Origin of the sequence: Prevotella intermedia ATCC 25611 = DSM 20706 (assembly GCF_001953955.1) — a bacterium.
Taxonomy (GTDB): Bacteria; Bacteroidota; Bacteroidia; order Bacteroidales; family Bacteroidaceae; genus Prevotella; species Prevotella intermedia.
The window spans coordinates 807,399-1,038,084 of record NZ_CP019300.1; the positions used below are offsets into that span (position 1 = coordinate 807,399).

Consider the following 230,686-nt stretch of genomic DNA (forward strand, 5'->3'; position numbering starts at 1 on the left):
GACGGTTTCAGTAGATGATCTTTCGCTGCCTACGGCACAGGAGTTGAAAGCCTATCAGGAAATCAATCCAAATATTGTAACGTTTCTTCTTGAAACTTCTAAAAAAGAGCAGGAGCATCGTCACAAGACGGAAAATAAGAAAATAGATATTATCCGTTATTCTGAGCATAAGAATGGCAGAATGAATTGGTGGGGTATGTTTTTTGCCTTCCTTTCACTTGTAGCCTTGGTAGGTCTTTCTGCCTTAGCTTTATATCTTGACCATGAATGGTTTGCTGGTATTTTTGGTTTTAGCGCAGTTGTTAGCATTATTACTGTCTTCGTGAATGCAGGAAAAGATAATGAGTTAAAGAAATAATCCTCTTCAAATGTTGAGTAACAAAGGTTTGATAGCATCTTCCTGTCAAATCCTTGCTACTGAAATTATTATTTGTGCCTTTGCTATTGATAAAACAACAATAATAGTTCTGTCCAACGAATATCGTGTTCTGCGATTATTTTAAATTCGCAAAATAAAACAAATTTATTTTGTCCTTCAACGCATTTGCAGTATCTTTGTACCTTAATAAAACAAAGTATTTTTAATGAACGCAGAAAAGAAATTAGTAGAAACAATTGTAGAAGGAATACAAGAGAAGAAAGGACATGGCATAGTTATTGCAGATTTATCAAAGATTGATGGTACTATCTGTAAATATTTCGTGATATGCCATGGCAATTCTCCGCAACAAGTGGAAGCCATTGCAGGGTCGGTAAGCGACTATGTTCGCGAATGTCACGGAGAAAAACCTATCAACTGTGTCGGACTCGGCACCAATCAATGGGTGGCAATAGACTACGCCGATGTGCTTGTGCACGTCTTTATTCCGGAAACAAGAGAGTATTACGACCTCGAACATCTGTGGGAAGATGCTGCATTAACGCAAATCGCTGACTTAGACTAAGACTGTTGCCACGTAGTAAACAGTTTTATTTATCTTTATCAAATGAATTAAATGGACAATCAGAATCCAAACAACAAGCCAAAAATGCCAAAGTTCAATATGAACTGGTTGTATATTATGGCACTTATTTTTGCTGTACTCTTCTTCTCGTCGAGGGGTATGGAAAGTATGTTTTCAGCAGGCGAAAGCACTAAAAAGGAATATACCACTTTTGTAAACTACATTAATAAGGGGTATGCCACACGTGTTGTAATCAACAAGAAGGAAAGCACGCTCCGTATGTATGTCAGTCCCGACCACGTGCGCGATATATTCAAGAAAGGCGTAGACCAAGTTGGAAAGTCGCCTTATATCACGGTGGAAATTGGTTCGATAGACAATCTCGAAACCTTCTTGAATGCTGCTATCAAGCAAAAGAAGATTTCGGGTTACAGCTATGAGAATAAGGACGAACACGGTTTTACCAATGTGATTATCGGATTGTTGCCTTGGATTCTTCTCATTGGCTTCTACTTCTATTTAATGAGACGTATGAACGGCGGCGCAGGCAGTGGCGGCGGTGTGTTCAGCGTAGGCAAATCGAAAGCCAAGATATACGAAAAGGGCGGCGAAATAGGCGTTACCTTTAAAGATGTAGCGGGTCAGGAAGGCGCAAAGCAAGAAGTACAAGAGATTGTAGAGTTCTTGAAAAACCCTAAGAAATATACCGAGCTGGGTGGTAAGATACCAAAGGGCGCATTGCTTGTGGGTCCTCCGGGAACGGGTAAGACGTTGCTGGCAAAGGCTGTAGCGGGCGAAGCGGGTGCTCCGTTCTTCTCTATGAGTGGTTCCGACTTTGTTGAGATGTTCGTGGGTGTAGGTGCAAGCCGTGTTCGCGATGCGTTCCGACAAGCCAAAGAGAAAGCACCGTCTATTATATTCATCGACGAAATTGATGCAGTGGGCCGTGCTCGCTCGAAGAATCCATCTATGGGAGGCAACGACGAACGCGAGAATACGCTGAATGCGCTGCTCACAGAGATGGACGGATTCGGTACAAACAGCGGCGTTATCGTATTGGCAGCCACCAACCGTGTAGATATGCTCGACAAGGCACTGCTCCGTGCAGGACGTTTCGACCGACAAATCCACGTTGATTTGCCCGACTTGCCAGAACGTAAAGCCATCTTCCAAGTGCATTTGCGCCCATTGAAGTTGGAGAAAAATCTCGATATAGACCTTCTTGCACGCCAGACTCCAGGCTTCTCTGGTGCTGATATTGCCAACGTGTGTAACGAGGCTGCGCTGATAGCGGCTCGCCACAACAAAGAAGCAGTAGGCAGACAGGATTTCTTAGATGCGGTAGACCGTATCATTGGTGGTTTGGAGAAGAAGACAAAGATACTTACGGCAGGCGAAAAGCGCACCATAGCCCTTCACGAAGCTGGGCACGCCACCATCAGTTGGTTCTGCGAACACGCCAATCCGTTGGTGAAAGTGAGCATTGTACCACGTGGTCAGGCACTCGGTGCTGCGTGGTATCTGCCCGAGGAACGCCCTATTACGACCAAAGAGCAGATGCTCGACGAGATGTGCTCGCTGCTTGGTGGACGTGCGGCAGAAGAACTCTTCACCGGACACATATCAACAGGAGCGATGAACGACCTTGAGCGTGCCACAAAGAGTGCATTCGGAATGATAGCCTACGCAGGTATGGGCGATAAGCTGCCAAACATCTGCTACTACAATAACGACCCCGGATTCCAGAAACCCTATTCGGAAACGACTGGAAAAATCATTGACGAGGAGGTTCTGAAGATGGTGAACGAGCAGTACGACCGTGCGAAAGCGATATTGACAGAGCACAGCGAGGGGCACGCCAAACTGGCACAGCTGCTTATTGAGCGTGAAGTGATAATGGCAGAGGACGTGGAAGAGATTTTCGGCAAACGTCCGTGGGTAAGCCGTACATTGGAATTGATGGAGGCTGAAGAGAATGCAAAGTTGTCGCTCGATGCCATGCCCGATAGCGTGAAGCAAGCACAGGCAGAACACGAAGCAGCTGTCAGACAGGCAGAAGTGAACGATGAAGCAAATGTTGAGATCACCGAAGAAGATGTTGAAACTAAAAACAATAGAGCACAATGACAGACAAGCAGAAGAACCTCGTTACACGTGCCATTACAGGCGTACTCTTTGTGGGTTTTATGGTGGCAGGGTTTATGGCACCGCACTACATGATAGTGCTTTTTGCCCTCATCACAGGTATGACTTTGTGGGAGTACACAGGGCTGGTATCGCAAATCGAAGGCGTCAGCGTAAATCGTTTCATATCTGTTGTCGCAGGTGTCTACTTCTTTGTAGCACTGGCAGGATTGCGGTTGGGATACGTGAAAGACTTCAGCGTGTTTGTTCCTTACATTCTTACAATTGTCTATCTCATCATTGCCGAGCTGTATTTGAAGAACGAAAACCCAATAAACAATTGGGCGTACACCATGTTAGGGCAGATGTATATCGCGTTGCCCTTCTCCATGATTAACGTTCTGGCTTTCCAGCACGATGCGAACGGCAATATAATGGCTGATATGCTTTTGCCTTTAAGCATCTTCATCTTCCTGTGGACAAACGATACGGGAGCCTATTGTTCGGGTTCGCTCTTTGGCAAGCACAAGCTCTTTCCACGCATCAGTCCTGCAAAGAGCTGGGAAGGTAGCATTGGCGGTGGCATTTTTGTCATTGCCGTGGCTGTATTGATAGGCTATCTCACCGAGAATCCATCAGCACCAAATGCGCTCACTATTCCTCAATGGATCGGACTTGGCATAGTTGTGGCAGTCTTCGGCACTTGGGGCGACCTCGTTGAAAGTCTGTTTAAACGCACGCTTGGCATAAAGGACAGCGGGAACATACTTCCCGGACACGGCGGAATGCTCGACCGTTTCGACTCTGCGCTTATGGCCATTCCTGCCGCAGTGGTTTATCTTTATGCGCTCACGCTGATTTAAATAAGATATAGTTAGCATACACTTGTAAAGCTGAAAAGGAGCAAAGCAACGAATAATGGTTGCTTTGCTCCTTTTTTATTTGCAGTTTTTGCTTTGAAAGTCAGTATTATAATTCATTGTATATGGTATGATAATGAATTATCATACCGATGTTAATCAATTATCATACCGATAACAATGTATTATCATACTGATGACAATCAATTATCATATTGATGATAATGTATTATTATACAGATAAATCGAAAGAAGCTTTCAGCTTCTTTTGCTATTCTTGAGGTACAACGTTCTGTTAAAATCCTAAATTTTAGGTATTGTGTGAGTAAGTGAATGGTGGTACCTTTGCATTCTAAAAAACATATTATCAATAAAAGGCTGAACACTAATAGAAGGTTCACAATACTTTAGTATAAGAAATTAACAATTAAAAGAACAAAAATGAAACAGAAGTACATAAAAGCCCTCAATGGGTTTAAACTAATAATGGTTATCGTATTGGCACTGTTACCAATGGCAGCAAGTGCAAACGAGGAGTTGAAAACAAATGCAAACGTAGTGGGACACATAACTGACAAAGCCACTGGCGAACCAATACCACACGTGGCAGTGCAGGTGTTGGGTACGATGATAGTCAGCGTTACCAATGCGGAGGGGTATTACCATCTGGAAGACTTGCCACTTGGCAAGCAAACAATAGAGGCTCGTGCCACGGGATACCACGCTGAAAGGCAGACGATTGAAGTGGAGAAGAGCGCAAGGCTGACAACAGATTTTGTATTGAAGACTGATGAAATATCGTTGGACGAAGTTGTGGTATCGTCAAATCGCAGCATATCGTTGCGACGCAACGCACCAACGTTGGTGAACGTGATAGATACGCGCACGTTCAACATCACCAATTCCATGTGTCTGGCACAAGGTCTGAACTTTCAGCCCGGTGTGCGCACCGAAGACAATTGCGCCAACTGTGGTTTCTCGCAAGTGCGTATAAACGGGTTGGACGGGCATTATTCGCAGATACTTATCGATTCTCGTCCCGTGTTTTCAGCCTTGCAGGGCGTTTACGGCTTAGAGCAGATACCTGCCAATATGATAGAGCGGGTAGAAGTAGTGCGAGGTGGAGGCTCGGCATTGTATGGCTCATCGGCAATAGGTGGAACCATCAACATCATTACGAAAGAACCATTGAGCAATTACGCTGAGTTGGCGCATACGTTCACGGCTTACGAAGGAGGAAAGACATTCGATAACAACACCACTGTAAACACTTCCATTGTGTCGAGCAACAATAAAGCCGGTTTTTCGGTTTATGGGCAGAGCCATAATCGTGGCGGTTACGACAGAGACCAAGACGGCTTTACCGACCTTCCAAAGCTAATCAATAAAACCATTGGTATGGGTGCTTTCCTGCGATTGAACAACTATTCCAAGCTGAAACTGCAATACCACGCTTTGAACGAATATCGTCGTGGTGGCAACAACCTGCACCTGCCTGTACACGAATCGAATATTGCAGAAAAACTCGACCATAATATCAATGGCGGTTCGCTGAGTTACGACCTCTTCACTCCTAACGGTTTGAACCATCTTACGGCTTATGCTTCGTTTCAAACCGTATCGCGCGATAGCTATTATGGTGGTGCAGGCGACGGTTCGGAAGAAAGCAAGGCAGAGGCTTTGAAGGCTTACAGCAAAACCCACGACACGAACTTAATGGGAGGAATGCAGTTTGTTCACAACTTCGGGCGTTTGCTTTTTATGCCTGCCGACCTTACTTTGGGTGCTGAATATACCTACGATGCACTGAAAGACCACGCACTCGGCTACGATGTCATTACCCGACAAACCGTGCGGACTGGTAGCTTGTTCCTGCAAAACGAATGGAAGAACGAACATTGGGGCATACTCTTGGGTGGTCGTTTCGACAAGCACAATCTCATCAACCACCTTATTTTCAGTCCGCGAGTGAATCTGCGCTTCAACGCAACTCGCAACGTTCATTTGCGTTTAACCTATGCAGGCGGATTCCGTGCACCACAAACATTCGACGAAGACTTGCATACGAGTATGGCAGGCGGCGAGCGAATAAAGACCTATTTGGCGAAAGACTTGAAGGAAGAACGCTCTAACAGCTTGAGTTTATCAGCCGATATGTATTACAACTTTGGCAATGTGCAGACCAACTTCTTGGTAGAAGCCTTCTATACACACCTGAACAATGTGTTTGCACAGCGTGTATTGAAGGAACGCGACGAGAACGGCATTCGCATTCTCGAACGTTTCAATGCCCATCAGGCAACAGTCTGGGGTATGAATGCAGAGGGAAAGGCTGTATTCTCTAAGTGGTTCTCTTTGCAAAGCGGACTCACAGTGCAGCGCAGCGAATACAAAGACGCTGTGGAATGGGACGAAGACGCGCCTGCCGAAAAGAAGTTTTTGCGTACACCGAACGTATATGGATACTTCACGATGCAGTCATCACCCGTTAAGCGTTTGTCCATTGCCCTTTCAGGCAACTATAATGGACGTATGCTCGTAGGGCATGCAGCAGGTTCAGGCGTAGAAAAGCCTGTGGCAGTGCGCACGCCATCGTTCTTCACATTGAGTTTAAAAGCAAGTTACGACTTCGATATTTACAAGCAAGTAAAGGCGCAGCTCAATGCGGGCATACAGAATATAGGTAATGTTTACCAGCGCGATTTAGACAAAGGCTGGAACCGCGACGCTTCCTATATCTATGGTCCGTCGCTCCCACGCTGTTTCTATGTAGGGTTGAAACTGACATATTAAGAAACTCGATTCCGCTAACGGGTGAATTAATATAATTCAACATTTTTTCTCTATTTCTTGCATTTGTCAAAAAAAAGATTTACATTTGCAAGTGATAGTCTAATAAATGTCAATTATTTAAGCCCGAATACGATGAAACCATTAGCGGAAAGCATTTTGGCAAGCCATTATACAACGCACCGAGACAATGGTGTAGGTCTGCTTTATGCGTCCGCTATTCGCTGTTCTCGTCTGTTCAAAGACGTCCGTTTGAGAATCTTGAACACTTCTGTACCATTGGTACATCTTGCATTCTCAATCGAAAAAACTTACGAATGCCCTGCCTGTATCTCCGACAAAAGGAGGTTCAGGCGGGGCATTCTGCATTTTTCAACTCCGCTGACTTAAGGATAGAGTAGCACTTCATCACGACAAATCACCTTATTATTCATCAATAAAAATAAAAGATTATGAAAAGAAAAGCATTACTTTCATTTATTCTCGCCGCAATGGCAACAATGTGGGCAGGCACAACACAAGCTCAAGAGTATTACGACCTTACCATTGCGCTTACACAAGTCAATTCTATAAACTGCAAGAACCTATCCTTTATTAAAGGTGTGAGTGGCACTGTAAAGTACGACGATGAAACAAAGACCCTTACATTGGAGAATGCAACCATCGTAGGAGATAAGTATAAAACTGCCATTTCTTCTAAAATTGATGGCTTGATAATTAAGGTTATCGGCAAAAATAAGCTGCAAACAGAAACTGGTTCTGGTATTCTGTATGAAAACTCGATTACCATTACTGGTGGCGGAACACTTGATATAGAGTGCCAGAAGAATTGTGCTATCTATGCAAACAAAGGCAATCTCACCATCGAAGATTGTACCATAAACGCTAAAAGTAACGAATATGGCATTGCTGGATATAATGGTACAACCGAGAATCTTACAATAAAGAATGCTGCAATAACAGCAGAAGGTACAGAAAAAGGCTCTATTTGTGATTTTGCCACTCTCACTATGATTGGTTCTAAAATATCTGAACCTTCAGGTGCAGCGTTCGACCCATCAATGCACTGTGTGGCTTTGAACGGAGAGAAAGTTACAAGCAAGGTAGTGATTGTCAAAGATGCAACAAGCATTGAGGCTCCAACAGTCAATGCCACAGCTGCACAAGGCATCTATACCCTTAGCGGCGTGCGTGTATCTAACGAGTTGAAAAACTTGCCTAAGGGTATCTACATCGTGAATGGTAAGAAAGTAGTGAAGCAGTAAAAAGCGATTAACCTCCGTACCCAGTAAGGATACGGAACACCGCCTACCATTATGAACCTACTGTTTTCAGAATAAACAACATACTGTCTATATCAGGAGAGAAATTCAGCAGGATAATTTATTTTATTATTCATCATTAAAGAACAAAAGAATTATGAAGAAAAAAGCATTATTTACGCTCATTCTCGCTATAGTGGCGATAATGTGGGCAGGAACAGCACAGGCGCAGGCGGAAGATTACGAACTTTTGATAGCTGGCGTGCAAGTTACTTCTGACAACTGCAACGACCTTTCCGTGATTGAAGGCGTGAAGGGTACTGCGAAGTATGACAATGCTACCAAGACCCTCACACTCGACAACGTAACTATCCACAACACAGCAGAAACTATTAATGGCACTGGCATCTACAATATTATCGATGGCTTAACCATTCGTCTTATCGGTAATAACACTGTTACTGCAGAGAAAAGTGTAGGACTGTGGAATGGACGAGACGATGCTATCACTATCACGGGCGGTGGCAGTCTTACGATAAATGCCTCGACCACAGCGAGCAACAAAAACTATCAAAAAGGCATTTTCAATCGAGGTTCTATCACCGTGAGCGATTGCACCGTGGAAGTGAGTGCAGGGGAATACGGACTTTGTGACGGCTATTGGAAATTTGAACGTTGCAATATGCGCGTTAAGGGTGGCGGTATGAGTGGCGACCAGTATGCAGGCAGTATCAGTTGGGTGTGGGATAATAAGCCCGAGTTCACTGGTTGCGGTGTTACATCACCCACAGGAGCGTACTGGAAAGAGTTCCAAGATGGCGAATACACCTACTATACTCTCTTTGGCGCAGACGACAAGGTCGTAACCGATTGGGTAACTATTACGTCCGACCCTAACATTATTGAGGTTCCTACAGTCAATGCCACAGCTGCGCAAGGCGTCTATACCCTTAGCGGCGTGCGTGTATCTAACGAGTTGAAAGACTTGCCTAAGGGCATTTACATCGTGAACGGTAAGAAAGTGGTGAAGCAGTAAAAAGCAATTAACTTCCGTATTCTTATTGGGTACGGAACATCGCTTATTGTTATGAATCTAACATTTTTTAATAATAGCAAACCGCCCTTGCTTTGAAGCAGGAGCGACAAAGCACATAACGGAAGCCACTGCAACGAAACATTGTTGCAGTGGCTTCTTTTTTCTGTTACTTTCCTGCCTTTATAGCATAGAGTCGGCTTTTCTTTACCAATAACAAGTTTAAGCGAAGGGCTGTATTTGCAAGGATAAAAGAATTGAATGCCTTAGCAAGAACAGTACTGTTCAATTCAGTATGACTGCAAAAGTTGCTTCTACCGAATTGGATAATGAAGATAAAAAGTATCTGGTAAATTCAGGAAAAGTCAGCAAAACTCTTGTCTTTGAAATTCTTTACGTGTAAAAAATATTTTTTCTACACGTAAAGAAATATTTACTTACACGTAGAAAAATATTTATTTACGTGTAAATAATTTGTAAAATTGCATTTAAAGTAAGCTAAAATATTGTTTATCAGAGAATTGAAAGTTGTTTTTGTGAGTTGGTAGAAAGCTGGTGAAATAGCAATAAAATAAAAAAGTGGTTTTCTTTATACAATTGGAGTATTATTTGAGAATTTTATGTAAGTTTGCAAATGAAATAGAACATAACCAATAAGACATAACTTTATGGCAATAAGTATCAGGCTACAACAAAGTAAGTTTAAAGAAGCCAACCGTGGCGGTAAGTGGCACGCACGAGTGGTGAGCAGTGGTGAAACTTCGACAGCCGACCTTGCGGCAGCTATTCAAGCGAGTACTTCGTTTACACGAGGCGAGGTTACGGGCATTATTATGGCATTGGTAGACGAAATTAGTTATAATCTCAGCCTTGGCAACACTGTTGTGCTTGACGGATTAGGGCGATTTCATCTGACGGTGGAGAGCGAGCCAGTAGAGAACAAAGAAGATTTTGACATTAAGAAGAATGTGAAAGGGGTGAAGTGCAAGTTCTTGCCAGCGAGCCGACGCGACCCTAAGACTCGGAAAAGCACACAGGATTTTGCTTCGGGCGTGCAAGTGGTGTGGGCTGACCCTGAAGACGAGGAAGATTAATTCGGACTTCAACGATATACAAAAAGGAGCGAATGCCGTTGCGGCATTCGCTCCTTTCGTATGTTTCAGTAATTCTATAAGTTGTACATCAAGCCGAAATTGATGCAGTTTAATGCTGTTAGCCTTCCCATAAGGTTTGTGCCTGGCAGCAGACTTTCTTGTCCCAAGAAGCCCATTAGGTAGATGTTGTGGTTGTAGAAAGCCGAGATATGCTTCGATATTTGGTGGTTTGCAGTCATACCTAAGTTAATGGCAGCGTCCTTGTTGTGCGGTTTGTTTGTCTGAATACCGATGGCAGGACCTGCGTACAGGGCTACGTTCCATAAGCGGTTAGGGTTATATCCGCGGAAGTAGGAGAGGAGGTCGAGTTGGAAGTTGGCTGCAACGAAAGCAATGTTATGCTTTTCTTCATAGAATTCAGCGTTGTTGTTTTCGATGTAGGCATACTTAATGTTGTCCATAACGTATTCCAAACCAAGACGAACGGCTGTTATCTCGTTCAGTCTATACCCCGCAAATGCAGCAAGATTGACTTTTGCTCCGTCGTTCTTAAAGCGGTGTCTGGTGAGCAAGATGTTCCAACCGCCACCGATAGCACCAAACCATCGCATAGGTTTCTTTGAGGCATAAGACGTTATATCGGCATCTTCGTAGCGGGCAATGCGGTTGAGCGGTACGGTTAAGCCTACGCGAACAGAGAACGAATTGCCCAATTTCAGCGGTTTGCTGCCTGCTTCCTTCGTTCTGTATAGCGTGTTTCCTGCCTCGTTAATATACACACGGTCGTGTATGTCGAGTGCAGAATACATCGGTTCGATGTTCAAACGGAGGTCGCGACTGAGGCGTGTCCATAGTTGTAGACCAAGACGGAAACCGCTGACCGTAATTCTTGAACCCTTGATGGTGTGTTCTGCATCGTTCATAACGAGCCAACCGTTTTGGAAACCTGCGAGAAGGTTGGCACCGACAAGCGAATGCCAGTTGTAGTTCTTGCTCAGTCCCAACGGATTGATGAGTACATCGCCAGCTATTGTGCCCAAGCCAATGGCGTGGTGAATGTCTTCTGTTTGTCCTTTTTTTGTGTGTGTGGTTGTCATATCCACACCTTTTGCCATATTCAGACCAATGCGTGCACCGAGGAAAGAGTTTGCCCACCAGCCCAACGAGAGCTGCATGGAGGTGCCCCACGAGTCTTTTCCCTTGCTTGGAAGCATAGGATAGTTGGCGTAGCCATATCCATAGTCGAGGAAGAAGCGGTGTCGTCCCGATGAAGGAGCATTTTGCCAAGGCAGGTTCTTTATGGTGTTGATGAAACTATTGAGATGGTATTGCGCACCAAATGCGAGTACGTTTGACACTGCTCCTGGGGTAGTGTAAATCTGGTTGGAGTCGTAATGGCTGCTCGGCATCCAATAAATGGTGTGGCTGTAGAACAGAGAGAGGTGGGGGAGGACACGGTATGAAATCATTCCGCCAACGTTTGCTCCGACATCTGCTTTCTTTCCGTATTCGCTTAACACCAACGAAGGACCGCCATAGAGGTTTACACTCCACCTTCTGTTTGGACGATAGCCTGCCATTGCATTGAGTACGTTAAGCTGATAGTCGGCAGATATGAAGGTGTTCTTGTACGTGAACTTGCTTAAATTGCCACTACGGTTCTGTTGCCAAATAGGATTGGCAATGTAGTCTACCATGAGTTTTGCTCCGTGGTACATATTGAAGTTGTAGCCAGCAAAGCCATTGAAATTCAATAATAGTCCGCGCGACTTGTCGGTGTAACGCCATTTGTTGATAGTGGTGTTCCAACCAAGACCTCCACCTATGAAGAAACCTTTTTCGGGTAGGGCGTCTTTTGCAGGATTAAGGTCGTTATTCCGTTGCAATTTATTTCGGAAGAGCACGGCTAAGCCCAATTTAAAGTCGGCTTGGTCGTATCTTACGCGCCCATCGGAACGGTCGAAGTGCTCCATTAAGATATAGCTTGGTTCGAAAGTAAGGCGCAAATCGTTTGTAAGCTTTGCCCAAAGCTGTGCTCCCAATCGGTAGCCAGCATATCTACCGCCTGTTTTATCGCTGGCGTCGGCGTGCACTAATTGTAGCTGTCCCATTTCGTAGCCGCCGAAAAGGTTCACACCTACGGCACTGTCCCAGTTGTAATGACGTGTAAAACCAAAGGGATTGAGCATGGCATCAAAGAAAACACCAAACTTTCCAAGTAACGATGTAGTCTGTCTACCCTTTGTCCACGGTGTATTTGTGATGTTTACACCACCTCGCACACCAATGGCAGACGACAGCCATTGCCCAATATTGGCACTGATGCTGTAGCCAACCGTTTCGCTCATCTTTAAATCTGCCAAGCGATAGTAGGCTGGACCTATGCTGTATTCAAAGAACCAAGGACGTCGCCAACGTAGCATTGCAGGGTCTTTGAGGAACAAACGTTCGCCTGTAGCAAAGCGTTTCTTGAAGTCGCCTGCATTGTTTTGCGACGACATATTGTTGTAGAAGTACCAAATGTAGGATAGGTTTACACCGTAACCGATACTAAAGTGGTTGAATTTGGTGGCTTTGTCCAAGTCCATACCTTCTGTACCAGCCATAATATAAGGTTCGATGGCAAGTGCTGCGTGGGTTCCTGCAAGGAATTTGAACTGTAAACCCGTGTGAATGTTGTAAGCAACAGCCTTTTCCTTCATTGTTCTTGCAATGGCAGAACCATCGTATTTTGTTAGATGCGAATGCTGAACACCCATTCCAAGAATACCCGAAACACTTAAAGGACGGTCGGGACGATAGCCTAAAAGATAGTTTGAGAAATTGAAAAGATAGTCGGCATTGGCACGCATTGTCCAATTTACGTTTGCTTCACCGCTGATGTAGCCAAGCTCTCCACCTATTCCGACTCTGAAAGTGCTCATCGGACTGAGGTCTTTACCCAATCGAAGATGAAGTCCAGCTTGTGTTGTCAGCCGATAATCATTGTGATTTGGGTAGAACACAGCACCAGCACCGAAGTCTAAGAATGTATGCTTGGCAAAGTTTCCCTTCGCCCATTTGTCACCTTGGTAGCGGTGTCGGTCGTCAAGACTATAATTCAGAGCATTGAAATCGTTCTGTTTTCGAAAGCCATAATAGGTGGTATCAGCTTTCACGGTGATGCCTTCAGCTGCCATTTTCTCCTCCAAGTCGCTCAAATCTCTTACCAAAGTATCGGTAGGCTGGCTTGTTGGAGTTTGTGCCTGAAGGGCTATTATGGTAAAAAATGCTATTATAAGGGACGCTGTCTTCTTCATTCCTTAACCTCCTCTGTTGGTAAATTGGTTGTTTGTGCGTTGCTATCGCTGCCCTCTTCGTTTGTTTCTGTATAGCTGTCGGGCACTTCCATCTTTCCTGCAGCAATCATTAGGTCTGTGAATTTCTGTCTGTATTGCTCTGCTTTCTTTTCGTCATAAGGGCTTCTTTTCCTTATATCGTCGGGTATGTTAGCGTCCGAATTGTAGAAACCCTTGTATTGTGGCTTCATATCGAAGCAGTGTTGGAAGTATGCTAAGAAAGCAGGAGTGGTGTTATCGGTCATTCGTAGCGCAACATCGGCACCATATTTTGTTGTCAATGCCATAAAGTCGTCATCGCTCATTTCTGGCTTTCCAGCTTCAATAACGCCTTTCATATACCACTTTTTTGCGCTGTTGTCAGGCAGCGAATCTATTAGTGGCTCAAGTTCCTCGTAGGTTTTACCCAATTCAGATGCCAATTCAAAGTTCAGTATGGCATAGTTCTCTGCGTTCGATGTCATTACATAACTTAATGCTTCCTTTGCACGGCGGTCTTCATCGGCAGTCTTACCTTGTTTGAAGAATAGCGTTTCTAAGTCGGTAAACATCTTTATATCCTTGTACTCATCAGTATTTGGCAACTTGTTTGCAAGGTGGTAAGCCTCGCCAAGCTTCATCGTTTTGAAGTACATAATGGCTTGATTGGCAATTATTTCTCGCCTGTTTACAGTGTAACGGTATTCGTTATCGAAAGAAATAGGGCGTGAAATTTCCAATCCAGCCTTCATGTCTAAAAATGGTGCAAGGATAGATAAGTCGATAGAATCGCTTTCGATAGCATAACAAGCTACGCGGTTTGCCACATAAGCAGCAAACGGACTGTATTGCATAGTTCGGCGTGTTTTAATCTCATTCCACGCACGATAGGTGAGCTTGCGCAGTTCTACGGAATCCTTTATTTGCGTGAAGAGGTTGTAATAGTCGCCATTCGAGAACACACTCTTGCCGCCTTTTTGATAGTCTTTATCGTTATAGTAGGTCCATAATGCTTCTTGAGGGTCGAGCACCTTATTCTGTCTCAATGTATAAGTACAACGCATTAAACGTTGATTTTGCAGAATCTCTTGAACAACAGGCAGAGCTTGCATCTCGCGCAAGCCGTTTGCATTGTTATTGAAAGCATAGTTGCGCAGCGTGTTTGACTCTGTTTCCAAGCTACGTGCCTTCAATGAGTCTGCCACATCGAACCAAGTGTAAACCAATGGCTCTTTTACTTCAAGACCTGCACTTGATACTTGTCCACCAATTATCGACAATGCCTTCCTTGCACGTGTATTTGCCAATTTCGTATTAGATGCGACATTACCTTCTGGCGATGCTGTTCCCTGAACCGTGAAGTTCATCAGGGCGCGACCATAGGAACGAAGTTCTTTCACGAGTTGTTCGAGATGTTGCTGATTCGATTCGTCGGAAGTAAGTTCATCTTTGCCTACAACAAATGTAAGTTGTAGGTCGCGGGGTACTTCTCTCAGCTGTGCTCTGGCTTGTTCGTAGTATTGAGGCGTTAGCTTAATCTGCTTCATTGCCATTGAAACATCGAGCAATTTCCAGGGCTTGCGTGTGTTGCAAGTCCCGTTTTTCGACTTATCCTCAAAGTAAACGTGTGTGTAATCCTCCAATCTTAATACCGAGCCCCACTTGTAACTTTTGTTTGGATTGGGTTTCGGATAAGTTGCTTCCCAATGAAAGGCAAACGCATCGTTGGTTGTAGGTTGGTCTTCAATGAAGTAATTGTGCAGTGAGTCGTTGCGATTATAGTCGAAACTCTTTCTTCTGATTTGATTTTTATGAAACTTCTTGCCTTCAAACACCAATGGCTCGAGATACTGTATGGTGTCTTCTTCTTCGCAATTGATAACGATTGGTTGGAAAATAAGGCGCGAATGGTCCTTTGTGTACCATTCAGGCAGCTTTACCGTAACGTCCCAATGCAAGTTTGGACCATCGTCGATAGGCTTCATTTCTACAATATTAGCCCCTACGTGCTTGGCAGTTACAATGGTATTGGCAAGTAGAACGGTTTTCGTTCCACCCGTAAACACAATGTCGTACTGCAAGCTTGAGCCGATATCCACGACCTTTACCTCGCCTTCGTTTATTACCATAAGCGCACCTTTGGCAGAAACATCTGCCTCGAAGTGTCCATCGTAGTCGGGTGTTACGGTTGCATTGCTTCTTATTGTAACCTCTTGACTGAAGTCTTTGCTTTTGCTTCTATATATTGCAGCCTGCTTGTTGGCTTCGTTTCGGTTGTCGAAAATGTAGACTGGAACAGAGAGGGGAACCTTGTTGGTCTTGCCTCCGTCGAACGACTTCATCTGTTTGTAAACGCTACCTGTTACGTGCATCACCTGTGCGCGTGTCGTACTCACACAAGCGAAGAGTAAGAATAAAACAACAAGGTAACGGTTTATGCTTAATTTCATCTTGTTTCCTTTATCTTAATATGTATGAAAGCGTAATACCGATTTTGGTTGGCAGTATTCCATAACCCGTATATCCGCCTCCCATATTTATTCCTGAGGGTGTTTCCAAATCGGGCAACCCGTCGGTTATCTTCTTTTGATGGAAAACCACCAAGCCAAAGCCAGCGTGCGCATCAATCGTCCAACGCTCGGAAAGCGATACAACATAGCCGAATGTCAAGCCAGCACCTACTGCAAGACCGTCGTAGCGCGTATCTTTCCATTTCGTATTATAGTCTACGGCCAATGCGCTGACACCCACGAAGTGGTGGTACATAGGGCGTCCTCCGAAATAGTAGCGATATTCTGGCTGTACACCTATTACCTTCATATCCTTGTGCCAATAGGGTTTGTTGTTGGCAAATACGCTCAATCCCAATGTAGAACGGTTTCCTATTGTCATTTCTGCACCAATATTATAGGTTTGCAGTGCCATCATTGCCACGTCGGTATTTACAGAAATGGCCTGACCGTGTGCCATTGTTGCAGCCATTATGCTTAGGAAAGCTATGAATATTCTTTTCATTTCTTGGCTCCTTTCTTCTTTTTCTCGGCCTCTCTTGCCACCTTTTCCTCTGCCTTAGTTGCTTGTTTCTTGGCTTTTTCGTATTCTTTGAGTCGCTTGTTGCGCGCCCTTTCTATGTGTTTAGCCCTCTTTTTTTCTTCTTTTGCAATGCGCAGCGTGTCCTTAGTATATGCCTTGTTAGCCAACTCTATACGATATGATTCGTCTACAGCTTGACGTTTCTTGTATCGGTTTGCTACCTTCGTACCAAAATGATAGGTCAGTCCCACCTTTACAACATCGGTTGAAACCGCATAAAGCAATGGCGAGAACGTTAGTTTGTAGCCATTTTGTGGTGTTACGGTAGTGTAAACGTGCTGTTTGCTGATGACATCACGGCGATATTCGTCGTATTTTGCGAACACTACACCAGCATTTATGCCAAGGTCGAGGTCGAGGCTTGCACCGTTCTGGTAGCCATATAGTTGTGTAACAGTGCCTACCATAAGTCCTCCGGTGAAAGCATTTCCCTTCTTTCCTATTTCGGAAAACTTGATGTTAAACTTGTTGGCACCGCCATATACGCCCCAATAGAACACACGGCGCGGGTTCTTTCCGTGCCAATATTTGCGTAGTTCTACTTTCCCATCGTAGATGTCGTACACATTATAAGTAAGGTCTTTGGTTTGTGTATTCCAATTTATTCTTCCTGAAACACCAAGTGTCCATTTGTTCCAACTTTTGTTACCCAGAGTGTATTCCAAGCCGAAGTTAGGAGTTAGCGTAATCCAATCCATAGCATTGGTACGCAAACTGATTCGTTCGCCAAATTTCAAGTTGTCTACTTTGCTGTAATAAAGTGCAGAACTCTGCCCATAGGTTGCTACAAGCATTGGGTTGGCAAATAGTGCCACTACCAATGTTAGTAAGCATTTCTTTAAGTAAGTCATAACTCTTAAGAAGTAAGTACTGTTAATGGAGTTATCTTCTTTTAAGTGAAAAATACCTTCAGTAAAAAGGAGAAGTGCGCTTGACAGGAATCGAACCTGCACGATGGAAATCACTAGATCCTAAGTCTAGCGCGTCTACCAATTCCGCCACAAGCGCATTAAGTGGGTGCAAAGATACGCTAACTTTCGTTAAAGACCAAATTATTTATCTTATTTTTCTTGTAAAATACCCATCTTTTTTATTTTCGGCTTATAAGAAAGGTTTTGTAATATCTTATTTAGTTTGTATTCCCAATTGCCTTTCTTCTCCTAATAATCTGGGTTAATTGATAATTACTGGGTGAGTTGAATTCTTTTTCTTGTTTAAATTAGATGCAGGAAACAGTATCTGTTTTGTAAAGATAATATCCTTAAAAAGTGCTAACTGCGCTTTGACGTTGCGAAAGCGTAGGTTTTACCGTCCAAAAGCGGCTCTTTTACCTTGCAAAAGAGCCGCTTTTGGAATGCAAAACAATAGGTTTTGTAATGCACTGATAGATAACTTGTTAGATGATAGATGTCCTTTGGAAGAATCTTTACATTATTTGTGCTCTTTTCCGATAGGCATATACAGGTGTGTTTTAGGTTTTAACGAACCACCAATAATCTGTGTTCAATGTTTGCAATGCCTCCGCAACCTTGGTGTAGATACATCTTTTTTGCTTCTGTTTGCTCGCCTTTTTAGGGCAAAACCTTGGCTTTTATGGTATTGTATAGTAGAAAATATACATTCCTTGCAGCGAATAGTGCGTAAAGAAAGAATGTTTTTGTATCTTTGCAAAAGTTTTCATTGTTGAAATGTGAACAGATTACCTTTAAACGCATATATGATAAATCTATTACGGAAATCAACACGCACGTATAAAGAGAATGTTGTCTATTTTCTTTTATGGCTGCTTGTCTTTGCTATCCCCATAGCAACGATGTGTTTTCGTGCAAATAGCATTTTCGAACATTACAATTGGGCGCATATTGTTAATGTGTGGATAATCACGTTGATGTTTCTTGGTGCGTTCGTTGTACACAATTTCCTGTTGCTGCCGCAGATTGTTTACCGCAGACGGCATAGTCGTTATGTTTGGGGAACAGTTGTTCTGATGGCTGCTTTTGCGTTTTTGCAGTATCTTTTCCATACCACTTTGGCAGCGAAAGCTTCGACAGTGATGGGTCAGATAGAAAACCTCGAAAGTAATATCATACGCAATCAAACAGATGTAGTGCCACAAATGCTTGTCTTGAATATGCTTATCTTGGTGTTGATGTTTGGAATGAACTTCGGCGTGAAGTTGTTCTTCAAGTCTGACGAAGACCAACAGAAGCTGTGCGACTTGCAGGAAAAGAACTTGGAACACCAGCTGGCTTATCTGAAATATCAAATAAACCCGCACTTCTTTATGAACACTCTCAACAACATACACGCCTTGGTAGACATCGACCCTGAGAAGGCAAAGTGGGCAATCATCGTTATGTCGAAGATGATGCGGTATGTACTCTACGAGGGCAACCACACCTTTATACCGTTGCAGAAAGAAAGCGACTTCATACATAGCTATATTTCGCTGATGCGTATGCGCTATACCGAGAAGGTAAACATCAATCTCGACGTGCCCGAACACTTCTCGGTGGGCGAAATCCCGCCGTTGTTGCTTATCTGTTTTGTTGGAAATGCCTTTAAGCACGGCATTAGCTATCAGCACGAAAGCACGATAGACATATCGCTTGCCGTAGAAGACGACAAGATAAAGTTTCGTTGCATCAACAGCAAACTCTCAGAGTCGGAAGCTGAAAAAGGCGGAATGGGCTTGGAGAGCGTCCACCAACGTCTGAACCTGATTTATCCAAACCAACATACACTTGTAGTAGAAGACAGGGAAGATACTTTCAGTGTATGGTTGGAACTACCTTTGACAAATAGAAGAGACAATTAAAGAAGAACCAAAATATGGAAAACCGAATAAGAACCTTAGCTATCGACGACGAGCCTTTGGCACTCAAGCAACTGTCTGCCTACATAAAGAAGAACGCTTTCTTGGAGCTTGTCGGCGAATGTCAGAATGCTATCGAGGCGAAAGAGGAAATGCAGAAACAAGCCGTCGATGCCATTTTTATCGACATAAATATGCCCGATATGAGTGGGCTCGACTTTGTGCGCTCGTTGGAAGTGAAACCCTTGGTGGTGTTTACCACTGCGTATAGCGACTATGCCGTGGAAGGCTATAAGGTGGAAGCGATAGACTACCTGCTGAAACCCTTCGGACAGGCAGAACTGAATGCAGCTGCCGAAAGCGTGAAACGGCAATACACCCTCTTGCACAAGGCTGCCGAAAAGAGTTCTTCGCCCGACGACGACACGCTCTTTCTGAAGAACGAGTACAAGGCTGTCCGCATAAACGTGAGCGACATACGCTACATTGAGGGAATGGGCGAATACCTAAAGATACACTTCATAAGCGGGCGAAAGCCCTTGGTGGTATTGTCGAGTATGAAGAAGATGGAAGAACACCTACCCAATGGCTTCATGCGCATTCATCGTTCGTGGATTATCAACTTGATGGACATAAGCGAAGTGAACAAAAACCGCATTCTGATGAACGACGGCGTGTTCGTTCCCATTGGCGACATGTATCGCAACAGCTTCGCAAAGTACGTCGGTTCAAAGTTCTTGGACAAGTAGATACGTACCTTTTGTGCGCTTTAATAGCTGATGCTACCTGTGCTTTCCTTGCCCTGCCTCTTGTTGCTTTCAGAAAAAAAAGGTATATTTGCACCCGAATAAAGAAGTATCGACGTTTGTCAATAATCAGTAACAATAGTAAGAAAGATGAAGAAACAAGTTTTAGCTTTTGCCGTTGTGGCTTTAACGACAGCGGGTTTCGCCTTTGCAGCAGCAGGCGACGACAACGTAATGCGCAAGCAGGCAGACGGCACGTATGTAGTAAACACGACGACACTGGCAGCCAACGTGCGTGGCTATAAGGGTGCAACACCCTTGGAAGTGCATATAAAGAAAAACAAGGTGGTGAAGGTTGTGGCACTTAAAAACAACGAAACGCCACAGTATTTTGCACAGGTAACTTCCAAGATGTTGCCCAATTTTAGTGGCAAGAGCATCTCGAAGGTTGGTTCGGTAGACGCTGTGAGCGGTGCCACCATCTCGTCGAAAGCCGTAAAAGCCAATGTGGAAGCAGCCGTGAAGTATTACAAGGCGCACAAGTAAGACGCTACTGCCAACCATTCGGCTTCAAAACAGCAAATAAAACAAGCAGCATTACTGTTCTTTAGGTTCGGTAATGCTGCTTTTTATTTTATAATATTGACGGTAACGAGTCTTTTAAACCTTACTCAACTTTATCTATACAAATCTTATATATAAAGGAAAACTGCGCAATAAAACTGTAAATATTTTTCAGAATAATATCTATTGCGTAACAGTCTTATTTTCAACGTGTTGTAAAACCTATTGTTTTGCATTGTAAAAGCGGCTCTTTTGCAAGGTAAAAGAGCCGCTTTTGGTCGGTAAAACCTACGCTTTTGCAACGTCAAAGCGCAGTTACCACTTTTTAACAGAATTATCTTTACAAAACCAACACTATAATGTTGTTGTGCAATTCATTTTTTTCTTCTATCCAATCTGCTTTTTCTTCGGAGTCGAATTGCTTTATTTTACGTTGCCCACCTTAATCAGATATTCGGCAATCTGCACGGCATTGAGTGCTGCGCCCTTGCGTATTTGGTCGCCCGTGAGCCAGAGTGTAGTGCCGTTTTCGTCGGCAAGGTCTTTGCGGACACGTCCAACGTAGATGTCGTCTTTGCCTGCACTCTCCAATGGCATAGGGTAAACGTAGTTTTGTGGGTCGTCTACAAGCGTAACGCTGGGTGCTGCTTCGAGTGCCTTGCGTATTTCGGCAATCTCCAAAGGCTTTTCCGTTTCTATCCAAACCGACTCTGAATGGCTTCGGAGCGATGATACACGCACGCAGGTGGCACTGGTGCGAACATCGGAGTGCATAATTTTCTGCGTTTCGTAGAACATCTTCATTTCCTCTTTCGTATAGTCGGTTTCCGTCATCTTGTCGATTTGTGGAATCACGTTGTAAGCCAATTGGTGCGGGAACTTGCTGATGGTCTTTGCCTCGCCTGTTTCAAGAATTTCCCTGTACTGCTGTTCCAGTTCCTGCATCGCTGCCGCACCCGCACCCGAAGCACTCTGATAGCTGCTGATGCGTACACGCTTGATGTGGCTTAGCTTCTCGATAGGATTCAAAACCACTACCATCATAATGGTGGTGCAGTTCGGATTAGCTATGATACCACGTGGACGGGTCAGTGCATCTTCGGCATTGATTTCTGGAACTACCAATGGTACGTCTTTGTCCATACGGAATTGGCTCGAGTTGTCAATCATTACAGTGCCGTACTTCGTAATTGTGTCGGCAAATTCAGCCGATGTGCTGCCGCCTGCACTGGTGAAAGCAATGTCAATATCCTTGAAATCGTCGTTATGCTGAAGAAGTTTTACTTCGTATTCCTTACCCTTGAATGTGTACTTGTTGCCCACAGAGCGGCTTGAACCGAAAAGAACGAGGTCGTCTAATGGGAAATTTCTTTCTGCCAATATGCGGAGGAACTCTTGTCCTACTGCGCCGCTGGCACCTACAATTGCTACTTTCATTATCCTTGTATTTATTATTTTGATGAGGCTACGCTTGCCCGTAATTGTCTTGATGACCAACGTGGAGCGTAAAACCCATATAGTTTTCAATTGCAAAAATACAAAAAACTCTCTACTATCCCTACTCAACCCATAACTTTTTGCTATCTTTGCAGATATTTTAATCATATCGGATATGTTCAATATAGCCCAGTATTTTCCAATCACCGACCCAACATTGATATTCTTTGTTGTATTGATGATGATTTTATTGTCGCCCATCATTATGGGACGACTGCGCATTCCGTACATCATCGGAATGGTTTTGGCGGGTGTGTTGGTAGGCGAGTACGGCTTGAACATACTGAAACGAGATGCGTCGTTTGAATTGTTTGGCAGCGTCGGGCTATATTACATTATGTTTCTTGCTGGTCTTGAAATGGATATGGAGGGGCTGAAGAAGAATAAGTGGCGTGTGCTGTCGTTCGGCTTGCTCACCTTCGTTACTCCCTATGTGCTGACTTTCCTAATGGCGACCTATCTGTTGAACTACTCGCCAATGTCGTCTTTGCTGCTTGGTTGCATTATGTCATCGAGCACACTCGTTGCTTATCCGATAGTGGGTCGCTACGGTCTTTCGCAGCATCCTGCATCTACGCTCAGCGTTGGTGCGACAATGGTGTCGCTGTTCTTGGCACTTGTTATTATGGCGATGATAGTAAACTCGTATCAAGGTGGCAGCGGTGGTGTGTTCTGGCTGTGGTTTATGCTGAAGTTTGCGCTCTATTTGGCAGGTCTTGTCTACTTTATTCCACGCCTTACTCGGTGGTTTCTGCGCCGTTATGCCGATGCAGTAATGCAGTTTCTCTTCGTTTTGGTCGTGCTGTTCTTTTCTGCAGCCCTGTCCGATGCCATTGGATTGGAGGGAATCTTCGGTGCTTTCTTCTCTGGACTTATACTAAACCGTTTCATTCCGCGCCTTTCACCGCTGATGAGCCATATAGAATTTACGGGTAATGCACTGTTCATTCCTTATTTCCTGATAGGTGTGGGAATGCTGATAAACGTGCGCTCACTTTTCGAGGGTACGCACATTATTTGGGTAGTGCTGTGCATTGTGTTCTTCGGAACGGTGGGAAAGGCAGTCGCAGCCTATTTGGCAGGCTTCCTGTTCCGCTTAAAGCGAGAAATGTCCGATATGCTTTTCGGTCTGACAAGTGCACACGCGGCAGGCGCAATCGCAATGGTAATGGTGGGTTTGCAGCTCGAAGTCGCCCCGGGGGAGTTCCTTTTCAACGATGAAGTGCTGAACGGAATTGTTGTCATGATACTCTTTACTTGTGTAATATCTTCGCTTGTAACCGAGCGGGCGGCGCAAAAGATTCGCTTAACGAAGAAAGAAGAACCCGAAATGGTGAAAGCCGATGGCGACGAACGCATTCTTGTGCCTGTGAAATATCCCGATTATGCCGACAATTTGCTTTCGTTGGCAATGATGATGCGCAATTCCAAGCTGAAAAGCGAGATAGTTGGACTGAACGTTGTCTACGACGATGTGAACGCAGCAGCCAATCAGGAAGAAGGACGACAGCTCTTGGAACATCTGCATAAGCAGGCAACGTCTGCCAATGTGCCGATGGTAACGCAGGTGCGCATCGCTGCCAACATAGCCAATGGTATAAAACACGCCTTCAAAGAGTTTCAGGCATCGGAAATAGTAATGGGTCTGCACGCCCGACAAGCTATATCGAAGGGCTTTTGGGGACAGTTTACGCAGAGCTTGTACAACGGTTTGAGCCGACAAATAACGATTGCCCGCATTGTGCAACCACTGAATACGATTCGCCGAATACAAGTAGCCGTGCCTTCGCGTGCAGAGTTTGAGCCTGGTTTCTACCGTTGGCTGGAACGGCTTGCACGTTTGGCGTCGAATACCGATTGTCGTATTGTATTCCACGCTCGCCAAGAATCGCTCGAACTTATCATGGGATATATTCGTAACCGCCACCCAAATGTGCGTGCCGAATATGCCGAAATGCAACATTGGAACGAACTGCCGCATTTAGCGAACGAGGTAAACGATGACCATTTATTCGTGATTATCACGGCACGAAAGGGCACAATATCTTATAAGAATGCGATGGAGCGCATTCCAGAGGAAGTAAACCGCTTCTTCAAGAGCAAGACGCTTATGATAATATTCCCCGACCAGTATGGCAATCCTATGGACGGAATGACGTTTGCACAGTCGCAACACACCGAAGAGCGCAGTGCTTACGATGTAGTCCGTGATTTTATGCAAAAGAAAATAAGATAGAAATATGATAGAAATAAAAGGTGTTACTAAGAGTTTTGGTTCGCTGCAAGTGCTGAAAGGCATTGACTTGCGCATTGAGAAAGGCGAGATAGTGAGCATTGTCGGTCCTTCGGGAGCAGGCAAAACCACGTTGCTGCAAATTCTTGGTACGTTAGATAAGCCCGATAGTGGCTCTGTCGTAGTGGACGGCATAGAAACCAGCACGCTATCGACCAATAAACTAAGCGAGTTTCGCAACACGCATCTTGGCTTTGTGTTCCAGTTTCACCAGCTTTTACCAGAGTTTACGGCAATCGAGAATATTATGATTCCCGCCTATATTGCAGGAATGAAACCCAAAGAAGCACGCAGCCGTGCCGAGGAACTGTTGGAATTTATGGGGTTGAGCGACCGTGCGACCCACAAACCCAACGAACTTTCGGGAGGAGAGAAGCAGCGTGTGGCAGTGGCAAGGGCACTGATGAACAATCCTGCTGTAATTCTTGCAGACGAACCGTCAGGTAGCTTGGACTCGAAAAACAAGGAAGAACTGCATAAACTCTTTTTCGAATTGCGCGATAAGTTCGGACAAACTTTCGTCATCGTTACACACGACGAAACGTTGGCTACATTAACCGACCGCACCATACACTTGAAAGACGGACGCATAGTGGGAGAGGGCAGCGAAGCCAGCGCAGTATAATAAAGTAAGAAAGGAAATAACAAATGACAAAACTAAAGATAGGCGATTACAATACGCTGACTGTATTGAAGGTGGCATTGCGCGAAGGCAATGGCGACCCATTCGGATTGTATCTTGACGGTGGTCGTGCAGGCGAAATATTGATGCCTCAGAAGTATGTTCCCGAGGGCGTTTCAGTAGGCGACGACCTACGTGTCTTTGTGTATCTCGACCAGGAAGAACGCCCCATTGCCACAACCGAACAACCACTTGCCGTAGTAGGCGAGTTTGCATACTTGGAGTGTTCGTGGGTAAACGAGTATGGTGCATTCCTTCACTGGGGCGTAACGAAAGACCTGTTCTGTCCCTTCCGCGAGCAGAAAAAGCGTATGCAGATAGGCGAATCGTATATTGTGCACGTACATCTTGACGAAGAGACTTACCGTTTGGTGGCATCGGCGAAGGTGGAACATTATTTCGAGGAAGAGAAACCAACGTACAAGCAAGGCGAGGAGGTTGATTTGATGATTTGGCAAAAGACCGAACTCGGTTTCAAAGTCATTATTGACAACAAGTATCCTGCCCTTGTTTATGGCGACCAAGTGTTCCAATACGTTCACACGGGCGACCGTATGAAAGGTTATATTGCCACAGTCCGACCAGACGGAAAGATTGACTGCACGCTGCAACCAACAGGACAGCGATATGCAAAAGACTTTGCCGAAGTGCTTCTGCAATACTTGAAGGACAACGGTGGCGTGTGCAACCTTGGCGACAAAAGCGATGCGGAAGACATAAAACGCCTCTTCCAAGTGTCAAAGAAAGTCTACAAGAAAGCCGTCGGAGACCTTTACAAGCGTCATCTCATTACGGTTGAACCACTTGCAATCCGCCTTGTGTAATCTATTTATGCCCTTGATAGGAGTTGCACAAGAGGAATTTCTGCATAAGAGTGGCAACCAATTATGTGGGAAAACCAATAAGCGAAACTATACGATGGTATAATAATCAGCACCTAAAACCGCTACGATTTGTAAAGAAAAGTATAAGTAAAAAACGATACCTGCGCTTTTGTGTTGCAATAGTGGCTCTTTTGCGTTGCAAAACCTACGCTTTTACCGTGCAAAACAGCCGCTTTTGCAACGCAAAAGAGCCACTATTACAATTCTCTGATAACCAAATAGTTAAACAAAAGCAATCTTTATGTAAAATCTTTACACTTTTACCACCTTCTTCTTGCCTATAAAACAGATAGTTTCCATTAAGTTTCTGTTCTGCGAAAGTGTTGTAAACTGAACATTATTCGTAGCTGAATGGCAGCCAATAGTTGTACATACAATATAAAAGGAGAGTTGTGGAACCATTCCACAACTCTCCTTTTATATTTATATGACAAGTGCTTAAAGCACAACTTTCGTCGTCGTTGTATTGCCGGTAGCATCGTCGGTGCATCGCACAATGCAAGCTCCGTCAAACGGAACAGTTATGGTTGTGTCTTGATGGGTAAGATGTTGTTGTACCAAAAGCTTTCCGTCGAGGGTGTAAACACGTATGGTGGATTGGGCAAACGGGCTGTGTATGCGCAACAAACCTTCGCTTGCGATAATAGAGAGTGTGTTGTCGGCATCGGCATTGTCTATTCTGTCGGTGCAACCACTGCCGTCTCCTTCCACATAAACCTTCCAGTTCTTCTCTGTTGCGATAGAGGTTTTGCTTGTCAATGCGGCTTCGTCCTTCTTTGTACCGTTGTATAGATTATACTTTTTAGGCATTGTTGGCAAAGTTGGCAGCTGGTTGTAGAGGGTATTGAGCTCGCAGGCAGTCATACCGTTGGCAGTAACGCCGAGTTGTTTAAGGCTCGGACATTCTTTCAAATTCACACTGTGGAGTTGGTTGTAAGAAAGTTCTAATTCTTCCAAACTGCTCAAGCCCTTCAGTTCAACCTTTGTTAGCTTGTTCGTTCGTAGGTTGATGACTTTCAGCGCAGAAAGGTTTTCGAATGCGATGGCTTCAAAACCATTCTTGGAGAGCAGTGCTTTTTCTAAGGTTGAATTGTTTTCGGGGAATGCAATCGTGGTGAGCTTACACTCGGTTGCGTCTAATAGTGCTATTTCCTTGTTCTGCGAAAGGTCGAGTGTAGTGAATAGGTTCTTGCTACACCACAGTTTCTTCAACCCCTTCAAAGGCTTCAAGTCGATTTGGTTTACTTTGCAAGAACTGAATCCAAGTTCTTCCAAGTCCTTGTTGTTCTCCAAATTGAGCGATGTGATACCTGCGTTTCCTTTGAGCATAAGGAACTTTAGCTTGGCAAGTTTCGATAGGTCGATGCTTGTAAGTTTGGTTTCCATAGAGTACAAAGAGAGCAATTCGGGTGAGCTTACCTTGAGCGATGCAATGGGGTTGCCTGAACAATTAACGTCCTTGAGTTGGTTGAATGCTGTCAGGTCGAGGCTCGTAAGTTTGTTGTTTGTGCAAGAAAGCTCTTCCAATGGTGCATCTTGCGGAATGGTGAGCTTGTCGATAGCACATTCGTTAGCTATGATATGCTTTATTTTATGGCAGCTGCTTAAGTCTAATTCTGTGATGCGCTTCATACGAGAGCAGTCCACGTATGTAAGGTTAGGGCACTTGCTGACATCTAAATCAGACAGGAAGTTTTGTGAAGCCACCAGTCTGATGAGGCTCTTGCAGTGCGAAAGGTCGAGCTCCGAAATGGTATTGCTGCCGAATATCTCAAGATTTTGCAGTTCGGTGCTGTGGGTTAAATCGAGTTCTGACAAGTAATTGTAAGCAGCTTGCAGTACTTCCAACTTTGGACAGTTAGCTACATTCAGCGTTTTTAGCTTGTTAGCCATACAGTTCAGCTTCGTAATGTTGCCCTTTATCTTTAGGTCAGCACCTTTTATGTCTGACTTTATCTCACTGAAATCAGTGCCAAGGGTGTAGTTTACCTCTACGCCGTCGCCCCAGTCGATGGTAATAGGCGTGTTAGCCTCTTTCGCAGCGAGGGCAAAACTAATTTCGCCAGATGCTTGTGTGGTAGTCATAGTAACCTCGGCGGGCTGCTCGTTGCTAACGTTTACGCCACAAGACTGAAGCACGGAGGCCAAGTAAGGCTGCTCGGTGCAAGGGTCTATGATGGAAGCAACGAGGCGATACTTGTCAGCCTCGAAATTTTCGATGGCAAATGGGTCGGTAGCAAACGTGTATGTTCGGTCGTTGTTCACTTTGAGTTCGTAGCCTTCTACTGGACTAATCATCTTTACGAACTTATTATACACGGTGCCGTCGGGAATTTCCACGTAGCCGTCCTCATCTGTTTCAGGGATAAAGTTGTTCTCTACGAGATATACATTCATACGCAAACCCTTTGTTTCCTGTTGCTCGGATATGCGTCCGTTGATATTGCAAACAAACTTTCCATCGCTGTTCTTTGTTACAGAAGGAGTCATTTGTGCAAAGGCTGGACCGTAGAAACCACGTTGTAGCAAGTATTCGTAAACGTCAGTAACCTTTGAACTAATCTTCATTGCAGGCGAATAGGTGCTGAGGTCTTCCAACTGTGTGTGGTTGTTCAGCGTTCCGTATGGTGTCATCAAGTTTCTGTTCACCATCATTCTTGGCATTTCGCCAATCTTATACATCTTTGCCAATTCGTTTTCTTGTTGGCTTGCCTTGAATGTTGCTTCACCAGCTTGGCTCACGAAAGTTACCAACTCGTAGCGATTCTTCTTCTTTGTTTTGTGTTGCAAGGTTACAATGCTTGTTGCGAGCCCACGATAAAGGTCGTATGCCTTTTTGTCGGTAGGGTCTGCAAACACCTCTACATAATGTGTCGGCATACGGTAAGTACCTTCAACAAAGTATTGACGGAAAGGTTTAACACGCACACCCATGTCTACTTCCATACCATTTACCTTGTAAGGCTTTATGGTAATGATATGTGGGCGTGTGTCGTTTGGTGCTTCGAACGAGATAAAGCCCACACCGTCCTGCATCGACTGCCCTGGTGAAAGCTGAATATCGTCGCGTGTCTTGTACTTCACATTTGTTCGGTCGTTGTCGAACCAATATTCAAATTCCACCGTATTGATGGTAGTGTTCGACTGATTGTCCATATAGAACACATAAAAGATAGGCGTGTAGGGCTCTCCTACCTTTTGTGGGAAATAGTTTGCACCATAGAAATCGTCAAATTCCAATCCTTTCAGTTCTGGAGGTAAATTTCCCATGGGTGCTTTTTGTTGGTTCAATGGCAGCCTCTTGTGAGTATCTTCCTGTGTTTGAGCCTTGGTAGGCATAGATAGGAATAATGCTGCAAGCAAGAAACCAATTACGTGTAAGTGCTTTCTTTTCATATTTCCAATAGATTATAGTTGTTAAATGGGGGAGCTACTTTTTTTGTTTAGGTACGACAGCTGACTCCCTTTTGCTGCCTTTGGTATATGCTTTTAAGTATTAATCAATTTTGATGTAGTGGTGTTGCAAATATAATTATTATTTTTTATAAACGAAAATGTACGCTGAAAATATTATTGACAAGGTTCAATAAATTAAAAGGAAGTTTGTCTAAACAAATGTTCGGTTTCAGTATAAAGCTACTATACCCGCAGTACAATATTGTTGTACTGCGGGTGTAACGTAGTTGTACTGACAGTACAAAAGTGCTTTTAAAAACTGTACTGCACCAGTAGATTATCAAAAGTAATGAATACCTTACGCTACTTGCGTTACTTGACGTATATTTTCTTGCCGTTGATGATGTAGATACCCTGTGTGGGTTGTGCATTAGCTGGCAGACATTGGCCATTAATCGTAAAGATAGTTGTCTTTACGTTCTTGTCTTGTTCGGTAGGCAGGTTGATGCCTGTGAGTTCGTGCTCGGTAATATTGGTGAAATCACTCCACTGTTGGGCAGCGGCATATTCTTCCTTATGACCTTTGGGAACCTTCAGTTCGCACTCTTCCTTATTTACGTTTTCAAAGACACCTTCTCCCATAGCTGCACCTTGTAATGGTGTTTCGCGTAAACAAGTTATGCTCTTTAGCTGCTTGCAACCATCGAAAACGTACATTCCTATTTTCTCCAAACCTGCAGGGAGTGTGATTTCAGACAGCCTTTCACAACCATTAAAAGCTTCAGCTTCGATGTCTTTCAAGCTTTCTGGCAATGTAATATTCTTCATTGAAACACAGCTACCAAAGGCCCAAGTACCAATATGTTCTATAGTAGAAGGGAGGGTAACCTCTTTTAATGCCGTGCATCTGCTAAACATATATCGTTTTAATTCGGTAATATCAGCCTTAATAATGGCTTTCTCCAAACCAGTACAGTTATAGAAAGCAAAGTAGCCGAGGTCTGTAATATTATTTGGAACAGTTACTTCGTGCAATTTTACACAATGACCGAAAGAGAGCATGCCTATCTGCTTCAACGTTGAAGGGAATTTTATTGACTTTAATTCGTTGCAAAGGAAGAATGCAGCAGGGCTGAGTTCTACGGTTCCTTCAGGAATTTCATAATTGGCTGCCCTCATATTGGGATAAGCAATTAGTTTATTTCCGCTCTTATCGAAAAGTACACCGTCAATGTCTTTCAGCATTGGATTTTCTTTATCGACTGTAATGCGCTTCAAGCTTGTGCAAGAAAGGAAAACCTGTTCGCCTAAAGTGGTTACGCTGGCAGGAATAGCGACAGATGTAAGCTTAATGCAACCTCCGAAAGAGTTGTCGGCGATGCCAGCTACTGTGTACTGTTTGCCTTGGTATTTTACATCAGCTGGGATTACAATATCGCCTTCAAGTGGCTTATTGTATAGTGTCCCGGTAGATTCTAAGAGCTCTTCAAGCTCTGTCGTAACTTCTACAAGCAACTTTGTTGCGTCTGTAACTTTGTAATAGAGCTTTCCTTCTTGGAAGTCATAGTTTTTCTTTTGTGCACATACCTGCAAGACAGAGAGTAGCAGGAGCGTGATGATAGGTAAGGTTCTTTTCATAATTGTTCTTATTATGCCACTTGTAGCGGCGGTTATTTGATGGTAAATGAATGCGTAATAGCAGGCAGATTTGGGCGAAACAGTTCCTTTGACGAGTTCTAATGCACTGGGTATGCGCTTCGATTAATCCTTCTGTACGCTTACTCTGCTTGGAACGAAGATGATTTTCATTAGGGAGTACTTTCTGATTAACTAAGTCAGCCTGCTCCCTGTTGCTGCTTTTCGTATATGCTTTTAAGTATTAATCTATCTTGATATAATAGTATTGCAAATATAGTTATTATTTTTTACAATCAAAAAGGAAATTAAATATTTGTTATAGAATGATATATTTTTTATGGTTTGCATTAATAGTTTCTGTATATTTCTTAGATGTTTATAATTTTTAAACATCTTCATTATTGCTGTCTGACGGACGTATATATAACGTTAGTTCGGTATAAGGAAGTTGGCAGGGTAGGCTATCTCGCAGATATTTCTTAACAAATCTACTGGTGAAGCAGTGAGAGTCTTTCTATTTAACTTTGTAAAGATAATTCTGTTAAAAAGTTATAATTACGCTTTGACGTTGCGAAAGCGACTCTTTTGCGATGCAAAACCTACGCTTTTACCGTGCAAAACAGCCGCTTTTAGAACACAAAACAATAGGTTTTGTAATGCGTTGATGTATAGTGAGTTATACGATAGTCGCACTTGTGAAAAATATTTACATCTTGTGCGGCAATAAATCATAGGTAAATTTTTACCAAATCATCAATTATGCGTATCAAATCGTCTTTTCTTGTTAGTCCGTCAATGTATTTTTGAGGTATAGAAGCGTAGCCGAATTTAGCTCCTAACACGGCACAGGCAACAGCTGCATTTGTATCGGCATCACCCGCTTCATTGACAACAGAAAACAATCCTTCTTCAAAGTTGGTAGAGTGGAACAAGCACCACAATGCAGCACCCAATGCCTTTAACGTGTAGCCTATGCTTGACGGTTCGTCAAGTTCCAAGCTTTCAATGCCATTGTTGTATGCTTTGTCGATATATTCTGAGATTCTTTTATCGTATCGGTTGCCGATAGAAATGATTTGCGAATAGGAAAGTTGTTCATTATGCCAAATTAAGTGGCTGATAATTTCAGATATAATGACGCATGACCCTATACAGCGTGGGTCGAAATGTGTGAGTTTACAAACATCTTCAGCTGCTTGTGCCACATTCTCACGCAACAATCCTATTACTGCAGTCCGCATTACAGCACCATTAGCAGCATTTTTTGTGGGCGACATCTTCCATATCAGCTCTGCCACTTGTTGTGGCTTCTCTACATAGTCGGCTATTGCCAACACCTTAAAAGTGGTTTGTCCAACACCCCTTGTGTCGGGCGCATAGAGCCAGTTCTTAAAGTTTTTCGCAATGGTGTGTAGGTTTATGCCCTTGTCTTCAATCATTGCGTTGGCAATGCAAAGCATCATATCTGTATCATCGCTCCACCTACCTAACTGGAATTTTGCCCGATGATAATCTCTGATGATTTGTCCGTACTCTTTCAATCCATTTGGATACTTCTCCTGCGCTTCGACTTTTGTCATAAATTCCGTGCCCAAGCCGAGTGCATCGCCAATAGCCTGTCCAAAGAGCGTACCGTATATTTTGTCTTTTACTTCCATTTTTCTGCTGCTTTTCAATTTTGCTCACAACTTTTAAGTAGGTACTCCTTTGCCATATAACGGTAATTTACCACCATATATTATAAGCAGTGGAAACACATTTAAAGTTAGAAAATAAAATAAGGCGGCAGCTTGCACTGTCGCCTTATCGTTAAAATATGGTTTACAATTAAAGACCTAAAGCCTTCTTTGCATTTTCGTTATTTGGGTTTACAGTCAATACCTTGTTAAAGTATTGCTTAGCTACTTCGGCATTGCCTGTTTTTGAGTAGTAGTAACCAAGGCCATAGTAAACCTGTTCCAAGTATGCCTTAGCGTCATCGTCAAGTTGTGGCTTAGCTTCTTCGAATGCTACAATCTTCTTATAGATGTCAGCAACCTTGTCAGCATCGTTTTTCATCTGTGCTGCATTAGCCTGATTAGACCAAATCCAGTCTGAAATAGATGGGAACTTAACTACCATTTGGTCGTAAATGGCAATAGCTTTATCCAAATAGGTGTCTTTTACAGCCTTATCGGTTTCTGTTTCAGCCTTCTCTATCCATGTTTGAGCGAGCTTAGCCCAATCGTTAGAGTTGGCATTCTGATTCTTTGAAAGATACTCCATCTGAAGTTTCAAAGCCTTATCTACTTCACCCTGTGCCGCATAAACTTCAGCAATGGTCTTCATTGGCTCAAAGTTCTGCTTGTCCATATCGAGTGCCTTGTTAAGGTTCTCCAACGCTTTATTGTATTCTTTGTTGCCAGCTAAAGCCTTACCATAAACTGCATAGTCGTTGGCAACCTTTTTACCAGAACCTGCAAACATTTTGTTCGCAAATTCCAAAGCATCAGCAAAGTCAGCCTTTTCAACTGCAACCATCATACCAACACGTGCAATATATTCGCTGTTTGGAAATCTTTGCAAACCAGCTTTCACAACTTCTAATACCTTGTCATACTTTCGGAGAATGAAAGCTGTGTAGCTATATTTATAGAAGTTATCTTCTGTTAAGTTTGCACGATTGGCTTTTTCATACCAAGAAAGTGCTTCAGTATACTTTCCATCACTAAGCATAATTTCTGCTGCAGTTGCTTCCACTGGATAATTAGGCTCTACCTTGCGTAGTTCTTCAAGTTTCTGAACTGCAACTTCAGGATTTACGTGGCGATAAACTTTAGCATAACGCTCGTAAGCAGCTATGTTGTGAGGGTCAAGACTGATAGCAGTGGCATAGTGTTGTGCTGCTGCACCTGCATTACCTACGCTATCTTGTAATGCTACAATATCGCCAAGAAGGAGGTAACCCAATGTTCCGTTCATCTTTTTGTTGGTAACGATAGAGTTTGCAACCTTCATAGCTTCAGTAAAATTGCGCTGTGCCAAATATACATTGCCAAGAGCTGTGATTGCTTCCTCGTCTTTCTTATAAACCTTTAAGTATTCTTTTATAAGATCCTTACCTGCTTTTGCATCGTTAGGAGCAGCTTCGATAGCACTGATAATTGGGTTAAGCGCAGCCTTATAGCCGTCGTTTTGAGCTATTGCAGGAGTTGATAAACTTAGTATCAAAGCTCCAGCTAATAAATATTTCTTTGTCTTCATAATCATTTATTATTTAGTTAAACTTACTGTTGATTAATGTTTATGATTTAATACACAGTAGAAAGTTTAATGATTTTATCATTTCTTAATTCTTACTTCACGAATAGTGATTTCTCCACGATAAGGAAGTAAACCTGTTTTCAACATTATTTTTTGCCCTATTGGACCAGCAATAAAGTTTGCAAATGCCCATGGCAATGCTTTATGTGGGTCGGCAACAATGGCATAGATAGTTCTAACAAATGGATAGCGCCCATCAAGGAAGTAAGCTTGATAAGGTTGCCAACTGTTATAATCTTCTGCCTTGCTTGTTTTAGATATTGCCATTACACGAATATCGTTTCTAAATGTGGTGTTGGTAGAGTCGCTTCGGTCGTTCAACCAATTAGAACCAATCACACCTATTGCGTTTGGAGTCTTCTTTACATATTCTATTACAGACTTACTGTTCTTAGCTGCAACAATGTTCTGACCCTTTATGTTCTTTCCTTCTAATATTGAATCAACAACAAAATGGAGTGTTGCTGATGCTTTATTGTCGAATACAACTTCTATATTTCCCTTGTCTGAATGAGGGTAAAGCTGCTTCCAAGTCGTAACTTCGCCCTTAAGAAGGCGTTTTACGTCGGTAACTGTGATACATGAGTCTAAGTTACTCTTATTAATGATAAATGCTATGCCATCGTATCCAACAGGGAATACAGATGGAATAGGTCCTTTACCTCTTAATATTGCATCTTCGCCTTTTTGTAGAACGTGAGATGTAAACAAAAGATTAACCTTTAGGTCGAGCAGCATCTTCATTCCAGTGTTATCGTCAGTATAAACTGGGAGGAGATGCGTTTGAGGGTAGCGATACTGATATACCTGCAATTCCTCTTCGATAAATTGACTAAAACTTTCGTCAGAGGCGAATTTAATCGTCCCTGACGTCGGTGTATCTGTTCTACCGTCCTTAGCCTTTCTCTCCCCGCAAGAGGAGAGAGAGACTACGGATAGTATCAATCCTACGATTATGTAGAATCTGTTTCGTTTCATAAATTCGAATTAGTTCAGTTTAAATGTAACAGGAAGTTGGAACCAAACGTTTGCAGGCTGTCCGTTGTTCATACCTGGAATCCACTTTGGCATACTGTTCACTACGCGAAGTGCTTCACGGTCGAGTGCTGGGTCTACACCACGTGCAATTTGCGCTTGGCTAACAGAACCGTCGCGACCGACAACGAACTTCACGATTACTTTTCCCTGAATGTTATTCTCAATAGCTACTGCAGGATACTGCAAGTGAGAAGAGAGCCATGCATTTACATTACCTTTGAAAGCTGGCATTTGCTCTGCGAAAGTAAAGATCTTCTTTTCAATATCTTCCTTTGGAGCTTCTACCTTTGGAGCCTCAGCTACAGGCTTCTCAATCTTAGGGATGATTTGCTCTGGCGTTGCCACTGTACTTCTATCAGCTACGATATTACGGTCTTCAACACCTTCTTTTGTTTCGGTACCGACAGCCTTGGTCTCCTTATTCATCTTGACCATTGGTGGCATTTCTTCCTTAACATCTTTGTCATCTTTAATGACAGGTGCTGTAAACTTTACAGTAGCACGAGTTTCAGGAACAACCTTTTCAGGCTCAATTTTCTTGGGCTCTTCTTTCTTCTGTTGTTTCTTACGCTCTTCTTGGTCTTTCTTAGCTTGCTCAAGAGCTGCTAATTCCATCTTTGCTGCGTATGCTTCTTGCGCTGCAATATCATCATTGTGTTTCTTAATCTGGTAAGCCAGATAGCCTCCACCGAGGAATGCAGCAACAAGCAGAATAGCTAATGATTTGATATTTCGCTGTGAAACTGACTTACGAAGTTGGTATGCTCCGTATGCCTTGTTCTTTTCAGCGAATACCATATCGACCCATTTAGGATCGTATAGATCTATTTTTGCCATGTCTTTTTTTCTTTAATTGTTATACATCAATAACATTAAGCCTTAATACCCTTTGTCAAAAGCAAAGCCTTTTCTTCTGGGGTAAGCTTATCAATGACATAAGTTGCAATATATGAAATCTGCATTTCATCGAGAATATCTACAAGATGACTGTAAGAAGCCTTATCAGTTGGTTTGATAATGACGGTCAAGGTTGGAACCTTCTTGCCATTTACATTACCTAACTTGATGTTTGTAAGTTCAGCTTGATAAATGCTGTCAGGGTAAGCTTTTTCGTTAGCAGCTTTCTTCTTTTGCAATTCTTGTACGGCAATGCGCATATCGTTGTAGGGAACGCTTGCGCCATTGTCTACTTCCTTGTGCTGAAGAACGTAACGAATACCAGTCTTGCCAGTACTCCAATCGGCTTTCTTCAACCAATTAGGATTGTCAAGCTGTGGTTTGCCCTCACCATAGAACATCTTGTCATCTTCACCAATAAAGATGGTTATAGAGTGAGACTCCTTTGCTTCATTCTTCTTTGTTTCATCTTGTGTCTTGTCATTACTTGGCATGGTCAACTCCATAGTTGAAGGCTTGCTAAGTGAAGTACAAAGCATGAAGAATGTAATAAGCAACATAAGCATGTCTACCATTGGCGTAAAGTCTACGCGAACAGTCATTTTTTTCTGCTTGCTTTCTTTTTTATTTGCCATTATTAGTTCTCCTTAGAAGCTGCTTGTGCAGCCTTTTTAGCGTCCAACTGTGTAATCATGTAGTAATGACTTTCGTCCATATCCTGGAGTTCGCTCATCACCTTCTTAACTGTACCATAAGGAGTGTTTGCGTCAGATTTCAAAGCAATTCTAACTTTAGGATTTACTTGGCGTGCCGCATTAATCCACTGTTGAAATTCTGTCATCTCCTGTCCTTCGATACTATCGAGAGGGATACCCATCTTTGGGAGTTCTTCACTACGAAGCTTTGCAGACTTACTCAAGTAAGTTGGGAGCTTGTCCAATGGTGCGCCAAATGTAGACTCAGCCAAGAAAGTTTTCTTCTGCTCTGGTGTAAGTTGTGTAACCATATCTACAATTTGACCTAACTCATTAGTGTTGTCGTAGTTCATAAATACCTGGCCTTCGCCAGTTGGTTGACCTGCAGCATTCTTTTCAGGGCTGATAAGCACTGTGAGAACACCATTCTCTGGCACTTTCATATCAGACACAGAACCTGGAGTGTTAACTTTCACTGGCTCATTCTTTACGAAGGTAGAGGTGAGCATGAAGAAAGTAAGCAACAAGGTCATAACGTCTGACATCGGCGTCATGTCAATCCAAACGTCTTCTTTCTTAATTTTTACTTTACCCATAGCGATAATGTATTTAAAGGGTTAGCAAAAATTAAGCTTCTTCTGTGTGGTTTACTTCGTATGTCTGAGCAATTGAGTAACCAACCTCGTCGAGTGCGTAAGTCAACTTGTCTACCTTGTTTGAGAAGTAGCCGTAAGAAACTACTGCACACCAAGAAGTAGCAATACCGAATGCAGTATTAATCAACGCCTCAGAAATACCAGCAGAAAGTGCAGCAGAGTCAGCACCACCACCTGCAGACAAAGCAGAGAACGACTTGATCATACCAGTTACGGTACCGAGAAGACCTGTAAGTGTACCAAGTGTAACAAGTGTTGCAATGATAGGAAGGTTCATTGTAAGAGTTGGCATCTCAAGCTGAGTTGCTTCCTCGTGAGCCTGCTGGATCTTAGCAACCTTCTGTGCTTTCTTTAAGTTAGCGTTAGCACCGCTTTCCATAGACTTGTAAGCGTTCAAAGAAGCCTTTACAACGTTTGCAACAGAACCTTTCTGCTGGTCGCAAAGTTGATTAGCCTTGTTCATATCGTTTGCATTCAATGCAGACTTAATGTTTACAACGAACTTAGGAAGAGCACCCTTACCAAAAGCGGTCTTCAAAGCCAACCAACGCTCGATTGACATAGCGAGCACAGTGAGCAACAAAGTGTGGATAACAGGAACCACGATACCACCTTTAAAGATAGTACCCCATACGTCAGCTGGGTGTTCTTTTGTACCTGGATCTTGGAAGTGCATATCATGAGCAAACCATGTAAAGAACAATACGAATGCTACGACACCGCAAACTGCGATGATCCAAAATGCGCCTCTAACTCCTGTGAAGCCCTCTGATTTCTTTTGTGGGGCTGCTTTTTGTTGTGTAGTTGCCATAAATGATAAAATTTTAATTTTTTAGTTATAAATGAATTGAATTATTAATATCTAATTGATTTTAAACAGATTGGATATTTAGCTGCCAAATAAATGCCAACTTTTTTCCGCACATTTTCGGCAAAGATAACAATTAATAGAGAATTACACTTGAAATTGACATCTTTTAACTGTTGCTTTTTGCTTGTTTTACTACGTTTTCTGCATTATTGCGACACTTTTATAAATTCTTTCTGTTCTATATGTTCTATTCATACCTTATGTGTTTTTAAGTTAAACATTTGGTATTGAATACAGATATACTCTGTGTTTGTAGTTATTATGACTTCGTTGTTTCATAATAGACTGCTTCTCTTGCCTACAAATTTACTTATTTAGTATGATTTAAACGAAAAAATAAAGACATTATTTCATTTTCAACCTATGAAATAATGTCTTTAATATATATTAAGGTGTAATTTCTCTATAAGTTTAACACTTTATAGGTGTAAATCGTGTCCCATTCTATCTTTCTTTGTTTTCAAATAACGATAGTCGTATTCGTTTGGTCGTACTTCTATGGGAATATTCTCTTGTATTTCCAAACCGTATGCTTCCAAGCCGACACGCTTTGTCGGATTGTTGGTCATCAAGCGCATCTTGTGCACGCCGAGATGGCGCAACATCTGAGCACCACAGCCATAATCGCGTTCGTCGGGCTTAAATCCAAGATGCAAGTTGGCATCTACAGTATCAAGACCCTGCTCCTGCAGTTTGTAAGCAGCCATTTTGTTCATTAATCCTATGCCTCTGCCTTCTTGCTGCATATAAATCAGAACGCCCTTTCCCTCTTTCTCAATCATTTCCATAGCTTTGTGCAACTGCTCGCCACAATCGCATCTCTCGCTGCCAAGGATATCGCCAGTGGCACAAGAAGAATGCACGCGCACCAATACAGGTTCGTCTTCGCGCCATTCGCCTTTAATAAGAGCCATGTGTTCTACACCTGTAGAAGTCTGTCGGAAAGGAATTAAGCGAAAGTGTCCGTATCTCGTAGGCATATCAACTTCAACACCAACTTCGATGCTTGTTTCTCGCTTTAGACGGTATGCAATGATGTCTTTAATACTGATAATCTTCATATCCCACTCTTTGGCTTTTTCAATGAGTTGGGGCATACGTGCCATTGTTCCGTCGTCGTTCATGATTTCCATTAACACACCTGCGGGGAAGCAGCCTGCCATCTTGCATAAATCGATGGCTGCTTCGGTGTGTCCTGAACGTCTTAACACGCCATTATCCTGTGCATACAATGGATTTATATGTCCAGGGCGTCCAAACGTCTGTGGTGTTGAGTTTGGGTCGGCCAATGCCTTTATGGTTTCGGCGCGGTCGTGAGTAGACACACCCGTTGAACAGCCTTCCAATTTGTCTACGGTTACGGTAAATGGTGTGCCAAGTACCGATGTATTATCAGTTACCTGATGTGGCAAATCTAATTCTTTGGCTCGCGAAAGCGTTATTGGAACGCAAAGTACGCCACGAGCATTTTTCAGCATGAAGTTCACCTTTTCAGGGGTAATCATTTCAGCAGCCATAATGAGGTCGCCCTCATTTTCTCGGTCTTCGTCATCGACTACAATAACGAATTTACCTTCTTTAAAGTCTTTTACTGCATCTTCAATGCTACTGAGTTCGAAGTTCTCCATAATTGTATTTTAAGTTTAAAGTCTATGTTAGTTTCATATAACACGACCTTAGGTTTGATTTATAATTATTTTAATTGTTACTGTTTCTCTTTAGCTATTATCTTATCGCTTTCAGCAATAATGTTTTCATTCGTTTGCTTTATTGTTTTTAAATCACGATACAAACGCAATCGAAAGCCCCACATTCTGAAATAGAAGAATAAACCAACGGGAAGAATGATAGCAGAAGCAATGTTCAGCCACTTGTACTCAAAAGGACGGGTATGTGCCTTTGTTACCAATATAGGATATTGGTTGAGTTCAGAGAGTATCACCTTATTGCGCGTATTGGCTAAATCTTCGACAACCGTTTCAAGGTCGTTGCTTAAACGTTCTATTTCGTGGTCGGGTTGATATTTAAAGAACGTCCTAATAAAATTAGGTGGCGACTTCAAGTTGCTCTTCTTCACATACGCCACAATGTCCGTATTCATTTCTCTCAGCACATTGGCATCGTCAGCATACTTCGGCATATTGATAATGACTTCTTTGCTGCTGATGTTGCGTTTTATACGCAGACCCAATATGCGCATGGCAAGGTTACGATACAGGTCGATATTGAACACTGCTGAATCGTTATTTGCCTTATAAGTAATGAATATGGCTGTTGGAATAAGAATAGCAGGCGAGAGCCCTCGTCCGAACCATATTGCCCAGTCGCCTTGCCTTGACATTCGATAGCCCGTATTATTTAATATGTAATAAATAATAAAGACCAACACGCTTATTATAATAGGAACGCCCAAGCCTCCCTTTCGGATAATTGCACCCAAAGGTGCTCCGATGAAAAAGAAGATAAGACAAGTTAGCGACAATAGATACTTATTTATTTCTGCAATATCGTGCATTCGTATAAGTTTATCGCCATCGCTGGTTATCATGCTCTTAAAGTCAAGGTCGGCAACCGTCTGTTGCGTATTTATCAAAGCACGGTCGATGGCTTGTCTGCGCTCTTCGGGGCGCATTTTGCTATAAAGCGAATCTAAATCGAAATCTTTGGTCGAAGCCAATGCCATGGCTTCTTCCATTTCTTTCTTCTTTAGCTTCAAAATAGGGTAAAGTGCCTGCCGTGCATCTTTGTAATACGCATTGCCCACGCTGTCGTAAACCTGAACTATCGAATCCTTATCGTGGCGTATCTTGGCAATACTTTTCGTGCGGGCATCGTCCGAAATTCCCGCCATATCAGTTAAGTTGAAGTCGGCATCGAAGTCTATAACCAACTTTTTGTGCACAAAAGATTCGCGGCGATAGGGCACGCTGGCACTACTGCCCAATTCCTGCGAACGCATATTCTCGAACCATTCGCCATTCCACAGGTTCAGTACGAGGTGTTTCTTCTCGGCTGTTGATTGCAATAATCCCGAATCGGCAAGTATGATGGCTTGGTCTTCATACGAATCGGTCATGCGGTAAATCATTATATTATATAGGCGTCCTGTTTCCAAATCGCGTTTTTCAACATAAAGATTGGTCTGCGGAATACCATTATAAAAGACTCCTTCTGGTATTTCCAATTCAGGACTCTTCTGCTTCATCGATATTAACAACTGGTTGAAATGCTTTTTGGCATTAGGACCTACGCTGTCTTGAAAGTAAAACGACATAAGCGCGATGAGTAAAGTAAATATCATTACTCCTCTGAAAGACTGAATAAGCGATATGCCTGCAGCCTTAATGGCAGTCAGTTCGGAACTTTCACCAAGATTTCCAAACGTAATGAGCGACGATAGCAGCACGGCAAGTGGCAAAGCTTCTGGTACCATCATCAAACTCATATACCAAAAGAACTCGCCAAGTACATCGAGTGTAAGACCTTTACCAATCAGTTCATCAACATATTGCCACAAAAACTGCATCATCAGCACAAACAAGCTGATGACGAACGTTCCTGCGAAAAGCATTCCAAACTGCTTTATTATAAATATGTCTAACTTTTTGATGCGAAACATTTTCCGTTGCGCAATGTACACTTACGCACATATTGCTTTGCAAAATTACACAAAATTATCAGAGTAGCCACCTATTTTTCATTTTTTATATCCTAACAAAGGTCTTAACACGGCTATACTACCGCTTGAGAACTATATTTTTAAAATATCATCAATAAATTTTCAAATAAATTTTGTCGGTTCACTTTTTTTATATACCTTTGCAACCGCTTTTCAAAAGCAACCTGTAAAAGGGTTGATGGCGGGATAGCTCAGTTGGTTAGAGCGTCGGATTCATAATCCGGAGGTCCGGGGATCGTAGCCCCGTCCCGCTACATAAAAAGGAGTTACGAAAACGTAACTCCTTTTTTTATTTTCATTGTTAAGGCTTTGGTGGACTTTTCAAGATGCAGCAATCATTTCAATAAATAACGTTGTCTCGATTCAATAATGTCATTCATATTTTCACTTGCCCATACCAGCAAGTTGTCTATAAGGGGTAATAGACTTTGTCCTTTATCAGTAAGCGAATACTCCACACGTGGTGGAATCTCAGGGAAAGCCTCACGATGAACGAGATTATCACCTTCAAGCATTTTAAGAGTAGTTGTCAGCATCTTTTGGGAAATATCTGGAATATTGCGTTGCAACTCCTTAAAACGCTGATTTTTGTTAGTTTCCAATGTAAAAAGCACCAACATCGACCATTTATCGCCTATTCTCGATAATACATTTCGGACAGGACAATTAGGGAAAAGAGCATCTCTTACTTCATTTCTATTCATAGTTAATAGAGTTTTAAAACGATATTACTGCACAAAAGTAACTATTATAGCTTGAGCAGGTGTTGTTTTATTGTTAAACAGTGCTAAAAGCAAAACACTTAACCCACTCACTTTCAATATTACTTACTTCTAAGTAACTGGCTTACATTTGCGTGCCTACTTGCATAAACTTTTGAAACACAATATCTTTGCATTGTCAAAACAAAAATAATAACAACTCTTATAACGAATAAACAAATAGCATTATGAAAACAGTAGAAACAATTAAAACAGGTAAGAACTTCACAGCAGTGAGTGTTGGTAAACTTAACGAGATTAAAGATTACGTCCTTCCAATGGGCGACATTGAGATTCCTGGCAAGGTATTCGTCGGTCAGGCATTGCAGGCAACAGGCAGTGAGCTATCATTCCAAGTGCTTGTTCCTAATCAGGATAGCGGTTTTCTTCACACACACAAGACACACGAGGAACTTTACTTCATTCTTAAAGGTGAAGGGGAATATCAAGTTGATGGAGAAATATTCTCAGTATCGGAAGGCAGTATTATTCGTGTAGCTCCTGATGGCAAACGTGCATTGAAAAATACTGGTAAAGATGAAATGTTGATGCTTTGCATTCAATACAAAGCCAATAGCTTTGCAGAAAACGATTCGCCAGCTGGTGATGGCGTTATACTGAATGATAAGCTGATTTGGTAATTTACTTACAGACTCCCTGTGTATTCGATTTGCAATGTCCTCACACGACTTTGCGAGTCGAATATTAGTCAGAAAGTAGGCTATAAAGATGTAAACATTTTTCATAACGATATCTTTTATTCAACCGATTGTTTATCAGCGTGTTATAAAACATGTTGTTTTGCATTCTAAAAGCGGCTCTTTTGCAAGGTAAAAGAGCCGCTTTTGGCGTGCAAAACCTACGCTTTCGCAACGTCAAAGCGCAGTTATCACTTTTTAACGGAATTATTTTTACAAAATCAGAAGTGTTTTTCAGTATTTTAGTTGTGCGATAAAAAGAAAACAACTCAAGTAAAGAAGTATTGAAAAAGAATTATAAGTGGTGTTTATTATATCTTGCAATATTCCATTTTTTATATATGTTTTTTGTATATTTGTATCGAAATTAGAATCTTGGAAATCGAGTAGTTGCAAAGCAATGAAGTGCTTTGAAGAGAATAAATTGAACTATTAGATGGATTGGGAATGAACAATATAGATTTTATAGCTATTGATTTTGAGACTGCTACTGCTAAGCGGGCTTCCATTTGCGAAGCTGGTATTTGTGTGGTGAAGGGCGGTAAAGTGGTAGAAACCAAATCGTGGTTGGTTCGTCCCGAAGACAATCGTTACGACTATTGGAACATTTGTGTACACGGGATTCGGCCGTCAGATACTGCCGATGCACCAATGTTTCCTGAAGTATGGGCTGAAATAACCGATTACTTGCAGGAATGTCCTGTGTTGGTAGCCCACAATGCTTCGTTCGATATAAGTTGTATCCGTCATTCTTTAGATTTTTACAGTCTGCCCACGCCCGAAGTAGACTATTATTGTTCGCTTCGTGCAGCCCGCCATATTTACGATTTTGATTGCAACAAGCTTGATTATCTTTGCAATCAGTTTGAAATACCTTATGGTACGCACCATCGTGCAGGCGACGATGCGGAGATGTGTGCCCGCCTTTTCCTGCGCGAAATAAGAGATGCAGGCTGGGTAGAGCTGGAAGAAATGGATTATTGTAATGGCAAGCTGTAAAAAAAGGCTTTCTATTTAGGTAGAAAACAATAGCTTAGGTAATCTTCTATCTCAAACAAAACAGCCTCTGCACTAAATGTGCAGAGGCTGTTTTGCTTTTTTGTTTCTCTTATTTTTTATTGGCAAAGAACACGCCAATCAGAATTAGTACACTACCGATGGCTGCTTCCATAGTCATTTTCTCGCCCAAGAAGATGGCACTGATGATGACAGTACAAATAGGACTGAGGTAGTTGTAGTTGGCTATCTTCACTGCGCCCACCTTTTCTGTAACGTAGCTCCATGCGCCAAAGCAGAAGAAAGATGCAACCAAACCGAGGAAGAGAAGGTTAAAAGTAACGGGCAAATCGGTAAGGAAGTTCTCTACAGGATAATGCCAAGGTGTAATAATGAATAATGGAATGCTTGTTAATGCGCCGTAGAAAAACATTTTACGGGTAAGGAATGCCGCACCGTATTTCTGTCCTAATGGGCGGAGCAGCAAGCAGTAAGCACCAAAACAGGCTGTTGAAAGCAGTGCCAAGGCATCGCCCAACACACGGTTGGTTACAGTTGAACTTTCGTTGTTGCCGCCAAATATAATGAACGATACACCAATCAAGGCGATAATCGAACCAATAGCAAGAGATTTTGTTAGTTTTTCTTTGCAGAAAAGTATCGCCAAAAACATTGTAAATAGTGGCGATGTGCAGAGAATGAAGCTGATATCGTTCACGCTACCCACTTGGACTGCAAAGTTTTCGGGGATAAAATAGAGCGAACCTCCTAAAATACCACATGCCACCATAAGCAATTCGTCCTTGATATTAGCGGACCATAGTCGTTTGTAAGACAGAGTCCACATAGCAAGATAGGCTATGATGTAGCGTGACAGAAAGACTTCGTCGGGACGCATACCACCTTGGATTACTACTTTCGTGTTTACAAGCGTAGCACCCCAGATACTTACAACCAAAATTGCGATGAGATGATAGAGGACAACTCTATTTTTACTCTCTTTGACTGTGTTAGGCATAAAACTATTTTATGTTGATTTAAAGTAGCGCAAAGTTAAGACTTTTTAGAGTATAAACAAAATTCTTGGCTTTTAAATCTTGCTAAAACTTGAAATTTATGCGTTTTTTATGTGATATTTAACACTTGGAACGCTGTTACAGCTATTTGTTTTCCTTCTTTCGTTCTAACGAAATGTCTATTTCTTGATGTCTGTTTCGCGCATTGTTTTTGCAGCTTTGCACAAGTCTTTTATCACCTCTCCGCCTATTATTAATCCTGCTGTGGCAGGCACCCATGCGTTTGAAGCTGGTGTGGAACGCTTCTTGTGTGCGATGGTTTCTGTATTTGCAGCATCGTTTTCGGTATTTTCATTGTCGCCTGAATATAAAGATGTTAGCGGCTCTTCGGGACTGTAAACAACCTTTACGTTACGTATGTTGGTCTTACGGAGCTTCTTTCTTAACACCTTTGCTAAAGGGTCGTTAATTGTTTTAAACAAGTCGGTTACTTCAAACTGCGTTGCGTCCAATTTGAAAGCAGCCCCCATACTGCTAATCATAGGTATTCTTAGGTTGTGGCAACGTGTTATGATGTCTATCTTTGCCACTACAGTATCAATGCAATCCACCACATAGTCGTATGCTGTAAAGTCGAATTGGTCGGCAATCTCAGGAAGATAGAATGTCTGAAACTTCTTTACCACGCAACTTGGGTTAATATCTTTAATGCGTTCTTCTGCTATATCTACCTTTGCTCGTCCGAGTGTAGCGTGTGTAGCAATAATCTGTCGGTTTATGTTCGATAGTCCAATATGGTCGTCGTCTACGATTCCAATTGTCCCTACGCCGCTGCGTGCCAATACTTCTACAACGTAACCGCCCACGCCACCGACACCGAAAACCAGCACGCTGCTGTTTTTTAAGGTGTCCATAGCTTTGCTGCCCAACAGTAATTCTGTTCTTGAAAATTGCTCTTCCATACCTTACTAAATTCCTTTGTGGGTGCAAAGTTAAGATAACATTCCCATAAAATGGCAGTAGTTTCTGTTTTTATGTTAGCTTTTTTCTTTACCTTTGCAAGCGATGTGCGGAGTTTGCACATTATTATAAATGTGGATTTAAAATGCAAGAACAGAATATTAAAAAGAAAGTATCGCCTTGGGCGTGGGTTTCTACACTCTATTTTGCCGAAGGATTGCCCTATGCAGCAGTAACATTGGTGTCGTTGGTGTTTTACCAACAAATGGGATTGAGCGATGCTGAAGTTACTTTTTACACATCGTGGTTCTATCTTCCTTGGGTAATAAAGCCTTTATGGAGTCCGTTTCTCGACCTTATAAGAACCAAACGCTGGTGGGTGCTGTCGATGCAGATGTTGCTTGGCGCGGCTTTCGCAGGCGTTGCGTTCACCATTAACACGTCGTTTTGGCTGCAAGGCACTATTTGTTTCTTCTGGTTGTTAGCCTTTTCGAGTGCTACACACGATGTTGGGGCAGACGGTTTCTATATGTTGGGACTTGATTCGCACGACCAAGCTTTCTTCGTGGGTATTCGCTCAACGTTCTACCGCATTTCAATGGTTGTTGGAAAAGGTGGTTTGGTAGCCCTTGCAGGATTGCTGCAGGAATATATGAAGGTGCAACTTTCGTGGGCATTGGTGTTCTATGGCTTGGCAGCAATGTTTATCGGACTGAGCCTTTACCATAAGTATGTACTGCCAAAACCTGATGCCGATGCCGAACGCACGCAACTTTCGACTTCCAAACTGTTGAACGAATTTGTGGGAACATTCGCAAGTTTCTTCCGCAAAAAGCAAATTCTGATGGCTATTGCCTTTATGCTACTGTTCCGTTTGCCTGAAGCACTGTTGAATCCAGTAGGTCCTTTGTTCCTTAGAGCATCAGCCGATAAGGGCGGATTAGGTCTTTCTTTAGAGGCTTTCGGCGTTGTCAATGGCATCGTTGGCGTGGTCGGACTGCTTCTTGGTGGTATTTTAGGTGGCTTGGTAGCCAGCAAGGACGGACTGAAAAAGTGGCTTTGGCCTATGACGCTTGCCATAACCTTGCCCAATATCGCCTATGTTTATCTTGGCTTTGCAATGCCTTCTACGCTTTTTGCCATCGGTGCAGCCATCTTTGTAGAAAACTTTGGCTATGGTTTTGGCTTCAGTGCCTATATGCTTTTTATGCTATACTTCAGTCAAGGAGAGCATAAAACCAGCCATTACGCCCTTTGCACGGGCTTTATGGCACTGTCAATGATGTTGCCAGGTTTATTTGCTGGTGCTTTGGCAGATGCCGTAGGTTACGACATCTTCTTTGTTTTGGTTATGGTGTCGTGCATCTTCCCCTTCATTGTAGCATCTTTGCTGAAGGTAGACCCTAAGTTTGGCAAGAAAGATGCGTAGAGAAAATTAATTATCTCACAGACTTTTAACGAGCAAATCTATAAGGCGAGGTAGGGCGTAACGTTCTATCTCGCTTTCTTTTATCCATATATAATCGGCAGGTAGGGTAGGAGGAGTGTCGGTTTCTAACAGATAGAAATCGGCAAAAATGATTTGATGGGTAAGTATGTGCTTTATGTTCTTCTTTATTAGCTTGGCATTTTCAATGGCATTGCCCAGCAATTCTTTCGTTGGAAGTTCCCACAAGCCTTGCCAAATGTCGCCTGCACCACGGCGGCGAATAGCAGTTTCGCCATTACACCTTATATATATAAAGGAGAAATGGCGTTCACGCTGTTTTGTTTTCTTTGCTTTAACAGGCAAGTCGGCCACTTTATTGTTGTTTGCCGCAAAGCAAGTATCTATCAATGGGCATACTTCGCAGTTGGGCGAAGTTGGCGTGCACTGTATGGCGCCGAAGTCCATCAGCCCTTGATTGTAAGCTGCAGGAGCCTCTTTTGGTAGGTATTCCTGCGCCATAGCCTTGAAAACCTTTTTTCCTTCGGTAGAATCTATTGGTGTGTCAATGCCGAAATAGCGAGCAAACACACGATAGACATTGCCGTCTACTACTGCCACGGGTTCTGCGAATGATATTGAAGAAATTGAAGCTGCAGTATATTCGCCAATCCCTTTTAGTTGTTTTAACTCCTTGTAAGTCTGCGGGAAACGCCCTAAATCTACTATCTGTTGTGCTGCTTTGTGCAAATTTCGTGCTCGAGAGTAGTATCCCAGTCCTTGCCACTCTCTTAAAACCTCGTCTTCGGTAGCTTTTGCCAACTCGTGAACGTTAGGCCAACGTTTCATAAAACGTTCCCAGTAGGCTGTTCCCTGTGCAATTCTTGTTTGCTGCATGATAACCTCGCTCAGCCAAATAGCGTATGGATTGGTGGTTTGTCGCCACGGAAGTTCTCGCCCGTTTATGGTATACCAGTTCAATATAGTCTTGCTAAAGTTCATGGTGCAAAGGTACTTAAAATATCGAAAGAAACTTCTTTTGAAATTATATACTTGCTTAGGAACGCCCACATTTACTGTTATAAGTTAGTCAGAATAAGACGTTTGTGGCTCAGAAACTATGGGAAAAGTACTGGAAACCTCTAATTTCTGCCCATTATTGTTTTGGATTGTCGACGTTTATTGGTGGAATAATTCTTTGTTCTTGCTGAAAGGTGTAAATGAAAAATAATCTTGGTTTTGTAAAGATAATTACATTGAAAATTGATAATTTCGTTTTGGCGTTGCGAAAGCGGCTGTTTTGCGAGGTAAAACCTACGCTTTTGCCGTGCAAAACAGCCGCTTTTGGAATGCAAAACAATAGGTTTTGTAATGCGTTGATAAATAGGTGGTTACGCAACAGTTGCGTTTGTGAAAAATATTTACACGTTATAGGCTTCTTTTTGCCTATATGAATAATGTGTATAGGCGAAGTTGTGTAGCGCACCAACGAGTGATTTCTATATAGAAAGACGAATTGGCATACTTATCGGTACTAAATTTCTACAACTCCAAAAATTATGAATAGACTTCTCTGAAAAGCTGTTTAATTTATGCGAATTGACTATTTTGTTTTTAATTTATATATAATTCGCAATGTCGAAAAATAAGAATTTAAGACATTTTGAGTTGATGTTGATTAATAATGTAGTTGAATTAAAGTTTTTTTATCTAAAATTCTTGTTTACTTATTGCAGTATTTTGTATCTTTGCAAAACAAATTGAAATAGTAGGCAACTATGGTTGATACAAAAGAAATTAAGACTGCATTAATCTCCGTATTCCACAAAGATGGTTTGGAGGATATTTTAAAGAAGCTGAACGAAGAGGACGTAAAGTTCCTTAGTACTGGTGGTACGCAGCAGTTCATAGAGTCTTTAGGCTACGAATGTCAGAAAGTGGAAGACGTAACTACTTATCCTTCTATCTTGGGCGGTCGTGTGAAAACGTTGCATCCTAAGGTTTTTGGTGGCATCTTGGCACGTCGTGATTTTGAGAACGACCAAAAGGAAATGGCTGAATACGAAATTCCGACAATCGACTTGGTTATTGTTGATTTGTATCCGTTTGAACAAACCGTAGCAAGTGGTGCGAGCGAAGCTGATATTATCGAGAAAATCGATATTGGCGGCATTTCATTGATACGTGCAGGCGCAAAGAATTTCAACGATGTTGTTATTGTGCCAAGCAAGGCGGAATATCCTGTGTTGTTGCAATTGCTGAACAAGCAAGGTGCAAAGACAGGACTCGAAGACCGAAAAATGTTTGCTGAACGTGCATTTGGCATCAGTAGTCAGTACGATACGGCAATACATAATTGGTTTGCGAAGTAAATAAAAACAGTATTTGCAGACTGTAAGCGTTTGTAGATAGCAAGCATATAAGCAAGAAAATAATAAAATGACGATGGGGATTGTCCCCGTTTTCACCACATATCAAATATTTTAGAATGGGATTTTTTTCATTTATCCAGGAAATAGCAATGGACCTGGGAACAGCAAATACTATCATTATCAGTGATGATAAGATAGTTGTTGATGAACCTTCAGTAGTGGCACTTGACCGTCGCACGGACAAGATGATAGCCGTTGGTAACGACGCCAAGATGATGTACGAGAAGGAACACCCCAATATTCGTACCATTCGCCCACTTCGCGATGGTGTGATTGCTGACTTTACGGCATGCGAGCAAATGATGAGGGGACTTATTAAGATGGTACATAGCGGTAATCGCTTGTTTTCTCCGTCTTTGCGTATGGTGATTGGCGTGCCTTCAGGTTCAACGGAAGTAGAGCTTCGTGCCGTTCGTGACTCTGCCGAGCACGCTGACGGACGCGATGTTTACCTTGTTTTCGAGCCAATGGCAGCTGCCCTTGGTATGGGACTTGATGTGGAAGCACCGGAAGGCAATATGATTGTTGATATTGGTGGCGGTAGTACCGAGATTGCTGTTATTTCGTTGGGCGGTATCGTTTGCAACAACTCTATTCGTGTTGCGGGAGACGATTTGACTGCTGATATTCAGGAATATATGAGCCGTCAGCACAATGTGCGTGTCAGCGAGCGTATGGCAGAACGTATTAAGGTACACGTTGGTTCAGCTTTAACCGACTTAGGAGATGAGGCTCCAGAAGATTATATCGTTCACGGACCAAACCGTATTACGGCGTTGCCAATGGAAGTACCTGTTTGCTATCAGGAAATAGCGCACTGTTTGGACAAGACAGTGGCAAAGATAGAGAATGCAGTTCTTTCTGCTTTGGAGAATACACCACCCGAATTGTATGCTGATATTGTGAAGAATGGTATTTATTTGAGCGGTGGCGGTGCCTTGTTGCGTGGAATTGATAAGCGTTTAACCGATAAGATTAACATTCCGTTCCACGTGGCTGAAGACCCATTGCACAGTGTTGCTAAGGGAGCAGGTATCGCATTGAAGAATGTAGACCGTTTCTCATTCCTGATGAGATAAACAAGCTAAATAGGGCTGACTGTTGGAGAAATGCACTGAAAGTTTCTTCAATGGTCGGTTTCATTTTGTTGATAAGCTGTAAGAATGAACAACCTAACTGAATTTCTTGCCAAATATAAACATTGGTTTCTTTTTGTTTTGCTGGAAATAGCCAGTTTGGTGCTTTTGTTCCGCTTCAACAACTACCAAGGTAGTGTGTGGTTTACCTCTGCCAATATAGTGGCAGGCAAGGTTTACGAACTAAGCTCTTCAGTTACATCTTACTTCTCAATGGGTAAGCTAAATCGTGAATTGACGGAACGAAATGTGCAGTTGGAACGACAAGTAAAAGAACTTTCAGAGCAACTTTACGAAAAAACGCGCGACCCTAAGTTTGCGCAAAAAGGACAATACAGGTTTCTTTCTGATTTTAAACTCATAAACGCAAAGGTTGTATCTAATTCGCTTGATAAGGAAGAGAATTTCATAACCATCGACAAAGGGTCGTGGGACGGAGTTCGAAAGGATATGGGCGTGGCTTGTGGCAATGGCATTGTTGGAGTGGTTTATCTTGTCGGAACGCATTATTCCATAGTCTTGCCAGTCTTAAACTCTAAGTCAAACATCAGCTGTTCTATACAAGGAAGAAGCTATTTCGGCTATTTGCGATGGGCGGGAGGCGCAAAAAACATTGCTTACTTAGATGATATCCCACGCCATGCAAAGTTTAAGTTAGGCGATAGGATTATTACAAGTGGCTATTCTGCAATCTTCCCTGCTGGTATTTTAGTAGGTAAGATAAAGCACGTTTATAACTCTGAAGATGGACTTTCGTTCCGTTTGGCAGTGCAATTGTCTACCGATTTTGGCAATTTGCGCGATGTATGTGTCATCGACGATGCCACGGTGAGAGAGAAAAAGAAGGTGATGGATGCTGCGAAAGATTCGATAAAGCATCTTAATACTGATTTTAGCGAAACAAATTAAGTATAGCTACGCATTACATATTTGCATTAATGGCAAGTTGTAATAGTAAATCAATGATTTTGTAAAAAGCTATTTTAGGATTTAAAGTATGAGCATAGATTTTGTAAAGACTTTGGGTTGGTTTGTAGTTTTAGTACTTGCGCAAGTATTTGTACTGAACTACATTCATTTGTTTGGTTTTGCAACACCATTGCCTTATATCTATTTCATCTTTCTTTTCAGAAGAAACTATCCTCAATGGGCAATTATTCTGTGGGGTTTTCTTATGGGTTTGGTGATAGATACCTTCTCTAACACGCCCGGAGTGTCGTCAGCTTCACTCACTTTGATTGCAGCTATACAACCTTATATGTTGCGCCCATTTATATCACGCGATAGTGCTGAAGACCTGAAACCAGGGATAGCAACACTTGGTTATGGTCAATACATTTGGTATAGCATAATTTTGACTCTTATTTATTGCACCATATTCTTTACATTGGAGATGTTTAGCTTCTTCAATATCCTTGTTTGGTTGCAGTGTGTTGGCGGTAGTGCCTTGCTTTCTTTATTCTTTGTATTGGTAATTGAGCATGTTAGGAGTCGCGCATGAAGAACTTTGACTTTGAGAAACGCCGTTTGGTGCTTAGCGGAGTGGCGGTTGCAATCATTACTGTTTACTTGATACGCCTGTTTGCGCTTCAAATAGCAAGCGACGACTATCGGAAACGTGCCGATTCTAACGCTTTTTTAAAGAAAATAGAGTTTCCTTCGCGTGGTATTATTACCGACAGAAAGGGGAAACTACTCGTTTATAACCAGCCTGCGTATGACATAATGGTGGTGATGAATGAAGAAAAAGGGCGTCTTGATACCTTGGAATTTTGCAAGGCTTTAAATATTACAAAAGAATTCTTTGTTCAACGTATGGCTGATATAAAGGACAGAACAAAGAACCCTGGCTATTCTCGATTTACTCAACAGCTGTTTATAAGTCAGTTGAGTGATAAAGAGTTTAGTTCCTTTCAAGAAAAGTTGTATCGTTTTCCTGGTTTTTATATCCAAAAGCGTAGCATTCGTCAGTACCATAGAACGATTGCAGGACACGTTTTGGGCGATGTGGCAGAGGTAAGTCAAAGCGATGTAGAGGAAGATGAGTATTATCAGCCAGGCGACTACATCGGCAAGATGGGCATTGAACGTGAATATGAGAAGTCTTTACGTGGGCAAAAAGGAGTGCAAATTCTGCTTCGCGATGCCCATGGGCGTATCAAAGGAAGGTATAAAGAAGGGCAATACGACCAAAAGCCCAAAGCTGGAAAGGACTTGCAGTTAGGAATAGATGCCGATTTACAAGCACTTGGAGAACGTTTGATGGAAGGAAAACTGGGTGCCATTGTAGCCATTGAGCCAAAGACAGGGCAAATTCTGGCAATGGTTTCCTCGCCAACATTCGCCCCTCGTGAAATGATTGGCAAGATGAGAGGTAAGAATCAACAGCGAATGACCCTCGACCCTGCAAAGCCATTGCTTAATCGTGCCATTATGGGACAATATCCTCCAGGATCTACATTCAAGACAAGTCAAGCCATTACGTATTATAGTGAAGGTATCATAAACGATTCTACGCGTTTCCCTTGTCCACATGGATTTTCCTTCAAAGGACTGCATGTAGGTTGCCACGGACACGCATCTCCTATTTCTATTGTGCCTGCATTGAGTACTTCTTGTAATGCTTATTTCTGTTGGGGACTGTATTATATGTTGTCGAACAGAAAGAAATACAAAACGCTTGACGATGCAATGAACCGCTGGCGCGACTATATGGTTTCAATGGGATTTGGCTATAAGTTAGGAATTGACCTACCCGGAGAGAAGCGTGGACTTATTCCGAATGCAGAGTTTTACAACAATGCCTTTGACAGATGGAACCCATTATCGGTTATTTCCATTTCGATAGGGCAGGGCGAAATAAACCTGACGCCGTTACAGATAGCCAATCTTGGGGCTATCATAGCCAATCGTGGTTATTACTATACGCCACATGTTGTACGAAAGATACAAGGAGAGCGGTTAGACAAGAAGTATTTGGAAAAGCATAAGGTAATGGGAACGCCTCGTTCGTTTAATGAAGTAGTGGCAGGTATGGTGTCTTCGGCACGTGGAGGTACTTGTGCCCATGCCGTTCACCCTGGCTATACACTTGCTGGTAAGACGGGTACGGCACAAAACCGTGGTAAAGACCACTCGGTGTTTATGGGCTTTGCACCTGTGGAATCGCCTAAGATTGCCATTGCCGTGTATGTGGAAAATGGCGGTTTCGGTGCTGTTTACGGTGTGCCAATAGGCTCGTTAATGATGGAGCAATATATCAATGGCAAGCTGACGCCTGGCGATGAAGCCCAGGCCGCATCAATACAGAAACGCCATATCAGTTATCCTTTCAGGCAAAAGTTGAGCATAGGTGATTCGTTACGCTTAGATTCGATAAAGCGTGTAAACCAAATAAAAGACTCTTTGCGCCTTGTTCGTGAGAAACAGAATATGGAAGCCAAGCAACGTGAACAAGAATTAAAAGAAGCACGAGATGCGAAAGAGAAAGAAAAAAATCAGCAGCCGTTGAACGACCCTATCATAAGAATGGAAGATGAAGTGAAGATAAGAACCGAAAAGGACGAAAAAGATAAGGACAAAACCAATAAGGGAAAGAAGAAAGACAGAGAAAGTCGTTAGGCAAACGGCGAAAGAACAGGAAGTTTAACAACGAATAAAAGGCAAGAAAGTGGCAAGTAATTATAAATCGAACAAACAGTCAGGTGTGCTTCGTTCATTAGATTGGTGGACGATAGGCATTTATTTGGCATTGCTTTCTTTTGGCTGGGTAAGTGTCTGTGGTGCGAGTTATACTTATGGCGATACCGATATTCTATCGTTGTCATCGCGTTCTGGTATGCAAATCGTTTGGATAGGCACTTCCATTTGTCTTGGTTTTGTGTTGTTAATGATGGACGACCGCATTTACGACACGTTCGCTTATGTCATTTACGCATTGCTGCTGCTGCTGTTATTTGCCACAATCTTTAATCCCCACACCATAAAAGGGTCGCGTTCGTGGCTCGTTTTAGGTCCTTTACGTTTGCAACCCGCCGAGTTCGCTAAGTTTGCAACGGCTTTGGCAATAGCCAAGTTTATGTCGGCATACGGCTTTACCATTTCCAATTGGAAACACCTGATAGCTGCTGCGGGTATTATCGTATTGCCCATGTTGTGCATCGTGGGGCAACGCGAAACGGGTTCGGCACTTGTTTACCTATCATTCTTCCTGATGTTTTATAGGGAAGGTATGCCTGGCTCCTTCCTTTTCACGGGCGTAGCAATGGTTTTGTATTTCGTTGTAGGCGTTAAGTACGACAATGTGCTGCTTTGGGACACTCCCACATCGGTAGGAAAGTTCAGCGTACTTCTGTTGGTGCAGCTGTTTAGTGCAGGAATGGTGTGGACGTATTTGCACGAAAAGATAAAAACGCAGAAGATATTGCTGTTCTCTCTTGGTATTACTCTGTTTTGTTTCTTATTCTCCAAGTTTGTAATACCTTTCGATATTGTCTGGATTCAGCTCGTTATTTCAGCAGGCTTGATAGGCTATTTGGTCTATAATGCTATGAGTACCCGCATTATCCACTACTTTTTCATCGCCCTGTTTGCTGTTGGTTCGATAGCATTCTTCTATTCTGCCGACTATGTTTTGAACGATGTTATGCAACCACACCAACGTGTGCGCATCAATGTGCTGTTAGGATTGGAGGAAGACCTTGCAGGCGCAGGCTACAATGTGCACCAGAGCGAGATTGCCATTGGTTCGGGCGGATTGCAGGGAAAAGGCTTTTTGAATGGGACACAAACAAAGCTTAACTTTGTGCCAGAGCAAGATACCGACTTTATTTTCTGTACGGTAGGCGAGGAGGAAGGCTTCCTTGGTTCGGCAGCTGTGCTCTTACTGTTTTTAGCTCTGATACTTCGCTTGATGTATATATCCGAGCGGCAGCCCTTCAAGTTTGGGCGAGTCTATGGCTATTGCGTTGCAAGCATTTTCCTTTTCCACGTCTTCATCAATGTAGGTATGGTGCTTGGCTTGACGCCCGTTATCGGTATTCCGCTGCCATTCTTTAGTTATGGTGGCTCTTCTCTATGGGGTTTCACACTGCTGCTATTTATTTTCTTGCGCATAGACGCAGGGCGAAACCTGATAAGACAGTAAATTTGCGGAACAGTGGAAACACGGTGGGAAAATAATGCTGCTGTTTAGCCGTTCCGAATGAAAAGACTTTTTTATCCGTTATCTTCTTCCTTTTGCATTGTTTTATAGACTGAAAAAATGCTGTAAGCCTGTAAATATTTTTCGCAAACATAGCTGTTGCGTAACTGCTTTATCATCAATGTGTTATAAAACCTATTGTTTTGCATTCCAAAAGCGGCTGTTTTGCACGGTAAAAGCGTAGGTTTTGCAGCGCAAAAGAGCCGCTTTCGCAACGTCAAATCGAAATTATAGTTTTCTTAATGAATTATCTTTACAGAATCAAGGCTGTTTTTAGCCATTGTGGTTCCTTTTGAGAATATAGACAGGACTACTTTTATATTGCTGAAATGGAAAAGCCTCGCTGTTCGTATAAGAACGGCGAGGCTTTTTTAGATAAGTATGTCTGCATTTGGTTTGAACTGTTGGCAGACCATTTGAAACATTCTTTCTGTTTTAATCGGAGCTGTTTCGGTATAACAGTCTGTCGTGTAGGCTTAAACCAAAGTTGGGCAGAAATGGTTTATTCTGACAACGGAACTGCGAAGTAAGCTTTCTTTCCAGTAGGATAAATGCCCTGAATGTAGAGTACAGGCTCGCTGCTGGTAGAGGCTGACTTAACTATCTTCTGCAATGCATCGATAGAATTAACAGTCTGGTCGTTCACTTTCTGAATGATGAAACCACGGTTGATGCCTGCTTCGCGCAATGCACCGCCATTTACTTTTATTACTTCAAGACCATACTTTATGCTCAGCTGCTTTTGCATCGCTTCGGTTACAGGACGGAATTGTCCACCAAGAACGTCGATGTCGGCTTGTGCAATAGGCTTTGTCGTGCCTTGAGCATTCTTTAGAACAACATTTTTTGTTATTTCCTTCTTGTCGCGCATAAACGTGATGGTAGCCTTGTCGCCAGGGCGTTTTACGTTCAGAAGTTGCTGAAGTTCAGACATCTTGGTTACTTTCTTGCCGTCGAACTTTGTAATAACGTCTTTGCTGCGCAATCCAATCTCTGCTCCGTTTCCGTCTTCGCTGACCTTATCGACAAAGACACCTTCGTTTGTGCCGAGGTCTACGCTCTTTCCTTCTTCCTTCTGTGCATTGATATAGTTGAGAACATCGCCACCTTGAATGCCTAACATTACGCGCTGAACGCTTCCGTACTTCTTAATGTCTTCTACAACTTTGTTCATAATGACGGTTGGAATGGCAAAACCATAACCGCTGTAAGAACCTGTCTGCGAGTAAAGCATGGCATTGATGCCCACCAATTCGCCTTGAACGTTTACGAGCGCACCACCAGAGTTGCCTTGATTAATAGCAGCATCGGTCTGAATGAAGCTCTCTACGCCTTGTGTTGCGCCCAATCCGCGAGCCTTTGCACTTACGATACCTGCTGTAACTGTGTTGTTCAAGTTGTAAGGATTGCCCACTGCAATTACCCATTCGCCCACTTTCAGATTGTCGGAATTGCCAATCGGGAGGGTAGGGAGGTTGTTTGCGCTTACCTTAATCAAAGCAAGGTCGGTGCTTTTGTCGGTTCCCACCACGCGAGCCGAATATTCGCGGTTGTCGTTCAGGGTAACCGTGAGTTCGTCGGCACCATCTACAACGTGGTTGTTTGTAACGATATAGCCGTCTGAAGATATGATGACGCCACTGCCTGTAACGCTTCGTTTCGGTGTCTGTATTTGCTGTTGGCGTGAGCCACCGCCCGGACTGCCAAAGCCAAAGAAGTCGAAGAATCCGCCAAATGGGTCGTCGGGTACTTCTATTGTTTTTGTTTTAGAGTTCTGTGCGTTTTTAATGTGTACTACTGCTGGTAGTGCCTTTTCGGCTGCATAAGTAAGGTCTACTGGTTGTCCCGGTGCGCTTACCGGTGCTTTGGCAGCATATACCTTGATGAAAGCTCCTGCTGAGAATGTCAGTGCAAGCACGCAAGCTGCACCAACGAAAAGTTTTTCAATCTTTTTCATAATCTCTTTATCTTATTAAATTAATATTGTTGTTTTTATAATTCTAATGCGTTAAATGACAATTTGTCAGCTGGTAAACCTGTGTTAAAGGTTTTTGTTATCTTGAGGCAGTTGTTCTTTATTTACCGTCTCGATGCAAAACCAAGTGCAAATATAGACCCAAAAAATGTAAATGTGCTAATTTGTCAGTTTTCTTTATTCGTATTTAACAAATAAAAAAGGCAACTTAACCAATCTTTATTAGATTAGTAGTAAAATTTACATTCGTTTATCATAGTGGTTTTTCGTAAAGGAAAGGAGTTAAACCAATACCTGTGCTGCTTGTTTCAGAGAACTTCGATGCGTTGATACATCAAAGCTGGTAGCAAACAAAGGTAGTGGTTTAACTCCTAAAACTTAAATGTCCAAGTCTGGTGCTTTCTCTGCGCCTTCGGCAGCAGCAAACTTAGTCATCTTGTCGAAACCGAAAATACCTGCCAACAGTGAGTTGGGGAAGTGGCGAACGGTTTGGTTGTATTCCTGTACGCTTTCGTTATACTTCTTGCGTGCTTCATTAATGCGGTTCTCTGTGCCCTCTTCCTGAATTTGCAAAGCCTTGAAATTCTCGCTTGCTTTCAGTTCTGGGTAGGCTTCAGCAACCGCTATCAAACGTGAGAAAGCCTGCGCAAGTTGGTTTTGCGCTACTTCAAACTGTTTCATTTTCTCGGGTGTCAGGTTGTCAGCATCGAGGTGAATCTGTGTTGCAGCATTGCGTGCCTTTGTTACAGCATCGAAGGTTTCTTTTTCGTGTTTGGCGTATGCCTTCACAATCTTTACCAACTGTGGCATCATATCGGCTCTGCGCTGATATTGTGCCTCCACATTGCTCAAGGCAGTGGTTGCTGCTTCTTGCTTGTCTACCATACCATTGTAGCCAGAATAAGCCCATAAGCCTAAGACAACCACAATCGCTATTACGATTAAAAGTGCTTTGTTCTTCATCTTTTCTTGTTTTAAAATATTATTTTTCTTGTTTGAATGTCTTACCAACCACCGCCAGAACCACCGCCACCGAAGCTGCCTCCGCCAAAACTTCCGCCACCGAAGCCACCTCCGAAGTGTCTGTCGTTCATGTGTCCGGGGTTGCCCCAGAATATAGAGTTAGTGCTACTGCCACCTCGTCTGCCACCACCACGACCATTGTTTCCACGGTTTCTTATCGACCAGATTATCCAAAAGAAGACAACAGACAGAATGATGGCAGCTGCAATGGCATCGTCTGCTCCCTCCTTGGGGCTTTCAATACCTGTTTCCCCCGTCTTGAATTTGTTATAAATAGCCTTTGCCGTGGATAGCATAGCCATATCGGGATTGCCCTTTCGCATATTTTTTACGATGCAGCTGCGTGCAATATCGTCGCATTCCACATCGGTCAGGTCGCCTTCCAAGCCATCGCCGGGTGCGATAAAATATTTCCTGTCGTCTACGGCAACCACGATAACCAATCCTCGGTCGGTCTTTTTATTGCCCACGCCATACTTATTTCCGATGTCCTGCGCTACACGGAAAGGGTCGCCGTTCTCCACGTGTGCCACTATAACAAACACCGCTTGTATGCCAGCTTCCTTTTCCAACCTGCCTATATAGGCGTCGGTGGAGTCGCGCATAGCAGCGGACATAATGTTTTCGGGGTCGCAAACATATCGTCTTGCGTCCTGAAGGTGTACCATTGGTATGTTGTCGGCATTCCAATCCTTCGCTGTTGCCTGCAGCGTAAAGATAGAAAAAAGGAATGCGCATAATGCAAATATCGCTTTGTTCATACGTGCAAAGATAGCAAAAAAGATAGAAAGAAAAGATTTTGACACGATAATATATTTCTGTATTTGCTCGAAGCAGTTTTATTTTGCTATGTATTGCTTGGCGAGAATGCTTGTAACTATTTGGCTTTCAGTTGAAAATCTGTTAAAAAATAGTGCTTTTGTGCCCTTTGAACAACCTTTTTTACACCGCTTTTACGACAATAAAATAAAAACATAGGTACTTTCCAGAAAAAATGTCCGTACTTTTTCGAGAAAACGTCCGTACTTTTTTATGAAAACGTCCGTACTTTTTTTATGGAATGTAGGTACTTTCCAATTCTTTACTTCTGACGTTTGAAAAACAAGCAATAAACGAATGGTGGAGTCGGGGCTAAATTCTTCAGTTCAAAGCAGACTATATATAAGGTAAAAGTTGTACCTTTGTACTTCAAAAAAGAAATCCGACGGTTTGTCGGAACGCAATAATTGCGATGAATATACAAGACATACAGAAACTATATGGAGTGTTGCCACAGGGCGATGCTTTGATGAAAACAATGGAAGAAAAGTCGGTTCGCACGGTTTTTCTTCAAGGATTATTGGCTTCCGCCACACCAATGTTCTTTGCCTCGATAGTGAAACGATGGCAGAAAACAATGCTTTTCGTACTGAACGACAACGACGAAGCGGGCTATTTCTATAACGATTTGAAAACAATTGCCATGCCCGAAAATGGGCAGGAGCAGACTGCTGAGGTGTTGTTTTTACCCTCTTCGTATCGCAGGGCGGTGAAATATGGTCAGCGCGATGCAGGAAACGAGATACTGCGTACGGAGGTTCTGTCGCGTTTGTCGGTCATCAACGAGGCAAAAGCTACCGCATCGTTGCCTCTTTGCATTGTTACCGAGCCTTCGGCGTTGGCAGAATTGGTGGTTGCCAAGCACAAGTTGGACGAGCATACCTTGTCTGTGAGTGTCGGACAGACGATGGATTTAACCGAAACAGAGAAGACTTTGCGCTCGTATGGCTTCCAACAAGTAGACTATGTGTACGAGCCGGGGCAGTTTGCCGTGCGTGGCAGCATTCTCGATGTCTATTCCTTTTCGAGCGAACTGCCTTATCGTATCGACTTTTTCGGCAACGATGTAGATACGATTCGTACTTTTGAGGTGGAAACGCAGCTATCGAAAGACAAGAAAGAAAAGGTGGAGATTGTGCCGGAATTGGCTACATTGAGCGAAGAGAAAATACCTTTCTTGCAGTTTCTGCCGAAAGATTCTGTTCTCGTAATGAAGGATTTGCTGTATATTCACGATACTATCGAACGCATTTATAACGATGGTTTCACTGCACAAGCACTGACCGAGCAGCTCGAAGGCAAAACGGAAACAGAGCAAAACGAGTTGAGAAAGCAGCTACAAGCTAATCTTCAACTCACAACGGCGCAACAATTTACCGACGATGCCTTGAACTTCAAGCGCATAGAGTTTGGTGCGAACCGTGCAAAGAACGAGGAAAGCAAGGCGATTATACGTTTTAATATTTCGCCACAACCACTCTTTCATAAGAACTTTGAGTTGCTTACGCAGTCATTGAAAGACTATCTGCTGCAAGGATACAAACTCTATATTCTTGCCGACAGCGAGAAACAAACAACGCGTTTGCGCGATATATTCGACAGTAAGGGGGCAGACAGCGAAGCCGAAACGACCTCTGTGGCAGACAATATCCCCTTTATGCCCGTGAACAGAACCATTCACGAGGGCTTCATCGACAACGATTTGAAAGTTTGTTTCTTCACCGACCACCAGATTTTCGACCGCTTCCACAAGTACAGCCTAAAGTCTGACAAGGCTCGACAGGGCAAGATGGCACTTACAATGAAAGAGTTGCAAGAGATGGAACCAGGCGATTTCCTTGTCCACGTAGACTTTGGCATTGGTAAGTTTGCTGGTTTGGTGCGTGTTCCGGCAGGCGAATCCTATCAGGAAATGATACGCTTGGTGTATCAGCACAACGATATTGTGGACGTTTCTATACATTCGCTCTACAAAATAAGCAAGTATCGCCGTGCCGATAGTGGCGATGCTGCACCACGTCTTTCTGTTCTTGGCTCGGGAGCGTGGGACAGACTCAAGGAAAAGGCGAAGAAACGCATCAAGGATATTGCTCGCGACTTGATAAAGCTCTATGCGAAACGACGCCACGAAAAGGGCTTTTCCTTCTCGCCCGACTCGTTTATGCAGCACGAATTGGAGGCTTCGTTCCTCTACGAAGATACGCCCGACCAGCTGAAAGCGACGCAAGACCTGAAACACGATATGGAAAGCAGTCGCCCAATGGATAGGTTGGTGTGCGGCGACGTTGGCTTTGGCAAGACCGAAGTAGCGGTGCGGGCAGCTTTCAAGGCAGCTACCGACGGAAAACAGGTGGCTGTGCTCGTTCCAACTACGGTGCTTGCATTCCAGCATTACCAAACTTTCAGTAAGCGACTGAAGGATATGCCCGTTACGGTAGACTACCTTTCGCGAGCAAGAACAGCCAAACAAACCAAGCAAGTATTGGCAGACTTGGCCGAAGGAAAGATTGATATTCTCGTGGGAACGCATAAACTGATAGGCAAGAGCGTGAAATGGAAGGATATTGGCTTGCTGATTATCGACGAAGAACAGAAGTTTGGCGTATCGACTAAGGAGAAACTGCGCCAACTGAAAAACAATATCGACACGCTAACGATGTCGGCAACGCCCATACCCCGCACTTTGCAGTTCTCGTTGATGGGCGCAAGGGATATGAGCATTATGCGAACGCCACCGCCCAACCGCTATCCAATTCAGACGGAAATAGCTTCTTTCTCGTCAGAAGTAATCGCCGATGCGATAAACTTTGAGATGAGCCGCAACGGACAAGTATTTTTCGTGAACGACCGTATAGCAAACTTACCCGAATTGGCAAGTCTTATCAAGAAATACGTACCCGATTGCCGTATAGCGATTGGACACGGACAAATGAAACCCGAAGAGTTGGAAGAAACCATCATTGGTTTTATGAACCACGACTACGATGTGCTGCTTTCAACAACCATCGTTGAAAACGGTATAGACATTTCCAACGCCAACACCATTATAATAAACGATGCGCATAAGTTCGGACTTTCCGACCTTCACCAAATGCGTGGGCGTGTAGGACGTTCCAACAAGAAAGCTTTCTGCTACTTGCTTGCACCGCCATTGGCAGCCCTGAATCCCGATGCACGCCGTCGTTTGGAGGCTTTGGAAACATTCTCCGATCTCGGCAGTGGCTTCAGTTTGGCAATGCAAGACCTCGATATTCGTGGCGCAGGCAATCTTCTTGGGGCTGAACAAAGTGGGTTTATGGAAGATTTAGGCTACGAAACCTATCAGAAGATATTGAACCAAGCAGTTACCGAACTCAAGAACGACGAGTTCCAAGACCTTTATACGGAGGAAATGGCAGAGGGAAAAGAACTTACGGGCGATGATTTCATTGACGATTGTGCGGTGGAAAGCGACCTCGAAATGTATTTCCCCGACACGTATGTGCCTGGAAGTTCGGAGCGAATGTTGCTCTATCGCGAACTCGATAACATTGAAAACGATGCCGACCTCGATGCTTACCGCAAACGATTGGAAGACCGTTTCGGTCCTGTTCCACGTCAGGGAATCGAGCTGATGCAGGTAGTTGCACTCCGCCGAGTGGGCAAACGCCTTGGCTGCGAGAAGCTGATACTGAAGCAAAGCACCCTCCAGATGCAGTTTATATCAAATCCCGACAGTGCCTATTATAAGAGTCGGGCATTCGGAAAGTGCATCGACTACATCGGAAACAATCCCCGCCGTTGCAACATCAAGGAGCGAAATGGCAAGCGTTCAATGGTAGTTACAGGCGTAAAGTCGGTTGGCGACGCCGTTTTCGTGCTGCGTGAGATTGATAAAGGGTAAATAAAAGTATAAAGAGAGTTTTATTAATAGCAATGATTTTGTTAATTAGGCTTTTTATAAAAACTTGCTTGTGTCCATTGTAATACTTGTATTTGGTTCTTCTACATCAATATGATATAACTCTAATTCATCAAATAAAGCATTATTTCCTAATCCAATGTCTTTTAATTTATGGCATTGAGAGAACTTTATAATAACTTTCTGTTGTTTATTATTATAGCATAGGTCTAAAATCAATTGAGATTCTGTCTTGTACTTATACTTTTTCCCCATACTTTCTCGATATAAATCGCGTAGATATTTTTTATTTGCAGGGCGTGAAAATATAAATCCTTTTACCTTAACATCTTGTTTCTGATAGTTGGGTAAAAGATTTAGTATCATATTAAGTTTTATGTAGGTGGATACGATTTGATTACTTGCATGGTATATATCTCCAGAATCAAAAGTAGATTTTAGTTCATTAAGAAATAAATATTTATGCTTATCTCCTTGTACTAAAAACGCTCCATCGCAATCTAATGAAAAAATAGAAGCGTCCTCAGTACAACGGGCTTTTGAAAAGAATCCTGTTAAATCCTTGGCTATATTAGTATCAAAAAACTGGAAATCAGAATTTATCCATATAACCTCTTTGACTTTGGAGTCGTCTGAAGTTTCATGAACTATATATGTATTTTCTGCATGTCCAGTATTTTGATATAATGGTAATAACTTCTTTAGGTCGTCACAAAACATAATTATTGCTCTTTATATGTCTTAATATCTCTGGTTAATGCAATATCATCTTCAATGGCGGTGTAGAATGATTCAAATGGAATTTCTTCATCAGCTATAATGTCTTGTTCTACAATTTGAGATGTTCCGTCTTCATTCCGTTTTAGCAAGTATGCGCCAACATTTGCAGGATCCAATAGATATGTTTCTTTTATATTCCATTTAGATAACAACTCCTTAAATGAATATTCTTCCATCTTATCTTTTAATAGGAAAAGATTGATAAGGTTATTTAAACGTTTGATGAGAAAATCGCTGTGAGTAGTTATTTGCATGTGCCCCCCTTCATTGACGATACAAGAAATCATATCTGCAACTTTAATTTGTCTATTAGGGTGCAGATGTGCTTCAGGTTCTTCAAATAAAAAAGAAACTCCCTTAGTGGAATATTTGTTTAAGAATAGTGTTAAAGGAGCAAGCTCTTTGATAGAAGATGCTGCTGCGGTTAAAGGCATATCTGCTCCATGAGTAGAGTATATAATTCTGCCTTCTTCACCTTTTAATTTTCCTTCGTTTACTATTGAGCTACATTCTATAATATCATTATTTGGCTCTTCTGGTCGTGGATTAGCTTCATTTAGTACTCTTTTAAAATCAAAAAACTCATTATACATACCAGAAAGGAATACTGGGCGTTCATTTATGTCCATTAATGCCCCTCTTGAAGGAGGTAATAAATAGGTTGAAGACATATCACGGAAGTTTCCAAACAGTAGTTCTTTTAATTCAGCTTTAAGTAATGCTATAAAAGGAGACTCTGTTTTCTCGAACTCTTTTGAAAGCATCATGTAGCTAAAATTTCTTAAGCTAAGTTTATAAATTATTTCCTCTTCTCCTTCTAATCCTCCTAATTCTTGTATATAAGTAAATTCAAAGTCTTTATAATCGCATGGGAATGAGATTTCGATATCACCATGAAAGTCTTTATTTCCAATGAGGTATCCTATATAGGTTATAGCATCTTTGTTAATCCAATCAAAAACATCTTTCTTTGAAATTGTAAGAATCGTATCGCCAGATGTTGCGTTGGCAAAGATAGATTCAAAGTCATATTTTTTATAAAATACAAAGAAATCTTTTAGGCGGTTATTTGTATTTGAGAGCAAATAATAAATGTAATGAACCAAAAAAGCAGCATAACTCTTGCCCAATCCTGATTCACCAGATAACACCATTAAGGGCTTTATCTTTATAGAAGAGTTTCTTATTGCACCAAGTTGGTTTATTTTAAATTCTAATTTTTTCATAATTGTATTATTTCTTGTCTGTTAAAAGACGTATAAATTATTAAGATACATTACTTTATTTTGATAATCTATTTTTAAAAGTAATGTATTATGAGTGCAAAGATAGATAAAAAGTATTTGAATAGCAAATAAAAAAGATACTAAAAAGACAACTATCTACAAATAATAATATAACAAATAGTTAAATACTATTTTTCAAGAAGCAAAAAAGAACTGTATTTGTTGTTGGAAATATGGGCAAAAAAATGACGTCTTTGTACTCGTTAATACTATGAAAGTAAAGCTTCAGTGAATTAGAAAGATTGGCATGTTTCTTTGAAAATCGAACATTGACGATTTCTTTACGTGTAGAAAAATATTTATTTACACGTAAGTAATAATTTCCATACACGTAAAGAAATATTTATTTACGTGTAAATAATTCCTGAGGCAAGCGTTGAAATGGGAAAGAGCAGGCAAAACAGCAGGCTGAAGAAAAGGATTGGCTATTTGGAAAAGTGTCAGATAAATTTGGAACTATGGATTTTTATGTCTATATTTGCGAAAGACGCATAAATCTGTAATTACCAATTGGTTTCCAAATTGTGGCGGTATTCGGTTATCGCAAATGAGTTTGCCGAACTTCTCTATGCCGTTTGCAGTATTTATGAATGTTTGTATCAAAATCTATTGAAATATTAACCAACGTACAGATGTACGATAAACTATTTTATTATGAAAAAGAATTTCTTATTAGCACTTGCTTGTTTGTTATTGGCAAGCGTACAAATGAATGTGAAAGCACAAGTTAAACCGTATGACTTTACCGATGGAAAGCTTTTCTACAAAATAACCAGTAAGGAAGCCAAGGAGGTTTATGTGGTATCGGAAAAGCCGAGAGGAGTATATACTGTAAAGCTAAAAGGCGCGCTTACGATACCCGAATCAGCCACTCACGAGGGAACTGCGTATGCCGTTACGGGAATTGGGAAGCAGGCTTTTTATATGTGCGAGGGTCTGACAGCCGTAACTTTGCCAAGTACACTGAAAGCTATTAGCGACAAATCCTTTTTGGGTTGCCACGGTTTGACGTCTATTAAAATCCCCAGTCTTGTTGAGAAAATCGGGAAATGGGCTTTTATGTCTTGTGCCCAGTTGGAACGAATAGACGTGGAAGAGAGCAATAAGAAGTATTGTAGCAAGGACGGTGTGTTGTTTAACAAAGATGTGTCGATAGTGATACAATGTCCCAGTGGGAAGAAGGGCGATTGCAATATCCCCGAAAGCGTAACGAAAATATCAGCACAAGCCTTTTATGGGTGCGTTGGATTGACAGCAATGAGAATACCTCACAATGTTGTATACATTGGAAACGATGCTTTTTACGGTTGTGTGAAGTTGAGAACTATCAAATGCGAACTGAAGGAACCTCTGACGGGCATAGCAATGGGAACAGAAGTTTTCGAGCAAGTCAGCACGGGCGACATCGGTGGTTCTTGCAAGTTGTATGTTCCTGTCGGCAGCAAAAAAGCGTATGAAGAAGCTGACCAATGGAAGAAATTCGTTCCCAACATCGTGGAAGACGAAACGTTAGGAATCGGTGTTGTTTCAAGTTCGGACATCTCTGTCAGAAGCGAAAGCGGTAAAATACTCATAGCAACAAAAGGCAATGCTGCCAACATACATATATATAATGTGGCAGGAACGCTCGTTTACAGTTGCATTGTACCAGCTGCAACCAATGTTTCGTTGCCTGTGCAGAGCGGCGTATATGTAGTTAAAGCAGGCAATAAACAAGTAAAAGTAGGCGTGAAATAAGAACTTGTCTTAAAGATATTCTCTTTTTCCACTTGCATTAGGAAAAAAAGTAGTATATTTGCGGTGCATTCGCTTTCGTGGCGTTGCAACTATGGAAAAAGAAATCTCAAAACATCAATGACTATGATAAAGAAATATGTAGAAGAAAACGAGGCGAGAATGCTCGAAGAGCTTTTCAGCCTGATACGCATTCCAAGCGTAAGTGCACAACCAGACCATAAGGAAGATATGGTACGCTGTGCCGAAAGATGGAAGGAACTGCTTTTGGAAGCTGGTGTAGACAAAGCAGAAGTGATGCCTTCAAAGGGCAATCCTATGGTTTATGCAGAAAGAATAGTAGACCCAAATGCCAAGACGGTTTTGGTTTACGGCCACTACGACGTGATGCCAGCTGAACCATTCGAGCTTTGGAAGACCGAGCCATTCGAGCCAGTTGTCAAAGACGGACACATCTGGGCGCGTGGTGCTGACGACGATAAAGGACAGTCGTTCATTCAGGCTAAGGCATTTGAATACATCAACAAGCACGACTTGTTGAAACACAATATGAAGTTCATCTTCGAAGGCGAAGAGGAAATCGGCTCAAGCAGCCTCGGTCCGTTCATCGAAGAGCACAAAGAGCTATTGAAGTGCGACGTTATTCTCGTATCAGATACATCGCTTATTGGTGCTGACGTGCCTTCTATTACAACAGGTTTGCGCGGTTTGGCTTATTGGCAGATTGAAGTTACCGGTCCAAATCGCGACCTTCACTCTGGTACATTCGGCGGTGCAGTGGCTAACCCTGCGAACGTTCTGTGCAAGTTGATAGGCGATGTAACAGGTCCTGACGGCAAAATACGCTTCCCAGGATTCTACGACGATGTTGAAGAGGCATCAAAAGAAGAGCGCGAACTTGTTGCTTCTATACCTTTCGATGAAGATGAATACAAGAAATCGCTCGGCATAAAGAATATATTTGGCGAAGAAGGCTACAGCACAATCGAGCGTACAGGCTACCGTCCATCGTTCGACGTATGCGGACTTTGGAGTGGTTATCAGGGCGAAGGTGCAAAAACCGTAATTCCTTCAAAGGCATATGCAAAGATATCTTCACGCCTTGTGCCACATCAGGACTACAAGAAGATTGGTCAGCTGGTTGTAGACTACTTCAACAAGGTAGCTCCCGATACCGTTAGCGTGAAGATAGAAATGCTTCACGGTGGTTATGGCTACGTTTGTCCTATCGACTTCCCTGCTTATAAAGCTGCTGAACGTGGTTTTGAGGCTGTCTTTGGCAAGCGTCCATTGCCAGTTCGCATAGGTGGTAGTATTCCTATCATCTCTACATTCGAGAAGTTGCTCGGCACAAAGAGTGTGCTCATGGGCTTCGGTTTGGAGTCAAACGCAATCCACTCTCCAAACGAAAATATGCCAGTAGACCTTTGGAAGAAAGGCATAGAAGCTGTTGTCAATTTCCATTTGGAATACGATAAGGAAGCGTAAGTATACCGAAATTAGTTCTATCATACAAATTCCCTGTTCCATTTAGCAAATATTTGGAACAGGGAATTTACATTATCAGGTGGCATTGTTTGCCTTACTCACATTTTTTACTTATATTTGTATCTGATATTATTATAACCATAACATTGACTATTCAAATGAGAAAGACTTTACTATTTATCTTGATGGCTTTCTGTGCCATCGCCTCATCGTTTGCGCAGACACCCAAGGACGTGTTGGCATTCCAGTTTAAAACCTCTATTGCTTCGAGCGCGATGCTCTACTTCGAAGTAAATTCTCCCCAAGAAGAATTTTATGTGGATTGGGGAGATGGCTATAAGAAGAAGTACAGTGCAGGAAATTATGCTTTCCCGAACCCTGTTTATAGCACCAACCATAAGGAAGAGGTCAAGATTTACGGTACGGGGATTAATGCAATTAAGTTTGATAAGGCAAAGCTGACGGAGCTTGCTATTCTTGATGGAACAGAACTTGTTTCTTTGGACTGCTCTGCTGGAGCATTGAAGAAGCTCGACCTTTCCGAAGCAACAAAGCTGATGAGTTTGAATGCTTCGTATAATGAGATTGCAGAAATCAATCTTTCAAAGTCCAGAAAACTAATTTCGTTGACTTTGTCAAATAACAAATTGACGAATCTTAACCTTAAAGGACTCTCTAAGGTTGGTGTTTTGGAGTGTCAGTTCAACGAACTTGCAACCCTTGACCTTACAGACCTTGCTGAGTTGAAGGACTTGAAAGCTCACGACAATAAGCTTACTTCTCTTATTCTTCCTGACAATTCCTCAAAGATGTATGCGTGCCATATTCAGCACAATCAGATTCCTGTATCTGTAATCAACACCATTATCGCGAAACTTCCGAATGTAACGGACGTATATATGTTGGATTTTGAAAAGTCTTGGAAGAAGAAATTCAAAGTAGAAGGTAATCCAAGTATAGAAACTGCCAACCTTAATGAAGCAATAGGAAAGGGTTGGATATTGGAGGTAGAGCCATCGAACGTGAAGGCACGCTTCGTTATGAAAGTTGACGGAGAAGCTGGTGCTGTACTATCTCTCAAAGTTGCTGGTGTAGAAGACAAGCTTTCTGTCATCGTTGGCGATGGAGAGGCAAAGGAATACACTGTATCTAAAGATATTACAAATCTTACTCCTATTACCGTAAAGACGACTGCCAAGGATCAGTTCGTAGTGATAGAGGGCGACCTTCTTGCTATCAACTGTAAGGGTAATAAGTTATCAACTATTGACTGCGCTTCTTCTGGCAAGTTGGTTATGCTCGACTGCTCGGAAAATCAACTCGGACAGTTAGACCTCTCAGGTCTTAAGAGTGCAAAATACATCTATGTCTTGAACAACAAGATTACGAATCTTATCGTTGGAGAACTTCCTCTCCTTGAAGAATTGAATGCTTCTTTCAATGGATTGAATTCGATTAACTTGACGAAACTCCCAGCACTTAAGGCTTTGTCTGTAGACAACAACAGCATTACCAATCTTTCAGTAGAACAGAATACGAAACTTGAGAAGCTTTATTGTAAGAAGAATAAGATTCAAACATTGAATGTTACAATGCTTCCTAAACTCGAGGAGCTCAGTGCTGCGCACAATAGATTGGGAAGCATCGACCTTTCAAAGAACATTGAACTTGAGGAGATAAACTTGAAAGACAACTCATTAGACAAGATAGATTTCACTAACAACATCAATCTATCGGAAATTAATGTCAGCGAAAATAAACTGTCATCACTCAATCTTTCCAAGTGCACGAAGTTGAAAGAACTATATTGCAACACGAATGCATTGACCGCTCTTGATTTATCAGCGAACAAGAAACTCGAAGTGTTGAGTTGTGGCGACAACAAACTTAAAACACTCAATGTTGAGGGATTCCAAGAACTCTCAAGTTTGGCTGCAATGTTCAATGAACTGACATCTGTAAACGTTAAGAACTGTCCAGAGTTGGAGGGTATTTCTCTTAATCATAACAAGCTGAACAGCATTGATTTCACAGGCTGTAAAGATATTCGCTTGGTAGATATTGCTATCAATAAATTCACAGTTGATAATGCGCTAAAGATGATAGTTTCTCTTCCCGAAGCCAGTGCAGATAATAAAGGATACGTTATCTATTGGGACAAGGAAACATTCCCAGATGATGAGGAAGGCAATATATACGATATTGCACTTAGCAATAAGGCTGATTTGAAGAATTGGGTCATTTCAAATGGTGAGAATACACCACTCGGTATTGATGAGCTTACTATTAATGGCGACTCTAAGACATTCTTGACGATTGCTTCTGATAAGGTGCTTATAAATGGCGAATATACAGATGCTCAAATCTTCTCAACAAGTGGTCAGACCATAGCAAGGCTTTATGGTGAGAAAGAATTTAATGTAGCACAGCTTGCAGAAGGCGTTTATATCATTAAGGTAAATGCCAATGGCAAGAAAACAGTTGTAAAGTTTGTCGTTAAACGATGATTTGAATCTGAAGAATTAAAGAATAACTATTACAAAGGCTGGGACAGAGCAATCTAACCCAGCTTTTTTTATTTTGGAATCCTCATTCTTTCTTGCAAGGAATTGAAGTGAATAGTTTTATAAGACGTAATAGTGAAACCTCTGCAATGCTTCTCTATCATTCTATTTGTGCATTTCCAATATGAGGCATTTATGGTTTGCCAGTGTCTAAATATCTTTAGTAGGACTGTCAAACTCTATGATAACTTTAGTTTATTGAACTTAAAAAGCGGTTAAAAATTTGGCTATGTCAGAAACTTACAATATCTTTGCAAATTATATATTGTGATACAATAATTCGGGCTTGTATGGATTTGACGGCAAGACGAAATGGTATGTAAGCATGCGGAGCATTGGTAGCTGGCTCCTAAATATCGGTTATCAAACAATTAATTGGCGAAAACAATTACGCTCTCGCTGCCTAATCGAAGTACAGTAGATTACTGGCTTTATTCGACTATTAGATAGTTGAACGAGACACTGCTCCAAAGATGTTGTTCCGAATCGGAGGGTAAAGCGGTGCAGGTTAAATCGGAAATAGTTTGGGTATGCCTCGCTGCCCAAATGAAATTTAGAGGATAAGGCATTGGTTGGTGGTTCAGGTCTTGCCAATGCTCGAAAACCAAAGGCTGAAATAAGCATGTAGAAAGCGTATGGTTTCCTTGTGCGGACCGGAGTTCGACTCTCCGCAGGTCCACTAAAAAGAATTGATGGTTGATGTAAAATCATCTATTGAGACCTCTGCAACACCCAATCAAAACAACGAAATAACAAATGCAATTTGTTGGTTATCAGTAACAGTGTTTTGGTAAAGAATGGGTTTTGCAGGGGTCTTACTGTATAGTTTTTTGTAATCACTTATTTTCTTCCTGTAATTCCAGTCTGCCATATAAAATGGTTTTTGTTTTTAGTGCTGATGATGTTTTTTATAAAAAAACTTGCGTATTTCAACAAAAATCTTTAATATTGCACTTGAACATAGAAGCATTGCTATATTTGCAAAATAGCTGCACTGTGTGCAGGAATTAGGTATATACTAAACCCATTAAATTATTTGACGAGCTATGTGATTGACAATATAATCAAAACTAAAAACTGAATGACTATGGAATATTCAAAGATATCAAGAATGTTGTATATGTTATTGGTGTTATTCACAATGGCAGCAATGATATTATTGGATTTATCTAATGATTTCCTTTCTTCAGCAGCTTGAAAGATTGATACGATTATTTTGAGGCTGTGAAAAGTACAAGGGTATGAATCTCGCAAAGTATATCCAGCCAGATGAAAATAGACGCTTAAACACTATTGATATTAGTATTAAAATTTTATTCACTATCTAACAAAATTATTACAAGTATGAAAAAACTATTATTATCAGCAGTATTGTTCCTATTGGGAATGACTGCATCGTTTGCACAGGTGAGCCTAAGCACTGGGCCAGACTATCTTAACCGACATTGGCAACTTTCCTTGCGCGGAGGATACGACTTCGGTCTTACCCATAATGATTCATATCGTTTTCTTGATTTTAATGGCGGACCTAACTTTGGTCTTGGTATCGACCATTATTGGGAGTGGTTCGGTCTTGGCTTGGACGGTGATTATATTATGAACAAGCCCGAAATCGAATCAGGTAACCTACGTAAGAGATTTAAAGAAATTGAGACAAAGTACAAGAACGTAGAACGTATCTTCTTGGGTGTAGGTCCTTCGTTCCGTCTTCCTGCCACAATTCTTCCACCATTCATGGCAGAGTTAAACCTTCGTGCCGGTATGGTGAGTATCAGTGGCGGCGAGTCTTCATTGATAGCGAAAGGTGTTCCTGGGGCAGGGAACAAGGTTCTCTATAAAGCCGAAAACATAGACTCAAAGACTCGATTGGCAATGAAGGCACAGTTGCGTTTCTCATATTTCTTCAACGAACATGTGGGACTGAACCTTGGTGGATATTATATGCATTGCTTCAATGTTCCTTATGGCGATTATGTGTATGATGAACAAATCGTAAGAGCTCCTCGTATGGCACAAGGCGATAATTACGGCAAGAAGTTTGGCAAGACCGATATGTCTTCCTTTGGAGTGTTCTGTGGAGTTATATTCCGTTTCAATGCCAAGAAGGCTGCTCCCAAACCACAGGTGCCTGTACCTGCACCAAAGCCTGTAGATTTTACCCTAAAGGGACGTGTTACTATCTGTGGAACGACAGAACCCGCAGTAGGGGCTACGGTAACGGTGAAATCTGGCAAGGGAAAGAAACTGTATGAACTCACTACAGACAGCCGTGGAGAGTATTCTGTATCACTCAGAGCGGACACACGCTATAGCATCTACATTACGATGAAGGAATGTCTGCCAGCAGAGGAATTCATTATTGAAAAGGGACAATACGACCCTGTAAAGACGCCACTCGTAACTGTCGACCACTGTCTGACGAAGCCTAAGTTGAATGAGCCGATACGTCTCAACAACATACACTACGACTTCGACAAGGCTACGATACGTCCTGATGCACGTCCAGAGCTTAACCGCCTCGTTGCATACCTGCTTGACAATCCTAATATTCGCGTGGAGATGTCGTCACATACCGACTCACGCGGTTCCGACGCATACAACCTGCGTCTGTCGCAGCAGCGTGCAAACTCAGTGAAGGCATATCTTGTGGAACACGGCATTGCTCCATCACGCATTGTATCAGTAGGTTATGGCGAAACACGTCTACTCAACAGATGTGCCAACGGTGTGCCTTGCAGCGAAGAAGAGCACCAACTCAACCGCCGTACCGAGATGAAGGTGATTGAGTAAGATTTATCTGTGGAATTGCCAGCGCATTGTTTCTCTTGAAGCAATAGCGTTGCAATGCCACAGACATTAAATTCTAATCTGTTATGAGACCTCTGTAAAATCCTACCAAAACGGCAAACTGACAAATATAATGTTGTCAGTTGCCAGTAATAGTGTTTTGGCGGGAACGGATTTTACAGAGGTTTCTTATTACTCCTTTTATAAATAGACAGTCTTTTATTATCACTTTTTTTTGTAAAGAAAATAGCATTAAAAAGTGATAACTGTGCTTTGACGTTGCGAAAGCGGCTCTTTTGCGCTGCAAAACCTACGCTTTTACCGTGCAAAACAGCCGCTTTTGGAATGCAAAACAATAGGTTTTGTAATGCATTGATAACAAGGTGGTTATATAAAAGATACCCTTTGAAAAAATATTTACACTTTTGTGGTATTTTTAATAAGCTGTTCTGCGCTTGTTAATCCTCGAACGAATGGAACGGATAGAGCCGTCTGCGAGTCCCATAATGTGCATAATGTCCTTGTCGGTCTTGCCCAAATGTTCCATAACGAGGAAAAATTGATACTTCGGAGAGAGTGTATCGTATTCCGAATCCAACGAATCTACAAAACTCATATTTATCAAACGATAGTATTCTATGAAGTTCTCGAATTCTTTTTTCCGCCAAAGCACTGTCGTTTGCCCTTCCATAATATGGGTATAGAGCCTGTGCCCCTCGCTGAGTGTCTTTCGGTGCTTGTCGAGCAGTATCTCCTTTTTTCTGTATAGCGACTCTATTTCCTTTTCTTTTTCCTGCCCTTGTTTCTCAAATTCGGCTATTTGACCTTCAAAAACCTTGATGCGCCGTTGGTCAATGGCAAGTGCATTCTTGGCTTTATAGGTTCTGTATCGTAGGAAGAAAAAGACTACGACGAACGAGAGCGAGAGTAAGATAATGGCAAAGATACCCGTTTCTATCTTCCGCTCGTATTCCTGCTTTGCCTTTATGTTGTCGAAAGCTATTTGGTTGCTCCGTATGTCGTTCTCTCTCCAACTCGTATACAGGCTGTCTTTCGTTCTTATAAGTTGTCGTGCCGTTTTTATGGCTCCTTTATAGTCGGCTGTGGCACATTGGTGGTTGAACCTTGAGTTCATCACATCGGTCCTTACTTGCATGTCGTTCGTCTTCAACGCTTTGTCCCACAGTTCGTTTGCCTTGGCTGTGTCGCCCTCACCGACGTAGATTGTGGCAAGATTGTCGTATGCAGCCCCCATTGGCGCAATGCTAATTGCTTTCAGCAGTGTTGCCTTTGCCTTTTGTGGATTGGTGGCTATGAGCTGTGCGCCGATGTTGTTGAGTATGTATATTTGTTCTTGTCGGGGTATGTAGTGCAACATTTCCATACTTTTCTTTATATAAATGTTGGCACTGTCGGCTTTGTCCAACTTGTTGTAAGCCACTGCAATGTTGTTGTAGGCACGGGCAAGCTGCACTTTGTCCTTTGCCGTCGTGGCAATTCGGAGAACTTTCTTGGCATATCCGAGGGCAAGTTGCCGTTCGCCTGCCTCTTCGTTCATAATGAAAAGGTTCTCGTAGATTTTAAGTTTAAGATTGTCAGAAGTCAGCTTTTCGGCAGTATATTCGGCTTTCTTCATACAGACAATGGCTTCTTTCACCTGTCCTTGGTCGTAGACAATTGCCCCTTTGTGAAAATAAGCATCTGCCAACTGCTCCACATTGCCTTTCTGTTTTTCGTAGTATTCGATGCTGTAATCTATCATATCGGTAGACTCTATGGGCTTGTAGAGCTTGTAGAGAAGATGTGTTTTCTGAAGAAAAAAGTCGGCAGAATCAGCACTGCTCGTCAAGTTGGCAGCATCTACCATATCTATTATTCTAAAAGCAGAGTCGATTTGGTTGTGTCGAATCAGCGAGTCAATTTCAGTCAGACGGTTGCTTGTCTCTGACGGAGTATGCCGACAACCGCATAATATGACCGTAAGTAATAGTAAAATAGGGAAAGGTTTGTTCATCTTAGTTTAATTTCTATTGCTACAAAAATACATTTTTTTTCTTAGAAATCGGCATATTTTAGGTATTGACATACTTTTTTTGTTGCATTTTTATATTGCATAGCCCTTTCAGTAAGCCTGAAAAGTATTGCAATAGGCTTATAATCAGACGTTTTGTATTTATCTTATGTCGCAACAGAGTATTTTAATAAAGTGATAGAAAACTTGCATTTTTGAATAATTAATTCTATTTTTGTCTTAGAAACACAAATTAAGTGCACTGAAATAGATAACGACTTAAACAACTATCGGTATGGAAAAGAACGTAAAGAAAACACTTTTGCTGCTTACAATCTTCCTTGTAGGCTTTTTGAATGTTGCGTGGGCACAAGATAACCAGCCTGCTGAACCTTTTGTGAAAATGCACTTTGCAGGCGCAGTAAATAGCAAATATGCGCTGTTGATAATGGGTGCGGAAGAAGGAGAGTACACCCTTGATTGGGGCAATGGAAAGACTTATAAAGGCAAACTCCACAAAACAGCCACGCGCATACAGGGCAATACCGAAGGACAAGACCTGACTATCTACGGAAACATTGCAGTTTTAGAATGTTCCAACAACCAACTGACGACTCTCGACGTTACAAAATTGCCTGCACTTACGCATCTTATATCACGTAAAAACTTTGTCAGGGCTTTGGACGTATCAGCCAATACCGAACTGAAGTTTATCTATGTGCAGGATTCGCCGTTAGAACAACTCGACCTAACTCGCAATTCCAAGGTAGACAGCCTTATCCTTACCAACAACAGACTTAAGGAACTGACGCTCGCATCGCACCCAACGCTGGAACTGCTTATGTGTACGTCGAATGCACAACTGAAGAAACTAAACCTTAAGGAATGTCCTAAGCTAAAGCATCTTGATGCCTTACAGACGCTTGTAGATGAATACGACTTGAGTGGGAATGGCGAGTTGAGGTATGTTGCAGTAGGAATGGGACGACCATTGCGTACACTTTCGTTGCCACAAAACAACAAGATTGATACGCTGATGGTGCCTGCCGCGGGACTGAAGAAGATAGATTTGTCGCAAACAAAGCAACTAAAGCTGTTGGGAATAGACAACAACTACGAGCTTTCGCAGCTTGATTTGACAGGAATGAAGCAACTGCGGGATTTGTCGTGCGAGGGAAACAGCCTCACGAGTCTGAATCTATCGGATTGCCGAAACCTTGTTACGCTGGTGTGCAACAATAACCAATTGTCAGATCTTGATGTCAGTGGATTGGACAAGTTAGAGATTTTAACCTGCTTTTCTAACGACCTTTCCTCGTTGAATCTAACAGGTTGTACAAGTCTAAAGAGCTTGGATTGCTCGGTAAACCCTAAATTGAGTACAGCTGACCTTCCTCGTTCGCTGACCTCTCTCAATTGTAGCAGCTGCAGTTTCTCGCAGATAGAAACAACAAAACTGCCATTGCTGACCAACCTTACTTGCGATGGCAACCAAATTGGCACGCTTGATTTGTCGGCACAAACGAAGCTTACAGCTGTCAATTGTAGCAATAACAAAATTAAACAACTTGATTTCAGCAACTGTGTTAATCTGCTTGATGTCGTCATTGCTGGAAATCCAATCAACGGTGGCATCAGTTTCGCTAATTGCAACAACTTGCGTTATGTATCTGTGAACAATACAAAGTTAGACGCTTGTGCCTTGAACGATATGTATCGCTCTCTCAGAAAGAAGCGTCCCGAGGACGAACACAACGACTTGCACGGCATTCTTCTGTTCAACAATGTTCCTGGAGCAGCTGAAGTGAGCCGTACGCAGATTGCAACAGATAAGGGTTGGTTGGTTTCTAATGTCGGTGATGGCACGGGTTGTCAAGAGGACGGAATCGCCAAAGTTGGTTCCGAGAGTCAGTTGTACATCAATGCAACCGACGATGGCTGGGTGATTGGCAATCTTCCTGCCGATGCACGTGAGGTTCTGCTCACCACTCTTGGCGGACAAGTAGTGGCTCGCTACCGCGTTACGGCACCATCGTTGCGTGTAAAAGCTCCACGGAAAGGAGTATATATCGTTTCGGTAGATGGTGGAAACAGCAAAGTTTGCATACAGAAGTAATGACAGCGTGTGAACATTGCCAAGCGTTAATGTACTTGATTAGTAAATATAGATATTGTAGATTATGAAAAAGTTGATGACATTGTTTCTCTTTCTGTGCGCTTTTGCACAAGCATCTTTCATCTCTGCTGCAGTTAAGGCTGCTCCCAAAGGAGAAGATGGTGAGAGAGTAAAGAAAGTTGTAGTCCATGTTAATAAAGCTGGCGAACTTGAAGACAAGGTTCCAGAGAATGTGTGGCTTGATGTTGTAGATACGCTGAAGATAGTTGGACCACTGAACAGCTACGACCTGCGCTGGGTGAGAAAGTTCTGTGGCTCCGACGAATATGGCGCACTGATTCCCAAAACGCTGAAAAGAATAGACCTTTCTGAGGCTACTTTCGTTTCTACTGGTGATACATCGGAGAGCTACTATATCTTTACTGATGATTTAGGAAAGGATAGAAAATACTTCGTTGATGGCACCAAGCCAACCCTTCTGCCCGAGAAACTCTTCTTCAAATGTTGCAGCATCGAGTCGATAGTACTTCCTAAGTATATCCGAGAATTAGGTATTGGCGCATTCTTCAGGTGCGTCAGTATGAAAGAAGTCATCATTCCCGACGAGGTAACCGATATTCAGCACACGGTATTCGGTGTCTGTGCCTCGTTGGAAACCATCAAGTTGCCGTCGCAACTCAAGACAATGGGAAATTATGTATTCACCTATTGCGAGAAACTGCAGGAAGTTATTATCCCCGATGGTGTAACGAAAATCAACAAACGAACATTCGACCAGACACCTAATATGAAGAAGCTGACCCTTCCAAAGAATCTTCAAGAACTGTCGATTGAAGCATTTTTCGGTGCAAATGGGTTGGAAGAGATTCAAATCCCAGAAGGAATCACGATGCTACCCGAAGGTTCTTTTGGCTTTTGCGAGGCATTGAACAAGGTGGAATTGCCTGCGTCAATCACAAAGATAGACAAGAATGCTTTCCAAGATTGCCCTAATTTGGAAACGGTAGAAATGAAGGAAGGACTCAAACACATCGCCGTATATGCGTTTCAGAACTGTAAGAAGCTGCATGATGTGAAGCTTCCAAACTCGTTGGAAACCATAGAGAACGAAGTATTCCTCAATTGCACCGATATGTCGGGACTGAAATTGGGCAATGGATTAAAGACGATAGGCGAGAAAGCCTTCTTCCACAATCATGGTATAGAGTCGCTCAATTTACCCGAAACGGTAGAGAAAATCGACTATGCAGCCTTTGCCGAGTGTCTTGGACTGAAGCGTGTGTCGTTGGGCAAGTCTGTTGCGGAAGTTGTTGACAATCCGTTCCTCGGCTGCACTGCACTTCAAGCGTTTGAAGTAGATACCGACAATAAGAAGTATGCGGTGGAAGACGGCACGCTCTATTCAAAGGATTACACCACACTTTATATTTATCCGAACGGAAAGGAAAGCAAGACTTTTGTGCTGAATACTGCTACAAAGAAGATAAACGACTTTGCTTTTTGGTATTGCAAGAACCTCGAGAAAGTAGAATTTTCGCCCGTTTTCAATGAGTTTGGTTACAGAGCATTCTGCGGTTGCAGTGGTTTGAACAATCTGATAGTCAAGACCAAAACACCAGTAGAGAACCCCTATACAGACGATGTGTTTGAAAATGTCAAAAAAGAGTCGTGCACGCTGACCGTACCAGCAGGCAGCAAGCAGGCTTATCTTGCATCGCGCACGTGGAAGGACTTCAAGATAGTAGAGGCTGTTTCCGATGCAGTGGAGAGTGTTTACAGTGAGAAGACAACCGTGAAGAACAACGGAAACAGTATCGTAGTATCGAACGTAGCGTCTGGTTTCCACACGGCTACACTGTACGACCTTATGGGACGTAAGATTTCGGAAGCTGCGGTGCAGTCAGGTAGAGCACAAATTGATGCCACTGGTGTTCCTTCTGGAATCTATGTGGTTACGCTTCGCGGTACGCAGGGCAGTTGTTCAATGAAACTGACATGCGATTAATCAATTACATTATTAATAATAAAGACGATATGAAATGGAAAGACGATGCCGCCTTGAATACTTCAAGACAGCATTGTTTTTGCGTATATGGACATCTGTAAAATGAGTATTAGATGAAATCTGATAATGAACAATAGAGTTTTATTTAGGGAACAATTTCCTTTTTGTCGCTTAAGGCAAATATTGGAAATTACCTCTGACTTTGTAAAGATAATTCTGATGGAAAATGATAATTTCGATTTGGCATTGCGAAAGCGGCTGTTTTGCGATGCAAAACCTACGCTTTTACCGTGCAAAACAGCCGCTTTTGGAATGCAAAACAATAGGTTTTGTAAAGTATTGATACATAATAAGTTAGGTGATAGATGCGTGTATGAAAAATATTTACAGTCCTATGATGCTCTTTTTATTCATAAAGTAAGCTGTTTTTATAAAATTATCACCGCCTCTTTGTTATCAATATTCAACAGCTGCAAAGTTCTGTACTTTCATTACAATGAACCCGCAAGCTTGCTTTAGTCGGCATCAAATAATTCTATTATGGGCTTTATAAAACTGAAAAAAAACGTAATAATAAACCACAAATGTAGTGTAATGGTTTTGTTTTTAAAAAAATAACATTATCTTTGCACGCAAGTAATATTTTTAAACGCTACAACTCATGAAAACAGAAGAACAAAAATATAGCAATAATTTAAATAAAAAGAAAACAATGAAATCTAAGATTCTTTTAGCCTTATTTGCGCTATTCAATTTAACAGTGATGGCGCAAAATCCTGTACGTTTTAGTGTACAGCAAAAGAAAGTATCGCCAACAGAAGTAGATGTTATCTTCACCGCTAAGATTGATGCTGGTTGGCACGTTTATTCTACTGGACTCCCTGCTGGAGGACCTACATCAGCTTCTATTAAAACCGAAAAGGCTGAAGGTGCGCAACCTGTAGGCAAACTTACACCTCGTGGTAAGGAAATAAACGTGTTCGATAAGGTGTTCGAGATGAAACTCCGTTACTTTGAACACAATGTAAGCTTCGTACAGAAATATAAAATCACGGGCAAAACCTATAAGATTTCTGGTTATATGGAGTATGGTGCATGTAACGACGAAATGTGTATGCCACCTTCTTCTATAGAATTTAGCTATACTGGCAATGGTCCTGCTGATGCTCCTGCAGCAGCAGAAGCACCCGATGCAAAGGAAGGCGAAACTGCAGAAGCTGATGGAGCTACGGCTTTGAGCGCAACTACGGATACAGCAAAGACAGCACAGGACGGTGCAACATTGCAAGGCGACTCTGCACAAGCTGCAGGAGTAGACGCTGCGAACCCATCAGACCTTTGGCGTCCTGTAATAAAGGAGTTGAGTGAGTTCAGTGCTGGGAAAGATAACAAGAACCATTCTTTGTGGTACATCTTTATAATGGGTGTTGTAGGTGGCTTTGTTGCCCTGCTTACACCTTGTGTATGGCCAATTATTCCAATGACCGTTAGCTTCTTCTTGAAGCGTGCAAAGGACGATAAGCGCAAAGGTATTCGCGACGCTGTAACGTATGGTATCTCTATTATCGTAATTTATATGGGCTTGGCAGCTGTCATTACGGCTCTCTTTGGTCCACAGAAGTTGAACGAATTGGCAACAAATGCACCATTCAACATCTTCTTCTTCCTTATGTTGGTAGTGTTTGCATTGAGTTTCTTCGGTTGGTTCGAACTTCGTTTGCCATCTTCATGGGGAAATGCAATCGACAATAAGGCAGCTGCAACGACAGGTTTGCTTTCTATTTTCTTGATGGCTTTCACCCTTTCTTTGGTGTCTTTCTCTTGTACAGCACCTGTTGTAGGTTTGCTTCTCGTACAGGCAGCCACCAGTGGCGACTGGGTTGCACCTACCATCGGTATGTTTGGCTTTGCTTTAGCATTGGCATTGCCTTTCACACTCTTCGCTTTGTTCCCAACATGGTTGAAGCAAGCACCTAAATCAGGCTCATGGATGAATATGATTAAGGTTGTATTGGGCTTCATAGAATTGGCATTTGCATTCAAGTTCTTGTCTGTTGCCGACCTTGCATACGGCTGGCATATCCTTGACAGAGAGACTTTCCTCGCTATATGGATTGTTATTTTCGGACTAATGGGCTTGTATCTCATTGGCAGACTGAAGTTCCCACACGACGACCCAACCCAAATGGCAATGCCAGTGCCAGCTATTATGCTCGGTATGATTTCTTTAGCCTTCACCGTATATATGGTACCGGGCTTGTGGGGTGCGCCTTTGAAAGCCGTTAGTGCATTTGCACCACCTATTTACACACAGGATTTCAACCTGCATCATCAAGAAGTAGAACCTAAATACAAGGATTACGAAGAGGGAATGCGTGCCGCTGCACAGGCAGGAAAGCCAGTATTGCTCGACTTTACAGGCTTTGGCTGTGTGAACTGTCGTAAGATGGAAGGTGCGGTGTGGACAAATGCCGAAGTAGCAGAGAAGCTAAACAACGACTACATTTTGATTTCGCTCTACGTAGACGACAAAACACCGTTGAAAGAACCTATCAAGGTGAAGCGTTCTGATGGTACAACACGTACCTTGCGCACCATTGGCGACAAGTGGAGCTACTTGCAAGAGTCTAAGTTTGGCTACTTGGCACAACCTTTCTATGTAACGGTAGACAACCAAGGAAACCCACTTAGCGGTAGCTTTGTTTATAAAGAAGACATTCCTGGCTATCTCAAATTCTTGGATAAGGGAGTGGAAAACTATAAGAAATAATCGTTTGTAGGTTTATGGCTCGCAATTGTGGGGCTGTATAACCAGACTTGAAATTTATTTGTCAATAGGGTAAGACCAGCAAGTTATAGTTCTCAGAACAAATACTTGTTGGTCTTTTTCTGTGTCTAATCTTTCCTATTATGCAAGAATTTTACTGCTATTCTATTTTTATTATAAAATATGGAGTATATAATAATAAAATGTTTAAATATAGGAAAATATGGATATGTTATGTGAATAGGGTTTAAAAACACATCTAAAAAATCCTAATTTGTTTTGGCGTTCAATACTTTTCGTTTACATTTGCAACGCTTATGGGTATTTTATATCTTGTACCGACACCTGTGGGGAATATGGAAGACATGACATTTCGTGCCGTTCGAATTCTCAAGGAAGCAGACTTGATACTCTGCGAAGATACTCGCACGTCGGGTATTTTGCTGAAATATTTTGAAATAAAGAACCATTTGGTATCGCACCACAAGTATAATGAACACGGAACAGCAGCAGGAATCGTGAACCGACTAAAGGCTGGCGAAACCATTGCGCTTATTTCCGATGCTGGCACACCCGGTATCAGCGACCCTGGTTTTTACTTAGCGAGGGAAGCTATTGCAGCTGGCATTACCGTTCAGACCCTTCCGGGGGCAACAGCTATGATTCCTGCCTTGGTGTCGAGTGGCTTTCCTTGCGACCGCTTCTGCTTCGAAGGCTTCTTGCCACAGAAGAAAGGACGCAAGACACAGATAGAAAGCCTTGTCGAAGAGAGCAGAACAATGGTCTTTTACGAGTCGCCTTATCGCATCGTAAAAACATTGGAACAGTTCATAGAGGCGTTTGGCGAAGACCGTTTGGTGAGTTGTTGCCGCGAAATATCCAAGCTGCACGAGGAGAGCGTGCGCGGAACACTGGCAGAAGTGCTTGCCCATTTCAAGGAGACAGCACCCCGAGGCGAGTTTGTTATCGTATTGGCAGGCAAGTCGAAAGGGAAAAAGAGTAAAAGCATCAGCGAAGAAGACGATTCTTCAAAATTATGAATGAAAATAAAATAGATTATGAAAAAGCTATTAATTTATGCAGCTTGCGGTGCCATGGCACTCGCTTCTTGCAACCAAAACAAATCAATTAATCCAGCAGAAATCCAAAACGATTCTTTGCGTGCAATCATTAATGCCCGTGATAACGAGGTAAACGACATGATGGCAACGATGAATCTGATACAGCAAGGCTTTGCAGAAATCAATGCTGCTGAAAATCGTGTAACTTTAGCAAAGGAAGGTGAGAGAGCTGATAAAGCTACACAGATAAAAGAGAATATCCAGTTTATCACTCAACGTATGCAAGAAAACCGCGAGTTGATTAAGAAACTCCAACAGCAACTTCAAGAAACAGGCTTCAAGGGTGAGGAAATGAAGAAGACACTCGTTCAGATGACAGCCCAACTTGCTCAGAAAGACAACGAGTTGAAGGTGCTTCGTGCAGAATTGGCATCAAAGAACATTCACATTAAGGAACTCGACCAGACTATTTCAGGTTTGAATACAGACGTTTCTAATTTGAAGACTGATAAAGCAAACCTGACTGCTGCAAAGCAAACACTCGAAACCGAGAAGGCTAACTTGCAGACCGAGTCTAAGCAAAAGAGCGAAACCATTTCTACACAAGATATGCAGCTGAACACAGGCTGGTATGTATTTGGTACAAAGAGGGAACTTAGAGAACAGCGCATTCTTGCAGATGGCAAGGTATTGCAGGGCAGTTTCAACAAGAACTACTTTACAAAGATTGACATTCGCTCTACACGCGAGGTTAAGTTGTATAGCAAGAGCGCAAAACTTCTTACTGCTCACCCAAGCAGCAGCTACTCGCTTACGAAAGATGCAGCAGGTCAATACGTTCTTCGTATCAACGACCCACAGACATTCTGGAGCACAAGCAAGTATCTTGTAGTACAGGTAAGATAAAACAATAAAGCATTCAAATAAAAGCGAGCATCTTGTTTTCAAGGTGCTCGCTTTATTTTTCGGGGCGTCTTCCCATCTGTTTTATTTTCCGTTTTATAGTTGGAAATAAAGCGATAAAACTGTAAAGAAATTTTCAAATAGATAGTTTGGTTTAACTGCCTTATTATCAATGCTTTGTAAAACCTATTGTTTTGCATTGCAAAAGCGGCTGTTTTGCACGGTAAAAGCGTAGGTTTTGCATCGCAAAACAGCCGCTTTCGCAATGTCAAAATGTAGTTATCACTTTTTAACAATATTTTCTTTACAAAATGAAGGCGATTTTCTGCCAAACTTAATGCCTACGGTATGGCTTTTAAGTCGATTTCTTCTTATCTCCGTTCTTTGAAGAACTGCTGCATTAGCCTTTTGCATTCTTCTTCCCGAACACCCTTTGTTACGATTGTTTTGCTGTGAAGTGCCTGTGGAGCAAGGGCAGAAAAGCCCCTCTTCTCGTCGCTGCAACCATAGACAACCCGCTTAATTTGCGACCAGCCCAATGCACCTGCGCACATAATGCAAGGTTCTACCGTTACATAAAGGGTGCAGTCTTGCAGGTATTTTCCACCTAACTCGTTGGCTGACATCGTTATAGCCTGCATTTCCGCGTGGGCAGTAACATCAGTCAGTGCTTCCGTAAGGTTGTGCGCCCGCGCGATAATTCTGTCGCGACACACTATCACGGCACCGACGGGAACTTCGCCTTTTTTGAACGCTTCTTCAGCCAGTGCCAAGGCTCGCCCCATATAATAGTCGTCTTTCTTTATTTGTTCTTCGCTGCTCATACATTATTATATAATCTTCGCAAAATTACAATATTAATTCTATAATTCAGAAAAAAACTCTATCTTTGTAGTATGGTTAAGATAGGCTTGCGGTCTGGCAGTTGCTTTGGCAACCTATCATTCTGAATAATATGGCATTACACAACGAAACAGGTAAATGGGGCGAGCAGTTGGCGTGCGAGTATCTTATGCGCGAGGGCTATAGAATCGTGGAAAGAGACTGGAAATGCGGTCAGCGTGATTTGGATATAGTCGCCATAGAAAACGATGTTTATGTTTTCGTAGAGGTGAAAACACGTAGAAACGAGCGTTTTGCCAATGCCGATGAGGCTGTAACGACACAGAAAATCCGTTCTGTTTCCATTGCCGCAAATGCTTATGTGAAGGGGCACCGTATTGACAGAGTGTTGCGTTTCGATATAATAACGGTTGTTGGAACGCCCGACAAATACGAAATTCGCCATATTAAAGATGCTTTTCTTCCATTTGTATGACAGAAGAATGTGAAACAGTAACAATGTATTTACTTCGATGAACATCATTCATAAAATACGAGCAGCTTTCCAAAAGGGAAATAAGTCTACCACTAACGTTGTGCGATTGGAAACCATCGGCAGCACCAACGACTTTCTGAAAACTTATACGCCCTCGGAGGGGGAGCAGATGACTGTGGCTGTAGCTGATTTTCAGACTGCAGGACGTGGGCAAGGAACGAACTGTTGGGAGAGCGAAGCAGGCAAGAACCTGTTGTTTTCAGTGCTTTTGCACCCAGTTGAAGTGCCTGTTGCCTGTCAGTTTCTGTTGTCGGAATATGGTGCGTTATCATTGAGAGAAGCATTGACAGACTATGTGGGCGAGGGTAGCATTACGCTGAAATGGCCGAACGACATATATTGGAACGACAAAAAGCTAAGCGGTACGCTGATAGAAACCAAGTTGAGCGGTGGCAGGATAAAAGACTGCGTGTTTGGTGTGGGACTGAATGTGAACCAAACGGAATTTAAAAGCGATGCTCCCAATCCCGTTTCGCTTTGTCAGATTTTAGGCAAAGAGGTGAATAGGGAAGACCTTTTGCAAAAGATTATAGCCTCGTTTGAACGAAACTACGAGTTGATTCGCAGTGCGAACTATGGCGCAATCTCGGCAATGTATCATGAAGCATTGTATCGTTCAATAGGTTTTTACCCTTACGAAGATGCAGACGGAGTGTTTGAAGGTGCTATTGTGGAAGTTGAGGACGACGGACACCTGATACTCCGCGACCGCGAAGGAATGATAAGAAGTTACGAATTTAAAGAAATAAAGTATGGCAAGATTTAAAAGAATCCTCCTAAAGCTTTCAGGCGAGAGCTTAATGGGCAAGCAAGGATACGGCATTGATGCGGAACGCCTTGAAGACTATGCACGCCAAATAAAAGAAATACAGGAAATGGGCGTGCAAATCGGTATCGTTATAGGTGGCGGTAATATCTTCCGTGGACTGACAGGCAGCCAGAAAGGCTTCGACCGAGTAAAGGGCGACCAGATGGGTATGTGTGCAACTGTGATTAATTCGCTTGCATTGAGTTCTGCACTGGGTGCTTTTGGCGTGAAGTCGAAGGTGATGACGGCAATCCGTATGGAACCTATTGGCGAATTTTATAGCAAATGGAAAGCTGTTGAAGCACTCGAAGAGGGTTATGTTTGCATCTTCTCGGCAGGTACGGGCAATCCTTATTTCACTACCGATACGGGTTCGAGTTTGCGTGGCATCGAGATAGAAGCCGACGTAATGCTGAAGGGTACGCGTGTAGATGGTGTCTATACGGCAGACCCAGAGAAAGACCCTACGGCAACGAAGTTTACCGAAATAACTTACGATGAGATATACAATAAGGGTTTGAAGGTAATGGACCTTACTGCCACAACAATGTGCAAGGAAAACAATCTTCCTATCTATGTGTTCAATATGGACATTGTTGGAAACTTAAAGAAAGTAATCGACGGCGAGGACATAGGTACCTTGGTGCACAATTAAGGGAATAAAAAACTGCAAGGCTGTTGTTACGATTGAACAACAGCCTTGCAGTTTATATGAAAAAGTGGGGTAGTGAAAACACATTATAAAGTGTCTGCTCAATTCAATATTTAGGCGTTCAGATAAATATGACGTCATTTTCGGTCAAATATGACGTCATATTTGCTTGAATATGACGTCATATTTTTTATTCCTACCTATGATGTTGAATTTTCATATAGGTTTTGTTGCCTCTGGGAAGTTAGGTTAGAACGACACCAAACGTGTTCCGTCGGCTTGTTCTTCTATTTTTACCTTGACCGCATTTTCGGGTAAAATGTCCTCAATCAGCTCGGGCCACTCCAATAAACAAAGGTTTCCGCTGTAAAAATAGTCTTCATAGCCCATATCATAGACTTCTTCCAACTTCTTGATGCGATAGAAGTCGAAATGGTAAATAGGGCTGCCCTTGCCGTCGGTATATTCGTTTACGATGGCGAAAGTAGGCGAAGTAATAACGTCTTCCACACCTAAGACTTCGCAAATGGCTTTGGTGAAGGTCGTTTTTCCAGCTCCCATTTTACCGTAAAAGGCAAATACTTTGTTGTTGCCGATGTTGTCTATAAACTTTTTTGCAGCCTCGTGAATGGTTGCAAGACTTTCTATTTTGATTTCCATTGTTCGTTATCTTTTTGTGTTCTGTGTAAGTTTGACGCTTTTGGGTGTCAGCGTAATGATTGGAACTATCATCTCCTCGATGGAAATTCCACCATGTTGGAATGTGTCTTTGTAGTACGACACATAGTAGTTGTAGTTGTTCGGATAGGCAAAGAAGTTGTTGCCCGTTGCAAAAACATAGCTTGTGCTGAGGTTTGGAGCAGGAAGTTGCGCCTGCTGTGGGGCTTTTATGGTGAACACTTCTTTTGAATTATAGTTCAGGTTCTTGCCCAATTTGTATCGTAGATTGGTGTTTGTGTTTCTGTCGCCAATGATTTTTACTGGCTTGGTTGTACGGATAGAACCGTGGTCGGTGGTCAGAATGATTTTATAATCAGATTTTGCCAACTCTCGGAATACATCGGACAGGACGTTGTGTCTGAACCAACTGAGCGTTAAAGAACGGTAGGCACTTTCGTCGCTCGCCAATTCGCGAATCATTTTCATCTCTGTGCGAGCGTGAGAAAGCATGTCAATGAAGTTTACAACCAATACATTCAAGTCGTTTTGTTGCAGATTATTAAGTTGCTGCATAAACTTTTCTGCACCGTTTGAGTCGAAAATCTTGTGGTAAGAGAACTTATCGTGGCGACGATAGCGGTCTATTTGCGTTTGAATGAGTGGCTTCTCGTTCAGGTTTTTGCCTTCTTCTTCGTCCTCGTCTACCCATAAGTCGGGAAACATTTGGGCAATCTGAAGTGGCATAAGCCCGCTGAATATCGCATTGCGGGCGTATTGGGTTGCCGTCGGAAGTATCGTCATATAAAAGTCTTCGTCTATATCGAACAACTCTGCGAGCTCTTCCGACAAGATGCGCCACTGGTCTACGCGAAGATTATCTATTACGATTAAAAAGACTTTCTCGCCTTTGTCTATCATCGGAAATACACGACTTTTGAAAATATCGGGACTCATAAGGGGGCGAGATGCTTTCTCCTTGCTCTTTCCATCGTTCGGTGCCACCCAGTCGAGATAGTTCTTGGCAATGTATTTAGCAAAACCGTTGTTGGCATCTTCTTTCTGCATAGTGAGCATTTCGGTCATATTGCTGTCTGCACTGCTAAGTTCCAATTCCCATTTCACCAATCGTTTGTAGACCTCTACCCAATCGTTGAAGTCTCGGCAGTCGCTTATTTGCATTGCAAGCTGTTGGTATTCCTGCTGATAACCTGTTTGTGTAACTTCGGTAACAATCTCTCTGCGGTGGATATTCTTTTTTAATGTCAGCAATATCTGACTGGGATTGACGGGCTTAATCAAGTAATCGGCTATCTTTGCGCCGATGGCTTGGTTCATTATATCTTCCTCCTCGCTCTTTGTTACCATGACAATGGGCGTGGCAGGCTGTATTTCTTTCATCTTCTGCAGGGTTTCAAGTCCTGACAGACCGGGCATTTGCTCATCAAGAAGTACAAGGTCGAACGTTTGTGTGCGACATTGTTCTATCGCATCGGCACCGTTGCTGACAGTTACAACCTCGTATCCTTTCTTCTCGAGAAATATGATGTGGGCTTTGAGAAGTTCTATTTCGTCGTCTACCCATAATAAAAGTCCGTTGCTCATATCTTGTTTGTATCCTTTCTTTGTTTATTTAAATGCTGCCTGAACACCTTTTTATTTATCTTTTAGCTTTCACTAAAAACCACCTAAATCGTAGTATTCATCGTCGAAATCGTAATCGAGCGGCTGTTGCTTCTGTGGTTCTTTCTTTTTCTTTTCCACAGGTTTAACATCATCGTCGAAGTATATTACAGGGCCATCTGTATTTTTTTTCTTCAGTTGCTCTTTCTTTTCGGTAGGTTTTTGAGCCTTTTGAGTGTTCTCGGCAGGCTGTTGTTTCTTCTTTTCCGATGGTTTCTCGCTGTCCTTTGCCTTTGCAGTCTTCGGCTTATTGGTAGGAGTACCGACTGTATCTTTAGGCAAAATGGTATCAGAGTCCAATGGAATTTCCATGACATTATCGTCTATTGGCGCAACCTTTTGGTTGTCCTTATTGGCTGGTTTCTCCTCTTTCTTAGGTTCAACTGGCTTTGGTTGCGGCTTCTGAGTTGGAGTTTCCTCTATTGGAATAACCATCTCCGTATTGTCAATAGTGTTCTTTTGTTCTTTTTTCTTTGCAGTTTCCTCTGTCGGAATTACCATTTCCGTATTGTCTATGGTGTTCTTTGGTTCCTCCTTCTTTTCGGTTTCTTCAATAGGAACAACCATTTCGGTCGGAGTAACATCTTTATTTTCGGTTGTTTTTTCCTCCTCGAGAGGTATCGTCATACCATTATCTACGGGCTCTAATGCTTGTTTGCGCGCATTGAGGTCGGTTTCTGTCGGGTTTCTGCTTTCTATTTCTTCTTGCAAATCGCGCTCTTTCTCACGTGGTGTTGCCACTTCGGCAGGTTCAGAAAGCAGGTAACGCTTCGTTACTTGTAATGGTGCGAAGTGCTTTGCATAGAAGTCTTCGTAATCCTTATAGCTGAACGACGCTCCAATTAGCTGCAAGTTCTTGTCGCTAATGATAATGGCTTTCGTGTCTTTGCTTAGCTGCGCCGTTACATTCTTATTATTCAAGAGCTGTCGTGCATATTGGAAAGCCTCGTCGAAACTTCTGAATCCAGACAGCTTCATTTGGTGCAGACCTTCAATATCTTCTATTTCTATATCGAAATTGCGTACATAGAAACTTGTGAAATTGAATCTTGCCATTTCAAACAACAGCTTGTTTTCCGATAAAGAGTCGGGGTTGTACACCAAAAGGAACTTGAAATCGATATCTCTGTCTGGCGAGAACTTCACTTGTTTAATGCTGTCGCTATCGTTCAAGACATTGGTGCGATAGTTCCAAACATCGCCAAGGTCGAATTTACTGTTGCGTATTTTCTTTCCAGCCTCTACGCCATTGACTATCATTCCTGCCATTTCGCTGATGCGACTTTGTGGAAACTTCTCAACAACAGTCTTCATTTCGTTTATGCAACCATTCACATCGCCTTGGTTAAGTTTGCTCAATCCGCCGATAAACAAGAACTTGTCGCGGTTTGCTCCCATAGGGAAACGCTCGTCGGAAATGCGTTTATTGGCAGTAACTTCGCCAAAACGATTGTTCTTGAATGCTTCGTAGGTAGACGCATAAAGCGAATCTTCAATGTGTTCGCCAAACTTTGCGTTCTCTTTAAAGTATGGGTCGGTAAGCACAGCCGTCCATTGACTCTTCGGGAATTTTGCTTTTAATTTGTCTATGTAACTGTTTGCAATGGCAGATTGGCTCTTGCGCATGTACAATAAGTAGAGATGGTAGTACACATCGTCCATCTGTTCGTAGTCAGGATAGTTGTCGCTGACACGGCGCAGAGCCTTTTCGGCTAAGCGAAGATTGTCTAAACGGTCTTTGAAAATCACGCCAGAATGGTGCAAACCAGCCTCAAGTATTTTGTTGCTTGCTGCCAATTGCTCAGCTGTAAATGGTATTTGTGCCAAATAGTATGCCCGTTGATGCGGGTCGTTCTGCGCCGAATCCTTTTTACTGCTTATCGAATCCAACCTTGCTTCTTCCTTTGCGATAGAATCTCGTTGAACATCGGTAAGTTCAAGATTATTGTTTATTTTACCAACTACAGTTTGATTGATACGCTGCCAGTTGTCTATGTTCTCGCGTTTGCCCCACAATTGTTGGAAAGTAGCCTTACCTTGTTGCACCGCCATAGGGTTATAGAAGTACCATGTGGCATCTTGCCCTTGCTTGTTAGGGGCGGCAGAACGTCTAAGAGGGTTATCGTTGTCGGCGTTAATGCCTCCATTCTGTGCCATTTGTTGAGCTGCTTCTTGCTCGGCTAACCTGTTTCGTTCTTCTTTTTCTTTCTTTTTAAGTTCGTTTATTACTCTGTCGATAGCTGCAAAGCGTTCTGCTTCGGGGCATTTCGCAAGGTATTGCAGCGAATCTTGCAAGTGCACCGCTTCTGTATGCGGTGTAAGTTCGTCGAGAACCTTTGTACGCTCCGACAATAGTTCATAGTCTTTGCGGTCTTTGTCCAACAAACCAAGGGCTTCGTTGTAGCAACGGCGGGCATCGCTGAACTTTTCCTTTGCCCAATACAAGTCGCCAAGACGCAAAAGCAGCACACCTTTCTCTATTCCGCTGCGTGTGGATTTCTTGTTGCCTTGCTCATAGGCTGCAATGGCGTTTGTTGTATCTTTGTTGGTAAGATAAATATTGCCCATTGCATAATATACTTGGTCGAGATACTCCTTGTTCTTGTCGGAAGCAACCATACGTTTCAGACGGCTTACCATTTGTTTGGCTTGTCCTGCTGCCATTACCTCGGTTGCTGCAACACGTGCATTAAACTCCAACTCGTAGGGTGGATTGGAATGAATGACGTGCTGGAAAGCGTTGTAAGCTGCGTCTTTATTGCCGAGAACAGCCTGAATTTGCCCCATAAGATACCATTCGCGTGCTTTTTGCTTGCGTCGCATCTCCTGTTTAATTACTCTGCGCAGGTAGGGAACAGCTTTTTCGAGTTCGCCCGTGTGTATGTAATAGTCGGCAAAGGTATAATCCCATTCGCGAACAGCACGCCAATCTATTGAATCGCGCTGCATATTGCGGATTACATCTTCTGCATCGTAAAGCCAACCTGCCTCTATGTACGACTTTGCGAGCCACGCACGCGCCTTGCCATAAATGGCTGGCTGTGTTCGGTAGAGCCTACTCATATACGCAAAAGTAGTGGCAGCCTCTTCAAAAGCCCCTTTATAGAACTGCGAACGCCCCATTAGCATCCACGCTTTCCAAAGAAATGGATTGTATTCTCTGCGCGACAGCCATTCAATGTCTTTTTCCGTCTTGCGCCTTGATTTGTTCCATTCAGGCTTTTTCTTTATGCTGTGGCGTGCAATGGCTTTTTCTGCTTTTTCAATGGCACGCTCAAAGTTGCTTTTCCCTAATTCCCTGCTCGCCTTGTTGCCTACGGTGTAAAGCGGAATCATCTCCGTGAAGTTGTCTTTATTGCCATTCTCTTTCTCCAACGATGCGTCTATATAGGCTTGCGCACCATTATAATATGTGTTGTATTTGGCGTGGAAAGAGTGCCACCATCGTGTTTGCGAGGTGTTATTCTTTGTAGAGCAACTTGCTATAACAATGGCAAGCACTGCTACGAATGCGATATAAATATATTTTGCGTATCTAAACTTCACGTATTAATAAACTCTTGAAAGTTTGTTTTTATTGTCTTTTAAGCCGATTACTTATTGTATTTTCTTGTTTGTCAGCCTTCAATCATCGCTATTAACTCGTCTTTTATTTGGTTGGGAACATTGATTCCACGGAGAATCAGACTTCTGTTCCAGCCTTTAGCCTCATCGGGGCGCATGGTGTAGAGTACTTCCGAAAACTCTTCGGCTTCGTCGTCGGTGTATTCGTTTGACTCTTTTCCTTTAAAACGGTCGAGTTCTTCGTCATCGTAATATTCCACTTCCTTCGTGGCAGCTTCCATCATACACGTCTGTTCGCAGCTTTCGTCGATGCCGCTGCAAGTAGCACAGTCGCCCGATGCAGGTACAATAATATCGGGCTCGTTGCTGTTGCGTCGGCTAATCCACGTTGAAATGCCTACAAGCACGCCCATTCCGACAATCGCCAAGATGCCTATTATAATGATGTCCATATACAGTTTGCCTCGTTTTTATTTTATCTCCTCGATGGAGAACCCTGCTTTTCGCAAGTCGTTCCAGAAGTGTGGATACGATTTTGAAACCACTTCAGGATTGTTGATGGTCAGTTCGCCCAACTTAATGCTTAATGGAGCGAAAGCCATTGCCATACGGTGGTCTTTGTAAGTGTCTATTATTATCGGATTTGCCACTTCGCAACGTTCGCCATTCCATATAATTTCCGAATCGTTCGAGTCGTGCAATACATAGCCTAATTTTGCCATTTCGGTCTTCATAGCCTCTATACGGTCGGTCTCTTTCAGCTTCAAACTGCTTAGCCCCATAAACTTAAAAGGAATGTTCATAATAGGACAAAGAGCTATCAAGGTTTGCGCCAAGTCGGGCTGATTTTTGAAATCGTACTCCAAGCGAGGCAACATTTGAGGCTTACGTGTAATAGTTACGTCTGTAAGCTCGTCCATTTCCTTGTCTGCAAAAGTGGTTTTCACTCCCAATAGCGAGAATATATACTTCGCTGCAGAGTCGCCTTGACGCGAGCCGTTTTTCAATCCCGGAAAGCGAATGTACGACTTGCGGTCGTTCAGCAAGGTGCGTATGGCATACCAATAGCTGGCTGCCGTCCAGTCGTTCTCTATCGTGTAGCTGCGTTCCTCGTAGCGTTTGGGGCGAATGGTAATCGTATCTACATCTGTCCATTCTGCGTCGGCTCCATATTCGTGCATCAAATTCAGCGTGAGGTCGATGTAGGGACGCGAGATAACATTGCCCAACAGTTTCAGTTCGAGCCCTTTTTCTAATGTCGGACCAATCATCAGCAATGCCGAAACATATTGAGAACTAACGTTACCGGCTACCTCTACGCTGCCTCCTTTTAGCTTTTTACCCTTGATGAGCAATGGCGGAAACCCCTCTTCGCCTGTATATTGAATGTCTGCTCCAAGGAAACGTAACGCATCGACCAATATTTTTATAGGGCGTTGCTTCATTCGTTCGGTTCCCGTAAGCACGTGTTCGCCTTCCGTAACAGCCAGATAGGCAGTCATAAAGCGCATTGCCGTGCCTGCCGCCATAATGTCTATTTCGTATGGATTATCTTTAAAAGCGCGTGCTATAACAGCTGTGTCGTCGCAAGTAGAAAGATTTTCGGGCATAATGTTTCCGCCTGCGAGTGCGTGGATAATCAGTGCGCGATTGCTGATGCTTTTCGATGCGGGAAGCTGTATGGTATCTTCAATATGCGTTGGAGGTGTTATTTTGTATTGCATTTTATCTATTCGTTAAATATTCCTGCCGTTTTTTATGGCTAACAGAAGCTCTTTTTTTGCTATACAAAAATACAAATAAAACTCGGTAACATAGAAAAATAACTCTAAAAGTTTGCTAATCTCTTAAAAAGTAACTAATTTTGCACCATCAAACAGAACGGGATGTAGTTCAGTAGGTTTAGAATGCTGGTCTGGGGGACCAGTGGTCGCTGGTTCGAGTCCAGTCATCCCGACAAAGAAAAGTGCAAAGATTCGTTTGGAAATCCTTGCACTTTTTTCTTTTAATAGGAATTTCTCTTTCCTTATTATTTTATCCAAGTTTAGTGTATTCTTTTCTTCAATTTTGTAAAGATAATTCTCTTAAAAAGTGATAATTGCGTTTTGGCATTGCGAAAGCGGCTGTTTTGCGTTGCAAAACCTACGCTTTTACCGTGCAAAACAGCCGCTTTTGGAACGCAAAACAATAGGTTTTGCAAAGTGTTGATAGTTAGGTAGTTAAAAGAGAAATATGTTTGCGAAAAATATTTACAACAGTATGAGGGTTTGTAATATAAAAAAGCCCCTCGCATTGCGAGAGGCTATGGGTGCGCCACAAGCCTAATGGCGGCTGTTGTTTGGCGGTATGATACAACCGAGGCTTGCTCTATATACTCGGCAATATGCCGAATGCGAAACGCTTTTGGCGATGTTTGTGTATCCTAATTATATAAGATGGGATAGCATTATAACACCACCTTTGCGCTCATCTTCTGTCCTTTTGCGCCTTGAGCAACAACGATGAATACGCCATTGCCGAGTGCCTCAGCAGGAATATCGATTCTGTCGGCTTGAGCATCTACCCTTGCCACGACCTTTCCGTCTGGGCTGTAAACGGCAGTTTTTGAGATTTGGCTTCCTTCAATGGTAAGTACGCTTCCGTTCTTGTAAGCCTTCAGTTCGCTTGCACCTTCTACCTTTTCTACAGACGTTGGGTCGTTATAGAGGTATGCGAAAGTCATTTTATTATTTCCTTCCTCTAAATCAGGGTCTATGACAATCATCTTGGTTCTTAGACGAGCATTGGCAAGTGCATCTTCCACTATTGAATTATGAAACATCGGTCCGTCCAAAGTAAATGGATAAGAAGGATAGTACGCATCTTTGCCAAGATGCTGCTTGTCGTATTCGAACTGCATACTCAGATAGAGCTTTTCTTTTCCAGTCTCTTCATCGACGTCTGTGATCAACATATCGGTTAGTTCCATACCGTCATAATTGTACTGAATATATCCGTTGAGCTTGGAGTTCGGCTCGTCAGTGAATGAGTTCTCCTTAATTCTGTTGCCATTTTCGTCATATTCGTACGTTTTGATGTTGGTTACAATCTTTTCAGGGTCGTTATCTGACGGATACCCAGACTTGATGAGCTGGTTCTTCTCGTTATAGATGTACTTCATATCAACGGTAGTACCGATTGAAAGCAGGTAGGTGCGGATAATCGTGTTGTTGCCATGCGTATCATAGATAAACTCTTTCTTGCCGGCTGGATTATCAAGAGCATACCCGTAGTATAGAAATCTTTCGTGTAACTTGCCCTTTTCGTCATAAGTATATTGGAGGCGAGTATCCAATGGGAGCTTTTCTGGGATTTCTCCGGAAAGAATCATATACTGGTCAACGCGGTTGATTCTACCCTTCTCGTCATAATAGAGAGAGTCTACGTGAGGGGACTTTCCTTGAGCATCATAATAAACAGAAGCCTTTAGCTTGTTCTGATTGTCATAAAAATAGCGGAAACCAGCTTTGGAATTTAATCTTTCAACACCTTGGAAGATGAACTTAGATGTTTGTTCCTGTGCTTTCATACCCATTGAGAATGAGAAAAGCATAATAGAAACGATGAGAAGTTGTGATGACTTTTTCATTTCATTAATTGTTTGATTAGTACGACTTTGCCCGCTGACGGAATTAATTGAGTGCATACTTAATTCTAACAATGGGCTTTTAATTGATGTAATTTACATTTTGCAGAACGGTTAGTGCACTAATTTGCCAATGATACTGACAAACAAACCGCTTGTTAGTTTAACGTGAGTTCGATATAAGAATTTTCTCCAATATATTATCTATAAGGCACTTAGAGATTTAATAAACTCCAAAATAAAGAAATAATCTTGTAATTCGAGTATTTATTACCACTTAAAAGGGTTATAGTGAGCTATTTTATCTAATCAAGTCCATTTTAAAAAGAATTAATAACAACCTAATATACTTATAATCAATAAGAAACGGAATATTTTCATTTAATTCTTATATCGAACTCACGTTAGTTTAGTATAGTTTATGTGATTGGAGCCATACACACTTGCCTTGGCACATACCATAGGGGGCGTACGACAATACTTAATCCACACGGAGCGTGGAGTTTATACTCAAAATAGTAAGTGTTTTGTGAAGTACAGAAAACGAAGTTAGGAACTTACGAAACTTATTCTGTAATTTCTTACTGTTTCGATGAGGTCGTGTTCTGTCTTTGTTAATGTAACTATTCTTTTCATATTTGTGTCTTGTGTTTTGTGTTGATTTTCGCAAATATAATATTTTTATTCGTACTATGAAAAAGTTTTAGTGCTTTTTAATAGCTTTTTAAATACTATTTTTCGTATTTAACATTCGATGGGTACAAAGGAAGGAATATAGAAAAAACGCCCAATAGGTTTATAAAAACTTATTGAGCGTTTCTGTATGGAGCTAACAAGGTACTATAAATAATCTATCTTGTCAGTGTCCTTTTATAGAATGTAGAATGTTATTTTAGAGTTTCGTGTCTTCAGAAATATTATTGCTGTCTACGAAATCAACATATTCGCCTTCATCATCGCCTATAACTTGCTGGTTGCGTTTGTAGTCTGGGCGATGGTCTACAATGGTGTTTCCATTTATATTCACTCCTTCTTCCATATCCTCGGGACGAAATCTGCGTCGTGTGCGTGTTATTACCTTATAAAATTTATAGGCAATAAATAACAGCATAACGAAAACCGCAATGAATATAAAGAGTATAAATTTTAATAGAACCATAGTCTTTTATTTATAAAATCTATATGGAGTAAGGGAATAGAGCTTTTACTTTTTTATGATATACGATATTATGACATACCATGCAATAATGATTGCCAATCCTGTGAGGCCGAATATTGCAAGCAAAGGAATACAAGTGAGCAGGAAAATGTATTTTACTTGATTGCCTTTCCAACCCCATTCCTTGAATTTAAGTGCAAACATTGGTATTTCTGAAACCATCAGCCAAGAGCTGATAAGAATGCCGCCTAAGAGGAAGAATACCATAAACGGGGTAGCTTCCAACCATTTTCCTGCGCCAATAATGAGCGAACCCCAGAAAAGAGCATTGGCTGGGGTTGGCAATCCAATAAACCCAAGTGCTTGTCGTTCATCAAGATTGAACTTTGCTAACCGTAGTGCAGAGAACGCTGCCATAATGTATGCCGTGAAAGGAAGTATGGGGCGTAGCGGTTCAAGTATAGCCGGATAACTCATAACGCTCAACTCGCTAAACAAAATAGTTGATGGTGCTACGCCAAAAGTAACGACGTCGGCAAGCGAGTCAAGCTCTTTTCCAATAGGAGAGCTGACGTTTAACAATCGTGCGGACATACCATCAAAGAAGTCGAACACAGCTCCTATGATAATCCAAGTGAATGATAGTTCAACATTGCCGCTGAAAGCGTATGCAATAGCCACGCAGCCAGAAACGAGGTTGCAGCAGGTTATGGTGTTAGGTATGTGCTTCTTAATTGCCATATTCCACCTTTCTTTATGCTTAAATAGGCTTAGCTGAGTTTTGCAATTACAGTTTGGTCGCCTGTTGTAGATTGTCCCATCTTTACACAGATTTCAGAATCTATCGGCAAGAATACGTCTACGCGGCTACCCAACTTAATAAAGCCCATATGTTCGTCGATGAAACATTCTTCTCCTTCTTTTGCATAGGTTACAATGCGACGTGCAACCGCACCTGCAATCTGTCGGCAGAGAATGTCTTTACCGTCAGGAGTTGTGATGATAATGTCAGAATGTTCGTTCTCTTCGCTTGCTTTTGGCAGCCATGCTTTGTGGTAGTTGCCATCAAAGTGTTTCACGAACTTTACAGTTCCGTCTACTGGAAACCAATTGGCATGCACATTCCAAAGGCTCATAAAGATAGAAACCATAATACGGCGTTCATGGAAATACTTGTTTTCTTCCACTTCTTCTATCACAACGACATGTCCGTCGGCTGGAGCAACAACAATCTTTTCGGTATCTTCTCCACCAAAATAGCGAATCGGACAGCGATAGAAGTTCAGAACAATGCAATAAACTGTTCCAAAAATCGCAACGAATATCCAAAAAGGTATTTTATTCTCTATGCCAAACCACAGCGACAGAGCTATCAGCCCTATTGCAATGCCTCCATATAGAAGCTGGTCTGTGCCTTCGTGATGCAATCTTATTTTCTTGAGTTTCCTCTTAATTTTTCCCATTCTGTGAGAGTACAGTTTTTAACGAATGCAAAGATAATTATTTTTTATTACTCTCACAAATTTTTATTCTTATTCTTTTGGCTATGTCGTCTATAAGTCGTATCTTTGAAACTCGAAAACAGCAATCATATAGAATGGAAGATTTCGTACATTTACACGTGCACACGCATTATTCAATCCTTGACGGTCAGTCGAAGGTGTCGTATCTCGTTGATAAGGCAGTGAATAATGGAATGAAAGGAATGGCTATTACCGACCACGGTGTAATGTTCGGAATAAAAGAGTTTTCTGATTATTGTGCCAATATAAACAAAGCACGTAAAAAGAACGGTGAAGAGCCTTTTAAGCCTATCTTTGGTTGCGAGATGTATGTAGCTCGGCGACGCAAAGAAGACAAGGTGAAAGAGATGCACGACAATTCTGGCTACCACCTTATAGTATTGGCAAAGAACTACCAAGGTTACAAGAACCTTATTAAGTTGGTATCACATGCGTGGGTAGATGGCTATTATTACCGACCGCGTACCGACCGTGCCGATTTGGAGAAGTATCATGAAGGCTTAATCGTATGTACAGCTTGCTTGGCGGGAGAAGTTCCACGTAATATATTGAAGGGAGATATAAATGCTGCCCGTGAAGCAGTAGAGTGGTATCAGAGAGCTTTCGGCGATGATTTCTATCTTGAGCTGCAGCGTCACGAAGTGAAAGACCCAACGCTGTTGGCCAATCGTGAAGCTTTCCCTTTGCAACAGAAGGTAAACCGTGTGCTTTTGCAGTTTGCAAAGGAATACGGAATTAAGTATGTGTGTACCAACGACTGCCATTTTGAAGACAAAGAAACAGCAGAAGCGCACGACCACCTACTCTGTCTTTCCACACAAGAAGACCTAAACTCTCCTACACGAATGCGCTACTCAAAGCAAGAGTGGTTCAAGACCCGTGAAGAGATGAACGAAGTGTTTGCCGATTTGCCAGAAGCAATGAGCAATACATTGGAAATACTCGATAAGGTAGAGTTGTATAGCATAGACAATGGCCCTATTATGCCTTTCTTCCCCATTCCAGAAAGTTTCGGTACAGAAGAAAAATGGAGAAAGAAGTTCAGCGAACAGCAACTTTACGATGAGTTTACCACCGATGAGAATGGCGAAAACCAGCTCTCTCCCGAGGACGGACAGGCAGTAATCGACCGCTTAGGAGGCTATGAAAAGATTTATCGCATTAAGTTCGAGGCTGACTATTTGGCGAAGTTGGCACACGATGGTGCAAAGCAACTCTATGGCGACCCTATTCCCGAAGAAGTTCAAAAGGCGATAACGTTTGAGTTACACGTTATGAAAACAATGGGTTTTCCAGGCTACTTCCTTATCGTGCAAGACTTTATAAATGCTGCCCGAACCGAGCTTGATGTAATGGTGGGACCTGGACGTGGGTCGGCAGCAGGTTCAGTGGTGGCTTATTGCTTGGGAATAACGCGCATAGACCCCTTGAAGTATGACTTGCTGTTTGAGCGTTTCCTTAATCCTGACCGTGTCAATCTTCCCGATATTGATACCGACTTCGATGATGACGGACGTGGAAGGGTGCTGCAATGGGTAATGGACAAGTATGGCGAGGAAAACTGTGCCCACATCATTACCTATTCTACTATGGCAACCAAGAACTCGCTCAAAGACGTTGCGCGTGTGGAAGGCTTGCCGTTGGAGATTTCAAACCGACTTTGTAAAGCCATTCCCGAGCGTCTGCCCGATGGTATGAAGATGAATTTAAAGAACGCCATCGCCTGTACACCGATGTTGCAAGAGGCAGAAGTGAGCGAAGATGCACGGGAACGCAACACGATTAAGTATGCAAAGATGTTGGAAGGAACGGTGCGTGGAACAGGTATTCACGCTTGCGGATTCATTATTTGCCGTAATCCTATCAGCGAATGGGTGCCAATATCTACTGCAACCGACCCCGATTATCCCGACCAGAAAGTACCTGTTACCCAATATGATGGGCACGTTATTGAAACAACAGGACTTATAAAGATGGATTTCCTCGGACTGAAAACACTGTCTGAGATAAAGGAAGCGTGCAAGGTAATCAAGCAAACCACTGGCGATATAATAGACATCGAAAACATACCAATTGATGACGAACTCACTTATCAGCTTTACCAAAGGGGACAAACCGTAGGAACATTCCAGTTTGAATCGGCGGGTATGCAGAAATATCTGCGCGAACTGCACCCAACGGTGTTTGAAGACCTTATTGCGATGAATGCCCTTTACCGTCCGGGACCAATGGATTATATCCCCGACTTCATCAAGCGCAAGAACAACCCTGCGTTGGTGAAGTACGATATTCCTTGTATGGAAAAATACTTGAAGGACACGTACGGCATTACGGTCTATCAAGAGCAAGTGATGTTGTTAAGTCGTCAGCTTGCAAATTTCACTCGTGGTGAGAGCGACGCCTTGCGTAAGGCAATGGGTAAAAAGAAGAAAGCCATTGTAGACCAGATGAAACCTAAGTTTCTTGCGCAGGGAAAGGCAAACGGACACGACCCCGAAGTGTTGGAAAAGATATGGGGCGACTGGGAAAAATTTGCCAGCTATGCCTTCAATAAGTCGCATGCTACTTGCTATTCGTGGGTAGCCTACCAGACTGCTTACTTGAAAGCACACTACCCAGCAGAGTTTATGGCTGCCTTGATGACGCGCCGTTTCAGCCAAATCACCGAAATTACGAAGTTGATGGAAGAGTGCAAGGCTCTCAAAATATCAACCTTGGGCCCTGATGTGAACGAAAGCCAGATGGGCTTTGGTGTAAATAAGAAAGGTGAAATTCGTTTCGGACTTTCTGCCATTAAAGGAATGGGAACAGGCGCAGCGATGGCGATTGTGAACGAACGCGAGAAGAACGGTACTTATAAGAGCATTTTCGACTTCGCCGAGCGTATTGACCTAAGCAATGTAAACCGCAAAGCCTTCGAAAGTTTGGCTTATAGTGGTGGCTTCGATAGCTTCGGATTGCAACGAGAAGAATATTTCGGTGTTAATTCAAAGGGTGTAACGTTCCTCGATTCATTGGTTCGCTATGCGCAGTTGTTCCAGCAAGAGAAGGCGCAAATGCAAAATTCGCTCTTCGGTGGCGACGATGCTGTCGAGATAGCGCAACCTGTTGTGCCTAAAACCGACCGCTGGCCAAGCATAGAAAAACTGAATAAAGAGCGTGAACTCGTGGGTATTTACCTTTCTGCACACCCATTGGACGAGTATAGCGTGATATTGAACAATCTGTGCAACACGCATATCGAAGAAATCGGGCGAGGTGCAGATATGGAGCAGCTCTCGAAGCGCGAGGAAATAACTTTCGGCGGAATCATTACCGCAGTGAACGAGCGTTTCTCGCAAAAAACAGGTAAACCTTTCGGCTTTGTTACGATAGAAGACTTTGAAGGCTCGGGCGAGTTGGCGTTGTTTGGCGACGACTGGGCACGATGGAACGGACTGATGAAGGAAAACTATACAATTTTTGTAACGGCAAAGTGTCAGCCTCGCTATCGCAACAGCAATCTTTACGAACTGAAAGTGCAGAATGTGGAACAGCTTTACGATGTGAAGGCGCACAGGTTAGAGCGTTTTACGATTTCGGTAGACGCCTCGTCAGTGAACGACCAAACGGTTTCCGACCTTGTTACACTCGTAGAACAAAACGAGGGAAGTACGCAACTTTACATAGAACTGCATACTGCCGAACAGTCGTCGGTAACCCTGCATTGTCGCAATAAGGGCGTGAATGTAGACCGTGCGTTGCTCGACTTTATTGCCAACGAAGAAAATATGAGTTATAAGATAAACTGACATATCCGAAAAGTTGGCACAGTGTTTGGAAGAACATAATAGTATAGAAATAATTGTTTAACAAAAAAATCTAAAAAACATGGAAGTAGAAATTACAACCGCAAACTTTGAGAGTTATAAGAATGGCGAATTGCCATTGGTAGTAGACTTGTGGGCAACTTGGTGTGGCCCTTGCAAGATGATTGGCCCAATCATTTCAGAATTGGCAAACGATTACGACGGCAAGATTGTTGTTGGTAAATGCAACATTGAAGACAACGACGACATCGCTATCGACTATGGTGTGCGCAACATTCCTACAATTCTCTTCTTCAAGAATGGCGAGTTGGTAGACAAGTTTGTTGGTGCTGCATCAAAAGACAAGCTCGACGAGAAGTTCAAGACTTTGCTTTAATCGGGCAAATCAACAACAGATACAAAGGCATTAAGCGGTAACGCTTAATGCCTTTTGTTGTTTTGCTTCAGTGCAACTACTCCGTACCTTTTGTATAAGGTGTATTGCGGAACTGTAAGGAATGGGTGTGGACTACTTGATTCACAGACGAAAACAGGGTAATAAATCTGTAAATATTTTTCACAAGTATAACTATTGTTTAACTTGTTTATTATCAACGTATTACAAAACCTATTGTTTTGCGTTCCAAAAGCGTAGGTTTTGCACGGTAAAAGCGGCTCTTTTGTAATGCAAAACAGCCGCTTTCGCAACGCCAAATCGAAAGTATCGTTTTTCGTCAGAATTATCTTTACAAAACTAATGCAGTTTTGGCATTTATCTTGGGTAGCAAAAAAGAAAATCGTTCTTGAAATGAAGTTTTACTGAATTGGTTTTTAATGGCTTTGTTTGCTTGTATATGAAACAAAAAAATCCCAACAAACGCTTGTTGAAAGCAGTTTGTCAGGATTAGATATATAATGTTTTTGTAATGTTACAGTTTACCGATAATGCCCTCGTTGGTGTTGCGGATAAACTCAACAATGTTGCGAATCTCGGGCGAATCGGGCACTTGTTCGTCTACTTGTATGCAGGCATCGAACACGGAAGTTTGTCCGTGGAACACAAGTCGATAGGCGTTTGCGATGTGCTTGATAACCTTTTCGTCTATTTTCATCTCTCTGCAAATCGTGGTATTTACACCTTCGTAAGCCACAGGACTGCCACCTGCTATAATGTAAGGTGGAATATCGCGCGCAAACGTTGTGCCAGCTTGTACCACGGCTGCTGTTCCGACACGTGTCTTTGCCTTCTGAATGACGCCAGACGAGAAAATGGCGTGGTCGGCTATCTCGCAATCGCCTGCTATCTTCGTACCATAGCTGAATATGCAGCGGTCGCCCACCTTCGTGTCGTGGCTGATGTGCACGCCTTCCATAAGGAAGTTGTTCGACCCGATGACGGTTTGGCAACCACGGTGGGTAGCACGGTTGATAACAACATTCTCTCTGATAATGTTGTTGTCGCCGATAACACACTCGCTTTTTTCGCCAACGAAGTTGAAATCTTGTGGCAATGCACCAATAACGCTGCATTGGTGTATCTTGTTTCCATTGCCTATTCGGCTGCCATTCAGTATGCTGACGAATGGAAACACTATACAGTTGTCGCCAATTACTACATCGTCTTCGATGTAAACGAATGGAAATATTTTGCAGCCGTCGCCTATCTTCGCTTTCGGAGAAACCTCGGCTTTTGGACTAATCTCACTACTCATACTTATAAATGTGTTTTAAGAAAACTTATTTTGACCCACCACCAAGCGCATAGTAAAGGTTTACGATGGCTTGTAACTTAGAGAACTGGTCTTGAACCTGAGATATTTCTGCATTCAGCAAGTTCTGTTGTGCAGTTATGACTTCAAGGTAAGAACTTGAACTTTGGTTGTACAGCATCTGTGTTTGCTCTACATTCTTCTTCAATATTTCTATCTGCTTTGTGTAAAGTACGTCTTTCTCTTCGGCAGCATTGTATGCCACCAATGCGTTACTTACCTCCGAACCAGCAGTCAAGACACTGTTTTGCCATTTGTTGTATGCTATCTTGTATTGGTCTTCAGCCACACGAAGTCCTGCTCTCAGCTTTCCTTGCATGAAAATAGGCTGCGTTAGTTTGCCGATGGCATTGAAAAGCAACTTCGCAGGGTTTACCATTCCGTTGCCGTTGCTCCAACCGCCCGAAGCTGTAATGCTTAGAGAAGGGTAGAAGCGGGCACGCGCTTGATTGATATTATAGAAGCATTTAGCCAACGCCATCTCGTTTGCGTGCACGTCGGCACGGTTGCTTAGAATTTCAACACCTATGCCGCCAGAGAAGTTTGAAGGCAGTTTCTGGTTGTCTAACGTGCCTCGTGCAATGCTATGTACGGGCTCGCCCATAAGCAGACTCAGCGAGTTTTCAACCTCGCGCGTCTGTTTCTTTATGTCGGTAGCACGTGCTTGAACGCCGTAATAAGCCGACTGCGCACTCTGTACGCTTGTTGCACGTGCTCTGCCATAGTCCATCTGCAGTTGCATTATATCCCACGTGTTCTTTGTAAGGGCTGCCATATCGGTTATGATTTGTTTCTGACGGTCGAGCATCAGCAAAGTGTAATACAGGTTGGCAACGTTGCAGATAAGTTTTGTTTGTACTGCTACCTTGTAGTCCTGCATCTGAATCATAGCCATCTGAGCCGCTTTCTTCGCATTGCGGAGGTTGCCAAAGAGGTCTATTTCCCAGCTCGAAGCTATGGGCAACGTATAGAACTTGGTGGCTTCGACGTGCGAACCGAAGTGTGTGATTGTACCTTGCGGTGCAAGAGCTAACGATGGGAGGAATGCCAACTTGGCAGCACCGAGTTGCTGTTCGGCTATGTCAATGTTGAGTGCGGCATTGAGCAGGTCGGGATTATTGGTCAATGCCTTCTCTATAATAGCTTGCAAATTAGGGTCGGTGAACACATCGCGCCAAGGAAGTTGCCCAAAATCGTTTGCTCCCTCCAACGTTGTTTGGTCGTTGATGGGGTCGCGTACAAGACCATCGGTTTTCACTTCAGGACGTTTGTATGTTCCATATAGGCTCTTGCAACCCGTCAGAGACAGTGTTGCAAGTCCTAAAATGATTATATTTCTTATTTTCATAACTTTCTTACTTCGTTAGTAATCTTTACTCTTCTACCTCGTAGCTCTCTGCGGGACCACCAAGAAATGGTTTCAATTCCTTTGCCACTTGTTTGTTTTCCTCATCTTCGAACGACATAGGCTTAAACTTTTCCTGTAAGTATTCAAAGATAACGAAGAGCGAAGGAACGATAAACACCTGACAAAGCGTACCTATAAGCATACCACCTACGGCGGCAGCACCCAGTGTTTGGTTACCATTCTTGCCCACACCGCTTGCAAACATCAATGGCAACAGACCGATAACCATTGCAAGAGAGGTCATAAGGATAGGGCGCAGACGCGCACCGGCACCGAGAATGGCAGCATATTTAATCGCCATACCTGTACGGCGGCGTTCCAATGCGAACTCTACAATCAAGATGGCGTTCTTTGCCAGCAGACCAATCAGCATAATAAGCGAAATCTGCATATAGATGTCGTTGTTGTGTCCGAATAGCATTGTGAAGAGGAAAGCACCCGCCAAACCGAATGGGATAGACAGAATAACCGCCAATGGAAGGATATAGCTTTCGTATTGCGCACTTAGAATAAGGTACACAAAGACAAGACATAGAACGAAAATAATAGCTGTTGAGTTGGAAGATTCTTGCTCTGAACGTGTCAGACCAGAGAATTCGTAAGTATATCCTGCAGGAAGTTTCTCGGCAGCAACCTCTTCTACAGCTTTAATGGCATCACCCGATGAGTATCCGTCAGCAGCTTGCACGTTCACATTAATGGCTGTAAACAGGTTAAAACGAGCAATGTTAGAAGGGCCGTACACACGTTTCAGTGTGCAGAACTCGCCCACGGGTGCCATACCGCCTTTGGTTCTGACATACACATTGTTCAGTCCGCTTTCGCTGAAGCGGCTTTCCACTGTTCCTTGAATTACTACACGGTACAGTTTACCGTAAGCATTGAAGTTCGATGAGTACATACCGCCGTAGTAACCTTGCAATACAGAGAGGATAGCAGCAGGTGAAGTACCAGCCTGTTTAGCCTTTGCCACGTCTATGTCTACCAAATACTGAGGGTATTTAGGGTTGTACGAGGTCATAGCCTTGCCGATTTCAGGACGTTCGCCCAGTGCTTTCAGATAGTCTTGAGTAATGTTGAAGAACTTGTTCAAATCGCCACCAGTACGGTCTTCCATTGAAATGGACAGACCGTTTGCCATCGTAAAGCCAGGCACCATAGGTGGTCCGAATGCCAATATACGTGCTCCCTTGATACTTGATGTCTGCTTGTAAATCATACCCAATATCATATTAGAAGATGTTGGATCGATGAATAAGCCTGCAATACCAGCACCGTCGAATACCGCTTTAATGCGGTCGAACAAGCCATACTTTCTTTCTTCAAATGGTTTTAGCTTGAGAATGAAGGTCGCTTGGTCTGAACCTTGACCAGCAATGAAGTTGAAACCAATGATTTGGGCACGGGTTTCAATGTATGGATTGCTTTTAAACATCTTATCAATCTGCTCCGTTACCTTACGCGTTTCAGTCTGCGACATACCCGGTTCCAAAGAAACGGTAGCAAAAAGTACACCTGTGTCTTCGTCAGGGACAAGTCCTGTCTTTGTGGTTGCCATTGTAATAACCAATGCCACGATACCTAAAACAACTGAAACACCTGTTACTAGGCGGTTGTTGATAATCTTCTCAACCGACTTTTTGTACTTCGTATTAATCTTTTCGTACTGTGTATTGAATGCAAGATGGAAACGGTCGATGCGGCTTAACTTCTTTTTTTCTTCCTCGTTGTGGGGTTTCAAGAAGACAGCACACAAGGCTGGAGAAAGTGTCAAGGCATTTACTGCAGATATAATGATAGACACTGCCATCGTAACACCAAATTCACGATAGAACGTACCTGATGTTCCGCTCATGAAAGACACAGGAACGAACACGGCTGCCATTACCAATGTAATGGAAATAATGGCTCCTGAGATTTCGTTCATCGCATCAATAGCTGCCGTTAGCGAACTCTTATAGCCCAAATCGAGCTTCGCATGGACAGCTTCGACCACCACAATGGCGTCGTCCACCACAATTGCAATCGCCAGCAAGAGGGCTGAAAGCGTCAGCAAGTTGATAGAGAAACCGAACATCCATAGGAAGAAGAAAGAACCAATCAACGCCACTGGCACGGCAATCATCGGTATTAATGTAGAACGGAAGTCTTGCAAGAAGACATAAACTACAAGGAACACCAATGCCAAAGTAAGGAAGAGCGTGAAGATAACTTCTTCCATAGAGGCAAACAAGAAGTCTGTTACATCTTGCTGTATTACTACTTTCATTCCTGGAGGCATTGTTTTCTGTGCTTCTGCAAGTGCTGCCTTCACGTCTTTTGCTATCTGTGTGGCATTCGAACCTGCAATTTGCTGAACCATTCCGACTACTGCTGGCTTTTCATTGTTCAGCATTGATACAGAATACATCAATCCACCGAGTTTCACATCGGCTACATCACGAAGATGAAGGGTCTGTCCATTGTTGTTTGCTGATATGATAATGTCGCCATATTCCTTTTCGGTCTTGAGGCGTCCCTTATATCGCATCGTGTATTCGTACTTCGTATTGCTCTGCTCACCGAACGAACCCGGAGCCGCTTCGATGTTCTGTTCAGCCAATGCACCTGAAATATCGCTTGGTACAAGACCATATTGCTTCATCTTTTCGGGCTTCAACCATATACGCATAGAATAGGTTTTCATACCCGGATTCTGCACATCGCCTACACCATTGACACGTTTCAGCAATGGTATAATGTTGATAGCGTTGTAGTTTGTGAGGAATTCGTCGTCGTAACGACCATCGTCGGTTGTCAATGTATACATCACAACGTTCGAGTTCTGGCGTTTCGACACGGTTACACCTGCACGCGTAACTTCCGCTGGTAGCAAGGCTTGTGCCTGCGACACACGGTTCTGTACGTTCACTGACGCCATATTAGGGTCGGAACCTTGCTTGAAGTAAACCGTAATCATTGCAAGACCAGCATTGGTAGCCGTTGATTGTATATAAGTCATATTCTCAACACCGTTTATACTCTCTTCCAATGGAGTAACAACGGAGTTCAATACGGTTTGTGCGTCAGCTCCTTGATAGTTTGCCATTACCGAAATGGTTGGTGGCGCAATATCTGGATACTGTTCAATTGGCAGCGAAATCAATCCAATCGTACCCAATAGCACGAAGAAAACCGACACCACCGTTGAAAGTACAGGACGCTTTATAAAATTAGTAAATGTCATAATTCTTTTGTTTTACGGTCTATTTCTTATCGTCGTTGCCCTTCATTGCCTTCAAGAAACCACTTGCCGAACTTTGATTTTCGCCAAGTTGGGCAGCTTTCTTCAATGCTTCTTCGTATTGAGCAGGGGTTAAAGGCTTTATTTCCATACCGTCTTCCAATGTTGCTAAACCTTTGGAAACGATTCTTTCGCCAATCTTCAAACCTGAAGTAACTACGTAGTTCACACCGTCGTTCTGTGGATCGACCTTGATTTCAGAGTAGTGTATCTTGCCGTTGGCATCTACCTTGTAAACAAAAATCTTATCTTGAACCTGAACAGTGGCATCTTGAGGAATCATCAAAGCGTTGTTGTCGTTCTTCGCAATCACAACTTTTCCGCTGCCGCCACTCTTCAACAAGTGTTCTGGATTAGGGAAACGAGCGATAACGCTTATGGTTCCAGTTGTCGCATCAATCATTCCGCTGGTCTTGACAATTGTTCCCTCGTGGTTGTAAATAGAACCATCAACCAACTGGAGACTTACTTTCGGGAACTTATTGATAGCGTTGCCCAAGCCACGGTTGTTGCGCGAGAGGGCAAGAACGTCAGCTTCGGTCATCGAGAAGTAAACTTCCATTGTCGAAATATTACTGATAGTTGTTACAGGCATTGGCGAAGATGGGCTTACCAATGCACCTTCTTTATAAGGAAGGTTACCTACAAAACCGTTGGCAGGACTCTTTACATAGCAGAAACTTAGATTTTCTTTTGCCGTTGCCAAGCCTGCTTGTGCTTGTTTCAACGCTGCTTCGGCTTGTTTTATACCTGAATTTGCTGCCTGAACGCCGCTTCGCGCCTGACTTACAGCTGCCTGTGCAGTTTCGTAAGTATTCTTTGCAGCTTGCATCTCGTAGTCGCCAATCACCTTATTACTATATAGGTTCTTGCTGTTGTTGTAGGTCAGCTGTGCCGTAGCAGCTTGTGCCTGTGCCGAATTTAAAGCAGCTGCAGCTTGCACTACGCTTGCTTGCGCACGACTAATGCCACTTTGCGCTGATGCCACTGTAGCCTCAGCTTGGCGAACTGCCGACTGATACACGGCATTGTCAACAACAAACAAAACCTGTCCTGCACGAACAGCCTCGCCTTCGTGTACATAAAGTTTTGTAATGAAACCGCTTACCTTTGGGCGAACTTCCACGTCCTGAATACCTTTAATAGTGGCTGGATAGGTGGTTTTCATCTGTGCATTCGCTGCACTAATCGTAATCACGGGATACTCGTTGTTCTTGGGCAACTCGCGTTTGCCTCCTCCACAACTTGAAAGCACTGTAGTGGCTAATGCTGCCAACAGTAAAAACTTGCTTTTAATCATACTTCTGTCTGTATTTTATAATCTTTTTTACTTATTCTTTAGCTTGTTGGTATTTCTCTTTAAATACTATTTCTTTAAAAACCCAAGCAAAAAAATGAGTTTTCTCTTCGCAAAGGTAACGCTTTTTATTCAATTGTAACCTTATATGGCTGTAATATTTAACAATAATTACAAACATTTTAAAAGGTCAAGAACGTCCTGTATGCTCATACTCTATATTTAAAGCTTATAAAATACTGATATACAGCGTTATTAAAACATTTTGCATTACAGGCAAAATGCTTTACATCAACCCCATTTCTGCTGCTTTTTCCTTCAGCAATGCCATAAGCGGCTCACGTTCGTTGGGTACACGATTGTCTAAGACAGCTTCTTTCAAAGCTTTCTTTAATTCGCCTACTTCGCGACTGGGCTTTAGGTTGAACAGTGCCATAATTTCGTCGCCGTCGATGCACGGTTGCAGCAACCGTTTGTAATCGCGTTCTTTAAGGTCGTCCAACTTTTCACGAACGGTCTTGAAATTCTCTAAGAAACGTTGTTTGCGTGCAGCATTCTTGCTCGTTATGTCAGCTTCGCAAAGCGTCATCAGGTCGTCAATGTCGTCGCCGGCATCGTTCATCAGGCGACGAACAGCAGAGTCTGTAACTTCCTCGTCGGCTATGATGATAGGGCGCATATGCAGGTCTACCAACTTGCGCACGTATTTCATCTTGGCGTCCATTGGGAATTTCAGACGTTTAAAGATTGACGCAATCATCTTTGCACCTATTATATTATGGCTGTGGAAGGTCCAACCTGCAACAGGGTCCCAACGCTTGCTCTTCGGTTTACCTATATCGTGGAACAGTGCAGCCCACCGCAACCAAATGTTGTCGGTTGCCTTTGATATGTTGTCGAGTACCTCTAACGTGTGGAAAAAGTTGTTCTTATGCGCCCTGCCGTTGCGTGTTTCCACCACGTCCATTGCTACAAGCTCGGGCAAGATAATCTGGAGCAGCCCGCAACGATACAAGTCTATAAAGCCTTTGCTCGGTGTACGTGTTGCCATTATCTTGTTCAGTTCGTCGGCAATACGCTCTCCGCTCACAATTTTTATGCGGTCGGCATTGCGTTCCAATGCCTCGAAGGTTTCGTCTTCGATGAAAAAGTTCAGCTGCGTGGCAAATCTTACACAACGCATCATACGCAGAGGGTCGTCCGAAAAAGTAATGTCGGGGTCTAACGGAGTACGGATAATGCCGTCCCAAAGGTCGTCTACACCGCCGAATGGGTCTACCAATTCGCCAAAACGGCTCTTGTTCAAGCACACTGCCATTGCATTTATGGTAAAGTCGCGTCGGTTTTGGTCGTCTTCCAGCGTGCCGTCTTCCACGATAGGCTTACGGCTGTCGTGGCTGTAGCTCTCCTTGCGTGCGCCGACAAACTCCACTTCCATACCGCCAAATTTCACTTGTGCTGTGCCAAAGTTGTGGAAAACCGATATGTGCGCCCGCTTTCCAATTGTCTTTTTCAGTTCGTTGGCAACGCTGATACCGCTCCCCACTACAACGACATCAATGTCGTTAGAGGGTCGTTCAAGGAATAAGTCGCGGACATAACCGCCCACAACGTAACATTCCAAGCCGAGTTTGTCGGCTGCATCAGAGATTTTATGAAATATATCCTTGTCTATCAGCTTTGCCAATTCGGCATCAGTCAAGTCTCGCATACTGTATTTAACTATTTGATAATGCAAAGTTACACATTTTTAGCTTAGTATTTGCACAAACCAAAGCATATTTAATTCCAAAAGAAACATTTCTTTCGGAATTGCATAGAACTGCCAATACAGTGGTTTTCTTTCCTTTTTATTCCTACAAACGGTTGATTTCGCTATTGCCTGCACCCTTTCCTTTATACTTGCTACGTGCTGTATTGAAGCTGTAACGAAGGGTTAGGGTGAAAGATTGTGTATCGCCTTTCAACCATTTGGTAGCTTCAATATCTGGTGTTTTCACTGTCCAACGTTCTCGCGAGGTGTGGAATATGTCCTCTATACTTAATGCCACCATCAAGCCGAAAGGGAAACTCTTGATTAATGATGCTGATGTCGTGAAGTTCTGTTTATAGTAAAGCAGTCCGTCGTTGCCTGCTGTATATCCCGAAAAGTTCAATGTGGCAGTGTAAGACTTTGGAAATGAAAATAAATTCTTGAAAGAATACTTTGCTATTGGTTTTGTATACTTCATACTATTGTATTCAAGCTGTTGGAAATAAGCCTGTAATGTTACCGACGGTTTCCATATTCCGAATGTTGGAGCATAAGATGCCATAAGATTGAAACTTTGGTAATCAATGTTTATAAATGAATTTAATCGAATCGGTTTGTCTTCTAATACTTCTTCGTAAAACGATATTGCGTTTTTATAAATAATGTAATTTGAACTCAAGACCAAGTCTTTATAGCGCAGAAGTAACCCCAAGTCGTAGATATTTGCAGGCTGCAAGGACGGATTTCCACCCTCATAGGCATAGCGATTGTTATAAGCTCGGCTGGCTCTTAACTGCATATACGACGGACGTGCAATGATGGAGCGGAGCGATAAAGTAGTTCCGAAACTGCTCTTAGAATAGTTTAAAGAAAGCGTTGGCAATAAGTTGCCGTACTTTTTCGATTGTGCATCTTGTTTAACGCCATTCAATCTATAATCGAAAGCTACCCACTCGTACCGTAAGCCAACATTGGTACTCCAATGTTTCCACGCTTTACTGTACTCACTGAATAGTGCCAACGAGTTTTGTTTTGCCTGATTACCATTCGATGTCAAGGAAGAAGTGTGGTCAGGGTCGGCTAATTCAAAGGCTTGCGTATTGTTGGTGTAAGTGTATTCCTCGCCAAATGTAAACTTACCGATAGGCATTGACTTTGAAAACATTACATTTTCGGCAAACATATCTGTCTTTCGATAGCTCTTGCTACCAACTGTTATTGTTTTGTTGTGTTCTATTTCGGTGGTATTCAAATCGGTTGTAAAGTCGATACGAGCATAAGTGGTATTCATTTCCACCTCCCATTTGTTCTTGAAAGTCTTCAAAAGATAGGCTGTTGCATTATGTCTTCCACCATAATAGTTTTGAAAATAATAGCTGTTAAATGTATGGTTGCCTTCCAAGTCGGAAGATGTTAGCGTAGAATAAAGGTTGAACGGGATTTTTATGGTTCGAGAATATATATACTTCAGTCCTGCATAAAAGCTGTTATCGAGTGATACATAGTTTGTACCAGCCTGCGAAACAAGATACCTACCCTTGCTATTTTGTTTGTTTGAATTATGCGATACAATCGTTGTCCCTTTATAATTAAACGCTACATCGTTGGTTTGCTCCTCGTCTGATTTGTTTTCTTGGTAATAAACAGAGCCGAAAATATCAAATGCCCCCTTGCGGTAGTTGAGTTTAAGAAAGTCGTTTTGACCAAAATTATGGTTTACTTTTCCGTTCCATTGTATTGTCCCCGACCAACCATCGCCTTGTGTACGAATTGTTGTAATGCGTATCACTGCTCCCACATTTGACGGGTAACGGCTACTAGGGTTCATTATTACCTGCACATTTCTTATTTGATTGCCTTTCAACCCTACGAGTTCTGTGTTACTTGTTATTTTTCTTCCGTCAAGATAAACAAGCGGTTTACCTTTCCCTAATACGGTGATTGCATTGTCCGAAGCACTAAGGAAAGGCAGCTGGTTGAGTACGTCGGAGAGTGAAGGCAGTTTCGCTAACGCACTGCCTTGTATGGTAGACGTAAGTCCTCCTGCATTCATTGTATAAAGACTCCTGTTGCCTTTCACCACAACTTCAGCCATTTCGTTACTGCTTGGCATTAATATAATGGTGCCTGCATCAGCAGAATGGCAGTCTGAGTATTTTGTTTCGTAGCCCATACACGAAACTCTCAAAATGCCATCAATACTTTTTGTTTCAATGGTAAATACTCCATTAGCTTTGCTTGCTGCACCGCTAATAAACGAAGAGTCGGCTTTTGAGAGCAGACAAACGTTCGCCAATTCAAGGGGCGCACCTTGTGCGTCTACAACTTTTCCTTTAATACTTTGCGCCATCATATCTAATGATGTAAAGAAAAACAATAGTAGTAGAGTTGTTTGGATATTTTTCCTCATCTTATAAGTTGCGTTAGTTGTTAGTTGCAAAAGTAATTATATTTCATTAAAATGCCAAATAAACAACAAATAATTTACTATTAAACCGTAATGTATTTAAAAAAAGCACTTTACAATGTTTCTTAACATCGCAGAATAGATAGTTTCTGGATTCAAAAGCGGAGTATTTGCATTTTTGGCACTTCGTATTTATTGTTCTGAAATCCAGTAAATGGCGCAATAAATTTAACACAACTGAAAAGGGTGAAATAGAGAAAAAGAAAGCGATAAAAAAGGAATGAATTTGTAAAATAGCTTATTTTACTTTGCGAAAGTGTAGCTCTTACCGACCAAAAGCGGCACTTTTGCAATGCAAAACAGCCGCTTTTGCAAGCTATTTGAGCTATATTTATGCTGAAATTGTGTGCAAAATAGGGCGAAAAACCCTTGTTTTGCCACACAAACAAGCTGTATTTGTTGCACAGTACTACCCAATAAGCGTGCAACAGCTTGCTTTTCAGCGGCTTAAAGTAGCACGTGAAAAGAGCGAGAATTTGCAAAAACTTTTGCCGTGGTGCAGAAAAGTGCCCGTAATTTCGGAGTTGAGGCTCTGAAAATTAACAATTCGGGAGCTGATTTAAGGTTTGTTTGCAAATAAAGAATATGCGCTAAAGGAGCCGTTTGGTTTCGTCTTGTTCAGTCGGTAAGGTTGTGTCTTTCTGCTTGGAAAGCGAAGGGGCAATATCGGAATTTTTGTTACGTGTGTAAATAAAATATAAATTCTTTTGCCATTACCTTATTTTACAGTATCTTTGCATCAACTTTGGCGTATTATCCCCAAATTTATAACAGATGGCGAAAAGACATAAAAAGATAGAGAAGCCTCACAGCTTGCAAGTAGTAACGCTCTGCATAAGCACGGCAATGGTGCTTATCCTTATCGGAATGGTGGTTTTAACGGTGTTTACGAGCCGCAACCTCAGCCAATTCGTGAAAGAGAATTTGACGGTAACGATGATTCTTCAACCCGATATGAGCAACGAAGAATGTGCAACGCTGTGTGCGCAAGTAGACCAATTGCACTATATCAGTAATCTGAACTTCGTTTCCAAGGAAGAAGCCTTGAAGGAAGGCACTCGCGAATTGGGAGCCAATCCTGCCGAATTTGCAGGCGAAAACCCGTTTACGGCAGAAATTGAGGTGAAGTTAAAGGCAAATTATGCCAACAACGACTCTATTAAAGCCATTGCAGGACAGCTGAAGAAGTTCAAGGGTGTCAGCGATATTACCTACCGACAAGACTTGGTGGAAAGCGTGAACCGAACGTTGGGCAAGATTAGTATTGTGCTGCTGATTATCGCAGCCTTGCTTACGGTGGTGTCGTTCTCGCTCATTAACAATACGATACGTTTGAGTATGTATGCCCGCCGCTTCACCATTCACACGATGAAGCTCGTTGGTGCATCGTGGAACTTCATACGAATGCCATTCCTGCGCACAGCCGTTTTGCAGGGTTTCGTATCTGCCTTGATAGCGATTGCCGTGCTTGGCTTGGGTATGTACCTATTATATACTTACGACCCAGAGATAGCTGTGGTGCTGGATTTGAATGTTATGGTGGTTACTGCCGTTATTATGTTGGCATTTGGCATTCTCATCACTTTCTTCTGCTCGTGGCTTTCGGTGAACAAGTTCTTGCGAATGAAAGCAAGTTCGCTGTATAAAATCTAAAACAAAGGATATTCTTGGAAATGTTGCCGACAAGCAGGTGGGTGGCATTTCATAATTTATAATGAAATGGATAAGAAGAATTTAGCATTTAGCAAAATCAATTTCATCTTGTTGGCTATCAGTGTTGCCATTGTAGTGTTGGGCTTCATATTGATGAGCGGTGGCAGTTCTACCGAGACGCAGTATAATCCTGAAATCTTCAGTGCTATGAAGATAAAGGTTGCTCCTGTAGTTACATTCATTGGTTTCATCTCTATTATTGGTGCCATTATGTACCAGCCGAAACATAAAGACGACGCCGAAGCATAATGGACTTAATTCAAACCATTATTATTGCCATTGTTGAAGGCTTGACAGAGTTCCTGCCTGTGTCTTCGACAGGTCATATGATAATAACCCAACACCTGTTGGGCGTGCAGCAGGGCAATCCGTTTGTTCACGCTTTTACGTTCATCATACAGTTTGGAGCTATTCTTTCGGTTGTTTGTCTGTATTGGAAGAAGTTTTTTTCCTTCAAGCCTGAAATGTGGAAACTGTACGGACTGCTTATCATTGGTGTGTTGCCAGCTGTTGTTGTAGGCTTGGCAGCCAAGAAAAGCGGCTTGCTCGATTGGTTGTTGGACTCTATTTGGGTGGTAGCCATAACGCTTGTGCTGGGTGGTATCTTTATGCTTTTCTGCGATAACATCTTCAATAAGGGCAGAGAAGAGAACGAAGTAACGCCTAAGCGTGCGTTTCTCATAGGTTTGTTCCAATGTCTTTCGGTCATTCCCGGTATGAGCCGCTCTATGTCTACCATTGTTGGTGGTATGGCAAACAAACTTACACGCAAGAAAGCAGCAGAGTTTTCGTTCTTCCTTGCCGTACCGACGATGGCGGGCGCAACTATTCTTGACGTGTACGATATGATGAAGGAAGATGTAAAATGGGCTACAAGCGACAACTTTTTCTTATTAGGTGTAGGCTGTGTGGTTTCTTTTGCAGTTGCCATATTTGCTATGAAGTGGTTTGTAAGCTTCCTTACGAAGTATGGTTTTAAAGCCTTTGGTTGGTATCGTATCATCGTTGGTGTTATCCTTTTGGCGATGTTGCTTTCTGGAATGTCGCTGAATATGGTCGATTAACGTTTAAACGCTTCAGTCAGAAACGTATGAATTTCAAGGAAGGTGTTATCATACCCATCGACAAACCGTATGGAATAACGAGTTTCAAGGCGTTGGCGCACGTGCGTTATCTTTGCTCGAAGGCGCAGGGAGGACGTGTAAAGATAGGTCATGCAGGTACGCTCGACCCATTGGCAACAGGTGTTCTCATTCTTGCAACAGGCAAAATGACCAAGCAGATAGAAACTTTGCAGACGCATACAAAGGAGTATGTTGCCACAATGCAGTTGGGAGCGACCACACCAAGCTATGATATGGAGCACGAGGAAAACGAAACTTTCCCCACAGAACATATCACGAGAGAGCTGATAGAAACGGAATTGCAGCAGTTTATCGGCGACATTGAGCAGATACCGCCTACTTACAGTGCTGTAAAAGTGAATGGACAACGTGCTTTCGACTATCGTAGAAACGGCGAGGACGTAGTTCTGAAACCTAAGAAAATAAGGATAGACGAAATAGAAATTACCAGTTTCGATGCCGAGAAGATGCAACTTACACTCCGAGTTGTTTGCGGCAAGGGAACCTACATACGCGCATTGGCACGCGATTTAGGGCGTGCTATCAATAGCGGTGCCTATCTTGTTGCGCTCCGACGCACCCAAGTAGGCGATATAAGAGTAGAAAAATGTATAAATTACGACCATTTCCAAGAATGGTTGAACGAACAGAACATAGAAATTACAGATAAATGAAGCTTTCGCAATTTAAATTCAACTTGCCCAACGAGCAGGTAGCTTTGTATCCACATTCGTCAGAACGTGTGTTGAACCGTGCCGACGGAACAAGTCAAGTATTCAAAGTAACGCGTAGAGACGAAGCCCGTTTGATGGTTGTGCATAAGAAATCGGGAACGATTGATATGTATAACAACAAGAAAATAAAGGGTGAACCTACGGAAGAAGACTATATCCGCTTTAAAGATGTAGTGAATTATTTTGATGAAGGCGACACCTTTATATTCAACGACACAAAGGTTTTCCCCGCTCGTCTTTATGGTACGAAGGAAAAGACCGATGCTAAAATCGAGGTATTCTTGCTGCGAGAGCTGAATCAAGAAATGCGTTTGTGGGACGTTTTGGTAGAACCTGCCCGCAAAATACGTATTGGCAACAAGCTCTTCTTCGACGAATCGGGCTCTATGGTTGCCGAAGTGATTGACAATACCACGTCGCGTGGACGCACACTTCGCTTCCTTTACGATTGTTCGCACGAAGAATTCAAGCGCGAACTCTATGCTTTGGGCGAGGCACCGCTGCCCCGCTACATCATAGACAACCGTCCGAAAGGTGCCGACGAGGATTTTGCGCATGCCGACGCTGACGATTTGGAGAACTTCCAGACGGTGTTTGCAAAGCACGAAGGAGCGGTTACTGCACCTGGAACAAACCTCCACTTCTCCGAACATCTTATGAAGATGATGGAGATAAAAGGCATTCAGACTGCTTATATCACCTTGCATTGCGGTTTGGGCAACTTCCACGACATTGAAGTGGAAGACCTTACGAAGCACAAAATGGATTCAGAGGAAATGCATATCTCTGCGGAGGCTTGCAAAATCGTGAACGAAACGAAAGCTGCAAACCATCGTGTGTGTGCCGTTGGTGCAAGTGTTGTGAAGGCAACCGAAACTGCTGTAGGCACAGACGGTATGTTGAAAGAATACGATGGTTGGACAAACAAGTTCATCTTCCCACCTTACGACTTCGGTTTGGCAGACTCTATGCTCGTTAATTTCTATCACCCGTATTCTACTTTGTTGATGGAAACAGCGGCATTTGGTGGATACGACCTTATAATGGAGGCTTACGACAAGGCTGTCAAGGCGGGTTATAAGTTCGGTTGCTTCGGTGATGCACTGCTCATCTTGAACGATTAATTCCGTATTTAAAGGATTTTAAAGCAGACAAACAAAGATGCAGCACACAGTGTATCTTGGGTTAGGCTCTAACCTTGGCAACCGCAAGGCAATCTTAAACGAAGCTATTTCTCTTATTCAGAATAGAGTAGGAGAGGTCGTTCGGCAGTCGTCGTTCCTCGAAACCGAGCCTTGGGGATTCGAAAGTCCTAACAATTTCCTCAATGTTTGCCTATGTGTAGATACGCAGCACGCACCCCGTCAGCTGTTAGAAACCACGCAAGCCATTGAGAAAGAAATGGGACGTAGCCATAAAACCGTTAATCGCAAGTATCAAGACCGCATCATTGATATTGACATTCTGATGATAGACGACCTTAAAATCAGTGAACCCGACCTCAAGGTGCCACACCCTTTAATGGAAGAACGCGACTTTGTGATGATTCCTTTAAAGGAAATTATACCGTAAACGATTATTTTTTCACATTAATATAATGTGAGTTCGGCATAAGAAAGCAGGTTAAGCAAGCTATCTCACAGATGTTTTCTAAGCAAGTTCTCTAATGAAACAGTGAGCGTTCTTTCGTTTAACTTTGTAAAGATAATTCTCTTAAAAAGTGATAACTGCACTTTGGCATTGCGAAAGCGTAGGTTTTGCAATGTAAAACCTACGCTTTTACCGTGCAAAACCTACGCTTTTGGAACGCAAAACAATAGGTTTTGTAATGCGTTGATAACAAGCAAATTAGTCAATAGATGTACTTTTGAAGAATGTTTACATTTTTGTTGTCTGTTTTCTCTCTATAAAACGAGGAATAGAGAGGCAACAGTGTGAGAGTATAAAGGGTATTTATTGTTTCTTTAACAACTTTGCAACAAATTTGATAGCTTATAAACTATTGCCCAAGAAACCGTCTATGAACATTGAAATCATTGCCAAAAGCAGGCTCATTGCACAGGGAGTATATCGAATTCATGTTATGGGAGATTGCAAAATCGAACTCTTTATCTTGTTTTTATAAAATATAGCCCCCATTTAAAGCATGTTTTTGTGTTAAATAAACAAATACTAAAGTTAATAAACGTTAATTAGGGGAGGGTAAAAATAAATAGTATTACCTTTGTAAAAAAATTAAAAGGGATGGCTTGTTTTGATATTTTACTTACTGAATTATAATTAAATAAGATAGACAGAAACAATTTATATATGAAGAAAATTTTATTTTTATGTATTAGCTTGCTAATACTCGGTAATGCTAAGGCAGAGCTTAAGCATTCTACAGCTGCTGATGGCACTGTTACACTTACATTACAGCGAACAGGAGATTTAAAAGATGGCTACAATGGATTGCCGGAAACAGTTAAAAATGCTACCAAAATGGTGGTTGTTACGCAGAATGGAGCACAGATAAGTTCTGAAGATGCGTATTTCTTGTTTGGTAGTTGGAATTACCAAAATCAATTTCCTAACATTCTAAAACTTGATTTGGAAAATGCTAAATTAATGAATGATGCTGATTTGCAATGGTTGGGAATGATGTCAAAGTTAGAATATCTTACTTTTCCAAAGACTACAAAAGAAGTACCTACTCAATGTTTGGTTAGTAAACGAAATAATTGTATCAAGGAAGTTATTTTCCCTGATAACTTAGAAAATCCTGATGAAGTTGTGAATATAGGGGTTCAAGCATTTCAACAATCAAAGACATTAGAAAAGATAATCTTTAAAAAAGGTGTTGGCACAATAGGTCGTCAATGCTTTGCACAATGTACAGCTTTAAAAAATGTAGAGTTTTATAATGGAACAAAAACGATAGATGCACAGGCATTTAAAGATTGTTCTAAGTTGGAAGATATAGTATTACCCGAAGGATTGGAAGAAATTAAAAAAGGTGCTTTTCATGGTTCGGCAATAAAGACTATTCGTTTGCCAAATTCACTTAGGTATATTCGTGAACAAGCATTTGGGTTATGTTATGAATTAAAAACAATAACAATTCCTGCTAATGTTGAACTTATAGAGAAAACTGCTTTCCAACAGAATTACAATCTTTCAGATGTATATGTTCTTGGTACAGAAACAAAATGTGCCGAACAAGGATTTGAGCCTATTAATACTCAATGGTACACGTACAATGGTGCAGGAACTGGAGAAAAAGTAACAAGAAAAGATTACCACCCTTACGATGAAACGAAAATGAAAACACGTACTGTATTTCATTATCCAAAAGCCGCTTATGAAAAATATGTGAATGAAGACGCAAGAACATTAGGAACTTCTTCTAATACCCGAGCATACACGACAGGTGAATATGGACACAAATGGGCAAAAATAGAAGACGGAAGATACAACAATGGTAACAATTCAAATACCTATCCCGAGTATAAAGGCTGGCAAGACTTTATGCTTATTGGGGGCGAAGTAAAAGAAGAAAGCTGGGAAGATATGAAAGGCGATAAGTGGTATACGATGTGTTTTCCATTCGAAATGACTCGTGAGCAATTGGAAAGTGCATACGGTGCTACTGTTGAAGTTGTTGAGTTCTCTGGTGTTAAAGTTGCCAAAGACAAGAAGAATAATAAAACCATTAAGTTAGAATTTAAAAAAGTGGTAGAAGGAAGTACGAAAGCTCACCACCCTTATATGATTCACCCAGGATTTCATACTGGTGATAGGAAAGGCGTACTGTGCACTATTACAGGTGTTGATATAAAGAAAGCAAAAGAAAACGAAAAGGCAGACTTATTAAAGAAGGTTTCCTTTGAAGCTGATGGTGTTACTTATACGTTCGTAGGCAATTATGATGATAATAAGCAACTGGTAGAACACTCTTATTATTATTACTCTGGCGACGATGAAAGTAAGTATAAAAACAACTTTTATAAAACAAAAACAACTGCTGGTACGAAGTGGTCGAAGTATGCAGCTTGCATTCTTCTTACCAAAGACGATGGAGTAAAGGCTAAGGTTGCTATTGAATATGCTGACAACGAAGCAGATACTCCTACCAAAATAGGTACAATATCAGTGGTTGCCGATGTGCTTAAGGACAATAGGATATATAATATCAATGGACAATTGATAAATTACAACGTCCAGAATATGGATAAACTTCCTAAAGGTATCTATATTATTAATGGTAAGAAATTTGTAAAACAATAAATGATAAAACTTTTATTTAAAATGAAGAAAAGCTATATTGCTACACAGACCAGTATTATATATGTGGAAAGTGAAACCGTTTTGGCGGGTAGCGGAGCTCAAGCCGGTGCAAGTGTCGGTGGAGAAGGAAGTCCAAATGAACAAAATCAAGATGAAATTCACGAAGGTGGTCCTGGTATAGCAGGTGCAAAATGGACTGAATTTGAGTAATCAGATAGATAATAATTATAATAGGAAAGCGATGCAGGTTATTACCTTACATCGCTTTTTCTGTAAATATTTAATCTTATATAATTCAAAAAGGTATGTCGAAAAAACGACATACCCTTTTGAAATTTAATCTGTATATTCTTGTTGCTTACTTCTTTTCGCAACCACAGTCGCCTTTGTGGTGGTGTTCAGCAAAAGCGAGGAGCATCCAAACAGTCTTTTCCTGTGCTGCAATGTAGCCCGTCATAAGGTCGGCAGTTACGTCGTCGTTTGCTTCACCTGCCAATGCGATGAGCGCACGTTCTTGTGCAATGAGGTTCTTGAAGTAGCCTAAGATGTGCTCCATAGCCTCTTTGCCACATTCTACCTTGCCAAGTTCCTTGATGGTTGCTATCTTCAGGTACTCGCTGAACTTGCTTTCGGGTGTGCCACCCAGCTGCAGAATGCGCTCTGCAATTTCGTCTACGTGTGCAGCAGCACTGTTATACATTTCTTCGTACTTCTCGTGCATAATGAAGAAGCTGTGTCCTTTTACGTTCCAGTGGAGGTTGCGGAGGTTGGTATAATAGATTTGGAAATCTGCCAACAACTGTGCAAGTGCTTCTCTTACTTTGCTTACCTTACTCTCTTCTAATCCGATAAATTCTAAATTCTTCATACTTTTTCCTTTTAATTTGTTGTTATTTGTATCGTTTTCTGATGCAAAGATAGGAAACATTTACTTAGTCTCCAATCGGTTTTATCTATGTTAATATAGTTTTAATCTATATTAACGAGTAACTATCAGATAACAAACAGTTTATAAAAATAAAAGAAAAGAACAGATATTGCTTTTTATTTTGAAATACTAAAAAACTGTTGCACAAAGTGCTCAGCTAAGTTAAGGTAATATATAGAATATGTAGGAATAACTTGTTTTATGGTCGAAAAGAAGAGAATAACTATGTAAATATTTTTCGCAGGTGTAACTGTTGTATAACTTGCTATGCCTCAGTGTATTACAAAACCTATTGTTTTGCGTTCCAAAAGCGGCTGTTTTGCACGGTAAAAGCGTAGGTTTTGCAACGCAAAACAGCCGCTTTCGCAATGTCAAAACGCAGTTATCACTTTTTAAGGGAATTATCTTTACAAAACCAAAGGTGTTTTTCGGTATTTTTCTTGAGCGAGAAAAAGAAAACCAACTCAATCGATAACTATCGGCTAATCATAAGTTGGACATAAAAAATCCCTACAAACAGCGATTGTTTGTGGGGATTTGTATGCTTTCTGAAACCTTATCGACGAAGGCCGAGTTTCTTAATGATTGCACGGTAACGCTCGATGTCGTGTTTGTACAGATAGTCGAGAAGCGCACGACGCTTACCTACAAGACGAGTAAGTGAACGAGTTGTAACGAAGTCCTTGTGGTTCTTCTTAACGTGTTCTGTCAAGTGCTTGATGCGATAGGTGAACAATGCGATTTGGCTTTCTGCTGAACCAGTGTCCTCTACCTTCTGTTCTTTGCCGTACTGGCTGAAGATTTCTTCTTTCTTTTCTTTGCTTAAATACATTTTACTTTGTTGATTAATGTTGTTTGCAATTACATCTTTCCATTGTAAAAGCCGCCTTAATCGTAACGGCTCACAATGTCAAATGCATCGGTATTTCCGAAAGTGCGCTGCAAAGTTACAACATTTTATTTATTCCACAATACTTTTACGATTATTATTTGTAATTTTGCACCCACAATTGAGTGTGGATTTAAGACATAATAAATGCAAGATATTAGGAACATCGCAGTAATTGCGCACGTAGACCACGGTAAAACAACGCTGGTAGACAAGATGATGCTCGCTGGAAAACTCTTCCGTGACGGACAAAACAACAGCGACGAAGTGTTAGACTCCAATGACTTGGAGCGCGAACGAGGGATAACAATTCTCAGCAAAAACGTAAGTATCAATTGGAAAGATACTAAAATAAATATTCTTGATACACCGGGGCACTCCGATTTCGGTGGCGAAGTAGAACGTGTGTTGAATATGGCAGACGGCTGTTTGCTGTTGGTAGACGCCTTCGAAGGTCCTATGCCGCAGACACGCTTTGTGCTTCAGAAGGCTCTGCAATTGGGTTTGAAGCCTGTTGTGGTAGTGAACAAGGTGGACAAACCTAACTGTCGCCCTGAAGAAGTGTACGAAATGGTGTTCGACTTGATGTGCGATTTGAACGCTACGGAGGAACAGTTGGACTTCCCCGTGGTATATGGCTCGGCAAAGAACGGCTGGATGAGCGCAAGCTGGAAGGAGCAAACCGAAAACATAGATTATCTTTTAGACTTAATCGTCAAGGCTATTCCTGCGCCACGCCGATTGGAAGGTACGCCGCAGATGCTCATTACATCGTTGGATTTCTCAAGTTATACGGGGCGAATTGCTGTCGGTCGTGTGCATCGTGGCACATTGAAAGACGGTCAGAACATTACGATCTGCCATAGAGACGGCAGCAAGGAACGCACAAAGATTAAGGAACTGCACACCTTCGAGGGTATGACGCACCGCAAGACCGATGCTGTCGGCTCTGGCGATATATGTGCCATCATCGGTTTGGAGCATTTCGAGATTGGCGATACCATTGCCGATTACGACAATCCAGAAGCTTTGCCACCCATTGCAGTGGACGAACCAACGATGAGTATGCTCTTTACCATTAACGATTCGCCTTTCTTTGGAAAGGAAGGCAAGTTCTGTACGTCGCGCCACATAAGCGAACGCCTCGACAAAGAGCTTGAAAAGAACCTCGCCTTGCGTGTTTCGCCCGTAGAAGGAGCCATGGACAAGTGGCTTGTGAGCGGCCGTGGCGTGTTACACCTATCGGTTTTGGTGGAGACAATGCGCCGTGAGGGCTACGAATTGCAGGTGGGACAGCCACAAGTAATATACAAGGAGATAGACGGACAGCGTTGCGAGCCTATCGAGGAACTTACGATTAACGTTCCCGACGAGTTCTCAAGCAAGATGATTGATATGGTAACACGTCGCAAGGGCGAACTCTTGAGTATGGATACAGAGGGCGACCGTGTGAACATAATGTTTGAAATACCTTCTCGTGGTATAATGGGACTCCGCACAAACGTGCTTACTGCAAGTCAGGGCGAGGCGATTATGGCGCACCGTTTCAAGGAATATCAACCTTTCAAGGGCGAAATCACACGTCGTACCAATGGTTCTATGATTGCTATGGAGAACGGAACGGCATACGCTTACTCTATCGACAAGTTGCAAGACCGTGGCAAATTCTTCATCGACCCGGGCGAAGAGGTTTACGGCGGACAGGTTGTCGGCGAGCATGTGCACGAGAAAGACTTGGTTATCAACGTAACAAAGGCGAAGCAACTTACCAATGTGCGTGCGTCAGGCTCTGACGACAAGGCGCGCGTGATACCGAAAGTGGAGATGAGCCTTGAAGAATGTATAGAATATATAAAGGTAGATGAGTATATCGAAGTAACGCCGAAGAGCATTCGTATGCGCAAGATACTGCTCGACCACCTTGAGCGTAAGCGCGAAAGCAAGGAGTAAACACTTTCTTTATTATCCCTGCCTATTCGGTTGTAGAACTGAAAAAGCCAGCCTATAATATAATAATAAGGTGAAAAGGTCGTTTTATAAGTAAAATAAAACATACTTATGAGACGACTTTTTTTATTATCTTTATTTGTGCTTTCTGTATTCGCAGTACAGGCACAACCTAAGTGGGGAACGTGGTCGGTAGTACCACACGTCGGCGTTAGCTTTGCTAATCTAACCAATGAAGCTATCGGTGTTGCAGATAACAGAATTTCGCATTCGCAGACGAGGATAGGTTTCTCGGGCGGTGCAGATGTATATTACCAACTGACAGATAAGTTGGCGTTGTCTGGTGGTGTTGCTTATACACAGGCAGGTTGCAACTTTGAGGACGTACCTGCCGACCTGTCAGCAAGGAGTGGCACCGTGTTCCATGATTCATATTTCAATCTTGGCTATGTTGATGTTCCATTGCTTGCTCATGTTTATGTATCGAAAGGCTTGTCGTTCTCGGTTGGTTGTCAGCCATCTTTCCTTACAAAGGCTACATCGCACACTGAAATGCAAGGCTATGAAACGGACGGAAAGGGTGGAATAAAGTACGATAAAAATGAAGTTAGTGAAGGTAGTGCAAAGTATTTGTTCAAGAAAACCGCCTTTTCCATACCTGTTGGCTTAAGCTACGAATATGAAAACGTGATGCTGACGGCTCGCTACAATATCGGACTTTCAAAGGTTTACAACCACGATTTAAGCGATAGTAAAAACAAAATCATTACAGTATCGGTAGGATACAAGTTTAATTTGTAAAAGGAAACAATAAGAAACGTGAGTTTGATGTAAGAATTAAGCAGTATATTGTTTATCAAGGCAATGCCAAGAAAGAATTGATTATGATTTGATATGCTGATAATCGAAAAGAAGTGAAGTATCTTCGTCCTTATATTCTTACACTGAACTCACGTTATTTTATGAGGGAAAAGAAGACGATAAGAGTGTAAATATTTTTCACAAGCATAATTATTGCATAACACTCTATACGTCAGCGTGTTGCAAAACCTATTGTTTTGCATTCCAAAAGCGGCTGTTTTGCACGGTAAAAGCGTAGGTTTTGCATCGCAAAAGAGCCGCTTTCGCAATGTCAAAGCGCAGTTATCACTTTTTAACGGAATTATCTTTACAAAGTTAAACCTAAAAACCCTCATTATTCTATTAGAGAAGAACGCCAAAAATACCTAAGAGATGCCTACTTGAACTGCTTTCTTATACCGAACGCACATTAACAACAAACCGCCTTGGCAGAGCTGCCAAGGCGGTTTGTTGTATTGTCTAAACTGTATCTTCCTTTTGTTTCTTTGAGTTTAGAAACCATTGAAACAGTTGCCGAATAGAGGCTTTTGCCGTAACGGAGTTACTCCCAATCGTCGTAACTACGTTGCTCTGTTGGTCGTAACTTCGTTGCGATGAATGCCATAACTCCGTTACGACAAACGGTGTTGTTCCGTTACTTGTCTCTTGTTTCCTATTTTATAACCTTGCGTATTGTGCCGTCGCTCATACGAACGATATTTACTCCACGCTGCAATTCCTTCTGTTTCTTGCCATTGACAGAGTAAATAGTTCTTACGGTAGCGTTGTTCGATGACATGCCTGCCGAAATTCCCGATGGTGTTTTTCTTGTGAAATATCCCGTATCGGGGTTTGCCATCGACCCATCGGTTTTGTTCTTGTCGTATGCCACTGCACCTTTGAGTTTCTCGCAGAAGCTGAACATATCCTTTGCAGTGCTGCAATTCCATGCATCATTGCAGTAAATGGTGGTCAGAGACTCGCAATGGCTGAACATTTCGCTGAACGACACTGTACCTTTCGTGTTGAAATTTGTCAGGTCGAGCGAAGTCAGTTTCTTGCAGTTCCGAAACATACTCCTCATATGGATTACTTCCTTTGTATTGAAACTCGAAATGTTGAGGGTGGTCAGACTGATGCATCCGTCGAACATATTATCCATAAAACCAACTTTAGCCGTGTTGAAGTTTGATAAGTCAAGCGATTTCAGACTGCTGCAACCACGAAACATATTTGCCATACTGGTTACGTTAGTTGTGTTAAAGCTTGATAGGTTGAGCGAAGTCAGGTTTTGACATTCATTGAACATCTCTCCCATGTTTATTGTATTTGCCGTATTGAAGCTCGAAAGGTCAAGTGCGGTTAGGTTTGAGCAAGCCCTGAACATATTGCCCATACGGGTAACTTTTGCTGTATTGAAGTTTGAAAGATTGAGCGATGTCAGTTTGGTGCAACTCATGAACATCTCTTCCATATCGGTTACGTTCTCGGTGTTGAAGTTCGAGACATTAATCGAGGTCATATTGGCGCAGACAGAGAACATACTGCTCATATTTCTTACGTTCTTCGTGTTAAAACTTGAAAGATTGAGCGAAGACAGTGCTTTGCAGTTGAAGAACATGTGCCTCATGTTGGTTACGTTCTTTGTGTTGAAACTCGATAGGTCGAGCGAGGTCAGAGCAATGCAGTGCATGAACATCATGCTCATGTTGGTAACGTTTGCCGTGTTGAAGTTCGATAGGTCGAGCGAGGTTAAGGAAGTGCAAGCAAAGAACATTTCCGTCATATCGGTTACTTCAGACGTGTTGAGATTTTCCCAACCCGTGATATTCTTCAAGGCTCTGCAATCGCCAAACCAACAACGTGTGGTTGTCGGGCGGTAGTTTTTGAACGATGTATCGAACACGACCGTAGTAGTCCATGTATTATTAGCTTCGGGAACTCCTGCCCAAGCCGGGCATCTGCCTTGGTATCGGGTTTCCTTAATACCATACACCGTACCCGTTCGGCTCGATTTCTGTGCGTCGTAATAGAACGTGAGCGTTGCGCCGTCGTCGCTTACTACGACATACGCTTCGTTCTTTTGTGCCTGCGTCGGTAGTGCTGCCATCAGCATTATTGCTATGGCAAACAATGAGAAAAGTAGTTTTGGTTTCATAGTCGTATTTTTTTATAATTAGTTAGACAAATTACCCCCGTTTGCCTCATACAATGGGACGGAACGGGGGAAATGTTTATGAACGCTTTTGTCAGTGGTAAACGATATCTTTCCGTTCAGTTGCAAATATAATTCTTTTTTTTTAAGAACCACAACAATTTGAAAGGTAAAAGTTTTTTTTTCTTATTATTCTTCGCGGAACGGATATATAAGGTTGTCTTCGGTAATCTTATTCAATACCTCGTCTACGAATTTGCGACTTTCCCAGCGCGCCATCGGCAGGTCGTGAAGCAGATAGTTGCCGCAATCCTTAGGTGCTGCGCCTGGTATTTCGCCCTCGAACGAAGCGACAAACTCGAAAGTACGACGCATAAGGTCTACTATCTCTGCCGACTTCAGGTCGCCTTTCAGTATCAAGTAGTTGCCCGTCAGGCAGCCCATAGGTCCCCAATAAACCACACGTTCTTTCCATTCGGCATCGTTTCGCAGGTAGGTTGCCGCCAAATGTTCTATGGTATGGAGCGCACCGATGTGCAATGCAGGTTCTCGGTTGGGCTCTTTCATACGAATGTCGAAGGTTGTTACTACTTCGTTGCCTACACAATCCTGTCGGCTGACGTAGATACCACGCAGCAAACGGTCGTGGTCGATGGTGAAAGAAGGTATCTTGTCCATATTGTTCTTTGTGTTTAAAGTGTGTTGATAAAATGCTTTGTAACCTCGAAACTGCCTTCGGCAACCTTGCTCCAGAAGTCGTAATACATACTCGCATCGGTGTCTTTGAGCGGAATGTCGCTGATGACACGGAACGAAACGAAAGGCATGCCATATACATAGCATACCTGCGCAATGGAGCAACTCTCCATATCGACTGCCGTTGCTTCGGGAAAATCGTTCATGATAGACTGCATTTTCTCTTTCGTCGTAACGAAATAGTCGCCGCTGACCGTAAGTCCAGCCTTGATGGTGAAGTCGTTTCCGTCCTTCGTATTGTTCAGCGAAAGTGCTTTCTCTACCAGTTCCGCAGGCGTTGCATAGCGTGCAGGCATACCCATAATTTGCCCTTTGGCGGCTTCGGTGCCACACGAAACATCGTGATAGACACACTCCGTAGCCACCACCACGTCCATAACGTTCAGCGTAGTGTCTGCTCCGCCCGCACAACCGCTCGAAACTACGAGGTCGGGCTTGTAGTTGTTTATCATTTCCACTGCGCCAATGGCAGAGTTTACCTTACCAATGCCACACTTCTGCAACACTATTTCCTTGTCGCCAACCTTTCCAAGCACAAACTCCTTGTGGTTGCGACACACCGTTTCCGTATGTTCGAGAATGGACTTGAGTTGTGTAAACTCCTTGTCCATTGCCACAATAATTCCTATTTTCATACTGCAAAGGTACGAAAAAGTTAGTAGCAGGCAGTTGTAAATAACGAGTTTTTTGTATCTTTGCACGCATATCACGAAAGAATTAAATAGAAATAGATATGAATACTTTGAAGAAATGTCTGCCCGATGCGATTGTTGTCGCACTCTTTGCAGTAATCTCTTTTGCTTATTTTTTAGTGCCTGTATCGCAAGGCAAGATACTTTTCCGCCACGATTCGCAAGCAGGTGTGGGTATGGGACAGGAACTTACCGAGTACGAACAACGTACTGGCGAGGTAACACGATGGACAAACTCGCTTTTCAGTGGTATGCCGACCTATCAAATATCGCCTGCATACAGTTCCACCGATGGACTTTCGGCAGTTATGGCAGCCTATCATCTTTGGTTGCCCGACTATGTTTGGTTCCTCTTTGCCTATCTCTTGGGCTTCTATGTCCTGCTTCGTGCGTTTAACTTCCGCCAGTCGTTGGCTGCATTAGGCAGTATTTTGTGGGCATTTTCTTCCTATTTCCTTATCATTATCGCCGCCGGACACCTCTGGAAGGTAATGGCATTGGCTTATCTTCCGCCGATGATAGCAGGCGTGGTGCTGGCTTATCGGGGCAAATACCTGTGGGGCTTCATCGTTACAGCGGTGTTCACAGCCTTTGAAGTAAAAGCCAATCACGTGCAAATGACTTACTACTACCTCTTCATCGTGCTGTTTATGGTGGTTGCCTACCTTGTGCAAGCCATTCGTGAAAAGCGTTTGCAACACTTCCTGAAGGCTTCAGGCGTACTCGTAGCAGCGGCATTGATAGGTGTAGCCATCAATATTTCGAACCTATACCATACTTGGGAATACCAGAAAGAAAGTATGCGCGGCAAGAGCGAACTGACAAAAGCCAACAGTGCCAACCAAACCAGTTCGGGACTCGACCGTGATTACATTACACAATGGAGCTACGGAGTAGACGAAACCCTGACGCTGCTTGTGCCAGACGCTAAGGGCGGCGCAAGTGTTCCGTTGAGTCAGAACGCAACGGCAATGGCAAAAGCCAATCCCGAAGTGCAAAATATGCTGCCGCAACTCTACGAAGCAGTGCCACAATATTTCGGAACGCAACCTGGTACGAGCGGTCCAGTCTATGTGGGAGCCTTCGTTCTCTTCCTCTTTGTGTTGGGCTTGTTCATTGTTAAGACTCCGTTGAAGTGGGCATTGTTGGCAGCAACCATTCTTTCCGTACTGCTTTCGTGGGGGCACAACTTCATGGGCTTCACCAATTTCTTCCTCGACTATGTGCCGATGTACGCTAAGTTCCGCACCGTAGCCAGCATATTGGTAATAGCAGAGTTTACCATTCCGTTGCTCGCAGCTCTTGCCTTAAAGCGCATTGTGGACGAACCGACGGTGCTGACAAAGAACATGAAGTTTGTTTATGCCAGTCTTGCGCTTACCGCAGGTGTAGCCCTCGTAATGGCATTGATGCCAAGTATGATGGGACCTTTCATATCAGAGCAAGAGCGTCAGATGCTTTCAGGCATTCAAGGTATGACACCCGATGTTCAGAATATGATGCTTTCGAGCATTGCCACCATGCGTGCTGCAATGGTAAGTGCCGATGCTTGGCGTTCAATTATCGTCATAATCATTGGTGTTGCCATGCTTTTGCTCTTTAAGGCACAGAAGATTAAGCCTCTTTATCTTATTGTTGGAATATCAGCTCTCTGCTTGATAGACCTTTGGCAAGTAGACAAACGCTACTTAAACGACGAGATGTTTGTACCTAAGAGCGAACGCGACACACCACAGCAGGCTACCGCAACCGATATGGAAATATTGAAAGACAAGGCTTTGTCGTACCGTGTGTTGAACTTCTCATCGGGCGCATTCAACGAAAACAATACGTCGTACTTCCACAAGAGCATTGGTGGCTATCACCCAGCCAAACTCCGTCGTTATCAGGAAATGATAGACAAGTACATCGCACCCGAAATGCAGGCAGCTATGCAAGCCATTGGAAGCAAGGGCGGTGTAATGTCGGAGGTAGACGGCAGAAAGGTTTTCCCTGTGCTGAATATGCTCAACGCCAAATACTTTATTGTTCCGTTGCAGGGCAATGCTACCACCCAACTTCAAAATCCGTATGCGCAAGGCAACGGCTGGTTTGTAGATAAACTTACCTATGTAGCTGATGCAAATGCCGAATACGCTGAAGTGGGCAAGATAGACGTTAGCCACGAAGCCGTAGCCGACAAGAAGTTTGAAGCCGTACTCGGGCAAACAGCAGCCAACGACTCTACCGCAAGCGTCGTGCTGACCAAGTACGAACCAAACAGTTTGACCTATACCGTGAACTCTGCAAAGGGTGGAGTGGTTGTATTCTCTGAGGTTTACTATCCCGGTTGGTCTGCTACCATAGACGGACAACCTGCCGAACTCGGTCGTGTGAACTATATTCTGCGTGCCCTGAACGTGAAAGCAGGCAAGCACGAAGTAGTGTTAGAGTTCCACCCATCGAGCATCAGTACTACCGAAACCATTGCTTATGTGGCACTTATAGCCCTTCTTCTTGCCATTTGTGCAGCCCTCTTTGTGGAATGGAAGAAGCAGAAGGCAGCGAAGGAATAAGGTATTTACAGCCATCTGATGCTATATTAAAAAACAAAAGCCACCGCAACGACCTTTCGTTACGGTGGCTTTCTATTATTGTCTTGCCGCTCTTCCGGCAGAGTGGCAGCGCCTTTCCCTATGGGTGCTCGCTCCCTCCGCCGCCCGGCGTAGTGCCGTTGTTTTCCTTCTTTTTCTTGCGCTTGGGGTTGTCCACGCTAAGCTCCACGTTCTTGGCAGCCTCGCGCATCTGCGTCTTGGGCGTGAATATAATCTTTGGTGCCTTGAGCGTTTCGGCGCACACGTCGATTTCGTTGTCTGCCATCTTCGAAGGAACATACACGCGGAACGAACCGAGGTCTCCCAAGTCTACGCTTGCACCCATCAACAGCGCATCGCGCACGATGGCGCCGAGCGAGATGAGGGCGTTCGACACGTCGCCCGCAGAGAGCGATGTCTCGCGCACGATGCGGTCGATTACCATCTTGTTTGTAAAGTTCTGTTTTGCCTTGGGGTGTGCATACCATACGGTCTGCCCTTTTTTCTTGCCAACGGTCTGTTTCTTCGACTTCACTGTAAACTCAATCATAATTTTCTCGTGCCCTCCTGTTATTCTCCCTTTCCTGTGTTCGGGAGCGTGCTTCCGAGGGCTTGGCACCTTGGGTTGAATTATTATAGTCCGACGCCCTTGCGGCGTCCTTAGTTCAGTATCTGTTGCAAGGGGTACTGAACACCTCTTTCGGTCGGTGTTCCGCATCCCTGTTTGGAGATGTATATACACCTACGGTTGTCGATCTATATACACCTACAATGGTCGGTGTATATACACCTGCGAAGGTCGATCTATATACACCTCCGATTGTAGGTGTTCCGTATCTGCTGTAGTCGATGCCATACACCTTTGGTAATCAGTCCTATATACCTCCAGCGAACAGTGTTCCGCACTTCGGTTGAGGGGTATGGAACATGGTCGGTTCCTACTTCTTCACTACCTTTCGTCCGTTCACGATGTACATACCCTTCGGCAGGTTCTCGAAGCTGCCCCTGAGGCGCATGCCCTCGAGTGTGTAGATGCCCTGCTTGGTGGCAGCGTTAGCAGTCGGGGTGTCGATGGCAGTCGGGTCTTTCTTTATCACCACCCTCTCATTTACTATATGTCCGTCCAGTGCCACGGCGTTCTGTGATGCATCGAATGCTGCCCCTGCAGGCTCGGTAATGTAGCAGCCCTTCAGAACGAGTGAGGCTAAGTCGCAGATGGAGCCTCTTCCTTTTCCTCTTCCTTCAGCCGTTACCGTGGCGTTCCTGACGGTGAGCCTCTCGATCGTGCTGCGGTCTCCTACGATGCCGTAGTTTCCCTTGACATTCACGGTGCAGTTGTCTATGATGAGCTCGGTATCGTATATACAGATACCACTGCCCTCCGAACTTTCCGCATTGAGAATGCCGCCACCAGTAATGGTCAGCGGGCGATCGGTGTAGATGGAAAACTCTTTTGAATTCAGTTCGTTGCTACCGATGACCTTTATTGTCAAGTCTTCGATACCCGAGTAGATGGCGTAGCGTCTTGCATTTATTCGGGCATCTTGCAGCGTGAGGGTCTTGGTGGCGTTGTCGTACTTCACCGTTCCGCTTACACCGTCAATCACGGAGAGGTCGTTGCAGTTGTCAACGGTCACCAGCTTATCGGTAATCATGAGCCTGTAGGCAGTTGGTGCGATGACTACCTTGTCCGTTACCAGCTTGCCGTTGAGCGCGATGCCCTTCAGTGATGAGTCGTAGTAGGCCCCTGCAGGCTCGGTGATGGTGCAGTCATCGAGGGTGAACTTCACGATGCGGCAGATAGATCCGCCCTTGCCTTCTGCCGTTACATGTGGGAAACCGCCTTTGACGGTGAGCGCGGATTTATTCTCGTTATAGTCTCCGGCAATGCCCACGCCATCGTTGTCGGTAGCCTTGGCACTGACGATGCAGTCGTTGATAGTGAGCTCGGTATGAAGCACATAGATGGCACAGTCGCCACCCACCACATCGAGGCGTGGAGCATCCTTGTAATCCCCATAATCGCCATCGATTCTGAGCGATTCATATGCGCCGATTGATGTACGGTTCGTCTCGATTTTACAGTTTCCTATCACCGTGATATCCAATTCCTGATAAGTAGAAATGCCCGGGTGAACTTTGTTCTTAATCGTGGCGTTGTCTAAGATGAGGGTATTTTTGTTGGGATTGTATCTTACCTTACCCGTTACGCCGGGGATTACGGAGAGGTCGTTGCAGTTGTCGGAGGTTACCTGCGTGCCTGCAATATAGATTTTGTATCTGGTCTGCGCCTGTGCAGTGTCTGTCCACATTGTCGCCACTATGGTGAGAATGAACATAAGTAATAGTTGTTTTTTCATAACTCTTTTGCTTTTAATATTTAATAATTAGATAAATCATTTTGTCGGGGTTGCCTGCCCTTATGTATAAGGAGGCTGATAATGCAGAAAGCCCCACCCGTATCTCCCTATAATAGAGATACAGGCGGAGCCTTCGTGGTTTCTGTTCGATTAAATATGCGAAATCCTTAAATAGCGCAAGAGCTGTTGAAGCTCTTAAATAGCCGCCCCCCCTCGAGTGGTCGGGAAAGGCGCACAGAGGGTGCGTAAAGTGTGTCTACGCCGCTGTTTTGGTGTGCTCTGCGGAGGTTTGTTGGTGTATGCTTCGTTGATAGTTTCATTGTAACTGGTTTAGAGAGCCTGATGCTTTATTTAGCTGTTCACTTGCAAAGATAGACCTTTTCTTTAAAAGTTACAAGAGATGTGAGAAGAAATACGCTGAAGTACTGAAATCGGGAGGTGCGCTCACCTCTGAAACGCACCAGGAGCTTTTGTACTTCGATTTAGAACCTTCACCTTTGCCAACCTTGCTTAGCCAAGCCGCACCCCGGTTGTGGGGTGCGGAACATAGTCGTTTCCTATAGCTTCGCTACTTATAAGCTTTGCTGCTTACTGCTTCGCTACCTTCTGTCCGTTCACGATGTAAACGCCTTCTGGCAGGTCTTTCAGCTCGTCCCCGAGACGTATGCCCTCGAGCGTGTAGATGCCCTGTTTGGTGGCAGTGTCGGCAGTCGGCGTATCAATGCCTGTTGCGCCTTTGGTAATAGTTACCCAGTCGGTTATTACCTTTTCGCCAGTGCCGAAGAGAGAGTAGAAGTTATCGTCGCCACCTTCAAATTTTTCCCAGTAGTTTCCTGCAGGAGCAGTAATGGCGCAGCCTTTGAATTCGGGCAGTTTCCCCCACATGTAGCTGATGCTGCCTATATAAATATCTTCACTTTTGCCACCACCCTTGGCACGCACGTTGCAGTTGTCGAATATCCAATTGCCGAAAGCTATTCCCACTGCGCCTCCAGTTGCCTCGATGGTACAGTTGTTCACGGTGATAGTGCCGTAGTTGAAAATACCACTTTGGTAGTATGCGTCGTTCGATGCGGTTGAGCCACTCACCTTAAGAGTGCCATCATTCGTGAACGTGAGAGCCTTGCCGTCTGCATTCCACACGCCCACGCTCTTCTCTGAAGTAACGGTGTTGTTGCCAATGAGATAAATGGTTAAACCGTCGGTTTTGTTGTCAATGCCAATTCCACTGCCGTTGTAGTCTTCGTCAGCAGTGTTGCTGATGGTGGCATTGTCGAGCGTAAGCGTCTTGGTGGCGTTGTCGTACTTCGCCTTGCCTGTTACGCCTTTAATCTTGGAGAGGTCGTTGCAGTTGTCAGAGGTAACCTGCGTGCCGGCAATGTAGAGGTCGTACTTGGTTTGTGCCTGTGCTGTACCTGTCCACATCATCGCTACTGTAGCGAGGAAGGGTAAAAACGTTTGTTTCTTCATGATTTTTTTGTTTTTAATGATTGGTGATTTAGGATAAAATAGTTTTAATTGATTCCGCCCATTTTAGTATAAGGGCGAACCAGTTGCAAATATAAATCTTTTTTCCAAGAATAGCAAGGTATTGCAAGAATGATTTTGTTAGTTCGTATATTTTCTGTATTTTTGCATTGTAAATAAGAAATCCACTATGTCAGAACAGATAAAAAAGACCGAACAGGAGTTTAAGGAAATTCTAAACGAATGCCAGTCGCTCTTCTCAAAGAAGTTGCACGACTATGGTGCTTCGTGGCGCATACTGCGTCCATCGTCGCTTACCGACCAGCTTTTTATCAAGGCAAAGCGCATTCGCTCGATAGAGATAACGGGCGAAAACCGTGTTGGCGAAAGTGTTCGGCAAGAGTTTATAGCCCTTATCAACTATGGAATCATAGGGCTTATACAGCTCGAACGTCCGTTTGTAGACACTGTGGATATAACGCCCGACGAAGCTATGGCACTCTACGAGAAGCATGCAAAGGCTACTTACGAGCTGATGCTGAAGAAGAACCACGACTACGGCGAGGCGTGGCGCGATATGCGTGTGAGCAGTTACACCGACTTTATCCTCACGAAGATAGAGCGTGTGAAGGAAATGGAAGACTTGAACGGACAGACATTGGTGAGCGAAGGCATTGATTCCAACTATATGGACATCATCATCTACGCTGTTTTTGGAGCAATAAAGCTGCATAATGGGTAAACTGAAATCGATTTTAGCAAACATCTGTCGGTTGTTGCTTGCCGCAACATTCATTTTCTCTGGCTTCGTGAAAGCCATCGACCCGCTCGGCTCGCAATACAAGATAGGCGACTATTTCGCTGCCTTGGGTATGGCAGGAAAGATACCCGAATGGGTGCAACTCATTCTGTCTATCTCGCTTTCAGGCTTAGAGTTCACGTTGGGCGTGTTGCTCTTGCTGGCTATTCGTCGCCGTTTAGTGAGCAAATTGTCGTTCGTGCTGATGCTCGGAATGACGGTCATAACGCTGTGGCTCACCATTAGTAATCCTATACAGGACTGCGGTTGCTTTGGCGATGCGATACATCTGACGAACAGTCAGACCTTTGCGAAGAACTTGGTGCTGCTCGCTGCGGTTGTTGTCGTTATGCGGTGGCCACTCTATCAGGTGCGTTTCATCTCGAAAACCAACCAATGGATAGCCACTTACTTCACAATGGCGTTCATCATCGTGGTGTCGTTGCTGAGCCTTTACCACTTGCCGTTGTTCGATTTCCGTCCTTACTACATTGGGCAGAATATTCAGAAAGCAATGCAAATACCGAAGGGGGCAAAGCCAACAAAGTATAAAACAACGTTTATTTGCACGAAAGACGGTGTTCAGAAGGAATTTGACGAGAACAATTATCCATACAACGACACTGCTTGGGTGTTTGTAGACACGAAGCAGGAGATAGTGGAAAAAGGGTACGAGCCGATTATTCACGACTTCTCAATCACCAATGAGCAGACTGGCGAAGACTTTACAGAAAAGATATTGAGCAAAGACGGCTATACCTTCTTGCTGATAGCACCTTTCCTTGAAGTAGCACAAGACAGGAATTTCGGCGACATTGAAGGTATATACGAATATGCAAAGGAAAACGGCTATGCTTTCTACGGCTTGACATCGAGCACCGAAAAGGGCATAAAACACTGGCGCGACATAACGGGGGCGGAATATCCATTCTACACTACCGACGGTACGACGCTGAAAACCGTAATAAGAAGCAATCCCGGACTCTTGTTACTGTACAAGGGAACGATAATAAACAAGTGGAACCACAACGACATTCCGAAGGTGGAAGAGCTGAACGCACCTTTGTCGCTGCTCACCATTGGGCACGAACCCGAAAGCAGTACGTGGAAGAAAATACTGACAATAGTGCTTTGCTACTTGCTGCCACTCGTGCTGCTCATTATTGCCGACCGCTTTTGGGCGTGGACAAAATGGGTGAAGAAGCGCGAGCAGTGGATTAAGGAAAAGGAGCAATGGCTCGTAAAGAATGAACAGAAAAGGAAACTTTATCAACTTTTAAAACGTAAAAGAAATATGAGAAAGAAAATTGTAGCAGGTAACTGGAAGATGAACGAAACCCTGCAAGAAGGTGTTGCATTAGCAACAGAAATCAATAACGCTTTGAAGACAGACAAGCCTAACTGCGATGTTGTAATCTGCACTCCTTTTATTCACTTGGCAAGCGTTGCCAACGTGTTGGACAAGGACTTGGTAAAGCTTGGTGCAGAAGACTGTGCCAACAAGGAAAAAGGTGCCTACACAGGTGAGGTTTCTGCTGCAATGGTAAAGAGTACAGGTGCTGAATATGTTATTCTCGGACACTCTGAACGCCGTCAATACTATGGCGAAACAGCCGAAATATTGAAAGAAAAGGTAGAATTGGCACTCGCAAACGGCTTGAAGGTTATTTTCTGCTGTGGCGAAACGTTGGAAGAGCGTGAGGCAAACAAGCAGAACGAGGTGGTGAAGGCTGAACTCGAAGGTTCTGTTTTCCATCTTGGCGCAGAGGCTTGGAAGAACATTATCCTTGCTTACGAGCCAATCTGGGCTATCGGAACAGGAAAGACTGCTACATCTGACCAAGCAGAGGAAATGCTTGCATACATTCGTTCAATCGTAGCAGAGAAGTATGGCAAAGAGGCTGCCGAAGATACAAGCATTCTTTATGGTGGTAGCTGCAAGGCAAGCAATGCACCTGAATTATTCTCAAAGCCTAATATTGATGGTGGTTTGATAGGTGGTGCTTCGTTGAAAGCTGCCGATTTCAAGGGTATCATCGATGCTTGGAAGAAGTAAAAACAAATAAACGAAAAGTCCTGCGAGCTGCTAACCGTAAGCGGTGGCAGCTCTTGGGGACTTTATAAAAACAAGAAAAATGAAGAAATTCCTTACCATATTGGTCGTCGCACTCCTTAGCTGTCTGGCTGTTGGTGCACAAGGTACTGTTACTGTAACGCAGAGTGAGGATATTGACGCGTTGGTGAACGGAAAGAAAAATGCTAAAGCGAACAAGAAGAAACCACAACCGCAGCCACAAGGAGCGGTGAAAAAACTAACTGTACCTTCGGCAGTTATTCCACGAGTAGAGCCTCGTATCGAAGCACCGACACCATCTCCAGCACCGCGCACTGCGTCTACGCGTACGAAACTTGTACGAAAGAAGGTTCGCCGCCCACTTATCGACCCCACTGATGGTACTACAATCAGGCAAACGGTAACGAAACGTGTGGCAAAAGGTGTAAGGAAAGTAAGGGGATTTCGCGTGTTGGCTTATTCAGGAGGCAATACAAGAGAAGCCCGAAAGGAAGCTGAAAGATGGGGACAGAAGGCTAAACAGATATTACAAACAGAGCCCATATACGTTCATTTCTATTCTCCTCGCTGGATGTGTCAAGTAGGAAACTTCACAAACTACGAACAGGCGCAGAAGGTAATGAGGAAGTTGAAGAAGGAAGGATTTACCCATGCCAACATTATCAGAACGATGGTAACGATAGAAACAACTGAAGTGCTTGGCGATGCATACGGAATGGATTACTAATCTGCTTCATTCTCAATTGCCGAACGGGTACTTTTAATCAGTCGACTAATTTGGAAAAACAGTCGACCAATTAAAAAAATCAGTCGACTGATTTTATTCTATCAGACGAGTGGGTAGCTTTCACCAGACAGTCGAATAATCCTTAACCGACGAATGAATAGGTATCACCAATCGGGTAAGCTCGTCTTAAATGACAGAACAAACATTATTATAAGATAGTTTTATAAGATTTATCAAGAACAACAATGACATCAAATATAGAATTCCGCGAAGGTCTCGACGAACTCGCAGGACATTACCGACACGTATTGCAACTTTTAGGAGAAGACCCCAGCAGAGAAGGACTTGAAAAGACACCTATGCGTGTGGCAAAAGCGATGCAAGTGCTGACACGAGGTTATACACAAGACCCACACAAAGTGCTTACCGATGCACTGTTTGCTGAAAAATACGACCAAATGGTAATTGTAAAAGACATCGATTTCTTCTCTATGTGCGAACACCATATGCTGCCTTTCTACGGCAAAGCGCACGTTGCATACATTCCCAACGGATATATTACAGGCTTGAGCAAGGTTGCACGCGTGGTAGATATATTCAGTCATCGTCTGCAAGTGCAAGAAAGATTGACGCAACAGATTAAGGATTGCATACAAGATACATTACACCCACTCGGCACAATGGTAGTGGTAGAGGCGAAACACATGTGTATGCAGATGCGTGGCATAGAGAAACAAAACTCTATTACAACAACAAGTGCGTTCAGCGGAGCATTCAATCAGGCGAAAACGCGTGAGGAATTTATGAATCTTGTGCATTCTGATACAATGCGAATATAAAGAGGGCAATCCAAACAGAATAAAAACAAAAGAAACACTACGAATATGAAGTTTATTTCATGGAATGTAAACGGTCTTCGGGCTTGTGTTACAAAGGGATTCAAAGAAAGTTTTGCAGAGATTGATGCAGATTTCTTTTGCTTGCAGGAAACAAAGATGCAGGCAGGACAACTCGATATAGCCTTCGATGGTTACGAGTCGTATTGGAATTATGCCGACAAGAAAGGTTATTCGGGCACGGCAATCTTCACGAAGCACAAGCCTTTGAGTGTTTCTTATGGATTAGGAATAGACGAACACGACCACGAAGGTAGGGTTATTACGCTCGAAATGGAGAAGTTCTACCTTGTTACGTGCTACACTCCCAATGCGCAAGACGGCTTGAAGCGATTGGATTACAGAATGCAATGGGAAGACGACTTCCAAGCATACGTAAAACGATTGGACGAGAAAAAGCCTGTAATAGTGTGTGGCGACTTGAATGTTGCACACGAGGAAATCGACTTAAAGAACCCTAAGACGAACCGCAAGAATGCTGGCTTCTCCGATGAGGAAAGAGCAAAAATGACGCAGTTTCTTGGAAACGGCTTCATCGACAGTTTCCGAACGCTTTACCCAGAGCAGGTTACTTATTCGTGGTGGTCGTACCGTTTCAAGGCAAGAGAGAAGAATGCAGGGTGGCGTATCGACTATTTCTTGTTGTCGAACCGTCTGCGCGAGCAGCTTGTCGATGCTAAAATACATACGGAAGTGTATGGCAGCGACCACTGTCCTGTCGAGGTTGAACTGAATTTGTAGGCAGAGTGCGCGAGCAAAGCAAGATTCTTCTGCTGTTGGTTGTCGTATTGGCAATCGTCATAGGCTATGCAGTTGTGCCAGGGGAAGTGTCTTTTGGCAAGTTCTCGCTAAAGAAAATCAACCTTACACAACTGCGAAAAGCTGATAAAACCGATTCGGTTGCACTTGCTAAGCGAAAGGAAAAGAAGCTGTATAGGCGCAATCAGACGTTTTTATTCATAGGCGATTCAATGGTAGAAGGCTTGTCTCGACGACTCGGCGACTATGCAAAGGAGAACGGACACAAGCTCTATACCGTTATTTGGTATGGTTCTACCACCGAAAAGTGGGCAAATTCGCAAACGATAGAGCATTTCATAAAGCAGTATAAGCCTACTTACATCTTGCTTTGCTTGGGTAGCAACGAGCTTTTCATTAACGATTTAGATGCAAGAGAGGCGAATATAAAGGCGATAGTAGCGAAATTGGGCAACTATCCTTACGTTTGGATAAGTCCTGCGAGCTGGAATGGCGACACAGGAATTATCAATTTGATGAAGAAGCATACGAAGCAAGGTTGCTTCTTTGACAGTAGAGGACTGAAATTGAAGCGCGGTCCCGACCGTTATCACCCAACTTGGAAGGCTGCTGCGTTGTGGCTGAACAAGGTTGCTGCATTTATGGGAAGTTCAAAAGCGGCTTATCCCGTAGTGTTGAAAACTCCAAAACAATACCATAAGGCAACGAATACAAAACTCTTACAACCTTCTTTCAAGGGATTTTAATAGGATAAATGATAGATTTACAGCAGACAACAAACGCATTGCTTTCCTTTTTGACTACCCCAAATAAGGATTGGTCGTTCTGCACGCTGTCGTTTATGGTTGCCTTTCTTGTGTTTTTTGCGGTTTATCTCTATATAAACCGTTATAGAAAGGCGTGGCTGAAAGCCTATGTCGTACTTTTCGGATTGCTTTTTGCCTATAAAGCGAACGGTGCTCTGATGGTTTTGCTGCCCATAACAACATTACTTTCGTGGTTCCTGACCAAGAAGATGATGCGGTTACGGCGTGGAAAGCCACGCAGAATAGGGCTTTCGCTCGTTATCCTGATTGAACTTTTACCGCTGCTTTACTATAAGTACACCAATTTCACGCTCGATATTTTAAATCATCTGCTGCAAAGCAATTTCGCGCCTTTGCAGCTGTTGTTGCCCATCGGTATTTCGTTCTATACCTTCCAAGCCATTAGCTACACGGTTGATGTGTATAAAGAGCGTTTCCCAAAGGCGACGGGTTTGCTGGAATACACCTTTTATCTTACTTTCTTTCCGTTGCTGATAGCAGGTCCAATTACACGTGCCAAGATTTTAATTCCGCAAATAGACGCACCGCAACCAAACAATAAGCAACTCATAAATACGGGTCTGTGGCTCATTATCTGTGGCTTGCTGAAGAAAGCATTGGTAGCCGACTACTTGGCGCAATATAACAATTGGATATTTGCAGACCCATTGGCTTACACGGGTTTCGAGAACTTAATGGGTGTCTTGGGCTTTACCTTGCAAATCTATTGCGATTTTTCGGGTTATAGCGATATGGCGATTGGCATTGCAGCACTTATGGGCTTCCAGCTGCCTAACAACTTCAACTCTCCGTATCAGAGTCTGAATCTGACGGAGTTCTGGCATCGTTGGCACATCACGCTTTCGCAATGGTTCCGCGATTATGTTTATATACCATTGGGTGGAAACCGAAAAGGCGAGTTAAAGACCTATCGGAACACATTTATAACAATGATAGTGGCAGGGTTGTGGCACGGTGCATCGGGTATGTTCGTGTTGTGGGGAATCCTGCACGGTATTGGTTTGACAATCCATAAGTTCTTCCAGAACAGGGGCTTTAGCAAAGTTCCCAATACAATATATGTGAAAGCTATTTGTTGGACAATAACTTTCACATACATATCTGTTGCTTGGGTGTTCTTTCGTTCGCAAGACCTTAGCACTGCTTTCAGTATAATTGGTAAGATTACTACCGACTTGCATTTCGTAGATGTTCAGAATTTCATCAATACACGCTTGCTTTGGATAATGCTGTTGGCTGTCAGTCTTGAACTGCATTCTATTCGTCAGAGCGATTACAAGTGGCTTCAACAGAAGTTCATCTCGTTGCCGTGGGTGGCAAAATTAATGATATTCTTGCTTGTTTTGCAGCTTGTTATCAATTTTAGTCAGAACAGTGTGCAGCCCTTTATATACACTCGGTTTTAAGAGTTCAGTAGTTTTGTTTTGTAAAAATAATTCTGTTAAAAACTGATAACTGCGTTTTGACATTGCGAAAGCGGCTGTTTTGCAACGCAAAACCTACGCTTTTACCGTGCAAAACAGCCGCTTTTGGAACGCAAAACAATAGATTTTGCAATGCGTTGATAGAGAGTAGGTTACGTAATAGATACTCTTGTGAAAAATATTTACACCTTTCTTGCTTCTTTTCCACCTATATAATAAGGTGTGTAGTGGCAACAATGCAGAGAACTAAAAGACTCCTTTTAATTGGAAAGCTGAAACCCTATACTTATTCTTGCTGCTTATTGGCAGCCCTGTTGTAAGGTTTCAGCCTTGCCACTGGCTATTTCATACGTTTCGGAACAAACCTATCGTTCAGTTGCATCATACCCGAATAACCTATCGCTGCTCTTATATTCGATTTCAAGTTTATGTTCGCAGAGCCATCATCGTAGATGTTTAAAACGATGAGATAGGTTTCTGTTTGGTCTCGTGTTTCAATCAAGATACGCTCGCCATTCTTTATTGGTTCGCTCGTGTAGCTGTATATGGGCGATAAAACTTCTATTCCCACACGTCCGTCAATAGGCGCACGGTCAAGTCTGCCTACATAAGGAAGCACCATACCGATAGAATCGCGGCTGACTTCTATCACGTAGTCTTCGTTTAAAGTGCGTGCCGACATTCCCATCGGGTATATTTTATCCACGAAAATGCGAAATCTCTTTTCGGTCAAGTGCCCTTTCACGGCTGCCGCCTTCAGTACTTCCATCTTTTCGCGTGGCACAATGTTGCCTTCAGAATCGCGATAGACAGTTGCACAGCCGAACAGAACGACTGCCGACAATAATAAGATTACAATCTTTTTCATACGTACCTCCTTCTTTAATATGGGTTGGCAGATACTCGATACAACAAAGATTATTGTTCGATTTTCTCTACTTTAGGTGCTGAAATCTTTTCTACCAGTGGGGCAGTAGCAGGTCTTGCGGGCACTGGTTCGACAGCAGGAGCAGGCAAAGGGGTAGGGGCTGCATTGGCAGCCTTGCTGTTTTCTTTTGTTTTCTTTGCTGCGCTGGCTCTTGCTTCTTCAATTATTTTCTTCACTTCTGCTTCAGCTTTCGTCTTCTCGTCATCGATAGTCAAATCCTCTTTGCGTGTTTTGGGGCTCGACCAAAGGTAGTCTCCCACCACGTCTATCGTATCGAGTGCAGCCTTTCGTTGCTGTTCCTCTTGCTTTTGCTGTTCCGAAACAACATCGTCTTCGGCGACAATGAAGTTATAGAAAAGTCCTAAAACAAATAGAACCAGTAGCCCCAAAAGTATTTTGAAGGTTAAAGTGCTTGTAAACTTCCGTTTTTTATTTTCTTTTGCCATAGTTCCTTTGTTTTAATGAAGCGATTATCTTTTGCAAAGATAGAAATAAAAAGGAGAAAATTAGGGTAAAGTCGCAAAACTTTACCCTAATTTTTTATTCTTTAATACGAATGAGGGCATTTGCTAAAATAGCTGTTAAGCCACCCATTGTTATGCCACTTGAGAATATGTTGCGTATTACTTCGGGCATCTGACCCAATATGTTCGGCACAAGTTCAACACTCAGTCCCATTGCAAAGCTGATTGCCATTACCAAAACAGTCTTGCGGTTGATGGCTGTGGCAGCGATAATGCGTATTCCCGCAGCAGCTACTGTTCCGAACATCAGCAGCGTTGCACCACCGAGCACGCAGTCGGGGATAAGCGAGAAGAACTGTCCTACTATTGGGAACAAGCCCAAGACGAGCAAAGCACCTGCTACAAAGTAGCCCACATAGCGGCTGGCAACGCCTGTAAGCTGTATCATTCCGTTGTTTTGGGCAAAGATTGAGTTCGGAAAACTATTGAATACTGCTGCCAAAAGCGAGTTGAAGCCGTCTGCCAAGATACCTCCCTGCGCACGTTTCATAAACACTGGTCCTTCAACAGGTTCGCCCGAAATAAGCGAGTTGGCGGTAATGTCTCCGTAAGCCTCAACGGCTGTAACCAAATAAATGAGTCCCAAGCCGATAATGGAGCCAATGTCGAAACGCAAACCGTATTTAAAAGGTACGGGAATGTTCAATGCACCCGTGTCACCTAACCGTGAAAAGTCGATTAAACCTAAGAAGTAAGCCACCGTAGAACCTAATATCAAGCCCAAGACAATAGATGCCATGCGCAAGAACGGATTGCTTGAGCGGTTGAAAGCCACGATACTGACAAGTACGAGCAACGCCAATCCGAGGTTTTGCATAGAACCGAACGTACCAACGTTCATCGCTGTCTGACCGCCACCGCACGAATTGATGCCTGCTTTTATTAAACACAAACCAATAAGCGTAACAACGATGCCCGAAACCAAAGGTGTTATAATCTTGCGCATATACGGCAGCACACGGCTGACCAGCATTTCCACGACAGAAGCCACCATACAAGCTCCGAATATATAGCTCAATCCCATTCCTACATTCATCTTTCCGCCCACCATACCGAGCATACCGGCTCCGATAATGGGACTAATGAACGAGAACGATGTACCTTGAATGCACAATAAGCCTGCACCTAAACTGCCGAAACGCTTGCATTGAATGAAAGTAGCTATGCCCGATACGAACAAAGACATAGAAACAAGGAAGCCAGTTGTCTCCAAATCGAATTCCAATGCCGAACTAATGATGAGTGGCGGTGTAATGATGGCAACGAAAATCGCCAGCAAGTGCTGCACGGCTGCAAAGATTGTTTCTCGCAAAGGTGGGCGGTCGTTCAGCCCGTAAATAAGTTCTTTTGTCTGTTCCATGGTTTTATCCTTTTCTTAGTTTTATTTCGCAGTTGTCCAATGAATCGATAATAGCCAAGCTTTCGCAACGTATTCCTGCTGCTTCAATAATCTCACGACCGTGTTGGAACGCCTTTTCAATGATGAAACCCATACCTACAAGCTCTGCTCCAGCTTGATTACATAGGTCTATAATGCCTTTTGCAGCATTTCCGTAAGCCAAGAAATCGTCTACGAAAAGAACCTTGTCGGCTGGTGTAAGATATTCTTTTGAAATGCAAACGTGGTATTCGCGCTGCTTCGTGAACGAGAAAACGGTAGACGAAAGCATATCCGCCATTGTCGAAGGCTTCTTTTTCTTGGCAAAGACAACAGGCAAATCGAGCAGGAAACCCATCATAATGGCAGGTGCAATGCCACTTGCCTCCACTGTTATAATCTTGTTTATTTCCGTAGAAGCATAGCGGCGGATAAACTCCACGGCAATTTGCTTCATCAAGTTAGGGTCTAACTGATGGTTAATAAACTTGTCTACCTTCAATATTCCCCCCTCATAGCATTTGCCATCTTTAAGAATGCGGTCTATCAATGTTTTCATTGTACAGTTATTTTATTTAGCTTACTGTTTTTAATTGTACTTATACTGCCACACAGGATTGGAACAACCCGATTGTTGGAAATATAAAATACAAAAGTAATAAATTATGAAAAACAATCCGCTAATCTTTCCATTTATTTTTCATTTTTGCGAAAGAATGAAATCAAAATGAAAATAAAGCACCGTTGTTATAGGCTGTTTTGCCGATTTTATGTACTTTTGCACCTCGGTTTTGGCACGGTCTGCTTCCCACTAAGAGTAGATGGTCCGAACCATTAATAAATTTATTACATTATGTACAAACCAATTTTAAACAAGCGTAGTGTACTGAAGTTTACCCACTTCTCCAATCGCGGCTATTCGCTCTTTGCTGTTCTCGGCAAGGAAGTGATAATTGGTGTACTGAGTGTTGCTACTCTTCAACACGCAACGGCACACAACGTTAGCAACGAAGCCTTGCAAACGAGTAGCGATTCAACAGTAACCAACAAGCAAGTGATGCTCGATGAAGTGAGCGTAACAGGTACACGTGCGCCGCTGACCGTTAGTCAGCAAGCGAGAATGGTAACTGTACTGAGTCGTGAAGACATTCAAGCCGCGCCAGTACAAAGTGTAAACGACCTGTTGAAGTATGCCGTAGGGGTAGACGTGCGCCAGAAAGGAGCCTTAGGAGCACTTACCGATGTGAGCATACGTGGCGGAAACTCCGAGCAAATTACGGTTTTGTTGAACGGAATCAACATTTGCGACGCCCAAACAGCCCATAACACTTTCGATTTCCCAGTCGATATAAGCGAAATCGAACGCATTGAAGTTCTCGAAGGTCCAGCAGGACGCGTTTATGGCACATCTTCTTTATTAGGTGCGATAAACATTGTAACCAAAACTCCCCCCTCTTCCTCTCTCTCTGCACGCGTAGAAGGTGGCTCTTACGGCTATCTGGCAGCGGGCGCACGTGCAAACATTGCGCAAGGACGTTGGAACAACCAGCTCTCGGGGTCGTTTACACGTAGCGACGGCTATCTGCGGAACAAGGCAAACAGGCTGAATGCCGACTATAAAACAAGCAAGGCTTTCTATCAAGGCAACTATAACGACAGCCAGATTGCAGTTCGGTGGCACGCTGGTATGAGCGTTAAAGACTTTGGTGCCAATACGTTCTATGCAGCCAAGTATGACGACCAGTTTGAACATACGTTTAAAACGTTCACTGCCTTGCAGGCTGAAAACAAACAAGGCAAGTTCCACATTCGTCCGTCCATCTATTGGAATCGTAGTATGGACAGATTTGAACTTTTCCGTGGTGCGCCGCAGAAGTATGCGTACAACTACCACCGCACCGATGTATATGGCGTGAATCTCAATGCTTACTTCGACTGGAGTTTGGGACGCACGGCTTTCGGGGCAGAACTGCGCCACGAGGAACTCGTAAGCACCAATCTTGGTGAGAAACTCGAACGTCCGCACCATATTCACGGCACCGACCGCAACTATACGAACGGAATCAACCGCACCAATCTTCAGTTTGTATTGGAACACAACATTATTCTTTCACGCTTTACCCTTTCAACAGGCGTCATAGCTGTAAAGAACAGTCAGGCTGATATGAATATGCGCGTCTATCCGGGCATAGATGCCAGCTACCGAATGGGCAACGCTTGGAAAGTGTATGCGTCGTACAACACTTCGCTGCGTATGCCGTCGTTCACCGAACTCTTCTATTCTGTGGGTGGACACAAGGCAGACAAGCACCTGAAACCTGAAGAATTGTCGGCACTGGAAGCAGGTTTGAAGTACAACGCACGTGGCATTAGCGGCAAGACAAGCATCTTCTACAACCAGCAGAAGAACCTTATCGATTGGATTTCAGACGGTACGCTCGATGCAAATGGTAGTCCGTTGTGGAAGAGCGTAAACTTCGGACGCATCAATGTCGTAGGCGTTGAGGCTTCGCTTCGCTTCGATTGCCGCACCTTGATGCCTTCACAGCGTTTCCTAAAGCAGTTCAGCCTTGCCTATTGCTACCTCAATCAGAACGAAAAGGAACACAAGGGTATTACCAGCAAGTATGTTTTAGAATGTGTGAAGAACAAAATGGTAGCCAATTTGCAGCTGAATCTGTGGCGAAATCTCGATTTAGGCTTGAACTACCGTTTACTCCACCGTATGGGAGGTTACATCGACACGAACAACCAGCGACACAACTATGCGACGTATGGCATACTCGATGCTCGCCTTTCGTGGAATACGGGCAAGTGGACAGCCTTTGCTGCAGCCAACAACCTGTTGAACAGAACGTATGTAGACTACGGCAATGTGCCACAACCCGGCACTTGGATAACTGCAGGAGTCGGCATACAGATGTAGCATTTCTGCTGCTTCTACAACTGACAAGGAAGTTTAATAGATTATATACCAACGCTCTCGCACCTTCTTGTATGAGGTTCGAGGGCGTTTTTCTTTCTCTTTTCCTTTACCCATACTACGCTCTTTTGCGATTTTTGCCGAACATTTACAAATTACTTACGTGTAGAAAAATATTTATTTACACGTAAGTAATAATTTCTCTACACGTAAATAAATATTTCTTTACGTGTAAATAATTTGGCAGACAAATTGTTTTGCTGACTGAATCGGGAGAAATATATAAAAAAAGCAGAAAACAATTCGTTGTTGTTTTCTGCTTTTCGTTTTCCAAATCATTACAGATACTCGTATGTTTTATTGAATGAGCATTGTGCATCATTCATATTTTGTCTTGTTGTCAAAGTTATTTTAGAAGACTGTGTTTTCCTGTTGAAAGTATTTTTATTGACTCGAAACTGAAATGATGGGGCATTTCAGCACGAGAAAGTTTTAACTTGAGCCATATCTTCAAATCATTTTCATCGATTTGGGCGTTTGTTTTCGGTTCTATCTGTGCGTTAAGTACACGGCCAAAGCGAGTGTCGGGGACGGTATAAACTAAGGCATCGGCAACTAAGGGGTAACTTTTCAAGACTTTCTCAACGTGCTCTGGGTAGACATTCTCGCCGCCACAAACCACCATTCGGTCGGCTCTTCCACGATGAAGAAAACGACCATCGGATAGTTGAAGCACACGGTCGCCCGTATTCTGCCAGCTGTTTTGCCGCCCTGTCATAGCCCAACGACATTTCACCCACAAGGTGCCGACACCCTCTGCATCGGTTTCTCGCACTGCGCATTGCATTCCTCGAATGGGTCGTCCAATCGAAACTTCATCACCATAGATAAGCTGTTGCGGTGTGGCGAGCATAAAGAAACCAGCCTCAGACGTGCCATAAAGGTTGTAAAGTACAGAACCCAGTCGCTCCATTGTATGCCTTGCCAACAACACATCGAGTCGGTCGCCTCCACTGATAATACATTTCAGCGAACGTAAACGACTTTGGGCACCTTCCGTTTGCCACAGTCTGGCAAGCATGGCAGGCACCATTGGCATTACCTCAACCCGCTCTTCTGCTACGACATTCAGTACCTTTTCGGCATCGAAATGGCGCAGCAAACAAATCTTTTTACCCATAACGAGCGAGATAATCAGCGTAGCCAAACCGAAGCCATGATAGAAAGGAAGTCCTATCAGCACGCTCTGATAGCTGTCAATATGCAAGTCGCGGAGCAGTGAAAAGAAGGGCGGAAGAAACTGAACAATGTCCGTCTGTCGTGCAGCCTCCTTATAGTTGCCGCTCGAACCGCCTGTCATCACACTAATATTTCCACCTCTTTTTATATATGGGAGCGCAATTTTCTCAATAGCATCTTGTCTTTTTATGCTTCCCAACAAGGCTTCACACGATACCATAGGGCACATATCGTCCAAGCCATCTGCCTGTATCAATTCCTCATCGTAGATAAAAAGCGCGAACGGACGACTCATTAACTTCGCCAACTGTTCGCTTGACAGGTCGGTATTCAGCAATCTTACATGGACGCCCAATCGTGAAAGAGCAGGCAGGAGCAAAGCCGAAATAAGGTGGTTGCGACAAAACAATGCCACATGCTGACCACTTTTCAAATGGTATTTATGGTAGAGTAGATGGGACAATCGCTGCGCCAACGCATAGAAATCTTGATAATCTACATGCTGATTATCGCTCACCACAGCACAATCGTGTGTATGATAGCGAGCAGCAAAGCGCACGGCAGCCATCATCGTAATACCTTCGTGCAGGAAACAATTAAGCAAACGCACAATGCCACGTGGTGTAATGAGGTGCAGACGCCAGAGCGAACGGAAGAGAGATGTTTTCATTGAACGGTTTTTTGATAGAAGAAACGAACCAAGGGAGCAAACAATGACGCCACAGGAGCTGAAAGGCGTGCCCACCAAGGCTGATAGGAGAAGCGACTTTTCATAGCCAACCGCAACAGAATACACGCAGCATCATCAGCCGAATAAGCAGGCAAAGAACGATAATTCGGGTTAGCCATAGACATTTCTGTGCGTACCAAAGGTAGGTAGGCTACATGAACACCAACCCCAAGTCGCTTCCATTCGCTTTCTGCCGTACGACACCACACGTTGGTTGCACACTTCGATGCGTGATAAGCCGACCACCCCGGAGCAGGGGGATATAGACAACTGACCGATGAGGTATAGACCAATTGACCTTTAGACTTTTGTAAAGCTGGCAACAAAGCCAACGCCAATGCCACCACGGAACGATAGTTTAAGTCGATTGTACGGTCGAAATCGTGTAGTCGTTCGGATGCATCGGTAATCTTTCGGAAAATAGATTTTCCTGCATTGCAGAAGAGATAGTCTACCGTGGGTAACTGTTTCAGTTCTTTGCATAGCAAATCCAAGGCTGGGCGGTTGCGCAAATCAAGTGCACGACAGACCGCCTGACAGCCCATTGCTTGCGCTTCACTGCACAAAGTCTGTAGTTCTGCCTCGCTGCGAGCTATCAGATAGAGGTTCGCACCAACCTGCATCAGCCGCTTTGCCAATGCAAGCCCGATGCCTCGCGATGCTCCTGTAATCACCACCCAGCGTCCTTTGAAGCGATGTTGCAGTTGCTTTTCGTCCATACGGGGCTTGGGATAGAGCAGGGAAGCACATAGTTTCAGCAAACTTTTCTTCATTCTTTACTCCTTATTTTCCATTTGCAAACATAGCTTTTTATCTCCAATTGTACAAGCTTTAGCAGTAGATTGTGTATAAAAATGAAATGCAAATGTGTGTTAGACTTCCCGCTTGTGAGGGTGTTTGTCGTAATACCACAGTTCAATGCTATTGATAATATTCTGCCAAAGTATGTAGCAGCCGGGACCTACCGACGACAATGGGTTCAGATAGGTAAAGGTTATCCAGATGGCAAAGGTGGTATTCTTCTGTCCCAAGGCTTGTCCCGCCTCGATAGTGCTATCGAAAAAACGACCAATAAATCTGCCGACAGCAAACTGTACCAAGCAAAGCAGCAAACTGACGAGGGCAATGAAGGCGAGGAAAAGGGCGGTGGTATCGGCGTGAACGATATTTTTCACGGTGGTTCCCGTTATGATGGTGAGTGTGAAAGCCCAAAAGTAAAAACCAAGATTGCGTACACTGACAATCCATTTGTAAAGCGGTCGCAATATGCGCCAATGCTTTGTGAAGTAAGCTACTACCATCGGGGCAACTAAAATAAGACAAACACGGTTGAGAATAACGAGGAAAGACTCGACGAAACCAACGTTCACATTGGGTTCTATCAGCGGAAAACAAGTGGGAATGAGGGCTGCACAAATGAAATTAGATAGGAAAGTGTAGGTCGTCATATCCTCTATGTTGCCACCCAACTTCTGTGTAACGATGGCTGCCGCCGATGCACAAGGGCAGATAATGCACGCCAACACCGACTCCATAAGTATCAAGCTGTTGCCTTGTAGCTTGAAAAAGAGTATAAAACCTACGGCTATAAGAACAAACAACACCTGAAACACGCCTATCCAGAGATGCCATTGCACAGGAAGGAGCCTACGGAAATCTACTTTGCAAAACGTTACGTAGAGCATTAAAAACATACAAATGGGCAAAAGGAAGTCGAATATCGGCTCGAAAACCGCCGAAGCAGGAGATAGCAGGGGTATAAAAGCAAACAGCAAGTAAACGATAGCACCTGTAGCAATGGCTACTGGCAGCGTCCATTTCTTTATAATACTTATCAATTCCACCTTTTTTGTTTGGTCTATAATGTGTTCTTACTGAATTATTCTTCAAATGTACGAATATTTTTGGGAATATACTATTGCCTTAAAGTATATTTTATAAAATGAAGTTTCTTATAAAAAGTTAGGCTATATAGGAAGAATCGTTTATATTTGCAAAATAAACGAAGTTGAAGATGAGTAATAAGACAACAGATACAATCGAATATTTGGTATGCTGCATTGGAGCATTTGCCAAGCGTTTCTCGTTGAGCAATTCGCAGGCATATAAATATCTGAGTCAGCATAAAGGCTTAGACTTTCTGATTAAGCATTACGATGCAGAGCACACATTGTCTATAGACGATGCAGTAGAAGATATAACAACCATTTGCCAACGCCATGGAGGGGCATTAGTGTGATACTGTATCATGGCTCTAACCAAATAATTGAACAAATAGACCTAAGCAAAGGACGCAAAGGAAAGGACTTTGGACAAGGTTTTTATCTAAGTGATAGCTTTGAACAAGCTAAACTTATGGCTGAGAATACTGTTGCAAGAATGGAATGTGGAGAGTCTTGCATTACCAAATTTGAATTTGATGACAACCTATTGCACTCACCAGTAGACGTAAAAGTAAAGCTATTTACAGAATACAACATAGAGTGGGCAAGGTTCATTATTGCCAATCGCAACAATCGTTCAACTTCCGCCATTCATAATTATGATATTGTATATGGTCCGATTGCCGATGATAGAGTGGGTCTACAATTACAACGGTATCGTCAGCAATATATATCTTTAGAACAGTTAGTGGAAGAATTGAAATATAAACGTCCCACTTTTCAGTATTTCTTTGGTACTGAAAAAGCAATATGCCATTTAATAATGAAAGGATAACAAGATGAGCATACAAGAGCAAGATAAGCAATTTATGATAGAATGTCTGACCAAAGATTTGGTTATGATGTTGATGGAAGATTATGGTTATAGTATGGAAAAGGCGTTGTCTATAGTCTACAATTCGCATACTTATGAGAAATTAGAGGACGAGAAAACAGGACTTTATTATCAAAGTGCAGAGTATGCTTACGACTTCTTGAATCAGGAATTAAACCAATGTGTTAAATAAAAGCTACAAAAGCATTTGTATTTGTTTTAAGGCAGATACTGAAAACCTTACAAAGATTATTTTGGCACCTGCCTTAAATGTTTTCTTAAAAATCTATTCTTCCACTTTCACCTTGTCTTTATACAAGTCTTAAAGGTTGATAGGCGCAACGTCTTCCTGTTTTTTCTTTTGTTTTTCAGGCTTATCGTCTATCGGTGGCACTGGCGTTTTCTTTTTCTCGTCTACTATCGGTGTTGTTACGATAGGTTTTGAAGATATGGTATCTGTCGGCTTTTCGGTGATGACAGAATCCAAAGGGATACTTGCTGCAATGGCGCGCAGACTGTCTTCCACCGCCTTTGCACGAGCAATGCTGTCGGCAGCCAACTTTTCGTCAATCTTAGCTTGGCACCCTTTGCGCATATTTACCACCTGCGCCAATCGGGCTTCCACATCGGTTGCTGTACGATGCTTGCGGAAAAACGTTTCGGAAAGCACATAAGCGTCGCGAGCTTTCTCCCATTCCTCGCCGAACATATAGCACAATCCGAGCCGATAGTATATTTCTCCCTTTTCGCTGTCGTAGCAAACCGTGAGTGCCTGTTCGTAGAAAGAGATAGCAGGCTTGTATTCCTGCAACTGAAAGTGGCTCTCGGCATTGGCAAAATAATATACCGACCGCTCGTGTGGTGCAAATACGGCAAGGCGCAGGGCTACCTCATCAAGATAATTCGTTGCATTTTTATATTCCCATTCGTTGTAATAGCACAGGCCAATATAGGCACGAAAGCGGTCGTTCAGCTTATATCGCTTGTCCAACTGTTGGAAAATAAGCAATGCTTCGTGATATTTCCCCGAATTGAAATAAGCCACAGCCTTGTCCAATTGCACAGGGTCGGGGTCGGAAGTCTGCGCCGATGCCGACTGAATCGACAAGCACAGAAAAGCCAAAAGGCAACACAGATGCTGCCTAAATGCTGCTAAAAGGTTGTTTCCGTGTATATTATTGCAGCCAAGCAATCTTCTTAACCTCCTTATCTCCATATTTTATAACATCTAAGTCTATCAGCACAATGCCTTGCTTGTGGTTTTCGTGCGTGTCGCCCATTGCTGTTTCTATGTCCTTCAGCTGTTGCACGAGCTGTTGCAACGAAAGCGATGTGGTGAAGTTAGCCAAACAATTCAAGTATCTGTCCGACACGACGCCAACGGGTTCGGTCCACTGCGGTTGTGTGAAGGTTATATCCGAAAACATCGTTTTCAGTCTTTCAATGGCTTCCTTTATATGCTGTTGCTGCTCGGTATTCGAACCAAGCGATATTGTTATCTTCATTTTGGGTATCTGTAAGGAACAGTACAGAGTGTTGAAAGTGCTTTTGTACAGCCAATACAAAGCTACGCACACTTTTCTGTATCAACGATATTGTAGCCCCTGTTATGTCCTTTTAGGTTGCAAAATTACGTTATTCCTACATAAAGACACGATAAACAACACATTATTTATAAAAAATAACAATTGCGAATAAAAAACGTTCAAACGCTTCTTATGAACTCTTAACTTTTTATTAACTTTGTAGCCACATTATATATAGTACTATTTTTTGAATGAAAGAATTTGTTATATCGGAAGTTAAAGCCGAAACTGCCATACTTGTAGGACTGATAACGCAAGAGCAGGACGAAGCTAAGACCAAAGAATACTTAGACGAATTGGAGTTTCTTGCCGATACTGCAGGAGCCGTTACCGTGAAACGCTTTACACAACGTGTTGGCGGACCTAATATGACGTCGTATGTGGGCAAGGGAAAACTTGCAGAAATAAAAGCATACATCAAGGCAAAGGAAGACGAAGATGAACCTATCGGTATGGTAATCTTCGACGACGAGTTGTCGGCTAAACAGTTGAGGAATATTGAAAACGAACTGCAAGTAAAGATTCTCGACAGAACATCTCTCATTCTCGATATATTTGCAATGCGTGCACAGACTGCCAACGCCAAGACACAGGTAGAACTGGCACAATATCGCTATATGTTGCCACGCTTGCAACGCCTCTGGACGCACCTTGAACGACAGGGTGGTGGTTCTGGTTCGGGCGGTGGCAAAGGCTCGGTGGGCTTGCGTGGTCCGGGTGAGACTCAGTTGGAAATGGACCGCCGTATTATTTTGCAACGTATGACCCTACTGAAGCAACGCTTGGTGGAGATAGACAAGCAGAAAATAACGCAGCGAAAGAACCGTGGACGCCTCATTCGTGTGGCATTGGTGGGCTATACCAACGTTGGCAAATCAACCATTATGAACATGTTAGCCAAAAGCGAGGTGTTTGCAGAGAACAAGTTGTTTGCCACGTTAGATACAACCGTGCGTAAGGTAGTGCTGCAAAACCTTCCTTTCCTCTTGGCAGATACTGTAGGATTTATACGCAAATTGCCGACCGACTTGGTTGATTCGTTTAAATCAACCCTTGATGAGGTGCGCGAAGCCGACCTGTTGCTGCACGTTGTAGATATTTCTCACCCCGATTTTGAGGAGCAAATACAAGTCGTAACAGAAACTTTGAAAGATTTGGAGTGTGCCGAAAAGCCGTCAATGATAATCTTCAACAAGATAGACAACTATACTTGGGAAGAGAAAGAGGAAGATGACCTGACGCCAATGAGCAAGGAAAACGTGTCGCTCGAAGAACTAAAGCGTACGTGGATGGCGAAATTGAACGACGATTGCTTGTTTATTTCGGCAAAAGAGAAAGAAAACATTGACGAGTTCAGAGATGTTTTATACAAGAAAGTGAAAGAACTTCACGTGCAAAAGTATCCTTACAACGACTTCTTGTACAGCACTGATGTAGAAGAAGGTGTGCAATAGCATTTACGTTTCATTCATTGTTTCACAGATATGGCATACAGAGCATTAACCGACAACGAGATTTTTATTCTTGAGAACAACAACTGTTGGGCTGAAGATTGGAGCAAAATAGAAGTAGACGAAGACGGTTTTCAACCCAAATTCTTACATCGTGTCATCTTCTATGGCGATATTCGGCTCGGTGCTTTCGAGAAGAATGTTGAAGTTTCAAAGGGTTTCTTCAAGCATTCGGGTATCAACGATGCCACTTTAAGAAACGTAACCGTAGGCAACAACTGTCTGATAGAGAAGATTGGGAACTATATTCACAATTACACCATAGGCGACGATTGTCTGATTGCCAACGTTTCAGTAATGGAAACAACCGAAGGCGCAACCTACGGGCAAGGCAATGTTATATCGGTATTGAACGAGGCAGGCGACGGAAACATCATTATGTTCCCCGAACTAAGCAGCCAATTTGCTGCTCTTATGGTGAAATACTTTAAGGATAAAGACCTTAAAAATGCACTTCGGCGATTGGTTTCGGAGGAGATTGCGTGTCTTACACCTTCCGTTAGCACCATTGGAAACAACGTAAAGATAGTGAACTCGAAGGAGATAACAAATACTATCATTCATAACGACTGCGAGATTTCGGGGGCAAGCAGGCTTTGCGATTGCACCATTCTCAGTTCCGAACACGCAAATGTGTACATCGGTACAGGCGTTATCTGCGAAAACTCTATCATCAGCGAAGGGTCGAGCATCATCAACAGTGCGAAAATACAAGATTGCTTTATAGGCGAGACTTGCCATATAGCCAATGGTTTTACTGCTTCACAGAGTGTTTTCTTTGCCAATTCGTATATGGCAAATGGCGAAGCGTGCGCTGCTTTCTGTGGTCCTTTTTCGGTTTCGCATCATAAGAGTACGCTCCTCATCGGCGGAATGTATTCGTTCTACAATGCTGGTTCTGCAACAAACTTCTCCAACCACGCTTACAAGATGGGACCGTTGCACTATGGAATGTTGGAAAGAGGATGCAAGACGGCAAGTGGCAGTCACGTTGTTATGCCTGCAACAATAGGTTCTTTCTCTGTTTGTTTTGGCAAAATAACCAATCACCCCGATACAGAGGCACTGCCATTCTCGTATATCATCGCTTACAATGAAGAACCTTGCATCGTTCCGGGGCGCAATATTGCAACCGTAGGACTCTATCGTGATATACGAAAGTGGCCCAAACGCGACTTGCGACCGCAGAGTTCACAGAAGAGTATCATCAATTTCGAGTGGCTATCGCCCTTCACTGCAAGCGAAATAGTTCGTGGAAGGAATACGCTGAAAACACTGAAGAAGGCAAGTGGTGCGACTTCCGACTGCTATATATATAATGGTTATACCATAAAAGCATCGAGTTTGGACAAGGGAATTCAACTTTACGAAGTTGCTCTCCATATTTATATGGGAGAAATGCTGAAGAAAGCCAAGCATTTGGGCATACTCGACAAGCCGTTGGAACAGGATTCGTTAAACCTATGGAGCGATTTGGGCGGTTTACTTCTGCCTGATTTTGAAGAGCAACGTATACTCGAAGATATTAAAAACGGCAGTTTGGAAACCATTGAAGACGTGAACGACCGCTTCAAAGAAATAAACTCCAACTATTACAATTACGCTTGGGATTGGACACGCTTCCTTATTGACCATTATTATGGTAGTAAAGACATTTCTGAAACTATCGAAGCACAAATCGTAAGCGATTATAACGATGCATTGAAAATGTGGATTAGCGAGATTCGTAAAGATGCAGAGAAAGAATATAGTATGGGCGACGTAGACAAAGAAGTATTGGAAGACTTCCTTGAAAAGCTCGAACAGGAGAATTATAATTCGATAATCAATTAATTAAAATATAAATAAAACATTATGCTTAAAAACCTTTCTTTTGGGAAAATAGGTTTGTCTTTGCTCCTGCTACTCGGTGTTGTAGGCATAAAAGCACAGACTCGTACCTATGAAAGCGTGCCTAACGACCCAATGAAGACACGCATCTACACCCTCGACAACGGGTTGAAAGTCTACATCAGTGTAAATAAAGAGAAACCACGCATTCAGACTTACATTGCCGTGCGTACGGGTAGCCGCAACGACCCTGCTGAAACAACAGGCTTGGCACACTACCTTGAACACATTATGTTTAAAGGAACGGATAAGTTTGGTACTTCCAACTACGAGGCAGAACGCCCTTATCTGAAGCAAATTGAGAAACTTTATGAAGAGTACCGCCATATGACAGACCCTGCAAAACGCAAGGTTTGGTATCACAAGATTGACTCTGTTTCTCAAATAGCAGCACAATACAACATTCCTAACGAGTACGACAAGCTCATGGCAGCTATCGGAAGTCAGGGAACAAACGCTTATACATCTAACGATGTTACTTGTTATGTGGAGAATATACCAAGCAACGAGATTGAATCTTGGGCGAAAGTGCAAGGCGACCGCTTCCAAAATATGGTTATTCGTGGCTTCCATACAGAGCTTGAAGCTGTATATGAAGAGTACAATATGGGCTTGACAAGCGATGGCAGAAAGCTATTTACCGCTTTGATGGCAAAGCTTTTCCCTACTCACCCATACGGTACACAGACCACAATCGGTAGAGGCGAGCACCTGAAAAATCCTTCTATCACGAACATCATGAACTATTACCACCGCTATTACGTGCCAAACAATATAGCAATCTGTATGTCTGGCGACCTAAATCCTGAACAAACGGTGGCAATAATAGAGAAATACTTCGGTAATTGGAAAAGAAGCGAAACGCTAAGTGCACCACAATACGGTGCTCAACCTAAGTTTACAGCCCCTGTTGATACAACAGTAGTAGGCTTGGAAGCAGAAATGCTTTACTTGGGTTGGAGAGCTGACAGGGGAAACTCCCTGCAATGCGATACGCTGGATATCATCGGCGAATTGCTCAGCAACGGTAGTGCAGGTCTTTACGACTTGAATTTGAACCGGACAATGAAGGTTCAATCAGCAGGTGCAGGCTTCTCTGGACTCACAGACTACTCTATGTTCATTGCAATGGGTATTCCTAAGAAGGGACAAACCTTGCAAGAGGTTCGCGACTTGTTGCTTGCTGAAATCGAAAAGTTGAAGAAGGGCGATTTCTCTGACGACTTATTGCCTTCTGTTATCAACAATTACAAGCGCAGCTACTATACAAGTCTTGACAATAATCAGTTCCGTGCCAAGGCTTTTGTAGATGCTTTCATCAACAATGTTGATTGGAAACAAGAAGTAGACAGACTCAACCGAATTTCGAAGATGACAAAAGCAGAAATCGTTAGCTTTGCAAATCGTTTCTTCGACAATGGTTATGCAGCCATTTACAAGGTTCAAGGCACCGACACTACTATTCAAAAGGTAGACAAACCAAAGATTACACCAATCCCAACAAACAACGACAAGCACTCAGCTTTCTTGCAAGAGATAGTCAATCATCAGGTTGAACCTATCAAGCCTGTATTTGTTGATTTCAAGAAAGACCTTACCAAGTCTACAACAAAGAAAGGCTGGCCTATCCTTTACAAGCAAAACACACAGGACGACCTCTTCACACTCTACTTGGAAATTCCTTTCGGAGGAGAGAGCGATTTACTGCCAGCCTATGCTAAAATGTATATCGATTATCTTGGCACTGACAAAATGACCAATGCGCAAATTAAGCAAGAGCTGTATAAACTTGCCTGCGACTACTATATCGGTCAGACCGATGACGAGACTTACTTCAAACTGACAGGCTTAAACGAAAATTTTCCAAAGGCTTTGGCACTTATCAACGACGTGATTGATAATGCAAAGGTAGACAAGGAAGCCTATGCTGCCGCCGTAGATTTGCTGATTAAATCGCGAAAGGATACCAAAGCTGACCAAGGCGAGAACTTCAGAGCTTTGTTCAAATACGGTATGTATGGTGCTTACAACTCTACACGCAACATATTGAGCGAGGAACAGCTCAAGAACATGGACCCACAGAAACTGTTAAATTCGCTGAAAGGTTTGAAAAACTACAAGCAAACAGTGCTTTACTACGGTCCTTCTTCGCTCAAAGACATTGACAACCTCTTGAGCAAAACCTTCAAGACAGCCAAGAAGTTCACTCCGCTGCCAAAAGAAAAGCGTTATAAGCTGCAGGCAACGCCTAAGAACGAAATTCTTATCGCACCTTACGATGCCAAGAACATCTATATGGTTCAGTTCCACAACGAGAACAAAGAATGGAATCCGAACGATGCTGCAAAGATTGCAGTCTTCAACGAGTACTTCGGAGGCGGTATGAATGCCATCGTATTCCAAGAAATGCGCGAGGCTCGTGCATTGGCTTACTCGGCAAGCGCAAGCTACCGCACACCAAGCCGCTTGGGCGATAAGGAATACTTCAACACTTACATCATCACACAGAACGATAAGATGATGGACTGCGTTGCACAGTTCAACGAGCTTCTCAACAATGTTCCTGTGCGCCAAGCCAACTTCGATTTGGCAAAACAGAACCTCTTGAAGAGTCTTGCATCGGCTCGTACAACCAAGTTCTCTATTCTTTCAGCTTATATGGCTGCACAGAAGATGGGCTTGGATTACAGTTTGAGCGAGAAGATTTACAAAGACCTGCCAAGCGTAACGCTCGATGACATTATCAACTTCGAGAAGACAAACATGGCAAACAAGACCTTCAAGTATCTCATTCTTGGTGATGAAAAGGAACTTGATATGAAGGCTTTGGAGAAGATTGCGCCTATCAAGCGTGTTACAACAGAAGAAATCTTTGGTTATTAAATCAAGATAAACGTCTTGCAAGCTGGGTAAATCCCACATTGCAAGACCAAAACAAAAACATTATTAAAACATTAATAGAAACCTGACACCATGAATAGTAAGACAAGAGAGTCTTATATATAATGGTGTCAGGTTATTTTTAAAGACTATGGCTGAATTCAAGTATGCCCCAATGTTCCAATTGGGGAAAGATGAAACAGAGTACAGACTGCTCTCTAAAGAGGGAATCACAGTTGCTAACTTTGAAGGTAAAGAGATTGTGAAAGTAGCCCCAGAGGCACTGACCCTATTGGCACAAGAGGCTTTTCACGATTGCGAGTTCCTTCTCCGTCGCGAACATAACGAGCAAGTAGCTGCCATTCTTAAAGACGACGAGGCTTCTGAAAACGATAAGTATGTTGCGCTTCAGTTCCTCCGCAATGCCGAAACGGCTGCAAAGGGTGTCTTGCCTTTCTGTCAGGACACAGGTACAGCGATTATCCACGGCGAAAAAGGCCAGCAGATATGGACTGGTTTCGAGGACGAGGAAGCACTTTCGCTTGGTGTTTTCAACACGTTCACACAAGAAAACCTGCGCTATTCGCAAAACGCTCCGTTGAATATGTTCGACGAAGTGAACACCAAATGCAACCTTCCTGCACAAATTGACATCGAGGCAACCGAAGGTGCAGAATACAAATTCGTAATGGTGGCAAAGGGTGGTGGCTCTGCCAACAAGACCTACTTCTACCCAATGACCAAAGCTACCATTCAGAACGAAGGCACGCTCATTCCTTTCTTGGTAGAAAAAATGAAGAGTCTTGGCACAGCAGCCTGCCCTCCGTACCACATTTGCTTTGTTATCGGTGGCACATCAGCCGAGAAGAATTTGCTCACGGTCAAGCTCGGCAGCATCAAATACTACGATGCACTCCCTACAACAGGCGACGAAACAGGTCGTGCGTTCCGCGACATCGAGCTGGAAAAGAAGATTCTCGAAGAAGCACATAAGATTGGACTCGGTGCGCAGTTCGGTGGCAAGTATCTTGCACACGACATTCGTATCATTCGTCTGCCACGTCATGGTGCCAGCGTGCCTATCGGTATGGGCGTATCTTGCTCTGCCGACCGCAACATAAAGGGCAAAATCAACAAAGACGGTATTTGGTTGGAGAAAATGGACACCAACCCAGGCGAACTCATTCCTGACGAATACCGCAAGCCAGGCGAAAGTGCCAAGGGCATAGAAATCGACTTGGACAAGGGCATCGACGCTGTTCGTGCCGAACTTACCAAGAACCCGGTTTCTACTCGTGTAAACTTGAAGGGTACCATTATCGTGGCTCGCGACATTGCACACGCAAAACTCAAGGCTCGCCTCGATGCTGGCGAACCATTGCCACAATACTTTAAGGACTACCCTGTGCTTTACGCTGGTCCTGCAAAAACACCAAATGGACTGCCTTGTGGCTCTATGGGACCAACAACCGCCAACCGTATGGACCCATACGTCGATGAATTCCAAGCCAATGGTGGCTCGCTCGTAATGATTGCAAAAGGCAACCGTACACAGGAAGTTACCGATGCTTGCAAGAAGCACGGCGGTTTCTATCTCGGAACCATCGGTGGTGTGGCTGCCGTACTTTCGCAAAGCAGCATCAAGAGCATAGAATGTGTGGAGTATCCTGAACTCGGAATGGAAGCCGTTTATAAAATTACGGTTGAAGACTTCCCCGCATTTATTCTTGTAGACGACAAAGGCAACGACTTCTTCAAGCAGTTAAAGCCTTGGACAGGTTGCCCTAAGAAATAACAAAGAACTTCTTTAAACAAGAGGGTATATCAAATCTGACTTTTGATATACCCTCTTTTCGTATCAAAATATAGGCTGAATATGCCTTTCTTCCACGCTCCACACCGCAACACACATATAGGTTTCGGAGTTGTTTCTCTTGATTTTCCCATTGCATATACAAGAGGTTTGCGCCATTTCGTTTTGCCAAACAAGCGAGGAAACGACTTGCCTGCCAAATTATTTACACGTAAAGAAATATTTATTTACGTGTAGAGAAATTATTACTTACGTGTAAATAAATATTTTTCTACACGTAAGTAATTTGTTTGTGTTCGGCGGAAATTTGCTAATAAGCTGTGAATGAGGATTAAAGGAAGCCTTGTTGTTTGAGTGTTTCCAATAGTCCGACAGACATAGCTTCGTTGTCGCTCTTCTTGTATCGAATGTCGGTGAAGATTTGTGCCAATGTTTCGGTTTTGTTTATCTCTACGAAATGCTTGTTTTCTTCGAGCGATTCCTTCACCTTATAATATTGGTCGATGCTTTCTGCGGTATAGTCGGTATAGGTTTCTTCGTGCAAAATGCTCTCAAGAGGCAGGCGGTCGGTTGGTGTTGGTGCTTCGTCGGGCCAGCCTATGGTGAGTGTTGCTACGGGCATAACAAGTTTTGGCAGTTTCAGAAGTTCTATAATGGGCTTCGGATTGTAGATGGTGGTGCCAAGAAAGCACGTGCCAAGCCCTTCTGCTTCAGCCAAATTGGTAAATGTTTGGCAATAGAGTAGGGCATCGGTGGCAGCATTCAGAAAAGAGAGGAAGTTGTCGTAACCCGGTGTTCCTTTTCTGTTTTCCGCCCAAAGGGTAGTGCGACGGAAATCGGCACAGAAGGTTAGCACCACCACTGCATTTTCTACCATCGGTTGGTTGAAGTGTGCAGGTGCCAGTTTCTGCTTCATCTCATTGCTGCGCGTTGCTACAACCGAGTAAAGCTGGAGGTTTCCCATTGTCGGTGTGCGCTCTGCTTTACTCAATAAATCCTTTAAAAGCGTATTGGAAACTTCTCTGTTTGAGTATTTCCTGATGCTTGTTCTATTCAATATAGTTTTCATTTTTGGAAATTTTAGGTTACAAAGTTATGAAAAAGTTTTCTATTTTGGAAAACATTTAGTAACTTCGCAGACACATTTTTTACGAAGAAATTTAATGAAAGAAAGCAAGACATACTCATTTGATGAAGCATTTGAGGCCTCGCTGAGGTATTTTGACGGCGATGAATTAGCCGCAAGAGTTTGGGTAAACAAGTATGCAATGAAGGATAGCTTTGGCAATATTTATGAGAAATCGCCTGAAGATATGCACTGGCGTATTGCCAACGAAGTTGCCCGAATAGAGAAAAAGTATAAGAACCCCATAAGTGTGCAGGACGTTTTCGAACTGCTCGACCACTTCCGTTATATTATTCCTGCTGGCAGTCCGATGACGGGTATAGGCAACAACTACCAAATTGCCTCGTTGTCGAACTGTTTTGTGATAGGATTAGATGGCGATGCTGACTCGTACGGTGCTATCTTGCGCATCGACGAAGAGCAGGTGCAGCTGATGAAACGTCGCGGTGGAGTAGGACACGACCTTAGCCACGTGCGCCCAAAAGGTTCGCCAGTGAACAATTCCGCACTTACTTCTACGGGCTTGGTGCCCTTTATGGAGCGTTATTCTAACAGTACGCGCGAGGTGGCACAAGACGGTCGCCGTGGCGCATTGATGCTTTCGGTGAGCATAAAGCACCCCGATGCAGAAGCATTCGTCGATGCAAAGATGGAAGAAGGCAAGGTTACGGGTGCCAATGTATCGGTAAAGATAACCGATAGCTTTATGGAAGCAGCCGTAAACGACAAGCCATTTGTGCAGCAATTCCCTATCAGCGCAGAGCAACCTACTTACAGCAAGGAAATATCGGCAAAGAAGTTGTGGGAGAAAATAGTGCACAACGCTTGGAAAAGTGCCGAACCGGGTGTGTTGTTCTGGGATACCATTATAAGAGAAAGTCTGCCCGATTGCTATGCCGACTTAGGTTTCCGCACGGTATCGACCAATCCTTGTGGCGAAATTCCATTGTGTCCGTATGACAGCTGTCGCTTGTTGTCTATCAATCTATACGCTTACGTGAAGAATCCATTCACGAAAGACGCCACCTTCGACTTCGATTTGTTCAGAAAGCATGCTGTTCTTGCACAGCGTATCATGGACGACATCGTAGACCTTGAGATGGAAAAGATAGAGCTTATTATGGAAAAGGTCAAGAACGACCCACAAAACGATGAAGTGAAGCTCGCCGAATACCATCTTTGGGAGAAGATTCAAGACAAGAGCGGTAAAGGTCGCCGAACTGGAGTGGGCATAACAGCCGAAGGAGATATGATTGCAGCCATGGGATTGCGCTATGGAACGGAAGAAGCAACTAAATTCTCGGTAGAAGTACACAAGACATTGGCATTGGCAGCTTACCGTTCTTCGGTAACAATGGCACAGGAACGAGGTGCTTTTGCTATCTTCGATGCACAGCGTGAAGCTGAAAATCCATTCCTTTTGCGTATGAAAGAAGCAGACGAGCAACTTTATACCGATATGATGAAGTATGGTCGTCGCAACATTGCTTGCTTAACCATAGCTCCTACGGGTACCACTTCGCTGATGACACAAACTACTTCGGGCATCGAGCCTGTGTTTATGCCAGTTTATACACGTCGTCGCAAAGTGAATCCAAACGATACCGATGTACACGTAGATTATGTAGACGAGGTGGGCGATTCGTTCGAAGAATATATTGTTTACCACAAGAAATTCTTGGAGTGGATGCAGATAAATGGTCTTGATGCTACAAAGAAATACAGTCAGGCAGAGATAAACGAGCTTGTGAAACGCTCACCTTATTATAAAGCAACCGCAAACGATGTGGATTGGTTGATGAAGGTACGTATGCAAGGAGCAATTCAGAAGTGGGTAGACCACTCTATTTCGGTAACGGTGAACCTGCCGAACAATGTTGATGAAGCATTAGTAAACAAACTCTACGTTGAGGCTTGGCGTTCTGGTTGCAAGGGTTGTACAATCTATCGCGACGGTTCTCGCTCGGGCGTAATGATTTCTGTGTCTAAGAAAGATAAGAAGAAAAAGAACGAGAACGAAACAAACAAGGACAACGACCTAAGTACTGCGGAAGAAAAGCACGGACACATCTGTACTCCTCCTGAAGTTGTGGAAGTTCGTCCGCAGGTATTGGACTGCGATGTAGTTCGATTCCAGAATAACAAAGAGAAATGGGTGGCATTCGTTGGACTCCTTGATGGTTATCCTTACGAAATATTTACAGGTTTGCAGGACGATGATGAAGGAATTGTATTGCCAAAGAGTGTAACCAAGGGAAAGATAATAAAGCAAACAAATCCTGACGGTACGCATCGATACGACTTCCAGTTTGAAAACAAGCGCGGATATAAAACAACAGTCGAAGGTTTGTCTGAGAAGTTCAATCCAGAGTATTGGAATTATGCAAAACTTATCTCTGGTGTGTTGCGTTATCGTATGCCTATCGACCACGTTATTCACCTTGTAGGTTCTCTACAACTCAATGATGAGAGCATAAACACATGGAAAAACGGTGTGGAACGTGCCCTGAAGAAGTATGTAACCGACGGTACAAATGCATCGGGACAAACCTGTCCGATGTGTGGACAAGAAACTTTGGTTTATCAAGAAGGTTGTCTTATCTGCACAAACTGCGGAGCTTCTCGTTGCGGATAAATGAGATTTCAGTAGAATAATGGAATTAAAATCAAGCTATATATATATAAAAGGTGCAAGGTTTCGTGCCTGCATCGGTGTAAGCGAATTGGAACGAGAGGTTGGCAACGATTATGTTGCCGACCTTCGTTTGCGTTATCATATTGGCAAAGCTATGCTGACAGACGATGTAAACGACACGATAAGCTATGCCGATGTTTACGATACAGTGAAAGAAATAATGCAGCAGCCTGCTAAACTCTTGGAATACGTGGCACATCGTATTGCAGAAAAGTTGGAGCAGGCATTCCCCAACATAGAGGCGATAGACCTTTGTCTTACTAAACTAAACCCACCAATGGGCGCAGATTGCAACGGAGCAGGCGTGGAATTACATTTAATAAATGATAAAACCAAGTGTTAGGCTAAGCTATTCAAATGAAAATGCTTAACTTTGCGTGCAATTATACGAATATGGGTAAAAGAATTTCTTTATTTCTTATAATGTTTTGCTTGTTTGCGCTTGCTTCCGTGAGTGCAAAAGATAAGTTTACAGTTGTCATTGACCCTGGCCACGGTGGGAAAGATGTGGGCGCAGTGGGTGCAATCTCAAACGAGAAAAGCATCAATTTGAATATTGCTTTGGCTCTTGGAAACTTGATTGAGCAAAACTTATCTGATGTAAGGGTTATTTATACTCGTAAAACCGATGTCTTTATCTCTTTGAAAGGGAGAGCAGAAATAGCCAACAGAGCAAAAGCCGACTTGTTTATTTCGGTACATACAAACTCTGTTCCGCCCACGAAGACCCCTCCGCAGGGTTTTCAGGTTTATACTTTAGGTATGCACCGTGCGAAGGATAATCTTGATGTGGCTATGCGAGAGAACAGCGTTATCTCATTGGAAAAAGGGTATGAAAAGACTTATCAAGGTTTCGACCCTAACTCATCGGAAAGCTATATAATGTTCGAGATTCTTCAATCAGCCAATATGGAGAAGAGCGTAGAATTAGCAAGGCTTATCCAAAGGTCGGTTTGTTCAAAGGCCAGTCGAAACGATAAGGGTGTTCATCAGGCTGGTTTCTTGGTACTTAGAGAAACTTCTATGCCCAGTTGTCTTATCGAATTGGGCTTTATAACCTCTAATGAAGAAGAACAATTCCTTAATTCTTCGCGAGGAATAGACCTTATGGCACGTGGCATTTACGAGGCATTTGTAGAATACAAGAATATATATGATGGTAAAGTTACGATTCCTTATCGTCCTTCTACAAAGAACCAATTGCCGATAGAAAACGTTTTGGGGCGTTTGTCGAATAACGCAAAGACCCCTGCCGAACAAGTAGAGATGCCTAAAAGAATAAAAGTTGTAACACAACCACGTACCACACAGACTCCTACGGTAAAGCATCAACGAAACAGAGAAGAAAGACATACATCTCTTGATGAAGCTTCTGCCAGCATTCCTTTGTTTAAAATACAGATATTTGCCATCAACAGGGAACTATCTTTTGATAGCGAGCTGTTCAAAGGCTATAAGAATATATCGTTTGAAGTAGATGGAAACCTCCATAAATATATGATAGGTGCCAATGAAGACTACTATGAAATCTTGCGTTTGAAGGAAGAACTAAAGCAAGAATTCCCAGAAGCCTTTGTCGTTGCGTTTAAAAACGGACAACGTGTGAATACGGGCGAGGCTGTTAAAGAATTTGTTAAGAATAAGAGAAAAGCAATGTAAAGATTATGAAAAAGTTAGTAACACCCGAAATAAAGATAGCATTGGTTGCCATAGTGGGCGTTGTAGTTCTTTTTTGGGGAATGAATTTTCTAAAAGGACTTAACCTGTACGCATCTGACATACACTATAATATGCAGTTCGATAACGTGGACGGACTTACACCAACCACTCCAATTTATGCCAATGGCTTTAAAGTAGGAACCATAAAAGATATTGTTTACAATTACGAAGACCCCTCTAAGCCCATCAATGTGAGTGTCGCTATCGACAAAGAAATGCGAATCCCCATGGGCTCTACCGCTGAAATAGAGAACGATATCATGGGGAATGTAAAGGTAAACCTTATTCTTGGCAATGCCAAACAATATTTGAAGCAAGATGGAATCATTGTTGGTAATATCAGTGGAGGTATATTGGGAAAAGTGAAAAATTCTCTTCCCGATGTGCAGCGAATGATATCAAAAATCGACAGCATACTCACAAACATCGTAGCTTTGACTTCCGACCCTGCATTGGCAGGCACCTTGCACAATGCAAATAAAATCAGCAGTGACTTGACAAAATCGAGTAAGCAGCTAAACATCTTGCTTGCACAGCTCAATAAGTCGCTTCCTGCTATGACATCGAAGGCAAATGGCTTGCTCGACAATACGAACGGAGTTATGACAGAAGCCAAAGCAGGTATTGCAGATGCACGCTCTACAATGAAAGGAGCAGATGTTCTAATGACTTCGTTGAACAATAAAGTAAATGAGTTGGACATTCAAACCACAGCGGCTAAGCTGAATATGGCACTCGACGAAGTTAATAAGCTGACTGCAACGTTGAACAGCAACAAAGGCTCTATGGGCTTGTTGATGAACGACCCTGCACTTTACAACAACTTAAACAGCACTTTGCGCAATGTCGATAGCTTGGTAGTGAACCTGAAAGCCAACCCGAAACGATACGTTCACTTCTCTATATTTGGACGAAAAAACAAGTAAGAAACAACCCTGATAGGTAAAAGATGGCGAACAGAACGTAACAAATTCTGTTCGCCATTATTTTTTTAAGCCATTTGTATATACAGGAAAAAGGTCATAAGTCTGTAAATATTTTTCACAAGCGTGTCTATTGTGTAATGCTTTTATTATCAATGCGTTATAAAACCTATTGTTTTGCATTCCAAAAGCGGCTGTTTTGCACGGTAAAAGCGTAGGTTTTGCATCGCAAAAGAGCCGCTTTCGTAACGTCAAAGCGCAGTTACCAGTTTTTAACAGAATTATCTTTACAAAATCAATGATGTTTTCAGCATTTGCTTCGAATAAAAAGGAAGAAAATTGTTCTTTTAATAACCTTTTATTAAACCAAGATAATGGCTTTTTAAAGGTGCAGAAATAACGTTGGAAAAATGCAACAATTATGTGTCTATTTAAAATAAGTCTAAATATGAAAGTTAAAGTTCCACGCTTTAAATAGGTATTGTAACCCAATTGACAATCAGTCTTTTTGGAGTCAAAAAATAATGTTTCATACTTTATTTGAATATACCTTAAAGTGTGATGTAAGTTATTGATATATAAGAAGTTGGATATACACAAAAGTATTTCTGCTTGCTTGAAAAGGTAAAGATGCGCTAAGCACCAAGCGAATAAGACTTTAGCGTAATTCAACATAATATTTTAGTTCACGGATTAATTTTTAGTCTGACTTTTTTTTACTAACTTTGCAACTGCCTTTAAATAAGGAAAACGATTTGATTTATTTACTAATAAGCAAAAATTTAGATATATATTAAAAGCATGAAAGTTCAACCCAATGCGCTCTGGGAGCAGTGTCTTCAACTTATCAGAGATAATGTAACCGAGCAGCAGTTTACAACATGGTTCAAGCCAATTACCTTCGAAGCGTTCGATGCGGCTACCAATATCCTATTGGTACAGGTGCCGAGTCCGTTCGTTTACGAGTACTTGGAGGAAAACTATGTTGATTTGTTGAGCAAAGTGCTTACTCGTATATATGGCAAAGGCGTTCAGCTGAAGTACAGAATTGTTACCGACAAGGCGCACAACCTTACACAGGACATACAATCGGAAACAGTTGATAATGTAGAAACGCAATTGCCGACCAATCGTGCCAACCAAAGTCCGACACCATTAGACGTTGCTCTCCAAGAAATAGACCCACAGTTAGACTTGCACAAGTCGTTTTCAAACTACATTGAAGGCGATAGCAACAAGCTGCCACGTTCTATTGGCTTGTCAATAGCAGAACACCCGAATACCACACAGTTCAATCCGATGTTCATTTATGGTCCATCGGGTTGTGGAAAAACCCACCTTATCAATGCGATAGGTCTGCGTATAAAGCAGCTTTACCCACAAAAGCGTGTGTTGTATATATCTGCTCGTCTGTTCCAAGTGCAGTACACAAATTCTGTTTTGAATAATACGACCAACGATTTCATCAACTTCTATCAAACAATAGATGTTTTAATCGTCGACGATATTCAAGAATGGATGACTGCAACCAAGACGCAAGACACGTTCTTCCACATCTTCAATCACTTGTTTAAGAATGGAAAGCGCATCATTCTTGCTTCCGACCGTCCGCCTGTGGAACTCAAAGGTATGAACGAACGCTTGCTTACACGTTTCGCTTGCGGACTTATTGCCGAGCTCGAAAAGCCTAATGTGCAGCTTTGTGTGGATATTCTGAACAGTAAAATCAAGCGCGACGGATTGAATATCCCTGACGATGTTGTTCAGTTTATTGCACAGACAGCAAATGGAAGTGTAAGAGATTTGCAGGGAGTAATCAACTCTTTGCTGGCTTACAGTGTGGTTTATAACAGCAACATTGATATGCGCTTGGCTGAAAGAGTAATTAAGCGTTCGGTAAAAATCGACGATGAGCCTTTGACACTCGATGAAATAATCGACAAAGTCTGCTCGCACTTCAACGTTACCGTAAATGCTGTAAACTCACGCTCACGCAAACAGGAGATTGTACTTGCCCGTCAGGTGAGTATGTACTTAGCGCAGAAGCACACGAAAATGCCTGCAAGCCGTATTGGTAAACTTGTTGGAGGACGCGACCACAGCACCGTGCTTCACAGTTGTTCGCAAATCGAGAAGCGATTGCAGGTAGATAAGGGCTTCATTGCCGAACTTTCAACGATTGAAAATTCGTTTAAGCTGAAATCGTAAGTATATCCTTGTTATTTAAGAACTATTCTTTCGGCTTATGGGTTTGATAAACCAAGTAAGCCGAATCGCTGTCAATGGTAAACGAATTTCCCACTGCTTCGTTCAATGTACCTTGCCATAACTCGCTGAAAGGGTAGATGTTCCATTTCAATCCTTCGCTTTCTATGTGCTTACAACCTATCTGAAAGATGCTTACTTGTTGTTTCGGAAAGGTAGCAAAGGTTGTTTTCCCTTGCGAAACAGTAAACCAGCCATAGTTTGTAACCATTGTTGGCACTATGTTCAGTTGCTTATAATAATGTATAAGCAGTGCAATGTTGCCCAAGGTATGGTCTTCCCGCTTTCCTGTTGCACCAAGATAGCAGAATGTAGGAGCATCTGGAAGATTGAAATGTTGCAACGCATACTTTGTTGCTTTGGTGAGGTCGTTATACTCTTGTTCCTCAATGGTATGGAAGATGTGTTGATATTTCGCCTTTGTCGTTGCTGAAACAGAGTCCCCATCACCCACAATTACTTCGGGTTCAATATCCATTTCCAACAGTTCTTCTATTGCTCCGTCGCAGGCTATCAAATGTTTGGCGTTGCGCAGAATACGCATTGCGGTTACATCGGTGGGGAAATCGCCAGCCGCAAGTATTACAACATCGTATTCGGTCTTTTGTTCTTTCATTGTTCTTCTTTACTTGTTTGCACGGTTGTCTGCATCATTCGCTTCCACTTAAAGTAGCCTGCAATGGCAATAAAGGCATAAAACGCATAGAGCGCAGCCGTGAATGGTATGCCTTTATAGAAGTAGAGGGCTGACAGTTCTATATCTGCCACAAACCAAATCCACCATTGTTCCAAGTATTTCTTAGCCAAAGCCCATAGCCCGATAATGCTTAACGAATTGCCGAAACTATCCAATACAGGTACATTCGAGTTGGTAAAAGTAATCAAAATATAGTAAACAGCACCCCATAAAGCTAAGAAAAGCACCATTGTAGGTATGATTTTTCGTTTCGGAAACCTTGTTATGGGCAACTCTTTATCGTCTTTTTGCCTTTTGCCGAATTGCCAATAGAGGAAGCCATAGATAGATACGATGATGTAATAAATCTGCATAGCGAAGTCGGCGTACAGCTTTGCTTCGTAATAAACAAAGGTATAGACCGCAGGCATCACAATACTTGTGAACCAAAGCCAAATGCTTGCTTTGTATTCCTGATAGATATAAACAAGCCCGATGATGGTTCCAACCACATCTAATACTTGGTAAGTGTCGGATTCCTGAAAGTATTGAATAATGTTGTTCAGCATTTAGCCTTTTTCTTATTGCATAAATCGACCTCTCTTCGATGATTTCGAAGAGAGGTTTTTTGTTTTAGAACTTCAACGTAATGTTACCCATCATCGTAAATCCTGCCATTGGCATAAAGCCTATTTGATAGTAACGTTTGTCGTTGGTATATTTATTGCTTTCGCTCACTGCACTGTAAACCCAGCCACTTGCTGCATAATGGCTGTTGAAAATGTTGTTGAAATTCAGTCCGAACAGAACTTCCTTCAGCCAATTCAGCTTCTTGCCTGTGTTCAAGGCATAGCTGAGGTTTATGTCTGTCTGCGAGAAAGCAGGCAGCGAACGGTCTTTGTTCTCGGAGTTATCCAAGTATTGGCGGCTTACATAGTTCGTATGCCAAACGAGTTGTGCCCCTTTATAGTGGAAATTCATAAAGCCATTGAGAATAGCTGAAGGCGAAAAAGCAAGGGTGGAATTGTCGTAATGCACTTTCAAAGGCATCTTGCTGTTGTCCCAATTGTCCACAAACTCATCGAAATCCTTAATCTTGTTGATGCTCAAAGCTGCATTTCCTTCGAGTGTAAACCACGATGTGGCGTTCCAGCCTGCAGTTAATTCGGCTCCCATACGGTAGGAATCTTTCACGTTAGTAGTAAGATTTTCGCCTATATCGCTCTGCTCTCCAGTCTGAACAAATTGGTCTTTGTAGCCCATATAGTAGAGATTGGTGCCTATGTGCCAGTTGTTGCTGGCATATTGGTAGCCCAATTCGATGTCGAGAAGGTGCTCTGCATTTGGTGCAGGATACTTTCCGTTGTCGGTAAAGTTGTTGCGCTCGGGCTCACGGCTTGCGTATGCCATCGACAAATAAGCCTTGTTTCTGCCATTGTGATAGCTGATGCCCGCCTTGGGGTTCACAAAGTTGTAGCTTTTGTTGATGTTCAGTATCTGGTTTGTGTAGCTTCCATCTTCCAATGCATAGAACTTATCGTTCTTTCCATCGGCTTTGTAGTTCACATAGCGATACTGCACATCGGCAAACAAATCCCAATTGCTGCACAAATGGTAGGTTGCTTTTGCGAAAAAGCTGTAATCGTTCTTGTTGCCGTCCGAGTCGTAGTACTTCAAACCAGTAAAGTCTTGCACCTGACCTTTGTTTGCAACGTATGTCAGATAGCCGAAGTGGCTGCCACGGAACTGTTGCAGGTTGATGCCTCCGAGCACGTCCCAACTGTCGTTCTTGTAGTTTGCGTTGTAGAGAATGCCGTAAGTGTGCTGGGTTAAGCCTTTCTTTCTGACGAAGTCGCTGCGCTTAACAGCCTTTCCGTTCTTATCGGTTGCAGTAAGACCGAACTTGTTGAACTTGTTGTTAGGACGGAACTCGTTGTAGTATCCGTGTCCGTAGGTGTAGTGCAAGGCTATGTTGTGCGACCAAGCAGTGTTGGGCTTCCATACTGCCGAGAGTATGTTGTGGTTCTGATAGAAGTTGTCGGTTGTCTTCTCCCAATAGCTTCCATTGTCCATTTTATAGCGGTAGGTTTGGTATTTCCCATTCGCATCGGTTGGAAAAGTCCATTTGTCGTAGTCGAACACCAAACCTTCGTAGAGCGGATTAAAGCGTCCCAAACCACGTTCGTACAAGTCTTTGTAGGTTTTTATGTCGCTACCCATCAACGATGCGTCGTTGTTTCCAGCCACAACACCGTTCCAAGCCTGTCCTGTTTTCTCGAAATTACCTATGTTCTTATATCTTATTTGGAAGTTATCGCCTAAGTATGTGAGCCCGCCATAGTAAGAACCCGACCTACCTGCTGTTCCGTGAAGAAATCCATCGGTAGCTGTTTCGTGGTAAGCACCGTCGAATACGAAATGGCTGCCAAGCAAACCCGTTGAGAATTTCACGCCAGTGTTGTATGTATTGTATGTTCCGAACGACCCACTCACCTCTGCCGAAGGCTGTTGGTTGGGCGTTGCTGTTGCCAACGAGATAGAACCGCCAAACGCTCCGTCGCCATTGGTCGATGTGCCGATACCGCGCTGAATCTGCACGCTGCTCATCAGTGCGCCATAAGAGTTCATATTCGCCCAGAAAACAGTTTGGTCTTCGGGCGAATTGAGCGATACGCCGTCGAGCGTTATGTTGATGCGACTGCCGCCTGCACCACGAATACGCATAGCTGCCGTACCCGTTCCGAGTCCATTCTCGCCCCATGCAAATACGCCGGGTGTGTGTGCAAAGAGGAAAGGCAGTTCGCGCCCAGTCTTTGAGAAGTTCGATAGTTCTGTCTTTTTAATGTTGGCAACGGCGAACGGAGCATTCTTTTGTGCTCTGACTCCTGCAACAATCACTTCTTGCAGTTCTTGGCTTGCCAATGTATCTACCTTTTGAGCTTGCACACTCGTTGCACAAGTCAATGCTGCAAATACCAATAGTTTTTTCATATTATGTATTTTGAATAATAAAATAGAAGGGGAGTTTCCCTACGACGGCATTATCCGTATCAGGTTTATGGGTCTATTCTCAGCAAGTTCAAACGAACAAGCACCCCTTAATTATCATTTTGATAACCACTGCAAAATTACAATATTCGTACGATATAGCCAAGAAAAGGCGCAACAATCGTTTGTTGTATCTGCCGAAAGTTTTGTCAGAAGAATTATTTACACGTAGAGAAATATTTTTCTACACGTAAATAAATATTTACTTACACATAAAGAAAGAATTATTTACACGTAAGTAATTTAGTGGAGAAAAACTTTTGCGAGCGTAAGTTGTTTAGAATGAGAATAAAACGTGCGAAATGACGGTGGTAGGAAAAGGTTGTTGTGAGGGGAGGGCGTTTCAATAGAGGTTCTTGCTACACCTTTGTGGTGGAATGAATGATAAATAAAAAAAGAGAATGTATTTGCTAAATACACTCTCTTTCTATGTTGTTTACTGAATATCCTTGCTGTTCTTATAGCTTTTTATATACTTCCCATCTTTATAAAGATGATAGGAGGCATAGTTTATTGACTTTAAAGAAACTCCTAATAAATCTTGATAAAAGCGTTCGGTGTACTTTCCTCGAACCTTTGTGTTATATTTGGAGTTATCTATGATGTGTAGCGGAAAATCTTTTCCAACAGCTATAAAAGCGTCAAGATATGTGTTTGTTATAATCAAGGGAGCATACCCTTTGGCGGTTACCGCATTTATAAACACATAAGGAGATATACAAGTCTCAGCTTTACAAAAAGGAATATAATCGTAGACAACAACATTCTTCTTTTCTCGAATATATTGTCTTACTTGCTCTGCAGTTATTTTATAGAGCTTTGTGTAATCTTGTATCTCAGAGATATTGCCTTTGTAGGTTACTACGTTGTCTTTTTCCTGTTTACTTAACTTATTATAGTCGGTGAATATACCACCTATGCTACAAGAAGTGAGTACTAAACAAAGACCAACTATTAGGAAGGGATTACGATACATTGATTATTCCAATTTATATTTACGCTTCTTTTTCCTTGTCTGAAAGTTTTGTTGCCGCAATAAAGTAGAGTATTAAAGCGATGTAAGCAACAAGTGCGAGAAGTTCAGAAAGGTGGTTTTGCCACCATTCGGCATGGTCGAACTCGATGCCGAAGAACTTAATCAGCGCAGAAACAACACCCATCAGCGCACCGCCCGCAATGAAGCCCGATGCTATGAGCGTGCCCTTGTCGCCACGTAACTTGTTGATTTGCTCGTCCTTAGAACGTGTTGTAACATACCAGTTCACCGCACCACCTATAATTAAAGGAATGTTCAGCTGAATAGGAATGAACATACCGAGCGAGAAAGCCAGTGCAGGCACTTTGCAACGGTCTAACACCAATGCAAGGACAGCACCTATACCGTAAAGAATCCAAGGCGCACCCTGTCCGCTCATCAATGGTTTTATAACGGCTGCCATAGCGTTTGCCTGCGGTGCTGCCAGCTGTCCGGAATTGAAACCGTAGGTCTTGTCCAACACTATCATTACACCTGCAACGGTTGCTGCCGATACGATAGTGCCGAGGAACTTCCACGTTTCCTGCTTCTTGGGTGTGGTACCGAGCCAGTAACCAATCTTCAAGTCGGTGATAAACGAACCTGCCATCGACAAGGCGGTACATACCACACCACCCATCAGCAATGCTGCCAACATACCCGAATTGCCTTTCAGTCCGACAGCTACCATAACCACGGAAGCCAAGATAAGCGTCATCAGCGTCATACCCGACACTGGGTTGGAACCGACAATGGCAATGGCATTTGCTGCAACCGTGGTGAAGAGGAAGGCAATCAGTGCCACGAGTACGATGCCAACAACGGCGTGCAACAAGTTGAACTGCATTACGCCAAAGTAGAAGAACAAGAAGGTTATCACCAAAGTTGTAATACTACCGAAAGCAATTATCTTAAACGAAATGTCGCGTTGCGTTCTTATCGCTTCTTCTTGGTCTGCACCCTTGCCCTTCATCTCTCTTGAGGCCAAGCTGACTGCACTTTTGATGATGCCCCACGACTTTACGATGCCGATAACGCCCGACATTGCAATACCGCCAATACCGATAGAGCGAGCGTAGTTCTTGAAAATCTCTTCAGCCGACATACTACCCACCGTGGCAATCACGCTTGGGTCCCATTGGTTCAGCACGGTATCGGGGAACAGGAGAGCCATTCCGGGAACTATCAACCACCACACTGCGAGCGAGCCCATACAGATAATGAAGGCATATTTCAGACCGATGATGTAGCCCAAGCCTAAGATTGCCGCACCTGTATTTACCTTGAAGACAAGTTTTGCCTTGTCGGCTATGGTTTCGCCAAAGCCAATCATACGGCTTGTAACGGTTTCGTTCCACCAGCCGAACGTAGCCACACTGAAGTCGTAAAGACCGCCTACAAGACCTGCAAGCAACAATGGCTTCGCCTGACTGCCACCTTTCTCGCCGCTCACAAGCACCTGTGTCGTAGCCGTAGCTTCGGGGAAGGGGTATTTGCCGTGCTGTTCCTTAACGAAATACTTACGGAACGGGATTAAGAAAAGAATACCCAAGATGCCGCCCAACGCTGCTGCAATGAATATTTGGAAGAAGTCGGCTTGCAATTCGAGCATGTAAATGGCAGGCATAACGAAGATACCGCCTGCAACAACTGCACCCGAGCAAGCTCCGATGCTCTGAATGATGACGTTTTCGCCCAACGCATTCTTGCGTTTGGTAGCCGACGACATACCAATGGCAATGATGGCAATCGGTATGGCAGCCTCGAATACCTGTCCGACTTTAAGTCCTAAGTAGGCAGCAGCTGCCGAAAACAGCACCACCATTACCAATCCCCAAGTTACAGACCACGTACTTACTTCTGGATAAACCTTGTTCGGGCTCATCACGGGTTGATATTCCTCGCCCTCTTTCAGTTCTCGGAAGGCGTTTTCAGGAAGTTCAATGTTTTGTTTTTCTTTATTTTCCATATCCTTAGTTGTATGTTATTCTAAAGGTAAAGTTTTGTTTCGATTTTGCAAATTTCGGTTTAATGCAGTCGCAAAGATAAGTAAAAAATAGCAAAGGCTGCATTAGTTGTCAATAAAAATTGCAATAATTATTGATCCGTGTCTTTGTTTTTGCGTTTTTTTATGTACATTTGTGGTATGAAAGAAATAGAACCGATAGCTTATTTTCGTTCTCCGTTTACCACGAAGTTTGGTATTCCGCGCCAAAGCGGATTGGTAAGCGAGTTGAGAGGACGCATTGTTTTTGAACCGAAATTCAACAGTGAAGATGCCTTGCGTGGTTTGGAAGGTTTCGATTATGTTTGGTTGATATGGGGTTTCTCGGCGAACGAACCTGTTGGAGGTAAGAAGTGGAATGAGGACGACAGCCTTATGGTGCGTCCGCCACGTTTGGGAGGCAACGAAAAGGTTGGCGTCTTTGCTTCACGCTCACCGTTCCGACCGAACGGTTTGGGCTTGTCGTCGGTGCGAATTGCAAAGGTTGGCAAAGGCATCATAGAGGTTTCGGGGGCTGACTTGATGGACGGGACGCCCATCTACGATGTTAAGCCCTACTTGCCATACGTCGATGCACACACAGGGGTGCGCGGCGGATACACGGATACTTATGATTGGGAGCCGTTGGCGGTGGAATTGCCCGACAGCATAAACGATTTCTTCGGCAAGGAAGAGATTAAGACCCTGTCGAAACTGCTCGCACAAGATCCGCGTCCGCACTATCAGCACGACGCCAATCGCATTTACGGAATGCTGTTTGAAAACAAAGACGTCCGCTTTCGGGTGGAAAACGGACGCTGTATCGTTGTGGAAGTTATTTCCTGCAAGTAGGTTTGTACCCCACGTGTAGAAATTCTATTACCTTATCTCAATCTTTTCTATGTGTGGTTTCGGCGCAGAGGGTGTAACAGGTGCTACGGTTGGTGCTGCATTGTTGCCGTCGGGGTTAGACGGTACAATTACGGGTGCGGCTTCTTCGCTCGATTCTTGCTTGCTGTTCGAGCCGTTACGTTTGTTTCGTTTCCCTCGAATACTGTTCAAAACCTTCTCGGCTTGCTTTGCTTCTTCGTCTTCTAATGAGTCTTTCGACAGCATATCGCGCACCAGAGTATCTAACTTGACAGCGTTTTTTTCTGCTAAATTAGAATCGGGTTCTATCGAAGTAAGGGTGAATTTGGGGTCGTTCTTGTGGTTGAAATAATAGAAAAAGCCGAAGCCGACAAGGAAAACGGTGCCTATAATGATGAATATCACCAACGCGCGACCAATGGTAGGTTCGTCTTTATCGTTATGTAAAGGTGCACCGCAATGAGGGCATTGCTGTTCTTTTTCGTTCACTTCTGTGTGGCAGTTCCGACATTTCATATTGCTTCTATTCTTTATATTTGTTCTTTTTTCGTTCCTCAAAAAGTGCGTTTTATCGCCACGGCATTGCTCAAACAAGTTTGGCGTTGCTCATTTGGCTTAACTAAAACGTTCGCAAAGGTACGTTAATTCATACATTAATCAAAATAAAATGGGAGTTTTTAAAGATTAAATCGGGGAGAGATATTATATGTTTTTTGACTCAATCTTTAGGTGCTCGGACTGATATGATATCATCTTCAGAAAAATATGACGTCATATTTTGGTAAATATGACGTCATATTTTTTATTCACTCTCGTGATAGGGTATCAGCGTATATATAAAAAGGTGGTTGGAAAGAGGTTGAAAGGCAAGAAAAAGGAGTTAGAAGGGAAGTCTATTTCCTCTAACTCCTTAACCTTTTTCGTTAGTTATGGAACACCAAACCATCGCTGAAGTCGTCGATGATGACAGGCTTTTCTCGGCTCACGGTCTCGGCAAGTATTGCCTTGCTAAGGTCGTTCAGTACGTAACGCTGTATGGCTCGCTTCACAGGACGGGCGCCAAATTCAGGGTCGTAGCCCACTTTGGCAAGGTAAGCAACCGCATTGTCTGTCCAATTCAATGCGAAACCTTGCGGTGCAAGCATTGCCTTTACACGGTTGAGCTGCAAGGTTACTATCTCTGAAATCTCGCTTTGCGTGAGTGGGAGGAACATTATCGTTTCGTCGATACGGTTCAGGAACTCTGGACGAATGTTCTGTTTCAGCATTTCCATCACGATGTCGCGTGCATTGTCGATAGTCTCCTGTCGGTTTTCCTCTGTGAGGTTGGCAAATTCCTGTTGGATATATTGCGACCCAAGGTTCGATGTCATAATGATAATGGTGTTCTTGAAGTTCACCACACGCCCCTTATTGTCTGTCAGATGTCCATCGTCGAGCACTTGCAGCAGAATATTGAACACATCGGGGTGCGCCTTTTCTATTTCATCGAATAACACCACAGAGTACGGCTTGCGTCGAACGGCTTCCGTAAGTTGCCCTCCTTCGTCGTAACCGACGTACCCCGGAGGCGCACCGATAAGGCGTGATACGCTGAACTTCTCCTGATACTCGCTCATATCTATACGCGTCATCATCGTTTCATCGTTGAACAAGTATTCTGCCAACGCCTTTGCCAACTCGGTCTTACCTGTACCCGTTGTTCCAAGGAAGATGAAAGACGCTATTGGCTTCTTTGGGTCTTGCAATCCAGCACGCGAACGTCGCACCGCATCGGCTACTGCAGTGATGGCTTCTTCTTGTCCGATGACACGCTTGTGCAGCTCTTCTTCGAGATGGAGCAGCTTTTCGCGTTCGCTTTGCAGCATTTTTGTAACGGGAATGCCCGTCCATCGGCTCACAACCTCTGCAATGTCCTCAGCCGTAACTTCCTCTCTAATCATAGCATCGCCACCTTGCGTTGCCTGCAACTGCTGTTGTATGCTCTTGATGTCGTCTTCCAACGCTTTCAAACGAGAGTAACGGATTTCCGCAACACGCTCGTAGTTGCCTTCGCGCTCTGCTCTGTCCGCCTCAAACTTCAAGTGTTCAATCTCTTCCTTGTCTTGTTGGATTTTGTTCACTAAGTTTTTCTCGCTTTCCCACTTCGCCTTGAAACTTGTTTCCTGCTCTTTCAGTTCGGCAATCTCCTTGTCTAACAGTGCAATCTTTTCGGTATCGTTTTCACGCTTAATGGCTTCGCGTTCTATTTCCAGCTGTTTGAGTCGGCGTGTTATCTCGTCTAACTCTTCAGGAACAGAGTCGCGCTCCATACGAAGCTTTGCTGCGGCTTCGTCCATCAAGTCTATAGCTTTGTCGGGTAGGAATCTATCCGATATGTAACGCTCCGAAAGTTGCACGGCAGCAATGCAGGCATCGTCCTGAATGCGCACTTTGTGGTGGTTTTCGTAGCGTTCCTTCAATCCTCGAAGTATGGAAATGGCGTCTATTTCATCGGGTTCGTCCACCATAACGGTTTGGAAACGGCGTTCGAGTGCCTTGTCTTTCTCGAAGTACTTCTGATATTCGTTGAGCGTTGTCGCACCGATGGCACGCAGTTCGCCTCGTGCAAGGGCAGGCTTTAGTATGTTGGCAGCGTCCATTGCTCCCTCTCCGCCACCAGCTCCGACGAGCGTATGGATTTCGTCGATGAAGAGAATGATGTTGCCTTCAGCATTTGTAACCTCCTTGATGACGCTTTTCAGTCGTTCCTCGAACTCGCCTTTGTACTTCGCACCTGCCACCAGCGCACCCATATCCAACGAGTAGAGTTGCTTGTCTTTCAGGTTTTCGGGTACGTCGCCACGGATAATACGTCCTGCCAACCCCTCTACAATGGCGGTTTTACCCGTACCCGGCTCGCCGATAAGTATAGGATTGTTCTTTGTTCTTCGTGAAAGAATCTGCAATACACGGCGTATTTCTTCATCACGGCCGATTACCGGGTCGAGTTTTCCTGCCCGTGCGTCTTCCACCAAGTTGCGTGCGTATTTCGATAACGCCTGATAGTTCTCGTCGCCGCTTTGTGTTTGCACCTTTGCGCCTTGTCGAAGTTCTGTTATGGCTGCTCTCATAGTTTGCTCCGTACAGCCTGCGTCCTTCAAAATGCGGCTTGCTGTTGAGTTCACAGTTAAGAGTGCGAGCAACAAAGGTTCTATGCTTACGAACTCATCGCCCATTTTCTGCGATTCGCTCATCGTTGTTTGCATCACCTTGTTTGCATCGGGAGAGAAGTAAGGTTCGCCTCCTGATACCTTCGGCAAGCGGCTAACCTCGTTTTGTACGGCACTTTCTACAACTTGCAGATTAATGCCCGACTTATGAAAAAGATAGTTTACCACGTCTTTTCCCTTTTCCATTACGCCTGCAAGAATGTGCAATGGCTCAATCACCTGTTGGCTGTTGCGACTTGCTAAAGCTACTGCGGCTTGTATAGCTTCTTGCGCTTTAATTGTAAATTTGTCTAATGTCATAGTTCGTTCCTTTCATTTTTATGTTCTGCTTCTTATCTATCAAACCTCGTTCCTATGTGTAAAGGTCTGACAAATTGGCGAAAATGCTGACGTTTTGACGCTTTTGCACTCATCTTTCTTTGTCTTTTGAAATATTATTTGTAGTTTTACAGTCCCAATATCTCTACTGTTAGGGGAATAGAGGAAGGCTTTAAAAACATCTGACTTATGAATAAAGGTAAATCGACTTGCAAGGTTTTGAAAGATATTCGCCAAAAGATAGCCGATGCAAACAGTATTCGTTACGTTCCGAAAGAGTGTAATTTTAAAGGCGAATGTAAGGGAACTTGTCCTGCGTGCGAAGCAGAGATACGCTATTTAGAGGACGAACTCAAGCGCAAGCAGCGCAATGGCTTCGCTGTAAAGATAGGTGGTATTGCAGCAGGCTTGTGTGCAATGGTTGTTCCTGCGCAAGTTGAGGCTCAGAACATAAATAAAGACAGCCTGAAAACTTCCGTTCCGCAAGTTAATGCCTTAGATAGCGTTGCCGTGAAAGACCTTTCCGAAGGAGCAGAAGATGCTATCGTGGTGCGTGGTTGTTTGATTTTCAAAGAAGACAAAGAACCCCTGATAAGGGCTTCGGTAATAGTTTTGGGAACGCAGAAGGGGCTTGCAACTGACTTAGATGGTAAATTTTGCTGTAAAAGTCCCCCAAGATGCGAGCTTGGAAATATCCTATATTGGCTTGAAAAGCAAGGTTGTCAAGGCAAAAGACTTGTTGGATAGGAAGAACAGAACCATCGTTTTAGAATCTGACGAACAAGTTTTATTGGGCGAAGTTGTACTGTCAGGCGTAGTAGTTACACGCAATGGAGACGATGTTTACAACCGAACGACACCTAAATACAAGTCGCATAAGAAGAAATGCAAGAAGTAAAAGCACCCATAATCGGCATTAATCGCCACCGACTGACTACCGATGGCGATGGTGTAACTACTCTTGTGGCTTTTCACGGATGTCCGTTGCATTGCAAGTATTGTCTGAATCCGCAATGTTTCTCGCCCGATGGAGTGTTGAGAACCATTACACCGAGCGAGCTTTACAGCGAGGTGGAGATAGACGACCTTTATTTTATGGCAACAGGTGGAGGCATTTGCTTTGGCGGAGGCGAACCTTTATTACACAGCAAGTTCATCGTGAAGTTTGCAAAAATTATGAATCCCGAGTGGAACATTGTATTGGAAACATCGTTGAACGTGCCTTTGAAGCAGTTGGAAATGGTTGCACCGCTTGTCAAGGAGTTTGTAGTCGATGTCAAGGATATGGACGAACAAACCTACAAAGCCTACACTACGCAAGGCAACGCTTTGGTTACGAGCAATCTAAAGTGGCTTGCAGAAAACGGATATGCAGATAAAACACTCGTTCGTTTGCCGTTAATACCTTATTATAATACAGAGGCAGCGCAAGAAGAAAGCAGAAAACAAATAGAAAGTATGGGCTTCCGCCGTTTCGACAAGTTTGAGTATATCGTGAAGCACATGTGAAAAGGAACGTTTGAAAGCAATGCAAGTTCGCAATTTATCACGTTCTTGCCACCTACGCAAAAGCCAGATGGGATATGCGGAATGTAGTAAATTACGCCTTTATATTTCACCTTGAAAAAGCAGGGAAACAACTCTGATTTTGTAAAGATAATTTATAAGGAAAACGGTAATTTCGATTTGGCATTGCGAAAGCGTAGGTTTTGCAATGCAAAAGAGCCGCTTTTACCGTGCAAAACCTACGCTTTTGGAACGCAAAACAATAGGTTTTATAAAGCGTTGATAACGAGCTTGTTACACGAGAGATATGTTTATAAAAAATCTTTACATAATTATCGCTTGTTTTTAGCTTGTCTATCTCACTTTTACACAAACTTCTCCGTAGTATCCTTTTGCTTCGCTGTGCAGCAAAAAGCCATATACGGCAGCCTGCTTGCGGGCAGAAAGACTGTGGTATAGGTTGGTTTGGTTGTCTATATGTCCTCGTTCGGTGTGCTGAAGGTCGTAAATGCAAATGCGCTCGGCGTGTTGTGGATCGGCTTTGGCGTAGCCTAAGAACAGTCCTTCCTCGTCTTCGTCTATTGCGTTGGCTATGTCTAAATGGTAGTGTAGGTAGCCTGCACGACACAGAAGTTCGCCATCGGTGTAGAATTCCTTAACTTCGCTGAGGCTTAAGGGCTTGTATGGCAAAGGCTCCACGTATTTTTGTGGTTTGCTTCGGGCTATTTTCGTTCGTTTTGCCAGCCATATTATGCAGAGCACCGTAAATAGAATGAGGGCGATGTTTACAATTGTCATATTCCAATGTGTTTGTTTAGGCACTGCGATGATGCAATGTGTGTGAAATATTTCTATTTACAAAGATATTGAAAAACTATTAAAAAATATCATTTTTCGTAACGAAAAATCCTACTTTCTCATCTTTTATAATATAAAAGGCGTATCTTTGTACCATATAAAGACTTGCTCTTTGCCGATAGGAACGTGATAAATCACGCCCCTACAAGTGGAGGCGGTCGCGATGCAACAAGCAGCAGAGAGAGGTGTAGGGGTGCGGTTTATCACGTTCCTAACCATTCAAAGCAACTGCTGGCATATATTTTAGTTATTTCTAAAGCAGAGAAGGTTATGAAAAAACTATTAACTGTACTTACATTATTATTTATGGTGTCATTCAATTTGTTTGCACAGAGCTACGCTGAGTTGTGGAAACAAGTAGATATAGCAAGGGGAAAAGACTTGCCCAAGACACAAATAAGTGTCTTAAAGAATATTATAAGCAAGGCTCAAAAAGAGAAATCGTACGGCAACTTGTTGGCAGCCGAGTTGCTGACCTCAAGTTTGCAGACGAGAATATCGCCCGATTCGGTTGATTCGGAAAAGGCTCGTTTGAAGAAACTTTGCGCTAAAGCCGAGACAACAGACAAGGTGTTGTATGCTGTTTACAACTGTGCGTTGGGCAGAATCTTTAAATACGATGAGGACAAAGACGAGTTGATTGCTGGTTATTTCGATAAAGCGATGGCAAATCCAGCCTTGTTGGCAGGTGTTCAGTGTAGTAAGTACACACCGTTGATAAAAGAAGGAAAGGACGACGCCATCTTCAAGAACGACCTTCTCCACGTTATTGCTTTCGAAGCAGGGCAGTACGACAAAGCAAGCAAGTATTACACATCGGTGGGAAACCGCGAGGCAGCTTGTTACAGTGCCTATATGGGTGTAAAAGAAGAAAACAACAAGGAGGCTTTAGATTCGCTCATTGCGCTCTATGGCGACTTGCCTGTATGTGGAAATGTGGCAGTAGCGAAATACAAATACTTGAAAGACGAAGAGGAGATAGATGTAAAGCAACGCATCGAATATATAGATAATGCCTTGAAACGTTGGGGAACGTGGAAAAACACCAACTATCTGCGCAACGAACGCGAAGCCCTTACTGCCCCAATGTTCCAAATGTGGGTATCAGAAAATGTGGGTGCGCCTCATAAGGAGCGAATCTTGAAAGATGTTAAGATTAGGAATATCAACGATTTAACGCTGACCATAACGCGCACAACGCTGACGGGCGACGATAATTTATCGCCCCGCAACTCTAATAGTTTAGCAAAAATAAAGACGAAACTGTTGCCTGCTACTGCGCAGACCGTAAAGCGCACATATTCAGGCAATGCTCCTTACGAGGTAATTGAGGACTCGTTGGAACTCCCTCGCTTAGATGCAGGTGTCTATCTGTTCGAGTTGGCATCGTCGAACAATCGGTTAGCCCCACAATACGAACTCTATTACGTTACCAACTTGTATGTAATAGCAGAAGAACAGCCCGCAAGCAAGATACGGTATGTAGTGGTTAATTCAACAACAGGGCAACCTATACCCAATGCTAAGCTAAAGCTGAAGAAGCGTGGCTACTACAAACAACCGCCCGTTATAAGATATGTTGAGACCAATGAGCGTGGCGAGGCTTATTACAATTATGGTGAGCACGAACCAGACGAAGTATATGTCTCTACCAATACGGACAAAGCGTGCCCTAACTCGTTCATTAGAACAAATTATTATTACGGTAAGGAAAGAATAGAATTCGAGGTTTACGACCTCTTTACTGATAGGCAAGTGTACCGTCCTGGGCAAACTGTGCACGCTTCGCTCCTTGTTCACAAGAAGAACAATAAGGAATTGAAGAGCGAGGCTGTTGCCAACAAGACTGTAAAGCTTACATTGCGCGATGCCAACTATGAAGATGTAGTGTCGAAAGAAGTTGTTACCGACGAGTTTGGTACGGCTGCTGCCGATTTTGAGTTGCCCAAAGGTTTGCTCACAGGAGCATTTTCTATCTATGCCAATGATGAAGATGGAACTTCAGTAAGCTTTAATGTAGAAGAATACAAGCGTCCGACGTTTACGGTAGAGATAGACGAATATAAAGAAAAATATGCCATTGGCGATACTATCAAGCTGAAAGGACGTGCAAAAGCTTATTCGGGTATGCCTGTACAGGGTGCAGAGGTGTTATACACAGTCAATCGTAACCCAGTATTATGGTGGTGGTATAGTAATGAAAACAGCGAGATAGTTTTTGAAAGCAAAGCCATAACCGATGAAAAGGGTGAGTTCGATATTGAATTACCTTTCATATTCCCCGATGAAAAGAAAAGTAAGAAGTCGGCAAATCGTGGTTATTGGCGGTCAGCAAAGTTTTATAACTTTGTTGTAGATACCGATGTAACCGACCTTGCAGGCGAAACACGGTCGGCAAGTGCATCGTTGCCATTAGGCACGAAGACCACAGTGCTGACGAGCAATATGCCCGATAAGGTGTTGAAAGATAAGTTGCGTCAGCTGAAATTCTCTTATTTGAACGCTGCGGGCAAACCTATTGAAGGGAAAGTTCGTTATGCCATAGCACCTTATAAGAAGGAAAAGCCATCGTTTGGCAATTATACAACAGTGGAAGCCAATAAGGATGTAGACTTGAAACCACTGCGTTCGGGTCGTTATATGTTGCAAGCCATCTGCGAGAACGATACGTTAGAGCAAGAGTTCGTTGTGTTCTCAATGGAAGACAAACGCCCTGTTATAGAAACACACGATTGGTTCTATATAAGCGGAAATAAGTTCCCAAGCGACGGAAAGCCTGTTTACGTGCAGTTTGGTGCCACCGATGCCGACCAGCACGTACTTTATTCTATCTTCTCAGGCAATAAAGTGCTTGACAGTGGGGCTATCGACCAAAGCAATAGCCTTACCACATGGAAGCTTACGTATAAGGAAGAGTATGGCGATGGCATTGTCGTGAACTTTGCATGGGTGAAGAATGGCAAGCTGTATAAGCACAATGAAAGTATTGCACGCCCTATGCCCGATAGACATTTGAACGTGAAGTGGACTACCTTCCGTAATCTTTTGCTGCCCGGACAGAAAGAAGAATGGACGCTTAACATAACCTATCCTGACGGAAAACCTGCAAAGGCGCAGCTCATGGCAACGCTTTACGACAAGAGTCTTGACCAGATAGACGAACACTCGTGGTACTTCGAGCCAGCATACAGTAACAATTTCCCGAGCTATATTGACTGGAGTAAAATGATTTATTCATCTTTAAGCCTCAGTAGGCTCGCCAATTATAAGTCTTTGAGTCTACCTCTGCTGTCGCTTGCTAAGTTTGATACACGCTTTGTAGATAACTTTGAAAAACAACAAATCTTTATCAGGGGTTATGGAAGTCGTGCAGAAACCAAGGCTTATGCAAAGATGGAAATGATGGCAGTTGTAAAATCAGATGATGCAGAGTCTCGTAAATCTGAAGAAGCACGTAGTTCTGTTAAATTCACCGCACCTGTTATAAAAGAAGATTCAGCCATTCGTAATGAGGCAGAGGCGGACTATGCTGTTGCCGACTCTGTTTCTGGTGTTGTAAAAAGAGCTACTAATAACGTTCAGATGCGTGAGAATTTGAACGAAACAGCGTTCTTCTATCCCCGCTTGAATACCGATGCCAACGGCAATGTAAGCATTAAGTTCACGCTGCCAGAGAGCCTTACAACTTGGCGTTTTATGGGACTTGCACACGACAAAGACATAAATTATGGTATGCTAACCGACGAAGTGGTAGCCAAAAAGACGGTAATGGTGCAGCCCAATATGCCTCGTTTTGTTCGTATGGGCGATGAAGCAATGCTATCGACACGTATTTTTAACTCGTCAGATAAGGCTGTTAAGGGCAAGGCAACCATAGAAATACTTGATGCTGAAACCGAAAAGGTGCTCTACACAGATAGTAAAGACTATGCTTTAGAGGCGAATGCGACAACAACGGCAACGTTCTCGTTGGCAAGTTTGCTGTCGGAAGAAGGTGCAAACAAGCTCTCTATTGCCGACCAAAGTATGCTTATCGTGCGCATCGTAGCCAGTGGCGATGATTATTCGGACGGCGAACAGCAATATTTGGCAGTGCTTCCAAATCGCGAATACGTGGTTAATACCTATCCATTTACGCAAAACAAGGCAGGAGAGAAGCGCATTGACCTTACAAAACTGTTCCCAACAAACACTACAGACCAACGATTGACGGTTGAATATACCAATAATCCAAATTGGTTGATGATACAAGCCTTGCCGTATGTTGCTGATGCGAACGAGCTAAACGCCATTAGCTTGGTGTCAGCCTACTATGCCAACAGCTTGGCGAATAAGATTTTGAAGACGTCGCCTAAGATACGACAGACCATTGAAAGCTGGAGAAACGAGCAAGGAAACGAAACTTCTATGATGTCGGCATTGGAAAAGAACCAAGACTTGAAGGAATTTGCCCTTAAAGAAACGCCTTGGGTAATGGAAGCAAAGAACGAAAGCGAGCAGAAGCAAACGCTTGTGCGTTTCTTTGATGATAATCAGATAAAGTACAACCTGTCGTCTACAATCGAAAGACTTGGCAGATTACAGAACCCCAATGGCTCTTTCTCTTGGTGGGAGAAAATGCCAGGCAGTTTCTATATGACGGTTGAAGTGGTGAAAACCTTAACCCGCTTGAACGTGTTGATGGGCGAAAAAGACGAGGAAACGGAAGATATACTGAACTCAGCCTTTGCTTTCTTAGACAGAGAAGTGGCTGAACGTGTTGCAGAGATGAAACGTTTGCAACGCAAGGGATACAAGAATATCTTCCCTTCTGATGCGCTTTGCGACTATCTGTATAGCAATGCGTTGGCAAAACGCAAGACAACGGCAGATATAACCTATCTTATCGACTTGTTGGCAAAGAAGCCTGTCGATTTAACAATATATGGCAAGGCAAACACGGCGGTTATCTTGCAGCAGTATAAGCAAGTTCAGAAAGCAAAAGAATATCTGCAGAGCATCAAGGAATATACTGTTTACAAGGAGGAAATGGGCAGATATTTCGATACGCGGAAGGCTTATTACAGTTGGTTCGACTATAAAATACCAACGCAAGTAGCTGCGATAGAATCGTTTAAGACGATTGCTCCGACCGACAAACAAACGATTGAAGACTTGCAACGTTGGCTTTTGCAGTCGAAACGCACGCAGGCTTGGGATACGCCAGTGAACTCTGTAAATGCTATTTGGGCATTTATGAACAACGGACAGTGGACGATGGACAATGGCGAAGCGAGCGTATTGAAACTCGACGGAAAGGTTATGGAACTTCCAAAGGCTACTGCAGGCTTGGGATATGTGAAGGTAACAAAGCCAGTGGCAGTTAATTCACATAACGAAAGCGAAGGCAAGCAAGTTGCAAACACGTTTACCGTAGAGAAAACAAGCAGCGGAACAAGCTGGGGAGCAGTCTATGCGCAGTTCTTCCAGCCTGTTACAGAGATAAAGGCAAACAATGCAGGACTTACCGTAAAGCGCGAATTGTTTGTGCGAAACAGCAACAACAATGCAAAAGATGCCGTTCAGGCAAAGGTTGGCGATAAGGTTGTGGTGCGCATAACCATTGTGGCAGACCGTGATTATGACTTTGTTCAGGTTTCCGACAAGCGTCCAGCGTGTCTTGAACCTGTATCGCAAATCAGCGGATACCAATACGGTGGCTACTACATAGCACCGAAAGACTACTGCACAAACTATTATTTCGATATGATGGCAAAGGGAACTCACGTTGTGGAAACAGAGTATTTTGTAGACCGTGAGGGCGTTTATCAGTCGGGAACGTGCACCGCACAATGCGCTTATGCGCCTGAATATACAGGTCGCGAAGGAGCAGTTAAAATAAAAGTGAATAGCAACAATGCTTCAAATTGAAATAGATGAAGGCAGCGGCTTCTGCTTTGGCGTTACGACAGCCATAAAAAAAGCCGAAGAGGAATTAGAAAAAGGAAGGCAGTTGTATTGCCTTGGCGATATAGTACACAACAGTATGGAGGTGGAAAGGCTTGCCAAACGTGGGCTGATAACCATTAACCACGACCAGTTGTGCGAACTTCACAATGCAACAGTGTTGCTTCGGGCACACGGCGAGCCTCCCGAAACCTACGAGTTGGCACGGAAGAACAACATAGAGATAATCGATGCCACTTGCCCTGTGGTGTTGGCGTTGCAGCGACGCATAAAGAATCAATACGAAAAGAACGGCAATAGCGTTGCGTGCGACCTTGAAAAGGTAGACTTGGAAACGGAGTTGAAAGATAGAAAGAAAGCTACCGCATCGCAAATCGTTATCTTTGGAAAGCTGGGACACGCCGAAGTGTTGGGCTTGGTGGGGCAGACGCACAGCAACGCCATTGTGATAGAGAAGTTTGGAGATGTGCAGCAACTCGATTTCAACCGCGATATATACCTTTATTCGCAAACAACGAAGAGTTTGAACGAGTTTCATCGCATCATCGAGTATATACAAGAACATATCTCCGAGAACGCCAAGTTCCGTAGTTTCGATACCATTTGTCGGCAGGTAGCTAACCGAATGCCGAACATTTCGTTGTTTGCTGCGAAGCACGACCTTATTCTCTTTGTTGCAGGGCGCAAGAGTTCCAACGGAAAAGTTCTGTTCCACGAATGCCTGAGCGTAAATCCAAACTCGCATCAGGTGGAGAGTGCCGACGAAATAGATATGGAATGGTTCAGGAATGTACGAACCGTCGGTATCTGTGGAGCTACCAGCACCCCCAAATGGCTGATGGAAGAGTGTCGCGACGAGATACTTCGTAGAACACCCAATGCTTAAACAGCAATTCTTTTAAATCGGTTCGCTCCTTCTTTATACATACAAGAAAGACTTTCGTAGTCCACTCGTGATACAGCAAAGGCATATTATGGAACAGTAGAAGTTTAAGGCCGATAACCTGCTTAATGAACAAAAAGAAGACGATAAAACTGTAAATATTTTTCACAAACCTGTCTATCGTGTAACTGTTTGTTTATCAACGTATTGCAAAACCTGTTGTTTTGCATTCCAAAAGCGTAGGTTTTGCACGGTAAAAGCGGCTGTTTTGCATCGCAAAAGAGCCGCTTTCGCAATGCCAAATCGAAATTGTAGTTTTCCTAACGAATAATCTTTACAAAACTAAAAAGTTTTTCCGTATCTACCAACAATAAGAAGAAGGAAATCAAATCTCCCATAATTTACTGTCGAACCTTTCTTAAAGGTAAATCAGAAACGTGTTAAACAATTTCATGATAATCTTAAAATCATATCAAATAGTTTAGTTTTTCTTTGTTTGTAAAGTAATGTGAAGTCAGTATAATTTCTTTATACTGATAGCACAAAATCGGTTTCAGAAGCCAGTCTTGTATGTATCAAGGTTTTCGATCATAGAATTAAATGAACTACCAAATAGTAATTCTTGAAGAAAGACATATCTATTTCTCATTTTTTTTATAACTTTGCGTTTAAATTAAAGTCTTTAAGAGTATCATTAAATACTTATTATACAACGCTGAAAGATGAAAAATGGCAAAAGCAAGACCTTTTATTAAATGGGTGGGTGGTAAAAGCCAACTTATCGAGCAATTAGATGCACAACTTCCAGCTGACTTTAGCAGGTGGAAGAATGTTACCTATATTGAACCTTTCGTAGGTGGTGGAGCTATGCTTTTCTACATGTTGCAACGGTATCCAAATATCAAACATGCTGTAATTAATGATATTAACTCAGATTTAACGACTTGTTATAAAGTTGTTCGCGATACCCCCGAAGAACTTATAAAATCGCTTGGGCAGTTAGAAACTGCTTATTTATCGCTTGATACAGAAGAAGAACGCAAGGCGTTCTTTATAGATGTGCGTGCTCGATATAATCAAAAAAATCTGGATTCGATAGAGAATACAACTATGTTTTTCTTTTTGAATCGCACTTGTTTCAATGGTCTTTACAGGGTAAATAAGAAAGGTTTGTTTAATGTTCCCTTTGGAAAATACGACAATCCAACTATTTGCGATCCTGATACCATACGCAGAGACAGTACTTTACTTCAGCGTGTAGAGATTTTGACAGGCGATTTTGAAGCAACATTTACCCATGCTCATGGCGATACATTGTTTTATCTCGATCCTCCCTATCGCCCGTTGAGCGATACTTCGAGTTTTAATGATTATACTAAAGAGGCATTCAATGATGATGCGCAAGTTCGTTTGAAGGAATTTTGCGATAGGATTGATGCAGCTGGTTATAAGTTCATGCTCAGTAATTCTGATTGTAAAGGAAAGGACGAAGCCGACAGTTTCTTCGATGTTCTTTATGGTGCATATAAGATAGAGCGGGTTTGGGCTGTACGAAGCATTAACTCTAATCCGCAGAAAAGAGGTAAACTGACAGAGATATTGGTGCATAACTATTTAAACACCAAAACTAATGCTTATGTAGACAACTTTATGTTAGAACCTGAATACGTGGCGGAAAGAGATGTTACAAATAACTATGGTTTAAATAAAGCACTATCTTCATAACGAAAACTATGGAAAAGAACTTTGAACAATTTATGTCTCAACTTCACGAAACAAACCAAACATTGGATTTCTTCTGCGATTTCGAAAAGATTTCCAATAATGTTGATAATATCAAGTTGAGCCTTTGTATGTTGAACAGCCTTATTGGTACGACCGACCTTCGCAAGAGCGTAGAAGCAATTTGGCATCGTGACAAAACAGCTTTCAGCATTATGGATATTCTTATTGCAGTTCGCAGTGCAGGAAAAAGGGTAGTTCTCAATTCCAAGGGTGAATGTATCGTTCTTGATAGGCTGTTTGAAAGTGTTGATGGAGTTATTGAATACCTTGAAGATACAGGTCTTGCAGAAATCTTCAGAGAGCGTAAAATCAAAGATTTAGTAGATTATGTATTTGGTATTGAGACAGGTCTTGATAGCAATGCTCGCAAAAATAGAAGTGGAGTTGTAATGGAAAATGTGGTTGGAAAAATACTTTCAGACAACGATATAACCTATCGTAAGGAAGTTTATTCTACTGAATGGCCTGACCTGCAAGCTGTACTTGGTGATGATAAGAAACGTTTTGACTTTGTTATTGAAACGACGGAAAAGAACTATCTTATAGAAGTTAATTTCTATAGTGGTGGTGGCTCTAAACTTAACGAGATTGCTCGTTCTTATTCAGATATAGCTCTGAAGATTAATTCTGTTGAAGGTTTCGAGTTCGTTTGGGTTACTGATGGAGTTGGTTGGAGGTCTGCAAAGAATAAACTTCAAGAAGCCTACAACATCATTCCAAGTGTTTATAATCTTACAAGCGTTTCGAGTTTCATTGATTTGATTAAGTAAATTAAAATTGTTTCTGAGGAATTAGCTCATAAACACTTGTCTTGTTTATAGTATAGGGATATAAACAAAAACACAATAACCGCCTCGAAAAATCTTTTCGAGGCGGTTATTGTGTTTTAATCTCTTTGTTTTCTTAGTTTAATTGTTTTGGTTCTTTTTTGCTTTTCGTTTAGTTCCCTTAATCCAAAGGTAAACTCCGAGTGCAATAAAAGCAATTAATATAACCGTCATTTGCCAGGCGTATTTCTCTGGTTCAACCCAAAACTCATGGAAGAAGTTAATGCGTCCGAGAATTTCAATGGGTGTCCAAAACACGATAACAGTAGCAATAGACATACGGATGTTTGCGCCCCACGATGCCAAATACAACTGTCGTTTAAACATAAATAGCGCACCAATGAAGCAACCGATACCGATTAGGAAAGTTACAGGGTGGTGGTCGCCCAAGAAATTCTTATCGTAGCAGAACATCAGCAGCAGATACAGTCCCCAAAGTATCATGAATATTTCCATAAAGGTAACGATGCTGGTGTGGCGTGTCATAGGTTGGGCACAGATGGTATATTGCTTTCTGCCGAAACATTTGCGCTGAATCCATGTAATAAAGTCGCAACCGTTGCGTGTTGAGAATATATACATCACCATAATGGCAACCCACATGCCAAACGAAGCAGGCATAATCAAGTATTCGGGTTTCGTAACTATCTCGCCATTCTCCATTTCTGGCATTACACCATAGCGACGGGCGTAGTACATAAACAGAAATTCTACCCAGCCTGTCCAAAACAGCAAGCCGCCGATGAAGCCCCAAAGTGTTTGTCGTGTGTCTCCTTTCACGAACACACCCACAATAACCATTATCAATCCAGCAAGCCCTAACAAGAAGCCTGCAGTATGAACAGCACTTTCAGACATCGTCTTTTCCATGATAATCATAAGCGCATGCCCTAATGGCATAGAAAAAAGAACAAGCAGGAAAGAGGCGATTGTGCGCCAAGGGTATAACTTTTTAGTTTCCATGTTGATAGTTTAAATTGTTTATTTTAAAATTTTAGTGTATTTGGATTCACGTTAAAGGAAACGTATATATGGTCTGATTTATTGTGAATATTTGCTTAATTCGTTTTTTTTTCTTTTCTTTGCAAGGAGAATAGAGAATAACAGGCAATGAATAATATGAAGAAAATACTCCTTTTACAAGTACTTTTATTGTTTGTAGCAGGCAGTTTTGCACAGCGTCCCGACTACACGAAGATGTCGCCTCTGGTGCGTGAAGCTGCTACCGATGCCATTCGACAAAGCAGGCAGATGCTTTCGGTCAGTCCGAAGAAGTTTCAGCCCACTATCACTGCATTTGCAAAGTTTAGCAGCAATGCCGAAAATACGATAGAGAAGTACGGCTGTCGGCAGCTTGCAAAGGCAGACGATATATACATATTGTCTATTCCCCTGAACCAATTGGCAGGTCTTTCAAACGAAAGGAACGTATTGCGAATAGAAGCAGGCAATGGCAACAGGGTGCAAATGGACACTACCATAACAATGGTGAATGCCTTGCCGGTTTACAGTGGACAAGGCTTGCCGCAGGCATACACGGGTAAGGGTGTCGTGGTAGGGGTGCAAGACATTGGCTTCGACCTAACTCACCCAACCTTTTACAATGCCGATATGACGGAATACCGCATTAAAGCCCTTTGGGACCAACTGTCGAAAGACACGCAGGGCAGCACGTTGCCAGTGGGGCGCGACTACCGTGGTACGGAAGAACTATTGCAGATAGGGCACCCTTTAGACGGTCTTACACAGACGCACGGCACACATACGGCAGGAATAGCAGCCGGAAGTGGGGCAGAAGGAGCGGGCAAGACAAGCCCATATCGCGGCATAGCCTACGAAGCAGATATTGTTATGGTGGCAAATGCTGCAGGAGATAATATCGAACTCATCGACAAGGAAGACTATTACAAGTACACCTACGCTACCGATGCGTTGGGCTTTAAGTATATTTTCGACTATGCCGACAGCCAAGGCAAGCCCTGTGTGATTAACTTTAGCGAGGGTGGGCATCAGGATTTCCACGGTTACGACCAACTATACTACGAGATGCTCGAGAAGATGACAGGTGCAGGGCATATCATCGTTGCTTCAGCAGGCAACGATGCCGATTGGATAAACTATGTGCACAAGCCCAAAGGCATTCCGAATATAGAATCGTTGTTGTGGGGAAACCGCGAAAGTGCCTACTTTACGGCTAAGACCGACAAGCCGTTTGTATTCCGAATGAAAGTTCCCGCCAACAGTCCTACTGCCCAAGTCGTTGAAATACCAATGGAGAAGGTGCTTGCTTGCAAAGACTCCTTGCTGATAGATTCCGTTAAGATAGGCAGTCAGATGTACGAATGGCGTGTTCTTGGCTATCCGTCAAGCTATAAAGCGGAAGACGTGGTTTACGATATTCGCCTTGCAAGTCGCCCTAATTTAGGATACGATGTGCCTGTTTCGATAGAATTTGCAAGTAGCGAAGCAACGATAGACCTTTATCGCATAAGGGGGTTCCTGCCACCACACGACCAAAATCCGATGTTAAAGATGGGCGATAATAGTTACAGCATTCACTCGCCATCGAGTGCGCCAAGCGTTATTTCGGTAGGAGCAACGGCTTACAGACGAGGCTTTCTGAACTATTTAGGCGAATGGAAAGACTACGACAAAGGCACTGACGGACGGCGGACATCGTTCTCTGGTATCGGTCCGACCATAGATGGGCGAATCAAACCCGACGTGATGGCACCGGGACAGAACGTCGTTTCGGCTTACAGCAGTTATTTCATAATGAATCCGAAGAATGCAGGAGCACCGTTGGCTTCAGATGTAAAGCACTTTGAACACAATGGCAGAACCTATGCTTGGAACGCCAACAGCGGCACATCAATGTCGTCGCCGGTTGTCGCCGGTGCCATTGCCTTGTGGCTTCAGGCGTACCCTCGCCTTACACCGCAGGATTGCTTGGAGGTGTTTCGCAAGACGTGCACGCGTTACGACACGGCACTGGCCTATCCGAACAATTGGTATGGCTATGGCGAAATAAATGTATATGAAGGTCTGAAAGAGGTTTTGCAAATGGCTGCGGCAGGCATTACGCAACACGAAAGTACTCAGCCATCTGAGAGCGACAAGCGCATTTACCATCTTGACGGACGCTATGCGGGTACTTCCGAAGCCAATTTGCCACGTGGCATATACATTCGCAATCATCAGAAGTTTGTAAAGCGTTAAGCAACGCAAAAATCTTTTTATTTCTTTGCTGGTACGACGTTGTTTCAGCCAGATAAAAAGCGTCTTTTTCACGCACCGATTTCCCCCTTTTTAAGGGCTAAAAATATGCTTTTGTAACTCATTGGCAATCAGCGGTTAGCAGAGGTGCGAAATTCCCTTATAAGAGAATTAAAATTGTCTTATAGGAGAATTTAAATTGTCTTATAAGACAATTTTGAGAGAATACGCAGCAAGTATAAAATACTCACGCATTTCTCGGCAATTTAATTGTAAGTAAAAAGGCTTTGTGTTGGCATATTAAGAAAATATTATTACTTTTGCATCTGTTCTGAAAAACTGCAATATTAGCATGATACATAAGTCAGATATTCTTGTCATAGGCGGGGGCATAGCCGGAATGAGCTACGCCCTTCGCGTTGCAAATAGCGGTAAGGGCAAGGTTGTATTGGTGTGTAAAACCACGCTCGACGAAGCAAATACAACGAAAGCGCAGGGCGGTATAGCCTCTGTTACCAACTTATCGATAGACAATTTCGAGAAACATATAACCGATACGATGGTGGCTGGCGACTTTATTTCCGACCCGCAGGCGGTGGAACACGTTGTTCGCAATGCCCCTCAAGCTATCAGCGACCTTGTCGGCTGGGGCGTAAACTTCGATAAGAACAACGAAGGCGCATACGATTTACACCGTGAAGGCGGACACAGCGAGTTTCGCATACTTCACCATGCTGACGATACGGGAGCCGAAATACAACGCGGACTTATGGCGGCAGTGCGCAGCAACGAGAACATTACGGTGCTCGAAAATCATTATGCCGTAGAAATCATTACGCAACATCATCTCGGAATTGAAGTAACACGCCGTACACCGAATATAGAATGTTACGGTGCGTACATCTTGAACCCTGCCACGCAGAAGATAGACACCTATTTAAGCAAGGTTATGCTTATGGCAACTGGCGGTTGCGGAGCTGTCTATGGCACAACGTCGAACCCGAGCATAGCCACTGGCGACGGTGTGGCAATGGTGTATAGAGCGAAAGGAACCGTTGCCGATATGGAGTTCGTGCAGTTCCACCCTACGGTGCTTTACAATCCGAAAGAAACCCGTCCTGCTTTCCTGATAACCGAAGCGATGCGTGGTTATGGCGGTATTCTTCGTCTGCCCAATGGCGACGAGTTTATGCAGAAATACGATGAGCGACTTTCGCTCGCTCCCCGCGATGTAGTGGCAAGGGCTATCGACCACGAAATGAAGATACACGGACTTGCCTACGTCTGCCTCGATGTAACGCACAAAGATGCCGACGAAACCCGAAAGCACTTTCCGCACATATACGCAAAGTGCCTTAGTTTGGGCATAGACATAACCAAGGAGTATATTCCAGTGTGTCCAAGTGCCCACTATATGTGCGGTGGCATAAAGGTAGACCTGAACGGCGAAAGCACCATAAAGCGACTTTATGCGGTTGGCGAATGTGCCTGTACGGGATTGCATGGGGGCAATCGTCTGGCAAGCAATTCGCTTGTAGAGGCTGCTGTCTATGCTAAATCGGCTGCAGAGCACACGCTTGACGTTATCGACGACTATCAATTCAACACCGATATACCCGAATGGGACGATGCTGGCACACTCTCTAACGAAGAACGAGTGCTGATAACACAGAGCGTAAAGGAAGTGGGCGAGGTCATGAGCAACTATGTTGGCATTGTGCGCAGCAACTTACGCTTGAAAAGAGCTTGGAGCAGACTCGACCTTCTTTACGAAGAAACCGAGCAACTCTTCAAGCAAGTAAAGGCCACAAAGGATATTTGCGAACTGCGAAATATGATAAACGTAGGTTATCTGATAACCCGTCAGGCAATAGCACGCAAGGAAAGCCGTGGCTTACATTATACAATAGACTATCCGAAGCACGCCAACGACCCGCAAAAGAAAGATTAACTGTTAGGAAATACAATAAATATTATAAGACATGATTGATAAGAAATGGAGCGAACAGGGCTTTATTGACGAACCAATACCTGCCAATATAGATGTAAAGACTGAAATAAAACGTATGTGTAAAGAGAAGAATGCCGTGATAATGGCACATTATTACACAGACGCAGAAGTGCAGGACTTGGCTGATTTCGTAGGCGACAGCCTTGCCCTTGCGCAGAAAGCAGCCACTACCGATGCCGATATTATCGTAATGTGTGGCGTGCATTTCATGGGCGAAACCAACAAGATACTTTGTCCCGATAAAACTATTCTGGTGCCAGACCTTAACGCTTCTTGTTCGTTGGCAGAGAGTTGCCCAACCGATACATTCGAGAAGTTTGTGAAAGCTCACCCCGACCACACCGTAATAAGCTATGTAAACACTACGGCAGCAACAAAATCGCTCACTGATGTTGTCGTTACCAGTAGCAATGCGTGCCAAGTTGTGGAGTCGTTCCCTAAAGATACAAAGATTATTTTCGGTCCCGACAAGAACCTCGGAGGCTACATCAATCGTATCACAGGTCGCAATATGCTGCTTTGGGACGGTGGTTGCCATGTGCACGAACGCTTTTCAGTGGAAGGCATTAAGCAGCTGAAGCAACAACACCCCGATGCAAAGGTATTGGCACACCCTGAATGTACGGGCGAAGTAGCTGCACTTGCCGACAAGGTAGGCAGCACGGCTGCTTTGCTGAAGTTCAGTATCAACGACGACGCACAAAAGTTCATTGTCGTTACAGAAGTGGGCATACTTCACGAAATGCAGAAGTCTGCACCGCAAAAGACCTTTATTCCTGCGCCATCGAACGAAGAACCGCGTGCCTGCAACGAATGCAACTACATGAAGCTCATTACAATGAGGAAACTGTACAACTGTATTAAGCACGAATGGCCTACGATAGAGGTAGACCCTGAAATTGCAGAAAAGGCTGTGCGTCCTATCAATAAGATGTTGGAAATATCAAGGAAACTTGGTTTGTAGTACGCTGCAATCCGTTTTCCACCTTATTTATATAATAGCGATATGTTACAAGTAGAAGAATTAAACGATAGATTAATCGACCTTGCCTTTAGCGAAGATATTGGCGATGGCGACCATACAACCCTTTGTTGCATACCTGCCGACGCTATGGGCGAAAGCAAATTGCTGATAAAAGAAGAAGGAATATTTGCAGGAGTAGACATTGCAAAGCGTGTTTTCCATCGCTTCGACCCCGAACTCGTGGTGGAAGTGTATATCGAAGACGGCGCACACGTAAAGCCCGGCGATATTGTTATGAGCGTAAAGGGGCGCGAACAAAGTCTTTTGCAGACAGAACGCTTGATGCTCAACATACTCCAGCGTATGAGCGGCATAGCCACAATGACCCACAAATACCAGCAAACCCTGATTGATGCAGGCACAAAGACACGTGTTTTAGACACCCGCAAGACTACTCCAGGTATGCGTATGCTTGAGAAAGAGGCTGTCCATATCGGCGGAGGTACAAACCACCGTATCGGTCTTTTCGATATGATACTCTTGAAAGACAACCACATCGACTTCTGTGGTGGGGTTCACAATGCTATTTCGCGTGCAAAAGCCTACTGCAAGGAGAAAGGCAAGGATTTGAAAATAGAGTGCGAAGTGCGCAATTTCAAAGAACTCGACGAGGCATTGGCGGAAGGCTGCGACCGTATTATGTTCGATAACTTCACACCCGAAGACACTCGAAAGGCGGTAGACACTGTTGCAGGACGTTGCGAAACGGAATCGAGTGGCGGAATAACCTACGACACGATGATACCATACGCAAAAGCAGGTGTCGATTTCATATCTTTTGGCGCACTGACACATAGCGTAAAGGGATTGGATATGAGTTTTAAAGCTGCAGGAAGCGATAAGCTTGTAGTGAAATAACATATAATAGGTATTCGGAAATTGTGCAAATGGCAATTTCTAATGATAGAAGATGGTAGCGTAAAATGCGGAAACATTTTGCGCTACCATCTTTTTTGCGTTTTACTAACTTTGTTTAGGTGTTTTGCTGCGATTTCTTTAATGAATGTAAAATAAAAATATTAAAGTCCGTTTGTAACTTCTTTTCTTGTAGAAAACGCTGCGTTAAAGCTAACAAACCACTACTTAAAAGTAGGTATTTTGCAAGAACCCCTATTTTTAGGTATTGCACGGAACAAGGAAACTCTCTATCTTTGCAAACGTAAACAAAACAAACGTAACAAAATATCAATACGAATATGAAGAGTACAATAGTAGTTTTCGGTTCATCAACCGGTACATGTGAGAACATTGCAAACACCATTGCAGAGAAATTGGGTGTAGAAGCTATCAACGTTGCAGATTTTTCTGCTGACACCGTTGCTAATCACGACAACCTAATCCTTGGTACCTCTACTTGGGGAGCAGGCGAATTGCAAGACGATTGGTACGATGGCGTGAACGTTCTAAAAGGCGCAGACCTTTCAGGCAAGACGGTAGCACTTTTCGGTTGTGGCGACAGCGAATCATACTCAGATACTTTCTGCAGCGCAATGAAGGAAATCTACGATGCTGCCGAAGGCGCAAACATCATCGGAAGTGTACCTACCGAAGGCTATACATTCGACGATAGCGATGCTGTTGTAGACGGCGAGTTCATTGGTCTTGCACTTGACGATGTAAACGAAGACGACTTGACCGAAGGCAGAATCGACGCTTGGTTAAGCAGTATCAAAGGTTCTTTATAATAAAATTTAGATAGCATCTAAGCATTTGTATATATAATGGAAGGAATGGCAACCGACATGAAGGTCTTATTGAATCATATTTATGAGTTCAAGAAAGGAGTACGGCAGATGGTACTTTATACTTTCAACAAGAAGTATGAAGACTTTGTTACCGCACGTCTTCACAGTCAGCAGATACCTTTCATCATTCAGCCAGTCGGAAACAGTAGCTTAAACCTGTTTTTCGGACGCAAGGAATGTTTAGATGCTATACGGTTATTCGTAACCAAGCCACTAAACCAGCTTACTCCAGAGGAAGATTTCATACTGGGGGCAATGCTTGGATATGACATTCGAGTGCAGTGCGAACGCTATTGTGAAAGAAAATGTCGCACTTGCAACCGAGTACAATAATAAAATGGGTATGGTAGAGTCCATACCAAGGTTAGTAATGAAAATCTTGTTCGCGAAATAAAATTATTTCATAATGTTTTTGTATAGGATTAAGGCTGGCTGTGAAGTCAGCCTTTTCTTTTTCTTTTTATTCGTCCCTAATAAGTTTTTATAATGCACGTTGGCAGGTTGGGGCGTGATTCATTACGTTCCTAGCACCGAAGAAAAAGCATTCTTTTTAGGAAATCTAATTTCTCTATAATTCATAGAAACCTTTAAACTAAACACAAAGAAACCCCTCTACTTTGTAAAGATTATTCGTAGGAAAAATGATAATTTCGATTTGGCATTGCAAAAGCGGCTGTTTTGCAACGCAAAACAGCCGCTTTTACCGTGTAAAACCTACGCTTTTGGAATGCAAAACAATAGGTTTTGCAATATGTTGATAACGAGTTAGTTATGCAATACTTGTGCTTGTGAAAAATATTTACACGATTATCGCTCAATTTTCACCGTACAGAAGGCTTTTTCAGAGCTTTATCTCCTTTTGCTTTCCTGATAATATTTCATTGCTTCGGGCATCCAACCTTGAATGTTTTTAATGCGAGCGGCATCAGAAGGGTGCCTACTTAGGAACTCCATTGATGAACCTTTCGACGAAGCTGACATACGTTGCCAGAACGGAATGGCGTTTTGAGGGTCGTAACCTGCCATAGCAGCAAAGATAAGTCCCATATAGTCGGCTTCCTTCTCGTTCTTTCTGCTATACTTCAGGTTCAGAAGCGATAAGCCTGTTGAGGCTACCGAGCTTACAATATCGCCAGTACCGCTGCCAACAGCAGAGTTTAGTACCGTTCCCAAGATAGCTGTGCCTACGCTTTGATTTTGTTTCTTTGTTATTTGTTCGGCACTGTGCTTTGCCACTGCGTGCGCTATTTCGTGTCCTAACACGATGGCAAGTCCAGCTTCGTTTTGTGTATAGGGCAGCAAATCTTCGAAAACAACGATTTTACCGCCTGGCATACAGAAAGCGTTGGCTTGTTTGTCTTGTACAAGATTAAATTCCCATTGGAAGTTTCTTACTTCGTTTGCATAGCCGTTATTGCGCAAATAGGATTCTACGGCATTGGCAAGTTTGCGTCCAACACGTGTTACCATTTGGGTATTCTTTGTGTTTGTCGACTTCTTTGCGCTCGACATAAACTTTGCATACTGCGTTTTGCTTAAGCTAAGGAGTTCTGAATCGCTTATGCTGATTTGGCGTGTGCGTCCCGTAAGTGGCACAGTGGAAGTAGTTCCGCATGCAGCAAGTGTGGCGATAACAACGGTCATCACTAAATACTTAATCTTTTTCATCTTTTCTTTTAAATACCTTGGCTGTCGTGTAGCCTTTTTCTGTTTATTTTGGCTGCGAAAGTACGGACTTTTTCGCAAAAAACGTTGTCTTTGCTTCTTTTTAGTAAAAACAAATGTCGTATAGTTTGTTTATTTAACTAAGAATAAATAATTTTGCAGTATAAAAGTTACAAAACTGTAACGGCAATCATAATTTATTAAATCATAAAAATATGCGTAGAACCGCCACTTTGTTACTGTTGTTGCTCACAACTCTTTGGGTATCAGCACAAAATAAACAAACTTATTTGCCCGATTTCAAGAAAGGGCAAACCGTAATTTACGAGCATTTATTGAAGAAAACCTATCAGCGAAACAGTGACAATGCCGCTGTTGATGGGTTGGAATTGTATTCTCCATTTGCAACTTCTTTGGGAGGATTTAATTTTTTAGATATAGTAAGAATGCTTCCTACTGGCGACAGTATATCAAGTAAATTCTCGCTGAAGGTACTCGAGGCAACACCATACGCCTATATTATGGAACTTAAACTTATTGATGTAGGCTTGCCAAAGGAATTAAGAAGAAGTTCAGATGCAAAAGATTTCTTAGAGATAATTAATTTGGCAAAGAACTTCAAAATGCGTTTGATGATGTCAAGAAAGTTAGGCGAATGGGTAGTAATCAACACTAATGAGTTATACAAGCAATTTCTTACTGAAGGCCGCAAACGAAAACTTTCTTTCTTAGATAACGAAGATGAGGAACTTGATGAAAAGATGATAGCAAAGATGCAGAAAGGAAGGGCAATAGATATCTTCTTCTATATGTTTGTACCAGGCTTTAATACTTTTACTGAAGTCTATGGTCTGCGCTGTGAAGAGGGGCATCGAGAAGAAGGAGAGCTAAAAGAAGAAGAGGGCTCGTTTAAGTTTGTAAGCGATGTAACAAAAGGTAAAGGCAGAGAAATGAACCTTAAAATGAATATGGATATGTATTCAAGTTTATACGAACTTGACAACGACATGTATGCAAGTAATGTGGATTCAATTAGTATAGACTCTATGGAAATGGATTATGTTGATATAGATACAATTGCAACAGATAAAGAAGATTCGCTATTATATGACGATGGGAAGGTATTGTGCAAGGCTCAGAATGTAATAGATGTGAAAATGGATAAGAAAAGTTGGTTGGAAAAGTACGAAAATACTGTTACCATCAATTATCCAAATGGTGTTGGCACAATTTATCAAGTAGTAAGACGACGCAAGAATTAAAGAAACAGACAAGATGAAAACAATAAAGAAACAACAAAATAAGATGCGAGTATTCTTAACCATCATAACATTGCTTGCAACCAATGGTTTATGGGCACAGAAGAACAGTGGATATTGTCCTAAGTTTGAGAAAGGACAATCTGCTGTTTACGAGTTTTCACTCGAACAAACACAGAGCGGTACCCCCGATTCGATAAACACAATGCTCGACTTTACCTCTATTATAGAAGATGATAATAACCTTTTCCGTGGAATAGAAAGAAAAGAGCCCTATCTTTCGTGTAAAGTCCGCTTAACAGTTTTAGATGTTTCTCCGTTCACTACAACTATACAAGTAGACCTGTTAGAGAGTGTCAATTATACAAAAAAGAAACTAGAACCGGTTTCTGATAGTTTGTTTTATCATCGTGTGGGCGATATTTTTAAAAAGCGTCCGCTTATTTTTACCTTTACTCACGATATGAAATCATATATTGTGAGCAATTCGGAAGAGGTGTCAGCAGAAATATCAGAAACCCTGATAAAGTTGGTTTATGGCGAGAATCCTTCAGAATCAGCTACCCCCATATGCAGCTATAATAGTTTTGCAACGCAGGCTTTGAGCCTTATGGGAAAACCCTATATAAAGTTCTTAACCCATCTTTATGCTTTATATGCACCAAGTCTGCTTGATTTAATTCAGACTTTTGCCAATCCGCTGACCGAAGGCTCTGTTACGAAAGGACGCCCACTCGACGGTACAAACAGACTTATGGAGTATTTTACATCAATTACAACGAAGGATAAACAAGGAGAATGGACATCTATCACTGATTTGTACAAATATACCACACCTTATTACAGCAGCGATAATGAAGATAATTGGGCTGATAGTGTTGAGATTGACAGCGTTGAAGTAGATTCAATGGCGTCTGATGAAGATTATGATTACGACACAGTATCCGTTGATACAGATTACATTGATACTGCAGAATGGGATACAACAGAATGGGATTCGGTTGTAGAAGATTATGAATACGAACCCGATACGACCTTGGAAGAAACCGACCGGGCAGTATATACGCACACTGAAACACGTATTGGAAAGGACAGTTGGCCAACAGAAATAAGTAAAACCATAACGTTGGAAGATAACGGTGTTGCTTGGATATACCGCAGAAAGGTTAGAAAAGTAAAGGAAACACAGCAGAAGAAGTAAGCAGAATATAAGAAAGAAAGTAAGCAGAATATAGGAAAGAGGGAGTTTGACTCCCTCTTTTCATTTTCTTTACCAAAAAGTTGTTGGTCTCATTTTAAAGTATTAACTTTACATTCTAATTAAATAATCATTACGCTATGATACAATACTTCTTAGAAAATCTTTGGTTGGCATGGCTTTTAGTAAGCCTGTTGTGCCTCGTGTTGGAATTAACCAATGGCGATTTCTTCATTATGTGTTTTGCCATAGGGGGTGTTGCAGCTGCCATTGTGTCGGCTTTCAGCGATAGTTTTACGTTGCAGGTTATTGTCTTTGCGGTAGTTAGTGCATTAAGTATCTTCTTTGTCCGCCCATTTGCGCTGAAGTATCTGCATAAAAACAAAGATAACAGAGTCAGTAATGCCGATGCCATTATAGGCAGAACGGGCAAGGTTACAGAACCAATAGCAGCAAACGGACACGGAAGAGTAAAGGTGGACGGCGATTCATGGAAAGCTGTTGCAACCGATAATCTTGCTATTGAAGAAGGAACAACGGTGCGTATCGTGGCTTTAAACTCGATTATCGTAACCGTGGAGAGAGCAGAATAGTTTACTTTTTATAAACAAATAAATTACTTTATCATTATGGACATTGGAGCTTATGTATTAATTGCCATCGTTGTATTGGCAGTCGTCTTTGCTAAAAAGGCAATCGTTATAATCCCACAGAGTGAAACACGCATCATTGAACGCTTAGGACGATACTTCGCAACTTTGCAACCGGGTATCAATATCATCATTCCGTTTATCGATAGAGCGAAAGAGATGGTGGCAGTGCGCCGCGGACGCTATGTCTACACGAACGTTATAGACCTACGCGAGCAGGTTTACGATTTCGACCGTCAGAATGTTATCACGAAAGACAATATTCAGATGCAAATCAATGCGTTGCTTTATTTCCAGATTATGGACCCTTTCAAGGCTGTGTACGAAATAAACAACCTACCAAATGCTATCGAAAAACTGACGCAAACCACGCTTCGTAACATCATTGGTGAGATGGAACTCGACCAAACACTCACTTCCCGCGACACCATTAACACCAAGCTGCGTTCAGTTCTCGACGATGCAACCAACAAATGGGGTATCAAGGTGAACCGTGTAGAGCTTCAAGACATCACACCACCAGAGAGTGTGCTGCAAGCAATGGAGAAACAGATGCAGGCAGAACGTAATAAACGTGCGACAATTCTCACCAGTGAGGGTGAAAAACAAGCAGCCATACTCCAGTCGGAAGGTGAAAAGACATCGCGAATCAACCGTGCCGAGGCTGACAGACAACAGGCTATACTCATTGCAGAGGGTCAGGCAGAAGCGCGAATACGTGTTGCTGAAGCCGAAGCTGTGGCAATTCAGAAAATCACGGACGCTGTCGGGCAAAGCACAAATCCTGCAAATTACCTCATTGCACAGAAGTATATCCAGATGATGGAAGAACTTGCGAAGAACGAAAACCAAAAGACGGTTTACCTTCCATACGAAGCAACGGGCGTTATGGGCTCGATTGGCGGTATAAAAGAAATGTTTAAAGGATAATAAAAACGCAAATGACAAGAACAGATAGCGAACTTAAAATCTGTATTTTCTGTGGCGCACGCCCTAATTTTATGAAGGTTGCGCCCATTATTAGAATTATCAAGAAGAGGCAAAACGAAGGCTGGGACGGCAGAAACATTGCTTACTCGTTGGTTTATGCGGGTAGCAAAGCCGACCCTACATTGGAGGATAGCTTGTTCGACGACCTTCAAATTCCACGCCCCGATGTATATCTCGGTGTGGAATGCGAGAACCTGAACGAACTCACGGGGCAGGTAATGTCGAAATTTGAACAGTATTTGCAGCAGAACACCACACACGTCGTTGTGGTTGTAGACGACCTTGCATCGACTATGGCTGCGGCTATAGTGGCAAAAAAACAGGGCATAGCCTTGGCGCACATTGCTGCAGGAACTCGGTCGTTCGATATAAATATGCCGAAAGAAATAAATCGTTTGGTTATCGACGGACTGTCGGACGTGCTTTTCACCGCAGGTCTGAGCAACAACAGCATTGCCAATAAAGAAGGCGCAGAGCTTTCCCGTGTGTATATGGTTGGCAATATTCTTATTGACAACATTCGCTTCAATCGTGAAAGAATGGGCGATTTGTCGTTGGCAAACATAGCTTCGGTGAGCGATTTGCACCTGAAACCAAAGCAGTATCTGATGTTTACGCTCAACCGTAAGGTGCTGATGAACGACAAAGCCAACTTGGAACGTATGCTGAAAGCTATGCTGGAAGCCGCAGGCAATATGCCTATTGTTGCTCCGTTGCGCGAGAATGCAGCGCAAATCGTACGTTCGCTCGATGCAGCAAAGCACGCAAATCTATGTTTCGTGCAGCCTTTGGGCTACTTGGAGTTTAGCTATTTGTTGTCGAATGCTGCAGGAATTATAACCGATTCGGGCAATGTTGCCGAAGAAGCCACCTTTACCAACGTTCCGTGTGCTACGCTGAACAGCTATACCGAGCACATTGAAACCGTGAAACAAGGCACAAATGTCCTTGTTGGCGAAGATGCGCAGAAACTTCATACTGCCGTTTCCGATATGGTTGGAGGCAAGTGGAAGGCTGCCACAATCCCTGATAGGTGGGACGGCCGTTCTGCCGAACGCATTGTTCAAACCCTTGTCGATTTAGTGAAATAAGTAAAACAGAAAGCGGATATGTCAGTTATGGCATATCCGCTTTTGCTTTATGGCTCTTTACTTAACCACTATTTTCTTTCCATTATGTATATAAATGCCCTTTGATGGGTATTTGTAGGCACGTCCTTGCAAGTCGTAGTAAAGAGTATTTTCTTGTTTTTTAGGTTGAGTTACACTTGAAATTCCATCTGTAATTTGTGATTCGGGAATTGTGATACTGATATTGGTGTATTTTGTAACCCATTCGTTGCTTGTACCTTTGCTGCTGACTTGAGAAGCAAGAGCCCCTAAAAGTTCATTGTTTGCGGTTGTACATTTATAGGTATGAGTTGTTTCATCTAATACCATAGGAATCTTTAGACCTTCTACTTCTTTAGGTTCAGAACCGTTGTTCCCTTCTGTCGTAGCCGTCTTAAATACAAAATAAGCATCAGACATATAAGTTATGAATTGATTGTTAGGAATGAATAATAGCATATTTTCGCCCTCTTGCAATATCTTTGCTACTTGCCATTTGTTAGGAACAGATGCCTCTAACGAATTAAAATAAATATTCTCACCATATTTAATGCAATCTATCTTGCTACTTTCTTTGCTTCCTCCTTCTTCAATATCCGTGTACTCGTAGGTTGCTTTTTGGACAGCTGCGTCTAAAAGAGTTTTACTCACCATTTTCAAACCTGTGGTATGAAGGAATATAGTAGGCTTCTCTTCGTTTAAATAATAAAGCGAAAAGCAGAGCGAACCGCCATCAATGTACATATTGCCATTGCCTTTGTCTATGTATTTTAGCGTAAACTCCCCATCTTCAGGTTGTTGTGTTGTTGTATTCATAGTTGCAAAGTAAACTTTATGCGTAGCTCCACCTTTCTTAAATTGCTTTGTGCCCATCTCTTGTCCGTTCTTAATGGTAATGGTGCCAGCATCTTTATTGATAGTTCCCTTTATGAAACCAATGAAGTCGATGAACTCCTGCAAATAAACTTCGTTGTTTTCCATTATGTAAACCCGCTCTTCGAGAAGATTGCGTTTGGTGTACCCAATCGTGTTTACATACATTTCGTCATCGTAATAGAAGTATGTGGCTGTCTTTCCCTCAAAATCGGGTTCAGCCTCATTACCATTTGTTTGAGCTTGCATTGCAGTTGCAATAAGCAGACTCGAGAGTAACAATTTAATTCTCATCTTTGTTAGGTTTTTGTTTATATTATCTTTAAAGTATATATTATTTGTTTTCTTTCGGCTATAAAGGTAATAATATTTTATAAAAGTAAGGTTGTAGCAATACCGAAAAATTATTTTTTTGCTTCTTTCGTTGCCTATAAATATCTTATTTGTCTACTTGTTTTAATTAGAAATACCTGTGAAGTTATCTTTAAACTGCCATTTTTGCATTGTTTAAAAAGGCAAGCTATCTCTCTTGATAAATAATAAAGGGTCTTTTGGAGATAACATTGTTTCGGGCTTTTCTGCGCTTTCCTTTATAATTAGATATGTGTGGAATCATCAAAAAGTTTTGTCTGAAGAATTATTTACGTGTAAAGAAATATTTATTTACACGTATGGAAGAATTTATTTACACGTAGAAAAATATTTCTTTACGTGTAAATAATTTAGTAGTGTTGCTTTAAAATGGCTTTTCTTCTTCATTAACTAATTCAGTAGACGCATCTTTTATAGTTATACAGAATTGATAGATACAAGCCAGAAGATTATGTTGAAAAAGTAGATTCCTGCTCCTTTCATTTTTAGTTCTAATTAAACATTCACATTCTTTTGGTTATTTAGTTTTTTGTATCTTTGCCTTTGATATGCACAAAGGTAAAAACAATTATACATTCCTTACCGAGGAGCCTATTCATAAGGTTGTGATAACAATGGCTGTGCCCACCATTATTTCGATGTTGGTAACAAGCCTATACAATATTGCCGATACTTACTTCGTGGGACAAATAAACACGCAGGCTACGGCAGCTGTGGGCATTGTGTTCTCGGTAATGTTTTTCATTCAGGCATTTGGCTTCTTTTTCGGACACGGGTCGGGCAATTACATTTCAAGAGAGTTGGGTGCGAAACGCCACCATAATGCTGTTCGTATGGCATCGACGGGTTTTTACTTTTCGTTTCTGTTCGGTTTATGTATCATGGCAGCAGGCCTGGTTTTCCTTAAACCATTGTCGGTTTTGTTGGGAAGTACTCCTACCATTCTGCCTTATACCGAAAAGTACTTGGGTATCGTGCTTCTTGGTGCGCCTTTTCTTACTTCTTCGCTCACGCTGAACAACCAAATGCGCTTGCAGGGCAATGCCACGTATGCTATGTATGGCATTGTTGTGGGGGCTGCGATGAATGTCGCACTCGACCCAATACTGATTTTCGGCTTCGATATGGGAATAACAGGTGCTGCCATCGCTACTGTTGCAGGGCAGGTTGTGTCGTTCCTTATTCTTTTTTATATGGTTCGGCAGGGCGAGAATATCGGTATCTACTTCCGAAACTTTGCTCCTTCGTGGCAAGCACTCAAGGAAATATTCTTGGGAGGTAGCCCTTCGCTCTCTCGTCAGGGATTGGCGTGCTTGGCAACGATGTCGCTCAACATTGCAGCAGGCTATTATGGCGACGAAACAATTGCGGCAATGAGCATTGTTACACGTATTTCGATGCTCGTACTTGCCACTGTTATTGGCTTGGGACAAGGCTTTCAGCCGCTGTGTGGCTTCTGTTACGGGGCGAAACTTTACGATAGGCTGCAGGAAGCCTACAAGTTTACCGTGAAAATGGGTACCGCCTTCCTCATAGTCTGCACGCTCATAGGTTGGCTTTTCAGCGGTTCGATTATCGGATTGTTCCGCAACGACGCGCAAGTTATAAGCATTGGTGTCGCGGCACTGCGTTGGCAACTTTGCACCTACCCATTCAATGCGTTTATTGTAGCCAGCAATATGCTTGCACAAACGTGCAGGAAGCCTTGGCGGGCTAACTTCCTTGCCGCTGCCCGTCAAGGGTTGTTCTTTATTCCCTTAATCTTTATACTTCCGAAGTTCTTCGGTTTGTTGGGAGTAGAGATGTGTCAAGCGGTGAGCGATACGCTTTCGTTCCTCGCCACCATTCCCATAATGGTTTATACGTTTAGGGAATTTAACAGGGAACAAATGGAATTTAATCAACATAGATAAACAAATAAGATAATGGAAAATAAAGTATTTACCGTAAATGGTATGAAGTGTGAACATTGCAAGGCAAATGTAGAGAATGCCATAAAAGGTGTTGTGGGTGTTGAAATGGCTGAAGTAAACTTGGCGGAAAAGACGGTTGAGGTTGCTTACGATGAAAATTTGGTAAAGCCCGAGCTGCTGAAAAATGCGGTGGAAGCATCAGGTCGTTTTGAGATGATGCTATAAATTGGTATTTATAAACTTGGAAATAGAAGGAGGAAATATAAGGTGAAGAAAACTATTCCTGTAATTGGTATGGCGTGTTCGGCGTGTTCTGCCAATGTGGAAAGAAAGCTCAACAGCTTAAACGGCGTAGCTTCTGCTTCGGTTTCGTTGCCTTCACGCACGGCATTGATAGACTTTAATCCTGACGAAATATCGTTAGCAGACTTGAAAGCTGCCATTAATGCCATCGGATTTGACCTTGTAATAGAGGAAGGACGCTCGGCAGTTGAGATTGAAAAGCGTGCTTTTACGTTACTGAAGCGCAAAACTGCCTTGTCGTGGCTGTTTGCCATCGGTGTTATGGCTGTGTCGATGCATTGGGTAGATATGGGTAATGCAAGCACAACCAACCAAATAGCCTTGCTCATCGCACTTGCCAATATGGTGTATTGCGGTCGTAGGTTCTATGTTTCTGCATGGAAGCAACTGCAAAACGGCTTAGCCAATATGGATACGCTTGTGGCTTTGTCTACGTTGATAGCCTTTTTGTTCAGTGTTTTCAATACCTTTTGGGGCGAAACGGTATGGGGGAGTCGTGGCATAGCGTGGCATACCTATTTCGATGCTTCGGTTATGATAATCACCTTTGTGCTTACGGGTAAGCTCTTGGAAGAGAAAGCGAAGGACGGTACTGCTTCGTCTATCCGTCAAATGATGGGAATGACACCTAAAACAGCCCACATTGTAGATGGAGAAAAGATAGAGGAGGTGCCTATTTCAACCATAGAAGTGGGCGATTTGCTTGAAGTTCGTACTGGCGAAAAGGTGCCAGTAGACGGCGAAGTGGTTTGGGCAGAGAGCTTTATGACGGCTAATGCTGCCTACATAGACGAGAGTATGATAACGGGTGAGCCTAATCCTGCCCCAAAAAGGAAAGGCGATAAGGTACTCGCAGGCACTATTCCAAATCAGGGAAAGCTAAGAATGCGTGCCCGACAGATAGGCAAGGACACTGTGATAGCGCAGATTATCCGTATGGTACAAGAAGCACAAGGCTCTAAAGCACCCGTTCAGCGTATCGTAGACAAGGCTGCTTTGGTATTCGTTCCTGTTGTTGCATCGATAGCCCTCTGCACTTTCCTTGTGTGGTGGCTTATCGGTGGCAATGCTTATCTGCCACAAGCCATTCTGTCGGCTATTGCAGTGTTGGTCATTGCCTGTCCTTGTGCAATGGGGTTGGCTACACCGACAGCGTTGATGGTGGGCATAGGCAAGGCTGCAGAGAAGCAAATACTGATTAAAGATGCTGCTGCGTTGGAGAATTTGCGCAGAATAGACGCGCTTGTAACCGATAAGACGGGTACATTAACCATTCCAAATAGAAGCATTGACTTCACTAAATCCGACGATTTGGCTTTGGAAGAACGCGAAACGCTAAAGCCTAATGCAAGGGAAGCAATGGAAACGTTGCAGAAAAGTGGTGTGGAAGTTTATATGATGAGTGGCGATAAGGAGGAGGCTGCAAGGTATTGGGCTGAGAAAGCGGGCATAAAGCACTATCAAAGCAAAGTGTTGCCACAAGACAAAGAAGATATGGTGCGCCGTTTGCAAGCTGAAGGCAAGCGTGTGGCGATGGTTGGCGACGGCATAAACGACACGCAGGCATTGGCTTTGGCTGATGTCAGCATTGCCATTGGCAAGGGAACAGACGTAGCGATGGACGTTGCGCAAATCACACTTATGGGCGATGACCTCCAAACCTTGCCCGACGCCTTGTTGTTGAGCCACCGCACAGTACGTATGGTATGGCAAAACCTGTTTTGGGCATTCATATATAACATTGTCTGCATACCACTTGCAGCAGGAGTACTGTATTTGTTTGGCATCGATTGGCAGATAACACCTTCTTGGGCAAGTGCTCTGATGGCATTTTCGAGTGTCAGCGTAGTGCTAAACAGTCTGCGTTTGCGACTGATGAAATAAGCAACAGCTTCTTTTGGGCTCACTAAAAAGTGGTGTAGAATATGTCTGTTACTTTACAGGGAAATCGTTGCGCCGATGCAGAATCTTGATAATAGCAATGTCTTGCCGTATATATAAACAAAAAAGCGAATTGTTCCAAAAGGAATAATTCGCTTTTTATAAGTTTGTATCTTTACAGAATGACTATGTTTATTTTGCGTAAGAAACACTTCGTGTCTCTCGAATGACGGTGATTTTTACCTGTCCAGGATAAGTCATTTCATTTTGAATCTTTTCAGCAATCTCGCTACTCAATTGCTCGCTTTGAACATCGTCCATCTTGTCAGCACCTACAATAACACGTAGTTCGCGTCCTGCTTGGATAGCATAGGTCTTTGTAACGCCTGGATAGCTCATTGCTATGGCTTCCAAATCGTTCAAACGCTTGATGTAAGCCTCAACAATTTCGCGGCGTGCACCTGGTCGTGCACCTGAAATGGCATCGCAAACCTGAACGATAGGTGCAATAAGGCTCGTCATTTCTATTTCGTCGTGGTGCGCAGCAATGGCATTGCAGATTTCGGGCTTCTCTTTAAACTTCTCAGCAATGCGACCACCATATAATGCGTGTGGAAGTTCTGTTTCCTCATCAGGCACTTTTCCAATATCGTGCAATAAGCCTGCACGCTTTGCCTTCTTTGGATTTAACCCAAGTTCGCTTGCCATGATACCACAAAGGTTGGCTGTTTCGCGAGCGTGTTGAAGAAGGTTCTGTCCGTATGAAGAGCGGTATTTCATCTTACCAACGATGCGGATTAGTTCTGGGTGCAAGCCGTGGATACCCAAATCAATGGCTGTGCGCTTACCTGTCTCAATGATTTCGTTGTCTAATTGCTTCTTAACCTTTGCCACAACTTCCTCAATGCGAGCTGGGTGGATACGACCATCGGAAACCAATTGGTGGAGTGCTAAGCGACAAATCTCACGTCGAACAGGGTCGAAACCTGATATAACAATTGCTTCGGGTGTGTCATCGACAACGATTTCAACACCAGTAGCTGCTTCAAGGGCACGAATATTGCGACCTTCGCGACCAATAATTCTGCCTTTTACCTCGTCGCTGTCAATATGGAATACGCTAACCGAGTTCTCGATAGCAGTTTCGGTGGCAACACGTTGAATAGTTTGAATGACAATTTTCTTGGCTTGTTGATTCGCATTTAGTTTTGCTTCATCAACAATTTCATTGATATAAGATGCCGCATCGAGCTTAGCTTGGTCTTTCAAACTTTCGATAAGGCGAGTTTTTGCCTCTTCTGCACTCAAGCCAGAGAGCTCTTCGAGTTTAGCGCGTTCTGCTTCTTTCTGCTTCTCTAACTCTTGTTCCTTAACCATCAACAGCTTCTTGTCGTTTTCAATGCGCTGTTGTTGTTGCTCAACCTCTTGTTTACGACGGTTCATTTCGTCTAAACGCTGGTTCAAGGTAATCTCTTTCTGCTTTAAACGGTTTTCGTTTTGCTGAAATTTATGATTTCTTTGTTGAACTTCTTTCTCAAGTTCGCTCTTCTTATTAAGGAATTTTTCTTTGACCTCAAGTAGTTTCTTTTCTTTCAATACTTCGGTGTCCTTCTCTGCTTTCGCCATAGCGTCTTTGTATTGACCATCAATGATGTAACGAAAGGTAGTGTAGCCGATGATAAGACCTACTACGAGGCATACAAGAGCTATAATTATAGTTATCAGACTCATTTAAATTATTTATAATGTTATTTATCTTGGTTACTTCTTTAGTGCTTCTTCTATCTCTGAAGTGAGTTTGCCAAGAATTTCGTTGAATGGTGCAGTATCGTTGCGTGCGCCTTCTTTTTTGTAGTGAAGAGCAATATCTAACATTGCCATATATAAGATGTCTTTATCGCTCTTTTTGCCTTTAAAATAGGTTGCATAAGTGTTTACAGTATCTGTGATTAATTTTGAGGCAGCACGGTAGTATTCTTCGTCTTCACGAGGAATATTTACCGATAGCTCTGTATCGTATACGTGTAACCTAATATGCAATTTATCGTCTGCCATTCGATTCGAGGTTATTTCTCACTAATGAGTGTGATGCACTTGTTTACATCGCGGATAAGTTTGGATATGCGTTTCTGTGCGCCTTCCATATCGCCGTCAGAAATTTCTATCATCTTAGCCATCTTTAATGAATTATAGTCGCTTTGCGCCTGTTTCAGCTGTGCTTCGAGCTTTGTAATCTCTTTTTCACGCTGATCCACCAAATCATACAACTCGTTGTTTTCTTTTTTTATCTCTTCGTATTGAAGAATCATTTGTCTAACACGAGTCGCAAAAGTATTCAGTGTCTTTTCATTCGCATTCATTTGCCTATATCATTTTGGCTACAAATTTACGTTAAAGTTTTAATTTAACAAAATTTCCGACCAATTATTTTCTGTTCTCCAACAGAATAAACTTTTATTTTGTTGCTGTATCGTCAGCATTTTGCTTTGGTTCTTTCTTTGCTAACAGGACGATTTGGTAGACAAATTCTGTTGCCCATTGGCGTGAAAAACCAAGACGTTGCGACAGTTGGCGAACCGACATAACTGCCTTTATAACACCTGGGTCGGTGTAATCGTTCTTATTGTAAATATCGTTGATAGTCTTTTCGGTCATCGTGTAGATGATTTTCGTGAAGAAACCTGGCACGCGAAGTTTAAATTTCATAAGGTTTCCAATAAGCATCATCAAGTCTTGGGTGTAGGCTTGGAATTGGTAAAGATAGCTTTGGGCATCTTGTATCTTTTTGCAATTCTTCTTAATACTGGCGTCTACTTCATCGAAGAACAGGTCGTTAGTACCATATAGATTCTTCATTGTTTTTTTTACGCTATTCTTTTCGCCCACTCCTAATTTATTATTAACAGTTGGAACGTGGAAAGTTTGCTTATAAGTACGAAGGTCGGGCAACATTGTTAAGTTCGTAATGCCTAATCGAGCGGCAAGGGCAGCTTGAAAATAGACACGTACTAAAGTCATATAGTCGTTCATACCCCCAACCTTTTCTTGTTCTTCGTTATTTCCTTTAAATATTTTAGAAAATATTCCCATTTTAGTTTATTAATGAATTTGATTAATAACTGAGTCTACACTCTTTTGCGTTTGCAAAGTTAAGAAAATAAAATAAGATTTAGGATAATAAGCATATTTTTTTTAATTGCTGTGTTGTTTAGTTGTTTATGCTTTGATAGAATGTGTGTTTTTACTCGTTACTATGCTTTGGTTCGTTGTAAAATGGAAATAGCTAAAAGGATTAGATACCATTAAAAGGAAGTTTGCCTTGGTTTTTTCTGAATGTCAGTTCGGCATAAAGGGAGTTGGTTAAGCAAGCTATCTCGTAGATGTTTTTCTACAAATCCACTGATGAAACAGTGAGAGTTATTTCATTTAATTTTATAAAAATAATTCCGTTAAAAAGTGGTAACTGTGCTTTGGTGTTGCGAAAGCGGCTGTTTTGCGATGCAAAACCTACGCTTTTACCGTGCAAAAGAGCCGCTTTTGGAGTACAAAACAATAGGTTTTGTAATGACCTGATAGATAGAGAATTATGCAATAGTTATATGTGTGAAAAATATTTACACACATGTTGCTTTATTTTCGTTCATATAATAGCGTGAAGATGCTTCATTTCTTTCTGATGATAAGTGTATCAAATCATTATCAGTTCTTTCTTTAAGTAAAATAAATTATATGGCGTTATTCTTATATTGAACTCACGTTATTTGATGCAAAAAGTTTTAGTGGACAGTAACATTTTTTATTATAGATGCCTTAAATATCAATTTAATTGATTACCTTTGCGGGCAATAAACAGAATAACTCAGAATTGAATGAGGAGAGATTACTATTTGCGAGTAACTATTGGAATGTTTCTACGAAATGTGAAGATTGGGAGAAGCGTATTCTCTACCTGTTCTGACTGGGCGTAACATCTATATAATAAGCATTTAATAAAGATAAGTATGAAAGGTATTGTTCTCGCAGGAGGCTCAGGTACTCGCCTTTATCCAATTACAAAAGGCATAAGCAAACAGTTGATACCTATTTATGATAAACCAATGATTTATTATCCTATTTCCGCATTGATGCTTGCAGGCATAAAGGAAATACTGATAATATCAACCCCATACGATTTGCCTGGCTTTAAACGTCTTTTAGGCGATGGACAAGAGTTGGGAGTTAGGTTTGAATATGCAGAGCAACCATCGCCAGATGGATTGGCACAGGCTTTCATCATTGGCGAAAAGTTTATTGGCGATGATTCTGTTTGTTTGGTATTGGGCGATAATATCTTTTATGGTGCAGGCTTTACGGGTATGTTGAAAGAAAGCGTAAAGAATGCAGAACAAGAAGGAAAAGCTACTGTGTTTGGTTATTTCGTGAACGACCCAGAACGTTATGGCGTTGCAGAATTTGATAAGGCAGGAAACTGTCTTAGCATTGAAGAAAAGCCCGAACACCCTAAAAGCAACTATGCCGTGATAGGTTTGTATTTCTATCCAAACAGTGTGGTGGAAATAGCAAAGCATATAAAGCCTTCAGCACGAGGCGAACTTGAGATAACAACTGTAAACCAAGAATACTTAGCCAAGCAAGAACTAAAGGTTCAAACATTGCAACGTGGCTTTGCGTGGTTGGATACAGGTACACACGATAGCTTGTCTGAAGCAACTACCTTTATAGAATGTATAGAGAAACGCCAAGGCTTGAAAGTAGCTTGCCTTGAAGAAATTGCTTATAAACAAGGTTGGATAAGCAACCAACAACTTAGAGAAAATGCAGAGGTAATGAAGAAGAATGAATATGGTCAGTATCTTCTTCGTCTTGCTGATGAGAACAATCAATAGAATAATGCTATATTTATGATAGAAGAAAATAAGAACGTAGAGAAAGAATACGGACAGGAAGAAACTGGAAAGTCGTTTATAAATTTTCAGTTGATTTATCGTACCATTATCCTTAATTGGTATTGGTTCATACTTTCTACAATCATTTGTGTAGGCTTGGGCGCAATCTATTTGCGTTATACAACACCTACTTATCAAACTGTTGCAAAGTTGCTTATCAAGGAACAGGAGAACGATAGAAGGTCAGGTATTAAGTACTCATCAAATCTTGGAACAATATCTAATTCTGAAGGTCTTGATAACGAGATTGAAATACTTGGTTCAAGGTCTGTAGCTCAAGATGCAGTACGCGACTTGAAACTTTATACAAATTACACGATAAAGGGTAGGTTTAAGACTTTAACATATTATGGCGACCAACCTTTGAATGTAGACCTCGATAGCGAACATTTGGAACGCTTGAACAGACCTATGCAACTTTCAATAAAGCGCGATAGTAATACTTTCATTTTATCGGGCACTTATTCTGTTCCAAAGAATGAGCGCGACGCTGAAGGCCCATTTACGATAAATCGTAAGTTCTATTCGCTGCCACATACAATTGTTACTCGTGCAGGAGCAATTACGATTAACTCTAATAATGGTAGGGTCTTGCGTAAGGGCGAAGAGTTGAATGTAACAATACAGTCGCCTAAAGATGCTTGTGGAAAGTATGTTAGTAGTTTACAAATAGCGAACAGTTCGAAAGGTTCAAATATTGCTTTACTTAGAATAGTAGACGAAATACCTAATCGAAGCATCGACTACCTAAAACAACTTGTTGTAGCCTATAACCGTCAGGCAAATGAAGATAAGAATACAATAGCACTTAGTACTGACCGCTTTATCAGTGCTCGTCTTGGCAAAATCAGTCAAGAACTGGGTGTAACTGAGGGAAAATTGCAAAGCTATAAGCAGCAAAATGGTATGGTAGAGCAGCAAATGAATGCTGCAAGTAGCTTCTCGAACCAAACAGCGTCTGAACAAAAGCTCACAGAGATAGAAACTCAAATCCAGCTCTTCAATAGTGTTGCTTCAGAGGTGAATAGCTCTTCAAGAGATTTCTCACAGGTGATACCTTCCAATATTGGTTTAACCGACCCTACTACATCAGGTCTTATCAATAAATACAACGAATTGGTGTTGGAAAGAAACCGTCTTCTTCGAAGCGCATCGGTAAATTCGCCAGTGGTAGAACCACTTACCGACCAAATCAGAACGCTTAATACAAACATTCGTCGTGCTATTGAAACAGGGCGTCATAATTTGGAAATTCAAAGAAATGCTATTGCTGGTCAGTTTAATAAGTATAATACAGAAGTAGCTGCGGCTCCAAAACAAGAACGAATGATACAGTCTATTGGTCGTGAGCACGAAGTTAGGTCAGGATTGTATTTGATGTTGTTGCAGAAGCGTGAAGAGAATAGCATTTCGCTTGCAGCAACTGTTGATAAGGGTAAGTTAATTGATGAACCACAGTTTGCAGGTATCGTAAGTCCGAATACACAAATGATTTACCTTATTGCATTGCTAATTGGTCTTCTTTTGCCTGCGTTTATCTTGTTCCTTATCCAATTCTTTAGATATAGGATAGAAGGACACGAAGATGTGGCACGACTCACCAAGTTGCCCATTATTGCTGATGTTCCTGTTGCAAGTGAAGCGGCAAAGGGCAAGGCAGATATTGTGGTACACGAAAACCAGAACAATCAAATGGAAGAGGTGTTCCGTTCAATGCGTACCAATATACAATTTGTATTGGAAGAGAACCAGAAGGTTATTCTCTTCACATCATCAACATCTGGCGAGGGCAAGACCTTTACAGCTGCTAATCTTGCAGTCAGCTTTGCATTGCTAGGCAAAAAGGTTATCCTTGTAGGCTTGGATATTCGTAAACCTCGACTCGCTGAGCAGTTTAAGATAAACGATCATAAGCATGGTATTACAAACTTATTGATGAAGAACGAGCCTACTTTAGAAGATTTGAAGGCGCAAATTCTTCCATCGGGTGTGAACGACCAGTTAGATTTATTGATGGCTGGACCTATTCCACCAAATCCAACAGAGTTGATAGCACGCAATTCTTTGAATACTGTGTTTGATTTGTTGCGTCAAGAATACGATTATGTACTTGTTGATACAGCACCTGTCGGACTTGTTACCGATACATTACAGATTGGTAAAATCGTAGACGCGACAGTTTATATGTGTCGTGCCGACTACACATTGAAGTCATCTTTCGATATGATTAACGAACTTTCAGAACAAAAGAAACTTCCAAAGATGAATGTCGTTCTTAATGGTGTCGATATGTCTAAAAAGAAGTATGGCTACTACTATGGTTACGGAACCTACGGCAAGTATGGCCGCTATGGATATGGAAAATACGGTAAATATGGCACCTACGGCAACTATGGTAGCTTTGGGAACTACAGTAACAGTAAGTATGGAAACAAGAACGATAATTCTATAAAACGATAATAATTAAAAATTGATATACAAGAAGTGTGTCAGCGTTTATGCATTGCCACACTTCTTTTTCTTTATACGACTATGGTTATAGCAGTTGACTTTGATGGAACAATAGTGGAACATAGGTATCCACGCATTGGCGATGAGATTCCATTTGCTACTGATACTTTAAAGGAGTTGATAAAAGATGGACATCAGCTCATACTCTGGAGTGTCAGAGAGGGTGAACTATTACAAGAGGCTGTAGATTGGTGCCATAAACGTGGGGTCGATTTTTGGGCAGTGAATAAAGATTATCCAGAGGAAGAACGTTCAAAGAACAATCATTTCTCGCGAAAATTGAAGGTAGATATGTTTATTGACGACCGTAATGTTGGTGGATTGCCCGATTGGGGAACTATCTATCATATGGTAAAATATAATGAAACGTGGGAAAGTATGCGTTATAACCATAACAATGCAGCCTACGAACAACCTAAACGGAAAAAGCATTGGTGGAATTTTTAGTTATATTTCCACCACCTTATTAATATATAAGAGCCACTCTCGTTGTACTACAGCGAGAGTGGCTCTTCTCTTTTATATGATAGAATGACTTTTTTGTATGATGGAGAAATTATCTTTCAACAGTCCAATCTATGTCTTCGCTTGCCATTTCATTGCTTTCCTCTTCAATAGCGATACTTGATGGGGCAGGGTTTTTAATCACAATCTTAATGTTTGTCATTACATTACGCTTCAATACAAATGCTTTTGTTTCTGTTTTTATTGTTCCATCACTTTTTGTCCATTTCAAGACGAAATCGAACTTACCGTTATATCCATCTTCTATCGCTTTAGCTGTTTGTGTAAAAGAATAAATAGCTTGATGGTCGAAAGTTGGGTCGGAAGCCTTTATCGTTTCTTTGTAATCGTCTAAGTAACTGACTTCGAGTGTTCCTTCTTCGGGTGGTGCAATGGTTAGATGCAATCCGAATACTGCTCGTTTTACCTTTAGCGATACGGTATTAGTTGTTTTAGGGTCAAAGTCTAACAATGTGCCATATTGTTTTATCAGTTTAGGGCACCAAACTTGTTTGTTTCCCGTAATGGTTGTTTGACCTTTTGGTGGGAATGGAAAGTTTACTGAGCTTGATTTTGTGAATGAGTTGTTTACTTTTGTTGGCTTTTTGCTGGTTGTTATAAAAGGTTCCATATAGCCATCTTCTGAAAGATAGAGGCCGTCTTCGCCTTCTTCAACTATCAGGCATTCAAAGCGGTAAAGGCATTTTTCGTTTAAAACGATGCTTATTTTTGATGGGTCGTCAAACAATCCATAGGCATATTTTGTGTAAGAACTACTGTTTGCTTTTTTCTGAAATACGTTAATACCATACAGCTTCTTTCCTGCACCACGAGTTCTGTTTGCAAATAAAGGTGTTTCAGAAGTTGTTATTTCCTCGTTTATTCTGAGCGAAATGGTTTTCATCTTACCTTTACCTTGTTTTTCTTTTCCTATTCCTTCTTCTAAAATTGCTTTTTCGCAACTTGCCAAACATACAGCTATTGCGATAGTTAGTAGTGTGTAAATTGTTTTTTTCATCTTTATTAAATGTTTAGGTGCTACAAAGGTAATATATTTTATTTTATTTCCCAATTAAAATGTTAATATAAAAGGTCGAATACCAATGGGAGATGGTCGCTAAATCCGCCATTATAGCGCATACCATTGTAAAATCGGCGAGGCTTTACGCCTCCATATTTCGTGTCTTCTTCAAGCAGAAAAGGCGCATCATTTATTTTGCATTGCTGTACTTTGGGCACTAAGTTCGTGCTTACAAGTATTTGGTCTAAGCTGCCCCATTCGCCTTGATAGCGATAAGTTCCTTTTGCACCGTTCCGTCCTGTTGCATTTCGCGATATGTTTGTCATTCCGTGCTCGTATATTTTCTGCAGCGATTTGTCGTCGGCATAATCGTTGAAATCGCCCATTGCTATTATTTTAGCATTCCTTGCAGTTGTTTTAATCGAGTCGATGGTATTGCAAAGTTGAGTGGCAACGTGTAATCTGAATGGTTCTGAGAAGATAGCACCGCCCGAACGGCTTGGTGCGTGTACGAGAATGACGTGCAGCGTGTCGCCATTCACCAATTCGCCCATTACGTGCAGTATGTCGCGAGTAGGCTTCATCTCTTTTAATGGAGGGATATGAATGGTGTCGGCTTTAATAATTCGGAAGGTGAAAGGCGAATAAAGTAAGGCGACATCTATGCCACGCTCGTCGTTCGAAGCAGTCATAATATATTGGTAGCGTGCTTTTCGCAGTAGCGAACGTTGTGTAAGGTAAATCATCGTGCTGTCGTTTTCCACTTCGCACAATCCTATCAAGTCGGGCAGATAAGTCCTTGCAGAATCCTCGCCACACGAAATAATGCCTTGTCCCACTTTGTTCAGCTTCTCCCAATACTTTGTGCGTGTCCAATGGCGAGGCGAGTTGGGTGTAAACTCCAAATCGTTTTTCTTTGAATCGTGCTCTGTGTCAAACAAGTTTTCTACATTCCATTCTACTATGCGTAAGCGTTCTTGTGCCACCAATGTGCAAGGAAGAAGGCAGAGAAACAGCAACCATAGATGTTTCATAGCGGGTAAACGATTGTCAGTTCAGCATAGTAAGCTGCTGGCGCACGCTTTCTTCGTGTATGATTTCGAGAATGCGGGCAGCAAATTTAGCATCTATTCCACATGCGTTTGCCTGTTGTGCACACTTTTCCAACATTTCGTTGTAGCGTTCCGACTGCAAGATAGTCATATTGTGTTCCTTCTTAAACTTACCAATCTCGCGACAAAGCTTAAAGCGTTCGGCAAGTAAGTTAATCAACGAACTGTCCATTTCGTCTATCTGTGAGCGCAGTTGATGCAATTCTTCGCTTGTAGTGTGCTTGTTGCGCACGATAAGTTGCGAAAGAATAAGGTCTAATTGCTCGGGTGTTACTTGTTGTTCAGCATCGCTCCACGCTTTGTTCGGATTACAATGGGTTTCTATTATTAGTCCGTCAGCACCTAAATCGAGTCCTTGTTGGCAAAGCGGTGCAATGAGGTCGCGCCGTCCACCAATGTGGCTGGGGTCGCAAATAATCGGTAAGTCGGGTATGCGGCGGTGCAACTCGATGGGAATTTGCCACATAGGTAAGTTGCGGTATATTTTCTTTTCGTAACTCGAAAAGCCACGATGGATAACGCCCAATCGTTTTATACCTGCCTGATTCAAACGTTGCAGCGCACCAATCCATAGTTCAAGGTCAGGATTTACAGGGTTTTTCACCAAAACAGGAATGTTCTTTACACCGCATAATAGGTCCGATAAAGCTTGTATGGCAAACGGATTGGTGGTTGTTCGTGCACCAATCCACAGTATGTCCATATCGTATTTCAGAGCCAACTCCACGTGTTCGGGCGTTGCCACCTCGGTGGCGATAAGCATACCTGTTTCGTCTTTCACCCGTTTTAGCCAAGGCAGAGCTTTTTCGCCGTTGCCTTCAAAGCACCCAGGTTTGGTGCGTGGTTTCCAAACACCTGCACGGAATATCTTGCAGCCATTGGCTGAAAGTTGCTGGGCAGTATCCATTACCTGCTCTTCGGTTTCTGCAGAGCAAGGACCTGCTATTATGATGGGTTGGTTTTCTTTATGTGGAAGTTCTAACGGTTGTAGTTCTAATTCCATTATAATAATATGTTGTCCGTTATGTTTTTGAACTAAAAACCATACGGATTCATTTGTTTATACTTGTCATTGAGTTGTTTCTCAATGTTTTCTTCTGCATTTTCTTTACCATCTGTTGGCATCAGTTCTTCTGCTCTTTCGGAATCTTCTTTTGCTTTCGCCTCGTTTCCTACTAAAGAAAACATTTCGCTGCGTTCTTTAAATGCAGTGTATGAAAATGGGTTGGCATCAATAGCTTTTGTGAAATACTCTATTGCCTCATCGTTGCGAGTGGCTGCTCGTTCGATTCTCGCTTTCAACAGCAGCACGTCTTCGTTGTCTTCTGTATGTTCCAACAGCCAATCTACATCGGCTTCGGCTTCGGTAAGTTGCTGTGTGTGTAGGTAGGTTTCGCCACGCAGCAAGTAGGCGTTGCCTTGCTTGCTGTCTAACGAGATAGCCTTTGTTGCCATAGCTATCGTATTAACGTCGTCGCCCTGTCCCTTGCAGGCTTCAGCATACAGATAGTGTGCCGTTGCATTTGCCGAATCTATGAGTATCGCCTTTTCGCAGGCAGTTGCCATTGCGCCATAGTTCTCCATCATAAAGGCTATATTTGCCATACGAATGAATATCTGCACATTATCGGGCTGCGCCTTACTTAATGTCTGCAGTTCTTCGTAAGCCTCAGAGAACAAACCTTTTGAGGTATAGACGATGGAAAGGTGGTCGTGAATTTCCAAGTCGTCTTTTATTTCCAATGCGTGTTTAAAGCATCTCACGGCATAATCTACCTCGCCAGT

The 230,686-nt window shown here is 42.8% G+C and carries 177 protein-coding genes, 3 tRNA genes, 1 other RNA gene, 2 pseudogenes and 1 riboswitch (2 of these 184 only partly in view); of the genes and pseudogenes, 100 read left to right on the plus strand and 83 right to left on the minus strand.

Translation table 11 applies throughout. The annotated features are described in order from the left end of the window. The 9 genes from BWX39_RS03330 to BWX39_RS03365 all read left to right on the plus strand — a co-directional run. A protein-coding gene (locus tag BWX39_RS03330; RefSeq protein WP_028904924.1) for a DUF2335 domain-containing protein crosses the window boundary here: on the plus strand, positions 1 to 358 show its 3' portion. The gene continues 74 nt to the left of window position 1, outside the view; 358 of the gene's 432 nt are visible here — the last part of the coding sequence; its start codon lies off the left edge, out of view; its stop codon occupies positions 356 to 358. Positions 359 to 584: 226 nt separating this feature from the next. Then, complete coding sequence (gene rsfS / locus BWX39_RS03335) at positions 585 to 944, plus strand: ribosome silencing factor (protein ID WP_014708801.1); 360 nt, start codon at positions 585 to 587, stop codon at positions 942 to 944. 51 nt (positions 945 to 995) lie between these two features. Further along, positions 996 to 3,071 (plus strand): ATP-dependent zinc metalloprotease FtsH, encoded by a 2,076-nt coding sequence (gene ftsH / locus BWX39_RS03340; RefSeq protein ID WP_028904923.1) that lies wholly within the window; start codon positions 996 to 998, stop codon positions 3,069 to 3,071. Then, a complete protein-coding gene (locus BWX39_RS03345) occupies positions 3,068 to 3,931 on the plus strand; it encodes a phosphatidate cytidylyltransferase (RefSeq protein WP_028904922.1) in 864 nt (287 codons plus the stop codon). Before ftsH ends, BWX39_RS03345 begins: the two co-directional genes overlap by 4 nt. A gap of 438 nt (positions 3,932 to 4,369) precedes the next feature. Further along, positions 4,370 to 6,721 (plus strand): TonB-dependent receptor, encoded by a 2,352-nt coding sequence (locus tag BWX39_RS03350; RefSeq protein WP_028904921.1) that lies wholly within the window; start codon positions 4,370 to 4,372, stop codon positions 6,719 to 6,721. 132 nt (positions 6,722 to 6,853) lie between these two features. Beyond that, positions 6,854 to 7,108, plus strand: coding sequence for a hypothetical protein (locus BWX39_RS12100; RefSeq protein ID WP_147285771.1), 255 nt, complete (start codon positions 6,854 to 6,856; stop codon positions 7,106 to 7,108). A gap of 62 nt (positions 7,109 to 7,170) precedes the next feature. Beyond that, entirely contained in the window at positions 7,171 to 7,983 is an 813-nt protein-coding gene (locus tag BWX39_RS03355) for a hypothetical protein (RefSeq protein WP_028904920.1), read from the plus strand. 154 nt (positions 7,984 to 8,137) lie between these two features. Continuing rightward, the gene (locus tag BWX39_RS03360) at positions 8,138 to 9,016 is read left to right on the plus strand and encodes a hypothetical protein (RefSeq protein WP_028904919.1); all 879 of its coding nucleotides are present in this window, start codon (positions 8,138 to 8,140) and stop codon (positions 9,014 to 9,016) included. A gap of 665 nt (positions 9,017 to 9,681) precedes the next feature. Then, a complete protein-coding gene (locus tag BWX39_RS03365) occupies positions 9,682 to 10,107 on the plus strand; it encodes an HU family DNA-binding protein (protein ID WP_028904918.1) in 426 nt (141 codons plus the stop codon). A 74-nt stretch (positions 10,108 to 10,181) separates the two neighbouring features. Here the strand turns inward: BWX39_RS03365 and BWX39_RS03370 are convergent, their stop codons facing one another. The 5 genes from BWX39_RS03370 to BWX39_RS03390 form a co-directional block, all read right to left on the minus strand. Further along, the gene (locus BWX39_RS03370; RefSeq protein WP_028904917.1) at positions 10,182 to 13,406 is read right to left on the minus strand and encodes a porin family protein; all 3,225 of its coding nucleotides are present in this window, start codon (positions 13,404 to 13,406) and stop codon (positions 10,182 to 10,184) included. Beyond that, positions 13,403 to 15,874, minus strand: a complete 2,472-nt coding sequence (locus BWX39_RS03375) for a hypothetical protein (protein ID WP_028904916.1) — start codon at positions 15,872 to 15,874, stop codon at positions 13,403 to 13,405. Before BWX39_RS03375 ends, BWX39_RS03370 begins: the two co-directional genes overlap by 4 nt. A 10-nt stretch (positions 15,875 to 15,884) precedes the next feature. Then, the gene (locus tag BWX39_RS03380) at positions 15,885 to 16,439 is read right to left on the minus strand and encodes a DUF3575 domain-containing protein (protein ID WP_028904915.1); all 555 of its coding nucleotides are present in this window, start codon (positions 16,437 to 16,439) and stop codon (positions 15,885 to 15,887) included. After that, positions 16,436 to 17,368 (minus strand): DUF3575 domain-containing protein, encoded by a 933-nt coding sequence (locus tag BWX39_RS03385; protein WP_028904914.1) that lies wholly within the window; start codon positions 17,366 to 17,368, stop codon positions 16,436 to 16,438. The genes BWX39_RS03380 and BWX39_RS03385 overlap by 4 nt, the downstream gene beginning before the upstream one ends. A gap of 75 nt (positions 17,369 to 17,443) precedes the next feature. Then, positions 17,444 to 17,525: transfer RNA gene (locus BWX39_RS03390), tRNA-Leu, on the minus strand. Between the two features lie 709 nt (positions 17,526 to 18,234). On the opposite strand from BWX39_RS03390, the gene BWX39_RS03395 reads away from it, so the two are divergent. From BWX39_RS03395 to BWX39_RS03405, 3 genes are all read left to right on the plus strand, one after another. After that, positions 18,235 to 19,335, plus strand: a complete 1,101-nt coding sequence (locus BWX39_RS03395) for a sensor histidine kinase (RefSeq protein ID WP_028904913.1) — start codon at positions 18,235 to 18,237, stop codon at positions 19,333 to 19,335. A 14-nt stretch (positions 19,336 to 19,349) separates the two neighbouring features. Then, positions 19,350 to 20,081 (plus strand): LytR/AlgR family response regulator transcription factor, encoded by a 732-nt coding sequence (locus BWX39_RS03400; RefSeq protein ID WP_028904912.1) that lies wholly within the window; start codon positions 19,350 to 19,352, stop codon positions 20,079 to 20,081. A 147-nt stretch (positions 20,082 to 20,228) separates the two neighbouring features. Beyond that, positions 20,229 to 20,624, plus strand: a complete 396-nt coding sequence (locus BWX39_RS03405) for an FMN-binding protein (protein ID WP_028904911.1) — start codon at positions 20,229 to 20,231, stop codon at positions 20,622 to 20,624. Positions 20,625 to 21,065: 441 nt separating this feature from the next. Here the strand turns inward: BWX39_RS03405 and BWX39_RS03415 are convergent, their stop codons facing one another. Then, positions 21,066 to 22,079 carry an aspartate-semialdehyde dehydrogenase gene (locus BWX39_RS03415; RefSeq protein ID WP_028904910.1) on the minus strand — a complete coding sequence of 338 codons (1,014 nt, stop codon included), beginning with the start codon at positions 22,077 to 22,079 and terminating at the stop codon, positions 21,066 to 21,068. A 175-nt stretch (positions 22,080 to 22,254) separates the two neighbouring features. Here BWX39_RS03415 and BWX39_RS03420 point away from each other — a divergent pair, with 175 nt between their 5' ends. From BWX39_RS03420 to BWX39_RS03430, 3 genes are read left to right on the plus strand one after another with little or no spacing between them, the layout of a single operon-like run. Beyond that, positions 22,255 to 24,375 (plus strand): cation:proton antiporter, encoded by a 2,121-nt coding sequence (locus BWX39_RS03420; RefSeq protein ID WP_028904909.1) that lies wholly within the window; start codon positions 22,255 to 22,257, stop codon positions 24,373 to 24,375. Between the two features lie 4 nt (positions 24,376 to 24,379). Then, a complete protein-coding gene (locus BWX39_RS03425; RefSeq protein WP_028904908.1) occupies positions 24,380 to 25,057 on the plus strand; it encodes an ABC transporter ATP-binding protein in 678 nt (225 codons plus the stop codon). 23 nt (positions 25,058 to 25,080) lie between these two features. Continuing rightward, positions 25,081 to 25,938 carry a CvfB family protein gene (locus tag BWX39_RS03430; RefSeq protein ID WP_028904907.1) on the plus strand — a complete coding sequence of 286 codons (858 nt, stop codon included), beginning with the start codon at positions 25,081 to 25,083 and terminating at the stop codon, positions 25,936 to 25,938. 498 nt (positions 25,939 to 26,436) lie between these two features. On the opposite strand, the gene BWX39_RS03435 is transcribed toward BWX39_RS03430, so the two are convergent. The 11 genes from BWX39_RS03435 to BWX39_RS03485 form a co-directional block, all read right to left on the minus strand. Next, entirely contained in the window at positions 26,437 to 29,394 is a 2,958-nt protein-coding gene (locus BWX39_RS03435; RefSeq protein WP_028904906.1) for a leucine-rich repeat domain-containing protein, read from the minus strand. Between the two features lie 372 nt (positions 29,395 to 29,766). After that, positions 29,767 to 31,032, minus strand: coding sequence for a leucine-rich repeat domain-containing protein (locus BWX39_RS03440; RefSeq protein ID WP_028904905.1), 1,266 nt, complete (start codon positions 31,030 to 31,032; stop codon positions 29,767 to 29,769). A gap of 728 nt (positions 31,033 to 31,760) precedes the next feature. Next, a complete protein-coding gene (locus BWX39_RS03445) occupies positions 31,761 to 32,690 on the minus strand; it encodes an ADP-ribosylglycohydrolase family protein (protein WP_028904904.1) in 930 nt (309 codons plus the stop codon). A 169-nt stretch (positions 32,691 to 32,859) separates the two neighbouring features. Beyond that, the gene (locus BWX39_RS03450) at positions 32,860 to 34,275 is read right to left on the minus strand and encodes a tetratricopeptide repeat protein (RefSeq protein WP_028904903.1); all 1,416 of its coding nucleotides are present in this window, start codon (positions 34,273 to 34,275) and stop codon (positions 32,860 to 32,862) included. A 78-nt stretch (positions 34,276 to 34,353) separates the two neighbouring features. Next, positions 34,354 to 35,313 (minus strand): PstS family phosphate ABC transporter substrate-binding protein, encoded by a 960-nt coding sequence (locus BWX39_RS03455; RefSeq protein ID WP_028904902.1) that lies wholly within the window; start codon positions 35,311 to 35,313, stop codon positions 34,354 to 34,356. A 9-nt stretch (positions 35,314 to 35,322) separates the two neighbouring features. After that, positions 35,323 to 36,210 (minus strand): energy transducer TonB, encoded by an 888-nt coding sequence (locus BWX39_RS03460; protein ID WP_028904901.1) that lies wholly within the window; start codon positions 36,208 to 36,210, stop codon positions 35,323 to 35,325. A gap of 35 nt (positions 36,211 to 36,245) precedes the next feature. Further along, positions 36,246 to 36,905 carry an ExbD/TolR family protein gene (locus BWX39_RS03465; protein WP_028904900.1) on the minus strand — a complete coding sequence of 220 codons (660 nt, stop codon included), beginning with the start codon at positions 36,903 to 36,905 and terminating at the stop codon, positions 36,246 to 36,248. A gap of 2 nt (positions 36,906 to 36,907) precedes the next feature. Further along, entirely contained in the window at positions 36,908 to 37,561 is a 654-nt protein-coding gene (locus BWX39_RS03470; protein ID WP_028904899.1) for an ExbD/TolR family protein, read from the minus strand. Positions 37,562 to 37,592: 31 nt separating this feature from the next. Then, positions 37,593 to 38,432 (minus strand): MotA/TolQ/ExbB proton channel family protein, encoded by an 840-nt coding sequence (locus BWX39_RS03475; RefSeq protein WP_014710470.1) that lies wholly within the window; start codon positions 38,430 to 38,432, stop codon positions 37,593 to 37,595. Positions 38,433 to 38,911: 479 nt separating this feature from the next. After that, positions 38,912 to 40,120, minus strand: coding sequence for a bifunctional 3,4-dihydroxy-2-butanone-4-phosphate synthase/GTP cyclohydrolase II (locus tag BWX39_RS03480; protein WP_028904898.1), 1,209 nt, complete (start codon positions 40,118 to 40,120; stop codon positions 38,912 to 38,914). A 77-nt stretch (positions 40,121 to 40,197) separates the two neighbouring features. Then, positions 40,198 to 42,111, minus strand: a complete 1,914-nt coding sequence (locus tag BWX39_RS03485; protein ID WP_028904897.1) for an LptF/LptG family permease — start codon at positions 42,109 to 42,111, stop codon at positions 40,198 to 40,200. Positions 42,112 to 42,351: 240 nt separating this feature from the next. Between BWX39_RS03485 and BWX39_RS03490 the strand changes: the two genes are divergently transcribed. Beyond that, positions 42,352 to 42,425: transfer RNA gene (locus BWX39_RS03490), tRNA-Met, on the plus strand. A gap of 81 nt (positions 42,426 to 42,506) precedes the next feature. Here the strand turns inward: BWX39_RS03490 and BWX39_RS03495 are convergent. After that, positions 42,507 to 42,875, minus strand: a complete 369-nt coding sequence (locus tag BWX39_RS03495) for a winged helix-turn-helix transcriptional regulator (protein ID WP_028904896.1) — start codon at positions 42,873 to 42,875, stop codon at positions 42,507 to 42,509. 245 nt (positions 42,876 to 43,120) lie between these two features. On the opposite strand from BWX39_RS03495, the gene BWX39_RS03500 reads away from it, so the two are divergent. Together BWX39_RS03500 and BWX39_RS03510 are read left to right on the plus strand one after the other, a co-directional pair. After that, positions 43,121 to 43,573 (plus strand): cupin domain-containing protein, encoded by a 453-nt coding sequence (locus BWX39_RS03500; RefSeq protein ID WP_028904895.1) that lies wholly within the window; start codon positions 43,121 to 43,123, stop codon positions 43,571 to 43,573. A 504-nt stretch (positions 43,574 to 44,077) separates the two neighbouring features. Continuing rightward, the gene (locus BWX39_RS03510; RefSeq protein ID WP_028904894.1) at positions 44,078 to 44,629 is read left to right on the plus strand and encodes a 3'-5' exonuclease; all 552 of its coding nucleotides are present in this window, start codon (positions 44,078 to 44,080) and stop codon (positions 44,627 to 44,629) included. 109 nt (positions 44,630 to 44,738) lie between these two features. On the opposite strand, the gene BWX39_RS03515 is transcribed toward BWX39_RS03510, so the two are convergent. Continuing rightward, complete coding sequence (locus BWX39_RS03515; RefSeq protein WP_028904893.1) at positions 44,739 to 45,644, minus strand: DMT family transporter; 906 nt, start codon at positions 45,642 to 45,644, stop codon at positions 44,739 to 44,741. A gap of 177 nt (positions 45,645 to 45,821) precedes the next feature. Further along, complete coding sequence (locus BWX39_RS03520; protein ID WP_028904892.1) at positions 45,822 to 46,604, minus strand: tRNA threonylcarbamoyladenosine dehydratase; 783 nt, start codon at positions 46,602 to 46,604, stop codon at positions 45,822 to 45,824. 143 nt (positions 46,605 to 46,747) lie between these two features. Here BWX39_RS03520 and BWX39_RS03530 point away from each other — a divergent pair, with 143 nt between their 5' ends. After that, on the plus strand, positions 46,748 to 48,031 hold the full coding sequence (locus BWX39_RS03530) for an MFS transporter (protein ID WP_028904891.1): 1,284 nt from the start codon (positions 46,748 to 46,750) through the stop codon (positions 48,029 to 48,031). A 15-nt stretch (positions 48,032 to 48,046) separates the two neighbouring features. On the opposite strand, the gene mutY is transcribed toward BWX39_RS03530, so the two are convergent. Then, entirely contained in the window at positions 48,047 to 49,030 is a 984-nt protein-coding gene (gene mutY / locus BWX39_RS03535) for an A/G-specific adenine glycosylase (protein ID WP_028904890.1), read from the minus strand. Positions 49,031 to 49,806: 776 nt separating this feature from the next. Between mutY and BWX39_RS03545 the strand changes: the two genes are divergently transcribed. From BWX39_RS03545 to rodA, 6 genes are all read left to right on the plus strand, one after another. Further along, complete coding sequence (locus BWX39_RS03545; RefSeq protein ID WP_028904889.1) at positions 49,807 to 50,400, plus strand: IMP cyclohydrolase; 594 nt, start codon at positions 49,807 to 49,809, stop codon at positions 50,398 to 50,400. A 116-nt stretch (positions 50,401 to 50,516) separates the two neighbouring features. Next, positions 50,517 to 51,539, plus strand: a complete 1,023-nt coding sequence (locus tag BWX39_RS03550; RefSeq protein WP_024998806.1) for a rod shape-determining protein — start codon at positions 50,517 to 50,519, stop codon at positions 51,537 to 51,539. An 84-nt stretch (positions 51,540 to 51,623) separates the two neighbouring features. Further along, positions 51,624 to 52,505 (plus strand): rod shape-determining protein MreC, encoded by an 882-nt coding sequence (gene mreC, locus BWX39_RS03555; RefSeq protein WP_014710456.1) that lies wholly within the window; start codon positions 51,624 to 51,626, stop codon positions 52,503 to 52,505. A gap of 88 nt (positions 52,506 to 52,593) precedes the next feature. Then, positions 52,594 to 53,097 carry a rod shape-determining protein MreD gene (gene mreD, locus BWX39_RS03560; RefSeq protein ID WP_028904888.1) on the plus strand — a complete coding sequence of 168 codons (504 nt, stop codon included), beginning with the start codon at positions 52,594 to 52,596 and terminating at the stop codon, positions 53,095 to 53,097. Next, positions 53,094 to 55,217 carry a penicillin-binding protein 2 gene (mrdA, locus tag BWX39_RS03565; RefSeq protein ID WP_028904887.1) on the plus strand — a complete coding sequence of 708 codons (2,124 nt, stop codon included), beginning with the start codon at positions 53,094 to 53,096 and terminating at the stop codon, positions 55,215 to 55,217. Before mreD ends, mrdA begins: the two co-directional genes overlap by 4 nt. A 49-nt stretch (positions 55,218 to 55,266) precedes the next feature. Continuing rightward, positions 55,267 to 56,742, plus strand: a complete 1,476-nt coding sequence (gene rodA, locus BWX39_RS03570) for a rod shape-determining protein RodA (protein ID WP_028904886.1) — start codon at positions 55,267 to 55,269, stop codon at positions 56,740 to 56,742. A 559-nt stretch (positions 56,743 to 57,301) separates the two neighbouring features. Here the strand turns inward: rodA and BWX39_RS03575 are convergent. From BWX39_RS03575 to BWX39_RS03585, 3 genes are all read right to left on the minus strand, one after another. After that, on the minus strand, positions 57,302 to 58,756 hold the full coding sequence (locus BWX39_RS03575; RefSeq protein WP_014710452.1) for a trypsin-like peptidase domain-containing protein: 1,455 nt from the start codon (positions 58,754 to 58,756) through the stop codon (positions 57,302 to 57,304). Between the two features lie 396 nt (positions 58,757 to 59,152). Continuing rightward, positions 59,153 to 59,737: a LemA family protein gene (locus BWX39_RS03580; RefSeq protein WP_014710451.1), complete on the minus strand. Its 585-nt coding sequence runs from the start codon at positions 59,735 to 59,737 to the stop codon at positions 59,153 to 59,155. 41 nt (positions 59,738 to 59,778) lie between these two features. Next, a complete protein-coding gene (locus BWX39_RS03585; protein WP_028904885.1) occupies positions 59,779 to 60,558 on the minus strand; it encodes a TPM domain-containing protein in 780 nt (259 codons plus the stop codon). Positions 60,559 to 61,028: 470 nt separating this feature from the next. Here BWX39_RS03585 and mfd point away from each other — a divergent pair, with 470 nt between their 5' ends. Beyond that, on the plus strand, positions 61,029 to 64,499 hold the full coding sequence (mfd, locus tag BWX39_RS03590) for a transcription-repair coupling factor (RefSeq protein WP_028904884.1): 3,471 nt from the start codon (positions 61,029 to 61,031) through the stop codon (positions 64,497 to 64,499). Between the two features lie 54 nt (positions 64,500 to 64,553). Here mfd and BWX39_RS03595 read toward each other — a convergent pair whose 3' ends face one another. Beyond that, positions 64,554 to 65,237, minus strand: a complete 684-nt coding sequence (locus tag BWX39_RS03595; RefSeq protein WP_028904883.1) for a hypothetical protein — start codon at positions 65,235 to 65,237, stop codon at positions 64,554 to 64,556. Positions 65,238 to 65,239: 2 nt separating this feature from the next. Continuing rightward, positions 65,240 to 66,523 carry an AAA family ATPase gene (locus tag BWX39_RS03600; protein ID WP_028904882.1) on the minus strand — a complete coding sequence of 428 codons (1,284 nt, stop codon included), beginning with the start codon at positions 66,521 to 66,523 and terminating at the stop codon, positions 65,240 to 65,242. A gap of 714 nt (positions 66,524 to 67,237) precedes the next feature. On the opposite strand from BWX39_RS03600, the gene BWX39_RS03605 reads away from it, so the two are divergent. The 5 genes from BWX39_RS03605 to BWX39_RS03625 all read left to right on the plus strand — a co-directional run bounded on the left by BWX39_RS03605 (position 67,238) and on the right by BWX39_RS03625 (position 75,159). Continuing rightward, complete coding sequence (locus BWX39_RS03605; protein WP_028904881.1) at positions 67,238 to 68,320, plus strand: leucine-rich repeat domain-containing protein; 1,083 nt, start codon at positions 67,238 to 67,240, stop codon at positions 68,318 to 68,320. Between the two features lie 123 nt (positions 68,321 to 68,443). Continuing rightward, positions 68,444 to 69,805, plus strand: a complete 1,362-nt coding sequence (locus tag BWX39_RS03610; protein ID WP_014710446.1) for a dipeptidase — start codon at positions 68,444 to 68,446, stop codon at positions 69,803 to 69,805. A gap of 158 nt (positions 69,806 to 69,963) precedes the next feature. Beyond that, positions 69,964 to 72,312: a leucine-rich repeat domain-containing protein gene (locus tag BWX39_RS03615; RefSeq protein WP_080675978.1), complete on the plus strand. Its 2,349-nt coding sequence runs from the start codon at positions 69,964 to 69,966 to the stop codon at positions 72,310 to 72,312. Positions 72,313 to 72,651: 339 nt separating this feature from the next. Further along, positions 72,652 to 73,051: a transfer-messenger RNA gene (ssrA, locus tag BWX39_RS03620) on the plus strand. A gap of 662 nt (positions 73,052 to 73,713) precedes the next feature. Further along, positions 73,714 to 75,159: an OmpA family protein gene (locus BWX39_RS03625; protein ID WP_080651511.1), complete on the plus strand. Its 1,446-nt coding sequence runs from the start codon at positions 73,714 to 73,716 to the stop codon at positions 75,157 to 75,159. Between the two features lie 173 nt (positions 75,160 to 75,332). On the opposite strand, the gene BWX39_RS12365 is transcribed toward BWX39_RS03625, so the two are convergent. Together BWX39_RS12365 and BWX39_RS03635 are read right to left on the minus strand one after the other, a co-directional pair. After that, positions 75,333 to 75,533, minus strand: coding sequence for a CIA30 family protein (locus BWX39_RS12365; protein ID WP_080651510.1), 201 nt, complete (start codon positions 75,531 to 75,533; stop codon positions 75,333 to 75,335). A 59-nt stretch (positions 75,534 to 75,592) separates the two neighbouring features. Beyond that, positions 75,593 to 77,170: a tetratricopeptide repeat protein gene (locus BWX39_RS03635; protein WP_028904878.1), complete on the minus strand. Its 1,578-nt coding sequence runs from the start codon at positions 77,168 to 77,170 to the stop codon at positions 75,593 to 75,595. Between the two features lie 292 nt (positions 77,171 to 77,462). Here BWX39_RS03635 and BWX39_RS03640 point away from each other — a divergent pair, with 292 nt between their 5' ends. The 5 genes from BWX39_RS03640 (at position 77,463) to BWX39_RS03665 (ending at position 86,022) form a co-directional block, all read left to right on the plus strand. Further along, entirely contained in the window at positions 77,463 to 79,283 is a 1,821-nt protein-coding gene (locus tag BWX39_RS03640; RefSeq protein WP_028904877.1) for a leucine-rich repeat domain-containing protein, read from the plus strand. Between the two features lie 64 nt (positions 79,284 to 79,347). After that, the gene (locus BWX39_RS03645; protein WP_028904876.1) at positions 79,348 to 81,288 is read left to right on the plus strand and encodes a leucine-rich repeat domain-containing protein; all 1,941 of its coding nucleotides are present in this window, start codon (positions 79,348 to 79,350) and stop codon (positions 81,286 to 81,288) included. Between the two features lie 712 nt (positions 81,289 to 82,000). Beyond that, positions 82,001 to 84,058 (plus strand): protein-disulfide reductase DsbD family protein, encoded by a 2,058-nt coding sequence (locus tag BWX39_RS03655; RefSeq protein WP_028904875.1) that lies wholly within the window; start codon positions 82,001 to 82,003, stop codon positions 84,056 to 84,058. A 314-nt stretch (positions 84,059 to 84,372) separates the two neighbouring features. Next, complete coding sequence (gene rsmI, locus BWX39_RS03660) at positions 84,373 to 85,095, plus strand: 16S rRNA (cytidine(1402)-2'-O)-methyltransferase (protein WP_028904874.1); 723 nt, start codon at positions 84,373 to 84,375, stop codon at positions 85,093 to 85,095. Positions 85,096 to 85,113: 18 nt separating this feature from the next. Further along, positions 85,114 to 86,022 carry a Cbp1 family collagen-binding glycoprotein adhesin gene (locus tag BWX39_RS03665; RefSeq protein WP_028904873.1) on the plus strand — a complete coding sequence of 303 codons (909 nt, stop codon included), beginning with the start codon at positions 85,114 to 85,116 and terminating at the stop codon, positions 86,020 to 86,022. Between the two features lie 368 nt (positions 86,023 to 86,390). Here the strand turns inward: BWX39_RS03665 and BWX39_RS03670 are convergent, their stop codons facing one another. Continuing rightward, positions 86,391 to 86,843 carry a nucleoside deaminase gene (locus tag BWX39_RS03670; protein WP_028904872.1) on the minus strand — a complete coding sequence of 151 codons (453 nt, stop codon included), beginning with the start codon at positions 86,841 to 86,843 and terminating at the stop codon, positions 86,391 to 86,393. Positions 86,844 to 86,974: 131 nt separating this feature from the next. Here BWX39_RS03670 and BWX39_RS03675 point away from each other — a divergent pair, with 131 nt between their 5' ends. The 3 genes from BWX39_RS03675 to pyrH are packed head-to-tail and all read left to right on the plus strand — an operon-like array spanning position 86,975 to position 88,860. Next, a complete protein-coding gene (locus tag BWX39_RS03675; RefSeq protein ID WP_028904871.1) occupies positions 86,975 to 87,337 on the plus strand; it encodes a YraN family protein in 363 nt (120 codons plus the stop codon). A 37-nt stretch (positions 87,338 to 87,374) separates the two neighbouring features. Continuing rightward, on the plus strand, positions 87,375 to 88,163 hold the full coding sequence (locus BWX39_RS03680; RefSeq protein WP_028904870.1) for a biotin--[acetyl-CoA-carboxylase] ligase: 789 nt from the start codon (positions 87,375 to 87,377) through the stop codon (positions 88,161 to 88,163). Continuing rightward, a complete protein-coding gene (gene pyrH / locus BWX39_RS03685) occupies positions 88,150 to 88,860 on the plus strand; it encodes a UMP kinase (protein ID WP_004361993.1) in 711 nt (236 codons plus the stop codon). The genes BWX39_RS03680 and pyrH overlap by 14 nt, the downstream gene beginning before the upstream one ends. Before the next feature lie 246 nt (positions 88,861 to 89,106). Here the strand turns inward: pyrH and tsaE are convergent, their stop codons facing one another. The 5 genes from tsaE to BWX39_RS03710 all read right to left on the minus strand — a co-directional run bounded on the left by tsaE (position 89,107) and on the right by BWX39_RS03710 (position 96,485). Next, positions 89,107 to 89,517: a tRNA (adenosine(37)-N6)-threonylcarbamoyltransferase complex ATPase subunit type 1 TsaE gene (gene tsaE / locus BWX39_RS03690; RefSeq protein ID WP_014710413.1), complete on the minus strand. Its 411-nt coding sequence runs from the start codon at positions 89,515 to 89,517 to the stop codon at positions 89,107 to 89,109. Positions 89,518 to 89,523: 6 nt separating this feature from the next. Next, a complete protein-coding gene (gene porX, locus BWX39_RS03695) occupies positions 89,524 to 91,119 on the minus strand; it encodes a T9SS response regulator signal transducer PorX (protein WP_028904869.1) in 1,596 nt (531 codons plus the stop codon). 72 nt (positions 91,120 to 91,191) lie between these two features. Further along, entirely contained in the window at positions 91,192 to 94,743 is a 3,552-nt protein-coding gene (porW, locus tag BWX39_RS03700) for a type IX secretion system periplasmic lipoprotein PorW/SprE (protein WP_028904868.1), read from the minus strand. Positions 94,744 to 94,814: 71 nt separating this feature from the next. Next, on the minus strand, positions 94,815 to 95,213 hold the full coding sequence (locus BWX39_RS03705) for a hypothetical protein (RefSeq protein ID WP_014710416.1): 399 nt from the start codon (positions 95,211 to 95,213) through the stop codon (positions 94,815 to 94,817). 18 nt (positions 95,214 to 95,231) lie between these two features. Beyond that, the gene (locus BWX39_RS03710) at positions 95,232 to 96,485 is read right to left on the minus strand and encodes a 3-phosphoshikimate 1-carboxyvinyltransferase (protein ID WP_028904867.1); all 1,254 of its coding nucleotides are present in this window, start codon (positions 96,483 to 96,485) and stop codon (positions 95,232 to 95,234) included. Between the two features lie 158 nt (positions 96,486 to 96,643). Here BWX39_RS03710 and BWX39_RS03715 point away from each other — a divergent pair. Next, a tRNA-Pro gene (locus BWX39_RS03715) sits at positions 96,644 to 96,718 on the plus strand. 489 nt (positions 96,719 to 97,207) lie between these two features. On the opposite strand, the gene BWX39_RS03725 is transcribed toward BWX39_RS03715, so the two are convergent. From BWX39_RS03725 to BWX39_RS03740, 4 genes are all read right to left on the minus strand, one after another. Continuing rightward, a complete protein-coding gene (locus tag BWX39_RS03725; RefSeq protein ID WP_028904866.1) occupies positions 97,208 to 98,389 on the minus strand; it encodes a hypothetical protein in 1,182 nt (393 codons plus the stop codon). Between the two features lie 889 nt (positions 98,390 to 99,278). Next, entirely contained in the window at positions 99,279 to 99,545 is a 267-nt protein-coding gene (locus tag BWX39_RS03730; RefSeq protein ID WP_028904865.1) for a hypothetical protein, read from the minus strand. A 45-nt stretch (positions 99,546 to 99,590) separates the two neighbouring features. After that, positions 99,591 to 100,286, minus strand: coding sequence for a CDP-diacylglycerol--serine O-phosphatidyltransferase (gene pssA / locus BWX39_RS03735; protein WP_036860242.1), 696 nt, complete (start codon positions 100,284 to 100,286; stop codon positions 99,591 to 99,593). Between the two features lie 29 nt (positions 100,287 to 100,315). Next, positions 100,316 to 101,008, minus strand: a complete 693-nt coding sequence (locus tag BWX39_RS03740; protein ID WP_014710405.1) for a phosphatidylserine decarboxylase family protein — start codon at positions 101,006 to 101,008, stop codon at positions 100,316 to 100,318. A gap of 134 nt (positions 101,009 to 101,142) precedes the next feature. On the opposite strand from BWX39_RS03740, the gene dnaE reads away from it, so the two are divergent. Both dnaE and trxA read left to right on the plus strand, forming a co-directional pair. Beyond that, positions 101,143 to 104,859, plus strand: coding sequence for a DNA polymerase III subunit alpha (dnaE, locus tag BWX39_RS03745; protein ID WP_028904863.1), 3,717 nt, complete (start codon positions 101,143 to 101,145; stop codon positions 104,857 to 104,859). 79 nt (positions 104,860 to 104,938) lie between these two features. After that, a complete protein-coding gene (gene trxA, locus BWX39_RS03750) occupies positions 104,939 to 105,253 on the plus strand; it encodes a thioredoxin (RefSeq protein WP_014710403.1) in 315 nt (104 codons plus the stop codon). 532 nt (positions 105,254 to 105,785) lie between these two features. On the opposite strand, the gene lpxA is transcribed toward trxA, so the two are convergent. The 6 genes from lpxA to BWX39_RS03780 form a co-directional block, all read right to left on the minus strand. Beyond that, a complete protein-coding gene (gene lpxA, locus BWX39_RS03755) occupies positions 105,786 to 106,568 on the minus strand; it encodes an acyl-ACP--UDP-N-acetylglucosamine O-acyltransferase (RefSeq protein ID WP_028904862.1) in 783 nt (260 codons plus the stop codon). A 25-nt stretch (positions 106,569 to 106,593) separates the two neighbouring features. Next, a complete protein-coding gene (locus BWX39_RS03760; protein ID WP_028904861.1) occupies positions 106,594 to 107,973 on the minus strand; it encodes an efflux transporter outer membrane subunit in 1,380 nt (459 codons plus the stop codon). 25 nt (positions 107,974 to 107,998) lie between these two features. After that, positions 107,999 to 111,259 (minus strand): efflux RND transporter permease subunit, encoded by a 3,261-nt coding sequence (locus BWX39_RS03765; RefSeq protein ID WP_028904860.1) that lies wholly within the window; start codon positions 111,257 to 111,259, stop codon positions 107,999 to 108,001. A gap of 19 nt (positions 111,260 to 111,278) precedes the next feature. Further along, entirely contained in the window at positions 111,279 to 112,616 is a 1,338-nt protein-coding gene (locus BWX39_RS03770; protein ID WP_028904859.1) for an efflux RND transporter periplasmic adaptor subunit, read from the minus strand. Positions 112,617 to 112,899: 283 nt separating this feature from the next. After that, a complete protein-coding gene (locus tag BWX39_RS03775; protein WP_028904858.1) occupies positions 112,900 to 114,324 on the minus strand; it encodes a CCA tRNA nucleotidyltransferase in 1,425 nt (474 codons plus the stop codon). A 145-nt stretch (positions 114,325 to 114,469) separates the two neighbouring features. Next, positions 114,470 to 116,776: an outer membrane beta-barrel family protein gene (locus BWX39_RS03780; protein WP_028904857.1), complete on the minus strand. Its 2,307-nt coding sequence runs from the start codon at positions 116,774 to 116,776 to the stop codon at positions 114,470 to 114,472. Positions 116,777 to 117,607: 831 nt separating this feature from the next. On the opposite strand from BWX39_RS03780, the gene BWX39_RS03790 reads away from it, so the two are divergent. The 9 genes and pseudogenes from BWX39_RS03790 (at position 117,608) to BWX39_RS03830 (ending at position 124,880) form a co-directional block, all read left to right on the plus strand. Next, positions 117,608 to 118,486, plus strand: coding sequence for a cell division protein FtsX (locus BWX39_RS03790; protein ID WP_014710393.1), 879 nt, complete (start codon positions 117,608 to 117,610; stop codon positions 118,484 to 118,486). A gap of 66 nt (positions 118,487 to 118,552) precedes the next feature. Continuing rightward, positions 118,553 to 118,795 carry a DUF3098 domain-containing protein gene (locus tag BWX39_RS03795; protein ID WP_028904855.1) on the plus strand — a complete coding sequence of 81 codons (243 nt, stop codon included), beginning with the start codon at positions 118,553 to 118,555 and terminating at the stop codon, positions 118,793 to 118,795. After that, positions 118,795 to 119,610, plus strand: a complete 816-nt coding sequence (locus BWX39_RS03800; RefSeq protein WP_028904854.1) for an undecaprenyl-diphosphate phosphatase — start codon at positions 118,795 to 118,797, stop codon at positions 119,608 to 119,610. Before BWX39_RS03795 ends, BWX39_RS03800 begins: the two co-directional genes overlap by 1 nt. 26 nt (positions 119,611 to 119,636) lie before the next feature. After that, the gene (gene truB / locus BWX39_RS03805; RefSeq protein ID WP_028904853.1) at positions 119,637 to 120,344 is read left to right on the plus strand and encodes a tRNA pseudouridine(55) synthase TruB; all 708 of its coding nucleotides are present in this window, start codon (positions 119,637 to 119,639) and stop codon (positions 120,342 to 120,344) included. Beyond that, positions 120,341 to 121,528, plus strand: a complete 1,188-nt coding sequence (gene queA, locus BWX39_RS03810) for a tRNA preQ1(34) S-adenosylmethionine ribosyltransferase-isomerase QueA (RefSeq protein ID WP_028904852.1) — start codon at positions 120,341 to 120,343, stop codon at positions 121,526 to 121,528. The genes truB and queA overlap by 4 nt, the downstream gene beginning before the upstream one ends. A 37-nt stretch (positions 121,529 to 121,565) precedes the next feature. Beyond that, positions 121,566 to 121,976: a 2-amino-4-hydroxy-6-hydroxymethyldihydropteridine diphosphokinase gene (folK, locus tag BWX39_RS03815; RefSeq protein ID WP_028904851.1), complete on the plus strand. Its 411-nt coding sequence runs from the start codon at positions 121,566 to 121,568 to the stop codon at positions 121,974 to 121,976. Positions 121,977 to 122,367: 391 nt separating this feature from the next. Beyond that, a pseudogene (locus BWX39_RS12380) lies at positions 122,368 to 122,463 on the plus strand (IS982 family transposase); the annotation flags it as partial. A 251-nt stretch (positions 122,464 to 122,714) separates the two neighbouring features. Continuing rightward, a complete protein-coding gene (locus BWX39_RS03825) occupies positions 122,715 to 124,670 on the plus strand; it encodes a leucine-rich repeat domain-containing protein (RefSeq protein WP_028904850.1) in 1,956 nt (651 codons plus the stop codon). Next, complete coding sequence (locus BWX39_RS03830) at positions 124,671 to 124,880, plus strand: pseudouridine synthase (protein ID WP_232527367.1); 210 nt, start codon at positions 124,671 to 124,673, stop codon at positions 124,878 to 124,880. It begins immediately after the preceding gene. Between the two features lie 148 nt (positions 124,881 to 125,028). On the opposite strand, the gene BWX39_RS03835 is transcribed toward BWX39_RS03830, so the two are convergent. Next, entirely contained in the window at positions 125,029 to 125,538 is a 510-nt protein-coding gene (locus BWX39_RS03835; RefSeq protein ID WP_028904848.1) for a Dps family protein, read from the minus strand. A gap of 313 nt (positions 125,539 to 125,851) precedes the next feature. On the opposite strand from BWX39_RS03835, the gene BWX39_RS12385 reads away from it, so the two are divergent. After that, positions 125,852 to 126,073, plus strand: a complete 222-nt coding sequence (locus BWX39_RS12385; protein ID WP_076123226.1) for a hypothetical protein — start codon at positions 125,852 to 125,854, stop codon at positions 126,071 to 126,073. An 81-nt stretch (positions 126,074 to 126,154) separates the two neighbouring features. On the opposite strand, the gene rpsO is transcribed toward BWX39_RS12385, so the two are convergent. Continuing rightward, positions 126,155 to 126,430, minus strand: coding sequence for a 30S ribosomal protein S15 (rpsO, locus tag BWX39_RS03845; protein ID WP_028904847.1), 276 nt, complete (start codon positions 126,428 to 126,430; stop codon positions 126,155 to 126,157). Positions 126,431 to 126,634: 204 nt separating this feature from the next. Between rpsO and typA the strand changes: the two genes are divergently transcribed. From typA to BWX39_RS12755, 3 genes are all read left to right on the plus strand, one after another. Continuing rightward, positions 126,635 to 128,437, plus strand: coding sequence for a translational GTPase TypA (typA, locus tag BWX39_RS03850; protein WP_028904846.1), 1,803 nt, complete (start codon positions 126,635 to 126,637; stop codon positions 128,435 to 128,437). Positions 128,438 to 128,545: 108 nt separating this feature from the next. Next, positions 128,546 to 129,235 (plus strand): porin family protein, encoded by a 690-nt coding sequence (locus BWX39_RS03855; RefSeq protein ID WP_028904845.1) that lies wholly within the window; start codon positions 128,546 to 128,548, stop codon positions 129,233 to 129,235. Positions 129,236 to 129,448: 213 nt separating this feature from the next. Next, positions 129,449 to 129,664, plus strand: a complete 216-nt coding sequence (locus BWX39_RS12755) for a CIA30 family protein (protein ID WP_076123228.1) — start codon at positions 129,449 to 129,451, stop codon at positions 129,662 to 129,664. A gap of 283 nt (positions 129,665 to 129,947) precedes the next feature. Here BWX39_RS12755 and BWX39_RS03865 read toward each other — a convergent pair whose 3' ends face one another. The 3 genes from BWX39_RS03865 to BWX39_RS03875 all read right to left on the minus strand — a co-directional run bounded on the left by BWX39_RS03865 (position 129,948) and on the right by BWX39_RS03875 (position 132,820). Then, a complete protein-coding gene (locus tag BWX39_RS03865) occupies positions 129,948 to 131,432 on the minus strand; it encodes a BspA family leucine-rich repeat surface protein (RefSeq protein WP_028904844.1) in 1,485 nt (494 codons plus the stop codon). 186 nt (positions 131,433 to 131,618) lie between these two features. Beyond that, a complete protein-coding gene (locus BWX39_RS03870) occupies positions 131,619 to 132,107 on the minus strand; it encodes an S-ribosylhomocysteine lyase (protein WP_028904843.1) in 489 nt (162 codons plus the stop codon). A 14-nt stretch (positions 132,108 to 132,121) separates the two neighbouring features. Continuing rightward, the gene (locus BWX39_RS03875; protein WP_028904842.1) at positions 132,122 to 132,820 is read right to left on the minus strand and encodes a 5'-methylthioadenosine/adenosylhomocysteine nucleosidase; all 699 of its coding nucleotides are present in this window, start codon (positions 132,818 to 132,820) and stop codon (positions 132,122 to 132,124) included. Between the two features lie 98 nt (positions 132,821 to 132,918). Here BWX39_RS03875 and BWX39_RS03880 point away from each other — a divergent pair, with 98 nt between their 5' ends. Next, positions 132,919 to 135,432: a YfhO family protein gene (locus BWX39_RS03880; protein WP_028904841.1), complete on the plus strand. Its 2,514-nt coding sequence runs from the start codon at positions 132,919 to 132,921 to the stop codon at positions 135,430 to 135,432. Positions 135,433 to 135,550: 118 nt separating this feature from the next. On the opposite strand, the gene BWX39_RS03885 is transcribed toward BWX39_RS03880, so the two are convergent. The 3 genes from BWX39_RS03885 to BWX39_RS03895 form a co-directional block, all read right to left on the minus strand. Next, positions 135,551 to 136,000, minus strand: a complete 450-nt coding sequence (locus BWX39_RS03885) for an HU family DNA-binding protein (protein ID WP_028904840.1) — start codon at positions 135,998 to 136,000, stop codon at positions 135,551 to 135,553. Positions 136,001 to 136,388: 388 nt separating this feature from the next. Continuing rightward, positions 136,389 to 137,810: a hypothetical protein gene (locus tag BWX39_RS03890; RefSeq protein ID WP_028904839.1), complete on the minus strand. Its 1,422-nt coding sequence runs from the start codon at positions 137,808 to 137,810 to the stop codon at positions 136,389 to 136,391. 588 nt (positions 137,811 to 138,398) lie between these two features. After that, positions 138,399 to 139,280, minus strand: a complete 882-nt coding sequence (locus BWX39_RS03895; protein ID WP_028904838.1) for a hypothetical protein — start codon at positions 139,278 to 139,280, stop codon at positions 138,399 to 138,401. 187 nt (positions 139,281 to 139,467) lie between these two features. On the opposite strand from BWX39_RS03895, the gene BWX39_RS03900 reads away from it, so the two are divergent. The 7 genes from BWX39_RS03900 (at position 139,468) to BWX39_RS03930 (ending at position 146,765) form a co-directional block, all read left to right on the plus strand. Beyond that, positions 139,468 to 140,019: a DUF1599 domain-containing protein gene (locus tag BWX39_RS03900; RefSeq protein WP_028904837.1), complete on the plus strand. Its 552-nt coding sequence runs from the start codon at positions 139,468 to 139,470 to the stop codon at positions 140,017 to 140,019. Then, a complete protein-coding gene (locus tag BWX39_RS03905; protein ID WP_028904836.1) occupies positions 140,012 to 142,132 on the plus strand; it encodes a BT_3928 family protein in 2,121 nt (706 codons plus the stop codon). The genes BWX39_RS03900 and BWX39_RS03905 overlap by 8 nt, the downstream gene beginning before the upstream one ends. Before the next feature lie 79 nt (positions 142,133 to 142,211). Continuing rightward, positions 142,212 to 142,877 carry an SPOR domain-containing protein gene (locus BWX39_RS03910; RefSeq protein WP_004362068.1) on the plus strand — a complete coding sequence of 222 codons (666 nt, stop codon included), beginning with the start codon at positions 142,212 to 142,214 and terminating at the stop codon, positions 142,875 to 142,877. A gap of 245 nt (positions 142,878 to 143,122) precedes the next feature. Continuing rightward, positions 143,123 to 143,716, plus strand: coding sequence for a GTP cyclohydrolase I FolE (folE, locus tag BWX39_RS03915; protein WP_028904835.1), 594 nt, complete (start codon positions 143,123 to 143,125; stop codon positions 143,714 to 143,716). A 45-nt stretch (positions 143,717 to 143,761) separates the two neighbouring features. After that, positions 143,762 to 144,514 (plus strand): exodeoxyribonuclease III, encoded by a 753-nt coding sequence (locus BWX39_RS03920; RefSeq protein WP_004362072.1) that lies wholly within the window; start codon positions 143,762 to 143,764, stop codon positions 144,512 to 144,514. A gap of 5 nt (positions 144,515 to 144,519) precedes the next feature. Further along, entirely contained in the window at positions 144,520 to 145,278 is a 759-nt protein-coding gene (locus BWX39_RS03925; protein ID WP_028904834.1) for an SGNH/GDSL hydrolase family protein, read from the plus strand. Positions 145,279 to 145,286: 8 nt separating this feature from the next. Further along, on the plus strand, positions 145,287 to 146,765 hold the full coding sequence (locus BWX39_RS03930; protein ID WP_028904833.1) for an MBOAT family O-acyltransferase: 1,479 nt from the start codon (positions 145,287 to 145,289) through the stop codon (positions 146,763 to 146,765). Positions 146,766 to 147,123: 358 nt separating this feature from the next. On the opposite strand, the gene BWX39_RS03940 is transcribed toward BWX39_RS03930, so the two are convergent. The 4 genes from BWX39_RS03940 to xpt form a co-directional block, all read right to left on the minus strand. Continuing rightward, a complete protein-coding gene (locus tag BWX39_RS03940; RefSeq protein ID WP_028904832.1) occupies positions 147,124 to 147,651 on the minus strand; it encodes a DUF4251 domain-containing protein in 528 nt (175 codons plus the stop codon). A 50-nt stretch (positions 147,652 to 147,701) separates the two neighbouring features. After that, the gene (locus BWX39_RS03945) at positions 147,702 to 148,157 is read right to left on the minus strand and encodes a hypothetical protein (RefSeq protein WP_028904831.1); all 456 of its coding nucleotides are present in this window, start codon (positions 148,155 to 148,157) and stop codon (positions 147,702 to 147,704) included. 94 nt (positions 148,158 to 148,251) lie between these two features. Beyond that, the gene (locus BWX39_RS03950; RefSeq protein ID WP_028904830.1) at positions 148,252 to 149,595 is read right to left on the minus strand and encodes a nucleobase:cation symporter-2 family protein; all 1,344 of its coding nucleotides are present in this window, start codon (positions 149,593 to 149,595) and stop codon (positions 148,252 to 148,254) included. A 4-nt stretch (positions 149,596 to 149,599) separates the two neighbouring features. Next, entirely contained in the window at positions 149,600 to 150,172 is a 573-nt protein-coding gene (xpt, locus tag BWX39_RS03955) for a xanthine phosphoribosyltransferase (protein ID WP_014710367.1), read from the minus strand. A gap of 294 nt (positions 150,173 to 150,466) precedes the next feature. Between xpt and BWX39_RS03960 the strand changes: the two genes are divergently transcribed. Then, positions 150,467 to 152,539 (plus strand): TonB-dependent receptor plug domain-containing protein, encoded by a 2,073-nt coding sequence (locus BWX39_RS03960; RefSeq protein WP_028904829.1) that lies wholly within the window; start codon positions 150,467 to 150,469, stop codon positions 152,537 to 152,539. A 403-nt stretch (positions 152,540 to 152,942) separates the two neighbouring features. On the opposite strand, the gene BWX39_RS03965 is transcribed toward BWX39_RS03960, so the two are convergent. The 3 genes from BWX39_RS03965 to BWX39_RS03975 form a co-directional block, all read right to left on the minus strand. Further along, on the minus strand, positions 152,943 to 154,445 hold the full coding sequence (locus BWX39_RS03965) for a class I adenylate-forming enzyme family protein (protein ID WP_028904828.1): 1,503 nt from the start codon (positions 154,443 to 154,445) through the stop codon (positions 152,943 to 152,945). Then, complete coding sequence (locus tag BWX39_RS03970; protein ID WP_028904827.1) at positions 154,442 to 155,278, minus strand: SDR family NAD(P)-dependent oxidoreductase; 837 nt, start codon at positions 155,276 to 155,278, stop codon at positions 154,442 to 154,444. Before BWX39_RS03970 ends, BWX39_RS03965 begins: the two co-directional genes overlap by 4 nt. A 99-nt stretch (positions 155,279 to 155,377) precedes the next feature. Continuing rightward, positions 155,378 to 156,349 carry a bile acid:sodium symporter family protein gene (locus BWX39_RS03975; RefSeq protein ID WP_028904826.1) on the minus strand — a complete coding sequence of 324 codons (972 nt, stop codon included), beginning with the start codon at positions 156,347 to 156,349 and terminating at the stop codon, positions 155,378 to 155,380. 170 nt (positions 156,350 to 156,519) lie between these two features. On the opposite strand from BWX39_RS03975, the gene BWX39_RS03980 reads away from it, so the two are divergent. The 3 genes from BWX39_RS03980 to BWX39_RS03990 are packed head-to-tail and all read left to right on the plus strand — an operon-like array spanning position 156,520 to position 157,455. Next, positions 156,520 to 156,744 (plus strand): DUF3791 domain-containing protein, encoded by a 225-nt coding sequence (locus BWX39_RS03980; RefSeq protein WP_014710362.1) that lies wholly within the window; start codon positions 156,520 to 156,522, stop codon positions 156,742 to 156,744. Beyond that, positions 156,741 to 157,223, plus strand: coding sequence for a DUF3990 domain-containing protein (locus BWX39_RS03985; RefSeq protein ID WP_028904825.1), 483 nt, complete (start codon positions 156,741 to 156,743; stop codon positions 157,221 to 157,223). Before BWX39_RS03980 ends, BWX39_RS03985 begins: the two co-directional genes overlap by 4 nt. 4 nt (positions 157,224 to 157,227) lie before the next feature. Next, a complete protein-coding gene (locus tag BWX39_RS03990; protein WP_028904824.1) occupies positions 157,228 to 157,455 on the plus strand; it encodes a hypothetical protein in 228 nt (75 codons plus the stop codon). 129 nt (positions 157,456 to 157,584) lie between these two features. On the opposite strand, the gene BWX39_RS03995 is transcribed toward BWX39_RS03990, so the two are convergent. Together BWX39_RS03995 and BWX39_RS04000 are read right to left on the minus strand one after the other, a co-directional pair. Continuing rightward, entirely contained in the window at positions 157,585 to 158,385 is an 801-nt protein-coding gene (locus tag BWX39_RS03995; RefSeq protein ID WP_244271502.1) for a tetratricopeptide repeat protein, read from the minus strand. Between the two features lie 52 nt (positions 158,386 to 158,437). Then, positions 158,438 to 158,767, minus strand: coding sequence for a 2-amino-4-hydroxy-6-hydroxymethyldihydropteridine diphosphokinase (locus BWX39_RS04000; RefSeq protein WP_028904823.1), 330 nt, complete (start codon positions 158,765 to 158,767; stop codon positions 158,438 to 158,440). 272 nt (positions 158,768 to 159,039) lie between these two features. Here BWX39_RS04000 and hflX point away from each other — a divergent pair, with 272 nt between their 5' ends. From hflX to BWX39_RS04020, 4 genes are all read left to right on the plus strand, one after another. Continuing rightward, the gene (gene hflX / locus BWX39_RS04005) at positions 159,040 to 160,302 is read left to right on the plus strand and encodes a GTPase HflX (RefSeq protein ID WP_028904822.1); all 1,263 of its coding nucleotides are present in this window, start codon (positions 159,040 to 159,042) and stop codon (positions 160,300 to 160,302) included. 30 nt (positions 160,303 to 160,332) lie between these two features. Next, on the plus strand, positions 160,333 to 162,192 hold the full coding sequence (locus BWX39_RS04010; RefSeq protein WP_028904821.1) for a DUF4954 family protein: 1,860 nt from the start codon (positions 160,333 to 160,335) through the stop codon (positions 162,190 to 162,192). A 21-nt stretch (positions 162,193 to 162,213) separates the two neighbouring features. Then, the gene (locus BWX39_RS04015) at positions 162,214 to 165,132 is read left to right on the plus strand and encodes a M16 family metallopeptidase (RefSeq protein WP_028904820.1); all 2,919 of its coding nucleotides are present in this window, start codon (positions 162,214 to 162,216) and stop codon (positions 165,130 to 165,132) included. 148 nt (positions 165,133 to 165,280) lie between these two features. Continuing rightward, positions 165,281 to 166,924, plus strand: a complete 1,644-nt coding sequence (locus BWX39_RS04020) for a fumarate hydratase (protein WP_028904819.1) — start codon at positions 165,281 to 165,283, stop codon at positions 166,922 to 166,924. A gap of 349 nt (positions 166,925 to 167,273) precedes the next feature. Here the strand turns inward: BWX39_RS04020 and BWX39_RS04025 are convergent, their stop codons facing one another. Then, positions 167,274 to 168,011 (minus strand): nitroreductase family protein, encoded by a 738-nt coding sequence (locus tag BWX39_RS04025; RefSeq protein WP_028904818.1) that lies wholly within the window; start codon positions 168,009 to 168,011, stop codon positions 167,274 to 167,276. A gap of 94 nt (positions 168,012 to 168,105) precedes the next feature. Between BWX39_RS04025 and BWX39_RS04030 the strand changes: the two genes are divergently transcribed. From BWX39_RS04030 to BWX39_RS04045, 4 genes are read left to right on the plus strand one after another with little or no spacing between them, the layout of a single operon-like run. Continuing rightward, entirely contained in the window at positions 168,106 to 170,703 is a 2,598-nt protein-coding gene (locus tag BWX39_RS04030) for an adenosylcobalamin-dependent ribonucleoside-diphosphate reductase (protein ID WP_028904817.1), read from the plus strand. 19 nt (positions 170,704 to 170,722) lie between these two features. Beyond that, positions 170,723 to 171,106, plus strand: a complete 384-nt coding sequence (folB, locus tag BWX39_RS04035) for a dihydroneopterin aldolase (RefSeq protein ID WP_028904816.1) — start codon at positions 170,723 to 170,725, stop codon at positions 171,104 to 171,106. Between the two features lie 50 nt (positions 171,107 to 171,156). Continuing rightward, positions 171,157 to 172,422: an N-acetylmuramoyl-L-alanine amidase family protein gene (locus BWX39_RS04040; RefSeq protein ID WP_028904815.1), complete on the plus strand. Its 1,266-nt coding sequence runs from the start codon at positions 171,157 to 171,159 to the stop codon at positions 172,420 to 172,422. Between the two features lie 5 nt (positions 172,423 to 172,427). Continuing rightward, on the plus strand, positions 172,428 to 173,408 hold the full coding sequence (locus BWX39_RS04045; RefSeq protein WP_028904814.1) for an MlaD family protein: 981 nt from the start codon (positions 172,428 to 172,430) through the stop codon (positions 173,406 to 173,408). Between the two features lie 57 nt (positions 173,409 to 173,465). Here the strand turns inward: BWX39_RS04045 and BWX39_RS12395 are convergent, their stop codons facing one another. Further along, a complete protein-coding gene (locus BWX39_RS12395; protein WP_036860230.1) occupies positions 173,466 to 174,080 on the minus strand; it encodes a hypothetical protein in 615 nt (204 codons plus the stop codon). Between the two features lie 126 nt (positions 174,081 to 174,206). Between BWX39_RS12395 and dnaA the strand changes: the two genes are divergently transcribed. Continuing rightward, on the plus strand, positions 174,207 to 175,613 hold the full coding sequence (gene dnaA / locus BWX39_RS04060) for a chromosomal replication initiator protein DnaA (RefSeq protein ID WP_014710348.1): 1,407 nt from the start codon (positions 174,207 to 174,209) through the stop codon (positions 175,611 to 175,613). Between the two features lie 22 nt (positions 175,614 to 175,635). Here dnaA and BWX39_RS04065 read toward each other — a convergent pair whose 3' ends face one another. From BWX39_RS04065 to BWX39_RS04085, 5 genes are all read right to left on the minus strand, one after another. Further along, positions 175,636 to 176,286: a thiamine diphosphokinase gene (locus tag BWX39_RS04065; RefSeq protein WP_028904813.1), complete on the minus strand. Its 651-nt coding sequence runs from the start codon at positions 176,284 to 176,286 to the stop codon at positions 175,636 to 175,638. Next, on the minus strand, positions 176,283 to 176,915 hold the full coding sequence (gene pnuC, locus BWX39_RS04070; RefSeq protein ID WP_028904812.1) for a nicotinamide riboside transporter PnuC: 633 nt from the start codon (positions 176,913 to 176,915) through the stop codon (positions 176,283 to 176,285). The genes BWX39_RS04065 and pnuC overlap by 4 nt, the downstream gene beginning before the upstream one ends. Positions 176,916 to 176,979: 64 nt before the next feature. Next, complete coding sequence (locus BWX39_RS04075; RefSeq protein WP_028904811.1) at positions 176,980 to 179,337, minus strand: TonB-dependent receptor; 2,358 nt, start codon at positions 179,335 to 179,337, stop codon at positions 176,980 to 176,982. Between the two features lie 19 nt (positions 179,338 to 179,356). Next, positions 179,357 to 179,455: riboswitch (TPP riboswitch) on the minus strand. 375 nt (positions 179,456 to 179,830) lie between these two features. Further along, positions 179,831 to 180,370, minus strand: a complete 540-nt coding sequence (locus BWX39_RS04080; protein WP_028904810.1) for a hypothetical protein — start codon at positions 180,368 to 180,370, stop codon at positions 179,831 to 179,833. Positions 180,371 to 180,389: 19 nt separating this feature from the next. Beyond that, complete coding sequence (locus BWX39_RS04085) at positions 180,390 to 182,378, minus strand: OPT family oligopeptide transporter (protein WP_028904809.1); 1,989 nt, start codon at positions 182,376 to 182,378, stop codon at positions 180,390 to 180,392. A 177-nt stretch (positions 182,379 to 182,555) separates the two neighbouring features. Here BWX39_RS04085 and tsaA point away from each other — a divergent pair, with 177 nt between their 5' ends. Beyond that, positions 182,556 to 183,245: a tRNA (N6-threonylcarbamoyladenosine(37)-N6)-methyltransferase TrmO gene (gene tsaA, locus BWX39_RS04090; protein ID WP_028904808.1), complete on the plus strand. Its 690-nt coding sequence runs from the start codon at positions 182,556 to 182,558 to the stop codon at positions 183,243 to 183,245. Positions 183,246 to 183,272: 27 nt separating this feature from the next. On the opposite strand, the gene BWX39_RS04095 is transcribed toward tsaA, so the two are convergent. Together BWX39_RS04095 and clpB are read right to left on the minus strand one after the other, a co-directional pair. Next, positions 183,273 to 183,779, minus strand: coding sequence for a zinc-ribbon domain-containing protein (locus BWX39_RS04095; protein WP_028904807.1), 507 nt, complete (start codon positions 183,777 to 183,779; stop codon positions 183,273 to 183,275). A gap of 407 nt (positions 183,780 to 184,186) precedes the next feature. Then, positions 184,187 to 186,775 (minus strand): ATP-dependent chaperone ClpB, encoded by a 2,589-nt coding sequence (clpB, locus tag BWX39_RS04100; protein ID WP_028904806.1) that lies wholly within the window; start codon positions 186,773 to 186,775, stop codon positions 184,187 to 184,189. A gap of 207 nt (positions 186,776 to 186,982) precedes the next feature. On the opposite strand from clpB, the pseudogene BWX39_RS04105 reads away from it, so the two are divergent. Both BWX39_RS04105 and BWX39_RS04110 read left to right on the plus strand, forming a co-directional pair. Beyond that, positions 186,983 to 187,691, plus strand: a pseudogene (locus tag BWX39_RS04105) (carboxypeptidase-like regulatory domain-containing protein). Next, positions 187,679 to 188,302 (plus strand): radical SAM protein, encoded by a 624-nt coding sequence (locus BWX39_RS04110; RefSeq protein ID WP_028904805.1) that lies wholly within the window; start codon positions 187,679 to 187,681, stop codon positions 188,300 to 188,302. The pseudogene BWX39_RS04105 and the gene BWX39_RS04110 overlap by 13 nt, the downstream one beginning before the upstream one ends. A 351-nt stretch (positions 188,303 to 188,653) precedes the next feature. On the opposite strand, the gene BWX39_RS04115 is transcribed toward BWX39_RS04110, so the two are convergent. Beyond that, a complete protein-coding gene (locus BWX39_RS04115) occupies positions 188,654 to 189,097 on the minus strand; it encodes a hypothetical protein (RefSeq protein WP_028904804.1) in 444 nt (147 codons plus the stop codon). A gap of 330 nt (positions 189,098 to 189,427) precedes the next feature. Here BWX39_RS04115 and BWX39_RS04120 point away from each other — a divergent pair, with 330 nt between their 5' ends. The 4 genes from BWX39_RS04120 to BWX39_RS04135 all read left to right on the plus strand — a co-directional run bounded on the left by BWX39_RS04120 (position 189,428) and on the right by BWX39_RS04135 (position 198,541). Next, positions 189,428 to 195,067, plus strand: a complete 5,640-nt coding sequence (locus tag BWX39_RS04120; protein WP_028904803.1) for an alpha-2-macroglobulin family protein — start codon at positions 189,428 to 189,430, stop codon at positions 195,065 to 195,067. Then, positions 195,054 to 195,989, plus strand: coding sequence for a 4-hydroxy-3-methylbut-2-enyl diphosphate reductase (locus BWX39_RS04125; protein WP_028904802.1), 936 nt, complete (start codon positions 195,054 to 195,056; stop codon positions 195,987 to 195,989). The genes BWX39_RS04120 and BWX39_RS04125 overlap by 14 nt, the downstream gene beginning before the upstream one ends. A gap of 726 nt (positions 195,990 to 196,715) precedes the next feature. Further along, positions 196,716 to 197,711: a DNA adenine methylase gene (locus tag BWX39_RS04130; RefSeq protein ID WP_028904801.1), complete on the plus strand. Its 996-nt coding sequence runs from the start codon at positions 196,716 to 196,718 to the stop codon at positions 197,709 to 197,711. Positions 197,712 to 197,719: 8 nt separating this feature from the next. After that, positions 197,720 to 198,541, plus strand: coding sequence for a type II restriction endonuclease (locus tag BWX39_RS04135; RefSeq protein WP_028904800.1), 822 nt, complete (start codon positions 197,720 to 197,722; stop codon positions 198,539 to 198,541). A gap of 138 nt (positions 198,542 to 198,679) precedes the next feature. Here BWX39_RS04135 and BWX39_RS04140 read toward each other — a convergent pair whose 3' ends face one another. Next, positions 198,680 to 199,561, minus strand: coding sequence for a hypothetical protein (locus BWX39_RS04140; RefSeq protein WP_028904799.1), 882 nt, complete (start codon positions 199,559 to 199,561; stop codon positions 198,680 to 198,682). Positions 199,562 to 199,708: 147 nt separating this feature from the next. Between BWX39_RS04140 and BWX39_RS04145 the strand changes: the two genes are divergently transcribed. From BWX39_RS04145 to BWX39_RS04170, 6 genes are all read left to right on the plus strand, one after another. Next, complete coding sequence (locus BWX39_RS04145) at positions 199,709 to 201,817, plus strand: S8 family serine peptidase (RefSeq protein ID WP_036860227.1); 2,109 nt, start codon at positions 199,709 to 199,711, stop codon at positions 201,815 to 201,817. 349 nt (positions 201,818 to 202,166) lie between these two features. After that, entirely contained in the window at positions 202,167 to 203,765 is a 1,599-nt protein-coding gene (nadB, locus tag BWX39_RS04150) for an L-aspartate oxidase (protein WP_028904797.1), read from the plus strand. 31 nt (positions 203,766 to 203,796) lie between these two features. Continuing rightward, positions 203,797 to 204,789 (plus strand): quinolinate synthase NadA, encoded by a 993-nt coding sequence (gene nadA / locus BWX39_RS04155; protein WP_004362727.1) that lies wholly within the window; start codon positions 203,797 to 203,799, stop codon positions 204,787 to 204,789. A gap of 42 nt (positions 204,790 to 204,831) precedes the next feature. Continuing rightward, entirely contained in the window at positions 204,832 to 205,707 is an 876-nt protein-coding gene (gene nadC / locus BWX39_RS04160) for a carboxylating nicotinate-nucleotide diphosphorylase (protein ID WP_028904796.1), read from the plus strand. A gap of 338 nt (positions 205,708 to 206,045) precedes the next feature. Next, positions 206,046 to 206,534, plus strand: coding sequence for a flavodoxin FldA (gene fldA / locus BWX39_RS04165; protein WP_014710326.1), 489 nt, complete (start codon positions 206,046 to 206,048; stop codon positions 206,532 to 206,534). Between the two features lie 45 nt (positions 206,535 to 206,579). Then, on the plus strand, positions 206,580 to 206,927 hold the full coding sequence (locus BWX39_RS04170) for a DUF2023 family protein (RefSeq protein WP_028904795.1): 348 nt from the start codon (positions 206,580 to 206,582) through the stop codon (positions 206,925 to 206,927). A gap of 516 nt (positions 206,928 to 207,443) precedes the next feature. Here the strand turns inward: BWX39_RS04170 and BWX39_RS04175 are convergent. Then, on the minus strand, positions 207,444 to 208,262 hold the full coding sequence (locus BWX39_RS04175; RefSeq protein WP_028904794.1) for a M48 family metallopeptidase: 819 nt from the start codon (positions 208,260 to 208,262) through the stop codon (positions 207,444 to 207,446). A 212-nt stretch (positions 208,263 to 208,474) separates the two neighbouring features. Here BWX39_RS04175 and BWX39_RS04180 point away from each other — a divergent pair, with 212 nt between their 5' ends. The 5 genes from BWX39_RS04180 (at position 208,475) to BWX39_RS04200 (ending at position 213,447) form a co-directional block, all read left to right on the plus strand. Continuing rightward, a complete protein-coding gene (locus BWX39_RS04180; protein WP_028904793.1) occupies positions 208,475 to 209,521 on the plus strand; it encodes a hypothetical protein in 1,047 nt (348 codons plus the stop codon). A gap of 13 nt (positions 209,522 to 209,534) precedes the next feature. Next, positions 209,535 to 210,719, plus strand: coding sequence for a hypothetical protein (locus tag BWX39_RS04185; protein WP_028904792.1), 1,185 nt, complete (start codon positions 209,535 to 209,537; stop codon positions 210,717 to 210,719). A gap of 137 nt (positions 210,720 to 210,856) precedes the next feature. Further along, positions 210,857 to 211,309 (plus strand): NfeD family protein, encoded by a 453-nt coding sequence (locus BWX39_RS04190; RefSeq protein WP_028904791.1) that lies wholly within the window; start codon positions 210,857 to 210,859, stop codon positions 211,307 to 211,309. 36 nt (positions 211,310 to 211,345) lie between these two features. Beyond that, complete coding sequence (locus BWX39_RS04195; protein ID WP_028904790.1) at positions 211,346 to 212,296, plus strand: SPFH domain-containing protein; 951 nt, start codon at positions 211,346 to 211,348, stop codon at positions 212,294 to 212,296. An 11-nt stretch (positions 212,297 to 212,307) separates the two neighbouring features. Next, the gene (locus BWX39_RS04200; RefSeq protein WP_014710319.1) at positions 212,308 to 213,447 is read left to right on the plus strand and encodes a UDP-N-acetyl glucosamine 2-epimerase; all 1,140 of its coding nucleotides are present in this window, start codon (positions 212,308 to 212,310) and stop codon (positions 213,445 to 213,447) included. Positions 213,448 to 213,504: 57 nt separating this feature from the next. Here BWX39_RS04200 and BWX39_RS04205 read toward each other — a convergent pair whose 3' ends face one another. Continuing rightward, the gene (locus tag BWX39_RS04205; protein ID WP_028904789.1) at positions 213,505 to 214,632 is read right to left on the minus strand and encodes a hypothetical protein; all 1,128 of its coding nucleotides are present in this window, start codon (positions 214,630 to 214,632) and stop codon (positions 213,505 to 213,507) included. Positions 214,633 to 215,258: 626 nt separating this feature from the next. Here BWX39_RS04205 and BWX39_RS04210 point away from each other — a divergent pair. The 3 genes from BWX39_RS04210 to BWX39_RS04220 are packed head-to-tail and all read left to right on the plus strand — an operon-like array spanning position 215,259 to position 218,810. Further along, positions 215,259 to 216,623, plus strand: a complete 1,365-nt coding sequence (locus BWX39_RS04210; RefSeq protein WP_028904788.1) for an MATE family efflux transporter — start codon at positions 215,259 to 215,261, stop codon at positions 216,621 to 216,623. Positions 216,624 to 216,635: 12 nt separating this feature from the next. Further along, complete coding sequence (locus BWX39_RS04215) at positions 216,636 to 216,848, plus strand: heavy-metal-associated domain-containing protein (protein WP_028904787.1); 213 nt, start codon at positions 216,636 to 216,638, stop codon at positions 216,846 to 216,848. A 42-nt stretch (positions 216,849 to 216,890) separates the two neighbouring features. Next, complete coding sequence (locus tag BWX39_RS04220) at positions 216,891 to 218,810, plus strand: heavy metal translocating P-type ATPase (protein WP_028904786.1); 1,920 nt, start codon at positions 216,891 to 216,893, stop codon at positions 218,808 to 218,810. Between the two features lie 189 nt (positions 218,811 to 218,999). On the opposite strand, the gene rny is transcribed toward BWX39_RS04220, so the two are convergent. From rny to BWX39_RS12400, 5 genes are all read right to left on the minus strand, one after another. Beyond that, on the minus strand, positions 219,000 to 220,538 hold the full coding sequence (gene rny, locus BWX39_RS04225; protein ID WP_028904785.1) for a ribonuclease Y: 1,539 nt from the start codon (positions 220,536 to 220,538) through the stop codon (positions 219,000 to 219,002). 30 nt (positions 220,539 to 220,568) lie between these two features. Continuing rightward, positions 220,569 to 220,862, minus strand: a complete 294-nt coding sequence (locus tag BWX39_RS04230; RefSeq protein ID WP_014710313.1) for a cell division protein ZapA — start codon at positions 220,860 to 220,862, stop codon at positions 220,569 to 220,571. Positions 220,863 to 220,873: 11 nt separating this feature from the next. Next, on the minus strand, positions 220,874 to 221,167 hold the full coding sequence (locus BWX39_RS04235; protein ID WP_028904784.1) for a hypothetical protein: 294 nt from the start codon (positions 221,165 to 221,167) through the stop codon (positions 220,874 to 220,876). 94 nt (positions 221,168 to 221,261) lie between these two features. Beyond that, entirely contained in the window at positions 221,262 to 221,897 is a 636-nt protein-coding gene (locus BWX39_RS04240; protein WP_028904783.1) for a hypothetical protein, read from the minus strand. Between the two features lie 298 nt (positions 221,898 to 222,195). Next, positions 222,196 to 222,399: a hypothetical protein gene (locus BWX39_RS12400; protein WP_076123232.1), complete on the minus strand. Its 204-nt coding sequence runs from the start codon at positions 222,397 to 222,399 to the stop codon at positions 222,196 to 222,198. Positions 222,400 to 222,808: 409 nt separating this feature from the next. On the opposite strand from BWX39_RS12400, the gene rfbA reads away from it, so the two are divergent. The 3 genes from rfbA (at position 222,809) to BWX39_RS04260 (ending at position 226,711) form a co-directional block, all read left to right on the plus strand. Beyond that, complete coding sequence (rfbA, locus tag BWX39_RS04250) at positions 222,809 to 223,693, plus strand: glucose-1-phosphate thymidylyltransferase RfbA (RefSeq protein ID WP_028904782.1); 885 nt, start codon at positions 222,809 to 222,811, stop codon at positions 223,691 to 223,693. 15 nt (positions 223,694 to 223,708) lie between these two features. After that, positions 223,709 to 226,213, plus strand: a complete 2,505-nt coding sequence (locus BWX39_RS04255) for a GumC family protein (protein ID WP_036860220.1) — start codon at positions 223,709 to 223,711, stop codon at positions 226,211 to 226,213. A gap of 72 nt (positions 226,214 to 226,285) precedes the next feature. Next, complete coding sequence (locus tag BWX39_RS04260) at positions 226,286 to 226,711, plus strand: BT0820 family HAD-type phosphatase (protein ID WP_028904780.1); 426 nt, start codon at positions 226,286 to 226,288, stop codon at positions 226,709 to 226,711. Between the two features lie 109 nt (positions 226,712 to 226,820). Here the strand turns inward: BWX39_RS04260 and BWX39_RS04265 are convergent, their stop codons facing one another. The 4 genes from BWX39_RS04265 to BWX39_RS04280 form a co-directional block, all read right to left on the minus strand. After that, the gene (locus BWX39_RS04265) at positions 226,821 to 227,786 is read right to left on the minus strand and encodes a hypothetical protein (protein WP_028904779.1); all 966 of its coding nucleotides are present in this window, start codon (positions 227,784 to 227,786) and stop codon (positions 226,821 to 226,823) included. 62 nt (positions 227,787 to 227,848) lie between these two features. Then, positions 227,849 to 228,823 (minus strand): endonuclease/exonuclease/phosphatase family protein, encoded by a 975-nt coding sequence (locus tag BWX39_RS04270; RefSeq protein ID WP_028904778.1) that lies wholly within the window; start codon positions 228,821 to 228,823, stop codon positions 227,849 to 227,851. A gap of 16 nt (positions 228,824 to 228,839) precedes the next feature. Then, complete coding sequence (locus tag BWX39_RS04275; protein ID WP_028904777.1) at positions 228,840 to 229,904, minus strand: bifunctional 3-deoxy-7-phosphoheptulonate synthase/chorismate mutase type II; 1,065 nt, start codon at positions 229,902 to 229,904, stop codon at positions 228,840 to 228,842. A 32-nt stretch (positions 229,905 to 229,936) separates the two neighbouring features. Further along, a protein-coding gene (locus tag BWX39_RS04280; protein WP_028904776.1) for a tetratricopeptide repeat protein crosses the window boundary here: on the minus strand, positions 229,937 to 230,686 show its 3' portion. It continues 117 nt past the right edge of the window; 750 of the gene's 867 nt are visible here — the last part of the coding sequence; its start codon lies off the right edge, out of view; it ends in the stop codon at positions 229,937 to 229,939.

Bases quoted from the DNA above. Each gene is read 5' to 3' on its own strand.
- BWX39_RS03825 (WP_028904850.1), top strand. From the start codon at position 122,715: ATGAAGAAAATTTTATTTTTATGTATTAGCTTGCTAATACTCGGTAAT.
- BWX39_RS03830 (WP_232527367.1), top strand. From the start codon at position 124,671: ATGATAAAACTTTTATTTAAAATGAAGAAAAGCTATATTGCTACACAG.
- dnaE (WP_028904863.1), top strand. From the start codon at position 101,143: ATGGAAGATTTCGTACATTTACACGTGCACACGCATTATTCAATCCTT.
- folK (WP_028904851.1), top strand. From the start codon at position 121,566: ATGCAGCACACAGTGTATCTTGGGTTAGGCTCTAACCTTGGCAACCGC.
- BWX39_RS03960 (WP_028904829.1), top strand. From the start codon at position 150,467: ATGTACAAACCAATTTTAAACAAGCGTAGTGTACTGAAGTTTACCCAC.
- BWX39_RS03375 (WP_028904916.1), bottom strand. From the start codon at position 15,874: ATGAAATTAAGCATAAACCGTTACCTTGTTGTTTTATTCTTACTCTTC.
- BWX39_RS04075 (WP_028904811.1), bottom strand. From the start codon at position 179,337: ATGAAAAAACTATTGGTATTTGCAGCATTGACTTGTGCAACGAGTGTG.
- BWX39_RS03905 (WP_028904836.1), top strand. From the start codon at position 140,012: ATGGGTAAACTGAAATCGATTTTAGCAAACATCTGTCGGTTGTTGCTT.
- BWX39_RS12395 (WP_036860230.1), bottom strand. From the start codon at position 174,080: ATGTTGAATTACGCTAAAGTCTTATTCGCTTGGTGCTTAGCGCATCTT.
- BWX39_RS04200 (WP_014710319.1), top strand. From the start codon at position 212,308: ATGACAAGAACAGATAGCGAACTTAAAATCTGTATTTTCTGTGGCGCA.
- nadB (WP_028904797.1), top strand. From the start codon at position 202,167: ATGATACATAAGTCAGATATTCTTGTCATAGGCGGGGGCATAGCCGGA.
- nadC (WP_028904796.1), top strand. From the start codon at position 204,832: ATGTTACAAGTAGAAGAATTAAACGATAGATTAATCGACCTTGCCTTT.
- BWX39_RS03395 (WP_028904913.1), top strand. From the start codon at position 18,235: ATGATAAATCTATTACGGAAATCAACACGCACGTATAAAGAGAATGTT.
- mutY (WP_028904890.1), bottom strand. From the start codon at position 49,030: ATGAACTTTAGCAAGACTATATTGAACTGGTATACCATAAACGGGCGA.
- BWX39_RS03705 (WP_014710416.1), bottom strand. From the start codon at position 95,213: ATGGACATCATTATAATAGGCATCTTGGCGATTGTCGGAATGGGCGTG.
- dnaA (WP_014710348.1), top strand. From the start codon at position 174,207: ATGAAAGTTCAACCCAATGCGCTCTGGGAGCAGTGTCTTCAACTTATC.
- BWX39_RS03485 (WP_028904897.1), bottom strand. From the start codon at position 42,111: ATGTTTCGCATCAAAAAGTTAGACATATTTATAATAAAGCAGTTTGGA.
- BWX39_RS04240 (WP_028904783.1), bottom strand. From the start codon at position 221,897: ATGGGAATATTTTCTAAAATATTTAAAGGAAATAACGAAGAACAAGAA.
- BWX39_RS03875 (WP_028904842.1), bottom strand. From the start codon at position 132,820: ATGAAAATAGGAATTATTGTGGCAATGGACAAGGAGTTTACACAACTC.
- BWX39_RS03510 (WP_028904894.1), top strand. From the start codon at position 44,078: ATGAACAATATAGATTTTATAGCTATTGATTTTGAGACTGCTACTGCT.
- BWX39_RS03980 (WP_014710362.1), top strand. From the start codon at position 156,520: ATGAGTAATAAGACAACAGATACAATCGAATATTTGGTATGCTGCATT.
- BWX39_RS03475 (WP_014710470.1), bottom strand. From the start codon at position 38,432: ATGGCAACTACACAACAAAAAGCAGCCCCACAAAAGAAATCAGAGGGC.
- BWX39_RS03605 (WP_028904881.1), top strand. From the start codon at position 67,238: ATGAAAAAGAATTTCTTATTAGCACTTGCTTGTTTGTTATTGGCAAGC.
- BWX39_RS03775 (WP_028904858.1), bottom strand. From the start codon at position 114,324: ATGCGAGACTTGACTGATGCCGAATTGGCAAAGCTGATAGACAAGGAT.
- BWX39_RS04110 (WP_028904805.1), top strand. From the start codon at position 187,679: ATGCAAGAAGTAAAAGCACCCATAATCGGCATTAATCGCCACCGACTG.
- BWX39_RS03865 (WP_028904844.1), bottom strand. From the start codon at position 131,432: ATGAAACCAAAACTACTTTTCTCATTGTTTGCCATAGCAATAATGCTG.
- BWX39_RS03780 (WP_028904857.1), bottom strand. From the start codon at position 116,776: ATGAGGAAAAATATCCAAACAACTCTACTACTATTGTTTTTCTTTACA.
- BWX39_RS03835 (WP_028904848.1), bottom strand. From the start codon at position 125,538: ATGAAGAATTTAGAATTTATCGGATTAGAAGAGAGTAAGGTAAGCAAA.
- BWX39_RS03635 (WP_028904878.1), bottom strand. From the start codon at position 77,170: ATGAACAAACCTTTCCCTATTTTACTATTACTTACGGTCATATTATGC.
- BWX39_RS03855 (WP_028904845.1), top strand. From the start codon at position 128,546: ATGAGACGACTTTTTTTATTATCTTTATTTGTGCTTTCTGTATTCGCA.
- queA (WP_028904852.1), top strand. From the start codon at position 120,341: ATGAAGCTTTCGCAATTTAAATTCAACTTGCCCAACGAGCAGGTAGCT.
- BWX39_RS03440 (WP_028904905.1), bottom strand. From the start codon at position 31,032: ATGAAAAGAACCTTACCTATCATCACGCTCCTGCTACTCTCTGTCTTG.
- BWX39_RS04235 (WP_028904784.1), bottom strand. From the start codon at position 221,167: ATGAATGCGAATGAAAAGACACTGAATACTTTTGCGACTCGTGTTAGA.
- rny (WP_028904785.1), bottom strand. From the start codon at position 220,538: ATGAGTCTGATAACTATAATTATAGCTCTTGTATGCCTCGTAGTAGGT.
- BWX39_RS03765 (WP_028904860.1), bottom strand. From the start codon at position 111,259: ATGACATTTACTAATTTTATAAAGCGTCCTGTACTTTCAACGGTGGTG.
- BWX39_RS03890 (WP_028904839.1), bottom strand. From the start codon at position 137,810: ATGAAAAAACAACTATTACTTATGTTCATTCTCACCATAGTGGCGACA.
- BWX39_RS03800 (WP_028904854.1), top strand. From the start codon at position 118,795: ATGGACTTAATTCAAACCATTATTATTGCCATTGTTGAAGGCTTGACA.
- BWX39_RS03380 (WP_028904915.1), bottom strand. From the start codon at position 16,439: ATGAAAAGAATATTCATAGCTTTCCTAAGCATAATGGCTGCAACAATG.
- BWX39_RS03625 (WP_080651511.1), top strand. From the start codon at position 73,714: ATGAAAAAACTATTATTATCAGCAGTATTGTTCCTATTGGGAATGACT.
- BWX39_RS03500 (WP_028904895.1), top strand. From the start codon at position 43,121: ATGAAAACAGTAGAAACAATTAAAACAGGTAAGAACTTCACAGCAGTG.
- BWX39_RS04210 (WP_028904788.1), top strand. From the start codon at position 215,259: ATGCACAAAGGTAAAAACAATTATACATTCCTTACCGAGGAGCCTATT.
- BWX39_RS03900 (WP_028904837.1), top strand. From the start codon at position 139,468: ATGTCAGAACAGATAAAAAAGACCGAACAGGAGTTTAAGGAAATTCTA.
- BWX39_RS03940 (WP_028904832.1), bottom strand. From the start codon at position 147,651: ATGAAAAAGATTGTAATCTTATTATTGTCGGCAGTCGTTCTGTTCGGC.
- BWX39_RS04020 (WP_028904819.1), top strand. From the start codon at position 165,281: ATGGCTGAATTCAAGTATGCCCCAATGTTCCAATTGGGGAAAGATGAA.
- BWX39_RS03645 (WP_028904876.1), top strand. From the start codon at position 79,348: ATGAAAAAGTTGATGACATTGTTTCTCTTTCTGTGCGCTTTTGCACAA.
- BWX39_RS03465 (WP_028904900.1), bottom strand. From the start codon at position 36,905: ATGGCAAATAAAAAAGAAAGCAAGCAGAAAAAAATGACTGTTCGCGTA.
- BWX39_RS03600 (WP_028904882.1), bottom strand. From the start codon at position 66,523: ATGAAAAAATTAGAATTTAAAATAAACCAACTTGGTGCAATAAGAAAC.
- BWX39_RS04275 (WP_028904777.1), bottom strand. From the start codon at position 229,904: ATGGAATTAGAACTACAACCGTTAGAACTTCCACATAAAGAAAACCAA.
- BWX39_RS03610 (WP_014710446.1), top strand. From the start codon at position 68,444: ATGATAAAGAAATATGTAGAAGAAAACGAGGCGAGAATGCTCGAAGAG.
- BWX39_RS03355 (WP_028904920.1), top strand. From the start codon at position 7,171: ATGAAAAGAAAAGCATTACTTTCATTTATTCTCGCCGCAATGGCAACA.
- BWX39_RS03520 (WP_028904892.1), bottom strand. From the start codon at position 46,604: ATGGAAGAGCAATTTTCAAGAACAGAATTACTGTTGGGCAGCAAAGCT.
- BWX39_RS04120 (WP_028904803.1), top strand. From the start codon at position 189,428: ATGAAAAAACTATTAACTGTACTTACATTATTATTTATGGTGTCATTC.
- BWX39_RS04265 (WP_028904779.1), bottom strand. From the start codon at position 227,786: ATGAAAAAAACAATTTACACACTACTAACTATCGCAATAGCTGTATGT.
- BWX39_RS03425 (WP_028904908.1), top strand. From the start codon at position 24,380: ATGATAGAAATAAAAGGTGTTACTAAGAGTTTTGGTTCGCTGCAAGTG.
- BWX39_RS04205 (WP_028904789.1), bottom strand. From the start codon at position 214,632: ATGAGAATTAAATTGTTACTCTCGAGTCTGCTTATTGCAACTGCAATG.
- BWX39_RS04130 (WP_028904801.1), top strand. From the start codon at position 196,716: ATGGCAAAAGCAAGACCTTTTATTAAATGGGTGGGTGGTAAAAGCCAA.
- BWX39_RS03385 (WP_028904914.1), bottom strand. From the start codon at position 17,368: ATGACTTACTTAAAGAAATGCTTACTAACATTGGTAGTGGCACTATTT.
- BWX39_RS03970 (WP_028904827.1), bottom strand. From the start codon at position 155,278: ATGAAGAAAAGTTTGCTGAAACTATGTGCTTCCCTGCTCTATCCCAAG.
- BWX39_RS04095 (WP_028904807.1), bottom strand. From the start codon at position 183,779: ATGAAATGTCGGAACTGCCACACAGAAGTGAACGAAAAAGAACAGCAA.
- BWX39_RS03740 (WP_014710405.1), bottom strand. From the start codon at position 101,008: ATGGGAAAAATTAAGAGGAAACTCAAGAAAATAAGATTGCATCACGAA.
- BWX39_RS03710 (WP_028904867.1), bottom strand. From the start codon at position 96,485: ATGCAATACAAAATAACACCTCCAACGCATATTGAAGATACCATACAG.
- BWX39_RS04175 (WP_028904794.1), bottom strand. From the start codon at position 208,262: ATGAAAAAGATTAAGTATTTAGTGATGACCGTTGTTATCGCCACACTT.
- tsaE (WP_014710413.1), bottom strand. From the start codon at position 89,517: ATGGAAATCAAAATAGAAAGTCTTGCAACCATTCACGAGGCTGCAAAA.
- BWX39_RS03545 (WP_028904889.1), top strand. From the start codon at position 49,807: ATGGTTGATACAAAAGAAATTAAGACTGCATTAATCTCCGTATTCCAC.
- pssA (WP_036860242.1), bottom strand. From the start codon at position 100,286: ATGGCAATTAAGAAGCACATACCTAACACCATAACCTGCTGCAACCTC.
- BWX39_RS04085 (WP_028904809.1), bottom strand. From the start codon at position 182,378: ATGGAAAATAAAGAAAAACAAAACATTGAACTTCCTGAAAACGCCTTC.
- BWX39_RS03675 (WP_028904871.1), top strand. From the start codon at position 86,975: ATGGCATTACACAACGAAACAGGTAAATGGGGCGAGCAGTTGGCGTGC.
- mreC (WP_014710456.1), top strand. From the start codon at position 51,624: ATGAACAACCTAACTGAATTTCTTGCCAAATATAAACATTGGTTTCTT.
- BWX39_RS03640 (WP_028904877.1), top strand. From the start codon at position 77,463: ATGGAAAAGAACGTAAAGAAAACACTTTTGCTGCTTACAATCTTCCTT.
- BWX39_RS04170 (WP_028904795.1), top strand. From the start codon at position 206,580: ATGGCAACCGACATGAAGGTCTTATTGAATCATATTTATGAGTTCAAG.
- BWX39_RS03945 (WP_028904831.1), bottom strand. From the start codon at position 148,157: ATGGCAAAAGAAAATAAAAAACGGAAGTTTACAAGCACTTTAACCTTC.
- pyrH (WP_004361993.1), top strand. From the start codon at position 88,150: ATGGCAAGATTTAAAAGAATCCTCCTAAAGCTTTCAGGCGAGAGCTTA.
- mfd (WP_028904884.1), top strand. From the start codon at position 61,029: ATGAATATACAAGACATACAGAAACTATATGGAGTGTTGCCACAGGGC.
- BWX39_RS03885 (WP_028904840.1), bottom strand. From the start codon at position 136,000: ATGATTGAGTTTACAGTGAAGTCGAAGAAACAGACCGTTGGCAAGAAA.
- BWX39_RS03470 (WP_028904899.1), bottom strand. From the start codon at position 37,561: ATGGGTAAAGTAAAAATTAAGAAAGAAGACGTTTGGATTGACATGACG.
- truB (WP_028904853.1), top strand. From the start codon at position 119,637: ATGAATTTCAAGGAAGGTGTTATCATACCCATCGACAAACCGTATGGA.
- BWX39_RS04040 (WP_028904815.1), top strand. From the start codon at position 171,157: ATGGGTAAAAGAATTTCTTTATTTCTTATAATGTTTTGCTTGTTTGCG.
- BWX39_RS03910 (WP_004362068.1), top strand. From the start codon at position 142,212: ATGAAGAAATTCCTTACCATATTGGTCGTCGCACTCCTTAGCTGTCTG.
- BWX39_RS03415 (WP_028904910.1), bottom strand. From the start codon at position 22,079: ATGAAAGTAGCAATTGTAGGTGCCAGCGGCGCAGTAGGACAAGAGTTC.
- BWX39_RS04065 (WP_028904813.1), bottom strand. From the start codon at position 176,286: ATGAAAGAACAAAAGACCGAATACGATGTTGTAATACTTGCGGCTGGC.
- BWX39_RS04185 (WP_028904792.1), top strand. From the start codon at position 209,535: ATGAAAACAATAAAGAAACAACAAAATAAGATGCGAGTATTCTTAACC.
- BWX39_RS03530 (WP_028904891.1), top strand. From the start codon at position 46,748: ATGCAAGAACAGAATATTAAAAAGAAAGTATCGCCTTGGGCGTGGGTT.
- fldA (WP_014710326.1), top strand. From the start codon at position 206,046: ATGAAGAGTACAATAGTAGTTTTCGGTTCATCAACCGGTACATGTGAG.
- BWX39_RS04015 (WP_028904820.1), top strand. From the start codon at position 162,214: ATGCTTAAAAACCTTTCTTTTGGGAAAATAGGTTTGTCTTTGCTCCTG.
- BWX39_RS03460 (WP_028904901.1), bottom strand. From the start codon at position 36,210: ATGGCAAAAATAGATCTATACGATCCTAAATGGGTCGATATGGTATTC.
- BWX39_RS03770 (WP_028904859.1), bottom strand. From the start codon at position 112,616: ATGATTAAAAGCAAGTTTTTACTGTTGGCAGCATTAGCCACTACAGTG.
- BWX39_RS04230 (WP_014710313.1), bottom strand. From the start codon at position 220,862: ATGGCAGACGATAAATTGCATATTAGGTTACACGTATACGATACAGAG.
- BWX39_RS03400 (WP_028904912.1), top strand. From the start codon at position 19,350: ATGGAAAACCGAATAAGAACCTTAGCTATCGACGACGAGCCTTTGGCA.
- BWX39_RS03880 (WP_028904841.1), top strand. From the start codon at position 132,919: ATGAATACTTTGAAGAAATGTCTGCCCGATGCGATTGTTGTCGCACTC.
- pnuC (WP_028904812.1), bottom strand. From the start codon at position 176,915: ATGCTGAACAACATTATTCAATACTTTCAGGAATCCGACACTTACCAA.
- BWX39_RS04255 (WP_036860220.1), top strand. From the start codon at position 223,709: ATGATAGAAGAAAATAAGAACGTAGAGAAAGAATACGGACAGGAAGAA.
- BWX39_RS04115 (WP_028904804.1), bottom strand. From the start codon at position 189,097: ATGACAATTGTAAACATCGCCCTCATTCTATTTACGGTGCTCTGCATA.
- BWX39_RS03345 (WP_028904922.1), top strand. From the start codon at position 3,068: ATGACAGACAAGCAGAAGAACCTCGTTACACGTGCCATTACAGGCGTA.
- BWX39_RS03420 (WP_028904909.1), top strand. From the start codon at position 22,255: ATGTTCAATATAGCCCAGTATTTTCCAATCACCGACCCAACATTGATA.
- rfbA (WP_028904782.1), top strand. From the start codon at position 222,809: ATGAAAGGTATTGTTCTCGCAGGAGGCTCAGGTACTCGCCTTTATCCA.
- BWX39_RS03550 (WP_024998806.1), top strand. From the start codon at position 50,517: ATGGGATTTTTTTCATTTATCCAGGAAATAGCAATGGACCTGGGAACA.
- BWX39_RS03760 (WP_028904861.1), bottom strand. From the start codon at position 107,973: ATGAAAATAAGAAATATAATCATTTTAGGACTTGCAACACTGTCTCTG.
- BWX39_RS03595 (WP_028904883.1), bottom strand. From the start codon at position 65,237: ATGTTTTGTGACGACCTAAAGAAGTTATTACCATTATATCAAAATACT.
- BWX39_RS04270 (WP_028904778.1), bottom strand. From the start codon at position 228,823: ATGAAACATCTATGGTTGCTGTTTCTCTGCCTTCTTCCTTGCACATTG.
- BWX39_RS03930 (WP_028904833.1), top strand. From the start codon at position 145,287: ATGATAGATTTACAGCAGACAACAAACGCATTGCTTTCCTTTTTGACT.
- tsaA (WP_028904808.1), top strand. From the start codon at position 182,556: ATGAAAGAAATAGAACCGATAGCTTATTTTCGTTCTCCGTTTACCACG.
- BWX39_RS03480 (WP_028904898.1), bottom strand. From the start codon at position 40,120: ATGGAGAACTTCGAACTCAGTAGCATTGAAGATGCAGTAAAAGACTTT.
- rsmI (WP_028904874.1), top strand. From the start codon at position 84,373: ATGGGTATTTTATATCTTGTACCGACACCTGTGGGGAATATGGAAGAC.
- BWX39_RS12100 (WP_147285771.1), top strand. From the start codon at position 6,854: ATGAAACCATTAGCGGAAAGCATTTTGGCAAGCCATTATACAACGCAC.
- xpt (WP_014710367.1), bottom strand. From the start codon at position 150,172: ATGAAAACATTGATAGACCGCATTCTTAAAGATGGCAAATGCTATGAG.
- BWX39_RS03360 (WP_028904919.1), top strand. From the start codon at position 8,138: ATGAAGAAAAAAGCATTATTTACGCTCATTCTCGCTATAGTGGCGATA.
- nadA (WP_004362727.1), top strand. From the start codon at position 203,797: ATGATTGATAAGAAATGGAGCGAACAGGGCTTTATTGACGAACCAATA.
- BWX39_RS04260 (WP_028904780.1), top strand. From the start codon at position 226,286: ATGGTTATAGCAGTTGACTTTGATGGAACAATAGTGGAACATAGGTAT.
- BWX39_RS04145 (WP_036860227.1), top strand. From the start codon at position 199,709: ATGAATAATATGAAGAAAATACTCCTTTTACAAGTACTTTTATTGTTT.
- BWX39_RS03430 (WP_028904907.1), top strand. From the start codon at position 25,081: ATGACAAAACTAAAGATAGGCGATTACAATACGCTGACTGTATTGAAG.
- porX (WP_028904869.1), bottom strand. From the start codon at position 91,119: ATGAGCAACGGACTTTTATTATGGGTAGACGACGAAATAGAACTTCTC.
- BWX39_RS04000 (WP_028904823.1), bottom strand. From the start codon at position 158,767: ATGAAGATAACAATATCGCTTGGTTCGAATACCGAGCAGCAACAGCAT.
- BWX39_RS03895 (WP_028904838.1), bottom strand. From the start codon at position 139,280: ATGAAGAAACAAACGTTTTTACCCTTCCTCGCTACAGTAGCGATGATG.
- BWX39_RS04030 (WP_028904817.1), top strand. From the start codon at position 168,106: ATGAAAGAAAGCAAGACATACTCATTTGATGAAGCATTTGAGGCCTCG.
- ftsH (WP_028904923.1), top strand. From the start codon at position 996: ATGGACAATCAGAATCCAAACAACAAGCCAAAAATGCCAAAGTTCAAT.
- rpsO (WP_028904847.1), bottom strand. From the start codon at position 126,430: ATGTATTTAAGCAAAGAAAAGAAAGAAGAAATCTTCAGCCAGTACGGC.
- typA (WP_028904846.1), top strand. From the start codon at position 126,635: ATGCAAGATATTAGGAACATCGCAGTAATTGCGCACGTAGACCACGGT.
- BWX39_RS03350 (WP_028904921.1), top strand. From the start codon at position 4,370: ATGAAACAGAAGTACATAAAAGCCCTCAATGGGTTTAAACTAATAATG.
- BWX39_RS04140 (WP_028904799.1), bottom strand. From the start codon at position 199,561: ATGGAAACTAAAAAGTTATACCCTTGGCGCACAATCGCCTCTTTCCTG.
- BWX39_RS03455 (WP_028904902.1), bottom strand. From the start codon at position 35,313: ATGAAACGAAACAGATTCTACATAATCGTAGGATTGATACTATCCGTA.
- trxA (WP_014710403.1), top strand. From the start codon at position 104,939: ATGGAAGTAGAAATTACAACCGCAAACTTTGAGAGTTATAAGAATGGC.
- BWX39_RS04215 (WP_028904787.1), top strand. From the start codon at position 216,636: ATGGAAAATAAAGTATTTACCGTAAATGGTATGAAGTGTGAACATTGC.
- BWX39_RS03665 (WP_028904873.1), top strand. From the start codon at position 85,114: ATGAAAAAGCTATTAATTTATGCAGCTTGCGGTGCCATGGCACTCGCT.
- mrdA (WP_028904887.1), top strand. From the start codon at position 53,094: ATGAAGAACTTTGACTTTGAGAAACGCCGTTTGGTGCTTAGCGGAGTG.
- BWX39_RS04010 (WP_028904821.1), top strand. From the start codon at position 160,333: ATGGCATACAGAGCATTAACCGACAACGAGATTTTTATTCTTGAGAAC.
- mreD (WP_028904888.1), top strand. From the start codon at position 52,594: ATGAGCATAGATTTTGTAAAGACTTTGGGTTGGTTTGTAGTTTTAGTA.
- BWX39_RS03920 (WP_004362072.1), top strand. From the start codon at position 143,762: ATGAAGTTTATTTCATGGAATGTAAACGGTCTTCGGGCTTGTGTTACA.
- folE (WP_028904835.1), top strand. From the start codon at position 143,123: ATGACATCAAATATAGAATTCCGCGAAGGTCTCGACGAACTCGCAGGA.
- hflX (WP_028904822.1), top strand. From the start codon at position 159,040: ATGAAAGAATTTGTTATATCGGAAGTTAAAGCCGAAACTGCCATACTT.
- BWX39_RS03365 (WP_028904918.1), top strand. From the start codon at position 9,682: ATGGCAATAAGTATCAGGCTACAACAAAGTAAGTTTAAAGAAGCCAAC.
- BWX39_RS04080 (WP_028904810.1), bottom strand. From the start codon at position 180,370: ATGTATCGTAATCCCTTCCTAATAGTTGGTCTTTGTTTAGTACTCACT.
- BWX39_RS03495 (WP_028904896.1), bottom strand. From the start codon at position 42,875: ATGAATAGAAATGAAGTAAGAGATGCTCTTTTCCCTAATTGTCCTGTC.
- BWX39_RS03370 (WP_028904917.1), bottom strand. From the start codon at position 13,406: ATGAAGAAGACAGCGTCCCTTATAATAGCATTTTTTACCATAATAGCC.
- folB (WP_028904816.1), top strand. From the start codon at position 170,723: ATGGAATTAAAATCAAGCTATATATATATAAAAGGTGCAAGGTTTCGT.
- BWX39_RS03795 (WP_028904855.1), top strand. From the start codon at position 118,553: ATGGATAAGAAGAATTTAGCATTTAGCAAAATCAATTTCATCTTGTTG.
- BWX39_RS03655 (WP_028904875.1), top strand. From the start codon at position 82,001: ATGAAATCTAAGATTCTTTTAGCCTTATTTGCGCTATTCAATTTAACA.
- BWX39_RS03670 (WP_028904872.1), bottom strand. From the start codon at position 86,843: ATGAGCAGCGAAGAACAAATAAAGAAAGACGACTATTATATGGGGCGA.
- BWX39_RS04125 (WP_028904802.1), top strand. From the start codon at position 195,054: ATGCTTCAAATTGAAATAGATGAAGGCAGCGGCTTCTGCTTTGGCGTT.
- BWX39_RS03870 (WP_028904843.1), bottom strand. From the start codon at position 132,107: ATGGACAAGATACCTTCTTTCACCATCGACCACGACCGTTTGCTGCGT.
- BWX39_RS03515 (WP_028904893.1), bottom strand. From the start codon at position 45,644: ATGCCTAACACAGTCAAAGAGAGTAAAAATAGAGTTGTCCTCTATCAT.
- BWX39_RS03615 (WP_080675978.1), top strand. From the start codon at position 69,964: ATGAGAAAGACTTTACTATTTATCTTGATGGCTTTCTGTGCCATCGCC.
- BWX39_RS03965 (WP_028904828.1), bottom strand. From the start codon at position 154,445: ATGAAAACATCTCTCTTCCGTTCGCTCTGGCGTCTGCACCTCATTACA.
- BWX39_RS04195 (WP_028904790.1), top strand. From the start codon at position 211,346: ATGGACATTGGAGCTTATGTATTAATTGCCATCGTTGTATTGGCAGTC.
- BWX39_RS04180 (WP_028904793.1), top strand. From the start codon at position 208,475: ATGCGTAGAACCGCCACTTTGTTACTGTTGTTGCTCACAACTCTTTGG.
- clpB (WP_028904806.1), bottom strand. From the start codon at position 186,775: ATGACATTAGACAAATTTACAATTAAAGCGCAAGAAGCTATACAAGCC.
- BWX39_RS03950 (WP_028904830.1), bottom strand. From the start codon at position 149,595: ATGGAACAGACAAAAGAACTTATTTACGGGCTGAACGACCGCCCACCT.
- BWX39_RS03445 (WP_028904904.1), bottom strand. From the start codon at position 32,690: ATGGAAGTAAAAGACAAAATATACGGTACGCTCTTTGGACAGGCTATT.
- BWX39_RS03730 (WP_028904865.1), bottom strand. From the start codon at position 99,545: ATGGTTCTATTAAAATTTATACTCTTTATATTCATTGCGGTTTTCGTT.
- BWX39_RS03450 (WP_028904903.1), bottom strand. From the start codon at position 34,275: ATGAAGACAAAGAAATATTTATTAGCTGGAGCTTTGATACTAAGTTTA.
- lpxA (WP_028904862.1), bottom strand. From the start codon at position 106,568: ATGAGTAGTGAGATTAGTCCAAAAGCCGAGGTTTCTCCGAAAGCGAAG.
- rsfS (WP_014708801.1), top strand. From the start codon at position 585: ATGAACGCAGAAAAGAAATTAGTAGAAACAATTGTAGAAGGAATACAA.
- BWX39_RS03990 (WP_028904824.1), top strand. From the start codon at position 157,228: ATGAGCATACAAGAGCAAGATAAGCAATTTATGATAGAATGTCTGACC.
- BWX39_RS04025 (WP_028904818.1), bottom strand. From the start codon at position 168,011: ATGAAAACTATATTGAATAGAACAAGCATCAGGAAATACTCAAACAGA.
- BWX39_RS03680 (WP_028904870.1), top strand. From the start codon at position 87,375: ATGAACATCATTCATAAAATACGAGCAGCTTTCCAAAAGGGAAATAAG.
- BWX39_RS03725 (WP_028904866.1), bottom strand. From the start codon at position 98,389: ATGAAAAAGTCATCACAACTTCTCATCGTTTCTATTATGCTTTTCTCA.
- BWX39_RS03575 (WP_014710452.1), bottom strand. From the start codon at position 58,756: ATGAAAAAGATTGAAAAACTTTTCGTTGGTGCAGCTTGCGTGCTTGCA.
- BWX39_RS03580 (WP_014710451.1), bottom strand. From the start codon at position 59,737: ATGAAGAACAAAGCACTTTTAATCGTAATAGCGATTGTGGTTGTCTTA.
- BWX39_RS03435 (WP_028904906.1), bottom strand. From the start codon at position 29,394: ATGAAAAGAAAGCACTTACACGTAATTGGTTTCTTGCTTGCAGCATTA.
- BWX39_RS04135 (WP_028904800.1), top strand. From the start codon at position 197,720: ATGGAAAAGAACTTTGAACAATTTATGTCTCAACTTCACGAAACAAAC.
- BWX39_RS04190 (WP_028904791.1), top strand. From the start codon at position 210,857: ATGATACAATACTTCTTAGAAAATCTTTGGTTGGCATGGCTTTTAGTA.
- BWX39_RS03790 (WP_014710393.1), top strand. From the start codon at position 117,608: ATGGCGAAAAGACATAAAAAGATAGAGAAGCCTCACAGCTTGCAAGTA.
- BWX39_RS04045 (WP_028904814.1), top strand. From the start codon at position 172,428: ATGAAAAAGTTAGTAACACCCGAAATAAAGATAGCATTGGTTGCCATA.
- BWX39_RS03405 (WP_028904911.1), top strand. From the start codon at position 20,229: ATGAAGAAACAAGTTTTAGCTTTTGCCGTTGTGGCTTTAACGACAGCG.
- BWX39_RS03585 (WP_028904885.1), bottom strand. From the start codon at position 60,558: ATGAACAAAGCGATATTTGCATTATGCGCATTCCTTTTTTCTATCTTT.